Annotated in this window: 200 protein-coding genes, 5 tRNA genes and 1 other annotated feature (2 of these 206 cut by a window edge); of the genes, 88 read left to right on the forward strand and 117 right to left on the reverse strand. The window is 31.6% G+C overall.

What is annotated here, in order from left to right; genetic code table 11:
- The 3 genes from H0I23_RS13635 to H0I23_RS13645 all read right to left on the reverse strand — a co-directional run.
- Window positions 1-90: the start of a TlpA disulfide reductase family protein gene (locus H0I23_RS13635; protein ID WP_216783849.1), read on the reverse strand. The gene continues 414 nt to the left of window position 1, outside the view; 90 of the gene's 504 nt are visible here — the first part of the coding sequence; the start codon lies at window positions 88-90; the stop codon falls past the left edge of the window.
- A 109-nt stretch (window positions 91-199) separates the two neighbouring features.
- A tRNA-Ala gene (locus H0I23_RS13640) sits at window positions 200-273 on the reverse strand.
- 13 nt (window positions 274-286) lie between these two features.
- Window positions 287-1,087 carry a universal stress protein gene (locus H0I23_RS13645; protein WP_216783850.1) on the reverse strand — a complete coding sequence of 267 codons (801 nt, stop codon included), beginning with the start codon at window positions 1,085-1,087 and terminating at the stop codon, window positions 287-289.
- A gap of 48 nt (window positions 1,088-1,135) precedes the next feature.
- Here H0I23_RS13645 and H0I23_RS13650 point away from each other — a divergent pair, with 48 nt between their 5' ends.
- The 5 genes from H0I23_RS13650 to H0I23_RS13670 all read left to right on the forward strand — a co-directional run bounded on the left by H0I23_RS13650 (window position 1,136) and on the right by H0I23_RS13670 (window position 5,332).
- Window positions 1,136-1,636 (forward strand): GNAT family N-acetyltransferase, encoded by a 501-nt coding sequence (locus H0I23_RS13650; protein ID WP_371736635.1) that lies wholly within the window; start codon window positions 1,136-1,138, stop codon window positions 1,634-1,636.
- Between the two features lie 6 nt (window positions 1,637-1,642).
- Window positions 1,643-2,983: an MATE family efflux transporter gene (locus tag H0I23_RS13655; protein ID WP_216783851.1), complete on the forward strand. Its 1,341-nt coding sequence runs from the start codon at window positions 1,643-1,645 to the stop codon at window positions 2,981-2,983.
- Window positions 2,984-3,029: 46 nt separating this feature from the next.
- Window positions 3,030-3,797, forward strand: coding sequence for an enoyl-CoA hydratase/isomerase family protein (locus tag H0I23_RS13660; RefSeq protein ID WP_216783852.1), 768 nt, complete (start codon window positions 3,030-3,032; stop codon window positions 3,795-3,797).
- 265 nt (window positions 3,798-4,062) lie between these two features.
- A complete protein-coding gene (locus H0I23_RS13665) occupies window positions 4,063-4,512 on the forward strand; it encodes a 6-carboxytetrahydropterin synthase (RefSeq protein WP_216783853.1) in 450 nt (149 codons plus the stop codon).
- Between the two features lie 46 nt (window positions 4,513-4,558).
- A complete protein-coding gene (locus tag H0I23_RS13670; RefSeq protein WP_371736636.1) occupies window positions 4,559-5,332 on the forward strand; it encodes a UDP-2,3-diacylglucosamine diphosphatase in 774 nt (257 codons plus the stop codon).
- A gap of 261 nt (window positions 5,333-5,593) precedes the next feature.
- On the opposite strand, the gene H0I23_RS13675 is transcribed toward H0I23_RS13670, so the two are convergent.
- Genes H0I23_RS13675 through H0I23_RS13685 form a run of 3 tightly spaced genes read right to left on the reverse strand, consistent with a single transcriptional unit; the run spans window position 5,594 to window position 9,045 of the window.
- Window positions 5,594-6,847 carry an MFS transporter gene (locus H0I23_RS13675; protein ID WP_216783854.1) on the reverse strand — a complete coding sequence of 418 codons (1,254 nt, stop codon included), beginning with the start codon at window positions 6,845-6,847 and terminating at the stop codon, window positions 5,594-5,596.
- 60 nt (window positions 6,848-6,907) lie between these two features.
- Window positions 6,908-8,596 (reverse strand): single-stranded-DNA-specific exonuclease RecJ, encoded by a 1,689-nt coding sequence (gene recJ / locus H0I23_RS13680; RefSeq protein WP_216783855.1) that lies wholly within the window; start codon window positions 8,594-8,596, stop codon window positions 6,908-6,910.
- A 20-nt stretch (window positions 8,597-8,616) separates the two neighbouring features.
- Window positions 8,617-9,045 carry an OsmC family protein gene (locus H0I23_RS13685; RefSeq protein WP_216783856.1) on the reverse strand — a complete coding sequence of 143 codons (429 nt, stop codon included), beginning with the start codon at window positions 9,043-9,045 and terminating at the stop codon, window positions 8,617-8,619.
- 56 nt (window positions 9,046-9,101) lie between these two features.
- On the opposite strand from H0I23_RS13685, the gene H0I23_RS13690 reads away from it, so the two are divergent.
- Complete coding sequence (locus H0I23_RS13690) at window positions 9,102-9,704, forward strand: carboxymuconolactone decarboxylase family protein (RefSeq protein ID WP_216783857.1); 603 nt, start codon at window positions 9,102-9,104, stop codon at window positions 9,702-9,704.
- Between the two features lie 96 nt (window positions 9,705-9,800).
- On the opposite strand, the gene H0I23_RS13695 is transcribed toward H0I23_RS13690, so the two are convergent.
- The 5 genes from H0I23_RS13695 to H0I23_RS13715 form a co-directional block, all read right to left on the reverse strand.
- Window positions 9,801-10,337, reverse strand: coding sequence for a hypothetical protein (locus H0I23_RS13695; RefSeq protein WP_216783858.1), 537 nt, complete (start codon window positions 10,335-10,337; stop codon window positions 9,801-9,803).
- 2 nt (window positions 10,338-10,339) lie between these two features.
- The gene (locus H0I23_RS13700) at window positions 10,340-10,687 is read right to left on the reverse strand and encodes a HopJ type III effector protein (protein WP_216783859.1); all 348 of its coding nucleotides are present in this window, start codon (window positions 10,685-10,687) and stop codon (window positions 10,340-10,342) included.
- 5 nt (window positions 10,688-10,692) lie between these two features.
- Window positions 10,693-11,364 (reverse strand): 16S rRNA (cytidine(1402)-2'-O)-methyltransferase, encoded by a 672-nt coding sequence (rsmI, locus tag H0I23_RS13705; RefSeq protein WP_216783860.1) that lies wholly within the window; start codon window positions 11,362-11,364, stop codon window positions 10,693-10,695.
- Window positions 11,365-11,373: 9 nt separating this feature from the next.
- Window positions 11,374-11,730, reverse strand: coding sequence for a DoxX family protein (locus H0I23_RS13710; protein ID WP_216783861.1), 357 nt, complete (start codon window positions 11,728-11,730; stop codon window positions 11,374-11,376).
- A 65-nt stretch (window positions 11,731-11,795) separates the two neighbouring features.
- On the reverse strand, window positions 11,796-12,485 hold the full coding sequence (locus tag H0I23_RS13715) for a hypothetical protein (RefSeq protein WP_216783862.1): 690 nt from the start codon (window positions 12,483-12,485) through the stop codon (window positions 11,796-11,798).
- 166 nt (window positions 12,486-12,651) lie between these two features.
- Between H0I23_RS13715 and H0I23_RS13720 the strand changes: the two genes are divergently transcribed.
- The 3 genes from H0I23_RS13720 (at window position 12,652) to mscL (ending at window position 14,887) form a co-directional block, all read left to right on the forward strand.
- On the forward strand, window positions 12,652-13,290 hold the full coding sequence (locus H0I23_RS13720; protein ID WP_216783863.1) for a thymidine kinase: 639 nt from the start codon (window positions 12,652-12,654) through the stop codon (window positions 13,288-13,290).
- On the forward strand, window positions 13,290-14,399 hold the full coding sequence (gene alr / locus H0I23_RS13725) for an alanine racemase (RefSeq protein WP_216783864.1): 1,110 nt from the start codon (window positions 13,290-13,292) through the stop codon (window positions 14,397-14,399). Before H0I23_RS13720 ends, alr begins: the two co-directional genes overlap by 1 nt.
- A gap of 86 nt (window positions 14,400-14,485) precedes the next feature.
- Window positions 14,486-14,887 carry a large-conductance mechanosensitive channel protein MscL gene (gene mscL / locus H0I23_RS13730; RefSeq protein WP_216783865.1) on the forward strand — a complete coding sequence of 134 codons (402 nt, stop codon included), beginning with the start codon at window positions 14,486-14,488 and terminating at the stop codon, window positions 14,885-14,887.
- Between the two features lie 95 nt (window positions 14,888-14,982).
- On the opposite strand, the gene H0I23_RS13735 is transcribed toward mscL, so the two are convergent.
- Entirely contained in the window at window positions 14,983-15,366 is a 384-nt protein-coding gene (locus H0I23_RS13735) for a two-component system response regulator (protein ID WP_216783866.1), read from the reverse strand.
- A 186-nt stretch (window positions 15,367-15,552) separates the two neighbouring features.
- Here H0I23_RS13735 and H0I23_RS13740 point away from each other — a divergent pair, with 186 nt between their 5' ends.
- From H0I23_RS13740 to H0I23_RS13765, 6 genes are all read left to right on the forward strand, one after another.
- Complete coding sequence (locus H0I23_RS13740; RefSeq protein WP_216786083.1) at window positions 15,553-16,542, forward strand: aspartate-semialdehyde dehydrogenase; 990 nt, start codon at window positions 15,553-15,555, stop codon at window positions 16,540-16,542.
- A 141-nt stretch (window positions 16,543-16,683) separates the two neighbouring features.
- Window positions 16,684-18,840, forward strand: coding sequence for a prolyl oligopeptidase family protein (locus H0I23_RS13745; protein ID WP_216783867.1), 2,157 nt, complete (start codon window positions 16,684-16,686; stop codon window positions 18,838-18,840).
- An 84-nt stretch (window positions 18,841-18,924) separates the two neighbouring features.
- Window positions 18,925-19,902: an ABC transporter ATP-binding protein gene (locus H0I23_RS13750; protein ID WP_216783868.1), complete on the forward strand. Its 978-nt coding sequence runs from the start codon at window positions 18,925-18,927 to the stop codon at window positions 19,900-19,902.
- Window position 19,903: 1 nt separating this feature from the next.
- On the forward strand, window positions 19,904-20,305 hold the full coding sequence (arfB, locus tag H0I23_RS13755) for an alternative ribosome rescue aminoacyl-tRNA hydrolase ArfB (RefSeq protein WP_216783869.1): 402 nt from the start codon (window positions 19,904-19,906) through the stop codon (window positions 20,303-20,305).
- Window positions 20,306-20,382: 77 nt separating this feature from the next.
- Window positions 20,383-20,901 (forward strand): DUF3124 domain-containing protein, encoded by a 519-nt coding sequence (locus H0I23_RS13760; RefSeq protein ID WP_216783870.1) that lies wholly within the window; start codon window positions 20,383-20,385, stop codon window positions 20,899-20,901.
- Window positions 20,902-20,972: 71 nt separating this feature from the next.
- Window positions 20,973-21,440 (forward strand): FKBP-type peptidyl-prolyl cis-trans isomerase, encoded by a 468-nt coding sequence (locus H0I23_RS13765; protein WP_216783871.1) that lies wholly within the window; start codon window positions 20,973-20,975, stop codon window positions 21,438-21,440.
- Window positions 21,441-21,469: 29 nt separating this feature from the next.
- Here H0I23_RS13765 and H0I23_RS13770 read toward each other — a convergent pair whose 3' ends face one another.
- From H0I23_RS13770 to pdxA, 11 genes are all read right to left on the reverse strand, one after another.
- Window positions 21,470-21,928 (reverse strand): 3-oxoacyl-ACP synthase, encoded by a 459-nt coding sequence (locus H0I23_RS13770; RefSeq protein WP_216783872.1) that lies wholly within the window; start codon window positions 21,926-21,928, stop codon window positions 21,470-21,472.
- A 5-nt stretch (window positions 21,929-21,933) separates the two neighbouring features.
- Window positions 21,934-23,046 carry an FAD-binding oxidoreductase gene (locus H0I23_RS13775; RefSeq protein ID WP_216783873.1) on the reverse strand — a complete coding sequence of 371 codons (1,113 nt, stop codon included), beginning with the start codon at window positions 23,044-23,046 and terminating at the stop codon, window positions 21,934-21,936.
- A gap of 38 nt (window positions 23,047-23,084) precedes the next feature.
- On the reverse strand, window positions 23,085-24,482 hold the full coding sequence (locus H0I23_RS13780; protein ID WP_216783874.1) for a hypothetical protein: 1,398 nt from the start codon (window positions 24,480-24,482) through the stop codon (window positions 23,085-23,087).
- 15 nt (window positions 24,483-24,497) lie between these two features.
- Complete coding sequence (locus H0I23_RS16875; RefSeq protein ID WP_371736637.1) at window positions 24,498-26,726, reverse strand: DUF1573 domain-containing protein; 2,229 nt, start codon at window positions 26,724-26,726, stop codon at window positions 24,498-24,500.
- Between the two features lie 35 nt (window positions 26,727-26,761).
- The gene (locus H0I23_RS13790) at window positions 26,762-27,448 is read right to left on the reverse strand and encodes a hypothetical protein (protein ID WP_216783875.1); all 687 of its coding nucleotides are present in this window, start codon (window positions 27,446-27,448) and stop codon (window positions 26,762-26,764) included.
- A 191-nt stretch (window positions 27,449-27,639) separates the two neighbouring features.
- On the reverse strand, window positions 27,640-28,992 hold the full coding sequence (accC, locus tag H0I23_RS13795) for an acetyl-CoA carboxylase biotin carboxylase subunit (protein WP_216783876.1): 1,353 nt from the start codon (window positions 28,990-28,992) through the stop codon (window positions 27,640-27,642).
- Window positions 28,993-29,078: 86 nt separating this feature from the next.
- Window positions 29,079-29,573, reverse strand: a complete 495-nt coding sequence (gene accB / locus H0I23_RS13800; protein WP_216783877.1) for an acetyl-CoA carboxylase biotin carboxyl carrier protein — start codon at window positions 29,571-29,573, stop codon at window positions 29,079-29,081.
- A 29-nt stretch (window positions 29,574-29,602) separates the two neighbouring features.
- Window positions 29,603-30,601, reverse strand: coding sequence for a beta-ketoacyl-ACP synthase III (locus H0I23_RS13805; RefSeq protein ID WP_216783878.1), 999 nt, complete (start codon window positions 30,599-30,601; stop codon window positions 29,603-29,605).
- Between the two features lie 182 nt (window positions 30,602-30,783).
- The gene (gene rpmF, locus H0I23_RS13810) at window positions 30,784-30,981 is read right to left on the reverse strand and encodes a 50S ribosomal protein L32 (protein WP_216783879.1); all 198 of its coding nucleotides are present in this window, start codon (window positions 30,979-30,981) and stop codon (window positions 30,784-30,786) included.
- 8 nt (window positions 30,982-30,989) lie between these two features.
- The gene (locus H0I23_RS13815) at window positions 30,990-31,526 is read right to left on the reverse strand and encodes a DUF177 domain-containing protein (protein ID WP_216783880.1); all 537 of its coding nucleotides are present in this window, start codon (window positions 31,524-31,526) and stop codon (window positions 30,990-30,992) included.
- A 155-nt stretch (window positions 31,527-31,681) separates the two neighbouring features.
- Window positions 31,682-32,737, reverse strand: a complete 1,056-nt coding sequence (gene pdxA / locus H0I23_RS13820) for a 4-hydroxythreonine-4-phosphate dehydrogenase PdxA (protein WP_216783881.1) — start codon at window positions 32,735-32,737, stop codon at window positions 31,682-31,684.
- A 59-nt stretch (window positions 32,738-32,796) separates the two neighbouring features.
- On the opposite strand from pdxA, the gene H0I23_RS13825 reads away from it, so the two are divergent.
- Window positions 32,797-33,387 carry a riboflavin synthase gene (locus tag H0I23_RS13825; RefSeq protein ID WP_216783882.1) on the forward strand — a complete coding sequence of 197 codons (591 nt, stop codon included), beginning with the start codon at window positions 32,797-32,799 and terminating at the stop codon, window positions 33,385-33,387.
- 2 nt (window positions 33,388-33,389) lie between these two features.
- Here the strand turns inward: H0I23_RS13825 and H0I23_RS13830 are convergent, their stop codons facing one another.
- Entirely contained in the window at window positions 33,390-33,629 is a 240-nt protein-coding gene (locus H0I23_RS13830) for a putative signal transducing protein (RefSeq protein ID WP_216783883.1), read from the reverse strand.
- Window positions 33,630-33,826: 197 nt separating this feature from the next.
- Here H0I23_RS13830 and H0I23_RS13835 point away from each other — a divergent pair, with 197 nt between their 5' ends.
- Window positions 33,827-34,582 carry a sulfite exporter TauE/SafE family protein gene (locus tag H0I23_RS13835; RefSeq protein WP_216783884.1) on the forward strand — a complete coding sequence of 252 codons (756 nt, stop codon included), beginning with the start codon at window positions 33,827-33,829 and terminating at the stop codon, window positions 34,580-34,582.
- Window positions 34,583-34,683: 101 nt separating this feature from the next.
- On the opposite strand, the gene H0I23_RS13840 is transcribed toward H0I23_RS13835, so the two are convergent.
- The 10 genes from H0I23_RS13840 to H0I23_RS13885 all read right to left on the reverse strand — a co-directional run bounded on the left by H0I23_RS13840 (window position 34,684) and on the right by H0I23_RS13885 (window position 46,574).
- Window positions 34,684-34,842: a hypothetical protein gene (locus tag H0I23_RS13840; protein ID WP_216783885.1), complete on the reverse strand. Its 159-nt coding sequence runs from the start codon at window positions 34,840-34,842 to the stop codon at window positions 34,684-34,686.
- Window positions 34,843-35,247: 405 nt separating this feature from the next.
- On the reverse strand, window positions 35,248-36,786 hold the full coding sequence (locus H0I23_RS13845; RefSeq protein WP_216783886.1) for an ATP-binding protein: 1,539 nt from the start codon (window positions 36,784-36,786) through the stop codon (window positions 35,248-35,250).
- 1 nt (window position 36,787) lies between these two features.
- A complete protein-coding gene (locus H0I23_RS13850; RefSeq protein ID WP_216783887.1) occupies window positions 36,788-37,276 on the reverse strand; it encodes a Rab family GTPase in 489 nt (162 codons plus the stop codon).
- Window positions 37,263-38,108, reverse strand: a complete 846-nt coding sequence (locus tag H0I23_RS13855) for a cell envelope biogenesis protein OmpA (protein WP_216783888.1) — start codon at window positions 38,106-38,108, stop codon at window positions 37,263-37,265. The genes H0I23_RS13850 and H0I23_RS13855 overlap by 14 nt, the downstream gene beginning before the upstream one ends.
- Before the next feature lie 22 nt (window positions 38,109-38,130).
- Complete coding sequence (locus H0I23_RS13860; RefSeq protein ID WP_216783889.1) at window positions 38,131-38,490, reverse strand: fructose 1,6-bisphosphatase; 360 nt, start codon at window positions 38,488-38,490, stop codon at window positions 38,131-38,133.
- A 186-nt stretch (window positions 38,491-38,676) separates the two neighbouring features.
- Window positions 38,677-40,113 (reverse strand): rubredoxin, encoded by a 1,437-nt coding sequence (locus tag H0I23_RS13865; RefSeq protein ID WP_216783890.1) that lies wholly within the window; start codon window positions 40,111-40,113, stop codon window positions 38,677-38,679.
- A 10-nt stretch (window positions 40,114-40,123) separates the two neighbouring features.
- Window positions 40,124-43,654: a nitrate reductase gene (locus H0I23_RS13870; protein WP_216783891.1), complete on the reverse strand. Its 3,531-nt coding sequence runs from the start codon at window positions 43,652-43,654 to the stop codon at window positions 40,124-40,126.
- Window positions 43,655-43,822: 168 nt separating this feature from the next.
- Window positions 43,823-44,698 carry an AraC family transcriptional regulator gene (locus H0I23_RS13875; RefSeq protein ID WP_216783892.1) on the reverse strand — a complete coding sequence of 292 codons (876 nt, stop codon included), beginning with the start codon at window positions 44,696-44,698 and terminating at the stop codon, window positions 43,823-43,825.
- The gene (locus H0I23_RS13880; RefSeq protein WP_216783893.1) at window positions 44,695-45,741 is read right to left on the reverse strand and encodes an FAD-dependent oxidoreductase; all 1,047 of its coding nucleotides are present in this window, start codon (window positions 45,739-45,741) and stop codon (window positions 44,695-44,697) included. The genes H0I23_RS13875 and H0I23_RS13880 overlap by 4 nt, the downstream gene beginning before the upstream one ends.
- 83 nt (window positions 45,742-45,824) lie before the next feature.
- On the reverse strand, window positions 45,825-46,574 hold the full coding sequence (locus H0I23_RS13885) for an SDR family NAD(P)-dependent oxidoreductase (protein ID WP_216783894.1): 750 nt from the start codon (window positions 46,572-46,574) through the stop codon (window positions 45,825-45,827).
- 113 nt (window positions 46,575-46,687) lie between these two features.
- Between H0I23_RS13885 and H0I23_RS13890 the strand changes: the two genes are divergently transcribed.
- The gene (locus H0I23_RS13890) at window positions 46,688-47,443 is read left to right on the forward strand and encodes a DUF5995 family protein (RefSeq protein WP_216783895.1); all 756 of its coding nucleotides are present in this window, start codon (window positions 46,688-46,690) and stop codon (window positions 47,441-47,443) included.
- A 5-nt stretch (window positions 47,444-47,448) separates the two neighbouring features.
- On the opposite strand, the gene H0I23_RS13895 is transcribed toward H0I23_RS13890, so the two are convergent.
- The 9 genes from H0I23_RS13895 to cobA all read right to left on the reverse strand — a co-directional run bounded on the left by H0I23_RS13895 (window position 47,449) and on the right by cobA (window position 57,338).
- The gene (locus H0I23_RS13895) at window positions 47,449-48,117 is read right to left on the reverse strand and encodes a response regulator transcription factor (protein WP_216783896.1); all 669 of its coding nucleotides are present in this window, start codon (window positions 48,115-48,117) and stop codon (window positions 47,449-47,451) included.
- Between the two features lie 148 nt (window positions 48,118-48,265).
- Window positions 48,266-49,552, reverse strand: a complete 1,287-nt coding sequence (locus tag H0I23_RS13900; RefSeq protein ID WP_216783897.1) for an alginate export family protein — start codon at window positions 49,550-49,552, stop codon at window positions 48,266-48,268.
- 43 nt (window positions 49,553-49,595) lie between these two features.
- Window positions 49,596-50,423 carry an ABC transporter ATP-binding protein gene (locus tag H0I23_RS13905; RefSeq protein WP_216783898.1) on the reverse strand — a complete coding sequence of 276 codons (828 nt, stop codon included), beginning with the start codon at window positions 50,421-50,423 and terminating at the stop codon, window positions 49,596-49,598.
- A gap of 10 nt (window positions 50,424-50,433) precedes the next feature.
- The gene (locus H0I23_RS13910) at window positions 50,434-51,279 is read right to left on the reverse strand and encodes an ABC transporter ATP-binding protein (RefSeq protein ID WP_216783899.1); all 846 of its coding nucleotides are present in this window, start codon (window positions 51,277-51,279) and stop codon (window positions 50,434-50,436) included.
- Between the two features lie 18 nt (window positions 51,280-51,297).
- Complete coding sequence (locus tag H0I23_RS13915) at window positions 51,298-52,398, reverse strand: ABC transporter permease (RefSeq protein WP_216783900.1); 1,101 nt, start codon at window positions 52,396-52,398, stop codon at window positions 51,298-51,300.
- 31 nt (window positions 52,399-52,429) lie between these two features.
- Window positions 52,430-53,803: a CmpA/NrtA family ABC transporter substrate-binding protein gene (locus tag H0I23_RS13920; RefSeq protein ID WP_216783901.1), complete on the reverse strand. Its 1,374-nt coding sequence runs from the start codon at window positions 53,801-53,803 to the stop codon at window positions 52,430-52,432.
- A 261-nt stretch (window positions 53,804-54,064) separates the two neighbouring features.
- The gene (locus H0I23_RS13925; protein WP_254073610.1) at window positions 54,065-54,823 is read right to left on the reverse strand and encodes a Crp/Fnr family transcriptional regulator; all 759 of its coding nucleotides are present in this window, start codon (window positions 54,821-54,823) and stop codon (window positions 54,065-54,067) included.
- Between the two features lie 14 nt (window positions 54,824-54,837).
- A complete protein-coding gene (locus H0I23_RS13930) occupies window positions 54,838-56,244 on the reverse strand; it encodes an MFS transporter (RefSeq protein ID WP_216783902.1) in 1,407 nt (468 codons plus the stop codon).
- 320 nt (window positions 56,245-56,564) lie between these two features.
- Window positions 56,565-57,338: a uroporphyrinogen-III C-methyltransferase gene (gene cobA, locus H0I23_RS13935; protein ID WP_371736638.1), complete on the reverse strand. Its 774-nt coding sequence runs from the start codon at window positions 57,336-57,338 to the stop codon at window positions 56,565-56,567.
- Between the two features lie 127 nt (window positions 57,339-57,465).
- On the opposite strand from cobA, the gene nirB reads away from it, so the two are divergent.
- The 6 genes from nirB (at window position 57,466) to H0I23_RS13965 (ending at window position 64,506) form a co-directional block, all read left to right on the forward strand.
- Window positions 57,466-59,979: a nitrite reductase large subunit NirB gene (gene nirB, locus H0I23_RS13940; RefSeq protein ID WP_216783903.1), complete on the forward strand. Its 2,514-nt coding sequence runs from the start codon at window positions 57,466-57,468 to the stop codon at window positions 59,977-59,979.
- A gap of 33 nt (window positions 59,980-60,012) precedes the next feature.
- Window positions 60,013-60,393 (forward strand): nitrite reductase small subunit NirD, encoded by a 381-nt coding sequence (nirD, locus tag H0I23_RS13945; RefSeq protein WP_254073611.1) that lies wholly within the window; start codon window positions 60,013-60,015, stop codon window positions 60,391-60,393.
- Window positions 60,394-60,417: 24 nt separating this feature from the next.
- Window positions 60,418-61,008, forward strand: coding sequence for a DUF4202 domain-containing protein (locus H0I23_RS13950; RefSeq protein WP_216783904.1), 591 nt, complete (start codon window positions 60,418-60,420; stop codon window positions 61,006-61,008).
- 27 nt (window positions 61,009-61,035) lie between these two features.
- A complete protein-coding gene (locus tag H0I23_RS13955; protein ID WP_216783905.1) occupies window positions 61,036-62,862 on the forward strand; it encodes an ATP-binding protein in 1,827 nt (608 codons plus the stop codon).
- A 35-nt stretch (window positions 62,863-62,897) separates the two neighbouring features.
- Window positions 62,898-63,260 (forward strand): hypothetical protein, encoded by a 363-nt coding sequence (locus H0I23_RS13960; RefSeq protein WP_216783906.1) that lies wholly within the window; start codon window positions 62,898-62,900, stop codon window positions 63,258-63,260.
- 331 nt (window positions 63,261-63,591) lie between these two features.
- Window positions 63,592-64,506 (forward strand): alpha/beta hydrolase, encoded by a 915-nt coding sequence (locus tag H0I23_RS13965; RefSeq protein ID WP_216783907.1) that lies wholly within the window; start codon window positions 63,592-63,594, stop codon window positions 64,504-64,506.
- A gap of 2 nt (window positions 64,507-64,508) precedes the next feature.
- Here the strand turns inward: H0I23_RS13965 and H0I23_RS13970 are convergent, their stop codons facing one another.
- The 17 genes from H0I23_RS13970 to H0I23_RS14050 form a co-directional block, all read right to left on the reverse strand.
- Window positions 64,509-65,285, reverse strand: coding sequence for a zinc-dependent peptidase (locus tag H0I23_RS13970; protein ID WP_216783908.1), 777 nt, complete (start codon window positions 65,283-65,285; stop codon window positions 64,509-64,511).
- Between the two features lie 8 nt (window positions 65,286-65,293).
- The gene (locus H0I23_RS13975; RefSeq protein WP_216783909.1) at window positions 65,294-67,927 is read right to left on the reverse strand and encodes a glucosidase; all 2,634 of its coding nucleotides are present in this window, start codon (window positions 67,925-67,927) and stop codon (window positions 65,294-65,296) included.
- Window positions 67,928-68,182: 255 nt separating this feature from the next.
- Window positions 68,183-69,628 carry a DASS family sodium-coupled anion symporter gene (locus H0I23_RS13980; protein WP_216783910.1) on the reverse strand — a complete coding sequence of 482 codons (1,446 nt, stop codon included), beginning with the start codon at window positions 69,626-69,628 and terminating at the stop codon, window positions 68,183-68,185.
- Window positions 69,629-69,630: 2 nt separating this feature from the next.
- Window positions 69,631-70,437 (reverse strand): aspartate/glutamate racemase family protein, encoded by an 807-nt coding sequence (locus H0I23_RS13985; RefSeq protein ID WP_216783911.1) that lies wholly within the window; start codon window positions 70,435-70,437, stop codon window positions 69,631-69,633.
- A gap of 120 nt (window positions 70,438-70,557) precedes the next feature.
- Window positions 70,558-71,442 carry a hypothetical protein gene (locus tag H0I23_RS13990; protein WP_216783912.1) on the reverse strand — a complete coding sequence of 295 codons (885 nt, stop codon included), beginning with the start codon at window positions 71,440-71,442 and terminating at the stop codon, window positions 70,558-70,560.
- Window positions 71,443-71,487: 45 nt separating this feature from the next.
- Entirely contained in the window at window positions 71,488-72,351 is an 864-nt protein-coding gene (locus tag H0I23_RS13995) for a creatininase family protein (protein ID WP_216783913.1), read from the reverse strand.
- Between the two features lie 60 nt (window positions 72,352-72,411).
- On the reverse strand, window positions 72,412-73,323 hold the full coding sequence (locus H0I23_RS14000) for an MBL fold metallo-hydrolase (RefSeq protein WP_216783914.1): 912 nt from the start codon (window positions 73,321-73,323) through the stop codon (window positions 72,412-72,414).
- Window positions 73,324-73,400: 77 nt separating this feature from the next.
- Window positions 73,401-73,874 carry a RidA family protein gene (locus H0I23_RS14005; protein WP_216783915.1) on the reverse strand — a complete coding sequence of 158 codons (474 nt, stop codon included), beginning with the start codon at window positions 73,872-73,874 and terminating at the stop codon, window positions 73,401-73,403.
- Window positions 73,875-73,897: 23 nt separating this feature from the next.
- Window positions 73,898-75,964: an amidohydrolase family protein gene (locus H0I23_RS14010; RefSeq protein WP_216783916.1), complete on the reverse strand. Its 2,067-nt coding sequence runs from the start codon at window positions 75,962-75,964 to the stop codon at window positions 73,898-73,900.
- A 41-nt stretch (window positions 75,965-76,005) separates the two neighbouring features.
- Window positions 76,006-77,127 carry a VCBS repeat-containing protein gene (locus H0I23_RS14015; protein ID WP_254073612.1) on the reverse strand — a complete coding sequence of 374 codons (1,122 nt, stop codon included), beginning with the start codon at window positions 77,125-77,127 and terminating at the stop codon, window positions 76,006-76,008.
- A gap of 88 nt (window positions 77,128-77,215) precedes the next feature.
- The gene (locus H0I23_RS14020) at window positions 77,216-79,207 is read right to left on the reverse strand and encodes an amidohydrolase family protein (protein ID WP_216783917.1); all 1,992 of its coding nucleotides are present in this window, start codon (window positions 79,205-79,207) and stop codon (window positions 77,216-77,218) included.
- Window positions 79,208-79,263: 56 nt separating this feature from the next.
- The gene (locus H0I23_RS14025; RefSeq protein ID WP_216783918.1) at window positions 79,264-80,385 is read right to left on the reverse strand and encodes a dipeptidase; all 1,122 of its coding nucleotides are present in this window, start codon (window positions 80,383-80,385) and stop codon (window positions 79,264-79,266) included.
- 187 nt (window positions 80,386-80,572) lie between these two features.
- Window positions 80,573-81,976: a RagB/SusD family nutrient uptake outer membrane protein gene (locus H0I23_RS14030; protein WP_216783919.1), complete on the reverse strand. Its 1,404-nt coding sequence runs from the start codon at window positions 81,974-81,976 to the stop codon at window positions 80,573-80,575.
- Between the two features lie 12 nt (window positions 81,977-81,988).
- Window positions 81,989-85,330 (reverse strand): TonB-dependent receptor, encoded by a 3,342-nt coding sequence (locus H0I23_RS14035; RefSeq protein WP_216783920.1) that lies wholly within the window; start codon window positions 85,328-85,330, stop codon window positions 81,989-81,991.
- A gap of 138 nt (window positions 85,331-85,468) precedes the next feature.
- Window positions 85,469-86,536, reverse strand: a complete 1,068-nt coding sequence (locus H0I23_RS14040) for a FecR family protein (protein WP_216783921.1) — start codon at window positions 86,534-86,536, stop codon at window positions 85,469-85,471.
- A gap of 108 nt (window positions 86,537-86,644) precedes the next feature.
- A complete protein-coding gene (locus H0I23_RS14045; RefSeq protein ID WP_216783922.1) occupies window positions 86,645-87,313 on the reverse strand; it encodes an RNA polymerase sigma factor in 669 nt (222 codons plus the stop codon).
- 364 nt (window positions 87,314-87,677) lie between these two features.
- Window positions 87,678-87,754, reverse strand: a tRNA-Met gene (locus H0I23_RS14050).
- A gap of 116 nt (window positions 87,755-87,870) precedes the next feature.
- Here H0I23_RS14050 and H0I23_RS14055 point away from each other — a divergent pair.
- The 3 genes from H0I23_RS14055 (at window position 87,871) to H0I23_RS14065 (ending at window position 90,762) form a co-directional block, all read left to right on the forward strand.
- A complete protein-coding gene (locus tag H0I23_RS14055; protein ID WP_216783923.1) occupies window positions 87,871-89,091 on the forward strand; it encodes a site-specific integrase in 1,221 nt (406 codons plus the stop codon).
- Between the two features lie 91 nt (window positions 89,092-89,182).
- Window positions 89,183-89,497 (forward strand): helix-turn-helix domain-containing protein, encoded by a 315-nt coding sequence (locus H0I23_RS14060; RefSeq protein WP_179317207.1) that lies wholly within the window; start codon window positions 89,183-89,185, stop codon window positions 89,495-89,497.
- A 2-nt stretch (window positions 89,498-89,499) separates the two neighbouring features.
- On the forward strand, window positions 89,500-90,762 hold the full coding sequence (locus tag H0I23_RS14065) for a type II toxin-antitoxin system HipA family toxin (RefSeq protein WP_216783924.1): 1,263 nt from the start codon (window positions 89,500-89,502) through the stop codon (window positions 90,760-90,762).
- A gap of 64 nt (window positions 90,763-90,826) precedes the next feature.
- Here the strand turns inward: H0I23_RS14065 and H0I23_RS14070 are convergent, their stop codons facing one another.
- From H0I23_RS14070 to mce, 18 genes are all read right to left on the reverse strand, one after another.
- Window positions 90,827-91,204, reverse strand: a complete 378-nt coding sequence (locus tag H0I23_RS14070) for a type II toxin-antitoxin system RnlB family antitoxin (RefSeq protein WP_216783925.1) — start codon at window positions 91,202-91,204, stop codon at window positions 90,827-90,829.
- Window positions 91,205-91,211: 7 nt separating this feature from the next.
- Complete coding sequence (locus H0I23_RS14075; RefSeq protein ID WP_216783926.1) at window positions 91,212-92,255, reverse strand: type II toxin-antitoxin system RnlA family toxin; 1,044 nt, start codon at window positions 92,253-92,255, stop codon at window positions 91,212-91,214.
- Window positions 92,256-92,297: 42 nt separating this feature from the next.
- Window positions 92,298-93,203, reverse strand: a complete 906-nt coding sequence (locus H0I23_RS14080) for a DUF5655 domain-containing protein (RefSeq protein ID WP_216783927.1) — start codon at window positions 93,201-93,203, stop codon at window positions 92,298-92,300.
- A gap of 6 nt (window positions 93,204-93,209) precedes the next feature.
- The gene (locus H0I23_RS14085) at window positions 93,210-94,424 is read right to left on the reverse strand and encodes a pentapeptide repeat-containing protein (protein ID WP_216783928.1); all 1,215 of its coding nucleotides are present in this window, start codon (window positions 94,422-94,424) and stop codon (window positions 93,210-93,212) included.
- Window positions 94,417-95,754 carry a restriction endonuclease subunit S gene (locus tag H0I23_RS14090; RefSeq protein WP_216783929.1) on the reverse strand — a complete coding sequence of 446 codons (1,338 nt, stop codon included), beginning with the start codon at window positions 95,752-95,754 and terminating at the stop codon, window positions 94,417-94,419. The genes H0I23_RS14085 and H0I23_RS14090 overlap by 8 nt, the downstream gene beginning before the upstream one ends.
- Window positions 95,747-97,375, reverse strand: a complete 1,629-nt coding sequence (locus H0I23_RS14095) for a class I SAM-dependent DNA methyltransferase (protein ID WP_216783930.1) — start codon at window positions 97,373-97,375, stop codon at window positions 95,747-95,749. Before H0I23_RS14095 ends, H0I23_RS14090 begins: the two co-directional genes overlap by 8 nt.
- Before the next feature lie 10 nt (window positions 97,376-97,385).
- Complete coding sequence (locus tag H0I23_RS14100; protein WP_216783931.1) at window positions 97,386-100,454, reverse strand: type I restriction endonuclease subunit R; 3,069 nt, start codon at window positions 100,452-100,454, stop codon at window positions 97,386-97,388.
- A gap of 252 nt (window positions 100,455-100,706) precedes the next feature.
- Window positions 100,707-101,684: a hypothetical protein gene (locus H0I23_RS14105; protein WP_216783932.1), complete on the reverse strand. Its 978-nt coding sequence runs from the start codon at window positions 101,682-101,684 to the stop codon at window positions 100,707-100,709.
- A 12-nt stretch (window positions 101,685-101,696) separates the two neighbouring features.
- The gene (locus H0I23_RS14110) at window positions 101,697-101,921 is read right to left on the reverse strand and encodes a hypothetical protein (protein ID WP_216783933.1); all 225 of its coding nucleotides are present in this window, start codon (window positions 101,919-101,921) and stop codon (window positions 101,697-101,699) included.
- A gap of 50 nt (window positions 101,922-101,971) precedes the next feature.
- On the reverse strand, window positions 101,972-102,562 hold the full coding sequence (locus H0I23_RS14115; protein ID WP_216783934.1) for a ParA family protein: 591 nt from the start codon (window positions 102,560-102,562) through the stop codon (window positions 101,972-101,974).
- Window positions 102,516-103,436: a DUF5712 family protein gene (locus H0I23_RS14120; protein WP_216783935.1), complete on the reverse strand. Its 921-nt coding sequence runs from the start codon at window positions 103,434-103,436 to the stop codon at window positions 102,516-102,518. The genes H0I23_RS14115 and H0I23_RS14120 overlap by 47 nt, the downstream gene beginning before the upstream one ends.
- The gene (locus tag H0I23_RS14125; protein ID WP_216783936.1) at window positions 103,436-103,921 is read right to left on the reverse strand and encodes a BfmA/BtgA family mobilization protein; all 486 of its coding nucleotides are present in this window, start codon (window positions 103,919-103,921) and stop codon (window positions 103,436-103,438) included. Before H0I23_RS14125 ends, H0I23_RS14120 begins: the two co-directional genes overlap by 1 nt.
- Before the next feature lie 251 nt (window positions 103,922-104,172).
- A complete protein-coding gene (locus tag H0I23_RS14130) occupies window positions 104,173-105,024 on the reverse strand; it encodes a toprim domain-containing protein (RefSeq protein ID WP_216783937.1) in 852 nt (283 codons plus the stop codon).
- A gap of 223 nt (window positions 105,025-105,247) precedes the next feature.
- A complete protein-coding gene (locus tag H0I23_RS14135; RefSeq protein WP_216783938.1) occupies window positions 105,248-106,453 on the reverse strand; it encodes a primase-helicase family protein in 1,206 nt (401 codons plus the stop codon).
- A gap of 125 nt (window positions 106,454-106,578) precedes the next feature.
- On the reverse strand, window positions 106,579-106,872 hold the full coding sequence (locus tag H0I23_RS14140) for an AlpA family transcriptional regulator (RefSeq protein WP_179317189.1): 294 nt from the start codon (window positions 106,870-106,872) through the stop codon (window positions 106,579-106,581).
- A 119-nt stretch (window positions 106,873-106,991) separates the two neighbouring features.
- Window positions 106,992-107,657 carry a hypothetical protein gene (locus tag H0I23_RS14145; protein WP_216783939.1) on the reverse strand — a complete coding sequence of 222 codons (666 nt, stop codon included), beginning with the start codon at window positions 107,655-107,657 and terminating at the stop codon, window positions 106,992-106,994.
- A 127-nt stretch (window positions 107,658-107,784) separates the two neighbouring features.
- A tRNA-Ile gene (locus tag H0I23_RS14150) sits at window positions 107,785-107,858 on the reverse strand.
- 112 nt (window positions 107,859-107,970) lie between these two features.
- Entirely contained in the window at window positions 107,971-108,381 is a 411-nt protein-coding gene (gene mce / locus H0I23_RS14155) for a methylmalonyl-CoA epimerase (protein WP_216783940.1), read from the reverse strand.
- Window positions 108,382-108,442: 61 nt separating this feature from the next.
- Here mce and rbfA point away from each other — a divergent pair, with 61 nt between their 5' ends.
- Both rbfA and H0I23_RS14165 read left to right on the forward strand, forming a co-directional pair.
- Window positions 108,443-108,835 (forward strand): 30S ribosome-binding factor RbfA, encoded by a 393-nt coding sequence (gene rbfA, locus H0I23_RS14160; RefSeq protein WP_216783941.1) that lies wholly within the window; start codon window positions 108,443-108,445, stop codon window positions 108,833-108,835.
- 3 nt (window positions 108,836-108,838) lie between these two features.
- A complete protein-coding gene (locus H0I23_RS14165) occupies window positions 108,839-110,041 on the forward strand; it encodes an ABC transporter permease (protein WP_216783942.1) in 1,203 nt (400 codons plus the stop codon).
- 3 nt (window positions 110,042-110,044) lie between these two features.
- Here H0I23_RS14165 and dusB read toward each other — a convergent pair whose 3' ends face one another.
- Window positions 110,045-111,037, reverse strand: coding sequence for a tRNA dihydrouridine synthase DusB (dusB, locus tag H0I23_RS14170; RefSeq protein ID WP_216783943.1), 993 nt, complete (start codon window positions 111,035-111,037; stop codon window positions 110,045-110,047).
- A gap of 105 nt (window positions 111,038-111,142) precedes the next feature.
- A complete protein-coding gene (locus tag H0I23_RS14175; RefSeq protein WP_254073613.1) occupies window positions 111,143-113,584 on the reverse strand; it encodes an outer membrane beta-barrel family protein in 2,442 nt (813 codons plus the stop codon).
- Window positions 113,585-113,780: 196 nt separating this feature from the next.
- Between H0I23_RS14175 and lepA the strand changes: the two genes are divergently transcribed.
- Window positions 113,781-115,577 (forward strand): translation elongation factor 4, encoded by a 1,797-nt coding sequence (gene lepA, locus H0I23_RS14180; RefSeq protein ID WP_216783945.1) that lies wholly within the window; start codon window positions 113,781-113,783, stop codon window positions 115,575-115,577.
- A gap of 48 nt (window positions 115,578-115,625) precedes the next feature.
- Here the strand turns inward: lepA and H0I23_RS14185 are convergent, their stop codons facing one another.
- Window positions 115,626-115,880, reverse strand: coding sequence for a hypothetical protein (locus tag H0I23_RS14185; protein WP_216783946.1), 255 nt, complete (start codon window positions 115,878-115,880; stop codon window positions 115,626-115,628).
- Window positions 115,881-115,956: 76 nt separating this feature from the next.
- Window positions 115,957-117,828, reverse strand: coding sequence for a sodium:proton antiporter (locus H0I23_RS14190; protein WP_216783947.1), 1,872 nt, complete (start codon window positions 117,826-117,828; stop codon window positions 115,957-115,959).
- Window positions 117,829-118,047: 219 nt separating this feature from the next.
- Here H0I23_RS14190 and H0I23_RS14195 point away from each other — a divergent pair, with 219 nt between their 5' ends.
- The 19 genes from H0I23_RS14195 (at window position 118,048) to H0I23_RS14285 (ending at window position 140,860) form a co-directional block, all read left to right on the forward strand.
- Window positions 118,048-118,911, forward strand: coding sequence for a universal stress protein (locus H0I23_RS14195; protein ID WP_216783948.1), 864 nt, complete (start codon window positions 118,048-118,050; stop codon window positions 118,909-118,911).
- Window positions 118,908-121,115 (forward strand): SulP family inorganic anion transporter, encoded by a 2,208-nt coding sequence (locus H0I23_RS14200; RefSeq protein WP_216783949.1) that lies wholly within the window; start codon window positions 118,908-118,910, stop codon window positions 121,113-121,115. Before H0I23_RS14195 ends, H0I23_RS14200 begins: the two co-directional genes overlap by 4 nt.
- A gap of 152 nt (window positions 121,116-121,267) precedes the next feature.
- Window positions 121,268-124,690 (forward strand): PAS domain S-box protein, encoded by a 3,423-nt coding sequence (locus H0I23_RS14205; RefSeq protein WP_216783950.1) that lies wholly within the window; start codon window positions 121,268-121,270, stop codon window positions 124,688-124,690.
- Between the two features lie 88 nt (window positions 124,691-124,778).
- Entirely contained in the window at window positions 124,779-125,111 is a 333-nt protein-coding gene (locus tag H0I23_RS14210; protein WP_216783951.1) for a helix-turn-helix transcriptional regulator, read from the forward strand.
- A 20-nt stretch (window positions 125,112-125,131) separates the two neighbouring features.
- Window positions 125,132-125,599, forward strand: coding sequence for a DUF6428 family protein (locus H0I23_RS14215; RefSeq protein ID WP_216783952.1), 468 nt, complete (start codon window positions 125,132-125,134; stop codon window positions 125,597-125,599).
- Between the two features lie 14 nt (window positions 125,600-125,613).
- Window positions 125,614-126,237, forward strand: a complete 624-nt coding sequence (locus tag H0I23_RS14220; RefSeq protein ID WP_216783953.1) for a low molecular weight phosphatase family protein — start codon at window positions 125,614-125,616, stop codon at window positions 126,235-126,237.
- Between the two features lie 2 nt (window positions 126,238-126,239).
- The gene (gene arsB, locus H0I23_RS14225; protein WP_216783954.1) at window positions 126,240-127,286 is read left to right on the forward strand and encodes an ACR3 family arsenite efflux transporter; all 1,047 of its coding nucleotides are present in this window, start codon (window positions 126,240-126,242) and stop codon (window positions 127,284-127,286) included.
- Between the two features lie 106 nt (window positions 127,287-127,392).
- Window positions 127,393-128,256, forward strand: a complete 864-nt coding sequence (locus tag H0I23_RS14230; RefSeq protein ID WP_216783955.1) for an MBL fold metallo-hydrolase — start codon at window positions 127,393-127,395, stop codon at window positions 128,254-128,256.
- A gap of 94 nt (window positions 128,257-128,350) precedes the next feature.
- On the forward strand, window positions 128,351-129,988 hold the full coding sequence (locus H0I23_RS14235; RefSeq protein WP_216783956.1) for a S8 family peptidase: 1,638 nt from the start codon (window positions 128,351-128,353) through the stop codon (window positions 129,986-129,988).
- Between the two features lie 67 nt (window positions 129,989-130,055).
- On the forward strand, window positions 130,056-131,906 hold the full coding sequence (locus H0I23_RS14240; RefSeq protein WP_216783957.1) for a M1 family metallopeptidase: 1,851 nt from the start codon (window positions 130,056-130,058) through the stop codon (window positions 131,904-131,906).
- Between the two features lie 196 nt (window positions 131,907-132,102).
- Window positions 132,103-132,504 carry a ribonuclease P protein component gene (gene rnpA / locus H0I23_RS14245; RefSeq protein WP_216783958.1) on the forward strand — a complete coding sequence of 134 codons (402 nt, stop codon included), beginning with the start codon at window positions 132,103-132,105 and terminating at the stop codon, window positions 132,502-132,504.
- 33 nt (window positions 132,505-132,537) lie between these two features.
- Entirely contained in the window at window positions 132,538-134,178 is a 1,641-nt protein-coding gene (locus tag H0I23_RS14250; protein WP_216783959.1) for a S41 family peptidase, read from the forward strand.
- A 69-nt stretch (window positions 134,179-134,247) separates the two neighbouring features.
- Window positions 134,248-134,766 (forward strand): hypothetical protein, encoded by a 519-nt coding sequence (locus H0I23_RS14255; RefSeq protein WP_216783960.1) that lies wholly within the window; start codon window positions 134,248-134,250, stop codon window positions 134,764-134,766.
- A gap of 216 nt (window positions 134,767-134,982) precedes the next feature.
- Window positions 134,983-135,378, forward strand: coding sequence for a transposase (locus tag H0I23_RS14260; RefSeq protein WP_254073593.1), 396 nt, complete (start codon window positions 134,983-134,985; stop codon window positions 135,376-135,378).
- Window positions 135,378-136,235, forward strand: coding sequence for an IS3 family transposase (locus H0I23_RS14265; protein ID WP_216783348.1), 858 nt, complete (start codon window positions 135,378-135,380; stop codon window positions 136,233-136,235). Before H0I23_RS14260 ends, H0I23_RS14265 begins: the two co-directional genes overlap by 1 nt.
- 72 nt (window positions 136,236-136,307) lie before the next feature.
- The gene (locus tag H0I23_RS14270) at window positions 136,308-137,525 is read left to right on the forward strand and encodes a retropepsin-like aspartic protease (protein ID WP_216783961.1); all 1,218 of its coding nucleotides are present in this window, start codon (window positions 136,308-136,310) and stop codon (window positions 137,523-137,525) included.
- A 189-nt stretch (window positions 137,526-137,714) separates the two neighbouring features.
- The gene (locus H0I23_RS14275) at window positions 137,715-138,566 is read left to right on the forward strand and encodes a formyltransferase family protein (RefSeq protein WP_216783962.1); all 852 of its coding nucleotides are present in this window, start codon (window positions 137,715-137,717) and stop codon (window positions 138,564-138,566) included.
- A gap of 772 nt (window positions 138,567-139,338) precedes the next feature.
- A complete protein-coding gene (locus tag H0I23_RS16880; RefSeq protein ID WP_216783963.1) occupies window positions 139,339-139,623 on the forward strand; it encodes a LytTR family DNA-binding domain-containing protein in 285 nt (94 codons plus the stop codon).
- A gap of 94 nt (window positions 139,624-139,717) precedes the next feature.
- Window positions 139,718-140,860: an alpha/beta fold hydrolase gene (locus H0I23_RS14285; RefSeq protein ID WP_216783964.1), complete on the forward strand. Its 1,143-nt coding sequence runs from the start codon at window positions 139,718-139,720 to the stop codon at window positions 140,858-140,860.
- 181 nt (window positions 140,861-141,041) lie between these two features.
- Here H0I23_RS14285 and H0I23_RS14290 read toward each other — a convergent pair whose 3' ends face one another.
- Window positions 141,042-141,680, reverse strand: coding sequence for a hypothetical protein (locus H0I23_RS14290; RefSeq protein WP_216783965.1), 639 nt, complete (start codon window positions 141,678-141,680; stop codon window positions 141,042-141,044).
- Between the two features lie 913 nt (window positions 141,681-142,593).
- On the opposite strand from H0I23_RS14290, the gene H0I23_RS14295 reads away from it, so the two are divergent.
- From H0I23_RS14295 to H0I23_RS14350, 12 genes are all read left to right on the forward strand, one after another.
- Entirely contained in the window at window positions 142,594-143,025 is a 432-nt protein-coding gene (locus tag H0I23_RS14295) for a hypothetical protein (protein WP_216783966.1), read from the forward strand.
- Window positions 143,022-143,483 carry a hypothetical protein gene (locus H0I23_RS14300; protein ID WP_216783967.1) on the forward strand — a complete coding sequence of 154 codons (462 nt, stop codon included), beginning with the start codon at window positions 143,022-143,024 and terminating at the stop codon, window positions 143,481-143,483. Before H0I23_RS14295 ends, H0I23_RS14300 begins: the two co-directional genes overlap by 4 nt.
- Before the next feature lie 225 nt (window positions 143,484-143,708).
- Complete coding sequence (locus tag H0I23_RS14305) at window positions 143,709-144,809, forward strand: polysaccharide lyase family 7 protein (RefSeq protein WP_216783968.1); 1,101 nt, start codon at window positions 143,709-143,711, stop codon at window positions 144,807-144,809.
- A 502-nt stretch (window positions 144,810-145,311) separates the two neighbouring features.
- Window positions 145,312-146,244 (forward strand): hypothetical protein, encoded by a 933-nt coding sequence (locus tag H0I23_RS14310; protein WP_216783969.1) that lies wholly within the window; start codon window positions 145,312-145,314, stop codon window positions 146,242-146,244.
- Between the two features lie 64 nt (window positions 146,245-146,308).
- On the forward strand, window positions 146,309-146,533 hold the full coding sequence (locus tag H0I23_RS14315) for a hypothetical protein (RefSeq protein ID WP_216783970.1): 225 nt from the start codon (window positions 146,309-146,311) through the stop codon (window positions 146,531-146,533).
- A gap of 38 nt (window positions 146,534-146,571) precedes the next feature.
- The gene (locus H0I23_RS14320; protein WP_216783971.1) at window positions 146,572-146,907 is read left to right on the forward strand and encodes a n-acetylglutamate synthase; all 336 of its coding nucleotides are present in this window, start codon (window positions 146,572-146,574) and stop codon (window positions 146,905-146,907) included.
- Window positions 146,908-147,438: 531 nt separating this feature from the next.
- The gene (locus tag H0I23_RS14325) at window positions 147,439-148,803 is read left to right on the forward strand and encodes a DUF2254 domain-containing protein (RefSeq protein ID WP_254073614.1); all 1,365 of its coding nucleotides are present in this window, start codon (window positions 147,439-147,441) and stop codon (window positions 148,801-148,803) included.
- A gap of 18 nt (window positions 148,804-148,821) precedes the next feature.
- Window positions 148,822-149,352, forward strand: a complete 531-nt coding sequence (locus H0I23_RS14330) for a DUF421 domain-containing protein (protein ID WP_216783972.1) — start codon at window positions 148,822-148,824, stop codon at window positions 149,350-149,352.
- A 23-nt stretch (window positions 149,353-149,375) separates the two neighbouring features.
- Window positions 149,376-149,939, forward strand: coding sequence for a Crp/Fnr family transcriptional regulator (locus tag H0I23_RS14335; RefSeq protein ID WP_216783973.1), 564 nt, complete (start codon window positions 149,376-149,378; stop codon window positions 149,937-149,939).
- Between the two features lie 93 nt (window positions 149,940-150,032).
- Complete coding sequence (locus tag H0I23_RS14340; RefSeq protein WP_216783974.1) at window positions 150,033-150,422, forward strand: RidA family protein; 390 nt, start codon at window positions 150,033-150,035, stop codon at window positions 150,420-150,422.
- A gap of 289 nt (window positions 150,423-150,711) precedes the next feature.
- The gene (locus H0I23_RS14345) at window positions 150,712-151,029 is read left to right on the forward strand and encodes a hypothetical protein (protein WP_216783975.1); all 318 of its coding nucleotides are present in this window, start codon (window positions 150,712-150,714) and stop codon (window positions 151,027-151,029) included.
- 97 nt (window positions 151,030-151,126) lie between these two features.
- Complete coding sequence (locus tag H0I23_RS14350) at window positions 151,127-151,861, forward strand: hypothetical protein (RefSeq protein WP_216783976.1); 735 nt, start codon at window positions 151,127-151,129, stop codon at window positions 151,859-151,861.
- Window positions 151,862-151,867: 6 nt separating this feature from the next.
- Here H0I23_RS14350 and H0I23_RS14355 read toward each other — a convergent pair whose 3' ends face one another.
- Complete coding sequence (locus tag H0I23_RS14355) at window positions 151,868-153,064, reverse strand: NlpC/P60 family protein (RefSeq protein WP_216783977.1); 1,197 nt, start codon at window positions 153,062-153,064, stop codon at window positions 151,868-151,870.
- A gap of 185 nt (window positions 153,065-153,249) precedes the next feature.
- On the opposite strand from H0I23_RS14355, the gene H0I23_RS14360 reads away from it, so the two are divergent.
- A complete protein-coding gene (locus H0I23_RS14360) occupies window positions 153,250-153,624 on the forward strand; it encodes a hypothetical protein (protein WP_216783978.1) in 375 nt (124 codons plus the stop codon).
- A gap of 44 nt (window positions 153,625-153,668) precedes the next feature.
- On the opposite strand, the gene H0I23_RS14365 is transcribed toward H0I23_RS14360, so the two are convergent.
- Window positions 153,669-154,109, reverse strand: coding sequence for a GNAT family N-acetyltransferase (locus H0I23_RS14365; protein WP_216783979.1), 441 nt, complete (start codon window positions 154,107-154,109; stop codon window positions 153,669-153,671).
- A 12-nt stretch (window positions 154,110-154,121) separates the two neighbouring features.
- Window positions 154,122-154,553 carry an RpiB/LacA/LacB family sugar-phosphate isomerase gene (locus H0I23_RS14370; RefSeq protein ID WP_216783980.1) on the reverse strand — a complete coding sequence of 144 codons (432 nt, stop codon included), beginning with the start codon at window positions 154,551-154,553 and terminating at the stop codon, window positions 154,122-154,124.
- A 611-nt stretch (window positions 154,554-155,164) separates the two neighbouring features.
- Here H0I23_RS14370 and rnr point away from each other — a divergent pair.
- From rnr to H0I23_RS14395, 5 genes are all read left to right on the forward strand, one after another.
- On the forward strand, window positions 155,165-157,354 hold the full coding sequence (gene rnr / locus H0I23_RS14375; RefSeq protein WP_216783981.1) for a ribonuclease R: 2,190 nt from the start codon (window positions 155,165-155,167) through the stop codon (window positions 157,352-157,354).
- Window positions 157,355-157,418: 64 nt separating this feature from the next.
- The gene (locus H0I23_RS14380) at window positions 157,419-158,099 is read left to right on the forward strand and encodes a head GIN domain-containing protein (RefSeq protein WP_216783982.1); all 681 of its coding nucleotides are present in this window, start codon (window positions 157,419-157,421) and stop codon (window positions 158,097-158,099) included.
- Window positions 158,100-158,121: 22 nt separating this feature from the next.
- Window positions 158,122-158,799, forward strand: a complete 678-nt coding sequence (locus H0I23_RS14385) for a LysE family translocator (RefSeq protein ID WP_216783983.1) — start codon at window positions 158,122-158,124, stop codon at window positions 158,797-158,799.
- 65 nt (window positions 158,800-158,864) lie between these two features.
- Window positions 158,865-159,446, forward strand: coding sequence for a Crp/Fnr family transcriptional regulator (locus tag H0I23_RS14390; RefSeq protein ID WP_216783984.1), 582 nt, complete (start codon window positions 158,865-158,867; stop codon window positions 159,444-159,446).
- A gap of 63 nt (window positions 159,447-159,509) precedes the next feature.
- A complete protein-coding gene (locus H0I23_RS14395) occupies window positions 159,510-160,460 on the forward strand; it encodes a ketopantoate reductase family protein (protein WP_216783985.1) in 951 nt (316 codons plus the stop codon).
- A 104-nt stretch (window positions 160,461-160,564) separates the two neighbouring features.
- On the opposite strand, the gene H0I23_RS14400 is transcribed toward H0I23_RS14395, so the two are convergent.
- From H0I23_RS14400 to H0I23_RS14430, 7 genes are all read right to left on the reverse strand, one after another.
- Window positions 160,565-160,635 (reverse strand) — tRNA-Cys (locus H0I23_RS14400).
- A 118-nt stretch (window positions 160,636-160,753) separates the two neighbouring features.
- A tRNA-Cys gene (locus tag H0I23_RS14405) sits at window positions 160,754-160,825 on the reverse strand.
- A 59-nt stretch (window positions 160,826-160,884) separates the two neighbouring features.
- Window positions 160,885-161,241 carry a dihydroneopterin aldolase gene (gene folB, locus H0I23_RS14410; protein WP_216783986.1) on the reverse strand — a complete coding sequence of 119 codons (357 nt, stop codon included), beginning with the start codon at window positions 161,239-161,241 and terminating at the stop codon, window positions 160,885-160,887.
- Between the two features lie 66 nt (window positions 161,242-161,307).
- Entirely contained in the window at window positions 161,308-162,258 is a 951-nt protein-coding gene (locus H0I23_RS14415) for a type IX secretion system membrane protein PorP/SprF (RefSeq protein ID WP_216783987.1), read from the reverse strand.
- A gap of 20 nt (window positions 162,259-162,278) precedes the next feature.
- The gene (locus tag H0I23_RS14420) at window positions 162,279-176,753 is read right to left on the reverse strand and encodes a T9SS type B sorting domain-containing protein (protein ID WP_216783988.1); all 14,475 of its coding nucleotides are present in this window, start codon (window positions 176,751-176,753) and stop codon (window positions 162,279-162,281) included.
- Between the two features lie 481 nt (window positions 176,754-177,234).
- A complete protein-coding gene (locus tag H0I23_RS14425; protein WP_216783989.1) occupies window positions 177,235-179,394 on the reverse strand; it encodes a type IX secretion system membrane protein PorP/SprF in 2,160 nt (719 codons plus the stop codon).
- Window positions 179,395-179,435: 41 nt separating this feature from the next.
- On the reverse strand, window positions 179,436-181,694 hold the full coding sequence (locus H0I23_RS14430) for a gliding motility-associated C-terminal domain-containing protein (protein ID WP_216783990.1): 2,259 nt from the start codon (window positions 181,692-181,694) through the stop codon (window positions 179,436-179,438).
- A gap of 271 nt (window positions 181,695-181,965) precedes the next feature.
- Between H0I23_RS14430 and H0I23_RS14435 the strand changes: the two genes are divergently transcribed.
- Window positions 181,966-183,648 carry a glutamine--tRNA ligase/YqeY domain fusion protein gene (locus H0I23_RS14435; RefSeq protein ID WP_216783991.1) on the forward strand — a complete coding sequence of 561 codons (1,683 nt, stop codon included), beginning with the start codon at window positions 181,966-181,968 and terminating at the stop codon, window positions 183,646-183,648.
- A gap of 260 nt (window positions 183,649-183,908) precedes the next feature.
- Here H0I23_RS14435 and H0I23_RS14440 read toward each other — a convergent pair whose 3' ends face one another.
- Both H0I23_RS14440 and gltX read right to left on the reverse strand, forming a co-directional pair.
- On the reverse strand, window positions 183,909-184,838 hold the full coding sequence (locus H0I23_RS14440) for an SPFH domain-containing protein (RefSeq protein WP_216783992.1): 930 nt from the start codon (window positions 184,836-184,838) through the stop codon (window positions 183,909-183,911).
- A 90-nt stretch (window positions 184,839-184,928) separates the two neighbouring features.
- Window positions 184,929-186,431: a glutamate--tRNA ligase gene (gene gltX, locus H0I23_RS14445; RefSeq protein ID WP_216783993.1), complete on the reverse strand. Its 1,503-nt coding sequence runs from the start codon at window positions 186,429-186,431 to the stop codon at window positions 184,929-184,931.
- 412 nt (window positions 186,432-186,843) lie between these two features.
- Between gltX and H0I23_RS14450 the strand changes: the two genes are divergently transcribed.
- From H0I23_RS14450 to H0I23_RS14470, 5 genes are all read left to right on the forward strand, one after another.
- Complete coding sequence (locus tag H0I23_RS14450; protein ID WP_254073615.1) at window positions 186,844-190,104, forward strand: hypothetical protein; 3,261 nt, start codon at window positions 186,844-186,846, stop codon at window positions 190,102-190,104.
- A complete protein-coding gene (gene ybeY, locus H0I23_RS14455; protein WP_216783995.1) occupies window positions 190,097-190,516 on the forward strand; it encodes an rRNA maturation RNase YbeY in 420 nt (139 codons plus the stop codon). The genes H0I23_RS14450 and ybeY overlap by 8 nt, the downstream gene beginning before the upstream one ends.
- A gap of 8 nt (window positions 190,517-190,524) precedes the next feature.
- Window positions 190,525-192,393: a tRNA uridine-5-carboxymethylaminomethyl(34) synthesis enzyme MnmG gene (gene mnmG, locus H0I23_RS14460; protein ID WP_216783996.1), complete on the forward strand. Its 1,869-nt coding sequence runs from the start codon at window positions 190,525-190,527 to the stop codon at window positions 192,391-192,393.
- A gap of 235 nt (window positions 192,394-192,628) precedes the next feature.
- A complete protein-coding gene (locus H0I23_RS14465) occupies window positions 192,629-192,868 on the forward strand; it encodes a hypothetical protein (protein ID WP_216783997.1) in 240 nt (79 codons plus the stop codon).
- Window positions 192,869-193,502: 634 nt separating this feature from the next.
- Entirely contained in the window at window positions 193,503-194,330 is an 828-nt protein-coding gene (locus H0I23_RS14470; RefSeq protein WP_216783998.1) for a class I SAM-dependent methyltransferase, read from the forward strand.
- A gap of 209 nt (window positions 194,331-194,539) precedes the next feature.
- Here H0I23_RS14470 and H0I23_RS14475 read toward each other — a convergent pair whose 3' ends face one another.
- Complete coding sequence (locus H0I23_RS14475) at window positions 194,540-196,027, reverse strand: hypothetical protein (protein WP_216783999.1); 1,488 nt, start codon at window positions 196,025-196,027, stop codon at window positions 194,540-194,542.
- Between the two features lie 181 nt (window positions 196,028-196,208).
- On the opposite strand from H0I23_RS14475, the gene yiaA reads away from it, so the two are divergent.
- From yiaA to H0I23_RS14500, 5 genes are all read left to right on the forward strand, one after another.
- Window positions 196,209-196,673 carry an inner membrane protein YiaA gene (gene yiaA, locus H0I23_RS14480; RefSeq protein ID WP_216784000.1) on the forward strand — a complete coding sequence of 155 codons (465 nt, stop codon included), beginning with the start codon at window positions 196,209-196,211 and terminating at the stop codon, window positions 196,671-196,673.
- A 258-nt stretch (window positions 196,674-196,931) separates the two neighbouring features.
- Window positions 196,932-197,618 (forward strand): hypothetical protein, encoded by a 687-nt coding sequence (locus H0I23_RS14485; RefSeq protein ID WP_216784001.1) that lies wholly within the window; start codon window positions 196,932-196,934, stop codon window positions 197,616-197,618.
- A gap of 9 nt (window positions 197,619-197,627) precedes the next feature.
- A complete protein-coding gene (locus tag H0I23_RS14490; protein WP_216784002.1) occupies window positions 197,628-198,218 on the forward strand; it encodes a Crp/Fnr family transcriptional regulator in 591 nt (196 codons plus the stop codon).
- Between the two features lie 68 nt (window positions 198,219-198,286).
- The gene (locus tag H0I23_RS14495; protein ID WP_216784003.1) at window positions 198,287-199,162 is read left to right on the forward strand and encodes a pirin family protein; all 876 of its coding nucleotides are present in this window, start codon (window positions 198,287-198,289) and stop codon (window positions 199,160-199,162) included.
- 209 nt (window positions 199,163-199,371) lie between these two features.
- Window positions 199,372-199,878 carry an OmpH family outer membrane protein gene (locus H0I23_RS14500; protein WP_216784004.1) on the forward strand — a complete coding sequence of 169 codons (507 nt, stop codon included), beginning with the start codon at window positions 199,372-199,374 and terminating at the stop codon, window positions 199,876-199,878.
- Window positions 199,879-199,931: 53 nt separating this feature from the next.
- Here H0I23_RS14500 and H0I23_RS14505 read toward each other — a convergent pair whose 3' ends face one another.
- Together H0I23_RS14505 and H0I23_RS14510 are read right to left on the reverse strand one after the other, a co-directional pair.
- The gene (locus tag H0I23_RS14505) at window positions 199,932-200,330 is read right to left on the reverse strand and encodes a DoxX family protein (RefSeq protein WP_216784005.1); all 399 of its coding nucleotides are present in this window, start codon (window positions 200,328-200,330) and stop codon (window positions 199,932-199,934) included.
- A 24-nt stretch (window positions 200,331-200,354) separates the two neighbouring features.
- Window positions 200,355-201,515 carry an ATP-binding protein gene (locus tag H0I23_RS14510; RefSeq protein WP_216784006.1) on the reverse strand — a complete coding sequence of 387 codons (1,161 nt, stop codon included), beginning with the start codon at window positions 201,513-201,515 and terminating at the stop codon, window positions 200,355-200,357.
- A 214-nt stretch (window positions 201,516-201,729) separates the two neighbouring features.
- Here H0I23_RS14510 and pgk point away from each other — a divergent pair, with 214 nt between their 5' ends.
- The 3 genes from pgk to H0I23_RS14525 all read left to right on the forward strand — a co-directional run bounded on the left by pgk (window position 201,730) and on the right by H0I23_RS14525 (window position 205,658).
- Window positions 201,730-202,917 carry a phosphoglycerate kinase gene (pgk, locus tag H0I23_RS14515; protein WP_216784007.1) on the forward strand — a complete coding sequence of 396 codons (1,188 nt, stop codon included), beginning with the start codon at window positions 201,730-201,732 and terminating at the stop codon, window positions 202,915-202,917.
- A 119-nt stretch (window positions 202,918-203,036) separates the two neighbouring features.
- On the forward strand, window positions 203,037-204,662 hold the full coding sequence (locus tag H0I23_RS14520) for a lytic transglycosylase domain-containing protein (RefSeq protein WP_216784008.1): 1,626 nt from the start codon (window positions 203,037-203,039) through the stop codon (window positions 204,660-204,662).
- Window positions 204,663-204,674: 12 nt separating this feature from the next.
- On the forward strand, window positions 204,675-205,658 hold the full coding sequence (locus H0I23_RS14525; RefSeq protein ID WP_216784009.1) for a DUF4837 family protein: 984 nt from the start codon (window positions 204,675-204,677) through the stop codon (window positions 205,656-205,658).
- A gap of 82 nt (window positions 205,659-205,740) precedes the next feature.
- Here H0I23_RS14525 and H0I23_RS16885 read toward each other — a convergent pair whose 3' ends face one another.
- The 8 genes from H0I23_RS16885 to H0I23_RS14560 form a co-directional block, all read right to left on the reverse strand.
- Window positions 205,741-205,911: a DUF6747 family protein gene (locus H0I23_RS16885; protein WP_371736639.1), complete on the reverse strand. Its 171-nt coding sequence runs from the start codon at window positions 205,909-205,911 to the stop codon at window positions 205,741-205,743.
- 514 nt (window positions 205,912-206,425) lie between these two features.
- Entirely contained in the window at window positions 206,426-207,079 is a 654-nt protein-coding gene (locus H0I23_RS14530) for a 3-oxoacid CoA-transferase subunit B (protein WP_216784010.1), read from the reverse strand.
- Window positions 207,080-207,081: 2 nt separating this feature from the next.
- Window positions 207,082-207,384 (reverse strand): hypothetical protein, encoded by a 303-nt coding sequence (locus H0I23_RS14535; protein WP_254073616.1) that lies wholly within the window; start codon window positions 207,382-207,384, stop codon window positions 207,082-207,084.
- Between the two features lie 35 nt (window positions 207,385-207,419).
- Window positions 207,420-208,121, reverse strand: coding sequence for a CoA transferase subunit A (locus tag H0I23_RS14540; protein WP_216784012.1), 702 nt, complete (start codon window positions 208,119-208,121; stop codon window positions 207,420-207,422).
- Between the two features lie 109 nt (window positions 208,122-208,230).
- Window positions 208,231-210,579, reverse strand: coding sequence for a penicillin-binding protein 1A (locus H0I23_RS14545; RefSeq protein WP_216784013.1), 2,349 nt, complete (start codon window positions 210,577-210,579; stop codon window positions 208,231-208,233).
- A gap of 4 nt (window positions 210,580-210,583) precedes the next feature.
- Window positions 210,584-211,069, reverse strand: coding sequence for a gliding motility lipoprotein GldH (locus tag H0I23_RS14550; protein ID WP_216784014.1), 486 nt, complete (start codon window positions 211,067-211,069; stop codon window positions 210,584-210,586).
- Window positions 211,062-212,462: a regulatory iron-sulfur-containing complex subunit RicT gene (ricT, locus tag H0I23_RS14555; RefSeq protein ID WP_216784015.1), complete on the reverse strand. Its 1,401-nt coding sequence runs from the start codon at window positions 212,460-212,462 to the stop codon at window positions 211,062-211,064. Before ricT ends, H0I23_RS14550 begins: the two co-directional genes overlap by 8 nt.
- A gap of 125 nt (window positions 212,463-212,587) precedes the next feature.
- Window positions 212,588-213,619 carry a rhodanese-related sulfurtransferase gene (locus H0I23_RS14560; RefSeq protein WP_216784016.1) on the reverse strand — a complete coding sequence of 344 codons (1,032 nt, stop codon included), beginning with the start codon at window positions 213,617-213,619 and terminating at the stop codon, window positions 212,588-212,590.
- Between the two features lie 336 nt (window positions 213,620-213,955).
- Between H0I23_RS14560 and recA the strand changes: the two genes are divergently transcribed.
- The 4 genes from recA (at window position 213,956) to H0I23_RS14580 (ending at window position 217,574) form a co-directional block, all read left to right on the forward strand.
- On the forward strand, window positions 213,956-214,963 hold the full coding sequence (gene recA / locus H0I23_RS14565; RefSeq protein WP_216784017.1) for a recombinase RecA: 1,008 nt from the start codon (window positions 213,956-213,958) through the stop codon (window positions 214,961-214,963).
- Between the two features lie 84 nt (window positions 214,964-215,047).
- Window positions 215,048-215,470, forward strand: a complete 423-nt coding sequence (locus tag H0I23_RS14570; protein ID WP_216784018.1) for a hypothetical protein — start codon at window positions 215,048-215,050, stop codon at window positions 215,468-215,470.
- A gap of 28 nt (window positions 215,471-215,498) precedes the next feature.
- On the forward strand, window positions 215,499-216,044 hold the full coding sequence (locus tag H0I23_RS14575; protein ID WP_216784019.1) for an RNA polymerase sigma factor: 546 nt from the start codon (window positions 215,499-215,501) through the stop codon (window positions 216,042-216,044).
- Window positions 216,045-216,086: 42 nt separating this feature from the next.
- The gene (locus tag H0I23_RS14580; RefSeq protein WP_216784020.1) at window positions 216,087-217,574 is read left to right on the forward strand and encodes a hypothetical protein; all 1,488 of its coding nucleotides are present in this window, start codon (window positions 216,087-216,089) and stop codon (window positions 217,572-217,574) included.
- On the opposite strand, the gene H0I23_RS14585 is transcribed toward H0I23_RS14580, so the two are convergent.
- Window positions 217,571-218,305, reverse strand: a complete 735-nt coding sequence (locus H0I23_RS14585) for a 1-acyl-sn-glycerol-3-phosphate acyltransferase (RefSeq protein WP_216784021.1) — start codon at window positions 218,303-218,305, stop codon at window positions 217,571-217,573. The two genes, H0I23_RS14580 and H0I23_RS14585, sit on opposite strands and share 4 nt — an antisense overlap.
- 71 nt (window positions 218,306-218,376) lie before the next feature.
- Between H0I23_RS14585 and trpS the strand changes: the two genes are divergently transcribed.
- Window positions 218,377-219,345, forward strand: a complete 969-nt coding sequence (trpS, locus tag H0I23_RS14590) for a tryptophan--tRNA ligase (RefSeq protein WP_216784022.1) — start codon at window positions 218,377-218,379, stop codon at window positions 219,343-219,345.
- A 225-nt stretch (window positions 219,346-219,570) separates the two neighbouring features.
- Here trpS and dprA read toward each other — a convergent pair whose 3' ends face one another.
- Window positions 219,571-220,674, reverse strand: coding sequence for a DNA-processing protein DprA (gene dprA / locus H0I23_RS14595; RefSeq protein ID WP_216784023.1), 1,104 nt, complete (start codon window positions 220,672-220,674; stop codon window positions 219,571-219,573).
- Between the two features lie 102 nt (window positions 220,675-220,776).
- Here dprA and H0I23_RS14600 point away from each other — a divergent pair, with 102 nt between their 5' ends.
- Complete coding sequence (locus tag H0I23_RS14600) at window positions 220,777-221,730, forward strand: SPOR domain-containing protein (protein WP_371736640.1); 954 nt, start codon at window positions 220,777-220,779, stop codon at window positions 221,728-221,730.
- A 58-nt stretch (window positions 221,731-221,788) separates the two neighbouring features.
- Window positions 221,789-222,310, forward strand: coding sequence for an acyl-CoA thioesterase (locus H0I23_RS14605; protein ID WP_216784024.1), 522 nt, complete (start codon window positions 221,789-221,791; stop codon window positions 222,308-222,310).
- Between the two features lie 2 nt (window positions 222,311-222,312).
- On the opposite strand, the gene H0I23_RS14610 is transcribed toward H0I23_RS14605, so the two are convergent.
- From H0I23_RS14610 to atpA, 9 genes are all read right to left on the reverse strand, one after another.
- Window positions 222,313-223,542 (reverse strand): murein hydrolase activator EnvC, encoded by a 1,230-nt coding sequence (locus H0I23_RS14610; RefSeq protein ID WP_216784025.1) that lies wholly within the window; start codon window positions 223,540-223,542, stop codon window positions 222,313-222,315.
- 1 nt (window position 223,543) lies between these two features.
- Complete coding sequence (locus tag H0I23_RS14615) at window positions 223,544-224,314, reverse strand: DUF4292 domain-containing protein (protein ID WP_254073617.1); 771 nt, start codon at window positions 224,312-224,314, stop codon at window positions 223,544-223,546.
- Between the two features lie 5 nt (window positions 224,315-224,319).
- Window positions 224,320-225,270: a lipopolysaccharide assembly protein LapB gene (locus H0I23_RS14620; protein ID WP_216784026.1), complete on the reverse strand. Its 951-nt coding sequence runs from the start codon at window positions 225,268-225,270 to the stop codon at window positions 224,320-224,322.
- A 61-nt stretch (window positions 225,271-225,331) separates the two neighbouring features.
- Complete coding sequence (locus H0I23_RS14625; protein WP_216784027.1) at window positions 225,332-226,348, reverse strand: sugar phosphate nucleotidyltransferase; 1,017 nt, start codon at window positions 226,346-226,348, stop codon at window positions 225,332-225,334.
- Window positions 226,349-226,456: 108 nt separating this feature from the next.
- Window positions 226,457-226,891 carry a dUTP diphosphatase gene (gene dut / locus H0I23_RS14630; protein ID WP_216784028.1) on the reverse strand — a complete coding sequence of 145 codons (435 nt, stop codon included), beginning with the start codon at window positions 226,889-226,891 and terminating at the stop codon, window positions 226,457-226,459.
- Window positions 226,888-228,348 carry a lipopolysaccharide biosynthesis protein gene (locus H0I23_RS14635; protein ID WP_216784029.1) on the reverse strand — a complete coding sequence of 487 codons (1,461 nt, stop codon included), beginning with the start codon at window positions 228,346-228,348 and terminating at the stop codon, window positions 226,888-226,890. The genes dut and H0I23_RS14635 overlap by 4 nt, the downstream gene beginning before the upstream one ends.
- Window positions 228,349-228,401: 53 nt before the next feature.
- Window positions 228,402-228,917 (reverse strand): hypothetical protein, encoded by a 516-nt coding sequence (locus H0I23_RS14640; RefSeq protein ID WP_216784030.1) that lies wholly within the window; start codon window positions 228,915-228,917, stop codon window positions 228,402-228,404.
- A gap of 73 nt (window positions 228,918-228,990) precedes the next feature.
- Window positions 228,991-229,074: a sequence feature (Trp leader region), on the reverse strand.
- Window positions 229,041-229,901: an ATP synthase F1 subunit gamma gene (gene atpG / locus H0I23_RS14645; RefSeq protein ID WP_216784031.1), complete on the reverse strand. Its 861-nt coding sequence runs from the start codon at window positions 229,899-229,901 to the stop codon at window positions 229,041-229,043. (Overlaps the previous feature by 34 nt.)
- 76 nt (window positions 229,902-229,977) lie before the next feature.
- A protein-coding gene (gene atpA / locus H0I23_RS14650; protein WP_216784032.1) for a F0F1 ATP synthase subunit alpha crosses the window boundary here: on the reverse strand, window positions 229,978-230,686 show its 3' end. 872 nt of this gene lie beyond the right edge of the window; only the last 709 of its 1,581 coding nucleotides appear in the window; its start codon lies off the right edge, out of view; it ends in the stop codon at window positions 229,978-229,980.

A 230,686-nucleotide genomic window follows, 5' to 3' on the forward strand; every position in this document is an offset into this window, starting at 1 on the left:
ATTTACCGAATCAATAGGTTTTTTTTCTATTTGATTGCATGAAATTGAACAGACTAAAAGTAAAATTGCGATTCCAAGGTGTCTTCTCATATGCTATTTATGCCTCCCCTAACAAAAATAACAAATTAAACCCATGAAGCATCAGAGTAAATAAGAAGCGCTACAAAATAAAAAACCACCACTAAATGTGATGGTTTCGTGGAGAATACCGGAGTCGAACCGGTGACCTCTTGCCTGCCAGGCAAGCGCTCTAGCCAGCTGAGCTAATCCCCCTAAAAATTTATATCTAATCTTTTTTAACACTCAGTACTAAAACTGGTACTGGTGCAAAAAATTCTGATTTAGAAATTGTATTTTTTTCCCAAAGTTTTTTAAAGAAGCCTCTTTTTCTTCTAAACACACAAAGTAAATCTGGATGTTGTGCTTGAAAATTTTCTGTTACACCTAAGTAGGTCGTAGCATTTTCTGTAATTGTTAATTGAGAACTAATATCCATTAAAGCTGTATTAATCTTTAAATCGTCATCTGTATAACCTGGTGTTTTAACTAATAACAGGTTAACTTTTGAATTAAATTTCCCTTTTATCTCAACCAACGGATCTAAAATACGATTACGCTTTAAAACGCCTGATTTAAAAGCTGTTAAAATAGAACTATAGGGTTTAAAGACCATTCCTTTTGGCACCAACAAACTCGGTATATTTGTTTGCTTAATTATTCTACCAGATGTATTACCTAAATACAATTGCTCCTGCTGAATATCATTGCTTCTTGGTGATAAAATAATTAAATCTATTCCTAATTCTTTATCTATATCTTTTAATCCGCTTACAATATCACCATTATATGTTGCTATTTTTATAATTGCATTTTTAGCATCAACCTTTTCAATAATTTGCTTGATTCTTTCAATGCTAGTTTCTTCTATTTTTTCAGATATATTACCCAAATTTCCTGTTTTAGATGTTATATTAATAACATCCATTACATATATTTCAGATGAAAATTGAATTGCAAAATCTACAGCATATTGTAGCATTTCATGAGAATCTGGCGAAGTACCAATAGGGACTAATATGTTTTTCATAATTAAGATTAAAGATTATCTTTTAAATTTACGATTAAAAAATAAATAATGCGAATTGCAAAGATATCAGAAATTCCTGAAATACTGTCCATAACAAAGGCTTGCGCTTTGTACATGCAAGAAAAAGGAATATACCAATGGAACGAACATTACCCTTCTAAAAAGGCTTTTGAAAAAGACATCAAAAGAAACGAATTATATGTGTTAGAAGTTGATGCAAAAATAATTGGAACCATCGTTATTTCCACCTTAAAAGATGAAGAGTATAACCCTATTAAGTGGTTAACAACTGAAGAAAATTCTGTTTACATTCATAGGCTTTCTGTTTCGCCTGATTATCAAGGGAAAGGCTTTGCTCAAAAAATGATGGACTTTGCTGAAAATTTTGCCAAACAAAATAATTTTGATTCTATAAGGTTAGATACCTTTGGCCAAAATACTCGAAATATGAGATTTTATGAAGCAAGAGATTACCAAAAATTAGATGCTATCTATTTTCCAAAACAAAGTAAGCATCCTTTTTTTTGTTACGAATTACTATTGAAATAAACCATATTGAACAACCCAATAACATTTAAAAACATAAATAAACTAGCCATACCAGCTACCATTGCTGGCATAGCAGAGCCTTTGCTATCTATAACTGATACAGCTATTGTTGGTAATATTGATGTTGATGGTATTGAGTCGTTAGCTGCTGCTGGTATTGTAGGTTCTTTTTTATCAATGTTAATTTGGGTTTTAGGACAAACTAGAAGTGCTATTTCCACTATAATATCTCAATACGTAGGTGCAGGAAGAATTAATGATGTAAAAACATTGCCCGCACAAGCCATTTTTTTAAATATTAGTTTAAGTATTATAATACTCCTTTCTACCATTTTTATAATTGATGATATATTTCGCTTGCTAAATGCTTCAGGTAAAATTTTAGACTACTGTATTTCTTATTACTCTATTAGAGTATGGGGTTTTCCTTTAACCTTATTCACTTTTGCCATAATGGGAATTTTTAGAGGCCTACAAAACACATTTTACCCTATGTTAATAGCTATAGTTGGCGCCCTAGTAAATGTATTTTTAGACCTTGCTTTTGTATATGGTATTGAAGGTTTTATAAACCCAATGTATTTAGAAGGTGCTGGTTGGGCTAGTTTAATTGCACAAGCAATTATGGCTATTTTAGCATTCATATTATTAGTTACTAAAACAGATATTAGTTTAAAGCTAGTAATGCCTTTTCATTCTGAACTGAAGAGGTTAGTAATTATGAGCCTACATTTATTTGTTAGAGCAATAGCCTTAAACACAGCTCTAATTTTAGCTGTAAGAGAAGCCACTGCACTTGGCGAACAATATATTGGCGCCCATACTATCGCCATAAACATTTGGCTATTTTCTGCCTTTTTTATTGATGGTTATTCCGCTGCAGGCAATAGTATATCAGGCAGGCTTTTAGGTGAAAAAAATTATAATGACTTATATGTTCTCACAAAAAAAATTATGACTTATGGGCTTATTGTTAGTATAACCTTAATGATTTTAGGTTTCATATTTTATAAGCCTATTGGCTCTATTTTCTCTAATGACATACCAGTTTTACAAACTTTTTATGGTATATTTTTTATTGTAATTATTGGTTTACCTATTAATTCTTTTGCTTTTATTTTTGACGGTGTGTTTAAAGGTTTAGGTGAGATGAAATACTTAAGAAACACGTTACTTATTGCTACATTTTTAGGTTTTATTCCAACACTTTTTATAACTAAATACTTAAACCTAGGCCTCTCAGGAATATGGATTGCCTTTACAGTTTGGATGCTTATTCGTGGAGGTGCTCTTGTTGTTGAATTTAAGCGAAAGTTTATGCCTTTAAGAACTGGCCTTCAAAATTAAACTGTGTTCTTAATTTTTCTTTACTTTTGATTTAAAATAATACGATATGCCTACTTCACGAGAAAATGGAAGTCTTTATACAAACATTCAAAACAACATTGCAACTATAGAGTTTGGCCATCCAGCAAGTAACTCATTTGTAAGTGAATTGTTAGATCGGCTTGCTAAAGAATTTGATAAAATATCGGAAGATGATACCGTACATGTTATCATTTTAAAATCGGAAGGTGATCGTGCTTTTTGTGCTGGTGCTTCTTTTGATGAATTAGTTGCCGTTTCTACTTTAGAAGAAGGTAAAGTTTTTTTTAATGGTTTTGCAACTGTTATTAATGCCATGCGTACCTGCAAAAAAGTTATTATTGGTCGTATACAAGGCAAAACTGTTGGTGGTGGTGTTGGTTTAGCTGCTGCTTGTGACTATGTATTTGCTACTGAGGCCGCATCTATCAAACTATCTGAACTTACTATAGGTATCGCTCCTTTTGTAATCGCTCCTGCTGTTGCGCGTAAAATTGGTGTTGCTGCAATGTCTGAACTTTCTTTGACCCCAACAGAATGGAAAACAGCGTATTGGGCACAGGAAAAAGGACTTTTTTCTAAAGTTTTTGATGGAGTAAAAGACCTTGATAAAGAATTAGACTTTTTTACGACTAACCTATCTAAATATAACCCTCAAGCCCTTAAAGATTGGAAAAAAATACTTTGGGAAAATACTGACCATTGGGATACTTTACTACCTGAAAGAGCTGCTATTACAGGTAAATTAGCAATGTCTGAATTTACAAAAAATGCATTATCAAAATTTAATAAATAATAATTTTGTAATAGCATCGTTTTATATACTTAGTTTATTTTTATGGAAATTCTTAATTTTTTAAACGGAGATTTAATCTTCCCTATTTTAGCCCTATTTGTAGTGGTTGTTTATTTTGTTAATCGTGTACGCACCAAAAGAAGGTTTAAGAGATAATCTCTATTCTAACAAAAGGCGTTATAAAACCAATGCTTATGTTACTATAAAACAATACTTTTGTAATAGAAATGTAATGATTACTAAGTATTTTTTTTAATAGCGATTTATGAGTAATATCAGAATTACCAAACAATTCAATTTTGAAACCGGTCACGCTCTTTATGGGTATGATGGTAAATGTAGAAATGTACACGGACATAGTTACAAACTTTCTGTAACGGTTATTGGAACCCCAATTACAGATACTACTCATGTAAAATTAGGAATGGTAATCGATTTTGGTGATCTTAAAAAAATTGTAAAAGAAGAAATTGTAGATCAATTTGATCATGCCACAGTTTTTAATAAAAACACCCCACATGTTGAGCTAGCTAAAGAACTTACTGATCGCGGTCATATGGTAATTTTAGCTGACTATCAGCCTACAAGTGAAAATATGGTAATTGATTTTTCTGCTAGAATTAAAAGTAGATTACCCAAAAATATAAAACTTCATTCTTTACGACTTCAAGAAACTGATACTTCTTTTGCTGAGTGGTATGCTAGTGATAATTAAGAACACCTTTAATTGATTAAAAGGCTTTTCCTATATTTATAATAATATGCAAACCATCATAGTACCTGAAGGCAAAAAGGTTTATTTTTCGAGTGATAATCACTTGGGAGCTCCGACTATGAAACATAGTTACCCAAGAGAAAAAAAATTTGTTGCCTGGTTAGACGAGATTAAAACTGACGCTGCTGCTATTTTTTTACTCGGTGATATGTTTGACTTTTGGATGGAATATAAAACTGTAGTACCTAAAGGCTTTACGAGAACACTAGGTAAACTTGCCGAAATTGCAGATGCTGGTATTCCTATATATTATTTTGTGGGTAATCATGATCTTTGGATGAATGGTTATTTTGAAGAAGAACTTGGTATTCCTGTTTTTCATAAACCACAACAGTTTTTAATCAACAATAAATCTTTTTTTATAGGTCATGGTGATGGTCTAGGACCTGGCGATAAAGGATATAAACGAATGAAAAAGGTGTTTACAAATCCTTTTTCGAAATGGTTATTTAGATGGCTACACCCTGATTTAGGAGTACGATTAGCACAATACCTTTCTGTAAAAAATAAACTTATTTCTGGTGATGATGATGCTAAATTTCTCGGAGAAGAAAATGAATGGCTAGTTCAATATTGTAAACGAAAGTTAGAAAAGAATCATTATGATTATTTTGTTTTTGGACATCGCCATTTACCGCTTGATATAAAGCTTAACGAAAAATCGTCTTATATTAATTTAGGAGATTGGATTAACTACTACACATATGGAGATTTTAATGGACAAACATTAAACTTAAAAGAATATAAACCTCAAGTTTAGGCTTTACTTAATTTCCTTTTTTAAGTCTAAAAAACGCAGCACAACAAAGTAATACTTTTCTTACAACAATATCTGCTCACTTCACAACAATTCCTTTAAAAACCTTTAACAACACTATATCTTTACAGTGTTATTATATTAAAGTGTTTATTCCAAATCTTAATTACCTACAAAAAAAATCTTTTTCCCCGAATCTTAATTACCTACAAATGAAAAAGCCCTTAAAGGGCTTTTTTCTATTTTAGAATACTAATTACCACTTTATTCTTCATGGTCTTCCACATCTTTTTGAAGATCTAATTTTCTAAATTTCGGAAAAGCCAACCCTGTTATTCCAACAGTTACAACTGTCATTATACCTCCAAAAACTACTGCTGTTGACGTACCCATTAATTTTGCCGTTACACCACTTTCAAAAGCACCTAATTCGTTAGAAGAGCCAACAAAAATAGAATTTACAGAAGCGACTCTTCCTCTCATGTGATCTGGTGTTTTTAATTGTAAAATAGTTTGGCGAACAACCATTGATATACCATCTAAAGCTCCGCTTAAAAACAAAGCCCCTACCGATAACCAAAAATAGGTAGACAGTCCAAAGACAATCATACACAGTCCAAAACCAAATACGGCAAAAAGTAATTTTTTACCTGCATTTTTATAAATAGGAAAATGTGCTGAAGAAAGCATCATTAATGCTGCCCCAACTGCTGGTGCAGCTCTTAAAATTCCAAAACCTTCTGCCCCAACGTTCAATATATCTTGAGCAAAAACTGATAAAAGTGCAACAGCACCACCAAATAATACGGCAATCATATCTAAAGTTAATGCTCCTAAAATAGCCTTGTTACTAAAAACAAATTTTAGCCCTTCACTTAAACTATCCATTACAGGTTCTCCAATTTTAGGGTTTAAAATAGGTTTTCGTTTAATAAATAAAAGTGCTATTAATGCGATGATAGAAAACACAAATATTAAACACATAGACCAATGTACACCTATATAACTAATAGAAAAGCCTGCCAATGCAGGACCTAAAACAGATGCCATTTGCCATGTTGTACTGCTCCATGTTGCTGCATTAGGATATATTTTTTTTGGTACTATTAAAGCTATTAATGAAAAAATTGTAGGCCCGATAAACGAGCGAACTATGCCTCCTAAAAATACTAAAGCATATATGGTATATAATAAACTCTTAGTTTCCATTGTAGCAACTACCGATGGTAAACTGGTATAGAACAAACCTAAACTGATGACAGAAAAGCCTAAAATACATTTAAAGAGCAGTCCTCTTTTTTCTTTTTGATCTACAATATGGCCAGCAAATAGTGCCATAGAAACTGCAGGGATTACCTCCATTAAACCAATAATCCCCAAGGATAACGGATCTTTAGTTAAGGTATACACCTGCCATTCTATTACAATAAATTGCATGGACCATGCAAAAACCATAGCAAAACGGACTAGTAAAAATATATTGAATTCTTTAAAACGTAATGCTGCGTACGGATCCATAATTAAGAGAAAAAATAAGCTGTAAAGGTAAATAAGTACTCTAATTCATTCTAACAAAAGCTATTTAATATCCTTAAGTTTCAACTGCAAACTGACGGTACCTTGCCATTCATTTTCATCAATATTAAAAACAGCGCTAAAAGGTTTTTTATTTGATACAATACTTAATTTATCACCTAAATTAAAACCAATACCACCTATTGTAGGCGATCCATTTTGAGCAACTGTAAACTTTAAATGTTTACCATCTTCACCAACACCTTTAGCATAACCAGTATCTTTTAAATTATCTGTCATAAAAATAGGCGTCATATTTCCTGGTCCAAAAGGCGCAAATTGATTGATAATGCGCATTAATTTTGGCGTAATATCTTTCAAATCCATTTGCAAATCAATTCCTATTTCAGGAATTAACAATTCAGGATCGATAGTTTCTGAAACTACTTTTTCAAACTGAGCTTTAAAACTGCTATACTGATCTTCTGATAAAGTAAGTCCGGCAGCATATTTATGCCCTCCAAACTGCTCAATAAATTCAGCACACCCCTCTAAGGCGTTGTATACATCAAAACCTTTTACAGAACGTGCTGATGCCGCTAACTTATCGCCACTTTTTGTAAAAACTAATGTAGGTCTGTAATATGTTTCTATTAACCTTGACGCTACAATACCTATTACACCTTTATGCCAAGTATCTTTATAAACAACAGATGTAAAACCTTCTTCTTCTTTGTTTTCAACTATCTGTAACAAAGCTTCCTCGGTAATCTCCTTATCTAACCCTTTTCTATCAGAATTAAATTTTTCGATACCGGCAGCAAACTCTTCTGCCTGTGTTAAATTGGTTTCTGTTAATAGGTTTACAGCATGCTGTCCGTGTTCCATTCTACCTGCCGCATTTATTCGCGGGGCTATAATAAATACAACATCTGTAATGGTTAAAATTGTTTTATTAATCTGGCTTATAATCGCCTTAAAACCTGCACGTGGGTTAGTGTTAATTACTTTTAAGCCATAATAGGCCAACACCCTATTTTCACCCGTAATAGGCACAATATCTGCTCCAATAGCCGTAGCTACTAAATCTAAATAAGGAATTAAATCTTCAATAGTTTCTCCTTGCCTAGAACCCAAAGCTTGTATCAATTTAAAGCCTACCCCACACCCGCAGAGTTCATCATACGGATAATTACAATCGCTTCTCTTAGGATCCAAAATAGCTATAGCGTCTGGCAAGGTATCACCAGGTCTATGGTGGTCGCAAATAATAAAATCTACGCCCTTTTCTTTGGCATAAGCCACTTTATCTACTGCTTTTACCCCGCAATCTAAGGCAATTATTAAAGAGAAGTTATTATCCTCTGCAAAATCAATTCCTTTGTAAGACACGCCATAACCTTCTGCATATCTATCTGGAATATAGGTAGCCACATTGGGATAAAAAGATAATAAATACGAAGACATTAAGGCTACCGCTGTGGTACCATCTACATCATAATCGCCAAAAACTAGAATATTCTCTCCTTCATTAATTGCCGTTTCTATACGCGCTACCGCAATATCCATATCCTTCATCAAGAAAGGATCATGTAAATGCTCTAGCTCTGGTCGAAAAAACAACTTTGCCTCTTCGTAAGTGTTGACACCTCTTTGAACTAATAGCTGAGCTACTAAATCATCAACATTTAAAGCTTTTGCAAGTTCTTTAATTTTTTGCTCTTCGGGTTTGGCTTTTATAGTCCAGCGCATTCAATATTAAGTTCAGTAAACTATTTATTATGAAAAAAAGTTTTAATTTCTACATCTGCAAACTGACGAAACATTTCCATAACACCACAATATTTTTCCACAGATAAATCTACCGCTCTTTGCAGCTTATCTTCTTTTAAATTTGCTCCATGAAAATGGTATTCTACAGCAACTTTATCATAAAATTTTGGGTGCTCATCAGTTAAATTTGCAATCGTTTCAATATGAAACTCTTCTACATCTAACTTCATTTTTTTTATCAAAGCAGCAATGTCTAAACCAGAACAACCAGCTAATGAAGAAAGCATAAGTGCTTTGGGTCTGTACCCATTACCATCGCCACCGTCTTCTCTAGCTATATCTATTTTTAATGAATGACCTGAAGGGTTTGTACTTTCAAAAGTCATGTTATCTAACCACTTTGTTGAAATATGATTTGTAGTGCTCATAATTTTTCGTTTCTTGTTAGTGAAATTGACTTCAAAAATACAAAACAAAAAGCATTATGGCATTAGTACAACCTTTAGATCCGAATCATGATAATGAAACTAAAGAATTAGCAGAATTCTTTAATGAAACACTAGGTTTTTGTCCGAACTCGGTATTAACCATGCAACACAGACCGGCAATTTCTAAAGCTTTTATAAATTTAAATAAAGCTGTAATGGCTAATGAAGGTAGAGTAACATCTGCCTTAAAACGTATGATTGCTTGGGTTAGTAGTAATGTTACTGGCTGCCGTTATTGCCAAGCACATGCCATCAGAGCCGCAGAACGCTACGGAGCAGAGCAAGAGCAATTAGATAATATTTGGGAATACAGAACTCATGCTGCTTTCTCTGAGGCAGAACGTGCTGCATTAGATTTTTCATTGCAAGCATCTCAAGTACCTAATGGTGTTGATGCCGAAATAAAAGAACGTTTATACCAGTATTGGAATGAAGGTGAAATTGTAGAAATGCTAGGAGTTATTTCTCTTTTTGGCTATTTAAATAGGTGGAATGATTCTATGGGAACCACTATAGAAAATGGCGCTGTTGAAAGTGCGGATCAATATTTAGGAAAAACAGGCTGGGAGAAAGGCAAACACGATGGATCGCAGTATTAACTGAGTGAAAATTTTCAGGTAAACATTTTAAAATAGCTAAATAAACAACAAGCCCTGCCTATTTTTCGTGGGGTTTATTTTTTACAGATAAGTTTTTCAAATACTCAATTCCCCATCGTTTGGCACTTCAAATTCTGGGCATGATTTTTTAAGTTTACTATATTCTTCTGAAGTAACATCTAACCAATAATCTTCTCCTAAGAGCTTGAAAAAATATCGTTCATCAATATGTTTTTGGTACATATTATCAACTTTGGTTATGTATGAGCTTTGAATACTATCTGTCACAGTATCTTTAACTTCTATACGATGCGAATTCTCATTTAAATAATGAATGTATAAATTGTCTTTACAGATTAGTAAGTTTTTAGGTTCTCCTGTACCAAGGTCCCAAATTACATTATTTTTTTTCAGGTGTAATCTATATTTAAACGTGTGTATGGTACCGTAATTATGTTTCGTTAGTATACCTATTGAAGTAGTTTCTGTACTTGTTTTTTCGATTGCTACATGTGTTCCGTTAGAAAGTACAATGCTCTTTTTTGAAGTGTGCTCTTCTACTTTTTTATCGCAAGCGGAAAACAATATGAATATGGCAATTACACATCCTAATTTACAAATTAAACTTTTCAATTTTATTTTTTTTCGACTAAAGCTTCCCCCTCAAAAGAAAGACCACCTAAACCAGTTTTCATAAAGTTACGAATGTTTTGGTGTCCTGCTCCCGTTGGATCTTTTAAAACGTCATTAAAATAATATGTACCAAAGCAAGCTAATGTTTCCTCTTTTGTAAAATTCTGCTTTTTTGCTAAAGCAAACAATTTACAAGAACCAGAATTTTCGTCGCTTGCATTGTTCAGTTCTCCATTTTTAAAAGCTGTAGGCGTAAAATCATAATTCGCCTCAATAGTTGCCATTGTTTCAGTAAATTCAACTTGATCTGGAGTATTACGTAGCTTATTTTTAAAATCTTCTATTTTCATCTTTATTATTTTTTTCCTGCTACTACAATTACAATTTCTCCTTTTGGTGGCTTATCTGTATAATGTTTTAATACTTCTTCAGCAGTACCTCTAATCGTTTCTTCGTATAGTTTTGTCAATTCACGAGAAACGGAAACCTGCCTGTCTGCTCCAAAATATTCTACAAAATGACCTAGTGTTTTTGCTAATTTATGCGGCGATTCGTAAAAAATTATGGTTCTAGTTTCTTCTCCTAACAATTTCAACCTTGTTTGACGGCCTTTTTTTACGGGTAAAAAACCTTCAAAAACAAACTTATCATTAGGTAAACCACTATTTACAAGTGCCGGTACAAATGCTGTTGCACCAGGTAAACAATCGACCTCAATATTGTGTTCTACACATGCGCGAGTTAATAAAAACCCAGGGTCAGAAATGGCAGGTGTACCTGCATCTGATATAAGAGCTATAGTTTCGCCTGCAAGAATTCGTTTTACAATAGTATCTACCGTTTTATGCTCGTTATGCATATGGTGGCTTTGCATTTGTGTACCAATCTCTAAATGGTGTAAAAGCTTACCACTAGTTCGAGTATCTTCAGCAAGAATTAAATCTGCTTCTTTTAATACACGGATAGCTCTTAGTGTAATATCTTCTAAATTGCCTATTGGTGTTGGTACGATATAGAGTTTTCCCATTGGGTAAAATTACGGTCTTGCCTTTTTGCCCGCAAAATAAGAAATTATTAATCCGATGAACGCTAATAATGCAAATAAAAACTGCCCGTCATTTGCTGCAATGTGTGCGAAAAAGGCTAATACCACATCAAAGAAAAAACCTGCGTAAGCCCATTCTTTTAATTTTTTTGAGAAATTACCTAAAATAGCAATAAGGCCTAATATTTTAGCAAAAGCTAATGGATAAACAAGATATGTGGGATAACCTAAGCCTTTAAAAGCGCCTTGAATTGCTTCGTTATTAAGAATATACATTTGAATTGAGAACAACATTATTGCGGTTAACAAAACTGTACCAATCCAATATAATACTTTTATAAATTTCATACCAAACACTGATTTATAGTTTTTAAAGACTATAAGTCATCGTTAAACAAATTTACTTACAGAATTTATTTTGCAAATTTTCTTGCAATCAACTCCATAAATCGAGCTTCATATTCTTCCTTTCCTACCCAGTTATTATAATCTGGCTTTACCATATTTGCAATAAAAGAAACGGACCTTTCTTCTGAATCAATAGTACTTAGCTGAGACAAAACTCGGCTGTAATCTTCCATACTATTATCAAACAAGTGTTTTACAAAAGCTAATTTATCATTTAAACCAACTTTTATATCTCTTTGAAAATTATCGTTAATAGACTTTTTTATTTCTTCAGTCGTAATTTTTTCTGCTTCTACAGGCATGAAAATTTCTTTATCATTTTTCATTAATGCAGGCTCTGCCATAAAATCAGCAAACACATCTTCAGCATCAGCCGAAAATGGCATTTCAGAAACCATACCTTTAATAGTATCCATACCTGGTATCGCAATATCTTCTTCGTGAGGGTTACTTTCAGGTACTAATTTACTTTCATTCATAACGGCAGTTGCCAACTCTTCAAACTTTGTAGCAATAGCATTGTTGGTAACATCAATTTCAATATCATTTAACTCTTCATCTATAAATTTTAGAACAGCTAGCTTCTCATATAATTCTTTAGTTGCGGCATACATCTGATTTATATCTGTTAAATCATTAGATGTTATAATATTAGTCGCAATTTTAACTAATTTCTTTTTCAACTGTTTCTTCATCTGTTGCAATTTTTAATTTCTTTTAAATTTAAGAGCAAGACATAATTGAACTATGCTTATAAAATTTTATTCTATCAATTATAAAAGACGGTGATTCTTTTAGTAGCTTTGCTTGTTCGTTTTTATTAAAAACGAAAAACATATTACTTTCGTCTAAAATTACAAAATGTTTCTCGAAAATACAGTTAACCCTAAAGAACAATTTGGCTGGATCGAAGTTATCTGCGGTTCAATGTTTTCTGGTAAGACAGAGGAACTGATAAGAAGACTTAAAAGAGCTCAGTTTGCAAAACAAAAGGTAGAAATTTTTAAACCTCAAGTCGATACGCGTTATCATGACGAGATGGTTGTTTCTCATGATGCCAACGAAATTAGATCTACACCAGTACCTGCAGCTGCAAATATTCGCCTTTTGGCAGATGGTTGCGATGTTGTTGGTATTGACGAAGCTCAATTTTTTGATGATGAAATAGTATCTGTCTGTAATGACCTTGCTAATAAAGGTATTCGTGTGCTTGTTGCTGGTTTAGATATGGATTTTAAAGGAAACCCTTTTGGACCAATGCCTGCTTTAATGGCTACCGCTGAATACGTTACAAAAGTACATGCCATTTGCACTCGCACTGGTAACTTAGCCAATTATAGTTTTCGAAAATCTACCAATGATAAATTGGTGCTTTTAGGCGAAACAGAAGCTTATGAACCTTTAAGTAGAGCTGCTTTTTACAAAGCCATGTTACGTGAAAAAGTTAAAGATATTGATGTTACTGTCGATGAAATAAAAGACGCTAATAAAAAAACCTGATGTCTAAGGCACAACAAACCGTTCTAGAAATAAATTTAAAATCTTTAGAACACAACTATACATATTTACGAAGCAAGCTTAAACCAAGCACCAAATTTATGGGTGTTGTAAAAGCATATGCTTATGGCAGTGATTCTGTAAAACTTTCGCAAAAATTGGTTGCTTTAGGCGCTGAATATTTAGCAGTTGCTTATGCTGAAGAAGGTGTTGTTTTGCGTGATGCAGGTATAAAAGTACCCATACTTGTTTTACATGCACAAACAGTAAGCTTTGACACTATTATTGACAAATGTTTAGAACCTACCATATACTCTGAACGTATTTTAAAAGGCTTTGTAATTGCTGCTAAAAATAAAGGCCAGAAAAATTATCCGATACATTTAAAATTTAATACTGGATTAAACAGATTAGGTTTTGATGAAAGTGACATTACGAGTATCATAGCCCACTTGAACCAAACCGATGCTGTAAAAGTGACTTCTATCTTTTCTCATTTAGCGGCTTCTGAAGATTTAAATGAAAAAGAATTTACAGTAAATCAAATACATAAATTTCAAAAAATAATTACCAAAATTGATAATGCTTTACCTTATGCTACTTTTAAGCATTTGGCAAATACATCTGGTATTTTAAATTACCCAGAAGCACATTTTGATTTAGTCAGAAGTGGAATTGGTATAAATGGGTTTGGAAATGATCAATCAGAAGATCAAAAATTAATTCCGATAGCCACTTTAAAAACAAACATATCGCAAATACACCATCTAGCCGCTAACGAAAGTGTTGGTTATAACAGAGCATATACTTCAAATAAAAAAATTGTGAGCGCGACATTACCTATTGGGCATGCTGATGGTATTGGTAGAATTTATGGGAATGGGAATGGTTTTGTTTCTATAAACGGAAAAACGGCTCATATTATTGGCAATACCTGTATGGATATGATTATGGTTGATGTAACTGATATTGAATGTAATGAAGGAGATGAAGTTATCATTTTTGGGCCAAGCTCGAGTGCTACTAAATTAGCTGAGCAAGCTAGGACTATTTCCTACGAATTAATTACAGGCATTTCTCAGAGGGTAAAGCGCGTATTCGTTGAAAAATAAATATTCTCTTCACATTTATTTAAGAATCTTTTTTTTTAGTAAATTGCGCCAGTAAACAATTAACTAATATTAAAAAACACTAAATCATGTTAAAAGAATTTAAAGAATTTGCCATGAAAGGCAATTTGGTAGATATCGCTGTAGCTTTTGTTATGGGTGCTGCCTTTAACAAAGTTGTTGCTTCTTTCACAGGAGGTATCGTATCACCAATAATTGGATTGATTTTCAATGCAAATTTCAAAGACTTAAAGTACATTATGAAGCCAGGAACTTTAAATGATGCTGGAGAAACAGTAGGTGAAGTAGCTCTTTTATACGGAGATTTCATGACTAATATTATTGACTTTGTAATCGTTGCATTTGTAATGTTTATGGTTGTTAAAGGTGTTAACAATATGAAAAAACCAAAAGAAGAAGCTCCAGCTGCGCCAGCAGGACCAACACAAGAAGAACTTCTTGCTCAGATTAGAGATTTGTTGAAAAAATAACAAAATCATTTACTCTTTAAAAGAGTAATACCGCTGCACTGCAGTTTAACTTTAAACCGTCAATACATTTCGCTAATGTTATTGACGGTTTTTTTTTAAATAAAGGAATTGAAAATTATATCTACATTAACTTTTGATAATGGTTTATCAAAGTAACCACAAACTAAAGCGTGATTTTTTATACGCTCTCTATCTTTTGAATTACCAAAAGCGGAAATTGCATAAATTTTAAGATTGTTCACATTTTTAAATTTTTTTTCAAATTCTTCTAGAAACTCCCAACCATCCATCTCTGGCATCACAAGATCTAAAAGTATAATATCAGGCATACTATCTGGTTGATTAGATAGTATGCTTAAAAAATCTTTGGCATTATCATATGTGCTTATAGAGCAAGAAACATCTGATTGTCCTAATTTATATTGCGTTGCAAATTGCGAGACTAAATCATCATCAATTATGCAAATGTTTAAAGCCATTGTTATTTTTTTTCAAAGTAAAAGGGAAAAGTACAGAATGTTAAGTTAAATCTAAATTCTTTTAGCATTAAAATAAATAATCAATTGTTACAAATAAAACAATTTGTTATATTTTAATTAATACATTAAAACAACCTTGTTCAGTATGCCCTATTAAACTACATTTGTGTTTCTAAATTTTAAATGATGAAAGTAGCAGTTGTAGGTGCAACAGGAATGGTAGGCGAAGTTATGTTAAAAGTATTAGCAGAACGCAATTTTCCTATTACAGAATTATTATTAGTAGCTTCAGAACGCTCTGTAGGTAAAAAGATGACTTACCAAGGAAAAGAAATTACAGTAATAGGCTTAGCAGATGCCGTAGCAGCAAAGCCAAATATTGCCATATTTTCAGCAGGTGGAGATACCTCTGCAGAATGGGCTCCAAAATTTGCAGAAGTAGGTACTACAGTTATCGATAATTCTTCAGCTTGGCGTATGGACCTTACTAAGAAATTAGTGGTTCCTGAAATTAATGCATCTGAATTAACAAAAGAGGATAAAATTATTGCAAACCCAAATTGCTCTACCATACAATTAGTAATGGTACTAGCTCCTTTGCATAAAAAATATAAAATGAAAAGAGTAGTTATTTCTACCTACCAATCTGTTTCTGGTACGGGAGTAAAAGCTGTTCAACAATTAGAAAACGAAATTGCAGGTATTGAAGGCGAAATGGCTTACCCTTACCCAATTGGCAGAAATGCATTACCACATTGTGATGTTTTCTTAGAAAATGGATACACGAAAGAAGAAATGAAACTTGCTCGTGAACCACAAAAAATATTTAACGATAAAACATTTTCTGTTACTGCTACAGCCGTTCGTATACCAACTGCAGGTGGGCATTCAGAATCTGTAAATGTAGAGTTTGAAAATGATTATGATTTATCTGAAGTACGTAAATTATTAAGCGAAACTTCTGGTGTAATTGTACAAGACAACCCTGACACAAATACATACCCTATGCCAATTTATGCGCATGATAAAGATGATGTTTTTGTAGGTCGTATTCGAAGAGACGAAACACAAAGAAATACGTTAAATATGTGGATTGTTGCTGACAATTTAAGAAAAGGTGCCGCTACAAATGCCGTACAAATTGGGGAATATTTAATTAAAAACAACTTAGTATAACCACTTATACTATTACATTTTAAAACGCCTTTATAGAAAACTATGAAGGCGTTTTTATTTACGTTCTTTTTTTGAATTTTAGCATAAAATATTTTACTACATAATCTTTACGTAATTTTAGAACGACTAATTATAAAACTTATGAAAAAAATAACATTAATTGCCCTTGCAACAATTACTTTCGGAAGTTCTCAAACAAATCAAAAAAAAGAAAAAATTATAGTGAATTACCCTACGACACAAAAAGTTAACACTGTTGACACTTATTTTGGAACCGAAGTTAAAGACCCTTTTCGCTGGTTAGAAGATGATAGAAGTAAAGAAACTGAAGATTGGGTAACAGCTCAAAACAAAACCACTTTCGGGTATTTAGATCACATTCCTTATAGAGCTGATTTAAAAAAGAGACTTGAGAAACTATGGAATTATGAAAAACTAGGTTCTCCATTTAAAGAAGGTGATTACACCTATTTTTATAAAAATGATGGTCTTCAAAATCAATATGTAGTTTACAGAAAAAAAGACGATGGTGAAGCAGAGGTATTCTTAGATCCAAACTCTTTTTCTGAAGACGGAACAACTTCATTAGCTAGTTTAAACTTTTCTAAAGATGGTTCTATTGCCGCTTATTCAATTTCTGAAGGTGGTAGCGATTGGAGAAAAGTTATTGTTATGGACGCTGCAAAAAAAGAAATTATCGAAGACACGCTTGTCGATGTAAAATTTAGTGGTATATCTTGGAGAAATAATGATGGATTTTATTACTCAAGCTACGACAAACCAAAAGGTAGTGAGCTTTCAGCAAAAACAGATCAACATAAGTTATATTACCACAAATTAGGTACGTCACAAAAAAATGACGAATTAGTTTATGGAGGTGGTGCTTCAGAAAAACACCGCTACATAAGTGGTTCTGTATCTGAAGATGGTAATTATTTATTTATATACCCTAGAGTTTCTACCTCTGGAAGCAAGCTTTTAATGAGAGATTTAAGAGACCCTAATTCTCTTTTTGTTTCTATTTTAAATCATACAAATACAGACAGTTATATCGTAGAAAATGTTGGTTCAAAATTATTTATAATGACGAACATGAATGCTCCAAACCAAAAAATAGTTACTGTTGACGCATCTAATCCAGCTCCTGAAAATTGGATAGACTTTATTCCTGAAACTGAAAATGTACTATCGATAAATACAGGTGGTGAGTATTTTTTTGCAGAATATATGGTTGACGCTATATCAAAAGTATATCAATATAATTACGAAGGAAAATTAATAAGAGAAGTACAATTACCTGGTATTGGCTCTGCTAGTGGTTTTGGTGGAAAAAAAGAGGATAAAGAATTCTATTTTTCATTTACAAATTATAATACCCCAGGCTCATCATTCAAATACAATGTAGAAACTGGCAAGTATGAACAATATTGGAAACCTAATATTGATTTCAATCCAGCGGATTTTGAATCTAAACAAGTATTTTACACTTCAAAAGATGATACAAAAGTTCCTATGATTATCACTTACAAAAAAGGAATTGAACTAAATGGCAAAAACCCAACCATATTATATGGTTATGGTGGTTTTAATGTAAGCCTAACACCTTCTTTTAGTATTGCAAATGCTATTTGGATGGAGCAAGGTGGTGTTTACGCTGTACCAAACCTTCGTGGTGGTGGAGAATATGGTAAAAAATGGCATGATGCAGGTACTAAAACTCAAAAACAAAATGTTTTTGATGATTTTATAGCTGCTGCTGAATATCTAATAAAAGAAAACTACACCTCGTCTGATTATTTAGCAATAAGAGGTGGCTCTAATGGAGGTTTACTAGTTGGCGCAACAATGACCCAAAGGCCTGAGTTAATGAAAGTAGCCTTGCCTGCGGTTGGTGTTTTAGACATGCTACGTTACCATACGTTTACTGCTGGTGCTGGTTGGGCATATGATTATGGTACTTCTGAAGAAAGTAAAGAAATGTTTGATTATTTAAAAGCATACTCACCCGTACATAATGTAAAAGAAAACACCCAATACCCTGCAACCTTAATAACAACAGGTGACCATGACGATAGAGTTGTACCTGCTCATAGTTTTAAATTTGCCGCTGCATTGCAAGAAAAACAAACAGGAGACAACCCAACACTAATACGTATTGAAACAAATGCAGGCCATGGTGCTGGTACTCCTGTTAGTAAAATTATTGAGCAATATGCTGATATTTTTGGTTTTACGCTATATAATATGGGATTTGATAAACTACCAAACCAAGCTGTATTAAAAGAGTTTGAAGAGTAAAATTTTATATTAAAATTAATACTACATCCCGTATCTTATAAAAACGGATGTAGTATTTTTATTTCAAATTAATGATAAAAATCAATGCTACAAGTTTCAAATCTTTCTTTTTCATATGGTAAGAAAGCTGTTCTTCAAAATATAAAAATAACAGCGGCTAAAGGAGCACATATTTCTATAATTGGCGAAAGTGGCTGTGGTAAAAGCACCTTATTGAAATTAATATATGGTATTCTTCAACCTAATGAAGGAACAATATTTTGGGGTGAGAATCAAATTTTAGGACCTGATTTTAATTTAGTTCCTGGCGAAAAATTCATGAAATATCTTTCGCAAGATTTTGATTTGATGCCATTTATTACCGTTGAAGAAAACGTAAGTCAATTTTTATCTGTTTTTTATCCTGATGAGTTAAATGAAAGAACTCAGGAGCTTTTAGAAATGATTGAAATGACCGATTTCGCAAAAACTAAAGTTCAGTTTTTAAGTGGTGGTCAACAACAAAGAGTTGCTTTAGCAAGAGTACTCGCTCAAAAACCTGAAATTTTATTATTAGATGAGCCTTTTAGTCATATCGATAATTCTAGAAAAAATAGCCTGCGTAGAAATTTATTTAACTATTTAAAAGAAGAAGATATTACATGTATTGTAGCTTCACATGACACCAATGATATTTTAGGTTTTGCTGATGAAATAATTGTAATAAAAGATCATACAATTTTTGCTAAAAACACACCTGAAACCCTTTACAATTTTCCTAAAAATAAATATATTGCCTCTTTATTTGGTGAGGTTAACTTAATACCAATGTCTATTTTAAAGCCATATGCTCACTTAGATAAATCTATTTTAATTTATCCTAATGAGATGCATATTGCAGAAAAAAAAGGACTTAAAGTAACTGTAAAAAGCATTTACTTTAAAGGCGCTCATTATTTAAATGAAGCAGAGCATGTTGATGGCTATCCGATTTTATTTAATTCATCTAAAAAAATGAATATTGGTGCTGTTGTTTTCTTAAATATCGCCTTAGAAACTATAAACAATAGAATAAAAGACTGATTTGAACAAAGAAACCATCGTACAAGAATTACAATTTAAGGCTGTTAAAAGTAGTGGTGCTGGTGGGCAGCATGTAAATAAGGTTTCTACAAAAATTGAACTTGTATTTGATGTTCCTAACTCAAAAGCATTATCTGATGTTGAAAAAGATAAGATATACCTAAAAATTAGCAATAGACTTACTAAGGACAATATTTTGCAATTGCAATGCGACGAAAGTAGAAGTCAGCATAAAAACAAAGATTTAGCAATTAAGCGCTTTTTAGAGCTTATTATAACCGCTTTAAAAGCACCTAAAAAGAGACGAAAAACTAAACCTTCAAAATCTTCAATTGAAAAAAGGTTAAAGTCAAAAAAGAAAGCTGCAGAAAAAAAAGTAAACAGAAGTAAGCCTAGCTGGTAAGCTTTATTCTTTGTTTGTTTTTAAATGAATTATAAATCTAAAGTTTATGTATTTTTATATTTCTAATAGGATATGAAATGAAAAAAATTAGCGTATTTCTTTTACTGAGCTTAATATTTGCTTTTACATCTTGCGATGATAAAAAAGAAATAAGCTCTGTAAGCCCTATTAATTGGGAAAGTAGAACTCTTACAAATAGCTTATCAGATTCTTTAGTTAGTGGCAACACATACTTATCTATCTATTCTCAAATTTATAGCCTGTCTGAGCATCTAACACATGACCTTACCGCAACTGTAAGCATTAGAAATACAAACAGAAAAGATTCTATTTATATTACAAATGCCTCTTATTTTAATACTGAAGGGCATTTAATTAGAAACTACATTAAAAAACCAATCTACTTAAAGCCTTTAGAGACAGTTTCAATTGTTATTGATGAAAAAGATAAAGAGGGCGGAACTGGTGCTAATTTTATTTTTGATTGGAAAATTAAACCGAAAACTCATAAACCTTTTTTTGAAGGAATAATGATTTCTACTTCTGGTCAACAAGGTTTATCTTTTACAACTGAAGGTAAAAATTATGAGAATTAATACTGTGTTAATCCTCATATAACAAAAACTACTATTTGTTTATATTTGTATTTGATTTAAAAAAACGATTTATGAAGAATGCCCTATTGATGGTATTAGCTTTTGTAGTTTTCTCTTCTTGTAGTAATGACAAAAAGAGTGAAAGCATTAGTGTTGATACTCCTGAACAGAACGAAGCAGATATAGTTGCTTATATTGCTGCTAATGATTTAGATGCAATAAGAAGTGAAAGTGGATTATACTATGTAATCGACGAATTAGGAGAGGGTACACAACCTAATGCTAGTTCTGATGTTACTGTTGCTTACAAAGGCTACTTTTTAGATGGTAGTGTTTTCGATCAAAGCGATGCAAGTGGACTTACATTTCCACTTAGTGGAGTTATAGCTGGCTGGACAGAAGGTATTGCTTATTTTAAAGAAGGAGGTAGTGGTATGTTATTAATACCTGCTCAACTAGGTTATGGCACCTCTGGAAGAGGATCTATACCTGGCGGTTCAGTTCTACTTTTTGATATTAACCTTATTGAGGTAAAATAATATAATTAGAAATTCTCTAATCAAGAAGATTAGAGAATTTCTTCAATTTTTATAGCATTACCATTAAAACTTACTGTAGATCCATTTTCTTTTCCTTGTAAAAGTCTTCCAATTGGGGTTTCTTTAGAAATACAATACACCTCCAAACCATCTTTTTTAAATTGGCCAGCAGAAATTGCTACAAAGTAATTTGCCATTGAAGTTTTTACTAAATTACCTGACCCAACAGTATTCGAATGGGTTTCAATATTCACAAGCTTTATAGCTTTCAACATCTTTTCCGCATCTGCTAATTGCGTCCCTGCTTTTTCGATTTCTAATTGCGTCATCGCTCTACCTGTCTCATGCTTATCACCTGCACTACTTTTTGTTTCGCTTAGTAATGCATCATTCAGTTCTTTAATTCCTTTACTAATACGCTCTACTCGATGTATTGCAAAATTTTTACAAAAATCAAACAACTCCTTTTTTATATTTTCTGTATCCATAAAAACTAAAATAAATCTGCTACATCTTTACCAATTGTACTACCTATTGCAATACCCATCCCTCCAAGTCTAACACCACAATATATATGGTTCGAAAGTTGTTTAACAATAGGCTTTTTTTGTTTTCCCATGCCCATTATTCCACTCCATCGGAGTTCAACCTCAAAAAAAACATCTGGCAAAATTACATCTTTTAAAAGTTGTTCTAATTTATTTTGAACAACACTTGTTTCTCCAAAAAAAGTTGTCTCTTCTGTTTTAAAATCTAAATTTCTTCCACCTCCAAAAAGCACCCTATCCTCTATGTTTCTAAAATAATAATAACCTTCATCTAAATGAAAAGTGCCCTTAACTTGTAAGTTTTTAATAGGTTTTGTGATTAAAACTTGAGCACGTGCCGGTTTTATATCTTCTTTTATAAATTCAGATGCAAAACCATTTGTAGTTAATATTAACTTTCTGGTCGCAAACTCAAAATGATTTGTTTTTACAATAACACTATCAGCCTGTTCCGTATACTTTTCTACTGTGATAGAATTTAAAATTGATATTCCTTTTTGCTGCACAATATGCAACAATCTCGATATCATTTTACCAGTATCAATTTGCGATTCAAAACGGTTTGTTATATAATTTTCTTGTGTGTTTTTAAAATTGAATTTATTCGATGTTTTAAAAAATGGCTGATCCTTAAACACTGGCTTTAAAAGAGTATTTACCATATTCAATTTAGTAAGACATGTTTCATACAAAGCCCCTTGTTGATTTGTAAAAACTTCATGACCACCATGATTTTGATAATCAATATAAGAATCGCCTAAATTTTTACGCAACAACTGAATACCATTCCAACGCTGCTGAACTAACTCGACAACTTCTTGCTCAGAATGTGACTCTAAATCTGATAAAACTTCTGAAATGCTTCCAAAACAGGCAAAACCTGCATTTTTTGTGCTCGCCCCTTGAGGTAAAAAGCCTTTTTCTAAAATAAGTATTTTTGCTTTTGGATATTTTTCGCGCAATTGCAAAGCACAATTAAGCCCTACTATACCACTACCAACAATAGTATAGTCAATATTTGACAACCATGTTTTATATTCCCAATAACTTAAATTCATAACACTAATTTACATACAAATTAGTTGTTATAATGTAGCTAATTGATTGTATCAGTTGGTTGCAACCCGAAAAATAATTGTGAGATAATATTTATATCTGAATTAGCACCTATTAATTTACCTTGTAATTTTACTTTATTACCCTCTAACTGCTGTGCATTTACGCGTAGGGTCTCTAATAATTCTGCTATTTTACCTGCTTTAGGTATATTTAAATCTTTTTGCAATAGGTTAAAATTTGTATTCAAACTAAAAAAATAACTTCCTGTTTTCGGTTGTAATGGCAATGATTGTTTAAGTGTTTTAAAGCTTACGTTTTCGGTTGTTTTATTAGCATAAAAAGTATAATACGGAATTGCATTTAAAACTCCATTACCTACTGCACCTTGCTCTTGCAAATACGCATATACACCTGCTTTAGAACCCATGTTTAAATCTATAATTGGAGCTATTTTTTCTTGAGTAGATTTTATTTCTACCTTCTCAAAATTATCATCATACTCATAAGTAACAATAGTATCAATTTGCGTAGTAGTACCCTTAACTGCAACACTAAACACTCCTGTACTTTTTTCTAATAAAGTCGCAACATTTATTCCGTTTTTCTCAAAAAACGAAGCTCCATCCAAAAGGTTAATAACGGCTGTTTGATTTTCTTTATTTTTAAAATTGGCATCTACAAACATTTCAAAAGATGCGCTTGGTACTGTTTGATATATTATTTCAGAATTAAATGCATTTGGTTTATTTGTATTTATAATTCCATCTAAAACTGCCTTACCATCCTTAAAATTTAAAGTCACTTTACTTTCTCCTTCTAAATAAATGATGTGATCTTCACTAGCACCTAAACGTTGTAAATAAGCATTACTTTTATCATCAATAAGCTTATTATTTAGTAGTACATCATCAAAAATAATTTTACAGTTTTCTGTTGATAGTTTTGGACTAATAGCTATCGCTAAATGACTATTATTCCAAGCAAACATCATTTTTCCTTTTTCATCTATTGCTGACTTATATTCTCCATTATTAATTTTAATGTTTTTTTCTGTTAGATATTTTAATGCATAGGCATCAAAGTTTTTAGCATCATCAATTTTAAACGTTGTAAACATGGTGTTACTTACACTTTTCATCGTGTAAAACACAAGAGAATAAGGTTGTAAATTAATGCCTTTTTCTGGTTTGCTAATAGTATCCTTTTCTTTTTCTTCTTTTGGCGATTTTGTGTTTTCCCAATAAAAAGATGGTGATGTTAATGCATCTAAAACTAGTTCTTTTTTAATATCATGTAACCCGATTTTTATAACACTTTCAGCATCAACATGTACTACATTTTGTAGTACTGCTGTTTTTTGATAATAAGAGTAAACAAAATATCCTATCACTACTAAAAGTAGAAGTGATAGGATTATTTTTATAATTTTTAGCATTTGCATTGTTTCTTTTTAATCTACTAAAGCATCAATTACATTTAAGAAATAAGCTAAACTATTTTTGTGCCCTTTCCCTTCTGGAGTGTTTAAAATCATTTCTCCCTCCATAACATTACCCTTCATTTTACCAACTCTGAAAACAACATCTTCTACATTTTCAGATACATAATTTACTTTGTTTTGGTAAGAACTAGGTACAAGACCTTCTGGTATTGAATTTATTACTTGTTTTCCATTAACATAAATACTTGTCGCACTCTGAGAAATCAATTTTTTATGTTTACCTGAAACATTAGCTGTATTTACTCCTTTTTGTATTGCCAACAATTCTTTATACGAATTACCTATAATTATTACATCGTCTTTAAAAATCATACTCAATTCAAAAGGAACATCTGGTATTTGCGCAAAATAAACACCTTCTTCAAGGCCTACTTCTCCTTCTTTAATTCCAATATTTAATAATCTTTTGAAGATTTCTCTCTCTTCTGAAGTTATCATAAATAAGAATGTTGGTATAGTTTCATCTTTTGTTTTTGTTACTTCTTTACTTTCGTAATTTTCATCATATTCATATGTCGTATAAGTAACTTCTTTTTGTTCAATACCTGTCATCACAAAAAGCATATCACCTCTAACCATATCTGCAATTGCTTCTTCATCTAGAAGAATAGAAAACAAACGAGTGCCTATTGGCACAAGATCTTCCATATGCTCTTTTTCAATACCTGCAAACATTGATTCTACCATTTTAGGGTATGATTTTAAAATACCTTCTGTACTAGCATTTACTGAAAAATATCCTTGAATTTGATCTTCATTAAAGTACTTAAAAAAATCTTTATTCATTTTACCATTATACATCTCACGATTATATTCTGCCATATTATCATTCATGGTATAAAGCGTTTTTAAACTTGCGTTATTATCTTCAAAGTTTAACTTAGCTGTTAAGCCCATACCACCGTACATTCTATTAAAGTCAAACATACCGTATGAACTCCCCATACTACCTGACATTAATTCAGATAAAGCATCTGCATAAATAGCCCCAAAATCGTCTACCCAAAGCGTAGCTTCATCATCGCCGCCAGCTATACTTTTTACATAATTTTTATTTTTAAGAATATTATCATTCGAATGTGTACCAGCAAAAATATTTTTTGCCTTTTCTAAAATAGATTCAAGTCCTTCTTTTTTACGAGCTTGTCTTTTCTCTTCTCTCAGCTTTCTTTCTTTTTCTTGATTTTTGTAATAGTCACTATCATTATAATCATTGTAATAACTATTATCATCATAAACAGATTCTGTAGTTTCAATTACTGTTTCTTCAACCTCTGTTGCTGTTGCATATATTGATTCGGTTAATTCATCATCAGTCTCTACTACATAAGCTTTAATTTTCAACTTCTGTGTAGTCTCTTCCGTATTTGCTGTTACTGTTATTGTTTTAACTATCGCATTATAGCCTGAGCCATTAAATTTAACAACTAATTCTCCCGTTTCACCTGGTGCAATCGGTGCTTCTGGTCTTTCAGGAACTGTACAGCCACAAGAGCTTTTAGCATCGGTAATTAATAAAGGAGCATCACCTGTATTTGTAAATTTAAAAATTGTTTCTTGAGGTGTCCCTTTTTTAATTGTACCAAAATCATGCTCTAATTCTTCAAAAGTCATAATTGGATAACCTCCTACCGCATCTGCAGCTTCTATTACCTCCTCAACATCATAAATTACGTCATCATCATATGAATAATCATAATCGTAATAATCATTCTCATCCTGAGATACAGTCATAAGAATCATGTTGTCATTCCACATAACTACTACTGATGAGTATTCATCAAGCTTGTATGAATATCCATTTTCTTTTACAGTTTTATTTAATTCGCTTTCTGAAAACATACTTTCAAATCCTTCTTTATTATTTAAAGGAATCAGAAAATTATGATTAAAGATACCGTCTTTAGCATCTAAAAAGTAGTAGAAATTTTGTTTTAAGTTGATTCCGAAATCCTCTAAATTAGATATTTTTCCATCAGTTTCTCTACTAAGTTCTTTTACCAAAAGTTTCCCGAATTTAGAATTTTCAAATTCTGAAACAGAAACTAAATCTGTAATATTTTTTCCTTTAATTGAAATTACCGCACTAGCACTACTCGGAATTTTAGTAATTAAATCTTGAGCAGAAGCCGTTATGGTTGCTAAGCAAAGGCTGGCAAAAAGAAGTACTTTTTTCATTATAAGTTGTTATTTGTTAATCTGTAAAGTTTTTTTTAATTTGATAATTGTATTCTATTAGAAACACTTTTCTCTCCGAGAATAAGTGACATTGCATCTATTTTAAGTAAAACAGCTTTTTTATTTGGAGACACTCTTGCATTTACATTCGAAACAGCTTTTACCTCATTTTTAAATCGATAGATACTAGTATAACTAGCTTCTTTAAATATTTTTCGATCTTCTCCATTTAAACGATAGAATGTTTTTTTTATCTTATCATCATATGAAAAATGACGCTCAAAATTATTATCTGTACTGTTATACGAAAAGTTTGTGGTATTAAATTTCGTTTGTTCCTTTTTATTTTGTTGACGAATTAAATCTTGAAATACAGCATCTAAACTGGTTACTTTATCAAAACTACACGAGATACTAAAAATGTAATTTTCATAATCTGTAGTTTTTTTAATATTTGTAATTCCTTTAATTGTTTTAAGGTGGTTTTCAGCATCTTTAAGCGCTAATTCAATATCATCCTTAGAAGGAACTTTACGACCGTTAACACTGTCTAATAACATTATTGAGGCTAACTTAGTTTTACTCTTACTCATATTAAATGTAACCAACATAGTACCACTGCCATCTGAATTTAAATTAATCTCTTCCAGAATTTCAAAACAACCAGTACATAATGTTAAGCTTAAAAATAAAAATGTGTATTGTGAGATTTTTTTAATCATGTTAGCTAATGTTACTATTGTATGTCTATAAACTTTTAAATATGTTACAAATTGTATTATTTATTTAAAAATGTTAACAGGTCAAAGAAAAAGAAAATAAGCAATAAGCACATCCCTATAAACCGTGAAATAAAAAACGGTATATCCTAAAACCAAAAACTCTGGCATTTAGCCAGAGTTTTAAATAAATGTTATTCTGTTGGTGGAGGATCCATTACAAAATCTTCCATAAATTTAGTGGTATAATTACCAGCTAAATAATCAGGATGATCCATCAATTGCCTATGAAAAGGAATTGTTGTTTTTACTCCTTCAATTACAAACTCATCTAAAGCACGCTTCATTTTATTAATTGCCTCTTCTCTTGTCTGAGCAGTTGTTATTAACTTAGCAATCATTGAATCGTAATTAGATGGAATTGTGTAACCACTATATACGTGTGTATCTAATCTTATACCGTGTCCGCCTGGTGTATGTAACGTTGTTATTTTACCTGGTGAAGGACGAAAATCGTGATAAGGATCTTCTGCATTAATTCTACATTCAATAGAGTGTAATTTTGGTAAGTAGTTTTTTCCAGAAATTGGAACACCACCTGCAACTAAAATTTGTTCTCTAATAAGATCATAATCTATTACTTGCTCTGTAATAGGGTGCTCTACTTGAATACGAGTATTCATCTCCATAAAGTAGAAGTTACGGTGTTTATCTACCAAAAACTCGATAGTACCTGCACCTTCATATTTTATATATTCTGCAGCTTTTACGGCAGCAGCTCCCATATCTTCTCGAAGTTTATCGGTCATGAAAGGAGATGGAGTTTCTTCAGTAAGTTTTTGATGACGACGCTGAACAGAGCAGTCTCTTTCTGATAAATGACAGGCTTTACCATATTGGTCACCTACAATTTGTATTTCAATATGGCGAGGCTCTTCAATAAGCTTTTCCATATACATACCACCATTACCAAAAGCAGCAGTCGCCTCTTGTACAGCACTGTTGTAAAGGTCTTCCATTTTGTCTTCACTCCAAACAGCACGCATACCTTTACCGCCACCACCAGCAGTTGCTTTTACCATAACAGGATACCCCATTTTTTTAGCAATCTTCTTAGCGTCTTCTACATCTTTTAATAAACCTTCAGAACCAGGAACACATGGTACACCTGCTTTTTTCATAGTTTCTTTAGCTGTAGCCTTATCTCCCATTTTATCTATTTGGTCACCAGAGGCACCAATAAATTTGATATCGTGTTCTGCACAAATTCTAGAAAATTTAGAATTTTCAGACAAAAATCCATATCCAGGGTGTATAGCATCTGCATTAGTAATTTCTGCAGCAGCGATTATATTAGGAATTTTTAAGTAAGATTCACTACTCGGAGCAGGTCCAATACACACCGCTTCATCTGCAAATCTAACATGTAAACTCTCTTCATCAGCTTTGGAATAAACAGCAACTGTTTTAATTCCCATTTCCTTGCAAGTTCTAATAATTCGCAAAGCAATTTCGCCTCTATTTGCAATTAATATTTTCTTGAACATCTTTTGAAATTTTAAATTTGAACCTAAATTTTAAATGATTTTAATTGGTTGAAAACAGCCAGTCAAAACTTAGCACTTAAAATTTCTTATGATGGGTCTACTAAAAATAATGGTTGATCAAATTCTACTGGTGATGAATCGTCAACTAATACTTTTACTATTTTACCAGAAACCTCTGATTCAATATCATTAAAAAGTTTCATTGCTTCAATAACACATAAAACATCACCTTTACCAATAGTACTACCTACTTCAACAAACACAGGCTTATCTGGTGATGGTTTTCTATAAAAAGTTCCAATAATTGGAGATTTGATTGTTATATATTTAGCATCTTCATCTTGCTCAGCTTTTGCTGCTATTTCAACAGAAGAAGCTCCTTCATTAGCAGCTGGCGCAGCTACTTGTTGCATCATTGGGTTGTGCATCGGTAATTGTTGCACATATGTAGTCCCTTCTGAAGAAGAACCTATAGCTCCAGTACGAATAGTTATTTTGAGATCTTTCATCTCTAATTTAACTTCGCTTGCACCTGATTTAGCTACAAATTTAATCAAGCTTTGAATTTCTTTAATATCCATCGGATTCTAGTTTAATATAGTTGAATTTTTTATTTGCTATTGTAAGCCCATTTTAAATAAATAGATCCCCAAGTAAATCCACCCCCAAAGGCAGCAAAAACTAAGTTATCTCCTTTTTTTAATTGGTTTTCGTAATCGTTTAATAATAACGGTAAAGTTGCTGATGTGGTATTACCATACTTATGTATGTTCATCATTACCTTATCATTATCTACACCCATTCTATTGGCTGTAGCATCAATAATTCTTTTATTAGCTTGGTGCGCTACAAGCCAATCAACATCAGTATCTGTTAAATCATTTCTTTTCATGATTTCAGCTGCTGCTGATGCCATATTAGAAACCGCAAATTTAAATACAGTTCTACCTTCTTGAAAAATAAAATGTTGTCTATTTTTTACAGTTTCTTCAGTTGCTGGCATTACCGAGCCACCTCCATTCATGCTTAAAAAAGATCTTCCAGAACCATCAGAACGTAAATACTCATCTTGCAAGCCTAAACCTTCTTCATTAGGCTCAAAAAGTGCAGCCCCAGCTCCATCACCAAAAATAATACATGTAGTTCTATCTGTATAATCAATAATAGACGACATTTTATCGGCTCCTATTAATAATACTTTTTTATATCTACCAGATTCTATATAACCTGCGGCAGTCGACATTCCGAATAAAAAACTAGAACAGGCCGCTAATAAATCAAAAGCAAAAGCATTTGTTGCTCCTATTTCAGAGGCAACGTATGCAGCTGTAGATGCTACTAAAGTATCGGGTGTAGCAGTACCTACAAGAACTAAATCAATTTCTTTAGGATCAATCCCTCTTTTTTTAATTAAGTCTTCTGCTGCTTTAATAGCCATATAGGAAGTACCTTCTCCCTCCTTTTTTAATATTCTTCTTTCTTTAATGCCTGTTCGTGTAGTTATCCATTCATCATTGGTATCTACTAACTCTTCCAACATTTTGTTGGTCATTATAAATTCCGGAACATAAGCCCCTACCGCCGTAATGGCCGCTGATAGTTTACTCATTTAGAAACGATTTTTCGCTGAAAACTTTAAAAAAGCAACAAATTTGGCGAAAATTAGTGATTTTTGACGACTTTTTGTAACTTTTTATCTAAAAGCTATCTTTTTTAACTCCTGATTTGTTGAAATAAAAAAACTCCCACTTAATTAAAAGTGAGAGCTTATATAATTGTACGAAAAGTTACTTACGCAACTACTTCTTCAGTATTGTCTATTAAAACCTGACCTCTGTAGTATAATTTACCTTCATGCCAGTGTGCTCTGTGGTACAAATGCATTTCTCCAGTTGTAGGGTCTTTTGCAAGAGTAGGTGCAACAGCCTTATAATGCGTTCTTCTTTTGTCTCTTCTAGTTCTGGAAATCTTCCTTTTTGGATGTGCCATTTTACAACTTATTTATCCGTTAATAACTTTTTTAATGAATCCCATCTAGGATCCGTTTCTTTTTTTTTGTTTACTTTTTTCTCTTTCGGGTGTAACTCTTCAAGTTTTGAAATTGCTTCCGATTCTAAAGTGCCATCCAAAACTCCTGGATGTACTTTTTTCAACGGAACCGCCAAAACTATCATCTCGTATGCATATTGTGATACATCTACTTTAAACTCTCCGTGAGGAAGGATTAAAATTTCGTCATTGTCATCGTTATACTCTTCCCCAAATTTTACAACTAATTCTAAATTAGCAGTTACTGGTTGGTCGTATGCTTCACTTGTAACATCACAATTTACGTTTACGGTACCCGTTGCCGTCATTTCTAACTCCAACATCGTACTCGACCTATTTAACAGTACATGCAAATCAATTGCTGCACCACCAAACTCATTATACTCAAAAGATTCAAAGAACGTATTGTCTACTTTAAAATCAAATTCATGTTTTCCCTGCTTCAATCCAGAAAAAGGAATCATAAACTCTCTATGCTTCTTCATGTTTGACACTTAAAAATTAGTGCTCCTGCCACTCAAAGGCGGGTGCAAAGATACTATTATTTTACTAAAACCCAACTTTTTACACTAAATTGTATTTTAGTTATTTTTTTTTACACTTTTTATTCACTTTAGATATAGCTATTACCTAAACTCATTTATCTAAATTCTCTTTTCAATCTAGATTTTTTTAAAGGATTTGCTGTTAATTCCGCAAACTCTTCTCTATTTCTAAATATATCAATCGCCGTAAAAACTGCTTCTTTAAAAGAACTATGGTCTGCTTTTCCCTTACCTGCAATTTCATATGCTGTTCCATGATCAGGAGATGTTCTTACTTTATTTAAGCCTGCCGTATAATTAACCCCATTACCAAATGATAAGGTTTTAAAAGGTATTAACCCTTGGTCGTGGTAAGCTGCTAAAATTGCATCAAACTTTGAATAACCATCAGAACCAAAAAAACTATCTGCTGAATAAGGGCCATAAATTAAATGTCCTGCTTCAAAAAGTTCTTTTATTATTGGTTTTAAAACTTGATCATCTTCTTTTCCAATTACTCCATTATCTCCACTATGCGGGTTTATGCCTAAAAGTGCAATTTTTGGCTTTCTAATTCCAAAATCTACTTTCAAAGAGTTTTCAATAACGCTTACTTTATTTTTTACAAGCTCGGCTGTAATAGCCCCTGCAACATCTTTTACTGCTATATGATCTGTTAACAAGCCCACTTTTAATGAATCTGTTACCATAAACATTAAGCTATCCCCTTCTAACTCTTGTGCTAAAAAATCAGTATGTCCTGGAAAATTAAAATCTTCTGACTGAATATTGTTTTTATTAATTGGTGCTGTAACCAAAACATCTATATCTCCGTCTTTTAAAGCTTTTACTGATGCTCTTAATGATTTTAATGCAAAATCACCTGCTTCTTTAGTTGCTTCTCCAAAATTTATCTTCGGAATTTCTTTCCAAACATTAACTACATTTATTTTACCATCCAAAGCTCTTGATGCCTCTTGAATACCATTATAATTAATATCTAAACCTAATTCTGTTTTTTGATAAGAGATTGTTTTATTTGATGCGAAAAAAACTGGAGTACAAAAATCTAACATCCTAGAATCTTCAAAAGTCTTAAGGGCTACCTCGCAACCAATCCCATTTAAATCGCCAATAGAAATACCTAATTTTATTTTTTTTCTTTCTTCCATATTATATTATGGCTTTATAGTAATTTTACACTGCAAAACTACTTAATTAAAACGACAACATGTTTACAGGAATTATCGAAACTTTAGGAGAAGTAAAAGAATTAAGAAAAGAAGACTCTAATCTTCATATTACTGTAAAATCTTCAATTACTCAAGAGTTAAAAATTGACCAAAGTGTTGCTCATAATGGAGTTTGCCTAACTGTTGTAGCTTTAGATGCTGAAAATTACACAGTAACGGCAATTGACGAAACACTGCAAAAAACAAATTTAGAACATTTAACGGTTGGTGAATTTGTGAATTTGGAACGCGCAATGATTTTAGGTTCTAGATTAGATGGGCATATTGTTCAAGGCCATGTAGACCAAATAGGTACTTGTACATCTGTTGAAGAAAAAGATGGCAGCTGGGTGTTTTCATTTCAATATGATGCTGGTTTGAACAACCCAACTATAGAAAAAGGATCAATAACTATTGATGGTACAAGCTTAACCGTTGTAAACTCTGGCACAAACACTTTTAGTGTTGCTATTATACCGTATACTTACGAACATACCCGTTTTAACACTTATAAAAAAGGAACTATAGTTAACCTTGAATTTGATGTGATTGGCAAATATGTTTCTAAATTAATGAAAAACAGAGACTAATTTTAATCTCCTTTTTGGGAATTAAAATTTGAAACTATGTTTTTTGCCTTTTCAATATCAAATTCTCTTACTGATAATGAAATTGTAGAATCTGTGCCCCCTGAAAAACCAGCAATGACACCCGACCTTTGCTCATTTTTTTCGATTACTCCTATTTTTGCGTCTTCTAAAAGACCTTTTAATAAAATTACAGAAACCTGATTGCCGCTATAAATTTTTGTATATGTATTTGAATTTTCCATAATGCTCGTTTTTATTAAAGTTAGATAAAATAAATCAGCTACCTCTTTTTTAATTAAACTTTAATAAAAATTTATATTTTTAATAATATCTATTAATCAGATAAAACAAAGACTATTATATTCAGTAGCCATATGACGACTTTATAAAAGATGAATAATTTCTAATACTTTTGTAACTCACCAATCAAACTTAACTTTTGCAACTATTTATTGTTTCTGATTTTTCTACCGCATCATGGGTGTTGGCTTTTTTAGCTTCAATTGTCATTGGTATCTCTAAAGCAGGTATTAAAGGAATTGCAATCATAACGGTTACGCTAATGGCTCTTGCCTTTGGGGCAAAAGAGTCTACTGGCTTCATGGTTCCTCTATTAATTGTAGGAGATATTTTTGCGGTTATCTACTACAATCGCCATACACAGTGGAAATATATTATTCGTTTTTTACCTTGGATGATTTTGGGGGTTCTTATTGGTGTTTTTATAGGTAAAGATTTAGATGAAAATACTTTTAGATACGGAATGACCATTATTATTATAAGTAGCGTTATAATGATGTACTGGTGGGATAAGAAAAAAAGTAAATCTGTACCTACACATTGGGCTTTTGCAGGTTCCATAGGTATTATGGCCGGTATTACTACTATGATCGGGAATTTAGCTGGTGCCTTTTCTAATATCTTTTTTTTAGCGATGCGATTACCAAAAAATGAATTTATTGGTACTGCTGCATGGTTATTTTTTATTGTAAATGTGTTTAAATTACCTTTTCACATTTTTGTCTGGAAAACTATTACTATTGATACTTTATTAGTTGATGCAAAACTAAGCTCGGGTATTATTTTAGGAGCTTTTATAGGAGTGCGATTAGTGAAGATTATTAAGGATGATTTTTATAGAAAAATGATTCTTATTTTAACTGCGATAGGAGCTATTCTAATACTTTTTAGATAAAAAAAAGGGCATTTGAAATTGCTTTCAAAATACCCTTTGGGGGAACATAACAAACACTTTACTATTCAACCATTGTATTAGGTTTGTTATTCTCGGCACTTTTATAACATGGTTAGTGTTTGTGCTTCTCTATCTAATTTATCAACTACTACTTTACTCTCTTTTTCTTGAATTTCATCACTATTTAATATTGGCGCCGCAACGATCCAAACCGTTATACATAGAGTACCCATTATTAAAGACGTAATTAACTGCTTCATTTCTTATCTTGATTTTCTTTCAATTTATTAATTAAATTATTTACTTTTTTTTTCAATGAAAATAAACTTAATACCAAATACAATGAAAATAAAAAGCAAAATGTACTAAGTACAAAGAAAAAATTTACCCAAAAAGATATTGTCATAACGTTGCTTATAAAACATGTTATTTCTTGATATTATATCCTCTAATTCATTAATAACAATGTAAATGTACTTTGCTGTTTATTATTTGAAGAATGATAATATACTTTTTTTAAATCTTCGATTAAAAGCGTATTAAATGCGATGAAATACTTATTTGTAGTATTTTTCTTTCATTTTTTATAAAAATAAAATTGTTCGAAATTCGAAAAAGGGACGTATAGATTTAAAAAGAGTGTGGAAAATATTAATTAAAAGATGTTATTTTTTTAAATATTTACCAATAGTAGCCATAAGCTCATCATGCTCAAAAGGCTTTGATAGAACAGCATTCATACCCGCCTTTTTATAGGCCTTAAAATTATCTTCGTATGAATACGCAGTAAGTCCTATAATAGGAATTTTTTTGATATTTTTAAAAGGAAAATCCCTAATCAACCTTGTTACTTGATCTCCTGACACACTTGGCAAATTGACATCCATAAGTATAATATCATACTCTTCATTAACCAATTGCCCCATAACCTGAGATCCATCATTAATAAGGTCAATATAGAAATAATTAGTACTTAGTAAAAACTTGAAAAGAACAGTTTGCACATTAATATCATCTTCTACCAAAAGTAAACGATACTTTTCACCTTCTTTTAAATTTATTTTGTTCTTTACACTTCCTTTTTTGACAATTACTGGTTTATTCTTAGAAAGAATTGGCTGCTTTAAAACAATATCAAAATAAAAGGTTGACCCCTTATCTACTTCTGAAATTACCCTAATTTCACTACCCATTAAATTTAGCAAACCCTTTACTATTGAAAGTCCTAAACCTGAACCCTTACGGCTTGTTTGGTTCTGGTAAATATTTAACTGAGAGAAACTCTCAAAAATACTATCAATATTATCTTCAGATATACCTATACCTGTATCAATAACCTCAAACCTTAAACTTATCTTATTTGCCCTAATCTGATTAAACTGTACATCTAAATGTACTTTACCTTTTTCAGTATATTTAAAGGCATTATCCAATAAGTTCGTAAGTGTTTGATAAAGCCTAAGCCGATCACCCTCTACAAATTCTGGAATTTTTTTATCTACTTTTAAAGTAAAAGCTACCCCAGATTCTTTTGCCTTAGTCTTATAGGTAAATTCAATTAATTGAGTTAATTGCTTTAAACTGAACAAACCATCTCTGAGCTTTAATTGCCCTGAAGAAATCATACTAATACTTAAAATATCATCTAATAATAATTTTAAGTTGGAATTGGAATCTTGTAAAAAAGAAAGCATATTCTCTTGATGAGAAGTCATTTCTGTATCAGAAAGCAATTTGGTGATTGAAATAATACTAGTAAGCGGATTTCTTAACTCATGACTAAAGTTTCGAATAAAAATATCTTTAAATCTCTCTCTCTCTTTTAGTTCTGCGTTCTTAATTGCTATAAGTTCCCCATTTATAATTGACTCATTTCGAGATTGCGCTATCAACTGATACTCAGTGTAATGCGATGTGTAATCTGAAACTACAACTAAAAAACCTTCTTTTTTTCGAGCAAATTTAATATCAGTAATATATTCTTTATCATTAAAATTTAAATGCACACAATTGAATATAACATCATTATCCAATGCATCCTTTAATGAAGAAAAGCTTTCGAAAAAAGGGTGAATACTTACTAAATAATCTTTAGGTTGAACATGAAATATCGCTTGATCAGAATCAAGAATAACCCCATCAAAATCAGTTAAAATAAACTGAATGTTTTTTACCGTATGCTCTTCTTGATACTTTTTAAGCATATTATTTTATAAGCTTAGCTAATTCTAAAAACATATCGTTAACAGCATCACCTGTTTTTGCACTTGTTAAAAAACTAGTAGTTAAATTATTGTTTTTTAATAGTATTTCTAATTCAGATTTTACAACTAAATCAGCCTTGTTACCAACAACCATTAAAGGTAATGATGGCATTTTAGATTTCACAATTTCTAAATCTGCATGTAACGATTGAAATGTTGATGGTCGAGTTACATCAAAAACAAAAACAACACCATGAGTACCTAACAAATAAGCATCACGAATCGTCTTTAAGTCGTCTGTACCTTCTAAATCCCAAAGTATAAGTGATATTTCATCATTTACCGCTATTTCTACAACTTTTTTCGTGATATGTACCCCTATTGAAACCTTGTAATTATCAGAAAAACTATCCTCAACAAACCTTCTAATCAGAGAGGTTTTACCAACTCCAAAATGACCTAATACTACTATTTTTTTAGATACTTGCATTTCTAAATTTTAAGACCAATTCTTTTTCTAAAGAAATTCTATCTACTCCTTTTTTATTTTCTGAACCTTCTAATGCAAAAATAGCATCTAAATTTTTACCACTAAAATCATTGTAAAAATCGAAAATTAAATCTTGTACTTTATTCTTTGAGCTTAAAGAATAATTACCCGAAATAACCACAGCTACATAGTAAGAAACAAAACTTTGAAGGTGAATATTATACAACTCATACTCTATGAGTTCTAAATTTTGATTTTTTTGACCAAATGCATCCTCAACAAAACCCTTAATGGCTGTGAGCATACCCGATATCATATCTTCATCTATAGTTTTAGTTTTCGAAAAACTTGCAGCAAGTATTCCCGAACCTCTTTCTATTAATAAAACTTGCTCAATAGATGCCATTGAGAGCTCACTTAAAATTAACTCCTCTTCTTTTACACCTCCAAACCAAGATCTAAATTTTATTTTCCACCGTTGTGCTGATATTTTTTTATTTATTCGCTCCGAGAGCATTTTCATCTCTTGAGAAATATATTTCTTTATCATTTTACCCAAAATTGGATAAAGTGCATCAACTATTTCTTCTTTATTTTTTCGAATTTCTTCTTTTAAAGTCGCAGTAATGGTAGGCCCCAATGATTTAGGGATTTCAGCAACAAAGTCGTCTAACTGTTTTGAAATTATAGGGTTTACTTTTTCCGAAAGCTGTTCTCTTTCGTTAACAGTTTTCTCTATAATTTCTATTCGTTTCGCAATTTTCTCTGCAAATTCCCGGTCATCAGTGAACAAAATGTCTTTTAAAAGCTCTACTTTGTCTCTTTCAACCATGGCTAATCGGATTTAGAAAAAACTATTTTTTATTCACTTTCTCGCCTAACTCAATCAATAAGTTTCCAAGTAGTTTTTTATCTAATTTTTCAGAATCTATTTGCTCTATTCTGTCTTCTAATTTTTCTTCAAGCTCAGTAACTCTGATGTTAATATCTGTAGAAACAGAGTCTATTGCAGTATTTAAATCTGTACGAACTTCTTCAATTAGCTCTTCTAAAACTTTTTTCTTATCTAGAATATCTTTCTTAAGAGCCTCAAATTCAGAATTATATTCTTGTATATTTTCTCCAAAAATTAAATTTTTGATTAAATCTATTTTTGAGCTAGCTTCTTCGCTTTTCGCGTTTAAATCTATTACCGTCTTACCGTTTGTTGACATATGTAGAGATTTTAAATGTTATGTTCCCCCTTTTTCCTATTTATAAAACTGTGTTTGTGAATGATTTAACATAATACACACGAGCTCTAAGCAAGTTCACAAAATTAGTGAATTTAACCGAAACCACAATCAATAAAGGAATTAAGAGCTTTACAGAATTAAAAATCAGCTTTTTTAATTGCCTTTTTATGAAAGTTGCAACTCTTTTATTTTAAAATTACTTTTTTGAGATGTACATACTGGGCAGCAATAATTGTCTGGTAATTGATCAAATAAAGTGCCTGCTTTTATTTCTGCACTCTCATCACCATAAACCTCATCATACACCGTATAACAAGATACACATTGGTAAACAGATCTTAATATATCTTCTGTTTTATTTTTAGGTGCTAAATCTTTTATTTCTATATGCCCCAGTTGCTCAAAGTATTTTTTACTTAACTCCATTAACAAACCTGGTAACTCAATTTTATCTACATCATGCGCATAAGCCTCATATATATGCGTATTAGGATCAAAATTTTTAAAGTGAAGAACATTATATGTTGGGCGAATTGTAAAGTCTTTTACAATAGTCGGTGGTGTGTTTTTTTCGATTATTACTGACGAAAAATGTGATCTTTTTCCAGAGTCGTTACTTAATCCAAAAGTTAGCCCGTAAGTACTAATATCATTTTGATCAAAGCTTAAAACCAAAAATTTCTTTAATTCTAATGCTTCTGCATCATCAACAGGTAAATGCCAATTCATTTCTAATTGTGAGTGACGAATATTAATTCCTCTTTGCCCTAAAAATTTTTCTAAATCTGGTCTACTTTGAGTTTTTATTCCTTTTACAATAAATGATTTCCACGGAGTAATACAAATTTTACCAATCCCATTATCTAAACAAAAGCCACAAAATTCTTTTAAAAAACTTAAATCATACCTATTATTCCTCCAATATAAGCCCAACCAATACTGATCTAACCCCATACGGTTCATACCTTCATAATATGGAAAGGTTAAGTATGGTACTTCAAGTTCTTTTTCAATAGTTTTATTATTGGTGTCTAAGTTTTTATTCAAAACAAAAAACAGCTCTTCTACGTCTTGAATATCTTCAAATATATTTTCAATAGCTTTTGATATTGTATTAATATCCCAACTATAAATTAAAACTGGGTAATAAGCAGCCTTTTCCCAATGCGGTAATTTTACATTCAAATACCAATAATCTTCACTTTCAGATGCTATAAAGTTAAGATTACCACTAAAAATTGGCACTAAACGCTGCTTTGAATCGGTGATGTTAATTTTTAAATTTGGTAAATAGTCAAAACCTTCTAAAATATATAAATAGGTAGATCCTTTTAACCAATACGTCATATCAAAAATATCAGCGCACACATAAGATGATACTATATTTTGATAAGGCCGCTCACTAATGATATCTGTATTAAATTTAGAGATACTTTCTAACTGCTCTTCTTTTGCATTATTAAGCGGAAAAAGTAAATCTTGCCTAGATCCAAAGTAAACTTCCTTGAGTCCTGCAGCTTCAAGCATTGTAATAACATCTTTAAGCTCTCCTGGTGATGTTACTCCGCCTTTTAATAGTATTCTGTGTAAATCGTCATTCATAATACTGCTATTAATTCGTTAGCTGAAGTTGATTTTTTAATATCTCTTTAATTTCTGGTTTACAACTACCGCAACCTAAACCAGCACCTGTTTCTGAGCAAAGTTTTATAAAATCAGAGCAGCCAGCTTTTATAGCATCTTCAATATTACTATCGCCTACTTGACTGCAAGAACAAACTAGTTTACCCTTTAGAGGCACTGCACTAGATGCTCCACGAAGCAATTCGTTTCTTTTCTCAGAAAGCTCTATCTCTTCTTCTATTAATCGTTTAAATTCTGCAAATTCGTTTTTATCTCCCATTAAGATAGCACCTTTTAAAGTGTCATCTTTTACGATACATTTTTTATAAAAACGCTTACTAACATCCATTAAAATAATCTCTTCATAGCTACTATCACCAGCAGGTGAGTTTACCATACCGATACTACAAAGATCTAAGTTTTCGAACTTTAAAATATTCATTAATACCGATCCGCTATAAATACTACTAAAATCTCCTAAAATATAGTTTGCGGCAATATCAGCTTGTTGCTCTGCCGCTGAAGTAATACCGAAAAGAGCATTATTAAATTCTGCTATTTCACCCAAAGCAAAAATAGATGGGTTGCTCGTTTGTAAATATGAATTTACAACCACACCACGCCTTGTTTTTAATTTAGTTTGCTTTGCTAATTCTATATTTGGCCTTGTACCAATAGCATAAACTATAGCATTACATTTTATTGTTTTACCAGTTTTAAGGTTTACCAATATAGTATGGTTGCTTGTTTTTTCTTCAAAAACAGTACTTACTTCATTATCAAAATATAAGTTGATTCCTCGTTCTAAAACATCTTGTGCTAATAACTTACTTGCCACATTATCTAACTGCCGTTCCATTAAACGAGGTGCTCGTTGAATAATGCTAATATTTACATTTATCTTTTTTAAAGCTGCTGCTAATTCTAAACCTAGAAGACCACCACCAACAATTACCACATGTTGCTCGTCATTTTTTAAACCAGTTTCTCCTAAATACTTTTTTAACCTATCCGCATCACCACGCTCACGCATTGTGAAACGACCTGGCAATTTTATTTGCACATCACTAGGTACAAAAGCCCGACTACCTGTTGCCATAACCAACAAATCAAAAGAATGTTCAACCCCATTAGAATCAATTACTTTTTTAGTATCATCTTCTATATTAGAAATTCCTATTCCTGGATGTAGAGTTACATCTAACTTTTCTAACTCTCCTTTTTTAAGCTTCTCAAGTGCTTCCCATGATAGTTCATCACTAACATATTCCGGCAACAAAACTCTGTTATAAAAAGGGTCTTTTTCTTTAGAAAAAACATGTAATTCATCTGTATCATTCTTCTCTCTATACGATTGTATGAAACGATAGGCTGCTGCACCTGCACCAATAACAACTACCTTTTGCTTTGGCTTTACATACTTTTTTACTTGTACCGCGCAGTATTTAAAATCAGGCTCTTTAGAAACGGGGTCTACAATATCATTCGTTAAATTATTAGCGCGTCCAAAATCGTTATTCAAAACTTTACCCCAATGCATAGGCAAGAAAACAACTTGCTCTCTAATATCGTAATTGATAGTTACTTTAACCTGAACTTCACCACGCCTACTTTGTATAACGGCAATATCGCCTTCTTTCAATTTTCTCAAATAAGCATCAACCTTATTCATTTCTAAATAAGGATCAGGAATATGCGTTAATAAGCGTTTTACTTTACCTGTTTTTGTACGTGTATGCCATTGATCGCGAACCCTACCTGTATTTAAAATTAAAGGGTAGTCAATATTTGTTTCTTCTGATTTATTATACAATTCAGTTGGCGCATTAAAATGTGCTTTTGTATCTGGAGTATCAAAAACTAAATCGTTAAACAACCGTGGTGTACCTAAATGTGTGTTATGCGGAACTGGCCATTGAAAACTACCTTCATTTTTTAGCCTATCATAAGATAAACCTGAAATATCAATTTTAGTACCTTTTGTTAGCAAGCAATGTTCATCATAAACTTCGCTAGCATTTTTATAATCAAAACCATTAAAGCCCATTGTTTGGGCAAAACGCCATAATATTTCTGCATCAGGTAATGCTTCACCCGGCGCATCTATAACCTTTGGTAGGTAACTAATTCTACGTTCAGAATTTGTCATTGTACCTTCTTTTTCTAACCAACCTGCGGCAGGAAGCAAAAGATCAGCAAATTTTGAAGTTTCTGATTTATGCGATATCTCTTGCACAACAACAAAACTAGCTTTCTTCAAAGCTCTTTCTACCTTGTTTGCATTTGGCATACTCACAACTGGGTTTGTACAAATCACCCAAATTGCTTTTAGCTTACCTTCATCAAGAGCATCAAACATTTCAGTTGCTGTGTAGCCTGGCTTTTCTTGAATAGGTTTTCCTCCCCAAAAATCAGAAACTTCTTTTCTATGTACTGGGTTGTTTAAATCTTTATGAGCTGCCAATAAATTTGCCATTCCACCAACTTCTCTACCACCCATTGCATTTGGTTGCCCTGTTAAAGAAAAAGGGCCAGAGCCTGGCTTACCTATCTGTCCTGTTAATAATGATAAATTAAGTAATGAAACATTTTTAGAAACCCCAATGACACTTTGGTTAAGTCCCATCGTCCACATACTAATAAAACCTTTTGCATTACCTATATACTGGGCTGCTTTTTTAATCTCATCAGCAGGAATACCACATTTTTCGGCCGCTTGGCGTATAGTTAATTGAAAAGCACTCTCTTTACATTCTTCAAAATTTACAGTATGCTTTTTAATGAAATTTTTATCAATTTTTTTCTTCTCAATCAATAAACGGGCAATTGCATTAAAAAGAATAACATCGGTACCTGGTAAAATTTGCAAATGCAAATCTGCAGAAGCACAAGTCTGTGTTTTTCGAGGATCTACAACGATAATTTTTACATTCGGATTTTCTTCTTTATGCTTTTCTAATCGTCTAAATAATATAGGGTGGCACCATGCTGGATTTGCACCTGCAATTAAAAAACAATCAGCTAATTCTATATCAGCATACGCTATCGGAACTGAATCTTCTCCTACTGTTTTTTTATAACCAACAACGGCAGAACTCATACATAAACGTGAGTTGGTATCTATATTATTACTCCCTATAAAACCTTTTATAATTTTATTCGCTAAATAATACTCTTCGGTTAAACATTGACCAGACACATAAAAACCTACACTATCTGGGCCATGTTTATCTATTATACTTTTAAAAACGGCTGCTGCCCTTTCAAAAGCAGTATCCCAACTAACACGTTGCATCGGATGGTTTCTACTCCATCTCATTTCTGGATATAAAATACGATTAGTAGTATCTTGAGCTACGTAGTTTAAATTTTTACCTTTAGAACATAACATTCCTGTATTTACAGGGTAATTTTCATCACCTTCTACACTCAATACACCTTTAGCATCTTTTTCTACTATTATCCCACAGCCTACGCCGCAATAGGAACAAATAGTTTTATGTGTTGTGTTTTTTTGCATGATTTTAAATCTAGATGCAAATGCACCATAATTATTCATCGAAAGGTACAAAAAATACGTATAAATACGTAGTGTTGATTTGACAATAATACAGCAAAGGTTTTAGCGTATTAATAATTAACCAATCTAAAAATAGCTATATCAATGCCATATAAAGCAGATATAATTTCATGAAATAGTATTCCTATACTTCCGTGGAGACATTCCCATATTACGTTTAAAATACTTTACAAAGTAAGAATCATCTTCAAAACCCAACCGAAACGCAACTTCATTTATGTGAAGGCTCGTGAATTTCAATAATCGCTTAGCTTCTAGCATTACTCGCTCTTTAATAAGTTCTGAAGGAACTTTGCTTACTAATTGCTTTGTTATAGCTGTTAGTGTTTTAGAAGACGTATTTAATAATTTTGCATAATCGTTTACAGACAACCCATTTGTGAAATTCACCTCAATAAGATCTTTAAAACTAAATAGTTGTCTTGTATAATCATTGTTAATTTCTAATTTTCTACTCGTATCAGAATAATGTGTTCGTTCTATATTTATTAAAAGAGATTTCAATAAAAAGCGAATCATATCTTCATGCCCAAAACTGAACCTATTAGGTAACTCATTTTTTATTAATTTAATATGGTCCTCTACTGTTTTAACTGTAGTAGCATCTATCACATAGCAAGGGTTGTCTTCTATATTAAATATGCTGTATTTTAAAAAAATATCAACATCATAATGCATAAAAAAACTTTCATTGAAATGAATTAAATAGCCCTCCACTTCTAGGTTTTCATCAAAAGAATGAACTTGGTCTTTATTAATAAAGAGTATTAAGTTTTTTTCAATAGTATACGAGTTGAAATCTACTGTATGGTTACCTCCTTTATTAAAAAACCATATTATTTGATAATAACTATGCGAGTGTGCAATAGCTGCTTTATTTGGATTCTTTATTCGATATGCTTTTAAATCATATACCTGAAACTGCAATTTATCAGGGTGTGATTTGTGTAGGTGATATTGTTCTATTTTTTGAGAATCTTTCAAATGCTCTTTAGTTTTTTGGCTGCTAATTTTCCACTATAAATTGCCCCATCCATATAACCTCCATGAACAGGAGAAGTTTCGGCACCTGAAAATAAGACTTTACCATTTAGGTAATAGTCGCTAAACATAGGATTTCCATACGACGGACTCATATATATTGACTTTATATTATCAGATGAAGTATTTTTATCTTGCGACCAATCTTTTTCGTCATAAGAGGTGTACTCCATAATTTCTTCTCCTAAATACTTAGTCAAGTATTCAAGAATTTTCGTTTTTCTATCTTCACTACTCAAATCACGCAATGCTTCATTTACAAAGCCCATTAAACCAAACTCGCTGTTTTTGATATTAGAATGATCATACAACTCCGTCACAGCACCTACTTGCCCTATAATAGTGCCTGATAAATTTTTATCTTTCCAAAATGGATTTCTAAATTTTAAACCCACTTTAATTGCATTACTCATCCACGTATGCGTATTTTTCATTATCTCCGTTAAATTATTAGGTAATTCTGGAGTAAAATTTATAAGTGTTGCTATACGCGGTGGTATAGTTATAATTACTTTGTCTGCTTTATAAATACCATTACTAGTTGTTATTTTCACACCATCATTAATATCTTCAATGGCTAACACAGTAGTATTAGTTTTAATTTGATTATTAAAAGGAGCAGCTAGTTCATTAATTAAAGTAACAGAACCGCCTGCAACCCTATAGGCTGAAGGAGCATTAGGGTCATTTTGAAAATAATGCTCAGGAGCCATTGTGCTATATACTAAAACACTACGACCTTTAGAATATTGAGGGAATTTTTCAACCTTTAACTCCCTCAACATTGCAGCCACATTTGTGTGATGATTTTGAAACCATGTAGCTCCAAAATCTATCTGATTATTTGTTAAAATTCTACCTCCAATTTTAGCTCTAGCATCTAAAACCATAAAATCTCTTTCTCCTGATTTATTCAATTGAAAAGCAGTTGTAAGACCTGATAGACCTGCGCCTATAATAATATATTTAGTAGTTAAAGAGATCATTTATTGTTTATTTAATTTTTAAAGCTACGTAATTGAAACGTATTTGAAAAGGTATAATTATTCAAAAAACAGACTTGTCTGTTTTAATTCCTACCAGACATTACACCACCATCTGTATCCCAAATTGCACCTGTTACCCATGATGCATTATCAGATAATAAAAAATGAATTGTTTCGGCGATATCCTCAGGCTGGCCTATTCTTCCTATAGGATGAAAAGCATTAAATCCTTTCAATCCTTCTTTTGCCTTTTCATTATCACCAAAGACAGCATCATAAACTGGCGTTTCTACCACTGCAGGAGAAACGGCATTTACTCTAATTTTATGATCAGCCAATTCCATCGCCAAATTCTGTGTTAGAGAATGCAAACCCGCCTTTTGCATAGAATATACTGAAGATGGTGTTGCTTTGATTGCTTGCTTTGCCCACATAGAGCCCACATTTACTATTGAACCACCACCTGTAGCTCCCATTTTTTTTGCAACAGTTTGCGTTATAAAAAAGAAACCTCGGTTTAAATCTTGATAAGAATCATAATCTTCAACTGTGTGATCTAAAAAAGGTTTCGGACCAAAAATCCCTGATGCATTGACTAGGTAATCTAAATTGTCCCAACTATCAATTTCAGTATTTAATTTTTGCACCTCTTCTGTATTTGTAATATCAATTTTATGACAATACAAATTTTCAGAAACCTCATTTTTAAATGCATTAAGCTTGTTTTGGTTTGTACCTACAATATGCACCTCAGCACCTTCACTCAAAAGTTTTTTTGCTGTCGCTTTTCCAATACCACTACTACCACCTATAATTAATGCTTTCTTCTTCATCTTTTTAATTTTATTGTTTAATAATTTAGAAACAAAATTATACATCACTTACAACCTTATATGGTAGGTAATAGAGATAAAATGGTACTTTTAGGAAGTAAAACTTTTTTTAAATGGATAAACCAACAACTATTAAAGAAGTATTAGTTGAACTCGATATTATTATTGTAGAATGCATAGATAAAAATAGTAGATTGGGTCTTTTTGCTTATTTGTATAGAAGAACCACTGCCGAAATTTTAAAAGAAGTAGAACGTGGTAGTTTTGAAAATAATAAGCAATTACAAAAAATGGATGTTGCTTTTGCTAATCTTTATATTGATGCTTATAAAGACTATAAAATGGGTAAAAAAGTTAGTGAATCTTGGTTATTTTCATTCGAAAATTCAGGCACAGAGCTAACTGTTATACAACATATTATGCTAGGTGTTAATGCTCATATAAATCTAGATTTAGGAATTGCTACTGCTGCAACCATGAAAGGAAAAGAACTTACACTTATTGAGAATGATTTTAATAAAGTTAATGACATTCTTTTTAATATTACTAATGAAATGCAAGATAGGTTAAGCCGTGTTTCTCCAATGCTTTTTCTTTTAGATTTGCTAGGTGAAAATAATGATGAAAAAGTAATAGATTTTAGTATGCGTAAAGCCAGGGAACAATCTTGGAACAGTACCAACCTTTTATGGGCGTTAGACGAAAGTCAAAAACCACAAGCAATAGAAAAAATTGATTTTCTTGTTTTAGAATTGGCTAAATTTATAAAAGACCCTAAATCAAAATTTATAACTTACCTATTAAAAGGAATTAGGGCTTTTGAAGAGAAAAATGTAGCTAAAATAATTGCTAAGCTACAGGCAGATTAAATTTTTTAAACCAAGTTATATTCCTGAGCTTTTTTTGATAAATCTATTAGGTTTTTTACATCCATTTTACGCATTAAATTGAAACGATGTGTTTCAACAGTACGTTTACTATTCTCTAATTTTTCAGAAATTTGTTTATTTGTTAAACCTGACAAAATAAGCTCTAATATCTGAAGTTCTTTACTTGTTAAATCAAATGGGTTGTCATTAGATTTAGATTGTTTTGGAGCTTCTGAAACTGGCTTACTTCCATTTAATAAATTGTTTACTAATACATTTGAAATATCGCCACTAAAATATTTTCCACCTTGTTGTACCGTACGTATTGCCTTTATAAATTCTATTTTACCCGTATCTTTAAGCAAATAACCATTAGCACCTGCATTAACCGATTTCAGAATATACTCTTCAGAATCATGCATTGATAAAATAATAGTTTTTGTAGTTGTGCCTTGCTTGTTTAAGATTTCAACAGCTTCAATACCATTCATTTCTGGCATTCGAATATCAATAATTAAAAGATCTGGCTTTTTCTCATTTACAATAGCAATAGCTTCTTTTCCATTTGAAACTTCAGCAACTACTACCAGGTCCTTTTCTTCTTCTAGTAAAGCACGAATACCATCTCTAACTAGTGAGTGATCATCCGCTAAAACTATATTTATATTCTGCATCGTTCTACGTAATAAAGTGTACAAATATAACGTAAAAAATACGTAGCTAATACTTAGCTATATCAAGGTCTTTATTTTTCACATTAAAGAAACTATCACAAAAGCATAAAGCAATTGTGATAGTGTGTAGAAAAACTTCAATTAACTATTATTTTGCTGCTGTATTTAAAAATTTCGGTTTTATTGTTAACATAGCCCAAGCCCAATTTTGACCACCTGCAGCTGTATCTTCTGTAATTCCTTTCAACTCATACATACCATCACTGGCAAACATTTGAGAATATCCAATAGCGAGTCCGTAACCTTTAAATTTCTTGGCAAAAACAAGATCTATTTCTGTTCCTAATGATTTATCTCCACTAGCCAATTCTTGTTCTCCACTAAAATTTAAAGCCTTAACCATTAGACTAGATGTTTCGTTTAGCTGAAACTTAGCACTTATGTGTACGTCAAATAAGCCGACTGAATTTACATGGTTACCTACATAAAAATAATCCATAAAGCCATTAAATTTATGATTTGTTCCGTAAAGCGGAAAGAATGCTCCTGTTTCTCCAGCATCACCATCATTACCACTAATAATTTCAGCACCAAAACCTAAAGCTACTTTATCCGACGCTTTATAACTTAAATCTAAACTTGCTAAATATGCTCCTTTTACTTTTAAATCACCCTGTCTCTCTCCTGTTTGTATAAAAAAGTTACCTGCAAGACCTAAGCTACCTTTTTTATAATCTAAATGTGTACCTATAGTTTGTAAGCTATTCACTCCATCGGGAGTTAAACCATCATCTTCATAAGCTTGAAAACCATTATTTAAAACTAATAAACTACCCGAAAAAGCATCCCAACTTTGATTTAAATATAAATATTGCATCGCTTTATAAGAAAAGAAACCAGTTGTACTATACTCAGTTCCTACAGATGAAAAACCTGACAAGTCTGCTTTATCCTGATTGAAAGCCAAGCCAACATCTAATAAAAAGTTGCCTTTTTTATATTTTAAAAGAGCCGCATCATGATTACGACCTTGTTGTGCCCAATCTAAACCACCCATAATTCGCTGATCATCATAAGAGATCGATTGTCTACCTATTTTTGCTGAAAAACCTTCTCCTAAATTTATATCTGCCCATGCTTCAAACAGAGCAAATGAATTGTTTGCATCTGCTGGCAGTAATTGTCTATTTTCTCCCCAAGTTACTACATCTTGTAAACTCACATATACTTTATAAGACTCCTCTTCATATCCGAAATTTAAGCGAGCTCTTGTCGATATTCCGAAGCCAGCATCAGCACCATCAGCAATAAGATTATTGTACCCATGGCGGTATTCTGTTCTTGGTCTAAATTGCCCATCTATAGTAAATTGTGCACTTATAAATTGTGTTGCCAATAAAAAGAGTCCTAATAATATGTATTGTTCCTTTTTCATAATTTGAAATTTGATTGTGTTATTTAAAATTTTCAACTTGTTTTTAATGTTCTAAAAAATCTATTAAATGTTTTCTGTATTTGTAGTAATCTTCATGCTCTAAGACAGATTTTCTTGTTCTTGGTCTTTCAAAATCTATATTAAGCACATCGCCAATCTTAGCTTTGGGTCCACTGGTCATCATCACTACACGATCTGCAAGAAAAATTGCTTCATCTACATCATGGGTGATCATTACTGCGGTAATTTTTTCTTTATTCCATATTTCTATCAGAATATCTTGAAGCTCACCTCTTGTTAAAGAATCTAACATTCCGAAAGGCTCATCTAACAACAACACTTTGGGTTTAATAGCAAAGGCTCTTGCAATACCTACCCGCTGCTGCATTCCTTGAGATAATTCTGTTGCTTTTTTATTGAAAGCCCCATCTAATCCTACTTTGTGTAAATAATATTTAGCAATATCTGTACGTTGTTTTTTTGTGGCGTGCGGAAACACTTGATTAACTCCTAAAAGCACATTTTGTAACGCTGTCATCCAAGGCATTAAGCTTGGTGATTGAAAAATAACACCACGATCTGGACCAGGACCTTTTACAGGATTTCCTAATACAGAAATATTTCCACCAGATATAGGGTTGAGACCGGCAATCATAGAAAGCATGGTTGTTTTACCACAACCAGAGTGCCCAATAATGGTCACAAATTCCTCTTTCATGATTTGTAAATTCAAATCTTCAAGAACTACATAATCTCCCTTGGGCGTAGGATAGACCTTTTTTAGGTCTTTAAGATCTAACATTACTTTTGAAGGGTAGTAAATCCCATTTTCTAAATAAGAGTCTTTAGTATCTATAGTTGCTGAATTCATGGTTCTACTATTAAAATTGGTCTACAAAATTTTTTGGAGCTACATCTGGGAGTAGGTATTCTATTTCTGAAACCGACTTACGGTCTTCTCCTATAGCCATTAAATAGGCAATAATTTCATTTCTAGTTTTCATGAAATTAGGATTATCATTAAGCTCTGTTTTATCTCTTGGGCGGTCTATTTCTATTTTAAACTCTGGACCTAAGGTTGCCTTAGGTCCTGGCTTCAAAGGAATGATACGGTCTGCCATATAAATACCTTCATCAACATCGTTCGTGATTAAGAGTGCCGTGCGCTTATCTTGGTTCCAAATATTCAAGATTTCATCTTGTAAATTTCCTCTTGTCAAAGCATCAAGTGCCCCTAAAGGTTCGTCCATAATAATCATCTCCGGCTTCATTGCCAAAGCTCTTGCCACTGCTACCCGTTGGCGCATACCTCCAGATAACTCTTTTGGCCTTTTGTTAATAGCATGCGATAAACCAACCATTTCTACATAGTTAGTTACTCTATCTTTTATTTCTTTTTTACTTTCTTTTGGAAAAGCTTCTTTCACCGCCATGGATACATTCTGAGCTACCGTTAACCAAGGAAGTAATGAGTAATTTTGAAAAATAACACCGCGTTCATGGCTCGTATCTACAACTCGTTCTCCTTTAAATAACACTTCACCACTAGTAGGTTTTATGAGTCCGTTTATAAGATTCACCAAGGTTGTTTTTCCACTCCCAGTAAAGCCCACAATGGCTACAAATTCTCCTTCTTCAATCTTTAAGTTAATATTAGAAAGTACCTCGGTACTATCTTTCCCTTGACCATATGTTTTGCAAACATTTTTTAATTCTAAATATGCCATAAGACTCGTATTAGACAATTATATTCCTTCGTTTTTATTGAATGACACCATTTGCTGTACCATAAGCATTAGCCTATCTAAAAGGAATCCTATAATTCCGATAACAAACATGGCTACGATAATTTTAGCGTTAGAATCATTAGCGCCATTCTGAAATTCCTCCCAAACAAATAATCCTAAACCTGGACTTTGTGCTAATAATTCAATAGCAATTAAAACCATCCATGCTACAGAAAGTGTAATGCGTAATCCTGTAAAAATTAAAGGAAGAGATGATGGAAGAATTACTTTAAATACTTTTTGAAAAGTCCCTAGTTTTAACACTTTTGCTACATTGATATAATCTTTATCTACTGAGGAAACTCCCATTGCTGTATTCACCAATGTAGCCCACATAGAACACAAACCAACACTAATAAACGAGATAACAAAGGCATTATCGGAGTTTGCACCGATGTACAAGGTTTTTACAATCATAAAAACAAGTAAGTACCATACTACTGGTGATACTGGCTTAAATATTTGTATAAACCAATTAAATGCGCTTCGTAACGACGGACTCAAACCAATCACAACCCCAATAGGTACTGCAATGATTAGTGCTAATAAAAATCCTGCGAAAACAGTTCTAATACTTGTTAAAACAGTATCTACAAAGGATGCACGCCCCGTGTAAATGATAGCATCTTTACCTTGTGCTACCAATTTTTCATTGGTAGCTGCCATTTTAGTAGCAAAAGCTTCTTTTTTCGCTTTTATAAGTTGATGGTCTGCTATTAAAGATTGAAAAGAAGCCCATACTTGTGTTGGAGAAGGCAAGGTATTAGGCTGGCAACTACTATCGCCAGATGCTATACACGCCTTTTCTGCATCTGCTGCTTCCTGACCTTGTTCTGATAAAGCTTTTTCAATTTTATAGGTAGCTTCCTTGTTGTATAATGCCTTTGATCCAAGGTGCCATAAGCCCAAAAACAAAAGAATAGATACCAGTGTAATTCCTGTTTTTTTCAAAGACTTTAATACAGCATCTTTTTCAAATTTCGCTTTGAACAGTGAAGCTATTGGCTTTAAAAATGTAATGCCTTGGCTTTCTTTTTCCAGTGTGATTTCTTGTTTCATCTTTTGTTCTTTTCCTTGGTTATTGTACTACTTAATCTTTGTTACCGATTGCAAAACTGTTGATGTATCCTATAGGATCTTTTGCATCATAGGTAGTCCCATCAATAAAATCTGCAGTTGCCGGTTTATACCCATCTGTTGTAGGTACATCTGTTGCTGGAATTTTACCTTCAGCTACTAATAAGTCAGCCGCTTTTTTCCATACATCTGGTCGGTATATATCTTTAATGGTTTCTTCATACCAAGCTGCTGGTTTTGCATCAGGAATTTGCCCCCATCTGCGCATTTGAGTTAAAAACCAAATTCCGTCAGAATAAAAAGGATACGTTGCGTTGTACTTATAAAACACATTAAAGTCTGGCATAGAACGCTTATCTCCTTTTTCAAACTCAAAAGTACCTGTCATAGAATTTGCTAAGACTTCTTCTGGCGCACCTACGTATTGTGACATAGATAATATTTTTACAGCTTCTGGTCTATTTGAAGGATCATCCAACCATTTTCCTGCTCTAATAAGTGCTTTTGTAACGGCTACTGCTGTGTTTGGGTTATCCTCAATAAACTTTTCTGTCATTACGAACACCTTTTCTGGATTGTTTTTCCAGATGTCATAATTGGTTACCACTGGCACTCCAATTCCTTTGAAAACGGCTTGCTGGTTCCATGGTTCTCCCACACAGTACCCATAAATAGTACCAGATTCTAATGTTGCTGGCATTTGTGGCGGAGGCGTAACAGAAAGTAAAACTTCGGCATCTATTTGTCCTTGTACATTTTCTGCGGTATACATTCCCGGGTGAATACCCGCTGCTGCTAACCAATAGCGTATTTCATAATTATGTGTAGATACAGGAAAAACCATTCCCATTTTAAAAGGTTTACCGCTGTTTTTGTATTCCGTAACTACTGGTTTTAATGCATCGGCTTTTATTGGATGCATAGGATTTCCGTCTTCACCAACAGGTACATTTGGTTTCATTTTAGACCAAACATCATTTGAAACGGTAATTGCATTTCCATTTAAATCCATAGAAAAAGCGGTGACCAATTTTGCTTGCCTACCAAAACCAGCTCCTGCAGCTATAGGTTGCCCTGCGAGCATATGTGAGCCATCTAATTGTCCGTCAATAACACGGTCTAAAACATTTTTCCAGTTAGATTGTGCTTCTACAGAAACATAAAGTCCTTCTTCTTCAAAAAACCCTTTCTCTTTAGCAATTGCTAAAGGTGCCATATCTGTTAATTTGATAAAGCCAAAGGTTAGTTGGGGTTTTTCTATTTCTAAAGAATTCGCTTTTACTTCTTCTGAAGACTTTTCTTTTGCTTTCTTTTCTTTTCCTCCGCAAGCCGAAAGAAGTATAGCTGCCATAAAAGAAAAAGCCACTTTTTTGATTACATGTTTCATAGTTGATTATTTATAGTTTTCTACGTACTAATACTTAATAATGACAAATATATAAGTACTTAAATTCAAATTTTATGAAATATCGCAGCACCAAACCTCTTTTTATCCCATAACAAAACCTGCGATAATACATGTTTTCATTGTAACAGACTAGCATATAAGGTATTAAAGCAAAACACCAATTACGTAGCTGTACGTAATTGGTGTTTTGCGCCCTTACCACTATGAACTGATTAAAAATAAATCAGAAAGAATTTTCGATTATAAATCCAGATAAAAGTTATGCTCCGAGATTTCTTTTTTAAGTAGGTCTAAATTCGTAATACCTACTTTTTTACCTTTTGTAAGTATGAGATTTTCTTTTTTTAAACTTGAAAATATCCGAATGACTTGTTCTTCTGTTGTGCCTGCATAATCTGCATACTCTCTTCTACTTAAGGCGAGGTTTAAAAATCCGTTATGATCTTTAAATTTTCTGTGGATATATAATAAGGTATCTACCACGCGTTCTCTAACCGTCATTTGCGATATAGATTTGACTTTTGCTTCACTTCTATTTAATTCATCAGCATAAAAAAGCATTAAATCATAAGAAAAACTAGCATTACTCTTTAGAGCTTTTTGCAATATTTCTTTAGAGAAATAGCAAAATTCAGTATGTTCTAATGCTATCGCTCCTATGGAATAATATTCTTCTGTACCAAAACCGCGATGCCCAATAATCTCTCCTTCTTTAGCAAAACGAACAATTTGTTCTTTACCATGTATTCCTGTTCTATATACCTTAACCTTCCCTTTTAATATAAAGAAGAGACCATTAACGGGTGCTCCTTCAATAATGAACTGCTGCCCTTTTTTACAAGTGATCTCTATTTTTTCGTTAGAAAATAGCGCAACTTGCTGTGAAAAAGTATTTCTATTAATTAGACAATTAGAGTTCAAACAACTTTCGCAAGCGGTATTTAAAGCGTTGTATCTTTTTGAATTTGTATTCCGCGTATGTGCTATTATAGTATTCAATATTTTTTATCCTATTATTTATCTGCTAATTGAACATTTAATTTTTCTGAAGGAATAGCCTCTTCTGAAGTAGCAAATTTTATCGCTAATGATAATAATGAAGCAATTAAAATACAGCCTCCTATAACAAAATATCCTGAAGAGACGGCTGATGCAGACGCTACAGTTTGAGCTGCTTTAATTGTCTTTTCACCCAAACCTGCATTAGAAGCAATAGCAACACTTTCTGCACTTGCAGATTTAGATTTTAATAGAATTGCAGCCAAAAAAGCACCAACATTACCACCCGCACCTACGATACCTGAAATAGAGCCTATTGCTTTTTTATTAATAAATGGTACTACTGAGAATGTAGCGCCTTCCGCCATCTGAACAGTTAAACTAAAGGCTATTAAAAATATCATACCTACGACTAAACTTGTCGACATTGAGAAAAACGATAGCATGAATCCTTCTGCTGCTAATATAACTGCTAAGAAAATTACACGACCACGCAAGCCTTTACTGTTCCCAAATTTATCACCAAAATAACCACCCAAAGTACGGGCAAAAATATTCATCAAAGCAAACGATAATACTAGGTTACCCGCAAATGTTCTATCTAAACCAAATCTATTTTGCAGATAATCATCCATAGTACCATACACCGTTAGCTCAATTCCGAAACAAGCTGCATAAACAAAAAACAAAATCCAAACTCTATAATCTTTTAATGCACTTGAAAAAGAAGCCTCATCCTTTTTAAAAACAGGCATCTCTCCTTTTTCTTTTAATTCTGCAAAATTTCCTTCTGGCGTATCTTTCGTGAAAAAATAATATACCAAGCCCATTGATAAACACAATACACCTGCAATAACCATAGAGTAACGCCAAGCAATTTCATCAGCAATACCAAAACTTACTACCGCAGCAGCAATTAATGGCATACCTAAACGGTTAGCACCACCACCTAGGTTACCCCAACCTGCAGAAGTTGCATTTGCCGTACCTACTATATTAGGAGCAAACATAATAGAAGTATGAAATTGAGTAATTACAAATGATGCACCAATAAAACCTATAAATAACCTACATATTAAAAATTGTAATGGTGTTTGCACAAAACCTAAAAGTATTACTGGAATTGCACCAAAGACTAACAAATAAGTATAACATAATCGAGGTCCGTATTTATCGCATAGTTTACCTATTATCAATCGCGCAAATACAGTACCCGACACTGCAAGAATAATTGAATTCCATTTTTGAGAAGGTGTTAAACCAAGATCTTTAACCACATCAGGCATAAAAGGAACAATACCAAACCATGCAAAAAAGCACAAGAAGAATGCTAATGATGTTATCCAAAATGTTCGCATTGGAACACTTTTAAAATCTCTGAGGTTTAATTTAGTTGCTTTACTTGAAGTTAAATTTTTCATAGTTATTGATTTAAAAAAGATTACTTTACTTACTTTGATAAATCAAAATTACGTATAAATACGTATTTATACTTATTTTAATGTTTGAAAAATTTAAAAAGATACGTATTTTTATATATTTGACATATATATCAATTACATTCTATCAATATCTAAAAAAACAGATATTAGTTTTATGTAATTCGTGATTCTAAAAGAAATTTTTGTAAAATTAAATGATTGATTATCAGTAAATCACCGATATACTGGTCAATATGTGGATCAAGGCAGAACCAGAATATTGACCATATCGGCTTTAATAAAGTAAAGTTTATTTATACTTAAAGGTTGGAATTTAAAACACGTTGCAGCTCTTCTTCAAAAAAAGAAGGATGCTCTGCGACTACGTCACCAATAACAATAATACCTGGTAATGAAGTGTTTATTAAATGTAACTTCTTTGTAGTATTACTTAAAACTCCTGTTATACAGGTTTCCTTTTCTAAGGTTCCGTTTTGAATTATTGCAAACGGAGTAGTTGTTTTTCTATACTTAGATACTTCTGCTGCTATATCATTAAATTTACGTACACCCATTAATATAACAAGTGTTGCTGAAGATTGAGCAGCCAATTTAAGATCTTGCGAAAACGATCCGTCTTTTTTAGTTGCAGTCATAACCCAAAAGCTACTGCTAATACCTCTTCGAGTTACAGGAATTCCTTGACTTGCTGGCACAGCTATAGCACTACTAATACCTGGAACAACAGTTACTGGTATCCCAAAAGACTCTACATACTCAATCTCCTCGCTCGCTCTGCCAAATACAAAAGGGTCTCCCCCTTTTAAACGTACCACGTGCCCATATAAATAAGCATTTTCTACAATTAATTTATTGATATCATCTTGCGTAAAAGAATGTTCTCCACAACGTTTACCTACGTATATTTTTGGAATGCTTTTATCTATTTCATTTAATAATTCTTCACTAATTAAAGCATCATACAAAATTACAGATGCCTCTTGCATTACCTTAAAACCTCTTCGTGTTATTAAGTCACTACTACCAGGGCCTGCACCTACTAAACTAACTTTTGGTTTTTTGCTTGACATCATAATTTCTAATTATTAGGGTTTAGAATTATTAATATGACAACAAAACTACGTATTTATTTTTATAAAAACATATAAAATATACGTAATAATACGTATTTTTGCTATGTAACATCATAAAGACGTACGTATGAAAACCGTGATCGTAGTAGGAAATGGAATGGTAGGATATAAATTTTGTGAAAAATTTATAGCTAAAGAAACAAGTAAAGACTATAAACTTATTGTTTTTGGTGATGAGCCAAGACCTGCCTATGACCGTGTTCATTTAAGTGAGTTTTTTGAAAACCAAGATGCAAAGGCTTTAGAAATGGCTCCCGCAGAGTGGTATGCAGAGAATGGTATAGAGCTTATGGTTAACGAACGCGTCTCAGACATTAACCGTGAAGAGAAAACAATTACTACAGCAAAAAATCGTGATTTTTCTTATGATTACCTTGTTTTAGCAACGGGTTCATCTGCTTTTGTACCACCTATTAAAGGAGTGGAGAAAAAGGGTGTGTTTGTATACCGTACAATTGAAGATTTAGAAGGCATGCTGTCTTATGCTGCTGAGATAAAAGCAAAAAACCCTAATGCTAAAGCCGCTGTATTAGGAGGAGGCCTTTTAGGGTTAGAGGCAGGAAAAGCGGTAATGGATATGGGCTTAGAACCTCATATTGTAGAATTTGCTCCTAAATTAATGCCAAGACAATTGGATTCTAGAAGTAGTCAAGTGTTACAATTAAAATTAGAATCTATTGGGTTACACATTCATTTAAGCAAAGCAACCAACCAAATTTTAGGTGACGATACTATTACTGGTATGGAATTTGGCGAAGATGATGTTTTAGATGTAGAAATGCTTGTGATATCAGCAGGTATTCGTCCAAGAGATGAACTAGGAAAATCTAGTGGTTTAAAAATGGGTGTACGTGGTGGTATAACTGTAGATAATAAAATGCAAACCTCTGATGAGAATATATATGCCATTGGAGAAATAGCCTTATACAATCAAATGATTTATGGATTAGTAGCTCCTGGTTATGAAATGGCCACAGTAGCTGTTGATCAAATCACAGGAAATACAGAAAATGTAATGGCTGCTGAGATTGATATGTCTACCAAACTTAAATTAATAGGGGTTGATGTTGCAAGCTTTGGAGAGCCATTCATGCCTGCAGCTAAAGGGCATTCTGTGATTTTTGAAAATAAAACACAACACTTATATAAAAGGATAAATGTAAGCCTTGATGGTAAAAAACTATTAGGTGGTATTTTAGTTGGTGACGCTTCTGACTATAGCATGTTACATCAAATTTATTTGAATAGCATGCCTATACCTTCAGATCCTTCACAATTAATACTTCCTGCTGGTGATGGTGGTGCATCTTTTGGTAGCGCTATGGATTTACCTGATACTGCTGTTGTTTGTTCTTGTGAAGCTGTTACTAAAGGGCAAGTTTGTTGTTCTGTAAAAGATGATGGCAATGAAACCGTTAAAGATGTTGCTAAAGCTACCAAAGCAACTACTGGTTGTGGCGGTTGTAAACCTATGGTTACAGATTTAGTCAATGAAACATTAAAATCTTTAGGTAAGGTTGTAAAAGAACGAATTTGCGAACATTTTGATTATTCTCGTCAAGAATTGTATGACATCGTAAAAATGAAAAGCATTCAAGACTATGATGAATTATTAGATACGCATGGAAAAGGAAACGGTTGCGAAACCTGTAAACCTTTAGCAGCTTCATTATTCGCTAGTATTTTTAACGAGACAGCAAATAAACAAGATACCATACAAGATACCAACGATAGGTATTTAGCAAACATTCAACGAAATGGTACGTACTCTGTAGTACCACGTGTTGCTGGTGGTGAAATTTCACCGAAGCAAATGATTGCAATGGGTAGAATTGCCCAAAAATATGACTTGTATACCAAAATTACGGGTGGTCAAAGAATAGATATGTTCGGTGCCAAACTGCATGAATTACCATTGATTTGGGAAGAGTTAATTGCAGAAGGTTTTGAAACTGGACAAGCCTATGGAAAATCATTACGTACCGTAAAAAGCTGTGTAGGTTCTACATGGTGTAGATATGGTATGGACGAAAGTGTGAGTTTCGCCATTGAAATAGAAAATAGATATAAAGGTATTCGTTCTCCTCACAAATTTAAAGGTGGTGTTTCTGGTTGTATCCGTGAATGTGCTGAAGCCCGTGGTAAAGATTTTGGTTTTATAGCTGTAGAAGGTGGCTGGAATATATACATCGGCGGAAACGGAGGTGCAACTCCCAAACATGCATTACTATTAGCTGAAAAAGTAGATAAAGAAACTGCTATAAAATATGTTGATCGTTTTTTAATGTACTATATACAAACTGCACAACCTTTAATGCGTACTGCTGCTTGGTTAGATAAATTAGAAGGTGGTATTGATTATGTAAAAGATGTTGTGATTAATGATTGTTTGGGTATTGTCGATCAATTAGATAAAGAAATGCAACATTTAGTAGATACTTATAAATGCGAATGGAAAGAAGCAATTGAAAATCCTGAAATAAGAGCTAAATATACACACTTTGTAAACTCAACTGAAGAAGATGAGAACATTGAGTTTGTTTCTTTAAGAGAACAAAAAATGCCTACTCCTTGGGTTTAGTAATATCAATGTTGAATTAAAAAGATAGAAAAAATGATAGATTCAATTTTAAAAGAATACTCTACAACAGCACTTGAAGAAGTTACTATTTGGTATAAAGCTGCAGCAGTGACTAAGTTTCCTAAAAATGGCGGTGCATGTGTAAAATACAATAATCGCCAAATTGCAGTTTTCAATTTTACTCGAGAAAATAAATGGTATGCTTGTCAAAATTTATGTCCACATAAAATGGAAATGGTGCTTTCTCGCGGAATGATTGGTGAAGATATGGGCACTCCAAAAGTAGCTTGTCCTTTACATAAAAACACTTTTTCATTAGAAACAGGAGAAAATTTAAATGGTTCTTTAGAAGCAATTTCAACATATCCCGTAAAAATAGAAGATGGTTTTGTGTATATTGGTTTTTCTGAATAGCTTTGGAGCAAACCTAATTACATTATGGCAACATCGGATAAATTAAAAAAAGCTTTTGATCTTTTTGACAAAGCTAATGAGCAAGATCCTAATAAAGAAGTATATAACGGGTCTGAATATGCTAAAGAAGTTCTTTATGCCATCCGAATGACTGATAAGTTAAACTCATTTGCTCCTGATGCTTCCGAAGCAGTTCAACTTACCGCACGTTGTCAACATATTTGTAGATGGGAAATTTCGAGAGATTCTTATGAAATGAATAGAACTGGCTACCTTAAATGGAGACAAGATCTTAAAAAATTTCATGCTGATAAAGCTGGAGAAATTTTGAAAACTGTTGGCTATGATAAAGACACAATAGATAATGTTGCTTTTTTATTAGAAAAAAAACAATTAAAGAAAAACGAAGAGACACAAACAATGGAAGATGTTATTTGTTTGGTATTTTTAGAATTCTATTTTGAACCATTTGCTAAAAAATATTCTGAAGAAAAACTCATCGACATCCTTCAGAAAACATGGCGTAAAATGTCTAAAAAAGGGCAAGAAGCTGCCTTAAAACTGCCTTTATCAGAAAGTTCTCTTGCCTTGGTAGGCAAAGCACTGCAAGGGTAGGCTTAGTAAGTTACAATTACGAACTACATGATGGATATAAAATTTGAGCAACCACTAGACTCTTCTACCTTTTTGAGAATTCGAAAATGGTATTTGCTTGCTCTAGCCGCAATTGCACTTACTATTATTGTAGCTCAAATTTTAATACAAGTGCATTTAAACGCTCAACTTGATGATTCTAGGGTAATTAACGTAGCGGGAAGACAGCGTGCTTATAGTCAGAAATTAGTCAAAGAAGCACTGCTATTAAAACAGTCTGGCTCTGATAAGAAGCAAATACTTACGGAATTAAAAAAGACCATCACTACTTGGAAAATATCTCATGCGGCCTTACAATTCGGGAATGATTCTATGGGGATTCAAAAAGAAACCCACGAAGATATACTCGCCTTATTTAAAAAAATAACGCCACACCATACAGCAATGATCACGGCTGCACAACAGGTGATTGCAGAAGAAGAAAAATTAACACTAAGTCCCTCATCAGTTACACAAAAAAACATTCAAACGCTTCTTGATAACGAACGTACTTTTTTAAGATTGATGGATGTTATTGTTAATGAATACGATAATCGGAGTAAAACACAACTAGAAAATTTAAAATTTAAAGAATACCTTCTACTTATCTTTTCATTACTCATATTATTTCTAGAAATCCTCTTTATATTTAAACCATTATCACTTCAAATTAAAAATACTATTTCTAGGTTGATGAACAATCAATTAGAATCTGAAGCTAATACAGATAAGATTCAACATTTATATCAAGAAAAAGAAAAATCATTACAAGAATTACAGGAGTTGAATTTTGTCATTGATAATGCCGCCTTATTTGCAAGTGCTAAAAATGATGGCGGAATAGTTTTTATAAGTAAGAAATTTCAAGAATTACTAGGCTGTACATCATCAGACCTATCTATGCCATTGTCTGAGTTATTAACTATAAATGAAGGTCAGCAAGAATATTTAAAAGAGGTTTTAAAAAGTAACCGAAAAAGCATACGATCTGAAGAAATAAAAATTAGAACTAAAAAAGAACAAGATATTTGGTTAGATATGTCTATCATTCCACTACATCAATCTACCAAAAAACAAAGTATTTTAATACTTTGTTCTGATATTACAGAGCGTAAAGAAAATCAAGAAAAAGTAGAGCAATTAACTAAGCAGAATTTTGAAGATAAAATGCTTCAGAAAAAAATGCAGGCCAGTCAAGTTGTAGAGGGCCAAGAAGAAGAGCGAAAGCGTATTGCTAAAGATATACACGATGGTATTGGGCAAATGCTAACTGCTTTAAAATTTAATATAGAATCTATTAATTTAGAGAATACTGCTAAAACTGCAGAAAAAATAGCCTATTTAAAAACATTGTGCTCTGATTTAATAAAAGGTGTGCGTACTGCTACATTTAACCTTACACCACCTGAACTTAAAGATCATGGTATTTTCCCTGCATTGCATAAAATGACTACAGAGTTATCTAAATTAACTGGTAAAAACATTCTTTTCGATAATAAAACAGATAAACATATTCGTTTTGATTCTTTAGCGGAAACTAATATTTATAGAGTAGCTCAAGAAGCTGTAAATAATGCTATCAAATATGCTGATGCAACTTACATATTGTTAACTATAAACTACAGTGATGGTATTTTAAGCGTTGTTGTAGATGATAACGGAAAAGGATTTGATAACTCGATTTTAAAAGACACACCAAAAAATAATAGCGAAGGCGGAATGGGTCTTTTTTATATGAAAGAACGAATTAGTTATATTAACGGGCGTTTATTCATAAATTCAGAACCCGGTAAAGGCACAAGAATCACTATAAATTATAAAACAGATGAAGCCTAAAATACTTTAAATTTATCTACAGTAAAAAAACACTCATGAAAATTAGAATTAAAGGTAACACCATCAGATACAGACTTACTAAAAGCGAAGTTGAAACATTTTGTGAAACAGGTATCTTCTCTGAGCAAACTGAATTTGGATCTACTTTTTTTACATATGAATTGAAAGCTAAAAAGGATCTTAAAAACCTTGAGGCTGATTATGTAAATAACACCGTTACTATTTATTTTCCTGAAGAAAACACTAAAAACTGGGCAACCAATTCTGTAGTAGGTTTTAACAATTTACATACTACAAAAACAGGCAGTGAACTTTCTATTTTAATAGAAAAAGATTTTGTTTGTATGGATGAAACTGTAGAAGATCAATCTGATAATTATCCAAATCCAAAGGCTTAATCTGGTTTTAAATTTTTCTTTAATTACATCTACTACTTTATTGAAGAAGGATATCTAATAATTGATATTTTTTTATTTCAAGTGCATCAAAAATATATGCCTATTCAATTTTAATAATGTGGCTACATTGTTTAAATGTCGGTTCTATATTAGTGCTTGACGAATAATTAAAGTTCTTGTTGCTTACATATTTAACTTGATTAAATCGTTTACAGAAAATTCTTTTTGAGAAATGGTGCTTACAAACGTTTTCATCTTATTACATTTATATTTCTTAAAATTAGGAATAATTTAATGTCGTCAATTAAATTATTGAACATATGATTTTAAAATGATAAAAACACAGTTTACATTACTTGCTTTTCTTTTAATAACCTGCTCTATTTGGAGTCAAAACAGATACAAAGACACTATTTTTTCATCTATACAAAAAAGAACTTTTAATTATGCAGACACACTCCTGCTAGATTTTTATGATTCTAAATCTGATATTAAAAAAATGAGACCTCTTGTGATTTTGGTTCATGGCGGTGGTTTTGTTGCAGGCCAAAGAAATGGAGGAGACGAAAAAGGTTTAAGTACTATATTAGCTAAAAGAGGTTATGCTGTTGCCTCTATAAATTACCGGTTGACACTAAAAGGAAAATCTTTTGGCTGTGATTGCCAAACGGATATTAAAATGAATACCTATGTTCAAGCTGTTGAAGATGTTATAAAGTCTATATATTATTTAACAACTTATGATACAACTTTTAAAGTTGACCCAAATAAAATTATATTAATAGGTAGTAGTGCGGGCGCAGAAACAATTTTAAATACAATTATTATGAAAAATAATTACTTGTTTCAGCATATTAAATACCCTAACACTAAAGTAATTGGCGCTGTAAGCTTTGCTGGCGCAACAATAAATAGCGATTATTTGACTCAAGAAAATTTAGTTCCGATGCTCTTTTTTCATGGTCAATTAGATAATAAAATTCCGTTTGGGATTGCATCACACCACTATTGCCCATCAAACTCTAATGGTTATTTAATTTTAGATGGACCTAAAAAAATTACAAATAGAATTAAAGAATTAGACGGATCTTATATTGTAAATATAGATCCTGATGGAGGACATGAATGGGCTTCACTTGGATACAAATTCACTGATAAAATAATTGATTTTCTTTATTTAAATGTTTTAAATAAAGAGCCTATTCAAGACACACAAGTAGTTAATTACCCTTTTTTAAAACTATAAACTCATGCTCTATCTTGAGCATAAATTTTAGACAACAAGCTATATAATTCAGGGTGTTTTTCTTTGAGTTTTTCTGGTTGATTAAAGAAGTATTCACTTACTACACTCAAAAATTCTATCTGACTTGTAGCTCCGTATGGATTAATATCTGAATCTTTTTCGTTAATTTTTTCAATTTCTTGATGCATAATGTTCAACCAAGGTAGTATGAATTGCTTTTTCATAATACTTTCAGGAATACCATCTACAGCACCATCAGCCTTATCTATTAAATGTACAAATTCATGTATACCGACGTTACTTTCACTTTCTTTTAAAGCAAAGCCAGCTCGTAATGCAGGTAGTGACAAAATCATTAACCGATTCATATCTCCAGAACCAACTTTACCTAAAATAGTACGTCCACTACCTTCTGTCTGATGATCTTCATTGAAGGAGTCTTTATATAAAAGTACTTCATTAATATTTCGGTAACGTAATTCTGGAAAACCAAAAAGAGGTATCACAGCACTCGAAGCAACAAGCAGGCAATCTGTGTCATCAATTTGTACATCTACACCCGTTATGGTTACTTCATTTAAAAAGTAAAGAACCTCAGCTTCAAATTTTGATTTATTTTCTGCATCTAATTCTGCATAGAAATCTACATTATCTTGTAATATTTTTTTCCATGCTTCAATGAATTGTTTGATTTTAGGTTCTTTTTTCCTCATTAAAAAAAACCAAACTAAATACCCCAACAAAAGTGCAGGTAATATGCTTGCTAACCAATAAGGCATACTACTTATTATTTTTGGTTTATTTCTTGTATTAAATTAGCGACTAAAGAGGTCCAACCCGTTTGATGAGAAGCTCCTACTCCTCTACCATTATCACCATCAAAATACTCATAAAATAGTATCAAATCTTTAAACTCATCCTGTGCATAAATATCTTTATGGAGAGCGTGCACTATTCTATCTCCTTTTTCATCTTTTTCAAAAATAGAAATCAACCTTTTACTTATTTCTATACTTATCTCTTTTAAAGATTTTAGATTTTTACTACCCGCCGGGTATTCAAATTTTAAATCGTCGCCACAATATTTATAGTATTCTTTTAACGATTGAATAAATAAATAATTCATCGGAAACCAAACAGGACCTCTCCAATTAGAGTTTCCTCCGAATAAAGATGTTGATGATTCGTTTGGCTCGTAATTGATACTATAATTTACCCCGTTAATATCAATATGATAAGGCGTTTCGTGTATTTTAGATAATGAACGAATACCATAAGGACTTAAAAATTCTTTTTCATCTAAAAGAACATCTACTAAAATCTTCATACGATCATTAGGCACAAGCGATAATAATAAGTCGTCTCCATCAGCAAATTCTTGTACTACTGGATATTTTAGCGTTTTCATTCTGTGGTTTTTAAACCACTGAACACTTTCTTTAAATTTAGGAAGCTTGTCTAATGTTTCTTTTTTTATACAAAGCACTGCCGCTAAAGACAACATCCCTGCAATAGAACGAACTTTTATAGAAGTAGATTTTCCGTTCGGAAAAACTAAGTTATCATAGAAAAACCCTTCTTCTTCATCCCAAATTCCTTTATTTTCAATACTAATTTTATTTAAAGCTTCTGCTATAAAAACGAAATGACCGAAATATTTAATTGCCATATCATCATAGGAGTCATCTTCTAAGGCAAGTTCTAAACTAATTTCTAGCATGTTTAAACAATATAGGGCCATCCATGCCGTACCATCTACTTGCTCTAAAGTACCATCACCAGGTACTCCATGGCTTCTATCAAATACTCCAATATTATCAAGACCTAAAAAGCCACCTTCAAAAACGTTATTCTGACTAGCATCTAATCGGTTTACCCACCATGTAAAGTTCAATGCCAGTTTATTAAACATCTGTTTTAAAAACTTAAGATCTCCTTTTCCTGTATTTTTTTTATCTGTTTTATAAATATCTAACGTTGCCCACGCTTGTACAGGTGGGTTTACATCACTAAAATTCCACTCATAAGCAGGTATTTGGCCGTTTGGTGCCATGTACCATTCTTTGGTAAATAACAATAGCTGATTTTTAGCAAAATCGGCATCTACTAAAGCTAAAGTTGCGCAATGAAAAGCAGAGTCCCATGCGGCATACCAAGGATACTCCCAAGCATCTGGCATTGACATAATATCATGGTTACGTAATGTTTTCCATGTATTATTTCTTCCATATAACCTTTCTATTGCTGGTATTGATGTTTTTGAATCTCCTAAAAGCCACTGCTCAACATCATAATTATAATATTGTTTAGACCATAACAAGCTTGCAAAAGCTTGCTTTTGAATTTCATGTTGGTCTTTATTTTCAATTTTTGTTTTATAAAAATCGTCGCACTCTTTTACTCTTTCACTAAAAATCTCATCGAACTGAACATTAAAAGGGTCCTGAATGCGTTCTTTCGAAAGTCTTAACCTTACTGATTTGGTTTCACCTGCAGCCAAATTTAATTTATAAAGTGGGGCAAACTTTGTTCCGTTATCTAATTTACTTGCTAATTTATAGTCGTTTGAAGTTACTGCTTTGTGAAATAAATCTTTTTTATATGGATGGTCGTTCTCTGATAAGTAAACGGACTCCATATTGGTTTCATTCTCCGTAAAAAGCATTTCATCAGCATCATCAAAATAAAAATTATAATCACCAACATAGCAATGCTCAATGGTTACATAAGGTTTCCCATTCTGTGTGCTTTTCTTAATTATAGGTTTTTTAGGTATTTCTTTAAAGCTCCAATAATTTCGAATCCATAATGTTGGTAATACATGAATTGGAGCAGCTTTTTTACCTCTATTAGCTACTGTTATTTTCACTAAAATATCTTCATTATCCGCTTTAGCATATTCAGTATATACATCAAAATAAGCATTGTCTTTAAAAACACCTGTATCTAGTAATTCGTACTCTAATTCGTTTCTATTTCTTTTACCGTTCTCCTCAACCAATTTACTATATGGAAATTTGTTGTGAGGGTATTTATACAAATGTTTCATGTATGAATGTGAAGGTGTACACTCTAAATAATAATAAAGCTCTTTTACATCTTCACCATGGTTACCTTGCGGCCCCGTAAGACCAAATAAGCGCTCTTTTAAAATACTATCATTTCCATTCCATACACTTACACCAAAACAAATGTTACAGTATCTGTCTGATATTCCTGCAAGGCCATCTTCTCCCCATCTATAAGCTCTACTCCTTGCATGCTCATGCGGAAAATAGTTCCAAGCATCACCATTAACACTATAATCTTCGCGAACAGTTCCCCATTGTCTTTCACTTAAATAAGGACCCCATTTTAACCAATCTTTTTGTTCAGAATAGTTTTCTTGCAGCCTTTTATATTCTTGTGTTTCTTTATTCATGTATGGTGTGTATCAAATTAAATACTAGTATATGACGTAGAACGCTCAAATTGCGTTTTATCATATACTAATGTTACATAAATATACTAATGTTTTGAGATAGTTATTCTAAACTAAAAAGAGAAGCCATTATTATTATCGATTCAATACTTTATATAGATTTTTTTTGAAATAATTGTGTTTTTTTAACTACCAAAATTTTCTTTTAAATAAAATCTTGGTAGTTAAGTCATTAAAGCCAGGTTAAAAAAGAGCTTAAGAATTCAAATTCCAAATTAATGGAAGGGCAAAGTACACGAAGAGGGTTAAAATAACAATGGAAATTAAATTCATCCATATTCCTTTTTTAACCATATCTTCAATCTTTAAATACCCAGATCCAAATACTACAGCATTTGGGGGTGTTGCCACAGGAAGCATAAAAGCACATGATGCCGCTACAGTTGCACTTATCATCAAATAATAAGGGTGCACCCCTAGTGTTGGCGCTAAAGAGATAAGCACAGGTAGTAGCATTGCTGTTGTAGCAATATTGGAAGTTATTTCTGTTAAAAAATTCACAGCAAATATCAAGATTAATATTAGTAAGATAAATGGAACTGATTCTAATGCAATTAATTTATTCCCAATCCACAAGGCTAAACCACTAGTTTCGAAACCTAATGCTAAGGCCATACCACCACCAAATAATAGGACTACACCCCAAGGTAACTTAACAGCATCTTCCCACGAAATTAATCCTTCATTCTTTCTGCTTGATGGGATTATAAACAACACAATCGCAAATAAAACGCTAATGATTGTATCGTCAATTTCGGGAATAATTTTTTTCAGTAAAAACGATCTTGAAATCCATGCAAAGGCGGTACAACAAAATACAATCAATACCTTTTTTTCATCATAAGACATTTTACCTAATGCCTTTAATTGTTTGTTTATTTCTTCTCTTCCTCCAGGAAACTCTTTCTGTTCAAATTTAAATGCAAATTTTGTTAAGTATTTCCAACATAAGAACAACAAAATTAGAGCAATAGGAAAACCAAAAATAAACCACTGGTAAAATGTAATCTCTACTCCAAAATTTGTTTGCACAACACCTGCCAGCACTAAGTTTGTAGGAGTACCAATTAAGGTCGCTATACCTCCTATTGATGCACTGTAAGCTATTGCTAGCATTAAAGCTTTACCGAATAGTATGTTTTCGTTTTTAATTGTATTTGGGTTATCTCTTAATTGTGATACGATAGCCATACCCATTGGCAAAATCATTACCGTAGCTGCTGTATTTGATATCCACATAGATAAAAGAGCTGTGGCTATCATAAAACCTAAAATTATATTGATAATATTAGTACCTACTAATTTTATGATTGAAAGGGCTATTCTCTTATGTAGGTTGCATTTTTCAATAGCAATAGCTAGAATAAAACCACCTACATATAAAAAAATATATTTATGCCCATAAGAAGCTGTAGTCTGACTCAGATCTAAGCCGCCTGATAGCGGAAAAAGAACAATGGGTAACAATGCTGTTACGGCTATTGAAATAGCTTCAGTAATCCACCAAATTGCAATCCAAGCAACAGAGGCTAAAATTGCTTTTGCTGCAGGGTCTAAACCTTCTGCATTGAAAAAGAAAAGAATGTAGCTAAAAGCAAGTGGTCCTAAAACTAATCCAATATGTTGTTTTGAAATTTGCATACTTAATTTTTTAAAATGTAATCTACTCCCGCCATTGAATGAATCTCTGTGGTATTAAAAGCAGGCACTTCTAAATCTTCTTCAAAAATCATTAATGGAAATTCTGTACAACCCAAAACAACTCCTTCTGCCCCTTCTACTATTGATTTTTTTATAACCTGTAATACATATTCTTTTGATTTTTTATTAATAACACCATAGGTTAGTTCTTCTTGAATAATTCTATGTAATTCTTCAATTTCCTTTTTCTGTTTTGGCACTAATACTTCAATACCATTGTCTTCGATTCTTTTAGTGATAAAATTTTCCTCCATACTGTATTTAGTACCTAGAAACAGAACTTTCTTTAATCCTTTTTTATGGATTGCCTTAGCTGTAGCATCAGCAATATGAATTACAGGAAAATCTAACTTTTGCTGAACATCATCATAAACTTTATGTGGTGTATTAGCGCAAAAAAGAACCGCATCAGCACCTGCTTTATTCAAATTTAATGCAGCTTCCACCAACATAGTAGCAATAGAATCCCATTTGTTTTCTATTTGAAACCGGTGAACTTCTGCCTGATTAAGGGTGTAGACAATTAATGGCGGGTTTGTGTTATTTCCAAAATGATCATTTATAGACTGATTTATGGTTTTATAATAATCGATGGTTGAATGCCAAGAAGTACCCCCAATTAAACCTAAAGTATTCATCTCTGAATGTTCTATTTCTGTAATCATATGCTGCTCCTGTAATTCTTTTTTTGAAGGTGTATTATATGATGTAAGTGTTAAAAACAAAACACCAAAAATGTATTTTTTCATAGATCTATTATATCGTTAAAAGTTACTACACCATTATTTGCAAAAAAATATTCTTAATATGAGTTATAATACTACTCAAATTAAATTTGATTAAAAATAACCCAAAAACTACCACTACTGCTAATTTCCTTTCCCTAGTAGTTTTATCCACTCGTTTTTATACCCAATATTTCTAATTCCGTTAGAGTGTGCCTTTTTTCCATTAGGAACCTCTAAATCAAAAGCGTAAATATTATCTTCAGGAATATTCATTGCCTTATATGTTTTAATAATAGTGGAAGCAACGGGTTCTTTTACGTGATATGTTCCATACCACCGATCAAGAGGTGTTTTACTATCTTTAAAATACCAGTTTGCGATCTTATTTTTTGATGAATAATCCCATCCTCCAGAAAAATCAATAACTCTGGCTACACGATGTGTCTTCGCAATAAAAGCAGACATTCCACCACCTTGAGACTGTCCTGCTAAAGCAATTTCTTTCCATTTTGGCTTACCATTATCTAGATAACGCCCCCAATTACCTTCTACATTGGTATCTGATAGGTATATTAAAAGCTTGGTAAGACGGCTTACTATAGCATCATACGGTGCATCACTAATCAAAGAAAAAGGAGTATCACCATATACTCTTCTATTTCTAAAATCTTCTGCACAATTAGAGTTTTCGACTAATACATCATCTTTACAAATTTTAGCTATAGCGGGTGTGTTTATGTATGATAGATTAATAACCTGATATCCTTGTTTAAGCGCTGTTTCAAAAAAATTCTTTGGCCCTTTTGAAGCAATACCATTTGTACCGGGTATAAAAAGCAGCAATTTCCCTTGTTTGATAGCAGGGTCATATGTTACAAAATGAGGAGTATCTGCCGTGCTAATTCTGCTGTCTGTTTCTGAAGGCTTAATACTTAAAATAATGTTTGACGTTGTTTCTGCTTCCTGAGCCATAGCATGACCAAAAAATAAGAAAATAAAAATTAGCGTAAGTAAAGGTTTTTTCATTTTTCTATGGTAAAGGTTTCTTTAGAATATTAATAACAATGTTGCCTATTCTTTAATAAGGTCATTCCATTTATCAATAAATTTTACTGCTGCCTGCACAGTATTATTAATATTTTTTGCACCTCTTTCTAAAGTTGCCTCTTTAGGGTTTAACTCTCCCCAAACTCCTGTTTTAGTCATTTCTATAGTTGATGTTTTCTTTCCTGTTTCTTCTCCTTTTAGCGCTTCTGAAAGAAATAACAGTTTAGCTGTTGGTTCATCACTAATCACCCCAGGAAGCATTTGCTCTAAATGCTTTGGATGTGTTAATTTTGTTGCAGTAGCTTTATCTAATTGAACCAAATCTGGCATTAAATACAAAGAATCTGAGGTTTCTCCTGTACCTGCATGACGATCTAATACTTGAGGTTTTCCACTATTATCTGTTATTAAATATGGTGCTATAGCTACTCCAAAATCTACAGCCACACCAGCTGTTTTTTGGTTAATTTGATCTACTAAAAAAGTAGTAATAGCCCTATTTCCTCCATGAGAATTCATAAATACAAAACGCTTAAATCCATGCTTAATTAGTGATACTACCGTTTCCATATGTACTTGAATTATGGTATCTGCAGATAAGGTAATCGATCCTGAAAATGCCATATGATAAGGCGATTGTCCCGCCATTAAAACAGGAGCTACTAAAATATCACGTTCTTGTGCGATAAGCTTACATTGTTCAACACCATTTATAAAATCAGTACCAATAGGTAAGTGACTAGAATGCTGCTCTAAAGCTCCAATAGGGATAATGACTAAGTCAGATTTTGCCAAAAAATCATCAACCTCAGGAACCGTCATGTGCGGTAAATAATTCTTAATTTTTTTCTCGTTCCAAAGTGGATTTATTAAAGAATCAGTATTCATAAAAAACATTTTAGAATAAATAATAGTAGGTCAGTTCTGCTTTACAAATTAAGCAATACTTTATTTTATAGTAATTGTTTCTAAATGAATAGGAACAATTATTTTAGCTTCGGGGGAAACAGCTTTAACTTCTTTAATAAATGGCTTAATTTTTTCATCAATAGCTTTTTCTTGAGAATAACCGTAAGGCACTCTAAAATTATCCCAATGCGTAGGTATAATGGTTTTAGGTAAGCCTGTAGCTTTCAACAATCGCTCTGTATACTTATAAATTTCTAATCTTGAAAAGTTTACGCCTGGCAAAAGAATATCTGGAGTTAAGCCTTCAACCTCTTTCTCTAAAAAGTTCATGGATCCTGCTGTCAATATTTTGTGATTATTGAATCTTACATAAAACATTAATGAACCTCCTTCTACAAAATCTTCCAGCTTTAATGGTGCTTTTAGTTCTTTTTCATGTGTTCTAGCATCAAAATAATGCTTATCATTTAAAGCAGAGTGTATCGAAGGAACAACCCTTACTGAAAATTCTTCAAACTGATAATCCTCGCCACCTTTAACAGTAAGTAGTTGCTCTTCTGGAACTCCGTAAGCTCTTAGTATATTACAACTCGTTTCTGTAGCAATCACCTTAGCACCTGTTTTCTTTGCGATATATGGCACATCTCCTAAATGATCTAAATGAGAGTGATGCACCAAAATATAATCTGCTTTTGTAATGTGCTTATTGATCACAACGGTATCTGACTGAAAGTAATCACTTTCATAATAGTTTTTACGCAAATCTTCTTTACTGTTCGCAGGGCTATCTCCTAGTTTTACTCTAGATAAATAAGGGTCTACTAAAATGGTTGTTTTCCCTTCTGTCATTTCCCAACCAGCACCACCAAAATATTTTAATTTAAGTTCTTGACTGTTTGCATATTGAAGACATAAAAACAGGAGTCCTAAAAATATTATTTTAGAACCCATGATTTTTATAGGTTTTTTTTTGATTGGTGTATATAACATGAAGTGTTTAAATTTAAGTTTGTATTAAAAAAGTTATTCTAATCGTAGACCTCAACAATTACTTCTATTTCTACGGCTTGTGCTCTAGGTAATGTGGCAACACCGATGGCTGCGCGGGCATGAATACCTCTTTCTCCAAAAACAGCCACCATTAAATCTGAAAAGCCGTTAATTACTTTTGGCTGTTCTATAAAATTAGATTCTGAATTTACAAATGCTAAGGCTTTCACTATACGTTTAACTTTTTTTAAATCGCCTAACATATACTTTAATACTGCTATTTGATTTATAGCCGTTAATCTAGAGCCTTCATAGCCTTGATCAATAGAGACATTCGACCCTAATTTCCCTGTCATTTCAGTTCCATCTGCATACCTAGGGCCTTTGCCTGCTAAAAAAATAAGATTACCCGTTTGTACTCCATTAACATAATTTGCTACCGGATTGGGGGGACTAGGTAACTCTATATTTAATTCTTTCAATCTTTGTTCTGGATCGTATTCTTTCTCCATATTATTTAAGATAACTTATGTTTTTAGTTATCGTTTTTAGCTTTAAAATCTGCAGCGTGCCATAAAGGCTCGCTTTCATAATAATTACCATTAGTAATCACTGCCTCAACAGTCCTTATATTTTTAATATCCTTTAATGGATTTTCTTCTAAAATAGCAATATCAGCTTCTTTACCCACTTCTAAACTTCCAGTTTCTGCATATAATCCCATAGCTTTAGCTGGAACACTAGTTGCTGATTGTATTGCTTGTAAAGGCGTTAATTCTCCATATTTTTGATAGGTTTCAATTTCTAAATACAGACCAAAAACAGGTACGATATTATCTGTTCCAGCAACAATAGGCACTCCTGCCTTATAAAATTGACCAAGAATCCCCATAGCTTTGATATAATCTGCTTTAGCTTTTTCTGATCGTTCTAGAGGTAAACCACTTCTGAACCTTTTACCTTCAAACAACTCATAAGCTATTCTATCTGCAAATGGCTCAACAGCTTCAATTACAGAACCTCTTGGCATTGCTCTAACAACATCTAAAGCTATTGTTGGATCTAAGACTGTTTTGTGCTCTAATAGATACGCAATAGATTCATCAATTTGCTCTTGACTAATATCATTTCCTTCAATATAATAGCTTCCTAACTCTTTCACTTTTTTATCAGGAAATAGCACTGTTAAAATACGGGAGCGATGACTTAACATATCCATTCCTGCATCAATAGCTCCACGAGCATTTCCGATAGCATTTGGTACATGACCTGTAATTGACATACCACGTTTATGCCCTTCTTCAGCTAAAACCTTTGTTAATTCTGCATTTACAGACGAGTAAATTTTGATTTGCTTGTACCCATTCGAAAAATATAAATCTGCTACTTCTTGAGCTTCCTGAACTGTTCTAGCTCTTACGACTCCGTTACCTTGTATACCAGCACCATCAGTCATTCCTGCTAATAAAATATCTGGACCTAAAGCTCCTTTTTTTGCAATAGCATCTCTAAATGATGTAGCAAACTCAAGTTCATTTCCATTATCGCGAATGGTTGTTACTCCGCCTGCTAAATAAGCGGGTGCCCATTGTACTTGATTTGAATGAGCATGCATATCCCACATACCGGGCATTAAAGTTTTACCTTTAAGATTAATAACCTTAGCACCTTCTGGTATACTAACTTCCGTACGTTTGCCTATTGTTTTTATACGACCATTTTCTATAATTAAAGTCATATCTTCTTGGGTAGTATCACTTACCCCATCAACAAGGTCTGCACCCACAAGTGCCTTAATGCCCGCCTGCGCACCTTTTAAATCATTTGTATATTTATTTAAAGCAGCCATTTGTTGCTCTACATTTCCTTTTACAAAAAATGGCTTAGCTTCTTCGTACCCTTTTCTTATATATTCTCTTATTTGCGTATTTGCTTTAACAAGTGCTATTAAATTTTGAGACTCATCAACCCAAATCGTTCTTCCTCCCCAATTTATTCCTTCAACAACATAGCGATCTAACGGTACTTTTTTTTCTTTAATTACTACCGTATCTTTTTGAATAAAATTCATAGTAACCTCACCTCTTGGTAGTGTCGGAATACCAATCTCTCCTCCATTTTTAAAATAATAATGATATAACATCATTTCTATTCCGGCTGGAATATTACTGTGAACCGGGAAAAATTCTGTGTTTTTAAATTGAACAAAGTTTCTATTTTTCTCCCAAACAGAAACACTATCTTTTGTTCTTCTTACTTCTAAATTAACTATAGTATCCTTACTTGTTATCCTTCTGTTCAAATAATAAGAAGGCTCTAAATTCATATCTAAATGCAACTCAGCAGCTACCCCCGTTATTCTTCCTCTTTCATTTTCTCCTTGAAGAGATGTAACCAAAATAGAATCTTTTGTTGCTTTTATAGAATAAGTTTCTTCTCCAATTAAAGACTGTCTTCTATACACTAAAAAAGTACCCTCCTCATTAATATTTTGCCATTTTGATGGTCCTGTTGAACATCCTGTAACTAAAAGCAATACTACTATTTGTAGCATATAGCTTGCTTTATTCATCATAAGTTTTGATTTATTGTTAACTATCATTTTGGTTTTTTTAAGGTTGTACTTATAACTTGCATTTAAAATCAAGGGAATTTCGGTGTAAATCTATTGAAGTAAAAGAGGTTTAATTCATCTGAATTACTTTCAATAATATCAAGTTTATTATCTCCATTTAAATCATAGGTTAATATATCATAAGTGCTAAAATTCTGATCATTTAATTTTATTTTCTCCCAAGAATTTGCATCTCCTGCATTGATAAAAACCATGTTTGGCGCACCTACATTACCTACAACAATATCTGTAATACCATCACCATTTAAATCGCCAATTGATAGTGAATATGATTTATCTGTACTATCATCAAATACAACATTACGGTCATATGTTCCTTTTTTACTTCCAAAATAAATCACATTTGGCTCTCCTATATTTGCCGTAATAATATCTTTATAACCATCATTATCTATATCTATAACCGCTACAGATCTTGTTACATCATTGCCTGTTCCGTAAGGTGTTTTTTTTGAGAATTTTAGATTGCCATTATTCAAATACACATAGTTGGGTTGGTCATCTCTATTAGCTAATATCAAATCTAAATTCCCATCTCCATTCATATCTGCAACCTCAACATCAATGGTAGAATCTTTTTTATCACCAAAGCCTATGACCTCTGTAAAAACACCTTTTCCGTTATTTAAACAAATTTCATTTTCGCTTCCTCTGTTCGTAATTAAAATATCAGTATCGCCATCATTATCTATATCTGCAACCACAATATTTCTCGTATGACCATATTTTTCACCAAAGCTTGCGCCTTTAGTAAAGTTTCCTGCTCCATCATTAATAAAAATGTAATTAGGTGCCATATCATTTCCAACAGCAATATCTAAATCGCCATCACCGTCAAAATCTGCGAGTTCTGTAGAATAACTCGTTTCTTGCTCTGTACCTAAATTTTTAGAAACGGTAAAAATTCCGCGACCATTGTTAACAAAAATTCGGTTTTGGCCTGGCCAATGTCTACCATTTGCCGCAACAATATCTAAATCACCATCATTATCAATATCACCAATACCCATAGAAGCGGTTCTCTCTTTATTGATCCCTAGTATTGTTCTACTATTGTTAAAGAATTTTGCTTTTTGAGAATGAACAGAAATCATGCAACAAGAAAAAAGTGCAAATAGAATATATTTCATAAGTTAACTATTTAGTTGGTTTGAGTTGCTAGTATTAATAAGTAATAGTCTGTCTTTTTATAGACACATATTCATACCTGATTTTTTTTTATTTAAAATGTTTGATACCCATGGCCTGATAAACCTCTTTGGCATAAAAAAGATTACCATCTTTCATAGTCCATTTTACATTACGTATTGTACTAATATCTTCTAATGGATTTCCGTCTATAAGAATAAGATCTGCCATTTTACCCACTTCTATTGCTCCGTACAATTCTGAAACTCCTGTCATCTCAGCTGATTTTATAGTTGCCAATTGTAAAACTTCAGAAGCAGGAATTCCAGCTTGCGCATAAAGCTCAAGCTCCCTATGGTATAAAAACCCAGGAAGACCATCCGTACCAGGAACAATTTCGACCCCTTTTTTATGTAAATCATAAACAATAGCTAACATCTTATTGAAACTCCCTTTATACCTCGCTACTTTTTCACCAGATTTTGGAAGTCCCCCACTATAATAATCTCGTTGATTAAGCAAGGGCAACCTGTCTAAAATCTTAATATAAGTAGGGCTTGGTTCACCTTTAACGGACACAAACATGTTTTCAAAAATAGAAACAGTAGGATCTATACGTATGTTTTTTGTTTTCAACAGCTGAACAAAATCGAGGTATTCTTTGGATTTAAGATTAAGATCTACACCATGATATGCAGACATCGTATGCCTTAATGGGGTACGAGTATCTATTGTATCAGATAAAAAATTGAGCAATACCATATTCATATGCTGTATTTCATCATATCCTTGATTAATGGCTTGCGTAGCGGTCATAAAAGCAGGAATATGCCCACTAACACGCATATCTAATTCATGCGCTCTTTTTGTTAATGGCGCTACCCACTCTGGCCTTATAGAGCTATATAATTTAATTTGCTGATAATCTAAGTCTTTATATTCTTGTATTTCAGCTAAGCCTTCTTCTACAGAACTCACTACATTACGCTGATTAGCAAAAGGTCCATCACCATCTATAATACCTCCAAATGTGACAATACGTGGACCAATAATTTCATTTGTATTAAATTGATTGCTTAACTTTTTTAATTGTTTGTTGTTTGCTAAATCTCGCACAGAGGTTACTCCGCCGGCGACATGTAACATGCCTCTAAATTTGGTATTATGCGTATGCATATCAAACATTCCAGGTAGTAATGTTTTTCCTTGCCCATTAATAACTTGAATATCTTTACTTATTTCAAGATAACCACTACTGTTGATTGCTGCAATACGATTTGCATGGACTAATACATCTTGATTTTTAAGTATATTGCCTTCAGGTGTGAAGATATTTACGTTTTTTATAACAACCTTATCTAATTTATGGGATAATTTTTTAGTCAGATCAGTCAAATACTCATCTTCAATTGTATCTTGTATTCCCTTCATTTCTAGACGCAATTCTTTTAAATCTGTTCTAATTACATGCAGATTTCCTGATATTTTGGCAACCATTTCATTGCCAATCATCCATAAATACGTGGGGTTCATGTCAAGACCTTTTACCATTAAAAGCTTTACAACTGTGTTATTTGAAAGCCTTATTGGCACATTTTCTACCAGTTCAACTTCTCCTATTGGATATAATTTTACTTTTTGATTTTCAGAAGATAGTAAAAGCCTGGCAAGAACTTCATAAATGGCAGGTGAGCCATCATATCTAAAATAAAGCGCATCTCCATTAAACTCCCCTTTCTTTTCTCCTTTAGGGTTTAACCAAGTTGCGCTATGATTTTCACTCTTAAAAAACTCTTGTATAGAATCTTTTAAATAGTTGACTCCAGTTACCGTTTGCGAGGTAACGAATCCCTTTTTATTAAAACTTAGTTCTTCTGAAAATTCTGGACCACGGCCCCTATCTGTATAGGTATAATAATAGTTTACACTGGTTTTATCAGTCTTCCATTTTTCGTATTTCCCAGCTAAACCTTCTCTAAAAACTACATCATAAATCACTTTATCAGAAGCTTTATGATCTGTAATGGGTAGATTGTTAAAACAACTTGTAACAATAAAGAAAAGTGCGCAAATATATTTCATAAGTTACAAGATTGTTTTAAGGAGGTATATTTCTGTTTATTTTTAATGTTTAAGTCTTAAGACTTTAGGGTATCTTTAAAATATCGCAACCAATTAAGACCCAATATCTTTTCTATATCCCCTGTGCTGTACCCTCTTTTGTCTAATACTTTTGCAACTTGCAAATAACGATCTGCTTTATCTAATTCAGGAATCCAAGGTGGCCACTGTACTTTATAAGAAGGTTTAAACCTAGTTAATCTTGGCACATACCAATTTTCTCTTGTAGCTCCTGTTGCCTCTAAACCTTGAATAGCAAAATCTGCAGCAACACCCACATGTTCTATTCCTGCTATTTTAACGGCATGATCTATATGGTCTACATAAGTTTCTAAAGTAGTTTTGGTTCCTAATTCTGGACCAATCATATAGCCTAAACATATAATTCCTATAACTCCGCCTTTTGCCGCCATAGCTTTTATTTGATCATCTGTTTTAGCTCTGGGATGATTTTTATAGAGCGCTTCACACATAGAATGATTAAAACAAGCTCCAGAAGTACTAAATTCAATTCCTTCATTTGTTGTTTGTCGCCCGCAATGTGACAGATCTATCATGATCCCTAGCTCATTCATACGCGCTAAAGCCTCAATACCAAAATCTGACAATCCAGAATTGGTACGCTCCGTACTCCCATCACCCAATAAATTTCTTTGATTATAGGTTAATTGAATCCAACGTGTTCCAGCATCGTACAGTGTATTTATATTATCTATAGATTTCTCTATCATTGTAGCATTTTGAAACCCATATAATACAGCTGTTTTATTCTCTTTTTTAGCTCGGATAAAATCTGCTGCACTAGTCGCTTTAAGTAAAACATCCGAATTGTTTTGAATTCGAGTATCCCATTCTCCAATATTTTTTAAGGCACCTTTTAAACTCCCTGATAATAAGGAAGTACCAAAGCCGGTATAACCAGATTGTTCTAAAGCTTTAAAAGAATCTTCATTCCATCCTTTCGGAATTACGAGACCATCTATAACCATAGCTTTTTTGTATAGTTCTTCAATCTTACTATCTGTAAGATTTGTTAATACACTATTTGTTAAGTTTTGGTTTGGATTGATATTAACAGATTCTAATATGGAATTAAAAGCAAGGGCGGTCTGCCCTGGAAATAATGCTCCTAGAGACATAAGTTTGACTAAATTTCTGCGATTTTGTTTCAAAATATTCTAGTATTACTATTTAAAAAATGGCATAAAGAGATAGATAAAAAACAAGGCTATTTTTAGCATTGTTCGTCATCATGAAATAAATCTTGTACACACATTAATTAGGTATCAATGTGCGTACAAGTAAATAGCTTAAATAAGGTTTTAATTAATACCCTGGGTTTTGCTCTATGTTAGGATTAACATCTGTCTCATCTTGAGGTATTGGCATTATAACAGTATCTGCTCCATAAGGAATTAAACAAATCTGTGCCGTACAGTTAGTTCTAACAATATCCATTTGATTACGCATCAAATCCCAAAGTCGTTGTCCTTCAAAGGCCAACTCTAGTCTTCGTTCCAAAAATATAGCATCGCTAAGTGCATCGCCAGAATCTGAATTATCCGGCTCGTCTGCAATTGCACGTTGGCGCACCATGTCTAAATCATCTTGCGCACCCGCTATATTTGTACCAATTTCTGCTCTAGCCTCGGCACGTATCAAATACATTTCTGCCAGTCTAACAACCTTTACATTATCAAAACCATTGATGTCTGGATATTTGATCATTCTATTTGGTGCAAATTCACCAGTTAATAAAGTATCTACTTCAAAAGTGCTTAAACGAGCATCATTCTCAGGGTAAAGATCAGCCACATCATTGGAAGGAAGATAATCTCCAAAACCTGCTTGTAGATAAAGACCTGCAATACCATTACCACCAACATTATCAGTTTCAGTCATTGAAATTTCAAAAATAGACTCTGAACTATTATCAGTAGTCCATAAGTCATAATAATTATCATTGGAAATTAAACTATAATCACCTGACTCTATAACACTTGAAGACATTGCTTCTGCATTCGTCCAATCTTCTTGAAAAAGATAAACTTTTGCTAATAATGCCCTAATAGATGTAGGTGACAAAGTATTTGAATTACCGCTTCTAGAATTACCATTCATCAAAGAAATACCCGTTGTCATATCAGAAATAATTTGTTCGTATACTTCTGCTACAGTATTTCTAGATGGTTCATTATCCAAATCGAAATTTAAAACTACAGGAACTCCTGGATGACTAGCATCTGTAGTAAAGTTATATTGCTGAGCAAACATACGTACTAAATCAAAATACATTAAGCCTCTTAGCGCATAAGCCTCACCAATGATATGATTTTGCTCAGCTATAACTGCATCAGATAAAATAGTTTCAGAATTGATGATAGCATTAGCTGCATTAATTCCTTCATAAGCACTACCCCAAAGAGCTTGAGCCTGTCCATCAGATACTCTTTGAATATGTTCAGCATAATCTACAACTCTATTAGCTTGCCCATTTTGTTTTACGTCATCTGCCAACACATCAGGTATCATAATCATGTAACGTCCATAATATTCTGATCCCGACAATTTATTATATATGCCAGTAACAGAAGATTCGTAACCATCAAGATCCAATAAGGCATCGGTATCCGAAACAGATTGTTGCGGAGTAAGTTCTAAAAAAGATTCTGAACAAGAGAATACGAGTCCAGCCAATATCGTTAATATAAATATTTTATATGTTTTCATGTTTTTCATCATTTAAAGTTGAATATCTAAACCAATGGATACAGTTTTTACTGCTGGTGTCTGCCCTGTGTAGCTACCATTAATACCTTGTTCTGGATCGATGTACAGGATATCCTCTTTTACAAAAGTTAGGATATTAGTTCCTCTAGCATATAATCGCATTGAATTCAAGCCTAACAACGAAGTAACTTTTTCGGTAAAATTATAAGCAACCGTTAAATCTCTTAATCGAATATAACTACCATCATATAACCATCTACTTTGGTTTCCTTCATTACTACCGTTACGACCACCCCAAACAAACTGAGGTACTAAAGCGTCTGTTGAACCAGGTTGCCATCTATTATCATAAATAAAATCAGCTGTACTTCTTGGCGTAAGTCTTCCATCACCTAATGTACCCCTTGCTCTATCATCGAAAATATAGTTACCATAAGAATAAATAAAGTTGGCACTAAGACTTATATCTTTATAAGTGAACATGGTATTGAAACCTCCAAAAAATTCTGGTGTAGCAGACTTGTCGTCTAAAAAGCGCTCTGCATCACTGATATCATTCGTTATCGTTGTTTTTGAAGCATCTGTATACCATTGTGGATCACCATTTTCTTGATTCACACCAGCCCAACTATATAAATAGAATGATTGAAAATCTTCGCCTTCTTGTCTTCTATAAGCACCATCTGTAAAATCGTCAGTAAGTTCTGTGATTTCATTTTTTAGAAAAGTAGTATTAAACCCAACATTCCATGTAAAGTCCTCCTTACTGATAATATCTGCATTCATTGAAATTTCCAAACCTGAGTTTTTCATTTCACCAAAGTTTTGGGTCAACGAAGAGAAGCCTGAAGTCAAAGTAATTGGAACATTCAAAATAAGATCTGAAGAAGTACGTTCAAAATACTCAACAGTACCACTTATTTTCGAAAACAAACCAAAATCTACACCTACGTTAAAATTCTGTTGACTCTCCCAAGTAAGATCAGGATTGGCAATTTGACTTGGACTACCACCTGGGTTACCATCATAATCTTGACCAAAAACGTAAAGTCCTTGTGAAGGAAAATTACCAATGGCAGCATTACCTGTAACACCCCAAGAACTTCTAACTTTTAGTAAATCTAAAAAGGAAACATCTTCTAAAAAAGATTCTCTACTAGCAACCCAACTTCCTCCAAAAGAATAAAAAGTACCCCATCTGTTATCAGCACCAAATCTAGAAGACCCGTCTCGTCTTAAACTACCTGAAAGAAAATATTTTCCATCATAGTTATAATTTAACCTAGAAAAGGCAGAAACAAAGGTATATTCAGATTTCGAACCACTAATAGCAAACTCTGCTGATGCACTATTTAACGTACTTAAACTTTGGTTAGGAAATTGCGTTCCAGAAGCGCTAAAAGATTCATTATTAGTCTCTTGAGCTTCAAAACCTCCTAAAACATTAAAATTATGGTTATCACCTAAAATAAAATTATAATCTGCTGTTTGCGTACCTACAAAGGTTCTAAGCGACGTATTTGCTTCATAACCAATACCCCCAGAATTTCTTCCTCCACCATACCTTGGATTTTGATATTGCGATTCGGTTAACGTAAGTAGGTCAAAATTCAATTGTGAACGTAAAGTCAAATTCTTTATTGGTTTTATGGAAACCGCAAAATTATCGATAACTCTAAACTGCTTATTTTCCCAAAGATCATCACCACTTAAAGCACCAACTGGGTTAGCACCTCCTAAAGGAAAATAGTCGGCATGTTCCCCATTAAATCTTCCTTCTTCATCATAAATAGGAATTAACGGTGATAGCTCTAATGAATTTTTAAATGGATTGTTGAAAGAACCACCATCAAAAAAGGTATTAGTTATACTGTTTGAAACCGATATATTATTGGAAATGGTTAAATAATCCGTTGCTTTAAATTCTATATTACTTCTAGCACTCAATCTTTTGAAACCTGATCCTATGATATAGTTTTCTTGATCATAATAAGCCCCAGAGAAAAAGTATTTTAAATTATCGGTACCACCACTAGCACTTAAATCATAACTTTGAGTTATTCCCGTTCTGGTAATTGCATCTAACCAATTAGTATCCGTAGGTTCTCCTGTTGAAGGATCAATCAGTTGTTGAAAAGTAGCATCAAATCTAGCTTGCGCTTCCGCTGGTGTATCTCCACCATTAACATAACCTTCTAGATAAAGTTCTGTATACTCTGCTGCATTCAATGGTTTCAAGATCTTATTGTATGCTTGTGAGTTAAAGCCTGTTAATGTTTTTAAGGTAATTTTAGCCTTACCAGACTTTCCTGATTTTGTTGTAATTAAAATAACACCATTTGCTCCTCTAGATCCATAAATTGCAGTTGAAGATGCATCTTTTAATACTGAAATTGATTCAATATCATTAGGGTTAATTGACGCCATAACATTGGTACTACTACCTCCATTATCTATGGTACCAATACTACCGTTTTGTACAGGAATACCATCAATAACATACAATGGCTCACTAGAAGCCGATATAGAACCAATACCCCTTATTCTAACTTCTGTATTTCCACCTGGAGCACCATCTACCGCACTTGCCTGTAAACCAGCAGTACTACCTCTTAGTGCTTGCTCGAAACTAGAAACCGGTGCTTGTTCAAAAGTTTCACTTTTTACAACACCTACAGACCCTGTTAAAGATTCTTTTGTTTGCGTACCATATGCCACAACTACAACTTCGCCTAAAGCTGCTGCATTTTCTTTTAAGGTAATATCAATAACACTTTTGCTGCCAACAGTAATAGATTGAGGCATCATACCTATATAAGAGAAAACCAATACATCTGTATCTTCTGCTATTATAGAATACTTACCATCAAAATCTGTTTGAGTACCTTTCGTAGTACCTTTTACAAGAATATTTACGCCTACTAATGGTATCCCATCAATATCATAAATAGTACCTGTTACTGCCTTTTCTTGAATAGAAGCATCGTCATTTGAAATAATTTTGTTCGTTGTTCTCGATTTAATTCTTTTAACGACAATTTGCTTCCCTTCTATCTTATATGTAAGATTTGTATTTAAAAAAGCTTTATCTAATACGGTGGAAATTTTTACGTTTTTAAGCTTTAAAGAGATTTTCTTATTCGTACTAATAACATCATCTTTATAAAAAAAGATATAATTACTAGTGCTCTGAATTTCACTAAAAAATTGCTCTACTGATAAATTGTTAAGTTCTACATCTATCTTATTTTGCCCCATAGCCAAATTGGCATAAGCACTTGAAAGACCGATAGTAATAAACAATAAAAATACTCTCATAAGCGTAAGGATTCCTAAACTTAAAGTTTTTTTCATATTTTTGGTATTGGTTAATTAATGTCACTTATTTTTAAGTGATGTTGATTTTAAATTCCCAGAAGATGTTCGACGCATCTTCTGGTCTTTTTTACTAATTCAAATAAACAAATAGGTTTAATTCATTCACACTGTGTTTTAATTAATGATGATACTATTTTCTTTAAAGCTGTAATTCATATTTGTACTCGCCTTAATATTTTTTAATACACTCTCTATATCTTCGTTTAAATCTAAATACCCTGAAAAACTTTCTGAGCTCAAAGCCTCATCTTCAATTATTATACTTTTATTGTAATATCGAGAGATCTTTTTCATGATATGTTTTAAATCGTTTTTCTTAAAAACAAGCATCCCATTTCTCCAAGAAAAATAATTGTCTACATTAACTTTTTCAGAAAAAATACTTTTGTTATTCTTATCATAACTAGCCTTAGTTCCTGGTGTAATTTTCATCTTATCTATATGCCCAGATGAAGCAGCATTTTTGTAGCTAATTTGCACACTACCGCTTTTTAATACTGTATTTATAGTGCTTTCATCATTATAGCTTGTTACACCAAAAACGGTTCCTAACACTTCTATCTCTTGGTCTTGAGACATTACTATAAAAGGTTTGCTTTTATTATGTGCTACATCAAAAATTGCCTCTCCCTCTAGATAAATCTCTCTTCTATCTCCATTAAAAACAGCTGGGTATATCATTTTAGAACCTGAATTCAGCCACACCATACTACCATCAGATAGATTTATTTTAGTTCGCTCTCCATAAGGGACCAATAATGTGTTGTAAACCGTTTTATTATTTTTAGAAGTTTCTTGACTAACTTCTTTCGAGTTTCCTAAGGTTATTTTTTGACCTGTATTTGAGTAATTGATTGTTTTGTTATCTTGGTCAATTTTTAAATTTTCACCAGTACCTAATATCAAAACAACCTTATCTGAATCATTAACATTTAATGATTTTGAAGATGATACGAAATCTGTAATAGTACTTTCGGGCACTCTATTATTATACAAAAAAAGGCCTGAAATAAGTAGCACTGCAGAAAAAGCAATAGCTAAGCTTGCTCCAAAATTCTTTTTCTTTTTTGAAACTTCATCAATAGAAGCGAAAATGTTTTTCTTTAACAGCTCCTTCTCTACGTCAGATAATTGATTATTATATTTAGATTTAATTTCTTTCATGCCTTTACTTAGATTCAATAATCTTAAATTTTATACTTTTATTAAATTGACTATTTGAATTGAATTCTATTACTAATAAGTAGTTAGTTTGTTTTTTATAGACATCATTAATTCAATTTATTTGAATTAATAAAATTTAAGCTTTCGCAATGTTTTAATGGCACGGTAGATTGATGTTCTCGCCGTCTGTACAGAGATATCCATAATCACTGAAATTTCATCGTAGCTTTTATCTTGATCAAATCTTAAAAAAAGTATTTTTTGCTGTTTTTTTGTCAACGTACTTAAAGCTTCTGCCAACTTAGCATTTCTTTCTTTAATATTCTCTTGACGGATTATAGATTTCTCGCAAGAATTGATATGGTTTGTTTTTGTAAAATCTGGTTTAAACTGAAATTCATCTAAAGAAACAGATGTATTTTTAGCCCTATATTTTTTATTAATTTTACGCTTTAAAGATCTGAACAAGTAATACTTTACATTATCCGTCATTGATAAGTTAGTCCTATATTTATATAAGTCTACAAATAAATCATGAATACAATCTGAAACATAGCTTTTATCTTTAGAATGATACATACCATATGTAAACAGAATATCGATATACATATCATACAATTGACCTAAAGCCATCTTATCCCCATCAATCAACTTTTCCCAAATTACAATCTCTTCATTTTTTTTAACAAAAAAATCTGTACTGCTAAATTCAGGTTCTTGATTAAACACTTGTTCATCTGTATCCAAATTTTTTGCTGTAGCTAAAGCCAATGCTAACTCACCATATTCTTGCATGATACTTGAATTTAATATTATGTTCTGCTTATGCCTTCATACTAAATAAGTAATATATAGTCGCCTTATAGACACTATTATCAAATTTTTATTAAAAAAAATAAAATTATAAATTATCAATAGCTATTTTAAAGATATGATATATAATGTTTACATATTTTAGCAATTTGATACATATAATATAAAACTATTTTAATTAAAAATATCAATAACCCCTCTAAAATCAAAAATAATGTTTCTACATATCACTACAGTTTATTGATAATTAAATACTAAAAAAGTATTAGTTTAATAATATTAGTATTGAATAAAAGGAATAAAAAAAGCCTCTCGATTTCTCGAAAGGCTTAACAAACTGTAAAAGTGGTCCCACCTGGGCTCGAACCAGGGACCACCTGATTATGAGTCAGGCAATTTTTTATTTCATATGTTTTCATTTACTTTCTTTTACATTGATAATCAGTATTTTATATAAATATATTTTTCATCTGTTTATATTTGTTTTACTTTTGAAGCTCTAATTGTTGTACTAATGTTGTACTGAAACTTCATTTAATATGGTTACTATAAAAATAGTTCTTCGTAAAACAAAATTAACGAATAACAAATATCCTATTTACTTAAGGGTAACATATATGAGAAAATCTAAATTTTTCAGAACACCTTTTAATTCCTCTTTAAAAGAATGGAATGAAAAAACAGGAGAGTTTAATTCAAAAAATGATAATACAACACAAAATAATAGAGTTCTTAATAAATATAAAAGCCGGGTTCTAAAGATTATTAACGACTTTGATATTAACGATAAAGATTTCAGTTTTACTGCCCTTGAAAAAGAACTAACGGTAACTACTAATCCATTAACTAATAACGTTTTTAGCTTCTGGAGTACAGTTACGAGAGAAATGATTGATAGTGGGCGCATAGGTACTGCAAAGATTAATAAGGAAACTTATGATTCTTTAAAAATGTTTAACAATAATTCAGTCGCTTTAGCTTTTGAAGAATTAAACTCAGATTTTTTATATAAATATGAAGTTTTTTTAAGAAAAAGAGGTGGAACTGATGGCGGTATTGGTGTTAAAATGAGAGCAATTAGAGCTAACTATAACTTGGCGATTAATAGGGGTTTAACTAAAGAAAGTAATTATCCCTTCAAAACCTATAAACTATCAAAACTAAAAGGTAAAGCTTTAAAAAGAGCTTTGGATATTGAAGACATTAACAAAATAATAAATTATGATTTATATGAAAACCCGCGACTAAAGAATGCACAAAATTATTTTTCATTTAGCTTTTATACCAGAGGTATGAATTTTGTAGATATGATGTTACTTGAGAATAAACATATTTCAAAAGATAAAATATCTTATATAAGATCTAAAACAGGCTTTCATTTTAACATTAAAATCTTACCTCCTGTAAGGGAAATTTTAGACTATTATAAAAAGGATAAAACTACAGAAACAAAATATGTGTTTCCGATACTATTGAAAAACAACTTAAAACCAAATCAAATAGAAAATCGTAAACATAAGGTTTTAAAAGGCTACAATAAAGATTTGAGAGAATTAGCAAATTTATGTGGCGTAACAAGCAATTTAACCAGTTATGTTGCTAGACATAGTTTTGCTAACTATATGATGCAAAACGGAGCTTCTACAGAAATCATAAGAGATAGCTTAGGGCATCAAGAATTAAGTACAACTAAATCTTATTTAAAAGAACTAGGATCTTCTGTTGTTGATGATGCTTGTGATTTGTTATTACAATTTTAAACAGATATTCAGAAACTTCTCTTCCCATTATTACCTATAACGAGTAGTATATTACCCAAATTACGTATATTTGTGTAATATATTACAAGTTATGTCTAAGAATAATTCAATACTACTACCAAAACTAGAGCGATTGTTAGAAGAAATGGGAGAGCAAATTAGGTTAGCACGTCTGAGAAGAAAATTAAGTGCCGATCAAGTTGCCGAACGCGCAGGTACTAGTAGAAGAACATTATATTCCATAGAAAAAGGAAAAAGTTCTGTGAGTATTGGTATTTATATTAAAGTTTTAAATGTACTTGGTTTGGAAAAAGACATTTTAAATATAGCAAAGGATGACATTCTCGGTCGAAAATTGCAAGACATTGGGTTAACAACTAAAGAGCGTGCTCCAAAAAGAAACTAAAAATGAAAAGGACTATATATGTTTATGCCGATTGGTTAGAATTAAATTCTCCTGTATTAATTGGCGAATTATATTCAGAGACTTTAAGAGGAAAAGAGGTGTTTTCTTTTGCTTATCAAAAAGAATGGCTACAATCTGATTATGCATATCAATTAGATCCAGATTTAGGTTTATTTGAAGGCATACAATATTTGAATGACGAAAAGTCGAATTTTGGATTGTTCTTAGATTCTTCTCCTGATCGTTGGGGTAGAGTGCTAATGAAAAGAAGAGAAGCTGCACTTGCTAGGAAAGAAGAAAGAAAAACGGTTAAATTATTTGAAACTGATTTCTTATTAGGTGTTTTTGATGGTCATAGAATGGGTGCTTTACGTTTTAAATTGGATAAGGAAGGTTCTTTTTTAAATGACAATAAAGAATTAGCAAGTCCACCATGGACATCAATTAGGGAATTAGAGCAAATAAGCTTGCGTTTGGAAGATGATAATAGTTTGGATGATCCTGATTATTTAAAATGGTTACAAATGTTAGTTTCTCCTGGTTCTTCTTTAGGAGGAGCAAGACCAAAGGCAGGTGTTCTTGATAACGAAGGTAATTTATGGATTGCTAAATTTCCTAGTAAAAATGATGGTGACGATGTTGGTGGTTGGGAAATGGTAACTTATCAATTAGCTATTCAGTCCGGTATTAAAATGGCAGAATCTAAAGCTGAAAAATTCAACAGTAATCAACATACCTTTTTAACGAAGCGTTTTGACAGAACTATTGATGGTAAAAGGATTCATTTTGCTTCCGCAATGACATTGTTAGGCTATACGGATGGCGTAGATGCATCTAATGGCGTTAGTTATCTAGAATTAGTAGATTTTATTTCTAAGCACGGAGCACATCCAGAAGATGATTTAAAGCAACTTTGGAGAAGAATTATTTTTAGTATTTGTGTATCCAATACAGATGACCATTTAAGAAACCATGGTTTTTTATTGACAGAAAAGGGTTGGGTTTTATCTCCTGCTTATGATATAAACCCCGTTGAAACAGGCATGGGGTTAAAATTAAATATTTCTGAGGATGATAATGCTTTAGATCTTGATTTAGCTTTAACTGTGGCTCCATATTTTAGAATAGAAAAAGAGACGGGTCAAATTATAATCGATGAAATTAGCCATATTGTAAGCACTTGGAAAGTGATAGCTAACAAATATGGATTATCTAGGAGAGAACAAGAATTAAAAGCTTCAGCATTTAAAAGGGCTGTAAACTAATCTGTAATAAAAATTTATACAGTTTATGAGATACTGCCGTCTTTTCATATAGAATTAATAATAACTACGCACTTAATGTTGCCAATTGCTTCTTTATTAAGAACTTCTTTGTTTTTGGCAAACTACTTTGTTCAATTAAATCAATATTCTTTGAAAAGAAAGTATTTGATGTTTTAAAAACGGTTTCATCATTAGATTTTATTGATTTAAACGATGAAAGATTAAACTTAACACCATCGAAATCCGCAGAATAATATCTATCATTCATACCATTCATTATTAGTAAATCAAATACAATAGAACCTTTTATCTTTTTTATAGCTAAAGATGATTCTATTTGATCTAAATAATTATCAATACGAATTGAATTAAGAGTTAATACAATGTATTGAAAATTACTTTTAGATAATTTACGTAGTCTATATGTTGCTTGTTTTTTCATTTTATGATTAACTATTCATAATGGTGTAACCATCTTCAATAACGTTAATTCCTGTATTTATTATATGTTCTGCTTCCGCTCTATCTAATATCTTACTTGTGGCAACTGTACTATCCATATGAAAAATAGTATGCCTTTGATTAGAATAGTAACTATACATATTACATAATGCTTTTTCGTGCTTTGAACACTTAACTATAGCTTTTGTTGAATTATTAAATGTAACACTTATTCCTTTATTATCAAAATGTGCGCCAAAACCCTCTTTAGTTATATTAATACCTTTGTCGGCAAAAACTTGTTTCATTACACCTTCTAAGCCTCTTAACATAGGAAAAGCAAAAGCAGAATAATCTGTCAATTCTATATCTGTTTTCTTTAATGCTAAAGAAGGACTTATAACACTTTTAATCTTATCATTAAGACGAACACCTGATACAGGAAGTCTATTTTCTAATTCACCTATAATATCTTTAGAGGTTAAATTAGTTTCATAATATTCCAATTGTTTATCAATTATATCTTTAAACGGTAACAAATCTGATAAAATTATTATTGTATCGTGAAATAACATTCTAGGTTTACCTTGTGCTTGAAATGCATTGTTTTTAAAGTGAATTAGAATTAAATTATCACCTTGAACACCCTCTAATTTTACTTGACGACCATTAGGTACTTGCTCATCCGATAGAACAACAGCACTACATTCTTCCTCTAAAAATTCTAAAACAACGTCAAAATCTTCTGGTCTAATAGCCTTTAAATAGAAACTATTAGCATTAAACTCCTTAATACCACAGTTTTCTAATATATTTTGAGCTATTTCTAAAGACCATTCCTGATTCTTACCCGTTTTATACATTAAAGTTGTTGCACCGCCTTTAACATAATAAACATTTAATGTAGCCTCTGCTTTACCAGTTTGCAAAAATTTATACACAAAAAGATTCCCTGGTTTTTCTACAATAGTAATATTAGTAGAAGTACCAACAAAAGCCTCAACAGTTTCCTGTATTAGTGCTCTATTAATATTTAATTTTCTAAATGACATATAAAAAAATGGGTTGCAAATGTATAAATTATTTAATTACAATTATATAGCTTGTTTAATTAAGTATAAAATATACTCTAAATTGTCATTGTTAGTTATTACTAATTCATAATCTCCATTACCCCAATGTCCTGTATTTGATACATCACGCATTAGATTTTTAGGGTCTTCTAGTTTACCTTTTTGTAGATTTATAAATAGTTTTATTCCTTTCTTTAGTGTTACAATATCTGCTATATTTTTATCCTTTTTAAAAGCTATGTATAGTTTTTTAGGCTCTAACTCAATATCATCTGCTAAAGCTAAAATAGCATCTTTATAGGTTTCGTAAAGTTCTTTTACTTTATCTGGATAACTATCTAAATGAAATTCTTCTGTATATACTTTTATCTCTTTTGTAACTGCTTCTAATTGTGTATTGCTTGATGTAATTGGCTTGATACTTTCTGCCGATTTACTTTTCTTTATTTGGTTTACACTAATTAAATTGTTTTCATAGCGTTTAACTTCCCATAACTCAATAGCAATATCTTTAAAGTTTGTTGCTGTTCTTTGATTTTCTGTAAAACTTGTAGATACAAATACTACTCTTGTTTGACTCCAATCAACATCAGTACGTTTTAAATTTTGCTTCAATGTTTCGTTATACTCAACTATAAAATCTGCTTTATTTTCTAGCATTAAACTTAAATATGTAAAACCTTGATCTACTACACTTATATTTCTACTACGTTTATATTCAATAATTATAAAAGCATTTGACTGTGTATCGTAAGCCAAAGTATCTATGCGTTTATTTTTAATAGAGAACTCAGATTTTACTAATTGTAAATCCATTAACTCATTTAAATTATTTTCAAAAAGTGATTGTATTTCTCTTTCTAATTTAAATGGTTTCTCTTTTAAAATACTAATAGATTCTTTTGAATTTAAGTTGTATAAATGCATTAAATATTATTTAAATTTTCTGAATGCTTGAATTGTTTGATAAATACCATATCCAACAGCAATTCGACCAAAGAAGTCAAATAAATATGCTATACCATAAAACCTCAAATCAAAGCTATCAAGATAAGTTATTCTACGTGTTGGGTTTAGAAAGTTGAAGAGGAATTTAACTCCTTTTATAAAATAGTCTTTATTAAATTCACAACCCCAACAAAAATGACGATGAAATTCTTCTGTGAATACAAGCGTAAGGAAACCAAATAAAATGACCATTACTGAAGTAAACCAAATACCATTTCTAAAATCTGATTGATAGTGATTTGATAATCGGTTGAATCTTAGAATCAATTTATCACCTTTATTTACCGTTGAGTCTTTATCTTTTAATTTTGCTTTTACTAATTCTTTTAATGCTCTTTTTTCTTCTCTCTGCATTAAAATTGAGTCTGAATAATTACCTATATCTTCAAATGCTTTTTTTAAAACTTGAAATGTATGAACTTTATTTACTAATGGTATTATTGCATCTCTATCTACATAATTTTGAAAAGTCTCATCATCTTTACCAACATACTCAGCCTTAAATTCTTTGAAATTAAATTGTAAGTCGAAAGGTTGTAATGTGCCTGATATTATGGATTGCGATAGGTCAACACCTTTATTAAATTTTGTTCTTGCAAAAATAACTTTAGTAGAAAACAACGAATAAGTAAATAAAACATTACTTATAAATGTCGCCATACTAAAGACTGTCGTTTTATTAAAATCTGTCTTATAAAAAATTATATCCTGATTAAAAGTAGTTAACCAAAAGTCTGCTAAACCGTTAAATGTAGTATTACGAAATGAAGCATTGTTTACACTACAATTATGCATTCTAAACTTATTATTGAATATAATGTCATCAAATTGTATTTGCTCTTGAAACTCACATTCTTCAAATGTTACGCTTTCACTAAATACATTAGTTTCATCTTCATTAAACAAATCTGGTTCTTGATTATTATCCTCAACTACTTGAACTAATTGAACACCCTTACAGAAAAGTATAGGTTGTGAGAAGTCACAATCTGTGAAGATTAATTCTCTGTGTTGTGGTTCAATCTCTATATAGAAATTAAATATTCTTGAAGTGAATCTTATGGGTGTAGAATTACCTAAGCCCTCAGCTAAATTAAAGCGAGCATTGAAATCTTGTTCTGTGATTACTGTTTTAGGCATTCTTTTGATATACTTCCTGCGGTTCTGCTGCTTGATTAATATGTTCTTGTGCTTCTTTAACCGTTACTTGACCATTCATTAGCATTGGCAATAACCAATCTCTTAAATCTGCTAATTTTTGATTTTCTCTTAGATTCTTTTGCTTTTTTGCGTGTATCGGTTTTATTTTTTGGTAAAACTTTTCTACGATGTCTTTTTTAGGAAAGACCGTTTTATAATTGGTTACAAAGCTCTCGAACAATAAGTTTTTAATACCACTTGTTTTACCTTCCCAACCAAATAATACTCCTGCATCATATAACCTTTGCCATTGGTACACGAAATTATACAAATAGGTTTCATCTTTTAAAGTAACTGCTTTACAAAAGTTAGAACAGATTAATGGATTCTCAAAACGCTCTAAAGTTTCTTGTGTTATAAAAGCCATTCTACCTGTAGATTGTGTTGGACTACCTCCAGATATTTCTATTATTAAATCTCCTTCTTCTAATAGTTTATGAGTATTTTTTTCTAAAATAAAACGCTCTGGTGCTTTTACTACACCATTGCCATTTAAACCATTAATATCTGCACCACGAATACAAGATACTTGCTCTGTATAATTACCCTGTTTAAACTCTTTACCCCAATCTCCACTTTTATCTTTTTCTATCCAATCTGCAATAGTTTTATATTGCCAACCTTCAGGTATATCTTTTTTCAGGGTTACATTATACACGATTTTACCACCTGACGCTTTATAAGGTTTACCGTTGGCATCTGGAAAATCAAATTGCACAAACCAATAGTTATAAATGGTTTTTGCTATTGCTTCTAATTCATTGTTGATTTTACTATTGATCTCTATTTTATAATCTAAATCCCCTAAAACCTTAGCGATTTGTTTTTGAACAGGTATTTCAGGATAGTTTATTATTAAATTTCTAATATTATCATTATAAAGTCTTTTTATAGTACTACCATTAGTGGCTATCCAAGGTTGAGTTTGATAATAATAATAAAGAAAACTATTTAATACTTTTTCCTCATTATTTTTTATCCATACAATATTTGAATCTTGGAAATATGCTGGCTTACCATCATAAATAACAGTTTTTCCTATAGTACCAGCAGCAGAAATTAGTATATCTCCTTTTTTGGGGTGATTATATTTCATACGATATTCATCGTATAAAGTTTTCGAAATGAAATTTACAGGTTCGCTTCCAAATGTTGAAATTTTATAAAATGGAATCTCTCCAAAATCTGAAGTTTGACTTTTCAAAACACGTTTACACATAACAACTTTACCAATATCACCGAGCTTTGATATTTTATTACCTTTATTCATATATCAATCCTTCTAAATTATTATGAATTACAGCTTCTAAAGCTTTGTTTTCTTCAAAAAGATTACTTAAATTACTTTTATAACTAATTATTTTATTGTCAAACTCTTCAGCTGTTATATCAATGTATTCAATTTTTACTTCAAAATATTGACCTGCACTTAATGAATAGTTTTTAACTTTTAAATCATCATATGAAACCACTACTGATAAATCTTCAACTACTTCTTTGTTGTTAAACATATCAATTATTCTCTCCTCTTCCTTTACAGACAATACTGTTTTTTGAGTTTTACCATCCTTAACTTTTGTTCCTAAATTAGACGCATCAATCAATACAACATCTTCGGTATTATTTTTATCTAAAAAGATAATAGACACGTTAGTCCCAGTTGTAGCAAAAATATTAGAAGGCATCGTTATTACACCTGCAAGCATTTTGCTTTTCACCATATTTTCTCTTATCTTTAAATCTATACCCGATTGTTTCGTAATAAAACCTGTAGGCACAACAATCGCTGCTTTACCTGTTTTCGTTAAGCTATGCATAATGTGTTGCAAAAACAGACTATAAATAGACATACTGCTTTTTTTACTTTTCGGAACATTTGGGATTCCTGCAAAAAAACGTTCGTTATTTTCTTTACTATCTAAATCGTCTCGATACTCGCTAAAATCTAAATTAAAAGGTGGGTTTGATACTATATAGTCAAACTTCTGTAATTGGTTATTAACATCTTTATGATAAGGTGATAGAATCGTATTACCACGCACTACATTTTGTAATGAGTGCACTAAATTGTTTAGTATTAGGTTTAAACGCAATAGTTTAGACGATTTTTTAGACACATCTTGTGAGTAAATAGTACATTTATCTTCACCAATGGCGTGTGCTAAATTCATTAACAACGTTCCCGAACCTGCACTTGGATCATAACACGTAACATCTTGAATATTATCTTCTGTTACCATAATAGAAGCCATAATTTTAGCTACTGCGTGCGGTGTGTAATACTCCGCATACGTGCCACCACTGTCGTTATTATAGTCTTTTATTAAGTACTCAAAAATAGTAGCATAGAAATCGTATTTTTCATTGAAAATATGCTCAAAACTAAAATCTACTAATTGATTTACAATTGCTTTACAAAAAGCATTTCGTTCTGCCGTTTCTACAATTTCACTAATACGTTCAAATAATGGTTCTTTAGAACCTCCAGTCGTTTTTACTGAGAAGATGTCATTATTTTGAATGGCAATATCCATTAAGGTATCATCAAACGTTTTAGCAAAATCTGGTGTGTTTTGTATATCGAACAAATGCGAAATAAAATGTTGCGGTTGTAATACTGCTGTGTCTGCATTTAACTGTAAGGTTAGCATTTCATAATCTTCATCAGGTAATGCTTCAATTGCTTTCTGCCATTTTTCTGCTTTAGCTAATTCAGGATTTAATTGTTTTACCTCGTAAGCAAATTTGTCGTTTAAAAACTTATATAGAAATACCTGCGTAATAATTTTATATTCGTCTCCATCATTACCCAAACCATAATTAGAACAAATACCTTTAAGGCTGTCTATTAGGTTTTTTACTTCTGTTTGAAATTGTACTGTTGCTGTCATTTATTTTTATCTAAGCTGTACGCCCGTGAAATTCGTTAGTATATTCTTGAACTACTAAATTATTTATGAATTTAGACGTCTCTGGATTTAGTTTAATATTGTTTTGTTTTACAAATTGATTAATTACCAATTTAATCATCATCTTATCTAAATAGCCTTCATTTTGTAATAGCCTACTATTTTGTATTACTTGTAGGTCTGCTTCACTTTTAACCGATTGTAAAGCTTCAAACAATTGGCTTTCTCTTTTTGTTAAACCACCTTTTTCTACCAATCGTTTATGAATACGACAGTATTTAGGATCGTTATCATATTTAGCCTGTAATAGTTTATTTTGTCTGTTTAACTCTAATATTTTTGCGTGAATTTCTTTTAACGCTCCAATATTAGCTTTCATATCCTCTTGCGTTACTTCGTTTAGTTTTTTCTTTTTAAAGAGACGCTCTAATTCATCGTACAAACTTACAAATTCAGGGTCTTTTTTATCAAAATTACTTGCTAATTCTTCCCTTGTTTTACGAAGCGTATCTTTTAGTTGGTCTGCTAAGATTAGTTCTTCTTCTCCAACTTTGTTAAACATAAAAATAACATCCTCTAAAGCAACATTTAAGAGGTTAGTTGTATCTATATTATTTTCTAATGCTTCCTTTTGATTTAGTAATTGTAAATGATTATTGGCTTCTCTATATAATACGGATAGCTTTTTAAAATCTACTTTTTCCAATAATTCATAATGCCCAAATAAACGAATTAGATTGTACAGACTTTTAGCATTACCTAAAGCCTTTACTATACCTAACATTTTTTTACGATCTGATATTTGAGAAATTTGCTGTGAGAAGTTTTCAGCATTTAAAGTATCATAATGAAATAATATCTCTTTTATATCTGCTATTTCCTCTTGAATTTCTTCTTTAGATTTAAAGATGTTAGAGTAATGCTCCATTTCATCACCTAAAACCTCTTGTAACTCTTCAAAATAGTCTTTATTAGTTTTATCAAACTCTGCTTTAATGTCTGCAAAATCGACTACAAAACCATATTTATAATCTTTATATGTTCTATTTACTCTAGTTAAGGTTTGTAATAGATTATGCTTTTTAATTAAACGACCTATGTATAGTTTCTTTAGTCTTTTAGCATCGAAACCAGTTAATAGCATATTGTAAACAAAAAGAAAATCTATTTTACCATCTTTAAAATCTTCTACTTCTTGTTTACGTTCTTCTTTAGTACCTATGTCGTGAAGAATTAAAGCTGCTTTTTTAACCTTATAGCTTTCTCTTTTTTTATCTCCATAAGATTCTCTTTCCTCTGCTACTTTATCTAAAACAACAGCATCACTATCTCTATATTTATTATTGAATATTTCAAATAACATTTTAGCTTGATCTGAACTGTCACAAACTACCATTGCACCAACTGATGCATCGTTATTCATTAATCTAAAACTTTCAAAATCTTCAACAATGTAATCTAACATTGGTTCTGCAAAACGTGCATCTGCATAGATTTTCTTTTTAGGAACATCTCCTTGTAATACTTTAATTTCTTTTAAGGCTTGCTCTAAAACCATTTTATAATTAGATGCTATTTCTTCTCTAATTAGTTTTAGTGTATAACCATCTGCAATAGATGCATTGTAGTAGTACTTATGAATATAATCACCAAATAATGTTTTAGAATTATATTCTGTACCTAATAAAGGCGTACCGGTTAATCCAATTTTAATAGCATTTTTATCTGACTGTTCTAAATTTGCTAAAAAACTACCTTCTGGATTATAACTACGGTGTACCTCGTCTAAGAAATAAACACGTTGAATATTAATATCATAATCTTGTTCTGTTACTATTTTAGCATCTTCTGAAAACTTTTGAATATTTACTACTGTAATTTCTGCGTTTCCTCTTTCGTTATGTAATGCTGCTTTAGATTTTATATCTGCAACAAACTCATTTCTTGAATTAACAATATGCACCGTTAACCCTCTGCCTGTAAACTCTCTTTTAGCTTGAATTAATAAGTCTAATCTATCTACTATAAAATAGAATTTTGGTATTACATTTTGTTTTTGATAATAGTCTGTTAGAAACTTAACATTGTAATACGTTAATGCTGTTTTACCACTTCCTTGTGTATGCCATATAATACCTTTTCTTATACCCTCATTTAGTTTATTCTCTATTGCTTTTGTTGCAAATAATTGCGGATAACGCATTATATGTTTTTGTAAGCCTGAACTTTCATTTATATAAGCTATTGCATACTGTAGCACAAAAGACAATCTATCTTTAGAGAATAAAGAAGTAGATACTCTATTTGTTGGTGTATTGGAATCTTTATTGGTTAAAAACTCTGGTGAGTGCTTTATAATAACTAAATTATTATCTTTTAGAACTTCATTTTCTGTAGTATCATTTTCAGGTAATAAAAGACTATTTAAATCAAACGGTTCTTCTTCTCTGAAATAATTAAATATTGGTTTGTGATATGATGGTGATGCATAAAATACACCTTGTATAGTATCCATATCATCACTATCGTATTCCATATTATTAGAGAATACCATTAACTGTGTAATGTTTACAAAACGTCTAAACTTTTTGTTTTGAAAACGTTTATTAATTCTAGTACGCTCTGCAATAATACCTTCTCTATTATTAGGTTTTTTAACCTCTATAAAGACTAAAGGCAACCCATTAACTAAAAGAATTATATCAGGTCTAAATTCTTCATCACCATTTTTATAAGTTAGTTCTGTAACAACTTTAAATGTATTGTTTTCAAAGTTTTCGAAATCAATAATCTTATGTCCCGTTTTTTGACTTATTCTTTCATAGAATGCTTTTCCTAAATCTTCATTATCCAAAAGTAATGATACATCACTTAATAATCTTTTAGCTTCATCTATCTCTAAATCATTGTTTATCTTTTGGATGCTTTCAATAAATATATTTGTAAATATGTTTGTTTCTTCATTCCAAACTGCACCCTTTAATGATAAATATTTATATCCTAAACGAGTAAGATGTAATATTGATGGTATTTTAACTCTTGAATCTTCGTTGAATTTCATAGTCTTCTAAATTAAGAAAAGCTACCAATATATAATTACGGATTTCAATAAATATATAAAACTAGAATTATATAAATCCTGAATGAGAGTAAATTAGTTTAAAATTTACTCTCGTTCAAGATTTGGGAGTAAAGCTTACCCTTGTAGTTTTTCCGTTTTAAAAATCAGTGAATTTTTTCCTATATGCGCTAAAAATCAACTGATTTTTAAAATGCGCCTCAGCGGCAGGCGTCACATCTAGATTGGCATTAATTAAAAGTCTAAGTTTTCACCCAGGTTATTCAGGAAATCTGAAATTCCTTTTTGTAGTGAAATCGGCAGATTTGAAATTCTTTTTTGTTCTGGTAATTTTTCAAGATCAGTTATAGGCGTTAATGTCAAATACATATTATTATTAGCACGTTGCCAGTGACCAAAAATATAATCTACATGAGGTTCAATTACTATCTTATCCTTAAATTTAACAAGACCTGAAAACATAGGACTATCTGGGTGGTTTTGTTTGTCGTTGATAGTTAATTTTAATTTAATTGTATTTTTTACGTTGTTTGAAATACTGCTTTTTTCTACGAAATCAATTTCATCTTTAAAATCTAAGAGCTTTTCTAAATACTCATAGTTTATTATATAATTATTCCTGGAATCTTTTTCAAGAATCAAAAGACCTTGATTTTCGATATTTTTTAATGCATGAATTAATTTAATAAATTGAGACTGCCCTAATATTTTACCATAATGCGTTTTTACCTGATTAAAATTCATTTTTAAACAGGAACTTAATACCCCTTTTTCAAAGTTGGAAAGGTTTTGCCAGTTTTTGCTTGCAATAGCATCGTTTGAATTTAAAGTTAACTCTTCAATACGTTTTTGTTTCTCTATTTCTGACGCCGTTTCTTCTTCTAATTTACAGTAATCACATTTTTGATATGAGTAAGATCTACTTTTATATAGTATTAAATCTTTAAAAACCGTTTGACTCTTTACTACATGTTTTTCATAAGTGTTGCAATTTTCACAAAAAAAATAAAACGAAAGTGAGCTGTAACTAATGATAATATGTGATAGTTGGGATTGAGATATGCTGAACTTTTTATTTAATTCTCCTGGCTTATTTACAAGTTTAAGGTCGTTAAATTGCCAATACAATTCAATAATTTGCTCATGCTCCTTTGGGCAATTTTGAAAAATTTTAAGTTGTATATTTTTTATCTTTTCGTAATTATGTTCCATTTTTAAACTGTATTATTTTAAGGCATTGTTGATCGCATTATTTACAAGCTGCTTCATACTTGTATCTTCTTGTATTGCTTTTAGCTTCAGCTTTTTAAGTAGTTCTTTCTCTATATAAAATGAAAATTGTACTTCGCCAACCCTCTTTGAAATTACTGGAACAATTTTTTGAATTGTTTTCTTTTTGCCACTAGATTTAGCTTTACTAATAAGCTCATTAATATTTTGTTTTTCCATGATGATAGAATTGTAGTTTTATATAATACTAGAGATGTAGAAATCTATATTTATATAAGTTCGGTTAGTATTTCCTTGGTAAGATTGTCTATTTGTTTTTGTGCGTTTTTATCATTTTTCACTCCTTTTACTAAAACAGATCTAGTAAAAGATACTAAATCGCTAATATGCGTATTTGCAACTTTCACATGATATTCTGCCAATCCAATTAAGATTTCGAGAGTTAGTGTGGTACTTGCTTTAATCATGTTGAAAACAACTAAGGTTTGTAATGTTTTTTGTTGTTCTTCAATAAGTTCCAAGGTGCTCTTTATAGCTAAAAGATCTAGAACGCCTGCTTTAGTTGGTACAATAATTAAATCTGCCAGTTCAATTAAACATGGTAAATGACTAGATAAGTAAGGAGGAGTATCTATAAAAATAAAGTCATAGTCTAGTTGCTCAATTTCATTTATTTCTCCTTTGAAAGAAATTATTTCAAAATCTGTTACCATGTCAGATAGCTGACTAAGACTACCCTGAAAATCAAAATCTAGAACGGCTACTTTAGCATTTTTAGAAACGTTTTGGGCTAGATTAAAGGTAAGTGTGCTTTTACCTACTCCTCCCTTTTGATGTGTTATGAGTATGATTTTGGTCATATTTTATAGTGTTTTTAATAAGTTTTTCTTTTGTTTCTATTTCATTTAATAGTGATGCTTTCTCTATAGGAGAGCCTTTTTTTAAAATGTATTGATTGATAAATTTTTCTCGCTCAGGTCGTTTATATTGGAAAAAATTATCAAAACTTTCTTCATTCATATTGATCCAGTTCATTCTATCAAAACCAACATGATAGGTATTACCTCCAATGCTTCTTGTTGTTGAACGTTCTTTAGTTGTAGGTGTTAATTTTAAACGTTGCGTCTTATCTTTTCTACTAACTATTAAATGGACATGCGAATTTATTCCAGGCTTAAAATCTCCAGCTTTATAAGTTTTATTTAAAACCTCTTCATCTGTTCCTTTAAATTTTCTAAAATGTTCAATCTTCCCAAAATAAACTAGATCATTACCTGTTTTAAGCCCTTTGTCTGCTCTATTAAAGTTCTTTGCATAGTTGCTCATAATTTCCTTCGTATATTCCTTGATTTTATCGTTAAAACTGATGTATTCATTATCATTTAACGCCCATACATTTTCAATATCTACTTTATTTGTAATTGTTGATAGTATATGTTTTAGTTCTTGAGGACTAAAATTTATGGTGGGAGCAAAGTATTTCGCATCTTTTTTACCTAATCGTTTAATATTATTATCGATAGTTGAAATGACTTCGTTCGTACTAATATTATTTTCAGAATGGGTAAAAAAGAATTGTTTTCTTTTTTCAAGGGCTATTTTTTCTAGACTACTTATTACTTTCTGTTGCAAAAGATCTAATTCATTATTCTCTTTTTCTAGATACAATGCTAAATCAACACAACTAGATGTATTTGTAGCGCCCAACGTACTATGTGGTTTACTGATAGGCATTATTCAAAAATAGATTTAAGAGTTTCTTTAATTCCAGATTTGTTTTTAATGTCTATTAATTTAGCTAGTTCGATAAAAGCTTTCTGTTGCCGTTCTAACTTTTTTTCAAGTTTATCTAATTCAGACGTAATCAATTTTGTTCTATGATTATCATAATCATTTAGCTTAACTACAACATCCTTTATCCATGTTGACAGCTCTGAAATTTGTTTTTTTTGTTCATTAGAGTATTGAAAAGATTCGCTACGTAAAGGTTTTAAAATATCTCGTTCTTGTACTTTTAAAAAAGATACAATTCGCTTATCTAAGGCCTTTACCATTGTTGCAGGATTTTCATTAATTGCTTCTACTGGATTAATGCCTGTTCGTTTAAAATACAAAATCATAGATTGAACTAAATCTCCATATGGAACACCAAATACATTTGATATTTTAACTAGTTCTTTATGGTGAAATTCTTTAATCAAAATGCTTTTTTTCTTCATTTTATACTTTTTATTACTGAAAATCAGTTAGTTAGTTATATTTTTATAATTATGTTATAACTTGTTATATTATTATTGTTCAATATAAACGACTTAAAATCAACGTTTTAAACCCCGTAGGGCAAGTTGAAAATAGGGGTGTAGAGTAACGAAACCCCTGTTCAACTTGCTTAATTTCTTAACACATACTAGCGTTCAAAGTTTAATTATGGAAAACTTGTTTTATTACAGGGTTTAAATACTCTAAAATGTTACTTGGGTTTCATTAAATAATCATTCAAATCATCGTAACTTTTATAATGAATTCTATTGTCTATAACTTTGTTTTGATAGTTTTCTATTAAAAGATTAGTTGCAATATCTCCAGCTTCATCATTGTCAAAAAAAGTTTTTATTATGGAATAATCATGCAACAAACTAATCGCTTTTTTGGCTAAAGAAGTAGAGTTGAGAATGATAAAACTTTCTTGAGGTATTTGTTTTTTCAAGGTCAAATAGGATAGGTAATCAGACCAGGATTCAAATAATGAAACAACATTAGAGTTATTATTTATCGTCGTTATTTCTTTTTTTCCTAAACATATTTTTCGGTAATGCCTGGTATAAATATTTACAATTTCTATTCCTCCAACATCATTCATAAATCCTATTCCATACAGTTCTTTTCCATTTGAAAAGGAATAGTAAACTTGAAAACAGAATCGTTTTGCAAATTGTAAGTCGATTTTTCTATTAATTAGATAATCGAGTAATCTCTGATTTGTTAATTCTGTAATTTTTTTAATTGAATAAGTTGGCTTTTTGCTTACTGGTCTATATTTAGGTTGCTGGTGAAAAGAAAAAGAATCTTTCGATAAAATAGATAGGGCTTCTGCTATCGAACAATTATTATAGATCATTACAAAATCTATGATTGTTCCACCTTTATGATCAATAAAATCAATCCAAACGTTTTTCAAATAATCTACCTTAAAAGAAGGTGTTTTTTCTCCTCTAAATGGAGAGTAAAACCAAACCTCATTTGAAGTAGTTTTACCAGTCTTAAAACCTTGCTTTTTTAAGTATGAAACAAGATCTATTTGTTTTGCTTTATTACAATTCATAAGTTAGTATTTAGTGCAGTTTAAAAATGTCTGAAAGTTGATGATCTGATGACAAATCACATATTAGCCCTTTATTCATAGTACTTAAGCTCGTCATCAACTTGTCATCAGATCATCAACATTTTTTATTTTCTGTCATCAACTTTTTTTTTGATGACGCTTTGATGACCCTTTTGATGACGGCATAAACCCTTACTATTACTGAGTTTAGAGTATATAAAGACTACTCCGTCATCAGATCATCAAAGTTTTTACTCAAAAAACTTTTTTTTATGGTAAAATACCGTCCTTTAGTTTCCAGAAGTATGATTTCTCCATCACTAAGGATCACAAACTTTTGATAATTAAAAGAGTTGTTTTTTTGTTCAATTTTCCAGTCTTTTTTTAATAATAAACGAAGCTGTGTTAAATCCGTTTTTATTCTAGTTTTGCTAAGTGCATTTAGTAAATCCATCAAACAAAAATTCACTTCATCTAACTCAAATTTTTCCATAACACTTAAAAGAAGATGTGCTATTTCTTTTTCAACCCTATTTCTATTATTGTTTACTAATTTTTTAAGGGCAGGAGTGTAAATTTGTTGAGAAGTAAACCACATTCTAGTTTTTCTTTCACTAGCAAATTTTCTATTTTTTACATAGTGGAGAAAAGCCGGGATTTCATCAATCAGCTTATTTAGAAAATTCACATCTTCATAGGTAAGTTTTGGAACTTTTATAACCCAAAACCTAATTTCATCAGAATCTATTTTTATAAAAGAATCTTCTTTATTGCTACACATAATAAACTTACCAAAGAAGTCCACTTCAAAACGTTCTTTACCCTTGGCTTCAATTTTATTTTTATTGGAAGTTGATAAGTATTTTATTTTTTCAGTTATTTCTTCTTTTTGAAGAAAAGCTTCATCTAAACCTAGTAACAATTTGTTCCCCCAATCCAAGTTGAAATTGCTATTTAAAGAATGACTATCTAAATAGCTCATATTATGTCCAAATACTTCTTTTAAATATTTCAAAAAAGAACTTTTACCTGTCGAACGTTCTTTGCTCACTAAACATAATACAGGTAATATTTGCGAAGGTTGCTCATATAGTAGTTTAAAATAATCCAATCCCAGTTCAAATTGCGAACCAAAAATATGTTTAAAAAACACTATTGTATTTTCAACTTGTCCTTTTTTTGGAGCATGATTTAAAGGGGAGTACGTATTGTAAAACCCATGAATCTCTTTAGAAAAGTCAAAATGATTTGGAAAGCATATTTTTCCATGATACTTGGTAATTTGATCTAAGTACTTCCTTCCATAATCTTGTATAATAGTAGAAACATCCCATTTAATTAATGACTCTGTAAATTGATTATTGATGGTTGGTACTTGAACAATTTTATAATAGGATGTACCTATCCTTAAATATGGCATGTCAGGCATATTCAATGAAATTATCCGTATATTTGTCTTAGATAATACGGTAGTTAATACTGTTTTGAAGAAATTTAAAGCGTAACTAGTTTAAGAGCAGTTGCGCTTTTTTTATTTATGAAGTAAAGAGAAGATTAGTTCTTTTTATTTTTCAATAATTGAGCATTTATTTGTTGCTCAAGAAATTCGTCTGAAACGTTTGGTTTTCCCAACAACCATTCATCAATCGCTTCTTTATTAAAAAACTTTTGCCTAATGTGTTCATTAGACCCAGTAGGTATTAAATTGAGCATTGATAGCTTGTAAAGCTTACTTTTTGATAAGCCAGTGTAACTAGCTAAATCATCAATATTTAAAACCTTTTTATTGTAAGATAAAAGAGTTTTGATATCTAATAGAATCTCAATCATATTGTTTTCCTTATCCATAATTAATGTTTTTGAATTAAAAATAAGTGAATGGCCGTTCACATTGAACAGCAAACATATGACAGCAAATGACACTAAATCAATATGTTAATATTGATTAATCTTAAATTAATATATTATTAATGGGTAGAGAATATTTTTTTTATTAATTGTCTTCTTTCTTCTAGTTTCTTTTCATCCTTTTCATTAATCCATATAGAATAAAGTGTTTTGAAACTACCTTTTTTCATATTTTCATTAGCCATTAAAAAATGATTATCTAATTTATTATACAATTCTTCTCTATCCATTTTCGTTATACCTGAATATGCAACATGATTAATGATGGTAAATAAAACTGAGTTATTAGCTCCTTTTTTACTTTTGTTGGGAGCTATAAAATTAATTTTTTCCGAAATTTCATATCCTTTAATTAAATTTTTAAAATTATTAGAGTCTTTTTCATGCATTCCTAATACTTCGAAATTCATTTTTTTATTGTTAAATGACCTTAATTTACTGCCCAAAAAATTAGAACTACGAATTTTTAAATAATCATATTTAACTTGTAATAATTTTATACAACCATAAGCTATGAGAGTATATAATGATGAATATAAAAGAATGTAGAAAGGTTCATGCTTACCGTATGAAATACCAAGTAGGATTCCATAAATAAATATAGATTTTGTTAAAAAAAATATCACCGTTTCTTCAGTAGCAAAAACTCTATCATTCATGTAACGATCTAATTTAGATTGCTCGTTACTTAGGAAGTGTGCAAATTCGTAAGTTCTTTTAGACATTTTATTTTTTTTATTTGAATTATTTAATAAATCTAAAATAAAAAAAGAACATGTGTTGTGCATATGTTGTACTCCGCAAAAAACAAAAAAGCCTCTCGATTTCTCGAAAGGCTTGTCTTTGTTGCTGTGGTCCCACCTGGGCTCGAACCAGGGACCACCTGATTATGAGTCAGGTGCTCTAACCAACTGAGCTATAGGACCGGCAATTTGCGGATGCAATATTACTATTTATTTTTGTACGTTGCAAGCATTCTTTTTCAGAAAAAATATTGCACATCTAAAATCACCCTTTAAAACGCTGTAATACAATTTTTTACATCTCTTTTGAAACATCCTGACATAATTCAATCAATACTCCATTTGAGCTTTTAGGGTGCACAAAAGCTACTAATTTATTATCTGCTCCTTTTTTTGGCGTTTCATTCAAAATCGTAAAGCCTTCTTTTTTTAAACGTATTATTTCTGCAACAATATCATCTACCTCAAAAGCGATATGATGCACGCCTTCTCCTTTTTTTTCTAAAAATTGTGCTATTGGTCCCTCGTTATCAATTGCCTCTAAAAGTTCTATTTTATTAGGTCCTCTTTTAAAAAAAGATGTTTTAACATGCTCTGAAAGCACCTCTTCTTCTTTATAATGCGAAACTCCTAATAGCTTACTAAATAGCTTGTTTGATACATTTAAGTCTTTAACAGCGATGCCAATGTGTTCAATTTTCTTCATTTATAGCAGTATCTAATAGAATTGCACTAAAATACAGAATAAATCTGTGTATTTTTGTGCCATGGAAACACAAAGACAAAAAAAAATAGGCGGCGTTATACAGAAAGATATTGCCGATGTCTTACAAAGAGCAGCTATCGATGGAGGACTTAAGGGTACTTTAATCTCTATATCAAAAGTAATTGTAACAACAGATCTTTCTATTGCGAAGGTATATGTAAGTATATTTCCGAATAAAGGAGCTAATGAACTGTTGGAGGGTATAAAATCAAACCAACCTTTAATTAAGCATGAATTAGCACAGCGTACTAAAAATCAATTAAGACGTATGCCTGAACTTTTATTCTTTTTAGATGACTCTTTAGAATATATTGATGGAATCGAAAAATCTTTAAAAGGTGTAGATAACCCTATTTCTAATCCTGATTTATTAGAGAAAAGAAAAAAATCATAACTATTGAATTTTCCGCTGTACATCGCCAAACGTTATGTTAGGTCTAAAAGCAAGCAAAGTGCTGTTAATATTATTAACCTTGTTACTTTCTGCGTAATTGTTATAGGCTCTGCAGCGCTTTTTATTGTACTATCGGGTTTTGCTGGGTTAAAAACTTTTAGCCTTTCTTATACTAACTCTTTCGACCCTGACTTAAAAGCTTTACCTGAAATTGGTAAATTCTTTTCTATTTCTGAAACACAAGAAAAGAAATTAGCAAACTTAGATGGAATTACAGCATACTCCAAAGAATTACAAGACAGGGTGTACCTTACTTTTAAGCAAAAAGACCATATTGCATATATAAAAGGTGTTGACGAAAATTACAATAAAGTTACTGGTATTGATAGCACACTTTACGTAGGCACTTGGTTTAATGAGCAACAAGTAGTTACTGGTATTGGTATTGCCAACCTATTAGGATTAAATATTAATAATTACCGAAGTCCGCTTGAAATGTTAGTTCCTAAACCAGGAACACAATCGCTAACACAACAAGGACCGAATGCTAATTTTTTTAATACAGCCCCAGTTGTTGTTAGCGGTGTATATGCTGTTGAAGCGGAATTGGATAACAAATATGTTTTTGCAGATTTAGCTTTTGCTCAAGCCTTGTTTGAAAAAGATAGTACGCAAGTTTCTGGTATTAACTTCAGATTTTCTGAGAATGACAACGCAGCTACTGTTAGAAAAAATATTCTTAATATTCTTGATGAAAATATAATTTTAAAAGATCGAAAAGAATTAAACGGTACGTTATACAAAATGCTAAATACTGAAAATTTAGCAACTTATTTAATTTTTACGCTTGTACTAATTATAGCATTATTCAACGTTGTTGGGGCTTTTATAATGATGATATTAGACCAACAAGGAAATTCAAAAACTTTATATAGTTTAGGCACAACCATAAAACAATTAAGGCGTATATATTTTGTACAAGGTGTAATTGTAACTTTTATGGGTGGGCTTATAGGCGTTGTTTTAGGAACGCTACTAATATGGTCTCAAATAACATTTGAATGGCTTAAAATAAGTGCTGAACTAGCCTATCCTGTAGAATTTCAATTACAAAACATATTAATTGTATTAGCTACAATTACAATTTTAGGTGTTATTGCTTCTAAAATATCAAGCAGTAGAATTAATAAACAATTACTTTCTTAAGTTTTAAGAAAACTCGTAATCTCCAAATTTATCCGCAACCTCATTAAATGTTTTAAAAACATCTACGGAATGGTCACTAGTAACCATTTTCATACGGTATTCTTTAAAGTTAGGAATTCCTTTAAAGTAATTTGTATAATGCCTTCTGGTTTCAAAAACACCCAGTGTTTCCCCTTTCCAATCAATAGCCATTTGTAAATGCCTACGGGCAGCATCTATACGTTCTTCCATTGTTGGTGGTGCTAAGTGAGTACCTGTTTCAAAAAAGTGTTTTACCTCTTTAAAAAACCATGGATAGCCAATACTTGCTCTACCAATCATCGCCCCATCTAAACCAAATTCGTCACGCATTTTCACTGCAGCTTCCGGAGTATTCACATCTCCATTTCCAAAAACAGGAATATGCATTCTCTGGTTATTTTTCACCTCAGCAATCGGTGCCCAATCAGCATCGCCCTTATACATCTGAACACGTGTTCTACCATGAATTGAAATGGCAGCGCAACCAACATCTTGTAGGCGCTCTGCAACCTCAACAATTTTTATAGAACTTTCATCCCAACCTAAACGTGTTTTTACTGTAATGGGTAGCTTTGTATGCTTTACCATTGCTTCGGTAAGTGACACCATCAAATCTATATCTTTCAAAATACCTGCTCCAGCACCTTTACTAACTACTTTTTTTACAGGGCATCCAAAATTAATATCGATAATATCAGGATTCGACTTTTCAACAATCTCAATAGATTGTAACATGGAATCTAAATTTGCGCCAAAAATCTGTATACCAACTGGTCTTTCTTTCTCATAAATATCTAATTTCATGACACTTTTTGCTGCATCACGAATTAATCCCTCTGAAGAAATAAACTCAGTATACACCACATCAGCCCCTTGTTCTTTACATAAAGCTCTAAATGGAGGATCACTTACATCTTCCATAGGTGCAAGTAATAATGGAAAGTCAGGTAATTGTATGTCTCCTATTTTTGGCAAAGCTATTGTATTTAAGAAAGCGCAAAATTACATATTTTTAGGAAGATATAACTCTGAATTTATTTGTTGTTTTACAAGAGATCATTCTATTTTTAATTTAAACACTTATTCTATTCTATCTCTTTCGTTTTTATCAACATCCTTTTTATTGTCTCGTAACTTATAATTTCCAAAATTATAAGTGAACCCAAAACTTACAAATTGTGTTTCAGGCCTACTATTTCTGTAATTATCTTGATTTAAATATGATGAAGTAAATATAGGATTTACATTACCAAAAAGATCATCTGCAGTAATAGATATAACAGCTTTTTTATTCCATAATGATTTACGCAGACCTACCGATAAATTTGTTGTTTCAGAGAATTCATAAGAGCCAATTAAAAAACCAGAAAAATATAACAAACTAAGTTCTCCTGTAAGTGTACCATCTTTAGACAATGTCAAATAGTTTGCTAATTGAGCGTACAAGCCTTCTACTTTTTTTGTAAAAATTAGATTATTACTTTCTTCAGCTAAAAAACTTATCTTTTCAGAAAAGGCAGAGATATACGATGAAACAAACCATTTATCAGTAATAGAATTATTATATGTAAAATCTAAACCATAAGATTTGCTAGAAAAAACATTTTGTTCACTCTCTCTTATTGTTTGATTTTGATTGTTTTGAAAAACTAACGTTTCTATACCCTTACCGTTATCGCGGTAATAAAAATCAAAAAAATAGGTATCTTTTAAAGAGTAATTAAGGTTGAAATTATTACTAAATACAGCTGTTAGTTTTTGATTACCAGAAGTAAAAGAATTTTCATTTGAAAAATATCGAAATGGGTTTAACTCTTGATATTTAGGTCTTGTTAATTTTCTACTATAATCAAATGAAAAACTATTATTTTCTGATGGGGAGTGAAGTAAAAATAATGAAGGAAATAATTCAAAATAATTTTGTTTCGTACTTGTATTTAATACAACAGATTTTCCTAAAACGTTTGTTAGCTCTCCTCTAACACCAGCTTTCAACGACCACTTCTCCCAATCTTTTTCAACATTAAAATAACCTGCGTAAATAATTTCATCATATTGAAAATTATCAGATAATGTTGTGTTAAGTACAGCTACCGATTCATTTATATTAAAATAATCTATCCCGCTTGTTGATTTTATTGAAGAAAATTTCAATCCACTACTTATAGGCATTTTTCCTATCGTAGAAATAAAATCTACTTGCCCTATTGCAATTTGAATATCTTGTTTTGAATTTGTAGAAAAATCAAAAGACCTATTTAAGTCCCCATTTGGCAAATAATACTTAGAAAAAACAGCTTGATCTTGGTCTGATTTAAATTTAGTTATATGCCCATTAAACGCAATTGATTCTCCTTCTTTATCAAAATTATGTTCGAATGTAGCATCTAAGGCAAAATTAGTAGTTGTATTTTCTAAATTACTAGTTGTTATTAAAATAGAGTCTAGCTGTTGTTGCCCGTTTTTAATTTTGCTCTCTAAACTATTACTAAATTCCTTATTGGGTGAAAACGAAAGTGTAGAATTAATGTTTAAAGAGTTTTTATCATTAAAATCATAATCTAATATCAATGCTGCATTTTGTGCTTGTGACTTTGTTTTTCTTTTGAAGTTTGTATCCCAACTAGAATAGATAGTATTTGAATTATTAAAATAATTCACTCCGCTATCTTCTTTTTTAAATTCTCTTCTAGGGTTGATATTGTAATTTAAAAACACATTTAATTTATCTGTTTTAAAATAATGACTCGTACCAATTGCATATTTAGGTAAAATAGCTTGAGTATAAGTTGCATTAATACTACCCTTATACCCTGGTATAATATTTTTACTCGTAATTATATTTAAAACTGGACCACCATCGGCATCAAACTCAGCAGGTGGGTTATGTATAACCTCTATAGATTTAATATTTACACCTGAAAAACCATCAAGTAAATTTTTAACCTCATCAGCAGATAGTTGTATTTTTCTATTATTTAAGTAAACGGTAGCATCTTTGTTTCTAATCTGTAATTTATCTTGAGTTGAAATTACTCCTGGTGTCTTTTTTAAAATATCCCAACTACTCCCTTGAGAAATTACTGTATTTTCAACATTAAATATAATTCTATCTGCTTTACGCTCTAATATTGGTTGTTTATGTATTAAAACAACCTCATCAAGTTCTTCACTATTATCTGTTATACTAATTGTCCCAATATTTAAATCTTCAGAAATATTAATACGTGTAAGCTCAGATTTTTTTCCGACATAACTTGCTTGTAAAAAATAAGTTTCTGCCACAACAGCACTTATAATAAAAAAGCCATTTTCATCTGCAGAAGAGCCTTTTACAACTGTCGAATCTATTGAACTTAAAATAAAAACATTTGCATATGGTATATGATCACCACTAATATCTACTACATTTCCTTTTATCTCAAATACTTGTGCTGATAGGTATTGAAATGAAAACGAAAATAGTATTACTATAAATCTGATGCTTTTGTACAAAGGAATTGGAGGTTTAAGGGTTTTCAAATTTAACTTTTTTTTAAGTATTTGATTACACATCTTGTAAAGATTTATCTTCTTACATACTTTTTTAACATTTGAATATATTTATAGTGCTCTTTAATTTAATAGCATACAAAAGAATTATATTTGCAATTACTTGACTTACCATTATATGGTAGGCCAAAAAATAAAATTGATTACTGAAACTTATTCAGCATACATGAAAAACATTAGAAACTTCTGCATAATTGCACACATTGACCACGGTAAAAGTACATTGGCTGATAGGTTGTTAGAATTTACTGGTTCTGTTACGGATCGAGAAAAAAAAGAACAACTATTAGATAGTATGGACTTAGAGCGTGAGCGTGGAATCACGATTAAAAGTCATGCAATACAAATGGATTATACTTACAAAGGAGAACAGTACATCCTTAATTTGATTGATACTCCTGGTCACGTAGATTTTTCTTATGAAGTTTCAAGATCAATTGCCGCTTGTGAAGGTGCTCTTTTAATTGTAGATGCAGCACAAAGTATACAAGCACAAACAATAAGTAATTTGTACCTAGCTCTTGAGAATGATTTAGAAATTATTCCGGTACTAAATAAGGTAGATTTACCAAGTGCAAACCCTGAAGAGGTTACTGATGATATTGTAGATTTATTAGGTTGCGACCCAAGTGAAGTAATTCCTGCAAGTGCAAAAACAGGTATTGGTATTGAAGAAATATTATCTGCTATTATTGAGCGTATACCAGCTCCAAAAGGTAATCCTGATGAATCTTTACAAGCTTTAGTTTTTGATTCTGTTTATAACCCTTTTAGAGGTGTAGAAACTTATTTTAGAGTTATTAATGGTCAAATTAAAAAAGGACAAAAAATAAAATTTGTTGCTACCGATAGTGATTATTTTGCTGATGAAGTAGGAACATTAAAACTAGTACAACACCCTAAGCAAGTAATTAAAGCTGGTGATGTTGGATATTTAATTACAGGAATAAAAGATGCCCGTGAGGTAAAAGTAGGTGATACGATTACTGATGCAATCAACCCAACAAAAAATGCTATTGCAGGGTTTGAAGATGTAAAACCTATGGTATTTGCTGGTATTTACCCTGTAGATACTGACGAATTTGAAGAACTTAGAGCCTCAATGGAGAAGTTGCAATTAAACGATGCTTCTTTAGTTTTTGCTCCAGAAAGTAGTGCCGCACTTGGTTTTGGTTTTCGTTGTGGGTTTTTAGGAATGCTACATATGGAAATTATTCAAGAACGTTTAGAGCGTGAGTTTAATATGACGGTTATTACTACGGTACCAAACGTTAGCTACCATGCCTATACTCGTAAAAACCCTAATGAAGCATTAATTGTAAATAACCCAACTGATTTACCTGACCCATCCAGTATTGATCGTGTTGAAGAACCATATATTAAAGCTACAATTATAACAAAAGCTGATTTTGTAGGTAATGTAATGTCTCTTTGTATTGAAAAAAGGGGCCAGATTACAAATCAAACCTATTTAACTACAGAGCGTGTTGAACTTAATTTTGATATGCCTTTGGCTGAAATTGTATTCGATTTTTACGATCGATTAAAAACAGTTTCTAAAGGGTATGCTTCTTTTGACTATACACCTATTGGTATGCGAGCTTCTAAATTAGTTCGTGTAGATATATTATTAAATGCACAACCTGTTGATGCCCTTTCTGCATTAATACACGCAGATAATGCAGTGAATATCGGAAAGAAAATGTGCGAAAAATTAAAAGAACTTATTCCTCGCCAACAATTTGATATTCCTATTCAAGCAGCTATTGGAGCAAAAGTTATCTCAAGAGAAACAACTAAGGCTTTACGTAAAGATGTTACTGCAAAATGTTATGGTGGTGATATTTCTCGTAAACGTAAATTACTTGAAAAGCAGAAGAAAGGTAAAAAACGTATGCGTCAAGTTGGTAATGTAGAAGTGCCACAGGAAGCATTCATGGCAGTTTTAAAACTGAATGACTAAAAAACAAAAAAGCTATATAAATTATATAGCCTTTTTTTTGTTCATTTTTTACGAGCCTAAATCAAAATCATCAGAACATAAAAACTGAATAAAAAGTTCAGGACTTACACCATCAAGATCTTCTTCTGATAGTACTTCCGACTCGTTACCATCACTTATAGTTACTGTACCGTCGCCATTGTCACATGCCGTTATTGCTGTATCTGATATATCACAAGTTTCACAACTACCATCATCATCTTTATTACAAGAAGAAATAAAAATACTTAAAATTAGTGTTGAGAATAAAATTGTTTTTTTCATAAAAAATGTTTTCGCTAAGGTTATTTGCTATAAAAATAGGCTTTTTTCTATATCTAAACATGCAAAAAACTAAAAACTACTCTTTACCCTTAACTTCTTCTAAGTCAGTTTCTTGAACGGACTTTTCGATATCAAACATCTTCCCCAAATAAACCAATTTAAAACCTTCTTTAATATCTTCAAATTCTTCACTAAAAGAAGGAATGATTTTTAAATCACCATCATCAGTCTTTAAAAATATTGGAATTATATTATTATCTGCTTTTGTAATTTCTATTAAGCTATTATAATGCTCAGTTGACGTCAACTCTATTTCATGAATAGATGGGTATTGCCTAACTGTTTCTGTTAACTTAATAAAGTCATCTGTATGAGAAAATAAACCAACTTTCGGGTTATCCTGTGGATCATTCATTTCATCATCTGTAACAAGCCTAAATGACCCGTTTTCCCCAAAATGCTTTGTAAATTTATTAATCGCAAATTTATTTATATCAGAATTACCTGTTAAAGCCATTAAATAACCAACATCATTTAACTCTATATTATCCGTTAACGTATCAGAATATATATTTGCTGCCATAGCTTCTAAACCAATTTTCTTGGCTTTGTCTACATTAGTTTGGTTGTTATCGATTAAAACAACATGTCGATCATTTTCTTGAAGATAATTACCTATTAATCTTGATACTTTTGAGGCTCCTATAATAAGTATCCCTTCTGATTTAGTTAAAAACACACCTACTAATTTTGCAAACAATCGTGCTGTTGTAGCATTCAATAAAACTGTCCCTAATACAATCATAAAAACCAAAGGCGTAATATAATCAGCTCCTTTTTCTCCACTTGCCAAAAGTTTTGACCCGAACAACGATGCTATACCTGCAGCAACAATACCACGTGGGCCAACCCAACTAATAAATAACTTTTCGTTAAATTTTAAATTAGAGTTCATTGTACTAATAAAAACACCTAATGGTCTAATTATCAGTATAATAATAGCAAATAAAGAAACTGTTTGCCAGTTATAAATAAGCTCTAAATCACTAATATTAATATTTGCCGAGAGTAATATAAATAGTATCGAAATTAACAAGACGCTAAGAGACTCTTTAAAGTATAAGAGTTCTTTTAAATTAGGTAAATTTATATTACCCAAAACCATACCCATAACAACTACAGCTAATAGCCCTGATTCATGAGCAAAAACATCTGACATTACAAAAACTAATAATACCAATGAAAGTGATACAACATTTAATAAATAGTGCGGAATAAAATTCTTTTTTATCGAAAATGTTAATGCATGTGCAAACGTAAAACCAAACGTTGTACCAAAAAGTAGAATTTTACCAAACTCAATTAAAGCTGTTTGAGTATAAGCTTGCCCTTCGCCAACACTAATAAACTCATAAACCAATACTGCTGCTAACGCTCCTATTGGATCTATTAAAATTCCCTCCCACTTTAAAACAGTAGAAATATCTTTTTTTAAGGGAATATTTCTTAGTATTGGGGTAATTACAGTAGGACCTGTTACAATTATTAAAGCTGAAAATAAAAATGAAATTTGCCACGTTAAGTCAAAAATATAATGAGATGCTATAGCTGCACCAAAAAATGTAACTAGGCTACCTAATGTAATTAATTTTGTAATTACTGGTCCAACATTTTTAATTTCATCTCGTTTTAATGTTAACCCTCCTTCAAAAAGAATAATACTAATTGCTAGAGAGACAAAGTAATATAGGCTATCCCCTGGAAAAAGTCCTTTTTCTCCATTCCAAATCGGTTCTATCAATTTTAAACCATCTTCTGTAAAGAAAGTAGATATAGGCCCTACCAGTAATCCAATTAAAATTAAAGGTAAAATTGCAGGTAATTTTAGCCTCCAAGCAACCCATTGCGCTATTATTCCAAGTATAACAATTCCAGCAAGTTCAAGCATAAAATATTTTTTTTGAAAAATACTGTTTTTATTTCAAAAACCCAGTAATTATAATAGCTTACTCCTATATTTTTTTTAAGTTAAATCCTATATACCCCATTTAATCAATTTCATTGTTATAAATTTAAAAAATCAAGATATAGATATCTCTATCTGATTTTAATAATGTTGCTTTAACATAAGCACTTTACCTTGTTAAAATCATACCATAAAAATTAAATGAAAGAAAAAATCCACCCCTTTAAAACTATACTTTTTGGATTTGCCTTTTCACCAAAACTTCATATTAATATTGAAGAAACTTCTAGAATTACGACTTTTTTTAATGCAAAATTAATTTTGCTTCACGTAGGTGAAAAAACAGAAGAAAAAATTAATAAAATTAATGCTATTATAAAAAACATTCAGGTCGATAATTTATCTGTAGAAATACAATGGAAATCTGGCGACCCCATTGAGGTTATTACTAAAATATGTAAAACATCAAATATAGATTTACTAATACTCGGTGCATTACAACATGAGAATGTTTATCAATTTTATGTAGGCTCTATAGCCCGTAAACTAACCCGTAAAGTATGTTGTTCTGTGATGCTTTTAATAAAGCCTTCTCTGAAAAGAATTGCTTGTAAAAACATTGTTGTAAATGGTTTAGATGAACCTGATACACCTTTGGCTATTGCTGATGCATTTTATGTTGCAAATGCTTTAGGAGCCCAACAATTAACTATTGTCGAAGAAATTCTTCAAAAAGAAATACAAGTTATTGTTGAAGATGACAAATCTCTTAAAAAAGCTAATATTATTAAAGAAAGACTTAAGAATAGAGAAGAGTCCCGTGTCCGAAAAATTATAAATAACCAATGCGACGAGTATAGTAAAAATTTGCGCATAAAAAGTCAAAATATTTTTGGAGAACGCGGTTATTCTATAGGCCATTATGCTGAGGTAATTCGTGCTGATTTATTAATTATGAATGCCCCGAAAAAAACAAGGTTGATAGACCGAATATTCCCTCATGATATTGAGTATATTTTATCAGATTTACCTACCGACTTATTAATTATTAGAAGACCAAATTGAAGTCTAAACAAAAAAAAAGTACTTTATTTATTAAAGATTTACCCAAAAATATTTTTGCTGGGTTCGTCGTATCCTTAATTGCGCTACCATTAGGTTTAGGGTTAGCAATTGCGAGTGAGGCACCTCCTATATCTGGTATTATTGCTGCTGTTGTTGGTGGTATTATTGTTTCTATTTTTGGAGGCTCTAATGTTACTATTACTGGGCCAGGTAACGGTTTAGTAGTTGTTGTTTTAGGAGCGATAACAACTTTAGGAAATGGTGATTTATACCAAGGTTACCTATATACCATCGCCGCGGTAGTTTTTTCTGGAATTTTTATTTCAATATTGGGCTTTTTAAAAATGGGACGACTAGCCGATTTTTTTCCTGCTTCGGCAATTGAAGGCATGCTTGCCGCCATTGGGTTAGGCATCTTATCAAAACAATTTCATATTATGATAGGTCATAATAATGAACATGGAAGCATTATATCTTTATTATTACAGATACCTAGCGGCCTTTTAGAGCTATTTACAGATAGTAATTCTAGCCAGTTAATTGTTGCTTTAATTGGTATTATAAGTTTACTTATAATGGTTTTTTATTCTAAAATTAGAAATAAATACTTTCAATTGATTCCCGCTCCTATGTGGATTTTAATTTTAACGGTTGGGTTAAGCTATGTTTACAAAGCTATAAATGTACCATACCCTGTTGAGGCTTCATTTTTAGTAACTATACCTGACGATATTTTTGGCTCAATGGCTTTTCCTGATTTCTCTATTGTATATACTCAAAAGTTTTTAATGGCTGTGTTTGCACTAACTTTTATTGCAAGTATAGAATCTTTACTGAGTATTAAAGCTGTAGATAAATTGGACCCTAAAAACAGAAGGTCAAACGTAAATAATGATTTGAAAGCACTTGGCTTAGCAACTACAATAAGCGGACTTTTAGGTGGGTTAAATGTTGTTACTGTTATAGCAAGAAGCTCTGTAAACGTAAATAATAATGCTACGAATAGGTCGGCTAACTTTTTTCATGCCTTTTTCTTAGTGCTATTTGTTGTTCTTTTTCAAGATCAATTAAGAAGTATTCCCTTGGCTGCATTAGCGGCAATATTAGTTTATACAGGCTACAAGTTAGCAACACCAAAAACATTTAAAAAAATTGCTAAAATTGGTAAAGAACAAGTTGTAATATTCTTAACGACACTACTTACCACATTGTTTACCAATTTAATGACGGGTATTAGCGCAGGTATATTAATTACATTTATTATTCATATCATCATAAATAAAAGTTTCACACTTTTCTTTAGCCATATTTTTAAGCCTAATATTTTAATGTTTAAAGAGCCAAATGAAGGCAACTATTATATTAGTATTAAATATTATTGCAGTTTTATAAACTTTTATAAGTTAAAAAATAAGCTTGATGTTATACCTGAAAATGAAAATGTAATTTTAGATTTTTCTATGTGTAGTTTTGTAGATTATACGTGTTTTGAAGGTATTGAGAACTATACGCAAACTTTCGCAAAAAAAGGTGGTAGTATTGAATTTATTGGCTTAGACAAACATGAAACAGACTCAAGACACCCATTTGCTATTCGTAAACTAATACCTAGTGTAGCTCTTAAACCAATTGAAAACTACTTTACTAAAAGACAAAAAAATATTGAAAAAACAGCTATAGATTACAACTGGGATTATATTCCGAATAAAAGCAGAAATACAGAATTCTTATCTGATTTTGTGTTTTTCAAAACAAGAGAAATTAGTTATTTCTATAATAATTTGTTAGACAAAATTGATAAAAAAAGTGTGTTTGATGTTGAGTTTACAGAAGGCGCTTTTATTGCAAAAGAAGTTGTAAAAATTACCGTTTTACATATTAATTTAAAAAAGGAGATACCCATTTTTACTTTAGACAAAGAGGGCTTAATTGAAATATTATATAACCTTGCTGGGTTTAAAGATATAGATATTAAAGACCATCAAGATTTTAATAAACGCTTTTATTTAAGCGGAGAAAATGAGTTTGAAATAAAAAAGTTATTTACAGATGATCTAATTCTATTTTTTGAAAGTAACCCATATTATCATATAGAATCTAACGGTTGTTCTATCATCGTTATAAAAAAAGAACGTCTATTGAGCGTTAAAGAAATAAAAGCAATGATCTATTTCGGTCAGCAATTATTTAAGCTTCTTCAATAAAATTTAAAGATTGTAATTCCATTTGGAAAAATAGTAATTTAAAAAAAACACTTAAACTACATTAGTTGTAAGAAAAAGTGTTAACTTTTATCAGTATTTTAGAATAAATTTGTTTTATCAATCAAATCGAATTCAACAATTAATTAAATTAAATGTCTAAATTTTACAAAAACCCCATTCTATTTGGTTTAATTGCTTTTCTTTTGACCTTTTTTGTAACTCAATATTTTTCTTATAATAGATATACGGTTCTTAAAGCAAATCAAAAACAAGAAGTAATTGCACAATCTAAATGGCTTCAAAAAGAATTTCAGATTGTTTCTAACCAAGGGTGTAATACAACACAAACATTAGGCTTTTTATTTGAACAAAATAGCCGCCTAGATAATTTCGATTCTATTGCTGAGTTACTTTTAAAAACAAATAAATACATCAATGCACTTTCTATAACAGATAGCACTTATCATGTTGAGCAACTATACCCTTTAGAAAATAAAAAAATTATTGGTTATAATATTTTAAGTGATTCAATCGAGAAAAAAAGTGCCTTGCACTCTGTTGAAGCAAAATGTAATTACATGATAGGTCCAATACACCTAAAACAAGGTGGTATTGGGTTCGTAATTAAAAGACCTATATATAAAAAAGGTGTTTTTATCGGTTTTACAGGAGCCTCAATAACCCTAAAAAAACTATTAGGTGTAATCGATGAAAACTCTTTAACTAATAATCTTTATTCCTATAAACTTTTAAAAATTAACTCCGATAAATCTGAACAATCATTTTTCTCTTCAAATAATTTTAAATTTGATAAAAACACATATAGTGTTCCTTTAAAATTACCTAAAGGGCAGTGGAAGCTTGAAATAAATTCAACAAATAACATTACATTTTACAATGTATTTTTCCTTTCAATTTTAGGGTTTTTATTTTCAATCTTAATTGGTCTTTTCGTTAGTTATCTTATAAAGCAACCTTTATTACTAGAAAAGCAGGTTAAGGAAAAAACACGTTTATTATCTGAAAGTGAAGAAAAGCATAGAGCGTTTTTGGAACATGCCTCTGACGGTATTTTTATTACAGATACAGAAACCAATATTTTAGAGGTAAATATAGCTGCTTGTAAATTAACTGGATACTCTAAAGATGAATTACTTAAAATAAACTTTAGAGACACCTTGTTCTCTAAAGATAGTTTTGATGAAATTAATGAAACAGTATCTAGAATAAAAAATGGAGAAGAGGTATTATTTGAAAAACAATTAATCAAAAAAAGCGGTAAAATAATCTTTATTGAAAAAAATGCAAAAATGCTTCCTAGTGGAAACATTTTATCTATTGGTAGGGATATTACAGATAGAAAGCAATTAGAAATTATTGCCCAAAAAAGTATTGAGAAAATTAAAGAGAACGAAGAAAAATACAGAATATTAGTTGAAGAAGCTTCTGATGGTATTTTCTTATGTGATATAAAAGCAAAAATATTATCTGTAAATACACACTTCTGTAAAATGTTTGGAAGTGAGAAAAATGAATTTTTAGGAGAAAAAATTTCAAAATTTGTAGATCCTGAAAATTGGAAAACGGTACCCTTTAATTATGAGGAATTAGCTAACGGAGTTACCGTTAGAGGCCTAAGAAAATTAATCCGTAATGATGGGTCTTGTTTTTATGCAGATACTAGTATTAAGCGTATGCCTAATGATCTTTACCAAGGTATAATTCATGATGTTACCGAAAGAGAAAAAGCTACCGAAATAGTTAAGAAAAGTGAGCTTAAATACAAAGAATTGACTGAGCGCATCTCTGAAGGTTTTGTTGCTTTAGACAAAAATTGGAATTTTATATATATAAATAATAAAGCTGGTGAAATTATAAACAGAAAACCAGATGAACTATTAGGTAAAAACCTTTGGGAAGAATTCCCTAAGTACAAAGGATCTGATTTTTATGATGAGCTTTTTGATATAATGGCAGTTCAAAAATACAAATCTATAGAAAATTTAAGCCCTTATTTAAATAGGTGGTTTGAGCATAATTTTCATCCTTCAAAAGAAGGACTCTCGATATATTTTAGAGATATTACTGAAATTAAAAAATCAGAGAAAGAAATACAAGATGCTAAATTAAAAATGGAAGCGGCCATTAGAATTGGTAAAATCGGTTATTGGAATTGGGATTTTGAAAACCAACTTCTAGAATGGTCAGACCGCATGTATACCATATACGATATTGATAAAAGCACTAAACTAGAATTAGAAACGGTTAACAAAAGGTTACACCCTAATGATAGATTTGACACTGACAATTTTATGAATGAATTAATAACTAATGAGATGTTAAGCACAACGTATACTCATAGAATTATTCGTCGCGATAAGTCAGAATCTACTGTTTTAGTAGAAATGGAAGTTGAAAAAAATGAATTAGGGAAAGTAACTAAATTACACGGAACATTATTAGATATAACTGAAACCATAGCAGCAAAAGATGCCGCTAAAGAAAGTGAAGAAAAATTTTATAAATCTTTTCATTCTAATCTAATCGGAAAGTTAATTTTTAATAAACAACGACAAGTTATTGAAGCAAATGATGCTTTTGCCGATTTATTAAATACACAAAGAGAATATTTAATTGGTAAAACCATGGATGAAACAGACCTGTTGAGTTCTACTGAAAAAGAAATTAGAGACCAATATTGGGAAGAGCTAACAACAAAAGGGTCGTTGCTTGATAAAGAAATATCCTTCACCTTAAAATCTGGGAAAAAACGATCTACTATATTTTCTATCACATCTTTGAAATTAAAAAGTTCGACGAACTATTTGATGAGTATAATTGACAATACGAAAAGAAAAGAAGCGGAACAAAAATTAGAAACACAAAACATAGAACTGAAAAAAACTAATGCAGAGTTAGATCGTTTTGTATACAGTGCCTCTCATGAGCTAAGAGCACCATTAGCTTCTATTATGGGGTTAATTAAAATTATATTAAGTGAAGAAAAAGGAGATGGCTTGGTTTTTAAAGTTCAAATGATTGAACAATCTGTAGATAGGTTAGATAGCTTTATTAGAGACATAGTACAATATTCTCAAAATAAACATTTAAATATCGCATCTGAAAAAATTGAATTCAGAACTTTAATAAACGAATCATTAGAAAGCTTATGGTACTTAGAAAATAGAGCCAAAATAAATATAGCTGTAACTATTAATGAAGACGTTAATTTCTTTTCTGACACTAAAAGAATTTCTATTATTCTTAATAATCTAATATCTAATGCAATTAAATATCATGATATTGAAAAAACAAACCCTGTTATAACTATTGTAGTTTATACATCAGTAAAAGAAGCTGTAATTGAGGTTTCTGATAATGGTGTTGGCATACCAGAAGAGCACCTCAACAAAATTTTTGATATGTTCTACAGAGTATCGTCTAGGGTTATGGGTACCGGGGTTGGCCTTTTTGTAATCAAAGAAATTGTTGCTAAAATAAATGGTAATATAAATGTTGAATCTAAAGACAAAGAAGGTACTAAATTCAAAATCACACTACCTAATCAGCAATAATTAACTATATGATTAATAAAAAAAATGAAAAAAATATTCATTGTATCTATATTAATCGTAATATTGCAATAAACAAATTAATTAACAAATGGGATTAGCTAAATCTGAAATATTCACCGATAGTCAAAACCAAATAGCATTATTTGCGAAAGCATTTGGCCACCCAGCTCGCGTGGCTATTTTACAACACCTATTTAAAATAAATGCATGCATTTGTGGCGATTTAGTAAATGAAATAGGCTTGGCACAACCCACTATATCTCAACACTTAAAAGAATTAAAACATTTGGGCTTAATAAAAGGCACTATTGAAGGCACTAGTGTATGCTATTGCATTCATAAAGAAAACTGGACAGCCATGAAAACTATAATGACTGCTTTTTTAGACCAAGACCTTACTACTAATACCGATTGTTGTTAACATATTAAAATATAATATTTATGAAACTATCAGAAGTTAAAAGCCAATTACAAAAATTAGATACAATTGCTTTTCAATTACCAAATGGAGAGTTAGTTGCTAATCATTTTCATGTTACTGAAGTAGGTAAAATTACAAAGAGTTTTATTGATTGTGGTGGTACGGTACGTAATGAAGAGGTTGCTAATTTTCAATTATGGAGTGCCGACGATTACGACCACAGGTTACACCCTGAAAAGCTGCTAAGTATTATCGAGTTATCTGAAAAAATATTAAATCTGGGTGATTTAGAAATTGAAGTAGAATACCAAGCCGATACTATTGGTAAGTTTGGTTTAGACTTTAATGGAACAAATTTTTTGCTGACTACAAAACAAACAGACTGTTTAGCTAAGGATAACTGCGGTATTCCTGAAGATAAACCTAAACTAAAAATGGCTGATATAGCAAACGGAAACAGCTGTAACCCTAATTCTGGCTGTTGTTAAATACTATAAAAAAAATGAAAACAAAACTCTCTAATAGCATCAATACTATAGTTGCTAATTTACAACCACAAGAAATTTCAAAAGAACGTAGAATCACATTACAACCACTTATTGATTATATTCAAGATAAGGTTACAAATGATCAATCGATAAGAATCAATTTTATTTGTACTCACAACTCTCGACGAAGTCATTTATCACAAGTTTGGGCACAAACATTGGCACATCACTTTAATATAAAAAACGTGTTTTGTTATTCTGGTGGTACAGAAGCTACAGCTTTATTTCCCATGGCAGCAGATACATTAAAAAATCAAGGTTTTACAATTAAAACACTCTCTGAAGGTAAAAACCCAGTTTATAGTATAAAATATGCTGAGAATGAAGCTCCGTTGATAGGCTTTTCTAAAACCTATGATGATAGTTTTAACCCACAATCAGAGTTTGCTGCAATACTAACATGTTCATCAGCAGATCAAGGATGTCCATTTATTGCAGGAGCAGAAAAACGTATTCCTATTACTTTTGAAGATCCTAAGGCATTTGATAATACACCTCAGCAAGCAGAAAAATATGCCGAAAGAAGTATTCAAATTGCAACAGAATTATTTTATGTGTTTTCAAAAATTAAATCTTAAAAATGGCATCTCATAAAAAATTAAGCTTTTTAGATAACTATTTAACCTTATGGATTTTTATTGCTATGCTTCTAGGAGTGGGTTTCGGGTACTTTATTCCTGCTTTTCCCAAGCTAATTAACAGCGCCAATAGTGGCTCCACCAATATTCCGATTGCAATTGGTTTAATTCTAATGATGTACCCACCATTAGCAAAAGTTAATTATGCACTACTCCCAAAAGTTTTTAAAAATGTAAAAATCCTTTCTATTTCATTAATTTTAAATTGGATTATCGGGCCAATTTTAATGTTTGTATTAGCCATCACTTTTTTACAAGGCTACCCTGAATATATGGTAGGGCTTATTTTAATAGGCTTAGCACGTTGTGTTGCAATGGTTTTAGTCTGGAACGACCTAGCGGATGGTAGCACCGAATACGGAGCTGGATTGGTTGCTTTAAATAGTATTTTTCAAGTGTTTGCTTATAGTTTTTATGCGTGGTTATTTATCACCGTTTTACCACCATATTTTGGTTTTGAAGGTGCAATAATTGATATTTCTATAGCCACAATTGCAGAAAGTGTCGCAATTTATTTAGGAGTACCATTTCTTTTAGGAATTTTTAGTAGGTTAATTCTTGTAAAATTAAAAGGTGAAGAATGGTACTTGCAAAAATTTATCCCAACCATATCTCCCCTTACATTAATCGCTTTATTATTCACAATACTCGTAATGTTTGCTTTAAAAGGCGAATTAATTGTAACTATTCCGCAAGATATTGTACTAATTGCAATTCCATTACTAATCTATTTTACCCTAATGTTTATTATTGGGTTTTTCTTTACTAAAGCCATGGGGGCAACGTATGATAAAACTGCAGCAGTTGCTTTTACTGCTGCAGGAAACAATTTTGAGTTAGCGATTGCTGTAGCAATTTCTGTTTTCGGATTGAATTCTGGTCAAGCATTTGCAGGTGTAATAGGCCCTTTAGTAGAAGTACCCGCTCTTATTCTATTAGTCAGAGTTTCATTTTGGTTACGCAAAAAATATTTTCTGAAAGAGGCTTAACTATAAGGCACACTTGTAAAATTATTTATTTTAACAACCGTTAAAAACTCTTAATTAATGTTTAATGTTTTCTGATTTTCTTAAATTTCAAGATTGAAATTTTTGTATGAAATTATACCCAATAGAAACTGGTAATTTTAAGCTTGATGGTGGTGCTATGTTCGGAGTCGTTCCAAAAGCACTTTGGAACAGAACAAACCCAGCCGATGCTAATAACAGAATAGACCTTGCTGCACGTAGTTTATTAATTGAAGATGGCGACCGCCTAATTTTGATTGATACAGGTATGGGAAATAAACAATCAGACAAGTTTTTTAGCCATTATGATATGTGGGGAGACCATACACTCGAAAAATCTCTACAAAAAAATGGGTTTCATAAAGATGATATTACCGATGTGTTTATGACACATCTTCATTTTGACCATTGTGGAGGTAGTATTCAGTGGAATAAAGACCGAACAGGTTATGAGCCTGTATTTAAAAATGCAAAATTCTGGACGAATAAAGAGCATTGGGAATGGGCTACCAAACCTAATAATCGCGAAAAAGCATCTTTTTTAAAAGAAAACTTACTTCCTATGGAAGAAAGTGGGCAACTGAATTTTATTGATAAAACTACAACTACAGATTTTCAAAAAGGCTCTGAACTAGGTTTTGATATTCTGTTTGTAGATGGCCATACCGATAAACAAATGATTCCGCATATCTCATATCAAAATAAAACAGTAGTATTCATGGCCGATTTGCTCCCTACAGTTGGGCATATACCACTACCCTATGTTATGGGGTATGATACTCGCCCACTATTAACCTTAGCCGAAAAAGAGAAATTTTTACAGAATGCTGCTAAAAATGAGCTTTATCTTTTTTTAGAACACGATGCACATAACGAGGTTTGCACCTTACAAGAAACTGAAAAAGGAACTCGTTTAAATAATATTCATAATTTCGAAGAATTATTTAGTTAAATTTAGCTCCTTTTTTCAAAGTCTTTTTTAAAATAATTTATCTAACGAAAAACATATAACAATTAACTATAATCGCTTTTTTTAAAAACATTTTATGAAATTTAATCTTTCAAAATCAATTTTAGGGCTAACTATTGGCTCTTTATTATTATCAAGTTGTGGTGGTGCTCCTGTATTAGTAAGCACTCCTTTAGAAAACATAGATACAGTACCTTTAAAAGTTACAGACCTAACTGATGCTCAGAAAAAAACTTGGGGTCATGCCGATTTACTTATAGATACCATACCTGGTATGGCTGTAGAAAGAGCTTATGCTGATATTATAAAAAACAACAAAGGAGAAAAGGTTATTGTTGCTGTTTTAGATTCTGGTATGGATTTAAAGCATGAAGATTTAGTAAATGTACTTTGGACCAATACTAAAGAAATACCTGGCAATAATATTGATGATGATAAAAACGGATATATTGATGATATACATGGGTATAACTTTTTAGGAGAATCATACAATGAGCAATTAGAGCTTACACGTATTGTAAAACTTAAGTTAGGTGATGAAGCTATGCAGGCATCTGCTAAAGCTGCTTTAGATAAAAAGCTTGCCGAAGCTCTAAAAAATAAAGAGTATTATGAGCAAATTTTACAAACCGTAAAAACGGCTGATGCTGGTATTCAAAAAGAGTTAGGTAAAACTACATACACTAAAGAAGACGTTGCTGCTATTAAGCCTGCAGATGAGACTATGCAACAATATGCTGGAATGATTCTTCAAGTATATACTTTTGCTGAAGATGTTCCTAGTTTTATTAAAGACATTTCTGGTGGTGTTACACAAATTACAGATCAATTAAACTACAATTTAAAAGTAGATTTTGATGGTAGAACTGCTGTTGGAGATAACCCATACGATATAAAAGATATACAATACGGAAACGGAAACCCACAACAACGTTTTGATGACGAAAGCCATGGTACTCACGTAGCTGGTATTATTGGTGCCCAACGCGGTAATGGTAAAGGTGTTGATGGTGTTGCTAATAATGTAGCCTTAATGAGTATTAGAGCTGTACCAAATGGCGATGAATACGATAAGGACATTGCATTAGGTATACGTTATGCTGTTGATAATGGTGCTAAAATTATTAATGGTAGTTTCGGTAAATCATTTTCTCCTAATGCCGAATGGGTTTACGATGCTATTAAATATGCAGCGTCCAAAGATGTATTATTTATTCATGCAGCTGGTAATGATGGCGAAAATTTAGACGATCCTACAAATCCTAATTTCCCTAATGACCAAGTGAATAATGGTGCTGAAATAGCAGATAATGTTATTACTGTAGGTTCTATCGCAAGAAAATATGGTTCTGAGTTAGTTTCTTCTTTCTCAAATTACGGAACAATTAATGTAGATGTTTTTGCACCTGGTAGCGATATTTATGCTACAATGCCTGGTAACAAATACGATTTTAATAGTGGTACATCAATGGCTGCACCTGGTGTTGCTGGTGTTGCTGCATTAATACGGTCTCAATACCCTAAATTAAAAGCTGAAGAGGTTAAAAAAATAATCATGCAGTCTGGTTTAACAACTAAAGTAAAAGTTATAGTTTCAGGCGATCCTGCAAAATCTAGCGAATTTGCTACCTTATCTAAATCTGGTAAAATGATAAATGCATATAATGCACTTATACTTGCTAGCCAAGTAACCGCGGGTAGCGTTAAGTTATAAATAGTATTATAAAGGGAGTAGGTAAAACTACTCCCTTTATATTTAAAAGTAAACTCAAATTATTCCAATGAAAAAATTAATCTTACCTCTACTAATCTTATTATTTACAACAAGTTCTGTTATTAGTCAAAACACAAATTATTGGCAACAACATGTAGATTATAGTATGGATGTTGCTATGGATGTGGAAACATATCAATATACAGGAACACAAAAACTAGTTTATACTAATAATTCTACTGATGATTTAAACCGAGTATATTATCATTTGTATTTCAATGCTTTTCAACCAGGTAGCGAAATGGATAGTAGGCTTCAAGATATTGAAGATCCTGATGGTAGAATGATGGAAGACAAAAAAAGCAGAATTGCTAGTTTGGCACCTAATGAAATTGGTTTTTTAAAAGTAAAATCTTTAAAACAAGATGGCAAAGCGCTAACGTTTAAAGAAGAAGGTACTGTTTTAGTTGTTGAGTTAAATACTCCTATACCTGCTGGTGGTAAAGTTACTTTTGATATGGAGTTTGATGGTCAAGTACCATTACAAGTACGTAGATCGGGTCGTAATAGTAGCGAAGGTGTTGCTTTATCAATGAGCCAATGGTACCCGAAAATGGCAGAGTATGATTTTGAAGGTTGGCATGCAGACCCTTATATTGCTCGTGAATTTCATGGTGTTTGGGGTGATTTTGATGTAAAATTAACTATCGATAAAAATTATACCGTTGGTGGTACGGGTTATTTGCAAAACCCACAAGAAATTGGTCATGGATATGAAGCTCCAGGAACCAAAGTAAAAAAGCAAAAAGGAAAAACACTTACTTGGCATTTTAAAGCTCCTATGGTTCACGATTTTATGTGGGCTGCTGACCCGGAGTATGTTCATGATACATTACAGGTAGAAAATGGGCCAATGCTACATTTTTTATATAAAAAAGATCCTAAGCTTGCTGAAAACTGGAAAAACCTACAGCCCAAAACTGCTGAAATGATGAAGTTTTTCAGTACAAATGTTGGTAAATACCCATACGATCAATATTCTGTAATACAAGGTGGCGATGGTGGTATGGAGTATGCTATGGCGACACTTATTACTGGCGATCGTAAATTCGGAAGCCTTGTCGGTGTTACTGCTCATGAGCTTGCACACTCTTGGTTTCAACATATATTAGCCACCAACGAGGTTAAACATGAGTGGATGGATGAAGGTTTTACAACTTTTATTTCTACACTGTGTATGAATGAAATTATGAACCAAGGGAAAAATAATCCTTTTGAAAATTCATATAACGGATATTACCATTTGGTAAAATCTGGTAAAGAACAACCGCAAACAACACATGCCGATCGTTATGCTGAGAATATGCCATATAGTGTTGCTGCTTACAGTAAAGGTTCAATCTTTTTATCGCAATTAGGCTATGTAATTGGTCAAGATAAATTAATGGAAACTCTTAAAAAATATTATCAAGATTTTAAATTTAAGCATCCTGTACCCAACGATATAAAAAGAACTGCCGAAAAGGTTTCTGGCATAGAGTTAGATTGGTATTTGATGGATTGGACTCAAACAACAAATACAATCGATTATAGTATTAGTGAGGTTACTGAAGATGCTAATACAACAAAAATATCTTTAGAACGTATTGGTTTAATGCCAATGCCTGTTGATGTATTAGTTGCTTATGAAGATGGTACACAAGAAATTTTTTATGCGCCTTTACGAATGATGCGTGGTGAAAAAGAAAATCCATATCCGAATTTAAAAAGAACAGTTATTGACGATTGGGCTTGGGCAAACCCTACATACACATTCACGGTAAACAAGCCACTTTCAGCTATTAAAGCTGTGGTTATAGACCCGTCACAATTAATGGCAGATATTAATGCTGAAAATAACGTTTGGCAAAAGCAATAATTTAAAATTAAACGAATTAAAAAAAGACCCAAAGTATACATTATACCTTGGGTCTTTTTTATTTATAGATTTATTTAAAAGAATCACTTTTAAAATGGGTTAATGGCTATTTTAAATAAATATAAACCTAAACAGTATCTTTGTAACATACATTTTACTGTTGTTTATTTATAGACTACAATACCAATATAATTACGTGGAAAACACAACTGATTTTAAATACTCTAGAGCCGAAAAATTAAAGAGCAAAAAACTCTTTGAATTACTATTTACAGAAGGCAAAAGCATTTCAAGTTTTCCATTACGCTTAATTTATGTGCAAACAGATTTAAAAGATGGTGTACAGGTAAAAGCAGGCGTATCAGTATCTAAACGAAAATTTAAAAACGCTACCCAACGTAACCGAATTAAAAGAGTTTTACGAGAAGCTTATAGGCTCAATAAATCTATAGTGCTTAACAATAGTACAAGTAAGTATGCGTTGTTAATTTTATACCTTGGTAAAGAAATGCCTGTAAGCGCAGATGTTAATGCGGCAACAGTTTTGCTTCTTGAAAAATTTATAAAAAAAATAGGCAATTCTGATACTGCCTTGTAAAAATATTTTTCTGATTATTAAATGATTTGAAACATGAAAAATTTGATTAAAAAACGAGTTCTAATTCCTGTTTTTGCACTTGTATTTATAATTGTTGGTAGTAGTTTTAAAAGCGATTTTTTCGAAATCGCGAAGCAAATAGAAATTTTCACGACACTATTTAAAGAGCTCAACATGAATTATGTTGATGAGACGAACCCTGCTGAATTAATGGATACTGCTATTAAAAGCATGTTAGAAGATTTAGACCCTTATACTCGATTTTTAAACGAACAAGATGTAGAGGCTTATAAAATTAACAATGCAGGCGAGTACTCCGGTATTGGTTCAATTGTACGAGCTTATAAAGATAAATTAGTAATCGTTGAACCATATAAAAACAACCCTGCCGACAAAGCTGGTTTAAAAGCTGGTTTAAAAGCTGGAGACGAGATTATACAAATTGGAGACATACTCGTTAAAGATTTTGACGATAACGCTACAGAGCTCTTAAAAGGTTCAAATAACACAAGTGTAACTGTTATTTACAAAAGGCAAGGCGAAACAAAAACAACAACTATAACTCGTGAAGCTATTGAGGTAGATGCTGTGCCATACTATAAAATGGTAAATGAAAATACAGGGTATATAGTATTATCAAAATTCAACCAAAAAGCATCAGAGCAAACCAAAGCTGCTTTAATTACTTTAAAAAATAAAGGAGCTGAAAAAATTATTTTAGATTTAAGAGGTAACCCTGGTGGTTTACTTTCTGAAGCGATTAATGTAACCAACCTTTTTGTACCTAAAGGAGAGTTAATTGTTACTACCAAATCAAAGGTCAAAAAATTTAATTCAGAATATAAAACCAAAAACCAACCTGTAGATACGGATATACCTTTGGTTGTTTTGGTAAATGGTAGTAGTGCTTCGGCAAGTGAAATTGTTTCTGGTAGTTTGCAAGATTTAGATCGAGCGGTAATTATAGGTGCACGTAGCTTTGGAAAAGGCTTAGTACAACGGCCTTTAAAATTAACGTATGGCACACAACTTAAAGTAACCATTTCGCGCTATTATACACCTTCGGGTAGGTGCATACAATCTTTAGATTATTGGAATAGAGATGATAATAATAAAGCGGTAAAAACTACTGATATACATGATTTTAAAACGCGTAATGGCCGCAAGGTACAAGATGGTGGCGGTGTTTTGCCCGATATAGAAATAACAGCTCTTAAAACCAACACACTTACTAAAGCATTATTAATAGAAAACGTGATTTTCGATTATGCTACCGAGTATTATTATAAAAATAAAATTGATGCTGTTGAGGATTTTAAATTTTCAGATGCTGATTTTGAAGTTTTTAAAAACCACGTAAAATCGACTGGGTTTACTTTTGAAACTGAAACAGAAAAAGCACTTAATAAAGCAATGACGCTTAACGGCAGCGACCTGTTAGATAGTAGCGTACAAGAAAAATACCGTAGTTTACTAGCTGAAATAAATGCGAAGAAAATTACAGGCCTCGATACTTCTAAAAAAGAAATTTCTAAGCAATTAGAAGACGAAATTGTAAAACGCTATTTTTATAATGATGGTCTTTACGATTTTTACTTGACACATGACCAAGCTATTTTAACCGCTAATGAATTGTTGCTTGATGCTGCCAAATACAAAGCTATCCTAAAATAATTTTTTATTTACTTATATTTAAAAGATGGATAACCGTAATAGTACGGTTATCCATACGTTACCTACAATATGAAAAAACTGACTCCTAGAGAAGAAAGAAATGAAAGATTAATAAGCTTTGGAATTTCAAATCAATTTTTATCCAACATTGGAAAAATTGATGAATTAGAATTTTTGATTGAAGACCCTAAAGGAGCTTATTTTTATTTCCCTACAATGGATTATAAAATATTTTCTGGATTTGAGGTAACACCAATTTTCGATTCTGGCGAGACTTTTTATGCGTTATTTGAAGATAACAATTTGAGTAAAATAGTCAAATTTGAACTTGAAAATGATAAAATTTATTTTGATTATGGACAAAATTGGAAATTACTACTTCTAAGTATTATGATTAATCTATTTGACCAATATCTAGAAAATGAAATAAGTAAAAATAGATTTATTGAAATTGGGAACAAAATAGGTTTTGAAAAATCCTCTGAATTGTTTGACCTTAGGGATTTACCTGTTGAAGAATTAAATAAAAAATTTGAAGACAATGAAAAATGGGAACTTGAAATAGCAGAAAAATTAAAAATACTGTAGGTAACAAAAGCTATAATTAATGCGAAGTTTAGTGTTCAATTCAAAGTTTTGTGTATTTTTTCTAAGTCCGTCAAATCATTTTGATTTGACTTTCGAACAAAAAAGATAAAGGCAAACAAAATGCTTTGCCTCGTGCTAAACTGAAAGTCTCTGACTTTTTATTCTCGCACTAACCATAGCTAAAACATTGGCGGTAATTTTGACCCGTCCTGAAATATGTATACAAAACACTTCAAGTATATGTATAAAAATGATGGATATGTAAAACGCTATAGTGAAAGCTTTAAGCTCAAAGTCTTGGCAGAACTTACCAAAGGAAACCATTCCAAAAGACAAATTGCATTAACTTACGGTATTCAATCCAGTACTATAAACGTATGGATCAAAAAGTATGATCGTAAAGATTTAATGAATACCCGTGTAACCGTGCAAACAGACGATGAACTTTCCCGTATCAAAGCCCTTCAAAAAGAGCTCAATCAACTTAAGGACCTTCTCATTAAAAAGGACCTGGACAAACTGGTGACCGATAGCTATCTCGAGGTAGCGGCCGAGAACCTAGGCTATAGAGATGTTGAAGAATTAAAAAAAAACTTAAACATAAAGCCCTAATGAAAGTAGCACCGATAAACCGTAATGAAAGGCTCTATTCAATTTGTACTATCTGTAATGCCTTTGATCTGAAAAGAGATGCCTATTACAAATTCCAAAAACGTTTTGTTATCAAAAAACAGATAGAACAAGATGTAATCCAACTTGTTCGGGAAAGTAGAAGAACACTACCTCGAGAAGGTACCAGAAAACTCATGAGATCATTAAAAAATGAGTTTCAAAAGTACGACCTTAAAGTCGGTAGAGACCAGCTGTTCCGTATCCTAAGAGAAAATCGATTACTCGTTAGAAGAAAAAAATATTCTTCTAGAACCACAAATTCATATCACCGGTTTTACAAGTATGGCAATATTATAAAAGACTTGAAAATCAATAGACCTAATCAAGTCTGGGCTTCCGATATAACCTACATCAGAACCATTAAAGGATTCTGTTACCTAGCATTGATCACGGACATGTACTCACGTAAAATCGTTGGATATGACCTAAGTGATAGCCTAGAACTAAAAGGGTGTGTCAGAGCTTTAAATAAGGCTATTTACAATGCTAAAAACATTGACCAACTTATTCATCACTCGGACAGAGGTATTCAATATTGCAGTAACGTCTATACCCAAATACTAAAAAGAAAGAAAATTAAAATCAGTATGACTGAAGAAAACCATTGCTATGAAAACGCCCTAGCAGAAAGGGTAAACGGTATTCTAAAAGATGAATTCTATCTTGACCAAACCTTTACCAGCGTGATACATGCTAAAAAAGCAGCAAAAAATGCAATCAAATTATACAACTCTAAAAGATTGCATTTATCTTTAGATTATAAAACACCTAATTACGTGCATCAATATGCCGCTTAAAACTAATATTAATCTGTAGCCGTATTTTAGGACGTGACATTTAACAAGACCATTGCATAAATCAAGAACTTAATGAAAAAGAACATTTTAATTTTTCTAATCTTACTTGCGAGCAATTCATATGCTCAAAAGGTAGATTTGAACATTGGAGAAACAAAAACCAAAAACTACTTTGAAAAAATAACCTTCGAGTTTGTAAAAGAAAAAATTTTAATCCCTGTAAAAATTGAAGGAAAAACATATCGCTTTATACTGGACACGGGGTCGCCGAACGTAATTTCAAAAGAGATTTATGATTTAATAAAACCAAAATTAATAAAGTCCATACCGATAAGTGATGCCAATGGTAATGAAAAAAATATGGACGTAGTGTTATTGAATAAACTGGAAATTGGAAATGTAACTTTTGAACAAACTGCAACTTTGGTTTATGATTTAAACTCAAATCCAATTTTTGAATGTTCAGGTGCTGACGGTTTTATTGGAAGTAATATGTTACGAAATTCAATAATCCAAATCGACAACAAGAAAAAAACAGTTCTCTTAACCGATAACCTCAAGAATCTTTCCGTAAATAAAAAAGAATCTAATAAAATTCAACTTACAGAAACACAAAGTTCGCCGTTCGTATGGATTAAGTTCAAAGGAAAAAACAAAGGTAAAGAACAAGTCTTAATCGATACTGGTGCAGATGGAATATATGATATTGCCAAAGACAATTATGGTGTTTTTAGAGAAGAAAACATATTTGAAATATTAGGAGAAAGTGAAGGAGCTTCGAGTATTGGTATTTTTGGAGGAGCTTCAAAAAACACTCATTTTAAGCTTCTACTACCAATATTAGAAATTAATGGTACGGAACTGAATAATATAATTACAGAAACCACAAATGATGATAATTCCAGAATTGGGGCTGAATTACTCGAATATGGAATTATTACAATTGACTACATTAATAAAAGATTCTATTTCAGTCCAAACACTTCGGACAAAAATACTGCCAAACCTGATTATGGTTTTACCAGAACTTTAAAGGACAATAAACTCGTCGTAGGTTTTGTATGGGACAAGAGTTTACTAACTAAAATTAAATATGGAGACGCAATTATCGCCGTAAATCAAATGGAATTGAACGAATCCAACTTCTGTGAAGTAATAAATCAAATTACGGAATCTAAAGAAAACAAACCGATTACCTTTAAAATAAAATCAGACGAAGGAAAAATAACTGACATAGAAATCGAAAAAAAACTACCGCCAACAATGTATAAAAAAAATAGGGTGGAATAGTGCTTAAAAAAAGGCTTAGGCGTATTTGCGAAGGCGCCAAATCTTTTGATTTGGCTTTTAGAAAAATAAGATAAAAACAAAATGCAAAAGTTTTGGCTTGTAGATAAACGGAAAGGCAATCGCTTTCCGACTGCCCTACTTTTCTTATACTAACCATTAGGTGTCATTAAAAAACAACCTCATAAATAAATGAAAATAGTATTATTCCTAAACAAAGACCTTGAAGCTAATATTGCTTATAATCTACTTAAATCAGAACTTTTAAGCCATAGTGTTCGAATCTATTATTCTGATACGGTTGGAAACCCCAAAAAAAAACCTTCTGATTTAGTAAAACTGGAATATTTTGAAAAAGGATTCGTGTTTAACGAATTATCTGAATTCATAAATGAAAATAAAATTGAAAACTCTTTTGAATTTTTTGACGACAATTTTAAATCTTTTCCAATTAAAAAGTGCTCAAATGTCAATTCTGTAGAATTCATAAATGAAATGAAAGATTTAAATCCTGACTTGTTTATTTCAATTCGTTTCGGAAAAATTTTTAAAGATGAAATTATTCAAGTCCCGAAAAATGGTTTAATAAATCTACATTCTGCAATTTTACCAGATTACAGAGGAATTATGGGAACTTTACACGCTATCAAGGAGGAAAATACCAAAATTGGATGCACACTTCACACAATACCCAATAGTGGAATTGATACAGGAGAAATAATCGAAATTGCTGAACGTAATGTTAATCGTGAAAAATCGCTTTTTTGGAATATTGTTCAACTGTATCCTTTAGGAACTGAACTTATAATTAAAAATTTAAAAATAATTGACAGTAATAATTCGCTTAATACTCAAAAACAAAATCTTGAAGAAGGAAATTATTTCTCAGTTCCAGCAAAAAGTGATTTTGAAAAAATAGAGAGTTTAGGAATGGATATTATTTCAGTAAAAGATTACCAAGAGATTTTGAGTAGTTTTATTATGAAGAACTTATCGGAAATAGAAAAACGACACCTAACAACGTGTATAAAACATAGCTGGTAAGTGCTAAATCAAAGGATAGTGCTTATTTACAAAGTTCCGCCAAATTTTTAATTTGGCTTTAAAACTGAAAAAGTTAAAACAAAATATAAAAAATTGACTCAGTGCTAAATCGAAATTTAGTGTATTTTTATACGCTACGTTTCATACACTGAACGTTGTACAAAATTTTGAGTCGTCATGATATTTATAAGAGGTGATCTATTTTAATATGTTGAATGGGTAATTACACACAAAACTATAAACGAAGCTTTTATTTAAGTGGCGACCGGAAGAAATATTGGTATTCAGCATTCTTTTTAGGCTTCTTCGTCACCCTAATTTTAATAGGCCTTAAACCGTTTGAAAAAAGTATAATAGACCACCCATATATAACACTTGTTAGAATTGGTGTGGGCGTCATTTGTACAATAGTCTATATTGTCGGTTATGAAATTATACTAAAGTGGTTTAAAAACGTAAAATTCAATTATTTAAAACTTATTCTTTTTGATGTTTTTTTAGCCCTAGTAAGTGTTGTATTTATCTTTATTTATGACCGCTTTATCGTTGTAAAAGACGGGTATATTACTTTTGGTTTTCTATTAGAATACATTCTTGTATTGGGCCTACCTTTTTACCCTGTAATTCTTTTTATCTTTCATTTTTTAAAAACGGCAGTGTTTCCAATTCAAATATACACCTCCCCATTGCTAAAGCGGATTTAAAAGAAGACATTTTATACATTGAACAGGATAATGCATCAATTAGGTTTAGTACAAATTTAAATCAGCTTTTGTATATACAATCTCAAGATAATTATATTGAGATACATTATTTAAAAGATGGTGATTATACCAAACATTTAATGCGGGGTACGTTGAAGAAACTTCTAAAGGACTTCCCTTTTCTTCTTAAAGTACATAGGTCCTTTATAGTGAATCCCTATAAAGTTGAGTGTTTAGTAGGTAACTATACTAAAGCCACTATTTCTTTTAAAAATGTAGCTGTTTCAATTCCGGTCTCTAAATCGTATTTTTCTTCAGTCAAAAACTATTTATCTACTAGTACCAAAATCTAGTCATTTCGCCACAAAAAGGACTACTTTCTTTTTTGTAAATTAAGTTCATTATACTTTAGTCGCAATTAAACATTAATTATAAGCCACAAAACAAATGAGACCTTTCTACTTTAAATTCTTAGTACTTTTCTTTTTACCACTATCAATACAATCGCAAACCCAAGATACGCTTGTAGATGTTGGGGGCTATAAAATGCATTTCAAAATAATGAAAGGAGAAGGAACTCCAATTCTTTTTGAAGCAGGTGGAGGTAATGATGGTTCTGTTTGGGACAATATATTAGAGAAAATTCATAAAGTTACTGGTACAACATTAATTACCTATGACCGCTCTGGATTTGGGCAAAGTGAATTAAATCCAAAATTGAAAAACGATTCAGATTACGGAATAGAAAATGGAATTAAAGAACTGGAGATAAGTCTTTCAAAGTTGGGGTACGATGGTGATATTATTTTAGTTTCGCATTCATATGGTGGACTCTATAGTTTGTTATTCGCACGTAAACACCCTAAAAAGGTCAAATCAATTGTTTTAATAGATGCAGTACTTAGTGATTTTTGGAATGAGGAACTTTTGACAATGAGAGACAATTTTGTTGATATAAATACTATTCCAAAAGGTACTGGTGATTATTTTATTAATTATAATTTCAATCAAACTATGCGAAAATTAAGGAATATGAAGTTCCCATCAAACACTCCTATTACAAATATTTTCCCTGATAAATCCGCCCCTGTTTATCCAGAAGCATATTCTAAAAGATGGAAAAAAGTTCATGTTGATATTGGCACCCAAAACAATAATATAACTAACATTATAGCCGAAAGCAGCAGTCATGCTGTATTTAATGACAATCCTGCGTTGATTATCAACTCAATAATAAAAGTCTATTCAGAAGCGCTAGATAAAGACCAACAAAATGAAGTTTTACTAAAGGCTCTAGATAATGCTATTGAGTTATCAATTGAAACAAAGGTAACTAATCGTTCAGAGCATGATTTGAATGAATTAGGCTATTCATTTTTAGGAAATGAAGAATTAGATAAAGCTTTAGAAGTTTTCAAACTAACTACAATTTTATTTCCAGATAGTTTCAACGCATATGATAGTTATGGTGAAGCTTTATTGAAGTCAAATCGTAAGGAAGAAGCTATTCAAATGTATGAAAAATCGATAGAACTAAATCCAGAAAATGAAAATGGAAAAAAATTGTTGCTTAAAATAAAACAAGAATAAGAATTAAGTAACCAAACCCAATATTAGTGCGTTTTTAACCCCTTACTATTTTTATACTAAACGGTAAAAAACAAGTTTTTTATTAAAATTTCGGAAAAACTCCAGAAAATACCATTTAAGAATTAAATGCAGGTTATCTACTAGATAATTTAAGATATAAGGGTTTTTTGTTTTTGGCTAATTACAACTTTGTTATTCCTATATTCGAGAAGTTAGCAGAAAGAGTTGAATCCTCAGCATTTATAACATATTGTATACTAATAATGTCATTTGCATTTAATTGGTACATAAGAACTCCTGTCGTACCCCAATAATCTTGATTTGGTAAACTTGCAAAACCTCTAGATAAATAACCTCGCCTAGCACCATTTATAAAAACTGCTAGTATAAATTTTGTGCTACCACTTGGCATATTTGTAGTTGACAGCTCGCCTGATATTAAATAATTTCCATCTTGTAAAATCGTAATTTCTCCTGTACCGCTTACATTAAAATATGATGTGTTTATATTTTGTACATGTCTAGCATCAACCGGTAAATCAAAAAAAGTATTTGTTGCTGTTGGAAGATTACCACCATCTCTATTTAAAATTACGGTTTTACTTTCTGCTTCCGAGTTTACTCTAACCCAAGCACCCGCACCATATACATATATTGAGGTATCAGTAGTATTATAAACCAATGACCCTGAATTTGGCTCCAAAGCATTCATTTCCGCTTCGGTAACAGAATGAATATTTACTAATAAACCTTCAGTAACTTGAGATGATACACTATTGCTATAAAATAAAACTATTAGGGAATAAAAAATATTCTTCATTTGAAAATTACTTAAATATGCTAATTCTACGCTAGTACAGCTAAATGACATAGCGCTAGTTTATAAATAAAACCGGATATATTAATAACTTTAGGCAAAATTAATCAGAATCAGTATAAAAAACTATTTCTGAATTAGATAAATAACACTAACTTTTATTTGGAGTAACCGAACTAAAATGCAGATGGATTTCATTGTAACAAAACATTTTGAGTGCGAAATTAAAAGCAATTAAAGTTCAACATTCACTTTCTTAAATAAAAAGCCACACTAACGAGAAAAATTAAAGGGGCTTGAGTAATTTAATTATATATCCCTACTATTAGTTATACTCTTTTACCAATAAAAAGGGGGTATTTTTAGCAAAAAAATTATTGATATTTGTCGTCAAAAAATAGCTGAAGAAAATAACAAAACTCTAAAATTTTTATACTACAGATAAAATTGGAGATTACAAATACTATTTTTAACTATCTAAATAGAACTAAAATAAATACAATCCTTCTAAATATTCTTTATTTTACTTTACCGTTAGTTCTAGCGATACTATTAGTGAAATATATTTTTAAATTAAATAGTACTATTTTATTGCCATCAGTAGTTATGTTATTGTTTTTTATACTCATAACAATTTGTTCCCTATTTATTTCAAACAAATTTGAAACGAAATTATTCGAAATATTTTGCGTGCTACAGTTATTAACTCTTACAGGAGGTATTGTATTAATGTTAAAGCAAAAAATATTATATAAGCACTTTTTTCTTTCTTTACCTTTTCAACTTTTTTATTGGTTGCAACTTTTTTATTATGGAGGCTTACAGTTTACACATAAATTTGGAGGTTTTGCTTTGTGAGAAAATAGAAGCTGAAATTTTTATTACTTTACGCGCTACTTAAAACCTATACGTTATAATGAGTATGAAAGAGGTTATTTTAAGTATTGGAGTATTTTTTATTTTGTTAGTTCTATTTATAAGTAATCGAAATCATACCCAAATAAAGAAAATTCAAGATAAAAATAAAAACAGACCAAAAATTAGTAAACAAAAATATATTCAGCGACTTGTTGAAAAGGGCTTTGAAGAAGATCATATTGAAGTTTTTTATAACGAAATTAAAAGAATTATCGGAATTGATAATTTTCCTATATACCCAGAAGATGATATCTATGAGAATTATGGCCTTTGGGACTTAGATGATATTGATTTAATTGACAATATATGTGTTAAATTAAAGGTTCGAAAAGCAGAGCAAAAAGATTTTAATGAGTTGGGTAAAACGTTTAATAAAATGAATGCCGAAAGTATTTTAACACTAATCAAAACCCTTAAAAAAAATACTTGATAACAAATAGAATGGAGTGGATTGAAAACGAAGTAATTTTTAATAAGCTAGAAGAAAAATCTACAAACTTTTTTAACAAACCTGGTAACAAGGTATGTGTTTCTAAGAACTACGTTTATTGTTTGTTTTTACAAGTTAACAAAGCCTGGTATATAGAAAATGAAGGTTGGAGAGACTCAAACTCTAAACCTGAAAAAAGTAACAGCAAACGCTTAGTTTTAAACTTCTTTAAAGTGGATGAGGAAGGTGAATATTGGTTTAAAATTTTTGTTCCTCTAAAATTATCGAACTGTAGATTGTTAACTATAGATAATAATACTTTTCAATTATTATCTGATACCGAGTCTATCATTGGTCAATTTGATGCTTTTGACTCTTTAATGTGGGATTTTATGACTGGAGAAGCTGAATCAGAAACTGAAATTGAGGATAAATTTAAAATGATAGAATTAAAGTAAGCTATTTACTACTGTAAGTGTTTTCTATAAAGTCTAAATTAAAAGACCAGTGAATATTAAGAAAACTTAATTTTTTTGATTTGATTACAATCTATGGTTATAGCTATAAACCACTTATAAAAAGCATTCACATTTTCTATTCAGTTTTTATTTACTAAATTAGGTGATTAACCATACACAAAAAGAGAAACTCATAAAAGAGTTTTTTCAATAAAAGCCACCTTAATGAAAACACAAATTAGTACATCGTTATCAACTTTTTTAGCTCTTGGAGTTTTTTTACTTTTAAGTAGCTGTTTTGATACTGATAAAAAGGAAAGTAAAAAAGAGACACAAATAGAAGAGCAAAAAACCGTTTACGCTAGTGACGTTATTCCATTTTTTGACCAATGGAAATTAATTTTAGGTGATGGCTCTAATGCTGGTATTGCTACTGATTTTGAGAACAAAGATTTCTTTTATACTACAAACGATAGTGCTGGTAATTGGGTTGTTTTTAAAGCTCCAAATGGCGGCGATACACACGGAACGTCAAACAATACTAGAACAGAATTAGCTCAAACTAAAAAATGGTTTCCTAAAACCGCTAACGATAAACTAACAGCAACACTTAAAGTAATGAATGTTTCTGCTACAGGTGATGCTCGTGTTGCAGCGTCTCATGCAGTTGTAGTAGGTCAAATTCATAGTGCAGATAAGCATGAAAACGAACCATTAAAAATATTTTACAAAAAATATCCTGGTCAGACTAAAGGCTCTGTATTCTGGCATTACGAAATAAATACCGCTGGTGATGATAATTCTGGACGATGGGATTATTCTTCAGCAGTTTGGGGTAATGATTTTTCTGTAGTTGGTACAGACGAAAATACGTATCCAGAAGAGCCTAAAGACGGTATTGCTCTAGGTGAAGAGTTTAGTTATGAAATTGAGGTTAAAGACGGTATCATGAGCTTAACTTTTATTAGTGAGGGTCATGAAACAAAAACATTTACCAAAAACTTAATAGAATCTGAATACACCACTAAAGCAGACATTCCTGAGCAAACACAAAAATTATTTGTGCCAATTGGGCAAGATGGTGTAGAGCGTAAAGCTGCTTATACAGGTGAAGGCTGTTTCTTTAAGCTCGGTGCTTACAATCAGACAAACGGTAAATCTCCTGAAACAAATAAAAACTGGTGTTCTGGAGCAGAAACGCATGGTGGTGATATTAAAAAACAATATGCAGATGGTAACTACGCAGAAGTATGGTTTAAAACCGGAAGCATTTCTGTGAGCGATGCTGCTGTATCTAATGATGGTTATTTTGCTAAGAATGATTAATTAATCATTCTGTAAAGCACTAAAGTGGAACTATTTAAAAATTTTATAAAAAGGTTTTTTATTGTTGCCATCCCTCTAGTATGTTTCTGTTTTTTTAGCCTTTATGCTATGGCTGAAAATAGTAAAAAACTTCATAGAGTTGATGCTTGGTTTAGGTATCGCGATAGTGCTTTTTTTAATTCTTACTATTTTATGCATTGGTTTTGTTATTGATCTTATTTATAGGATTAAAAAGAAGCAATACAAACCTGCATTATCAAATGTTCCCTTTCTTCTGCTGTTCTTGATTCCTATTTTATATATCAATTGCGAGATGGGAGGTTGTTGTGATTCTTTTTGTGAATGGATTATTAATACCTTTAGTTTCTTATAAAACTAAGAACATGCTATACATCATACTCACGCATTTTTTGAATGGGTTTATATATTAATAAACTCTTCTAAACCCTTTATTTAGCTTTTAAGGTCGAATGAATAATTGCAAAACAACACGTCTAAAAAAATGAAATATTATCTCGCAGTCATTTTTCTGATCTGTTCAATACATATACATGCCCAAACGTATGAAGGTAAAATTGGTGAACACCCAATATTTCTAGAATTAGATATTGATTATGATGATGGTCTTGCAACAGCATTTTACTTTTATAAATCTCAATTGCAAAATATACCCTTAGAAGGCAGCCATGATACTTCTGAATTGATACTTTTTGAAAAATTTTCCGATAAAGAAGAACAAAAAGAGCTATTTACTTTAACAAAAAATACAAACAAAATATCGGGTACTTGGCAAAATAATGGTCGTTTATTAAATGTTGATTTAACAAAAACAACGAAAACTATTGATGAGTACAAATTATCGCAATTAGGTTTTATTAGAGATAGCGTAACAACTACCAATGCAAAAGAATTGGTTTGGCTTACCGAAAAACATTCAAAAAAAACACTTTTTAGGTTAGGTAATGGATTTACTAAATTAGAACGTGAATTTATGAACCCTAAATTAGATAGTATTCATATTTATAATGCCGTAATAGGCTTAGACTGTAGTTGGGCTGATATAAATATAGAAATAGAACTCGTATCTGATCAATACATTAGTTTTACTGAGTATTCATCTATTTATTGTGGTGGTGCACATCCAAATTATAATACAATTGGGTTTAATTTTGACTTAAAAAATAAAGTTCAACTATATAAATTAACTGATATATATCCGAATTTAAATCATTATCAAGTATTAAAACAGAAATATGAAAATGATACAGATTTAGATAATGAATGTGAATATTTTTTAAATGACGGAGAGCGTTTCGAATATTGTACTTGGGTGCTTACTAAAAAAGGTGTAACAATCACACCCTCATTTCCTCATGCTATGACGCCTTGTGAAACAGGGTTTCCATTAACGTATGATGAATTACGTAACAAGTAAATAAAACGCAAATAAAAGCCAGACATACCTCAACTCTAGTATATTGCACATATAAATTAATATTATGAAATTAAATTTACTGTCTTGCGATGCGCAAAGACCCGATAAAAGAGCTATAGCTAGTTGTATTACTGAGTTAGCCTCTAACATGAATCAATCATTAGCAAATGAACTGACAGAAATACTTTTAGAAGGTGATGCTGTAGATATTGATGTAGATGATAAAAACTCTGGTTCTGCCTTAAGAGCCTTACGTAAACTAAGTATTGATTATGAAATTATAGAATAAAATTACTCTTTTGATAACGTATTGAACCTTAAAAAAGAATGAATTATAACAACAAAAAGTTTAGACCTATCCTAAATTCTGAAAACGGAGAAACTACCGAAGAAACCATATTCGAGTACCAACAGGTGGGTAATATTCTGACATCGAAATACCAAGGAGGAAAAATTTTAAAAGGACATTTAATCGGTTTGGTTAACGAAGATGGCACTATAGATATGCGTTATCATCAAGTGAATGAAAAAGGAGAATTAATGACTGGTATTTGCCATTCAACCCCCGAAATACTTGAAAATGGTAAAATAAGACTTCACGAAAGTTGGAAATGGACTTCTGGAGATATGTCTAGCGGAAAATCTACCTTAGAAGAGATTTAATAAGGCTAAAAAAACACCTATATTTAGTAAAAAACTAAACCTACTTCTCGGAATCCTTTTTTGTACCACGCTATTTACTTGTACTGAATATCTAGAAATTATTGCTGAATTTAAAGAAATGGTCTTCACGTTATCAGCAAAAAAAGAAACGAAAATGTAAATACTCGTGCTTATGCAGCTAGGGTTGTTCGCTAAATTGATAGCTTTTTAAATACCGGTGTTGCGCCTCAAAAATAACCGTAGTCGGTACATCAAAAAGGGGGTTATGTTGCGCAACACGTTTCTACAATTGCGAATAATACTGACTTAAACTTTGTTTTTATAGCCAGTTTTAGGGATAGCGATATAAATGATATCACTGGAGTTAATCACTGTGGTACTATTTTAACAATCTTTGAAGAATCGATTCTTTTTGGCGTTTCTGCTGTTGAGCACATAAAAACCTCAACATGCACCATTAAGCATTTTAAAGAACTTGAATTGCACGCCAATTTAGGTATTAAGTTTTTAATTAAACCTTTAAAATCGTGGATGGAACCGGCCATATATAATGGACAAAAGGGAAGTATTAAACCAGCTACCGTTATTATGAAAAAAATACTGTTTTTCTTCGAAAAATTAAAGGCAACCTTTTGGTTTGTACCAGCATTGATTATTATAATTACAATTCTTATTTCAATTATTGTAGTTACTATCGATCAAGGTATCAAAATACCAAAAGAAGGTTTAAATCAACTGTTTTTTGTAAATAGTGCCGATTCTGCTCGTAGTATATTAACCACTATTTCTGCGGCTATGATTGGTGTTGCAGGTACTGTTTTTTCAATAACACTGGTAGCATTAACCTTAGCCTCTTCGCAATTTGGCCCACGGTTAATTCGTAATTTTATGTATGTACGGCTTAACCAAATTGTATTAGGTTCGTATGTATCAACCTATCTATATTGCTTGTTTGTTTTAAATGCAATAAAAGATAATGATGGGTACACGTTTATACCTAAACTATCTATTCTGCTTGCTATAATTGCAGCGTTTACAAATATTATACTCCTTATTGTTTTTATACATCAAATTGCCACAAGTATTCAGGCTGACAAGGTAATTTCTGATATTTCTCAGATTATTTCTACCCAAGTAAAAACTTTATTTCCTGAAAATATGGGCGATGAATTTGAAGATGAAAAACGAGTAAATGCCGATGCTATAAAATCAAGATATACTCATACGAAACTTATAAAATCTCATAAAAATGGTTATTTTCAATATATTGATAATGAATCGTTATTAGAAGAAATACAAAATATTGATGGGTTGTTAGAGTTGTATTTTAAACCCGGAGATCATTTAGTAGAAGGTATTAATATTGGAAAGCTCTATACAAATAAAGATATTGATGATGAGCAGTATGATGACATTTCAGACAATTTTGTAATAGGTAATACTAAAAGTTCTCAACAAGATCTTCAATTTTCAATTTATCAGATGGTAGAAATAGCATCACGTGCATTATCGCCAGGCGTTAACGATCCTTTTACAGCAATTACGTGTATTGATAACTTAACGGCTACTATGTGCCGACTAGCACAAGCCAATTACCCATCTAACTACCGAGTAGATAAAAATGATGTATTAAGAATTATTACAGAAAATTTAGAGTTTGAAGATTTTTTAGACGCTTCATTCAATCAAATTCGACAATATTCGGCAGGTAATACTGCTGTGGTCATAAAATTGATGGATGGTTTAACTACTATTTCTGTTTTTGCTAAAAAGGATGCGTATAAAAAGGCCCTTGTAAAACACGCAAAAATGGTTTTAAATGTTGGTAAACAATCTTTAAATGAAGTAAATGACTTTAAAAACTTAGAAGAAAGATCTAAAAAAATTATGTCGTAACTAAAACTATATAAAAACATGAATTGGTTGTACTCATTAACAGACCCACTTTTAGAAACTATAGCTGGTAGTATTTTAATATGTATCGCTATAATTTTATTAACAAGGCTGGTTGGTTTGCGTACTTTCGCAAAATTTACGGCCTACGACTTTGCATTTACAATTGCTATTGGTAGTATTATTTCATCTATACTAACTTCTAGTACATCAATAGTACATGGTGTAGTGGCCATTGCAAGTTTGTTGTTACTTGCATATGTACTTTCTGGTTTACAAAAAAAATTTCCAAAATTAAGTTCTTTACTTTCTAATCAACCTTTGTTGTTAATGAAAGGGAGTACCATATTAGATAAAAATTTAAAACACGCTCAGATTGAAAAATCGCAAGTAATTGCAAAATTAAGAGAAGCCAATGTATTAAATTTCAACCAAGTATTTGCTGTGGTATTAGAAGCTACAGGCGATATTTCGGTACTCCACAAAACTTCTGATGCTGATAATCAAAAATTAAACGAACAACTACTAGAAGGCGTACGAGAAACACCGTAAATTAACTTTACTGCTATTTACCTATGCATAACAAGCTTAAAAAACATATCGAAACTGTTATTCCCATAACAAAAGATGAGTTCTCTTTTATTGTGGCTCATTTTACAATAGAAAACTTTAAAAAAGGTGATTTTTTAATCGAAAAAGGAAACCGAAATGTTGATGCTTACTTCATTATATCAGGACTTTTAAAACTTTCGTATGATGATGAACAGGGTAAAGAGCACATTGTTTCTTTTGCTATGGAAGATTGGTGGGAAAGTGATTTTTCTGCATTTTATTCACAAGCTCCAGCAACCAAGCATTTACAATGTTTAGAAAATACTATGGTATATTCATTAACATATACTAACTACCAAAAACTGTGTGCCGAGCAGCCAAAAATGGAACATTTTTTTCTTAAAAAATCTAGCAATGGCCATATTGCTTCACAGCAACGCATTCTCTCTTTTTTAAGCAATACTGCAAAAGAACGGTACAACGAGTTACTTAAAAAACAACCCACATTATTGCAACGTGTACCTAAAACATTACTCGCTTCTTATTTAGGTGTAAGCCGCGAAACGTTAAGCAGGCTTAACACTTAAATACTACCCAACGTTTGTGATGTATGTCACGCTCTTTTATTTTTCATACATCCAATTTTGCAGGTACTTATAAACCCGTAAAAATTTAAACCAATGGAAAAAAGAATTATTAATCCGTGGCAATGGCAAAACAGCCGTAGTTATGTACAAGCAATTGAAGTTAAAAATGCCAATGCAACCCTTTACATTTCTGGGCAAACTGCAATTGATGCTAATGGCGTTTCGAGTACAGCTGATATGAAAACACAAGTAATACAAACTTTAGCGAATTTAGAGCACGTAATTACCGAAGCTGGTTACCAGTGCAAACACATTGTGCGCTTAAACATATATACGACCAATACAAACGAGTTCTTTTCTTGTTTTGATGTGCTACAACATTGGATTGCCAAACACAGTATACAACAAACCTCAACAGTTTTAGAAGTAAAAAGCCTTTTTGAAACTTTAAAAGTAGAATTAGAAGCAACGGTAGCCAATTAAGGCTGCCGTTTTTTATTTAAAGTCTTTTTGTAGGTATAACACTTCATCGATAAGCCTTTTTGTAATAACACTTACAACGATTAAATTTTAAAGCATATCAAATAAGTGTATTAAATATATGAAAATTAGTCCCATATGTTGGAAACCACAAAATCACGTAAACTTTTTCCTTTAATTTAGTTTTCCAATTACGTAGTCTCCCCCCAACTATTTGATGATTTGTTATAAAAAAACTTATATATATAATTGAGACTATGAAAAGTATTCTAAACTTTAATTTGATAACGAAGTGAAAGAAATCATTGAGATTCAAAAACAATATAGAAAGCAACAAAATATTAAAACTTATTCTTATTTAAGCGATGATCAAATTACTCTTGCGGCACAAAAATATGTGGAACAATATTTAAAATCACCATCTACAGCAAAGTTCCCTTCTTTATTTAAATCAGAAATTAAAAAAATAAGACCAGGTTCTTATATTGTGACATCTTATGTTGATTCTCAAAATGGATTCGGTGCAATTATTAGAAATAATTATATAGTCGAACTAAATCAAACAATAGACGGGAAAATTATATTAAAAGATATAACTTTTTTAAAATAAATACCCCACTCCCTAACCCAAACCAACACTTCCCTCGTTGCTACTTTTAAAAAGCATGGTTTCTGTTTACTTTTGGTAACAACTAAAAAATGAAACCATGAAAAAAAGTGCTTTTATACTGTTGTTTGCTATTGTGTTAGCATCATGTACAAGTAAACCAGAACAAAAACCAACTGTAGTATATACTGAAGATGGTACACCAGAGGTAATTAAAAAAGATACTTCGGTAATTGTAATGGCAGATATGCCTGTACATATTGATAGTACGGAGTTTTTAGTACACCCAGTTGGTGAGTTACAATTATACCAAAGCAAGGGTAAATTTTGGAGCAGTGCATCAAGCTATGATGGCAGATCTAGTTATGAAAATACAAACTTTACTATATCGAGCTATACCAATTATAATTTTACAGGCAACTTAAGAAACTTACAGTTTGAGCAATTAGGTACTGATAAGCTTGTGCCTTTAACCGATAAAAATATTAGAATTTCAAGTGCTCAATTTTTAAGTGATTTGTATAAAAGAGAGGGCAAACAATTATTTTTTTATACCATAACCGATGCTGATACTAACAAAGATGGCGCTTTAGATTATAAAGATATTGAAACGCTATACATGAGTAAAATTGATGGTAGCAACTTTGTTAAACTAACGCCTAACAACCAAGAGCTAATAGATTGGAAAATTATAGACAGCATAAACCGCATCTATTTTAAAACCCTTGAAGATGTGAATAAAGATGGTAATTTTGACCGTAAAGATAAGGTGCATTACCATTATATAAACTTACTTGATAAGGTTTTAAAACCGATAGAATACTACCCTATTTAAAATAAATTAATCATTAAAAATAGGTGTTTTTGTCAAGTTGATTAAAGCACCTTTTTTACTATTTACTAATCGTTTAGAGCGTAAATATCTACCTAAATTATAAGCATCAAAATTATAAGCATCTTTAGCAACGCTACTTATTTTTACTTGTCCGGAAGAATGAATGAATTCGTTATTTCCTATCCACATACCTACATGTACTACTTTTTCACCTATAGAGTCTGTTGCTTTTCTTCCGAAGAATAACAGATCGCCAGGTGCTAATTGATCAAAGTTTTTAACAGCATCCATTTCTTCACCTGTATGTACTTGTTGCGATGCATCACGCGGAATAATCATTCCGTTTAAAAAGTATATCGTTTTAGTAAAACCACTACAGTCTACCCCTTTTGGTGATGTGCCACCCCATAAGTATGGTAAGCCCATTAGTTTTTTAGAGGTAGCTACTAAAGCTTCTTCCGTTGGGTTTGTATGCGCAAGCCAATCGCTATATAAAACAGCTTCTTGCTTGTTTACAAAAGCTACCCTACCATCTGGATATTTTACGTTATAAAAATCACCACTATCATCTATCATTTCTAAAATGCCACCTGCAACAATATCTGATACTACTTGTGCGCTAATATTAGGTTCAGAATAGGTATTACCTGTTATCTGTGTGTATATAATTTTGGTTGCAGCTTTCCAACGGTTCATGGTACTCATAGGCATCGGTACAATACCACCATCATCTACCCATGATAAATACATATCTGGTGTTTGAATTAAGGCCCAAGAACCTTCTTTTTTATAAATTTTTACGGGTGTACCTAACAATGCTTGTGTTGCAAGCTCAGCAGAGTGTTTTGGATTACTACGCAGGTTTGCTACTGATATGCTTACTAAACCAACAGTACTATCATTTAAAGTAGCAGTTGGTAACATTGTAATACTATCTATAACAGTTTTATTTTCTGCATTCAATTTATCTTTTAATGCTTGTACAGCATCTGGCAGGTTACTTTCACCTTTTAATGTATAGGTCCCATTTTCTTTTTCTGCCGTTACAGAAAATAAAGCTACCCTTTTATCTGGTGCAAAAATGTTTTTTACCTCATTTATTTCATCAACTAAATGCCCTTCTTTTTTTTCAATTTTAGAACATGAAAAGGATATTAACAATACAGTTAAACTAAAAAATAAGTAAACAGATTTTTTGAACATACTAAGCGACTTTAATTGTTCTTGAAAAGTATAAATTTAAATGTACTTAGCTCTTACATAAACCAATAAATTTTAAACAGACAGGTTTGTCTTTTGAGGTGTTTTGAACAAAAATAAAACTTAAAATACTGTTAATCAATGTGTTTGATTTTGAATTACAAATATATTATTGTACATTAACTTTTATGATAGCAATAGAGAGAGAAGAGAATATAGCATTTATTGAAAAGTCGGTAACTCATTTAGAGGCTACAGGATTTGAACAAATTAAGGTAGATTTAGAAGGTTATGAAAAACCTAAGTCGTACACTCGCAAAGGGTCTGACTCTAAAATAACGCCTGATATTGTCGCTCTAAAAAATGGAAAGAAATATTTTTTTGACATCAGCTTAAAGTCTCAACGACCAAGATTATTAAAAACAAAATGGTTGTTTTTAGATACTATTAGTAGAATGAAGTCAGATAGGTTCAGAATTATTACTACTAAAGGGCATTATAAATTTACCGAGAACATGTTGGAAGATATTAACTTAGTTAATAAAGAACCCATCAAACTATAATACTTTTTGGAATACAATGAAAAAGCGCCTAATTGGCGCTTTTTTTATTTGATCATATTTATATGTGGTATGCCATCTTCTAAATATTCATTGCCTACTGCAGTAAAACCTAATGAGGTATAAAACTTTAAAAGGTATTTTTGAGCTGATATTCTAATAGTTGTTTCATTATAACAATCTTTAACAGCTTGTATAGAGGCTTTCATAATTTCAACCCCATACCCATCTTTTCTTGTTTTTTGGCTTACTACTACCCTACCAATACTGGCTTCTTTAAAATAATCGCCAGCTTTAAAAATTCGGGTATATGCAACAACATCATCACCTTTAAAACCTAATACATGTATTGCTTTTTGGTCTTTACCATCAACATCTTGATATACACAGTCTTGTTCAACTACAAAAACTTCGCTCCTTAATTGTAATATAGCATACAACTCTTGAGTGTTTAGTTCACTAAATGTTTTTACAACTATAGTTAACATATATATGTAATATTAATTACAAGGTATTTTTTCTACTCTTCTTTCGTGTCTTCCACCTTCAAATTTTGTTTCTAAAAAGGCTTTTACCATATCTAAAGCTTGTGGTAAAGAAATATAACGAGCAGGTAAGCTTAAAATATTGGCATCATTATGTTGCCTAGCTAAAACTGTTATTTCTTTTGTCCAACATAAAGCAGATCTAACTTTTTGATGTTTGTTAGCTGTAATAGATGCACCATTACCGCTACCACATATAATAATACCGAAATCTACATTTTTATCAGAAACATCTTTAGCAACCGGATGAACAAAATCTGGATAGTCTACACTATCTGTTCCATCTGTTCCATAGTTTTCAACTTCAATGTTCATTGACTTTAAAAGACCTATAACAGCAAGCTTATACTGTGTACCTGCATGATCGTTACCTATAGCTATTTTCATATTCTAATGATGTTAATTATACAGTAAAGGTACAAATACCTAGGGTTTCACCACACTTTTAGGGTTATTAACAACATTTTTTATAAAAAATTTAATATATACTGTTACTTAGCACTTTATATAAATATGCGTTTTGTTGATAACATGATCAAAAAAACTCACTATTAAATTTTGATATTAAATTGTAATTCTGCTTTACAAAAGTTATTGGTATTTGAACTATAAACTTCTAAAAAAATACCTGAAAGATATCACAACTTCAAATCGAGTAGTTAACAATAAATTTACATCTACTTATCAATAATTTTATGTTCACAGAAGTTATTAAGATTAGTTAATAACCTATTTAAAGAGCTGATTTTAAATTTATAATCAATTGTATAAATTGTCGATAAAGTTATTTATAAACGCAAAACAAGTAAACCTTATTAAAATTATATCGGTTATTAACACACTATAATAGTCACCATTTTATTTAAATTTTAAAAAAAAGAAAAAGTATATATATTATATATGTTTATAACTAAGAAAATTTAAAAAAGTGAGTTTACAAATGCTTAATGCTAGCTATGGATTATAATTTGTAATTTTCCGATAAATTAAACAATTGAATGACAAAGAAAAAGAAAAGGTCATCAAGTCAGAAAAAAAATGAAATTACCAGAGGTATTTTCACTGTACTTGAAAAAGAACCTACAAAGAGTTTTAACTATAAAGAGATTGCTGCTAAATTAAAAATAGAGAATGCTAACGATCGTAATGATCTGATTAAAAGATTAGTGCAGCTAAAAGAGAAAAGAAGAATTATTGAAGATACACCAGGCAAATACAAGTCTATAGTATCTACAAGAACATACCATACTGGTACTGTTGATATTACTAGTAGAGGTAATGCTTATATTATTATTGATGGTATGGACGATGACGTTTTTATTCCATTTAATAAAGTAAACAAAGCTTTTCATAAAGATACTGTTGAGGTTTATGTATACCCACGCAGAAAAGGAAAGAAACTTGAAGGAGAAATAACAAAAATAGTTGAACGTAAGAAAACTAGTTTTGTTGGTATTTTAGATATGCAAAAAAGTTTTGCTTTTGTGCGTATTGGAGATTTTAGAATGTATACCGATTTTTTTATTCCTAAAGATAAAATTAACGATGCACAAAATGGTGATAAAGTTATTGTAGAATTTAACGAATGGCCAGATAAAACAGATTCTCCTTTTGGAACAATTACGCAAGTTTTAGGAAAACCAGGAGAACATAACACTGAAATACATTCAATTTTAGCAGAATATGGTTTGCCCTATGAGTTTCCTGTTGAAGTAGAACAATTTGCTAATCAGTTAGATACAAGTATAAAACCTGAAGAAATTGCCAAACGTAGAGATATGCGTGATACGCTAACTTTTACGATTGACCCTAAAGATGCAAAAGATTTTGATGATGCACTTTCATTTACTGTTTTAGAAAATGGTAATTATGAAATTGGTATTCATATTGCAGATGTATCGCATTATTTAACACCAGATACTATAATGGATGATGAAGCTTATGAAAGAGCAACATCAGTTTATTTAGTGGATAGAGTGGTACCAATGTTACCAGAAGTTTTATCGAACAATGCATGTTCACTTCGACCACATGAAGAAAAGTATACCTTTTCTGCAATATTCGAAATAGATAAAAAAGCACATGTAATTGACCAATGGTTTGGCCGTACAGTTATAAACTCTAATGAGCGTTTTGCTTATGAAGAAGCACAACATATTATTGAAAATGGAGTAGGTACAATACCTGAAGACATATCAATCAGAGGTACTGCTTACGAAGTTTCAGAAGATGTAGTAAATGCAACTTTAAAATTAGATGAGTTGGCAAAAATAATGCGTTCACGTAGAATGAGTGCAGGAGCTATTTCGTTTGATAAAGTAGAGGTACGTTTTAATTTAACACCTGCAGGGGAACCTGAAAGTGTTTATTTTAAAGAAGCTAAAGATGCTAATAAATTAATTGAAGAATTTATGCTACTTGCGAACAGAAAAGTAGCCGAATTTATTGGTAAGCAAAACCCGAAAAAAACATTTATTTATAGAATACATGATGAGCCTAATGAAGAGAAGTTAATGGCTTTAAATGGAATCATATCTAGGTTTGGTCATAAGCTTGACTTTAAAGATAAAAAGACCATTAGCGCTTCTTTAAATCAACTTTTAGAAGATGTTAAAGGTAAAGGTGAACAGAATATGGTCGATACGTTAGCAATACGTACAATGAGTAAAGCCATTTATACGACTGACAATATTGGTCATTATGGGTTGGCTTTCGATTACTATAGTCATTTTACATCGCCAATTAGAAGATACCCTGATGTTATGGTACACCGTTTGTTACAGCATTATTTAGATGGTGGAGCATCTGCTAAAGAAGAAGTTTATGAAGAAAAATGTAAACATTCATCTGACATGGAATCATTGGCAGCAAATGCAGAACGTGATTCTATTAAATACATGCAGATCAAATTTATGGAAGATCATCAAGACAGTGAGTTTGTTGGTGTTATTTCAGGAGTTACTGAATGGGGTATTTATGTTGAAATTATTGAAAACAAATGCGAAGGAATGGTTCGTATTAGCGATATAAAAGGGGATTACTATAATTACGACGAAAAGCAATATGCTATTATTGGTGATAAAACTGGTATAGTTTATCAATTAGGAGACGAAGTTGTTGTAATGGTTAAAAATACTGATCTTGTAAAAAGACATCTAGATTTTACATTAATAGGTAAGCCCGAATAGATAAAATTAGTACTTTGGAATAGAATTTGTTTAGTACTGGTTATAATTACCTAAAAACAATAAAATGAAACAATTTTTCACGTTTATTTTTCTGTTAACTACTCTTGTACAAGTACAAGGGCAAGATGAAGAAGTAACGCAAAAGTTAGAAAAATTTACTACGATAAAAGTATACGACGGATTATCTGTTAATTTAATAAAATCTGATAATAATAAGGCAATAATTACTGGTGCAAACACCAGTAAAGTTGCCCTTGTTACTAATGAAGGAGTTTTAAAAATACGCATGGAGATTGGTAAAATCTTTAGCGGATATAGAACTTTTATCGATTTGTATTATACAGATGATTTGGTAACTATTGATGTTAATGAAGATGCTAAAATCAGTAATAAAGAATCTATAAAACAAGATTTTTTAGAGCTTAAAGCTCAAGAAGGTGGTGAGTTAATAATTAATGCTCAAGTAGAGCAATTGATTATTAAAACAGTTACTGGAGGTATAATTACAACGACAGGTTTTTCAGACAATCAAGATGTTTTGATTAACACAGGTGGTATTTACCAAGGTAAAGCATTTAAAACAAATTTTTCTACAGTTAATGTCAATGCAGGCTCAAAAGCTGAAATTTATGCAATAAATTATGTGAAAGCTAGTGTAAAAGCTGGCGGAGAAGTATTAGTTTACGGAAATCCAAAAAAAATGGATGAGAAAACTGTGTTCGGTGGAACAATTACAAGAATGTAATTTACAATAAAGCATACTACAAATGATTGAAGATATTCAGGCAGCAATACCATTAGGCTTTTTTTTAAGTTTTATGATTGGCCCTGTGTTCTTTGTTCTTTTAGAAACTAGCGCTACAAAGGGTTTTAGAGCCGCTTTAAGCTTCGATTTTGGTGTAATAATAGCTGATATCGTATTTTTAGTAATCGCATATTTTAGTAGCTTTCAATTATTAGAAAACTTAAGCAATCAACCTGGTTTATATGTTTTTGGAGGTGTAATATTGTTAGTGTACGGTATTGTTACTTTTAAAAAGAAGCAAGTAAAAATGCGCGATGAAAATGTAAAAGTTACTAGCGGTACTTATGTAAGCTTATTTATAAAAGGATTTCTGCTTAACTTTATTAACATCGGAGTTTTAGTTTTTTGGCTTGGTATTATTATAATTGTAGGGCCTAGTTTAGATAATGATGGTGAAAGAATTATGGTATTTTTTGGAACAATGTTAGCCTCTTATTTTGTTACTGATTTAATTAAAATATTATTAGCTAAGCAATTAAGAAAAAAACTTACACCTCGACGTATTTTTTTAGTAAAAAAAGGATTAGGTGTCGTTTTAATAATTTGCGGTTTAGTTTTAATAACTAAAGGTTTTCTTCCTAAAGACAAATTGAATATTCAAGAAGGTATTGAAATGATTAGAGAAGTAGAAGAAAATTAATGATCTACTCTGTATTTGTATATTAGTAAAGTTAATTTATGTATACATAACTAACATTAAAACTCATGGATAAATCCGAACTTAAAACTTATTTTCATTCTTTATTTGCTATTTCAGAGCCAGTTGTAAAAGAAATTACAGAAACATTTAGCTATTTTACTTTAGATAAAAATACTGTTTTACTTGATAAAGATACCATCAGTACAAAGACGTATTTTTTAGAAAAAGGATATATACGGTCGTATATTTTAAATGAAGATAATGAGGAGGTAACTACAAATATTTATACGGCACCTTGTTTTGTGAATGACTTCTTATCTTTTTTCAAAAAGCAACCTACTAAAGAAGTATATCAAACCTTAACAGATTGCTCATTTTGGGAAACTAATTTTGATAATGTTCAGGCTAATTTTCATAACATAACAGAATTTAGAGAGTTTAGCAGGCTGTTGTTTGTTATAAATTACTATAAATTAAATGATAGATTGATTGAAATGGCTAGTCAAAAAGCAGAGACTAGATATTTAAATCTTTTAAAATTACAACCCCATATTTTTTACCATGTACCTCTTAAAATTATAGCTTCTTATTTAGGTATTACAGATAGTAGCTTGAGTAGAATTAGAAAAGAAATTAGTAAAATGTAATTTCTTGCCATTTATCAAGTGTTTATATATTTGTGAGTATTCATCTTTGTAAAAATTAAAAAAATGAATAGAAAACATATTGTTATTATCGGTTTAGGTGGTGTAGGTGGTTATTTTGGATTTAAAATTAATCAGACTAATGAAATAAATAAAGAGCATGAAATATCTTTTATAGCTAGAGATAAAACCTATAATCAGGTAAAAGAAAATGGTTTAACATTACTTTCTTCTGAACATAAAAATACTGTTACGCACCCTGATGCTATTTATGAACACATTTCAGAAATTGAAAATCCTGATTTAATACTAATATGTGTTAAAGAGTATGATTTAGAACGTGTTTGCAAACAACTTTTTAATATTATTACTGATAAGACGGTATTGTTACCAATGATGAATGGTGCTGATATTTACGACCGTATTCGTGCTATTTTACCACAAACAGTTGTTTTACCATCTTGCGTTTATGTTGCTTCACATATAGAAGAAAAAGGAATTGTTAACCATAAAGGAAAACCGGGAAAATTAATTTTTGGTAAAGATTCTGAACACAAATCTGAAAATTTAGATTGGATTTTAAAATTATTAGAAACTAGTAAAATAGATTTTGAATTTAAAGAGAATGCGCTAACCGCTATCTGGTCTAAATTTATTTTTATAGCTAGTTTTGGTTTGGTATCTGCTAATCATAATTCTTCTATTGGCGCTGTATGTACTGATGTTTCTCAGAAAGAAGAAGCCACTAAAATAATGCTTGAAATTAAGGCAATTGCAGATAAAAAAAGTATTTTTTTAGCAGATGATATCATTCAGAAAACTTTTGAAAAGGCTGGTACTTTTCCACCAAAAACACCTACCTCATTACAATTAGATGTACATTCTGGTAAAAATAAAACGGAGTTAGAACTTTTTGCAGCTGCTATTATTAATTATGGGATTGCTCTTGATATTTCTACACTTTTTACAGAGAGTATTTATAGTAGAATAAAGGCTAATCATAAAAATTTATTATAGATTAAAGTAGGCTTTAAATACTTCATTTTTTAGGTTATAGGTATAATATTATTATAGTTTATAAAACAAAAAACCTCTTCTAATTAAAGAAGAGGTTTTTGAAGAGGCATCGAGCGGATTCGAACCGCTGTACAAGCTTTTGCAGAGCTCTGCCTAGCCACTCGGCCACAATGCCAATTTAGGATTGCAAATTTACAAAAATTTATAAGACTAATTTTAAATTTTTGTAGTTTATTTTAATAATAAAAATTAAAAAAAGCCCATCTTTTAAAGAAAAGAGAGGCTTTTTTTTGAGGCATCGAGTGGATTCGAACCACTATGTAAGTTCTTGCGGAACCATGTCTATCCAATTCGACCACAATGCCATTTTGTTATAACAAAGATCATAATTTTATACCGTATTGTAAAATGAGAAGAGTGTATTTCAACGAGTTAATTGTAGGTTTATCGAAACCATTTCAACATCGCCGTTAATAGGAGGGTTTATTTTAGAAACTGTTACCTCAGCTAACGAAACCGTCTCACATTCTTTTAAAATACGATCTAATATGCGTTTAGCAACATGCTCTAATAATTTAGATTTAATAGCCATTTCTTGCTTTACAATATGGTTGATTAAAACATAATCTACCGTATCATTCAAATCATCTGAAATAGATGCTTTTTTTAAATCTGCTAAAACCTCTACATCTACTCTATAATCGCTACCATTTATACTTTCTTCTCTTAAGCAACCATGGTATGCATAAACTCTAATGTTACTGACTTTTATTTTACCCACTTTTTTATTTTTTTACAAAGCTATACGAATATGCTTAATTAAAAGCTTAAAAATATAAGTTAATGTTTAATATGTACATCTACAATTACTTAAACCCTGAAATAAATCAACGCCCAATGTAACAACATGTGTACCAGAACTAAAGCCTAAAATTTCGTTCATTATTATTTGATATGAATATCCGAAATATAGATTATTCTTTTTTAAACCTGCAATTGGTGCTATATATAAAGGCTTACCAATTTGATCATTTAAGAATCTGTAGTTAACACCTACATAGTAATAATCTTCAAAATTGTAGAACCTAAATTTTAAGTTTAAATCTGTTTCAGATCTACCATCACTTTCAAATAATTTATATAGTATAGATGGCTCAATTTCTAAATCACTATTTTTACTTTTTTTATACCTATAACCAGTATATAAATAGTAGTTTCTTAACGTATTAGGTTCAAAAGTTTCATTAAAATTAGATAAATCTTTACCTAATAAATTCGAAGCATTTAAACTTAAATAGTACTTATCTTTTCTATATAAAAACCCGACATCAAAGTTATGGTTAGTTGTAGATCTATCATCAGTAATACCTAAATCACCACCTGAATCTATGAATTCTTGAATATCAATTCTAAATTGATTAAAATTATAAGAGATACCAAAAGTTAAAAATTCATCTTCATACCTATCTAATGTAAGGTGATGTGCAAAAGATAATCTTGCTCCTTGTTGTTTTGTATATCCATTTTTATCGTTATATAAAAATACACCAACACCAGATCTATTACCAACCCTCATATCGGCAGCTAACGATTGTGTATCAGGAGCATCTTCAATACCAACCCATTGTGTTAATCCGTTTACACGAATTTTAACATGATCACCAATACCTGCGTAAGTTGGTGATAACACGAAAGGGTTATCTGCTAAATATTGAGAAAGTTGAGGAGAGTTTAATTCCTGGCCTTTTGTTATTAAAGTACATATGAGCAGTAAGCTGGTTAATACTAATTTTTTCATTGTATTGTAGGTTAATTTATTTATCTGTACAAAGTAAAATGTCCAACAAATTCTCTATCGTCATTTTCACCTTGTAACTTAATTACATACCAATAATCGCCTGTTGGGAGTTCAGTGTTTTGGTAGAAGCCTTCCCATCCTTTGTCGTTTGCACCCATACGGTAAACCTCTCTACCATAACGGTCAAATATGATGGTTAGTATGTTAGGGAACCCTTCTAAATTCTTAGGAATCCACACATCATTTTCTCCATTACCATCTGGTGTAAAGAAATTAGGAATTTCGATATCTATGAATTCCATTTCAATAGTTTGAATAGTTTCACAACCATTACCATCTACCACTCTAACAGTATAAGTACCACTACGGTTTATGAATATGGTATTATCATCACCATTATTTTTATCATCAAAGTAGAACGTATAATTACCATCTCCACCAGTTGCAATAGCCGTAATTTCATTGATATTTATATTCTGTAGACTAAGTGTAAGCGGATCAAAGTTTTCAATTGTAAAAGGTATCATCTCGATACAACCATTTAATGAAACTATTAATGTATGATTGCCAGCTGGTATGTTAGTAAAGCTTGGTTCTAATCTTACATCAGTTGAGTTTTCATCATCTAATTGATACAACGCTTGACCTTCAACAGAAGTATCTTCATGTGTAACTAATAAATAGTTATCAGGCACGACACCAGAACATTCATAAATAGGCTCTACACTAGCTTTTAAATTAACACCTTCATTAATAACAACTTGAATGCTAGTTTCACAACCTAAATCATCTCTTACATATACATCATATGTTCCTGGAGCTAAATCATTATAAGTAAATAAATCAGCAACAAAACCTGTGTTTTGTAACCTTGTGCTATATGGTGCTACACCACCTGTTGGTATAATATTTATACTACCATCATTGCTACCTAAACAAGTTTCTCCGCTTGGTATTGCATCAATAACAATAGCTTGTGATTCTGCTATTACATATTCTCTTTCAATAAAACAACCATTTATATCTTGTGCAATTACAGTATATGTACCTGGTTCTAAATCTGTAAAGTTATTTATAACATCAAACTTAGCTGTGTCTGGAGAGATTGCATATTTGTAATCTCCTGATCCACCTGATAAAGAAACATTGATATATCCATTACTATCACCAGCACATATTACAGCAGAATAATCATCTGTATATACTAATGGTGTTGGCTCATCAATTGTAATTACTGTTGTAACTTCTTCACAATCTTGACTAGTTACTTTTATGTAATAATCACCAGCGCTTAAGTTTCTAAATATTCCATTTGTAATAGGTCCTTGTAAAGGAGTTGTACTTGTTGGACTATCTAATAACTCATAGAAATAATTTCCAAGTCCGCCACTTGCTCTAGCAGATAATACAGCAGAATCATCACCATTACAGTAAATAATTGCATTAGTTTCATCAACAGCTATTAAGATTGGACTAACAGCATCTGCTTTTATTTCATTAGATAAAATAGATAAACAATTGAATGAATCTCTTACATAATACCTATACGTACCAGCAGCAGCATTACCAGAAGGTAAGGTGTTTATAATATGCTGGTTTCCGTTATTAAATGCTGTAAAAGTTGTACCATCTAAACTATAGCTATATGGAGCAGAACCACCATTAGCAGTTAATAATAACTCTAAATCGTTAACACATGTTATTGATTGAGTCATTGTTAATGAACCAAACACTTCAATAGGGTCTGAAATTCTAGCAATAGGAGTTTCATCAAAACAACTAACCTCATCAGCTACTGAAATACTGTATAAACCAGATAGTAAACCACTAAAAGTATTTGAGTTTTGAGCTACAGATGTTGATATGATTACAGTACCTGTAGAATCATACGTGTTTAATCTGTATTGTAAGGTTCCTAAACCACCAGCTGTAACAGTTGCAGTTACAAAACCAGTATCATCACCATAACAATCTAAAACTATATCATTTGATATTGTAGCATCAATAGGTGTTGGCTCTATCAATACTTGAGAATCTGTAAATACACATCCTAAAGCATCAGTAACAGTTACGTTAAACGTACCAGCAGATAAATCTTTAAAGATAAATGCTTGAACATTCGACTCTGTAAAAGTTTGTGTTGCTGAAGCAATTGTAATTGTATAAGGTCCTTTTCCTCCTGAAGGATCAACTAATATGCCTCCTTTATTATTACTACAAGTAACATTAGATTGTTCATTGATAAGCGCAGTAATTGCAAATTCAGGAGCAATAATTGTTACTGCATTTGAATTATCTGAACAGAATGTACTATTTGCATCAGTTTCAGTAATTTCAACATAATAACTACCACCTGGTAAATCATCAACTACTAAAGGCGTACTTGTATTACCAGATTGAATTGGAGAATAAATAGTTCCATCAGATCTAAATACTTGGTAATCATACCCTCCAGAATAGCCATTGATAGTTACATTGAAACTACCTCCGTTTACACCATCATTTAAACATTCCTCATCTGTTGCTTTAACAGCAGTTACCTCTATTTCTTTAGGGTCTGTAATCTCATGTATAGTTCTTACGAAACAACCTGTATCTGTATTTGTAATTGTTATTACATAATTACCAAGACCTAATGCAGTAAACGATTCACTTGCACTTGTTGAGGTTCTTGTTTGGTTATATCCGTTAGTACTTGTAATAGTGTATTCCAAATTAGGAGTAGCACTTACAGGTGTTATAGTTACACCTACAGTAATATCTTCATCATTACCATTACAAGTTATATCATTATCAACATTAACTGTAGGGGTAGTTATTCCAACAAATGGAATAATACTCGTTGTTACAATTTCAGAACAGTTATTACTATCGTAAACAGTAACAGAATAGTTACCACCCGCTAAATTTGTTTCAGTGTACGAATTGTTACTACCATCTTGTACAGTAGTACTAGTATCAGTATTCACAAATACATACCTTACATAGTCGCCAGAACCACCATTTACGTTATCTACTGTAATAGTAGCAAAATTAGTAGTATTTGCTGCAGTACACTCAAATTCAGTTATTACAGGCGCTCCAACAGTTAATACAGCTGGTTGAGCAATAGTTTGAGTAATTGTACTTGTACAATCATTATCACCAGTTACTGTAATAATATATCCAGTACCAGATGTTGGTACAAGATTTGTAAATACAGCAGAGGTATTAGTTGCACTTGTTGGGTTAATAGTTACAATACTACCATCCATATTCGTAATTTGGAATACATATGGTTCTAAACCATTATTTACTATACTTACGGTAATTGTTCCGTCATTACTACCATTACAAGTTACATCTGTAAAACCGTCTATTGTAGGTGTTGCAGGATCGATTCTTGCTGGTAAGTTTTTAGTTATAGTTTTTATACAAGTACCATCACTAATTGTAAAGGTATATATACCACTTTGAGTTAAAGTTGTAAATATTCCATCAGTATTAGCCGTAAGAGGGCTACCATCAGGGAATGTACCTGAATAACCATAAGTACCTGAACCACCAGTTTGTGTTATTGTAATTTGTCCACCGTTATCAGCAGTACAATCAATAGGTTTTATAATAGTTGCTAAAGGTACTATTTCATCAAATAAAGCTATTTCAGTAGCGATGCCAGAACATCCCCATTGGTCAGAAACGATTACTTGGTATCTACCTTCACCTAAGTTGTTAAATGTATCTTCAGTTTGAATAGCTCTGAAGTTAACAAAACTAGTTCCATCAAAACGTTGTAATAAGTAGCTATAGTTGCTTCCTTGTCCACCAGTTTCATTAATTACTTGAATTGTACCTTCAAAATTAGAACAGTTTTCATTGTTAATTTGAAGATCAGCAGTTATAGGCGTTGGAATATCTAAATTAATATTAGTTAATTGTATAGGACATCCTCTGCTATCAATTACATATATGAAATATGAACCAGCATCTAGGTTTTCGAATCTAGGTGTTGCTACGTAATTAGAAGCTACATTAGGATCAGCAATATCCGTTTTACTTACATAATATGCATAGTTACCCCATCCACCGTTTACACCAACGATTTCAATAATACCGTTATCAGTTGGGCTACAAGTTATAGGAGTTACTTCTGGAGCTGCTGCTGTTAAATAGTCAGTAGGTTCAGCAATGCTGAAAGGTTGTTGATTATCACAAGTTGGAATACCATCTTGAGTAAATGTTACATAATAATCACCATCTTCTAAACCAGTCGCAGTTAAGTCAGAAGAGTTTCCTGTAATACCTGTAGTAGTAGTATCAGCATTAAATACTTCCCACGAATACGTACCAGTATATGTTGGATCTGTAACCGTAAATGTTGCAGTACCTGTTGCAGAATCTTTACACACTACATCTGTAGTACTTGCAATAGCTACATTAAACGTATTTGGGTTACTAACGCTATGCGAAATCGTAACAATACAGTTTGTATTTACATTACGTACTTCAAAAGTATGGTTACCTTCAGCTAAATCAGTAAATTGATTAACAGTTCCAAATGCACCAGGTAATAATCTAAATTCATAGTTAGCAAGGCCAGCAGGTGTACTAGAATCTGTAATAGAACCGAAAGCATTTATGGTAATATCTTCACCTAAATTGGTACAAGAGATAGCTTCATCAATAGTAATAGTTGCTGGTAAAAGCTCATCAAAAGCGTTAATAGTTGTTGTTGTTGAACCAACACAACCTTTATCATCATATACATTAATCGTATAAGAACCACCAGCTAAATTAGTTTCTGTGTAAACATTGCTAGAACCATCTTGAACAATTGTAGCTGTTGATGTGTTTTCAAACACATATCTTACAAAAGTATTAGATCCACCACTAACAGTATTTACTGTAATAGTTGCATTGTTTTCTGAATTTGTATTTGGAGTACATAAAAATTGTACTACATCGGCAATAGGATCTATAGTTACATTTACTGCAGTAGGCTCTACAATTAATACTGAAGAACTATCCGTTGAACAATTATTAGTTGTTGCGTTACCGGTAACAGTCACTATATATCCACTAGCTGTAGTTGTAGGTGCTAAAGCTGTAAATTCAGCAGAATTATTTGTATTAGTTGTTGGTGCAATAGATACAGGAGTACCATCTAATGATGTTATTTCAAAAGTATAAGGCCCTGTTCCATTATCTAAGGCAGTAATATTTATTGTTCCATCATTATCACCTATACAAGTGATATCTGTTGCTTGAATTGAGCTTATTACAGGTTCAACCCTAACTGGAACATTTACCGTAAATACTCTATTACAACTAACGCTGTTAGGAGTAGCAGTATCATAAACAGTGATGATATAATCTCCAGCTACAGATGCGTCATAAACAAACGGACTGGTCAAAGTTGTTTGTGCAACAGTTGCAGCTCCTGAAATTGAATATTCATAGTTTCCAGAACCAGTTAATGCTTCTATCGTGATAGTTGCATCAGGTGTACTGGTACAATCTAATAATTTGGTCAATTCTGCTTTCGCTGATAACACAGGGTTTACAATATAGGCTGGCTCTACTGCGGTACAACCATTATCATCAATCACATAAACATCATAGGCTCCAGGAGTAACGTTGGTAAATAAACCATTATTATCTAAATAGTTTGTTGGCATAGGATCACCCGCAGCAACAATAGCATAACGTAAATTTCCAGCAGCTGAAGTCCCTGTAGCTGTAAGGCTTATTGGAGCAGCACAATTATCTTGTGTTACAGCAATTGTTGGGTTAGGAGATAATCCTAAGGTAACAGGAGCTAGTGTTACTGGACATCCATACTGATCATTTAAAGTCACTATATAATCTCCAGCAGGAGAATTTACAGGTATTTGTATAGGATTACTTGTTAAGCCAGTTACTGCTGTAAATCCAGCAGGACCAGTAAGATCATACGTATACGGTGCACCGCCGCCACCAGTAATTGCATCTACTGTAATTAAACCAGGTAAATTACATGAGATATCTCTTGTTGGTGTAGCTGTTGCAGTTAATTCTCTAAGTTGATCTACCAACACATTTTCACTACCTCCTCGACACGTATCAGTTGTACCATCTGTTTGCCAAACTTCTATATAATATTCTCCTTCGGCTAAACCAGGAACGTTAATAGTATTGTTATAAGGGACATTACTAGCTGGGGCAGGAACAATAGCACCACTAACCGCAATAGGACTTGAATTTCCTAATTGGTACACTTCCCATCGCATTTGTGTGCTTGATGCTATTGGATTAAGAGTAAATGTTATTTCACCATTTCCAACACCTGGAGTAGAATTAAAACAACTTGGTATTACTTCAGTAGTAATTTTAATTGGAATATCTAAAACGACATCATTAACATTAACATTACTTTGTCTAATACAACCTGCAGTATCTTCAACGTAGAACACATAGGTTCTACCTGGTACTAATAAAGGTAATCCAGGAAGTTGAGGTGTTGTAGGATCAATATTAGCAAATGTATGAGATGTTCCTGCAGGAATCCTTGCAGTCCATACAGGTGTGGATGTTCCAAAATTAGCAGGATCATCTGTATATGTATATCTATATCCGTTTGTATCATCTCCATTACTACCTCTAACAGTAACCTGTAAATCATTACAATCTAGTATTTGTGGAAATAAGGTAATATCTAAGCTATCTAAAGGATAAGGAATAATATATCTATCAAAATCTTTTTGACAAATTGTACCACTTGCTAGGGTAACACGAATAGATGGATTAACTGCAGTTCCAGAAGGGTAACCTCTTAATTCATTGGAGTTCTGCCAAGTTGCACCACCATCAGCGCTATATTCTATTGTACCAGTTGGAGTAACTACATTTGTAAATTCAAATCCATATAATAAAGGATCTGGATCATCACAATCAACAGGTAATATAGGAACAATATCAGCCGTAATTTCTACTGCATTGTTAATTGTAATTGTAGTTGAGGTAACAGCACACCCATTAGCATCGGTTATCGTAATTTCATAATCACCAACTCCAATTCCACTAAAAGCATTTGTTGTTGAGTTAATGTTCGAATAACTTACACTGTAATCAATACCATCTGCTGGAGATAAATCTGTTAAGGCATAGGTATATGGCATGTTTCCACCAGAAGCAAGAGCATCAATAGACCCTAAACCATCATAACATTCAGGATCGGTTGGCGTTCCAGTAATAGTTAATGTGGCTGCCGTATTGACGATGATATCTTCTTCGGTATACGAGCATAAAGAACTCACACCATTATTATCAAGCACATACACATCATAACCAGCAGGATTAGCCGTTGCCATAGCATTGGTTACCGTTAAGTTATTTGTTGTAGTATATAATCCAGTAGGATCAGTATTGGCAGGAACGATAGCATATACTAATGTTCCATTACCACCCGTAGCATTTACGGTAATACTACCATCATTACATGAACTAACATCTACAACAGTTGTGGTTACTACTAATTGTGGACTCAATACCACTGTTTCTTGTAGGGCATCACAACCAAAACCGTCTTTTACATCAATGGTATAAGATCCATTTGCTAAACCTGTAAAGGTATAGGTTGTTCCACTCACTGGAGAAGGAGTAATCCATGACCCACCATTGATACTAAATTGGAAATTTTCATTACCTGGTATTGAGGTAATATCTACTTGAATTGTACCATCATTGGCACCAGAGTAACACGCTGTAGGAGTTGCGGTAAATGTAGGTACTTCTGGAGCATCTACGGTTACTGCAGGAGTAACGGTATTTGTACAGTTTCTACTGTCCAAAATACGTACTATATAATTTTCACCACTTGCATTTGAAGGTACATTATTAAATGTAGCTGTAGGTTGGTATGCTCTAATTATAGTTCCTGTATTTGTTTCTAATTGATAAGTATATGTTGGTGTTCCACCGTTAGCAATAGCTGTAATAGTAGCACCAGTATTATCACAAGTAAAAGCTGAAGTTATACTTGCTGTTGCAGTAACTTCTGTAGGTTGTGTTAACTCTTGCGATAAAGAAATAGAACAAGAATTTGTATCAAAATCTCTAATCTCTACAGTATATGTTTGCGCACTTAATGTAGTTACATTTTGCGATGTTGTAAATGGTCCAACAAAATTTGTTCCTCCATCAATAGAATATTCAAAACCACTTATTCCAAAGTTAGAAGCATTTATAGTAAACCCACCATCAGTTCCACCAAAACAAGATACGTTTATAGGCGATGTTATAGAGGCAGTTAATTCATTACCAGTTGCAACATTTACAACAATATCAGTATCACAATTTCTACCATAATCAACAGTAATTGTTTGGTTACCTGTTACAATGTTTGTAAACACATTATTACCTGGTTGATCAAGGCCGTTTAAGGTATAAGTATATGTTGCATCAAAAGGAGTAATAGTTATATTTCCTGTACCATCACAGTTATAAGTTACTGTACCTTCTAATGTAGGCGCTACAGGTAAAGGATTAATAGTAATAACAGGTGTTAAATTAATACTACACGTAGTAGCATTAGCATCTCTTATTTGTACAGTATAGGTTCCATCTTTTAAACCATTATAAACAGTACCAGTTGTAGTAGAAGCAGTCCAAGATCCACCATTTAGGCTATATTGATAGTTACCTGATCCACCAATAGGGTTTGTAACAGTTATTACACCATCAGCATTACATGTATAATCTGTTGTTAAAGCAACAGTAGCTGATATTACAGCTGGTTGACCAACAGTTACCGATAAAGGCTGAGTACATAGGTCTGCATCTTCAACAAGTACACTGTATGTACCCTGAGTAAGATTAGCAAAGTTACCATCAATAGTTCTGTATGTAGTTCCATTATCAATACTGTACCTGTAAGGTGCATTACCACCAGTTACAGCTAAAGATATAGCACCATTATCGCCACCAAAACAAGTAACGTCAGTTACAGTTTCAACAATGGCTATTGGATCATTTTGAGTTATAGTGATATCAAAAGCATCAAAACAGAAATCAACAACGCCACCATTATCACGTACATATACGTCATAATTACCAGGCGCTCTTGCAATTACATTAGTAGAACTAAAGTCAGCATCAACAGGAGTTACACCGTTATCTACAATAGCATATACATAGTTAGCATCACCACCAATAGCAGTTATTGTAACATCAGTAGTTGTAGCACATGTAGTAACAGGGTTTGCAGTTGCTGTTACACTTAATTTAGGATTAATAGTTATTGTTTGTGACGCAGTTGTACAGCCTAAAAGGTCTTGTACGTTTATGATATGATCACCAGAACCTAAGTTTGTAAATTCAAAAGTATTACTACTAGAAGGTGTAGGAGCTTCAAAAGGCCCATTATCAATACTAAATAAATAACCAGAATAACCACCGGCAGCAGTTACTGTTATTTTACCATCACTTAACCCACTATAACAAGGCTCAGGAACAGCAATAAATGATACTGCATCTTGATTATCAATAATTACTGGATTTGGAGCAACAATGTCACAATTTCTAATATCTTTTACACGAATATTATAAGTGCCATCGGCAACATTTGTAAAAGTATCTGTAGTTTGGTATGCGTGCGTAATACTATTATCAGAAGCATTTTCTAACTGGTATTCATAACCAGGTGTACCACCAGTCGCAGTAACTTTTATAGAGGCATCTGTAGCACAATCATAGGCAACTTGAGCATTTGTAACTACAATACTTGTAGGTTGCGTAATATCTCTTGTAACTTGTACAATACACGTTTGTTCGTTTACTCTTCTTATATCTATAGTTCTTGTTCCGGCTGCTAAAACTGCAGGAGTAGTAACAGGTGATGTTAATGATGTAGTATAAGTAACGCCACCATCAGTAGAATATTCGAAACCAGTAGCAGGATCAAAGCTATTTACTTCAAATGTTATGGTACCATCTGTACCTCCAAAACATGTCACATTTGTAGATGAAATATAGTTAGCAGAAAAAGCTTTATCATCTTCAATTTCTACAGTTGATAAAACAGATAATTCACAAACCTCTGGTATTTGAAAAATTTCTATATCATCAATAGCTACATCATTACCGTTATTACCGACTTTATCTGTTCTAATAACAAATTCTAAAGTAGTATTGCTTCCAGGGTTTAAATCTACTGAAAATTCAGTCCAATCAGTCTCGCCTGTATTTTTAGCAATATCTCCAGTTCGAATGGTTTGAACAGGAATTCCAGTACTTGTTTCTTGTACTTCAATTATTAAATTAGGATCCAATCCAGAACTAGTACTTTTTAAGAGGTTTAATATCCATAAGGAAACTCTTAAAGGTTGGTTTGGAATAACATCATTTATTGTTTTTGTGTAAATAACTTGTCCTGTAGCTGGTGTACCAACATTAATAACTAAATAACGACCATTACCTGTTCTGGTACCTGTAGTGTGGTCTATTGGATTAATCCATGAACTGTATGGAGAAACAAGCCTACTTGTTACTGTATATTCGTAGTCATCAATATTACTATTGTTATCTCCTGGTGCATTTCCAGTTTGATCTTCATACGTATACCCTACTGTATTTGTACTAGAGGTTGTTGAACCAGAGCCAAAATTTTCTACCAATAATAAGCTTGGTGTTGGTGGTGTTTGTGATACGTAATTTGTTTTTATTTCGTAAACGCCTGCAGCTAAATTGCTAATAACATTACTTGTTTCATCAGGTGAATTTAATGTTCCATCAATTTCATATGTATAATCATATGTACTTATATCACTATTAAGGGTTATGTTTCCTGAACCATCACAATTGTAATCTACAACAGGTGTTATTACTGGCTCTATAGGAAAATCTTCAACATAAACAGTCATAGGAAATTCGCAACCAAGAGCATCTTTTACTACAACAGTATTGTAATTGCCAGGAGGTAGTATTGCAACACTTGAGGTTCCAAAAGTACTACCACCATCAAAACTATAAGTATATGGCGCTTGACCACCAACAACATTGGTAATACGTACTTGTGCTCCAGCAGGGTCACAGGTAACATCACGCGATACACCAGCTGATGCTGATAAGGTTGCTGTTTCTGATATTACATGTGTTTCTGTAACAGTACAACCAGAAGTATCTGATACTTCTATATTATAAGTACCTGCACTTAAACCTACAAAGGTTGCTGTGTCTTCAAAAGTTGCACCACCATCAATACTATATTCGAAAGGGCCAACACCGTTTACTGTATTTATTGTAATACTAGCATCGTTATTTCCACTACAAGTAACAGGAGTATCATCTGTAATAGAGATCGTCATGTCTCCTCTATCTTCAATTACTACTGCATTTGATATGGTATAACAACCATTACCATCAATTACAACAAACTGATAGGTACCATTTTCATTTGGCACTTTTGTGTTAATAAATGGCGCACTTGGGTCTGCCTCTGTTGGGCCACCAGATGTTTCGTAACCAAATTCAAATATATTTTCTACTTGGTAGTCACTTGCAGGTATGTCTAAAGTTCCATCAGGGTTTATTGTGTGTAAATCAGTTCCATCTTTACTCCAAATAGCAAAACTATATTCAGGATCTGGGAAACCACCACCAGCAGTTAATTCAATTAATCCTGGAGAGCAACCAATATTTGTAAGAGTTACAGCAGAAAGTCTAATATCTTCAACTTTACCAACAGTAATATTTTTTGTATCGGTACAACCATCTTGTGTTGTTACAATTACAGTATAATCGTCAGGGTTTAAATTTTCAAAAGTATAATTATTAGTTGTTTCTGCATTAGCTTCTCTAACACGAGTACCAACACCGTATGAGTGGGTTATACCATCGTTAAATCTTAAATCATAATTGTAATTTCCTCTAGAGTCTAAAACTTGAACATTAATACTTCCTAAAGCATTACAGTTTTCATCAGTAGATTTTAAGTTTACTTCAAAATTTGTATTTCTAATACCTACTGCTCTAGATTCGAACTCACAAGAATTAGGAATTATATTACCAGAACTATCTACTTGTCTGATATCAATTCTATATTCACCATTAGTAGCAATATCAAAAGAAGAACCATTATTGGCACTAAAAGGGACAACAACTGCACTATTAGCTACATCAAATAATTGGTACGCATAACCTGGACGTGATGGCACTGAAATAAAACCATCAGTATCACAATATATATGATCAAAATCAGGTTCAGTATCTAGCTCATTTTTAAATGCTGTAAAGTAAAAATCGCTAGAACAACCATTATCGTATTCTAAAACTAGTCTATACTTTCCGGTTTCACTCAGTTCAAAAGAATTACCAGAAGCAATATCAGAATAACAACTGTTGTTTTTATTAGGACATGAAGGATCATCATTAGTACAAGTGTCACTAAATTTTTGCCATCTTATACCGTCTATATCTGCTATATTTAATTGAATTGTTTCTGTAGCAGAAGAACCACATAAAAATATATTTGTTAAAAACTGTCCATCGATACTACATCTCAGAATTTCTCCTTGGATATCATTAAATGGGTCAGCGTCACTATTTACTTCATTAAAATAGTCTGTTATAGGGTTAGTTTGTGTAGTTCCATAAAGTTCTACAGTAAAAACTTCTTGAAAACCTTTACATGGGTCTGCAACAATTTTATCTACAATATAACTACCTGGTAATGTTGCAGAAAATGTACTTGGATCGTTATCAGAATCACTATCAGTTATTACAGTATCAATACTAGTATTAATTACTCCATCTTCATCAACATCTTTATACCAAATGTAAGAATCGAAGTTATCACCAGCATCTAACAATACATCTGAACCACATAAAGTTGCTGTTTTTAAAATTTTACAATCACTTAAATCATCTAATAAAAAGTTAGTTGCGCCAGGGGTTACAAAACCACAATCATCAAAATCGGTAACACTAGGATCGTCAGTTATTTGATAATCATTGTCAATACCTCTATATTTTGAATATGCGATATTTTCGATTAAATCAGAACATGCATTTACAAAATCAAAACATGTTTCGGCTACTCGTACACCCATTCGAATACTTTCAAGTGGACCTTCACTTTCAACTAAGTTATCAGGTATCGTAAAGATTATAGTTTTTGTTGCATCGTCGTAAACATAAGTAACGCCTGCGGGCACTTCTACACTTGTTTCGTTTAAAGTTACATTGGCAGGTAATACATCGCGTATGGTGTACTCTGTAGCATCATCATTACCAATATTTTTAAATGATAAAACATAATCTAAGTTTTGCCCTAAATTAACACCTTGTCCAGTAATATCGTTACCAGCAACATCTTCTACTCTTTTTTCTAAAATTATTTTAGGTTCAATAATATCAACAGCAAATGTTACCAAAAAAGCACCAAAAGCATCACCTCGGGTGTTTAACCTAAGGGTTGCACTTGTTTCTGAATTGGCAATAAGGTTATTGTTATTATTGTTTAATGTAAATATATCAGCATCATAACCTAATGTATTTGTGCTTGCTATATTTCTATCAGTTACATTAGCACCATCAATAGTAATATTTGAATTGAAAAAATTACTTTCTAGGTTACCGGTGTTTGATAGTCTTGTAAAACCAGGGTTTAATGGTGTTTGAATTTCAAACGAATCACCAGAAATACTTCTATCACCTTCAACAACTCCAGCTCCTAATTTTGCTTTTACGTTTCCATTAGGTATAGTATTAAAACCAGAAATATTAATATCAACATTTGTTGTACCTCTAACCCCTGCATAACCATCAAAAGTAGAAATATATCTACCTGGCGCATTAGTATCTTCATAAATTATAACAAGAGTCCAACCACCAGCACCACCAGTAGTGTTACCTCTTGTTGCTCTAATGTTTGCAACAGTATATTCTCCTGTTGGGTCAGCTAATGCCTGTATTTGGTTGGTTACGTTTTTGTAACATACGTAAGGTGAATCTGTAAAATTAACATTGTCATAAATAATATCATCTTCTTCGCCAACGGCATCTGGGTTGTTATCAGCCACTATATCTACATAACTTCCTCCTGGTACTTTTAACTTTACGGTTGTAAAATCTAATCGGTTATTATCATTAGGCAATGTTGATCTATACCATGAATTGCGAACTTCTCTTTCGTAGTTTGCAGACCAATAAAGGCCAGCGTAATACACTTTAGAACAGTCGGGCAGTGTTAAACCAGCACTACTTGAACTGAATGTTGTATTATCGTTATCAATATCAATATATTCTCTATGAAAACTATTGTTATTACCGCTCCCGTTATAAGGGACATTAGCAGAATTGTTATTATCACGCCTATTGGTAATTGCATTAGAAACAAAAGTATAATCACCTTTTATTTTTATATACGAATTTCCTCCATCCTGTAAACGAGGTACAAAAGGTACCTCAAGTTGAGAATGTCCGACGAAGAGTCCTGTAAAGAATATAAATAGGACTAAAAAGAGGTTATTTTTTTTCAAAAACAAAGTTTTCATTTGCTATATTTTGGTTTGATACTGTAATTTTATTTTCTAGGACTCAATTTTAAAATGCCAGTAATTGAATTGCTTTAAATCGTTTTATTTCAAAAAAGCTCGTTATACTACATTTACAAACAAATATGATTCATATACACTAGCTTCAAAATTTATTGTTGTAGTATGGTATTTTTATGTTGTGAAAGCCATTTTTAGTAGGGTCTTCATTTTTTTTACTGACATTCTTACAATCTTGAAATTGAATAGTAGTAAACCTTACTTTTTGCGTAAATGGTGTCGTATATATGAAATTTCACAACATTTTTAATTTTTTATAAGAAGATGTTTGAACTTAAAATTTTATTATTTTTTGAAGTAGAACAGAGATTTATCTAGAATGATTTTGAGTATTCTTTAAATAAAAAAGAGGGCATTAAAATTTAATTTTAATGCCCTCTTTTTTATTTTTTTAAACAGCTGTTTTCTAGGTAACCAAGCTAGGTGTAATTCTCATAATCCACATTTTTTGATCGTATGAGTTATTTATTTTTGAGTAGTATGATATTAATGCATTATTCCAAGAACCGTGCTTTTTTAAATATACATAACGATAATTGTTTTCAGGGTTGATAAAGTAACTTGCATTTAACCCTTGAGCGTTTAAAACTTTTACAAAGTTGTTTGCATTTTTTGCACTAGCAAATACATTTGCAATAATATAGTAACCACCACCTACACCATTAAATTTGTAGTTTTTTACTGTTGGGTTGGTTGTCGCTAAATTATCTTGTACAGCAGAACTTTTCTTTAAATTTTCAACATTATATTTAGATGCTTTCTCTCTAATTTTTTGAGAATTATTAGCGTAAGCAGAGTCAGAATAGTTAGAGTTATCTACATTCATAATCCACATTTCGCCAGAATAATTAGAATCTGCTTTTGATTTGTATGAAGATAAAGCATCGTTCCAAGAATTATGTTGCTTTAAATACACATATTTTAAACCATTATTTTTATTTTCAAAATAATCAGCTTCAATACCTTTGTCTCTTAAATCATCTATAAATTTATTCATATAATGTGTATTCTTATACACATTTGCAACAATGTAAAAGCCATCATTAACACCTTCTAAATTGGTAAATTTTCGACTCTTGACATTATTCTTTTTTGCGATTTGAGTAAATGCATCAACCTTTTTTTCCGTAGGTGTATTAACTTTTTTGGTAACTGAAGTCGGCCTTGTATTCGTAATTACAAGAGCATCATCAGTATTTTTTATACTGATTGGTTTTTTGTTATCTAAATTTAAGGGCTCTTTATTATTAGTTATATTCTGAGTTTCTGAAGTTTTTGGGGTGTTTGATGCAACTTCAGTAGCATCTTTATCAATTACATTATTTAGTAAATACATTTTTTTAGCTCGTTCTTCAACAGTTGGTTTTTTACCGTTAGTTTCACGTCTAACCATTTGCATTACCATTTCAAACCTTCTTTCTAAATCACCATTTCTACTAGCTTCTATGGAGTCTTGTCTAAACATAAGCTCAGCAATAACCTCGTTATTTTCAGTAAGGGCTTTTCTTAAGCTTTCAATTTCTTCATCTTTAGATGTTAGTGTTAGCTCTTCAGTATCTTCAAGTAAATCATTATTCTTAACAAGTTCATCAGAATCTTCTAAAAGAACTCTATCTTCAGTTAAGTTAGGTGTAATTGAATAAGCAAAAGATATTTCATGCGTAACTCCAAAGTTATCAAAATTGTTTGATAAACCTTTTTCCATCGTATACCCTAATGATAGTCTTTTACTAAGGTTAAAGCCTACACCTGCTGCAGCACCATAGTAAGTATCATAACCACCTTGTACCCAACCTAATTTTGGTAAATCTAAAACAAGACTACCACCTAATATAAGATCTTTGTCAGCAACTCTATATTTTTGACCTGCTTTTTTAACCCGTAATAATGGCATTAACCTAGCACCTTCCATTACACCAATACCATTTTCAAACTGATGGGTATATTGTAAGTGTGTAGAAAATGTTTTATCACCAAATTCGGTAATAGATTCATTAGTTCTTAAGTTATAATCAAATAAGTTTTCAGCAAAAACACCAAAGTCAAATTTACCATATGAAAGGTTAAATCCAGGTTGAAAAGATAATAAATTACTATCCTGTAAACCATTTAAAAAAGGATCTTCACCTTCAACAGTACTTGTTCTAGTTCTGTCAAGACCGGTTCTATAATACGATACGTTTGCACCGAATGTAAAATTACTTTTATCGCTTAATTTAACTCCATAAGCGTAGTTTGCTAGAACCCCATAATTAGTTAATACGCCAGACTGTTGAGAGTATAAACTTAAACCAAGCCCCGTTCTATCATTCATACGACCACTATAACTTAAAAAATAAGTTTGGTTATTATCTTGGAAGGTAGAAGATTGATTTCTGTGCAATAAATTAAAATACGATTTATCTTCCCTAACAGTTGAAAACGTAGGGTTTATTAAGAACCTATTAAACTTTAGTAGATTTTGCGACGGAACGTCGTAAGTTAAATACGGATCTTCTTCTTGTGCACTTAGTCTTGTAAGTGCAAGAAGACATATAAATATGTATATTAAATTTCTTTTAAGCATGGTCTTGATTATGGTGGTACTCTGTGGTTATTTAATAACGCTTATTTAATAACGGTTATTGTACCTTGTTTTAATATATCACCCCCATTTTTGATTTTATAATAGAAAATCATGTTCTGTGATGGAAATGCTGTTGTTGATTCCGGCCAGTTGTTTTGGTAGTCATTTACGTTTAATACCTCAATACCTTGTTCGTTATAAATAGTAACGTTTATTTCAGGCTTGTTAGAGTATGTATTTGGAATTAACCAAAGATCATTTATACCATCACCATTAACAGTTATAACGTTCGGTATTTTAAAAGTATCTTTATAAGTTACAGTAACTTGCTTAATAATTAAACAAGTATCTATATACGCTTTTAAAGTATACGTACCTTCTTCTGTTAAACTAATTGATGATGTTGTACTTAGTATAATATTATTAGCATCAACCCATTCGTAAGCAGTACCTCCACTTGCAGTTACCGTTCTTGATACTCCTTCAGGGAAAACTAAATCTTCTGATGTGTCTAATGTAATTAAAGAATCATCTAATGGAGTTAAAGTAATTTCGTTTGATGTTATTGGGCATCCTATTTTAGAAATAACCAATTGGTATACACCAACTTCATTAGTTTCTATAGCTACATCTGTAGTGTTTATTGTAACGCCATCTTTTATCCATTCAAAAGTTTCACCAATTAAATTATAATTAGTACTAATTGTAATCAAATCAGTTGAGTTACATGCGACTAGGTTTGTTGAAGATATAGAAACAGTTTCACTACTTTTTAATGTAACAGGTATTGTACTTGAAGTAGCGCTAAAACTGTCAAGCATAGCTTCTAATGAATAATTTCCATTTTCTGTTGGATCAGTTAAACTTATGCTTGATGATGTAGCACCGCTTATATTTGTTCCATCTTTTTTCCACTGGTAATTAAGATTACTTTTTAAATCTGCAGTAACATCCGTTTTTGTCCCGTCCGTTGCTACAGCATTAATTTCAGTTACATCAAGTATTATAGTAGAATTATCACACTCCGCATAAGCAGATGAGTAGGTAGCAACTATTTCTATAGATGCTGGTGATACAATTTTTGTTTTTTCTGAATTTTCAATACTAGAACATGCTCCACCTTGGGTAACTTGTACATAATATTCACCATCTTCAGATACCGTTAGGTTTACTGAATTTTCTCCTGCAATTAAAGTATCATTTCTAAACCATTGGTATGTTGGTGTAACAGCAGTTGTTGTAATACCTATCGTTTTAGTTTCACTAGGTAATAAAACTAAATCTAAATCATTTGTTTCTGTAATGCTGAATTCTCCTGTTTTTGATATTGTTAATGCAGGTGAAGTTTCGTTACAAATATCATCACCTTCAATTTTTACTGTATAATTACCATTAAAGTTAATGTCATTTGTATCTATAGTATAGTTAAATGCACCTGCTGTTTTAGCCTGTACAATAGTACCATCTTTAAACCATGTATATTCTAAATCAGCATCGTTAATAGTAGCTTCTAAAGCAGCAGCAGTTTCACCTATACAATATGATGTTTTTGATGGCGTATTAATTGTTACTCCTAAAGCAGCTCCTGTTTGTACAGTAATCATATTAGATAGTGTACCTGCAGATCCTGAACATACTGGTCCATAATCTATTTCAACGGTATACATACCAGCTTCAGAAACTGTTAAACTAGAACTAGTTTCTGATAAAACAGTAGAACTCTTTCTCCATATATACTGATAAGTATCTTTATCAGGTACATTATCAACAGCTAATACAGCAGTATTGCCATCGCATATAGATACAGTTCCGTCACCAATAGTACCGCTTCCGTTTTCTGTAATCCTTACTGAGTTCTTATATTCAATATAAAACATATTGTAACCAATTGTTTCAGGACTTACTAATGCAGGGCTTGTACTACGAACTCTTAATTTATAATTAGTACCTCTAGTATCTGTAGGTAAAACAAATTCTATATTAAAATCTGTAGTATTATTTTTATCTGTTATAGTAGCAAGTGTAACTGGTGATGTAAAACCACCGTTATTATCAGATAATTCTAATATAAATTGATTATCACTATCTACACCTGGTGTTGCAGACCATGTAAAGTTCACAAAATATTCATTGAAACTAGCAGAAGGACAAGCGGATGTCCAAGCGCTACCAGGCCCTGAAAAGTTTTGATTTTTAATTGGAGTAGGTTTGTTTAAAGTTTGCGCCAATAGTCCGCCAAAGCTTAATAACAGGGCAAAAAATAAAATTGTTTTGTTCGAGAGTGTAGTAGGTTTTTTCATTTGTTCGTAGGTTTAGGTACCTTTTGGGATTACACTGTATTTGTTATAGTTTTAGCCCGATTTTCATTTTATCATTGTAATCTACATCGGGGCTATATCTCTCACGTATACAGTCTTTAACATCAAATATCTAATATAATTGCCCCTTTATACATTAATTGTTGTAGTGTATATCAAAATTGTTGTGAAACGCATATTATATAAGGTGAGATGCTTTTTCTGTAGGGCTATCGATGCAATTTTGCTACATTTGTGGTTCAAATAGTATGTGATGAGTGATGTTTCAAAGTCTCTAAATTTTATAGAGCATATTATCGAAGATGATTTAGCAGCTGGTTTATCAAAAGATAAATTAAGATTTCGTTTTCCTCCAGAACCCAATGGGTATTTACATATTGGTCATGCAAGCTCTATCTGCCTTAACTTTGGTTTAGGTTTGAGTTATGATGCGCCTGTAAACCTTAGGTTTGATGACACGAACCCTGCTAAAGAAGAGCAAGAGTATGTTGATGCTATTAAAAAAGATGTTGCTTGGTTAGGCTTCAAGTGGGATCAAGAAGTATATGCATCTGATTATTTTCAACAATTATACGATTGGGCAGTCCAATTGATAAAAGAGGGTAAAGCTTATGTCGATAGCCAATCAGCAGATCTTATTGCTGAGCAAAAGGGAACACCTACTGAAGTTGGTTCTAACAGCCCGTTTAGAGATAGGAGTGTAGATGAAAATTTAGCGCTTTTTTCGGACATGAAAGCTGGTAAATTTACTGAAGGTGAGCATGTTTTAAGAGCAAAAATTGACATGACTTCTAGTAATATGTTAATGCGTGACCCTATTATTTATCGCATATTGCATAAAGCACATCACAGAACAAATACCGATTGGTGTATTTACCCAATGTACGATTGGACACATGGAGAAAGTGATTATTTAGAACAAGTATCTCACTCTTTTTGTACACTTGAATTTGCAATGCATAGAGAGCTTTATGACTGGTTTTTAGACCAAGTTGTTGATGAAAATAAGGTTAGACCAAAACAGCGCGAATTTGCTCGTAGAAATTTTAGCCACACAGTAGTTAGTAAAAGAAAATTATTAAAACTAGTTGAAGAAGGTATTGTTACAGGTTGGGATGACCCTAGAATGCCTACAATTTCAGGTTTAAGAAGAAAAGGATACACGCCAGCATCACTTAGGAATTTTGCTAATACTATTGGTATAGCAAAACGTGAAAATGTAGTAGATGTATCTTTATTAGAATTTTCAATTAGAGAAGATTTAAATAAAATTGCACCTCGTGTAATGGCCGTTTTGAACCCTGTTAAATTAGTAATTACGAACTACGAAGAAGGAAAAGAAGAGTGGTTAGAGGCTGAGAATAACCCAGGTGATGAAGCTGCAGGAAACCGATTGGTTCCTTTTTCAAGAGAGTTATACATAGAGCAAGAAGATTTTAAAGAAGAAGCTAATAAAAAATTCTTTAGATTAAAATTAGGCGGAGAGGTTCGACTTAAAAACGGTTATATTATTAAGGCTGAGAGCTGTACAAAAGATACCGATGGGAATATTACAGAAATTCAATGTACTTATGATCCAAAAAGCAAGAGTGGAAGTGGTACTGAGGAAAGTTTACGTAAAGTAAAAGGTACTTTGCATTGGGTTTCAATACAACACGCAGTAGCTTCTGAAGTTCGCTTATACGATCGTTTGTTTACAGATGAAACTCCAGATCAACATAAGGATAAAGATTTTATGGAATTTGTAAATCCAGATTCTTTAACTATAATTACTGGTTATGTTGAGCCAAGTTTAAAATCAGCTAAATCTGAAGACATTTTTCAGTTCCAGAGGTTAGGCTATTTTAATATTGATAAAGACTCGACAGAAGAAAAACTGATTTTTAATAAAACTGTTGGATTGAGAGATACTTGGGCAAAAATTCAAGAAAAATAAATGAATAAATAATACTTATTGTAATTAAAATAACGATTGGTATTAGCTATTAAAAACAACTCTATAGGAGTTATTTTAATGAATAAAAAAAAACCACCAATACGATTTTTCGTCTTGGTGGTTTTTGTGTTTTAAACCGCTTTAAAATTAATATTTATTCTAATCGGTCTTTTTTATAAAACCAGTATAAGGTTTTAGTATTTGTAATTTAAAAACTATCGATTTAATTTATAATCCTTAATTGGTTTTTAAATCGATATTTATTTTTTATCAATATTTTTTGGCTTTTGCTTTTTCATACTTTCGCCAATCATATTACTTGCCGTAAATGATGCAACCATGTTATTTAACATGTCGCTACCTGTTTGCGGAGAGTTCGGTAATAAAATCAAATTACTATTAGTTTCTTCTCCTATAGATTGTAACGTATCATAATGTTGAGTTACTACAATTAGGGCAGAAGCTTCTTGAGAATTAATACCAACTTTATTCAAAACTTCAACAGATTCTTCTAAACCTCTTGCAATTTCTCTACGTTGGTCAGCAATACCCATACCTTGTAAACGTTTACTTTCTGCTTCAGCTTTTGCTTTTTCAACAATTAATATTCTAGCGGCATCACCTTCAAATTGTGCTGCAATTTTTTCACGTTCAGATGCATTAATTCTGTTCATTGCTTCTTTTACTTGCGCATCAGGGTCAATATCAGTAACTAAGGTTTTAATAATATCATATCCATAATCAAGCATTGCTTGTTGTAATTCTGATTTTACTGCAATTGCAATATCATCTTTCTTAACAAATACATCATCCAATTTCATTTTTGGAACTTCAGCTCTTACAACATCAAATACATAAGATGTAATCTGATCATGTGGATATTCTAACTGATAAAAAGCCTCATAAACTTTAGTTTTTATTACCACATATTGTACTGATACTTTTAGTTTAACGAAAACATCATCTAATGTTTTTGTTTCTATAATTACATCTAATTGCTGAATTTTTAACCCAACTCTTGATACAATTCTATCAACAATCGGAAGCTTCATTTGTAAACCAGATGTTCTTACGCTATGGAATTTTCCAAAACGTTCAATAATTGCTGCAGTTTGTTGCTTAACCGTAAAAAATGATGAAAAAAGAATGACAAGACCAATAAAAATTATTGGTATGAATAAATAGCCCATATGTTTTATGTTTAGTTATTTAATGAAAGTACAAAGTGTTTTACAAATTGGTCTTACTTTTCTCACTTTTGTTACAAAAAAAACACATATTTATTTTAAAACAGAAATTGCTTTTGTAATTCTTTTAATAGATTCCTCTTTTCCTATTGCTTCTAAAATATCAAAAATATGTGGCCCTTTCATATCACCAACAACAACTAAACGTAAGGGGGGCATAACTTTACCGAAAGATAATTCTTGAGCCCCAATCCATTCTTTCACAATGCTTTCAGTTGCTTCAGAAGAAAAATCAGTTATTGTTTCAAGTACTGATACCAATTGGTTCATTATACCAGCTGTATCATCTTTCCATTGCTTTTTAGAGGCTTTTTCATTGTACGTTTCTGGTGTCTTGAAGAAATAATCACTTAAATCCCAAAAATCAGTTACAAACACGGCTCTTTCTTTAATCAAACCTATAATCTTTTCAAGATGCTCATCATTTTCATTTGTAACACCATTTTGCTCTAAAACATTTTTAAATGGGTTTACTAAATCTGAATTAGCGGTTTCTTGTAAGTAATGTTGATTGTACCATTTGGTTTTATCAGGATCAAAACGAGCTCCAGATTTGTTAACACGCTCTAAACTAAAAGTTTGCTTTAAATCTTCTAAGCTAAATATTTCTTGTTCTGTACCAGGGTTCCAACCTAACAAGGCTAAGAAATTAACAACAGCTTCACTGAAATACCCAGTTTCTTTATACCCGATAGATTCGTTCCAAGTTAATGGGAATACAGGGAAACCAAGTTTTTCACCATCACGTTTACTTAATTTACCTTTACCAACAGGTTTCATAATTAATGGTAAATGGGCAAACTCAGGAGATTCCCATTCAAACGCTTGGTATAATAAATGGTGTAATGCTAATGATGGTAACCATTCTTCACCACGAATTACGTGTGTAATCTCCATTAAATGATCATCAACAATATTTGCTAAGTGATACGTTGGCATACCATCGCTCTTATATAAAACCTTATCATCTAATACGTTAGAGTCAATTGTCATTGTTCCTCTAATAATATCATTCAATTCTATTTTTTCATCTGGTGCAGTTAAAAAACGAATTACATAGTCATCTCCATTATCTAATCTTTTTTTAACATCTTCAGGCATCATAGACAAAGAGTTGTCTAGTTTTAACCTATTGTGCCAGTTATAAATGAAGGTTTTACCTTGTTCTTCATGTTCTTTTCTATGCGTATCTAATTTTTCAGAGGTATCAAATGCATAATATGCTTTTCCTTTTTCTAATAAAAGATCAGCATATTCTTTATATAAATTTTTTCTTTCACTTTGTCTATAAGGTCCAAATTTTCCTTCTTTACCTGGGCCTTCATCAAACGGAATATTACACCAGTTTAAAGCATCTATAATATATTGCTCAGCACCTTCAACATATCTATTCTGATCAGTATCTTCTATACGAAGTATAAAGTCACCGCCATGTTTTTTAGCAAATAGATAATTGAATAATGCGGTTCTAACACCACCAATATGTAATGGCCCTGTAGGACTTGGTGCGAACCTAACACGTACTTTTTTGCTCATAATATTATATTTTGCTGCAAAGATAATAAAAGCTTAGTGCTATTTTCTAGTGTTAGTTTACATGTTCTTTTGTAATTTTAATTTACATACTATTGGTAATTGTAAAGTTTTCGCCCTTTTTTAGTCTAACAGTATAGTAAATTATATTTTTGTAACTTCTTAAAGGTCTTTTTTACAGTACCTTAGACTTAAAAATGTTTAAATTTTGAACAGCTACAATCTTATTCAACAGAAACTTAACCACTTTATTCGTAAATATTACTCTTCAGTTTTATTTAAGGGTATTGTTTTATTTATAAGTTTTGGTGCGTTTTTGTTTCTTTTTCTTTTAGGTGTTGAGTATTTTTTGTGGTTAGGATCAACAGGGAGGTTACTATTGTTTTTTCTTTTGATTTCTATTGAAGTTTTTCTTTTGATAAAATTTATAGTATTCCCTTTAATTTATCTTTTTAAATTAAAAGACGGTTTAAATATAAAACAAGCTTCTAAAATAATTGGAAACCATTTTCCTGAAGTAGAGGATAAGCTTGTTAATTTATTAGACCTCAAAGAAAATCAGGAACAGTCTGATTTATTACTAGCTAGTATTGAACAAAAATCTAAAAACTTAAGTTCTTTTGATTTTTCTAAAGCTATAGACTATAAAGAAGGAATTAGAAAACTTACATATTTAGCTATTCCGATTATTATTATTTGCTTATTGTGGTTTTCAGGTAATTTTTCTTCATTTTTTGGTAGTTATGATCGTGTTGTAAATTATGATTTAGCTTTTGAAAAACCAGCACCATTTTCTTTTCAATTATTAGTTAATGATTTAACAGTTCAGAAAGGCCAAAATTTAGAATTGAAAGCGGTAGTAGAAGGGGAGTTTAGACCTGAACTTGTTTATATAACTATTGATGGTGAAAATTTTTTAATGAATGAGGAAGATGGTGTTTTTTACTATACAATTTCAGCTATAAACCAACCGTTATATTTTAAATTTATTTCAAACGATGTTCAGTCTAAACAGTATAGTGTAAAAGTTATTGAAACACCTTCTATATTAGATTTTAATTTAGTTTTAAAGTATCCAAATCATTTAAAGAAACGAACAGAAACCATAAAAGTAAATGGTTCAACAACAATACCAGAAGGTACTCAGGTTAGTTGGTTACTAAATACTGAATTTACAAATGATATTTCGTTAACAGCAAACGATACTGTTATACGTTTTGCTAAAGATAAATCAGAATTTAAGTTATCTAAAACCATTTATAATAATTTTGACTATACGATATCTACATCAAATACTGATATTAATAATTTTGAAAACTTAGCGTATAGCTTTAAGGTTATTAAAGATGCATATCCTTCAATTAGGGTTTCTCAAACCATAGACTCTTTAAACCCTAATATAGTATACTACTCTGGTGCTATTGCTGATGATTATGGATTAAAAAAAGTACAATTGGTTTATTATGAGTCTGATAACCCGAATAAAACATCAAAAATTGAGCTTTTACAACCTAACACAACCGTTGCTAATTTTTATTATACATTTCCATCAGGTTTACAATTAGTACCTAATATAAATTATAATTATTACTTTCAAGTTACTGATAATGATGTTGTTAATAGATTCAAAACATCTAAAAGTCAAGTGTTTAGTTCTAATTTATTAGATGTTGACGCGCTTATAAATAAAGATCTCGAAAATCAACAATCCATACTATCAAATTTAGATAAATCATTAAATAAGTTAGAAGAACAGGCAAAGTCTTTAAATGAAATAAACAATCAACAGAAAGAAAAGTCAGAACTTAATTTTAACGATAAAAAGAAAGTAAATAATTTTTTAGAGAAACAAGAATTGCAAGAAAAGCAAATGGAAAAATTTTCTAAACAATTAAAAGAAAACTTAGATAAAAATAATAAAGATGATGAGTTAAATAAACTGTTACAAGAACGTTTAGAAAGACAAGAATTAGAGGCTAAAAAGAACCAAAAATTACTTGAAGATTTAAAAAAAGTAGCTGATAAAATCAATAAAGATGAGTTGAGCAAAAAGCTAGAAGAAATTGCTAAAAATCAGAAAAATAGTAAACGCAATCTTGAACAAATTTTAGAACTTACAAAGCGTTATTATGTTACTGAAAAGGCTTCTCAATTAGCTAAAGATTTAGAAAAGTTAGCTGAAAAGCAAGATGAACTCTCTAAATCTAAAGAAAATATTAAAGACATTAAAAAAGAGCAGGAGGGTATTAAAGAAGAATTTAATAAGATATCTGATGAGTTAAATGAATTAAAAAATGATAATTCAGCTTTAAAAAAACCTTTAAAACTTGATATTAATGAATCAGATTCAGAGAATGTAAAACAAGATCATGAAGATATTAACTCTGATTTAAACTCTGAAAGTAATGACAAACAGACAAAAGCTAGTAAAAAACAAAAGGCCGCTTCAGATAAAATGAAAGAAATGGCTCAAAAGCTACAACAATCATCTTCTTCAAGTTCTGGTTCATCAGTTACTGAAGATGCTGAAGTGCTTCGCCAAATACTAGATAATTTAATACTATTTACATTTAAGCAAGAAGCATTAATAGAAACATTAAATGAAGATGAAAATTCTTTTTCTAATCAGTCTAAAGTTATTTTAGAACAACAAGAGTTAAAAGAGTTGTTCAATCATATTGATGATAGTTTGTTTGCATTATCACTTCGTGTACCTGAAATTTCTGAAAAAATTAATAAACAAGTAACTGAGGTTTTTTATAATACTGAAAAATCTATTGCCTCTATATCAGATGCTAATTTGTATCAAGGTGTTTCGTATCAAAAGTACACGCTTACATCTGGTAATATATTATCTGATTTATTAGCAGATATTCTTGATAATATGCAAGAAAGCATGCAACAAGGAAAAGGAGAGGGTCAGGGTCAGGATTTTCAATTACCAGATATTATCAAATCTCAAGGTGAGATAGGTAAAAAAATGGGTGAGAAAGGTTCTGAAGGTAAAGCAGGTGATAAAGGTAAAAAGGGTGAATCAGGTAAATCTGGTAAAGAAGGATCTAATGGTCAGGATGGTCAACCATCAAATAATGGCACTAAACCGGGTAATAAATCAGGGGGTAAAGATGGTGAGGGTTCTTCTGGTACTGATGGAAAAGGAGAAGGAAACGCTAAAGGAGATGTCCAGGGTAAAGGTAAAACTGGTAATAGCAAGTCAGGTAATGGTTCAGGAAATGGAAATACAGGGATTTCTGAAGATGAATTAAAAGAAATTTATGAGATATATAAACAACAAGAAATCATAAAAAAAGGACTAGAAGAGCAATTGAATAATATGATTAATAATGATGATCGCCAATTAGCAAAAAAGCTTATTCATCAAATGTCAGATTTTCAGAACACAATTTTAGAAAGCGGTATTACGAGAAATACAATTGATAAAGCTACTATTATTCAGTATGAATTATTGAAGTTAGAGGGTGCTGCTTTAAAAAAAGGAGAAAAGAAAGAAAGGGAAAGTAAATCGAATAATAATTCTTTTACAAATCCAATTTTAAGTAAACCTCCAAGTTTAGAGAATTACAATAACGAAAATGAAATTTTAAATAGACAAGCACTACCTTTGCAGCAAAATTTTCAAAATAAAATTAAAGATTATTTTAAGCAAAATGATTGATTTTAATTACGAGTTAGATTTTAGTTTAAATAAAGAAACCTACTATTCAGATTGGTTAAGTAGGGTAATAGTTTCAGAAGATAAAATATTAGGTAACTTATCTTATGTTTTTTGTTCGGATGATTATCTATTAAATATAAACCAAGAGTATTTAAACCATGATACTTTTACAGATATAATCACTTTCGATTACTGTGAAGGAAATGAAATTTCAGGTGATATATTTATTTCTATTGATAGAGTTAAAGAAAATGCAGCTGAATATAATGTAGATTTTAATGAAGAATTACACCGTGTAATGTCTCATGGAGTTTTACATTTAATTGGGTATAAAGATAAATCTGATGAAGATGCGTCTTTAATGAGAAGTAAAGAAGAGGAGAAAATTAAATTGTTCCACGTGGAACATTAGATAAAAGTATGTTTGATAAAGAGTACGATGTTATTGTTGTTGGAGCAGGTCATGCTGGTTGTGAGGCTGCAGCTTCAGCTGCAAATATGGGTTCAAAGGTTTTGTTGGTAACAATGAACCTTCAGAACATTGCACAGATGTCTTGTAATCCTGCAATGGGTGGAATTGCTAAAGGGCAAATTGTTCGTGAGATTGACGCCCTTGGTGGGTATAGTGGAATTATTTCTGATAAATCTGCTATTCAATTTAAGATGTTGAATAAGTCTAAAGGACCTGCAATGTGGAGTCCGAGAACTCAGAATGATAGAATGGTTTTTGCTGAAGAGTGGAGATTAGCTTTAGAAGCAACACCAAATGTTGATTTTTATCAAGAGATGGTATCAGGACTTTTAGTTGAAAATAACAAAGCAGTTGGTGTTACAACTTCATTAGGAATTAAGATTAAATCAAAATCTGTAGTACTTACTAATGGTACTTTCTTAAATGGTTTAATACATATTGGTGATAAAAACTTTGGTGGAGGTAGAGCTGGTGAAAGAGCCGCAACCGGAATAACTGAACAATTACTAGCCTTAGGTTTTGATTCTGGCAGAATGAAAACAGGTACACCACCAAGAGTTGATGGTAGGTCATTAGATTATTCTAAGATGATTTTACAACCCGGAGACGCTATTCCTGAGAAGTTCAGTTACTCGCCAACAAAAGTTTTAGAGCATCAGAGAGATTGTCATATGACACATACGAGCGAATTAGTTCATGATTTGTTGCGTGAAGGTTTTGATCGTTCTCCTATGTTCAATGGAAGAATTAAAAGTTTAGGACCTAGATATTGTCCTTCTATTGAAGATAAAATCAATCGATTTGCAGATAAAAATAGTCATCAATTGTTTGTAGAGCCTGAAGGATGGAGAACTTGTGAGGTATATGTAAATGGATTTTCAACCTCTTTGCCAGAAGATGTTCAGTTCAAAGCATTGCGTTCTGTAGTTGGTTTCGAAAACGTAAAATTCTTCAGACCGGGCTATGCTATCGAATATGATTACTTTCCGCCAACACAATTAAAGCATACTTTGGAGACTAAATTAGTGTCTAATTTATATTTTGCTGGCCAAATAAACGGAACTACAGGTTATGAAGAAGCAGCTTCCCAAGGTTTGATGGCGGGTATAAATGCGCATCAAAAAATCAATGAAAAAGAAGATTTCATCTTGAAAAGAGATGAAGCTTATATTGGTGTTTTGATTGATGATTTAATTACAAAAGGTACAGAAGAGCCGTACCGTATGTTTACATCTAGAGCTGAATATAGAACTTTATTAAGACAAGATAACGCCGATTTGAGATTAACACCTAGAGGTTATGAAATTGGATTAGCACGTCAAGATCGATTAATCCGAATGGAAGATAAATTAGAAAAGTCTGAAAAATTTGTTCAATTTTTCAAAGATACAAGTGTACTTCCTGATCAAATTAATCCAATTTTTGAGAGTGTAAATTCATCAGTTGTTGATCAATCTTTTAAAATGTTTAAAGCATTTTCTAGACCAAATGTTACCATGGATCACATGTTAACTTTAGATTCTGTTTCTAGCTTTGTTAAAGAAAATGATCTTAATAGAGAGGTGTTAGAACAAGCCGAAGTACAGGTTAAATATTCTGGTTATATAGCTAAAGAAAAAAACAATGCAGATAAATTACATCGATTAGAAAATGTAAAAATCCCTCCGGGTTTTGATTATACTAAATTGAAATCTTTATCTACTGAAGCGCGTCAGAAATTGACAAAAATACAGCCAGTTACTATTTCACAAGCTTCAAGAATTAGCGGAGTTTCTCCGAGTGATGTAAGTGTGCTTTTAGTTTTTTTAGGTAGATAATATGACTTTAAGTTTTAAGCAAACAAAGCCCCTAACTGTAAAAATTTTAGGGGCTTTTCTGTTTCTAATATTCATATTTTTCCTTTTAAAGTATAATGCTCCGTTTAGTCAATTAATAGTTCTTTTTATTCTCTCTTTTGTTTTGCTAGGATATTCAGTCTCTTTTGAAGTGAGTGAAAATTTTAAGAATTATAGATGTATCCGATTGTTTGGAGTGTTGTTTTTTAAACAATCTATGACTATATTTTTTCCTGATTACATTACTGTTTTCTCTGCATCCTTTTCTCAAAATGCCGATTGGAGCTCTGTCGCTGCTTTAGGGAAAGAAAGAAGTAATGTGTTTTTTGTTATTAAACTCTTTAAAGATAATAAGCATTTTTCCATCTTTAAAAGCACTTCTTATGTTGACGTTGATGCGAAGGCGAGAGAGCTTTCTGAGTTTCTAAATGTGCCTTATAAAGCTAAAGCCTTATAAATGTTCCACGTGGAACAATTGCAAAATTATGTTGTGAAAGTATTGTTTTTTGTGGTCATAGATTTTATTGATTTTTAAATATGTGAATTAATTATTTGACTAGTTTGTAAAAAACAAACCTACGAATCAAAGAATATTATTTTTCTATACTGGTATCAGTAAGTCGATTTTTAATTTCCATTTTATTCCAATATTTTGATAATCCTGAAATTGATAAATAAAAAAAGTTTGAATAAAAACGAAGTTTTAATTATTTGAAGAATTAAACAATTGATGGATTTTTATCTTAAAAAGAAAATGTAGATAATCACTTTTGTATTTTCAATATTTAAATTTTGAAAACGGAGTAAATCTTTTTTTTTGAAGTAAAATTTTAGATTACATAAGTTAGGATTTAAGAACTTATTTTTCATTTGTTTTTGAGAAGTAGAATTTTCAAAAACAAATGAAAAATAATTTTTTTAAAATATTTAATATAGAAACATAAAATATCGAAAGCGAAATACCTTTTTTATCTTGATGATGAATAGTTATTTTAGAAAACATTTGCTTGCCGAAAATTCACTTTCTCATAAACAGGTTTTAGAGTATCTTCGTCATCTTAAAAGAGAATATTTAGCTACACACAATTACAATGAAGTTTTATTTAAAAACTAAAGATCACTCCGTTAGTCAAGAAATTTTTGAGCTGCATTTAGATGAAAATTTAGATATGTTGGTTACGCAACCGCAACCTGAAAATTTAAATCCGTATTACGATAGTTCAGCTTATATTTCTCATACTGATTCTAATACTTCATTTGTAGATAAAATTTATCAAAGTGTAAAAAAAATCAATCTTAAGAATAAACTTAAAATTGTTCAAAACCATACTTCCGGAAAAAAGCTTTTAGACGTTGGAGCAGGTACTGGAGATTTTTTATTAGTAGCAAAAGAAAATGGATGGATTGTAAATGGAGTAGAGCCAAATTTAAAAGCAAATGGTAAAGCTTCTGAAAAAGGTTTGCATTTAAAAACTGTATTAGAAGATTTTTCTAATGAAAAATTTGATGTTATTACTTTATGGCATGTTCTAGAACATGTACCTAATTTAACAGAACAAATAAAAAAGTTGTCAAATTTATTGGAAGAAGACGGAACGTTAATTATTGCTGTTCCGAATTTTAAATCTTTTGATGCGCTGCACTATAAAAATTTTTGGGCAGCTTTTGATGTTCCAAGACATCTTTGGCATTTTTCTAAAACATCTATTTCAAAATTATTTCAGAAAGAAGATATACAATTGCTAAAAACCTATCCAATGGTTTTTGATGCGTTTTACGTTTCGTTATTATCTGAAAAATATAAAACAGGAAGGCAAAATTTTATTGCCGCTTTTTTTATTGGTTTACGCTCCAACATTAAAGCTTGGCGTACAAATGAGTATTCTTCTCTAATTTATGTTCTAGAAAAGGCTAAATAATCGTTTTAAGGCGTTTTAAGGGGTTTTTGTTGATGTGGTCGTGTAAGTTGTTGACTTGTTTTAGAACCATGAATTTAATGTGGTTTTAAAGCTTTATTCTTAATAGGTGTTATCAATGTTTTTCGTGTTTAATATAGATATTTGTTATAGTTCTTTTATATCTATTTTTTGCAGCTAAAGTTTTTAAAAAAATATTCTGGCGACTTCATCTATTTTTTTAAAATAACCTCTAAAGTAGTTGTATATAAATCTGCTTTCATAATTTTTGCTTTTAACCAAGCATAGAAACTAAGCACAAATAAATCCTCTTTTTCACGATTTAAGCTAGACAAGGTTTTTTTAACTTTTGCCATAAATACAACATCATCTATAATTTCTTTATTATAAAAATAATGGCTAGCCAAACTCACAAATTCCAAAACTCTAATTTCATTATTTGCCTTTAAGTATTTTGTATGTTTTTTTCGAAAACTCCTAATTCTAGATTCTACCAAATCCAAATCCTCCATTTCCATATACAGCATTATTTCAGTCAAGTTCTTTTTTACTACCCAAATTTCACCACCTTTATCGGCATACCAAGTATCGCTATGTCGCGATTCTCTAAAAACCTGTAATGCTTCTTTGCATTTATTTTGCTGAAATAAGAGAACTACTGCGGTTAGTTTCAAATCCATTATATACGTTATTTGCTGTTTGTACTTTTCAAATTCAAAGTTTTCTATAATCTCTAGTCCTTTTCTAGCGTTACCAGAGTAGTTTAAATTTAAAACTCGTAATAAAGTATACTGCGGTATAAAACGTTGGTAATAACTATTGTTTTGTTTTTGCATTTCTGCTTCCATACGTAACAAATAGTTTTTAGTCTGATCAAAATCTTTATTTCTAAAATAAGAGTTAGCTATAAAGTATAAAATTTGAATGTGGTAGAATAAATGCTTTTCAGAGATTTTTTGCTTGAGTTCAATTTCTTTATTCACCTTTTCTATAAAAGGGAGTAGCGAATAAAAATTGTGGGTAATATTTGCCGCTTTATTATTAATCTCCACAATTTTAAATAGCGACCGGTAACTCAATCCGTTTTCTATCGAAATATTAAACTTAGATAAGGTTGCTGCTATCGTCTGGGTTGCGTTTTTGTTTTGCTTGAGCAATTCATTTTGAATACTAGCATAAAAGAGATTCAAATTTTCTTCTTGCTGAAACAAGTTTTTATTAGCTTTAAACTGGCCAATTAAGTCCTCTAAGCCTACTTTTTTATCTAAATGAGCGTATTGTATGCGTGTGTAGTAAATTTCATTTAAAATGCCATACAACTCGTATTGAACTGCTTTTACTTCTGCCTTTTTAATTACCTTAAGCGCAACTTTGTATGCTTTTTGTTCAAAAAGTATTCTACTGGCGAGCAATAATTTTAAAATTTCCATTTCTTCAGATTGCTCACCTTCAAAGCTTTTTGTGGCCACAAAATCAATTAAGCCATCAAATAATCGCTTGCTTACAGCATGATAAGCACCTTTTGCTTTTTTTCCATAAAGCAATACATCAATATTTTCAGCATTTGGGTTTGCGGCCAATATTTTAAAGAGCATCACATTTTTAGTGTCGTGTCTTTTATTCTTTTGGTTCAATTGAACTACAAAAGTTTTTCTGTCTTCTGCAGTTAATGTAGCAATCAATGCCGAAATTACATTCATTATATCGTAAGTTAATATGTTGCTAAATATAGTAAATTCGGTAGTTAAATAAATTTAATACTAGTTTATATCGTAAGTTTTATAAAAAAGTAGAATTTTAAAAATTTATAGAGCACCTCATCTTTGCCTTGTTGAAACAATATAATTCAACCCAATAATTAATCATCAAAAATCAATTATTATGAATTACAATTTTAGTAGTGACACAGAAAAAAAGGTGAAAACAAAAATGAATAAAGAGTATGATCAAAAGCCAACACCTGCTTTTATAGGAGCATCGTGGGTGGCACTTATTGCGGGTATGCTTGCTTTTACTACAGGTTTGGTAAATGCAGAAATGCTATTGAATGAAAAAGGGTACTATTTTACTATTCTATTGTTCGGGTTATTCTCTGCAGTATCGGTACAAAAAAATGTGCGTGATCGATTAGAGGGTACACCAGTAACTGATATGTATTACGGTATTAGCTGGTTTGCAGCATTAGCATCAATAGCGTTATTAATAATAGGTTTGTGGAATGCCGATTTAGGGCTGAGTGAAAAAGGGTTTTATGGTATGTCGTTCACCTTAAGTTTGTTTGCGGCTATTGCAGTACAAAAAAACACGCGTGATAAAAAGTACATTGAAAGTAAAGACGAGGAATAATTTCAAAAGAAGGAAGTGTCAATTTAGGCGCTTCCTTTTTTTGATGATTAGAAAAGGCAACTGCAAGTATGTAGTTGTCTTTTTTTGTTTTTAAGAGTTGATTACTTTAAAGTTGAATTTGACTATTTTTAAGGAATGGAGTTAATAAAATAGTAGTATTATGGGCACGATTGTGGTGTTTACGCTGGTAATAGCAGGTAAAAGTAAAATGAGAACAAAAATTGTACAAATTAAAAGTAAAATCTAAAAACTAGTATTATGACTTCTGTAGAAAAACGCAACATATTGTTTGAAGGTTTAACTGCTGTTTTAAAACAGAAAGGATATAAATTATTCAAAACAGGTGGAGATCCTTGCTTTATTTATTTTGAGGATAAAATTGCTATTAAAATCGGTTTTAGTTTTTTTAAAATAGGTAATATAACTTTTTCCAGTTTTGGTATAACTCATTATGAAGTTGAAGATTATATTTTAGACTTAAATTATTTTCAGGATATTTTTAAAGAGAAAAAACGTCATCATTTACCAACCGTATATGATTGGACTAGTAAAGGACCATTTGGCTTTAATGCCAACACTCCTGAAGAAATAGAAAAAGGCATTGAACAAATAAAGAGCTATATAAATGGAGATGGCCAAGCCTTTTTAGATAAATATATGTATATCCCCAATATTCTAAAAAGAATGGATGAACTTGAAGCTAAAAATATCGACTGGCAAGACAGAAATAACGGAGGTATTTTAGCTGGAACATTAGATGCTGAATTTAGGGGTTTAATTATCTCTAAATTATGTAATGACCCCAATTATGATTTTAAACTCGCCATGATAAATGAAGTTTTTGAAAAGTCAAATTATGCAGACTGGAAACCTTATTATGAAAAACTAAAACTTGTTTTGCCAACAATAGAACCTAAATATAATTTAGGTGTAATCAATTCTTAAAAAACAACCATGCCCGAAAATACCTTAATTCGTTTTTTAGAATCTAACATTCCGATAGAAAAGAGTGCTGTTCGGGAGTATTTGAGTACTTTAAAAACTAGAAAAGTAAAAAAGGGCGAGCAGCTTTTAAAACAAGGCGATATTTGTAAGCACACTTTTTTTGTAGAAAAAGGCTTGTTGCGTTATTTTTCCATCGATAAAAAAGGAAAAGAAAATGTGTTACAATTTGCACCCGAAAATTGGTTTATTACCGATCGTGAAAGTGTGTATTTCAATCAGCCTTCAAAATATTATATTGATGCTCTTGAAGATGCTGAAGTTTTAGTTCTAGAGAAAGATTTTGTAGAAAAAATTGCAGCTCAAAACAATTCGTTTGCAGCATTTAACAACAAGTTATTACATAACCATATTCGAAACTTGCAAAACAGAATACAACTATTGCTTAGCGCTACTGCCGAAGAGCGATATTTAGATTTTATAAAAATATATCCCGATATTCTTTTACGAGTTCCGCAAACATTAATTGCTTCTTATTTAGGCATAACACCAGAAAGTTTAAGTCGGGTTCGAAAAGAGTTGGCTACAAAACACAAAAAATAACTTCTTACCATACATCAATGCATAGCTTTTAAACGATACCTAAATTTGTTTCTTTAAAATTCAGAGTTATGATGACAAAAAAAGTAGAACTAGTTGTAGCGCCAAAAGAACCACATTTTGTGGGCGACGGATTTAGAGTTCATAATTTTATACCAACCGGTTTTAGATTGGATATGAAACGAATGGACCCATTTATAATGCTCGATTACAATTCAAAATATAATTTTCCGCCAAGCGAAGAGCCAAAAGGAGTAGGTGTGCATCCGCATAGAGGGTTTGAAACTGTTACTATAGCCTATAAAGGCAAAGTTGCGCATCACGATAGTAGTGGTGGTGGCGGAATTATCGGTGAAGGTGATATTCAATGGATGACTGCCGCATCTGGTGTATTACATAAAGAATACCACGAAGAAAATTTCAGCAAAACAGGCGGAATTTTTCAGATGGTACAATTGTGGGTAAACTTACCAGCTAAAGATAAAATGTCGGCACCAAAATATCAGGCAATTCAAAACAAAACAATACAAAGGTATTTTTTAGAAGATAATTTGGGTGAGATTGAGGTAATTGCTGGCGATTATAAAACTATAAAAGGAGTAGCAAACACGTTTTCTCCAATACACATGCTTAATGCTAAATTAAAAGGTGGTGCGAAAACTGATTTTAGCTTTCCTGCGGCATTTAATACAACACTTTTGGTAATAGAGGGTAGTGTAATAGTAAACGGTTCAGATAATGTACCTACAGATCATTTAGCGTTATTTGAGAATGCTGGTGAGCATTTTGAAATTGAAGCTACAGAAGATGCTATTGTTTTAGTTTTAAGTGGCGAGCCTTTAAATGAGCCTATTGCTGCACATGGCCCTTTTGTAATGAACACGAAACAAGAGTTGATGGATGCTTTTAACGATTTTAATAGCGGAAAGTTTGGATATTTAGAATAAAAAAATGATTGGTATTTTTTAAAATATTAAATGTTCTTACTTGTTTTTCAAATGATGTAAGTTAATAAGATGAGTTTTTAAGTAACATACTTTTATAAGCAAAGCGTTAAAATTTTGCGATTTTATATGCTTAAAAGGTCTTTCGTGGTAAGTTTTTGCAATTAATCCAAAACCTTTTCTATTTTTGCCCAACATTTTAAAAACAAAAGATGAAAAAAATAGTAATGGCTTTAGCACTAATTAGTGTTTTTGCGTGTCAAGAGAGTAAAATAGGATTTGTTGATAATCAAAAGCTGATGGAAGAGTATCAAGAAAAAGTTGATCTTGAAGATGCAGTTAAACTTAAGGTAGATAAGTTGACAAAAAAGAGAGATAGTATTTCTCAATCTTTTCAAATGAAAGCTCAAGCTTTTCAGGCAAAAGCTCAAAAAATGGCTCAAAGCAAAGCTCAAGAAGAGTATGCTCAATTACAACAACAAGGACAGATTATTGGTCAGCAATTACAGCAAGAAGAGCAACAATTGCAAATGGAGAACCAAACAGAAATGGATAGTTTGATCAGCAAAGTTAAAAAAGAGATTAAGGCTTACGGTAAAGCTAATGGTTACACTTACATTTTAGGTGGTGGCGATGGTGGTAGCGTACTTTATGGTGATGAAGCACAAGATATTACAACACCTGTTTTAAAAGCACTTAACGATAGTTATAAAAAATAATACAATTGGTATAATATTAAAAATGCCTCAACATATGTTGAGGCATTTTTGTTTTATCCTTGTAGCAAAAAAACTAGGAATATTGCTGGCACAAAATATATAGCAATAGTTTTTGCTCCTTCGTAATCTTTAGCTACTCGTTGTCCAAATAACAACATAAGTAAAGCAATACAAGATATAAGAGCTCCGTAAAAGGCAAATTCTATAGTGCCATAAGCTATTATTTGATAAACGCCTCCGATACAAAATAATGCGGCGGCCATTTCAGTAATCAAAATAATACCAACCAATAAGGGCACATTATTTTTAAATGCTGTTTTTGAAAAATGTTCTTTTAGCCAGCTAATATTGCCTGTCCAATCTATTATCTTATCTATACCACTTTGTAAAAAAGTAATAATTAAAAAAACTAATAATAAAATCTCCGTTGCGTAGTTTAATAATTGACTCATATGTGGATATTTTAAAGTTAAATTCTAAGTAGTGCTAACTGCTTTTTTGTGTAAAAGTCTCGTTAGTTTAATAGACAGGTCTGTTAATATTATTTTAGAGTTTCCATTACGCTCTATATGGTAAATAGCGCGCTCTAGCTCATCAGTAATTTCTATAATATTGTTTTCATGAATAAAAGGAGCAAATTTATTTATGTCAAAACCATCTACGTGAATGCGCATAAAGGCTAACTCTTTTACATTAAAATTAATTAACATAGATTGTCTCATGATAGCGATACAGTACTGTAAGAATTTTTTTTGTGTTTCTCTACCTGTTTTAGCAACTTCTGTTCCCCAAGATATTAAATCATGTATGGCAGCTTTATTCCCTTTTGCTTTAAAGGCACTCCGAACCCACTGTACAAACCATTTCTCAAAAATCAAATCTTCAGAGTCGTTATTCATTAAGTCTAATGCCTTGTTGTAATTTCCATTGGCTTCGTTAGCGAGCCTCAAAGCTTGTTCTTTTGGTAAGCCTTCAGTAATTAGCCCATTTGCAATAGCATCTTCTGCTAATGGCGGAAAATGTAATACTTGACATCTAGATCGTATGGTTTGTATTAATTGTTCTTCATCTTCAGCAATTAATATAAATACCGTTTTTGCTGGAGGCTCTTCTATTAGTTTTAATAATTTATTCGCTGCAGAGTTATTCATTTTATCTGCCATCCAAACAATACAAATTTTGTATCCGCCTTCGTATGATTTTAATGATAATTTTTTTACAATCTCTTGAGCTTCATCAACGCCTATTTGACCCTGCTTTTTCTCTATATGTATAGCTCTAAACCAATCAAACAGATTACCGTAAGGTTGTTCTTTTACAAAAATTCTAAAATCTTCAATATAATTATCACTAACCGCATGAGATTTTATCTTATCAGAATTAGAAACCGGAAATGCAAAATGCATATCAGGGTGGGTAAGTGAGTTACATTTTAGATTACAAGCCTGTAAACCTTGCTCTGTTTTGTTTTCGCCGGTATTGCAAAGTATGTATTGTGCATACGCAATGGCCATAGGTAAAGTTCCACAACCTTCTGGACCAATAAATAATTGAGCATGTGGAATTCTGCCTGCATCGGCGCTTAATGCCAAGTGGTTTTTTATATGAGATAAACCTAAAATAGAATCAAATAACATACCCCAAATATAATGAATTTGAGATTATTCTATTCTAATTGCATATACCATGTACATATAAAAACTAGTACCTTGTTTAAAGATTTATTGTAGAATTCATAAAAGAATTCTTTTTTAATAGTGATTTTGTTAAATCACACATAATTAATAAGCATCAATTGTACTTGGTTGTAAGAAATCTTTACATTTGTTACTATTCAAATAGCAAAATAAAATGAAAACTGTAGATAATTTTAATTTTAAAGACAAGAAAGCTTTAATCAGAGTAGATTTTAACGTGCCACTTGATGGTGATTTAAACGTTGCTGATGCTAGTAGAATTGAGGCTGCAAAACCAACAATTATAAAAATTTTAGAAGATGGTGGTAGTGCAATTTTAATGAGCCATTTAGGTAGACCTAAAGGAGCTGTAAATGCTGATATGTCTTTAAAGCATATTTGTGATAAAGTTTCTGAAATAATTGGAGTAAATGTAAGGTTTGTAGAAGATTGTGTTGGTGAAGTAGCTGAAAATGCAGCTGCCAATTTAAAAAGTGGTGAGGTTCTATTGTTAGAAAATTTACGTTTTCATGCAGAAGAAGAAAAAGGAGATAAAGCATTTGCTGAGCAACTTGCTAAATTAGGTGATATATATGTTAACGATGCTTTTGGTACCGCACACAGAGCACATGCTTCAACAACAGTAGTTGCTGAGTTTATGCCAGATGCTAAATGTTTCGGATTTTTATTAGCGAAAGAAATTGAAGCTATTGATAAAGTAATGCAAACTGGAGAAAAACCAGTAACTGCAATTTTAGGGGGATCTAAAGTATCTTCAAAAATTACAATTATCGAAAATATACTTGATAAAGTAGATCACTTAATAATTGGCGGTGGTATGACATATACTTTTATCAAAGCACAAGGTGGTAAAATTGGAGATTCTATTTGTGAAGATGACAAACAAGAATTAGCATTAGAAATTTTAAAACAAGCAAAAGCAAAAGGTGTAGAAGTACATATACCTGTTGATGTTTTAGCTGCTGATGATTTTAGTAATGATGCGACTACAAAAGTAGTTCCAGTAACGGAAATACCAGACGGATGGCAAGGTTTGGATGCTGGCCCTAAAACATTAGAAAACTTTAAAGAAGTTATCTTAAAATCTAAAACCATTCTTTGGAACGGACCAATCGGTGTTTTTGAAATGCCAAGTTTTGCTCAAGGAACAATTGCTATCGGTAATTTTATTGATGAAGCAACCTCAAAAGGTGCATTTTCACTTGTTGGTGGTGGTGATTCTGTTGCTGCAGTAAAACAATTTGGATTTGAAGAAAAGGTAAGTTATGTGTCTACAGGTGGTGGTGCAATGTTAGAAAGTTTAGAAGGTAAAACTTTACCTGGTATTGCTGCAATACTATAAAAATAGATACGTTATCGGTTAACAGGCCTTTAGTGAAAGGTCATTTAAAAGCTCGAAAATTTTATTTTTAGTGAAAAATATACGATTTTCGTCGACTGCTTTTTATTAAAGGTCTTGTTATGATAAAAAAATCTATTACATATTTAAGCATTTTTTGTGCTTTTATTTCTCATAATTCTATTACTGCGCAGGCAGATTCTACTGCTATAGCTGCAGGCCAGAATATAGATACTATTCAAAAAACAACTTCTCAAATTACTCTAAAAAAGGATACTATAATTACTGTGCTTCCCGCAGGTACTTTTGATAAACCTGATTTTATCGTAAAAACAGAAGAGAAATTTAACCTTCTTGATCATCCTTTAGCTGCAAAATATGATAGCTTGTGGTTAAAAGAAATGCATGACAGCGCATCTCTTTTTGATGAAATGTATGATGAGGTTTCAAATTTAGAAATTGATGATAGTTTTTTAGCTACTGTAGATACAGAAACGCTAAAGATTCGATTAGAAAAACTGAATCAAAAATCACCATTTAATATAGAGTACAATCCATCTTTAGAAAGCGTAATTCAATCTTTTTTAAAGAGAAAAAGGGGCTTGATGGAACGTATGCTAACTTTAAGTCAGTTTTACTTTCCTTTATTCGAGCAAGAGTTATCAAACTACGATATTCCACTAGAATTAAAGTATTTAGCAATTGTTGAATCGGCATTAAACCCGAGAGCAAAATCTAGAGTAGGGGCTACTGGTCTTTGGCAATTTATGTACCCAACAGGTAAAATGTACGATTTAGATGTGAGTAGTTATGTAGATGAACGTAGCGACCCAATAGCATCGACAAAAGCAGCATGCCAGTATCTTTCTAAATTATATCAAATTTTTGGAGATTGGGATTTGGCATTAGCAGCTTATAATTCTGGTCCAGGAAATGTAAATAAAGCAATAAGACGTTCGGGTGGTTATAGAAACTATTGGAACATTAGAACACATTTGCCAAGAGAAACGGCAGGGTATGTTCCTGCTTTTTTAGCAACAATGTATTTATTCGAATATGCTGATGAGCATGGATTAAAACCTAAAAATGCTGAAAGACCATATTTTGAAACGGATACTATTGAAGTGAAGCAAATGATAACCTTTAAGCAGGTATCAGAACTGGTAGATGTAACTGTTGAAGAGTTAGAAGTTTTAAACCCTTCTTTTAAGTTAAATATTATTCCTTTTGTTGAAGAAAAAAAATACGCATTACGTTTACCACTAAAAGCAGTAGGTAAGTTCGTAACTAATGAAGATGCTATTTATGCTTACGTAGAAAAAGAAATTAAAGTAGAAGAAAAAGTACTACCAAAATTTGTAAAAGCACAAGACCAAATTAGATACAGAGTAAAGAGTGGCGATTTTTTAGGAAAAATTGCAGAACAACATAGAGTTCGGGTTAGTGATTTAAAAAGATGGAATGGACTAAGAAGTAATAACTTAAAAATTGGGCAACGATTAACAATTTATTCTAAAAACCCAGTAAATACGAGCAGCAGCAAAACAAATTCAGTTACTAAAAGTAATGCAAATAAAGCAATTGCGAGCTCATCAAAAGTGCATACGGTTAAGGAAGGAGACTCTCTTTGGACTATTTCAAAAAAATATCCTGGAATTTCTATTGAAAATTTACGAAAATGGAACGGTATTAGTGGTAAGAACTTAAAACTAGGCGCAAAGTTAGTTTTGTGCGATTGTCAACCATAATTAATATCACTCATGAAAACCATTAAAACCTTATCAATTTGTTTATTAGTTCTATTTTCCGCTTGTAAAGATGGGAAAGAGACAAAGTATTCGCCAGACTCTATCGGCGCTATTAATTCTTTGGCTGTTGTTATGGATAACGAGCTGTGGCAAGGCGAAGTTGGAGATAAGGTAAGAGAGTATTTTGCTGCTCCTGTAGTTGGTTTAACTATGGAAGAGCCATTGTATACGATTAATTATATGCCTCCTTCCGTTTTTTCAGGTAGGATAAGACATACTAGATCTGTACTTTACGTTACAAAAGACGACACTAATACAGTGATGATTAAAGATGATGTATATGCAAGACCTCAGAAAGTAGCTGTAATAAAGGGAACGAATGTTCAAGAAATTAAAAAGAACATCGATGAAAAGGCTGGAGAGATTATAAAGGCTTTTAAAGGCTTAGAGATTACCGAGGCACAAAAGAGGTTTAAAAGGTCTTTAAATAAGCAACAGGTGCTAAAGGAAAAGTTCGGAATAACGTTAGATATTCCATCTGCATATAGAGTAAGTAAGCAAGTAGATAATTTTGTTTGGATTGATCGTCAGGTTCCTAAAGGAGAAATGAGTATTGTTGTTTATGCAATGCCTGAAGATTATTTTAAAAGCGACTCTACATTTGTAAGAGATATTATTACAATGAGAGACTCTATTGGTGCAGAATACATTCCTGGTTCAGATGTAGCTGGTAAAAAGAACCATATGGTATCTGAGCCTAACTTATCTCCTCACGTTTTTCCTACTGAAATTGATGGTAAAAAAGCAGCAGAAGTTAGAGGTCTTTGGGAAATGAGTGATTACCCAATGGGAGGCTCTTATATTACTTACATCATAAATGATAAAGAAAATAAGAGAAAGCTAGTTGTTGAAGGTTTTATTTTTGCACCAGCAACTCAGAAAAGAGATAATATGTTTGAACTTGAAGCGATAATTAAAACAGCAAAGTTTCAATAGTATTTTAATTCACACGTTATAAAAATAAAACCCCTATAGCTTTAACTATAGGGGTTTCTTTTTGTCGAAATTTATTTTGAAACTATTGAAATGCAAATCCTGTTGACATTCGGAATACTAAAGCATATATTGAAATAGCTATTAGTATAAAACAACACCAAGAAAATATTTTCAAATAGTTTTTTATTAAGAAGCTCCCCAAATTCCTAAATGCTTCAAAATAAATCTCTTTAACGAGTAAAATATTCCTCATAAGTCCCCAAATTTTAAATTAACAATGGCGCAATTTCTATTAATTGTTTATGAATCAGAATTTTACTTGATAAAAGGGGAATTTCTTGGGTGTATAAAAAATAGAAGTATCTTTTTTCTTTAAACTACTTTTTTATTCGATTAAATACACAATCATTTAATGAGTATTTAATTTTTAAATGGTGGTTGAGTGTCAAAATGTGAGCTAATATTTAATTTTAAATAAAAAGAGGGACTATATAAATATAGTCCCTCTTTTTATTTTTTTTGATGGTGTTAAATTATAGCATAAATAACTTTTTTGCTAAAATAAGAACTCCACTTAAAAAATTGTTTCTGTAAACTTGAATTTCTTCGCTTGAAGAGTTGTGGTTCATTTGAGCTTCCATAGTTGAATAGATTAATTAGGTTTTGTTGGGGTATTTTAATTTTTAATAAATTTAATAAAAAAGAAAAGACAAATTAAATTATTGTTGTGAAATTGGTGGTTTATGTTGAGAATTGCAGAATATTTGTTATTCCTTCATTTCAGGAACCTCTCCATTTATTATTAATTTACCTTCTGTAGCTTTTTTAATTTCATCAATGCTAACACCTGGTGCGCGCTCTAATAAAAGAAAACCATCATTAGTAACTTCTAAAACGGCGAGGTTCGTAACTATTTTCTTTACACAATTAACACCAGTTAAAGGCAAGCTACATTTTTTTAATAATTTAGATTCTCCCGCTCTGTTAGTATGCATCATGGCTACAATTATATTTTCGGCTGAAGCAACAAGGTCCATTGCACCTCCCATACCTTTTACCATCTTACCTGGTATTTTCCAATTTGCAATATCTCCGCTATCAGATACCTCCATGGCACCTAGGATGGTTAAATCGACATGTTGACCTCTAATCATTCCGAAACTAGTTGCAGAGTCGAAGAAGGAAGCGCCTGGTAAGGTTGTTATCGTCTGTTTTCCTGCATTTATAACGTCAGCGTCTTCATCTCCTTCAAAAGGGAAGGGCCCCATGCCTAAAACGCCGTTTTCGCTTTGGAACTCTACATTAATATCTTCTTGAACATAATTTGCAACAAGTGTTGGTATGCCAATACCTAGGTTTACATAATAACCGTCTTTTACTTCTCTTGCAATTCTTTTCGCGATTCCTATTTTATCTAACATAATTATTTTCGTCTTATCGTATATTTATTAAAGCCATTAACCGCATTACTTTCTTGTAACCACATGAGTATTGGTATAGCAAATGAAACCATTCCAATCGCGCCATATAGGCCTAGTAATATTAAAGTTGAAAATATGCCTAAGGCAATACCTAAAATAATTAGCCTCATATCAATAACGGCTTCAATATTGTTAATATGTTTTTTTTCGACTCTACTACATTTTGTACAGTTTACTCTAACTTCATCACCTTCTTTCATTTGTAGATCACCTCTTGTAGTTTCACTAGACTTGTAATAATTCAATTTTTTACAAGAAGAACAAGTGTATCGCAGTCTCATTACTTTTTGGGTCTAACTGTTTTCTGTTCTATTCTTTTCTCATAATCAGATCCTTGAAAAATTCGTTGTACAAATATCCCTGGAACATGAATTTCGTTTGGATTTAATTCTCCAGCAGGTACTAATTCCTCTACTTCTGCAATGGTTATTTTTGCTGCACCACACATTACCGGATTGAAATTACGAGCAGTACCTTTAAATATTAAATTACCAGCTTCATCACCTTTCCAAGCTTTTACAAATGCAAAATCAGCTTTATAAGCTTCCTCTAGCACATACATTTTGCCATTAAACTCTCTTGTCTCTTTTCCTTCTGCAACTTCGGTACCATAACCAGCTGGGGTATAAAATGCAGGAAAGCCAGATTGTGCGGCTCTACATTTTTCAGCAAGTGTACCTTGAGGTGTTAATTCTACATCTAATTCACCACTTAACATTTGTCTTTCAAATTCATCATTTTCTCCAACATAAGAAGAAATCATTTTTTTAATTTGATGCTTGTGTAACAACAATCCTAAGCCAAAATCATCTACTCCAGCATTGTTTGATATGCAGGTAAGGTCTTTTACACCTAATTGCACTAAATGTGTAATTGCATTTTCAGGAATTCCGCACAATCCAAAACCACCCAACATGAGAGTCATTTTGTCTTCTACACCTTTTAACGCTTCTTGAACGTTTGAAACGGTTTTACGAATCATTATTGATGTTTTTATAGTTAAATTAAGTTGCTCTAATTTACTTTTTTAAAATGAAAAAGCCCTCTCTTTTGATAAAGAAAGGGCTTTTAAAATATGTTTTAATGCTATTTTAGAAATCTAAATCTTCTAAATCATCTTCAGCAGGAGCATCATTTTCTTGTTGCTCTTCTAAGTATTTAGCACAATCTAAATCAATAGACATGTTGCTAGGTTTTTTAAAATCACTATCAGAAACGTCTAATTCTTTATTTGCATAATTTTTTGTCATATAAAGGCCCCAAATAGGTAATGCCATTGAAGCACCTTGACCGTAAGTAATACTTTTAAAGTGGGTTGCTCTTTCTTCACCACCTACCCAAACACCTGTAACTAGGTTAGGTACCATACCCATAAACCAACCATCACTGTTGTTTTGTGTAGTTCCTGTTTTACCCGCAATTGGGTTTGTTAAATTATACGGATACCCTGTGATTATTTCCTTATAGACTTTAGCATTTTTATTATAATTATGTCTCAATCTTCCACCTGAACCAGATTGTACTACACCTTTCATTAAATCAACCATAGCGTATGCAACATCTTTACTCATTACATCTCTAGTTTCAGGAACATATTCGTAAAGTACAGTACCATTCTTATCTTCTATACGAGTAACTAAAACTGGATTTACAAAAACACCTTCGTTAGCAAATGTTCCAAAGGCACCAACCATTTCGTAAACATTTACGTCTGGTGTACCTAGTGCAATAGAAGGTACTTCAGGTATTTCTCTAGTAATACCCATATTTTTAGCCATATTAACAATTGCTTTTGGTCCAACTTTATCCATAAGTTGAGCAGTAACAGAGTTCATAGAATTTGCTAAGGCCTTTTTTAAAGATACCATTTCTAATGAAAATTTTCCATCAGAGTTTTTTGGACACCATGCATCTGGGTTACCATGTTTACCAGCCTCGATACAATATTCATCATCAGGGAAAGTATGACATGGAGATAAACGTAATTGGTCAATAGCGGCAGCATAAACAAAAGGTTTAAAAGTAGAACCTGCTTGTCTTGCACCTTGTATTACATTGTCATATTGAAAATGTTTATAATTTAAACCACCAACCCATGCTTTTACGTGACCTGTTTGTGGCTCCATAGACATCATTGCAGTTCGTAAAAATGATTTATAATAACGAATAGAGTCTAAAGGAGTCATTATCGTGTCTCTTTCTTGGCCTTCACTATTCCAATCAAAAACAACCATTGAAGTTGGTTTTTTAAATGAAGCTCTTATTTCTTTTTCAGTTTTACCTTGCTTTTTTAATAACCTCCATCGGTCAGAAGATTTCATTCCACGCTCCATGATACGATCAGTTTCTTTTGTCGTCAAATCTAAAAAAGGAGCTGTTTTGTTTCTTTCAGGTGTGTTTTGTACAAAAAATTCAGCTTGTAAACGCGTCATATGCTCTTTAACAGCATCTTCAGCATTTTTTTGCATACGTGAATCTATTGTCGTGTATACTTTTAAACCATCTAAATAAATATTCCATTTATCTCTTTCGCCTTCTAATGCTGGTTTAGGGTTCTTTTTAATCCAATCATTTAAAAAAGATTGTAAATGCATTCTAAAATACGTGGCTAAACCATCTCTATGCGATTCAGGTGAATAGCGTAAAGCTAACGGCTTTTTTTGTAAAGAGTCTTTCGTGCTTATGTTAATGTATTCGTATTTAGCCATTTGTGCTAAAACTACATCACGCCTATTTTTTGTGCCAACTGGGTTTCTTTTTGGTAAAGGATTGTAAAGAGATGAGTTTTTAAACATACCAACAAGCATAGCTGACTCTGAAACGTTCAAATCCTTAGGTTCTTTACTAAAATATATTTTTGCAGCAGAACGGATACCATCAGCATTGTTTCCAAAATCGTAGATATTGAAATACATGGCTATAATTTCTTCTTTAGTATATTGTCTTTCTAAACGCGTTGCAATAACCCATTCTTTTATTTTTTGAGTATATCTCTGCCAACCACGAGCAGCAGTACCTGTAAAAAGTTGTTTTGCTAATTGTTGAGAAATAGTACTTGCACCACCTTTTGTTCCTAAATACACAAAAGCTCTTAAAGTACCCCAAGCATCTACACCTGAGTGACTGCGGTAACGTGCATCTTCAGTTGCAACTAATGCATCTACTAAGTTTTTTGGTAACTCTTCAAAAGCAACAGGAGTTCTGTTATCATCTAAATAATATTTACCTAAAGTTTCCCCATCTGAAGATATAATTTCAGTTGCTAAATTTGTTTGAGGGTTCTCTAAACGTTCAAAGGTTGGTAGCTCACCTAGCCAGCCCCATGAAGCTATTAAAAATACGAATACAACAGATAGGATACCTGTTATAAATAAAATCCAAAACCATTTTATAAATTTAAAATAGTTGTTTGTTACTTTCTTTTTCTTAGCCGTTGCCATAGCTTTATTTATTACTTTTTTCTATTTGATATCCGACATCTGTAATGCCTTCTAAATTTACAATTCCATCTACACTACCATTTTTTCTCATGGCATGCGATACTTTTAATTTGTAAATACCTTTTGTTGGTAAAATGATTTTTTCTTTATACCAAAGCTTATTCTCTTTAAGGCTACCATAACCTTTACCTAACCATTGCCCATCAGGTAATGTCATTTCATATTCTAAAGTATCTTTTACTGATGATCCGTCAGGATAACCTAACTCTGCAATGATGAAAATATTGCTGTAAGCAAAAGTTTCATCATTTCTCAAATTGATAAATAAATCGTACGATTGAATAGTATCTATATCTGAGAATTGAAACTCAATTTGAGCATCTTTTTCCCATTCACCATCTACAGTAGCTTTATACTCAGATTTTACAATATTTGAATCACAAGAGATAAATAATGTGATTAACAAGAGAGCAAGAATGTGCTTAACCATTATCATTATTAGTAGGTCTTTTTCTATCGTTTCTACGCTTATTCGGATTTGCTTTTTTAACAGGCGGATTTTTTGTAGTATCGGCAGGTTTGTTTGGATTTGGTCCTTTAGCGTTCGGATTAGTGTTTTTAGCTTTTTGAGCCTTATTTCTAGGTTTGCTATTTGGATTAGGTTTTCTGGCCGGCGGATTTTTTGTGTTATCAGCAGGTTTATTTGGGTTTGGTCCTTTAGCGTTCGGATTCGTATTTTTAGGCTTTTGCGCCTTATTCCTAGGTTTGTTATTGCGTTTTTGTTTTGGCTTATCAAACCTTGTAAGGCTATCTTGCCCAACAACATTTTCAAAAACCTTTTCTATTTCTTTATCATCAGAAACTTCTAACGCATACTCTTCTATACTACTTACTTTTTCTTTATTTTTTACTTTCTCAAGCATTTCATTTACTTGATCTTTATGTAAAGGATGCCAGTTAGCCCAATCATCTTTATAACAAAACCAAAGTGTAGACTTAAATATGTCTACTTTTTGACACATAGCTAAACCTTTCTCAGTCATTATTTTGGTTTCTTGAGAAGGAAAATCTTTTAAGGCATCTAAATACACATCAAGCTCGTAATTTAAACAACACTTTAATTTACCACATTGTCCAGCTAATTTTTGTGGATTTAAAGATAATTGCTGATAACGTGCTGCTGATGTACTTACAGATCTAAAATCTGTTAACCAAGTAGAACAACATAACTCTCTACCGCATGAGCCAATGCCACCAAGCCTTTGTGCTTCTTGACGATAGCCTATTTGACGCATTTCAATTCGAATACCGAATGATTTTGCCATATCTTTTATTAACTGACGAAAATCTACGCGTTCTTCAGCTGTATAATAAAAAGTAGCTTTAGAACCATCACCTTGAAACTCTACATCTGAAAGTTTCATTTGTAGGTTTAAAGCAATAGCAAGTTCACGAGAGCGTTTTTGTATTTCAGCTTCGCGATCTCTACATTTTTGCCAAATATCTATATCTTTTTGAGAGGCTTTTCGGTATAGTTTAGGAACATCATCGTTTTTATAATCTTGATTTTTCTTTTTCATTTGAACTTTCACAAGTTCTCCTGTAAGCGTTACCATTCCTATATCATGGCCAGATTGTGCTTGAGTAGCAACAATATCACCGATAGATAATGAAAGATTTTCTGTATTTCTAAAAAATTCTTTTCTACTATTCTTAAATCTAACTTCTACGCAATCAAACGGTTTATCGCCATTAGGCAAAGACATGTTTGAAAGCCAATCAAAAACGGTTAATTTATTACAACCATCTGTGCCGCAAGTACCATTGTTCTTACAGCCCTTTGGTTGTCCGTCTTTACCAGTTGAACAACTGCTACAACCCATATTATTTATATTGATTTCTTAAAAACTAGATGTTTTTTAAGAAAAAAGGTTCATACTAAAATTTAATAAATGTAAAGATAGTGAAATTTAAATGCGACTGAAATTATAAAAAAAGCAACGATTTACTACTTTTTATATTTTAGGACCTCAGATCGCCCTTTTTTGAATATTTTATTACTTACTGTTTTGCCTTTTCGGAGTGCTTTTTGTTCTTCAAATGGCAGTTCATGAACATCTTTACACGCTGTTGAACAGCAATTGTTCATGGTTTTAGCACACTCTTCGCATTGAATGAATAGCAAGTGACAGGCTTCATTTGCACAATTTTCATGATTATCACAAGGTTTCCCACACTGGTGGCAATTAGAAATCACATCATCAGTAATTCGTTCACCTCTTCTATGGTCAAAAACAAAATTCTTGCCCATAAACTTATTTTCAAGATTATCACTTTTTACCTGTCTTGTGTACTCTATAATTCCACCCTCTAATTGGTAAACTTGCTTAAAGCCTTTGTGTTTGTAATATGCGCTAGCTTTTTCACAACGGATACCGCCAGTACAATACATTACTAACTTTTTATCTTCTTTATGATCTTTTAAATCATTCTCGATAATATCTAAAGAATCGCGGAACGTATCTACATCAGGTGTAATGGCATTTTTAAAATGACCAATTTCACTCTCGTAGTGGTTACGCATATCAACCAAAACAGTGTTTGGGTCTTCGATTAATTTATTAAACTCTTCTGCATCTACATGAATACCTTTTTTAGTTACATCAAAGGTATTATCATCTAAACCATCAGCAACAATTTTATTGCGGACTTTTACTTTTAGTTTTAAAAAGGATTTGTTGTCTTGCTCAATAGCAATATTTAAGCGTACATTTTCTAAAAAGCTAATACTATCAAGGTGATTTTTAAATAGCTCGAAATTTTCTGCAGGAACAGATAACTGGGCATTAATACCTTCTTTAGCGATGTAAATTCGACCTAAAACATCTATTTCGTTCCAGGTGATAAACAAATGATTTCTAAATAATTCAGGGTTGGCAATATGCGCATATTGATAGAAAGATATCGTAAGGCGCTCTTTTCCGGCCTCTTCGATAAGAGCTGCTCTTTCTTTTGCGCTCAAAGTATTGTACAGTTGCATGCTATACTAATTTTTTGAGTTAGTAATTAGATTAAGCTACAAATTTACTGGTTATATAGTAGTTAGGCAAGTAAATACCAATCTACTTAAGATGAGTGGGTTTGTTTAAATTAAAAAGACCTTGAGTGTGTCAAGGTCTTTAAAAGGTCATTTTAAAAATTTCTTTTTCATAGAAATAAATAATTTAAAAAAGACCAAACAACCCATTGTCAAAATAGATAATGAGTTGTTGAGTTTGTTATAGTCACAATATAGATGCGAGTTTTATAAAAAGGTTGCGTGCTAATTGCGATATGGAAAAAGAAATGGTAATTTAGCCTTTCTAATACTATAAAGATGAGCGCAGAGAAAGAAGCAAAATTAAAAGCACTAAAACTTACACTTGATAAACTTGACAAAACTTACGGTAAAGGAGCTGTAATGAAATTGGGAGATAGCGTTGTTGCAGACGTTGAGGTTATCCCGTCAGGTTCTTTAGGTTTAGATATTGCTTTAGGTGTTGGAGGATATCCAAGAGGAAGAGTAATTGAAATATATGGTCCAGAATCTTCAGGTAAAACAACATTAACGTTACATGCAATTGCTGAGGCTCAAAAAAATGGAGGAATAGCGGCTTTTGTTGATGCAGAACATGCTTTTGACCGTTTTTATGCTCAAAAATTAGGTGTAGATATTGATAATTTAATTATATCACAACCAGATAATGGTGAACAAGCTTTAGAAATTGCTGACAACTTAATTAGATCAGGAGCAATTGATATTGTAGTTATTGATTCTGTTGCGGCATTGACGCCAAAAAGTGAAATTGAAGGTGAAATGGGAGATTCTAAAATGGGTCTTCATGCTCGTTTAATGTCTCAAGCATTACGTAAACTTACAGGGTCTATCAGTAAAACAAATTGTACTGTGATATTTATTAACCAGTTACGTGAAAAAATTGGGGTTATGTTCGGTAATCCAGAAACAACAACAGGTGGTAATGCTCTTAAGTTTTATGCTTCAGTTCGTTTAGATATTAGAAGATCTACTCAAATAAAAGATACTGATGGTAATGTACAAGGAAACAAGACCAGAGTAAAAGTTGTAAAAAATAAAGTTGCTCCACCATTCCGTCAAACAGAGTTTGATATTATGTACGGAGAAGGAATATCTAAAGTAGGTGAGATTATCGATTTAGGTGTTGAATACGAAATAATTAAAAAGAGTGGATCTTGGTTTAGCTACGGAGACACTAAATTAGGACAGGGTAGAGATGCTGTTAAAAACCTTCTACTAGATAACCCAGAACTTTTTGAAGAGTTAGACGTTAAAATACGAGAAGCCATAACAACTGTTAAATCTTAATTAAAATCCCGATGAAAATCGGGATTTTTCTTTTTTAAACGCAACCATTTTTATTATACATCATCTTAAAAGAAAAAGTATAGTATGAAGATTAAATTTGTATTTTCCTTGATGGCTGTTTTACTTCTTTGTTTAACAAGTTGTAGTATAGAGGACAATGAAAATTTTGAATTTGTAGCATTACCAATTGCGAGTGTAGAAATACCAGAACATTTTACTTTAAATGAAACGTATGAAATTAAGGTAGTTTACAGTTTAGATTCTGATTGCACTTTTTTTGAAGGTTTTGATTTTATTAATGAAGAAATTACGACCAGAAACGTTACTGCGATTGCGTCTACAATTGTAGATTCTGATGATTGTAAAGAAATTTCTGAAGAAATAGAAACTTCTTTTAACTTTATTGTTTTGTATGAAGGTACTTATTTATTTAAGTTTTACGCAGGGCAAGATGATGAAGGAGAGCCTATATATATAGAAAAAGAAGTGCCTGTAATGGCAGAGTAAATTAGCAATCATATAACCACCAAACAATTTGAGTCTAGAAGAACTCATTAATAATTGCAAAAAAGGCAATAGGAAAGCTCAAGAGCAGCTGTACCGAGATTATTCTCGAGTACTGTTTGGTGTGTGTCTCAAATATTCAAAAAACAAAACAGAGGCAGAAGATAATTTGCATGATAGTTTTTTGATTATTTATAAAAAAATAGATCAATTTAAATATAGCGGATCTTTTGAAGGATGGTTAAAAAGAATAACCGTTAATACTGTATTACAGAAATACAGAAAAGATTCTAGTCTAAGTTTAGTTTCAGAAGAAATAGAAGAAGAAGTAGAGGTGGAAACAAGCTATTTAGATATTAGCTTACCTAAATTATTAAATTACATTCAAAATTTACCGAATAAATACCGAATAACATTTAACATGTATGTGTTAGATGGCTATTCGCATAATGAAATTAGCGAGATGTTAGGTACATCAGTTGGAACATCAAAATCTAATTTGGCAAGAGCTCGAAAGATTTTAAAAGAGAAAATAGAAGCAGACATTAAAATTAATACGTCACAAGTATTAAAATAATTAGTGATCTGTATCAGTATATAATAATGCAATTTTTGCAATATGAGTAAGAAAAAATTAGACGAATTGTTCAGAGAACAATTTAGAGATTACGATGCTACCCCAGATGAAAAAGTTTGGGATAATATTGAAGCGTCTCTTGATAAAAAAGATAAACGAAAAATTATCCCTATTTGGTGGAAGCTAGGTGGTGTTGCAGCTATTCTTGTGGTTTTTTTCTCTTTGTATAACCCTTTTGAAATTATAATTAATGATGGAATTGAAGAAGTTGATATTACTTATGATTCTGACAATGAAATAGATGGTGTAAATATTGAAGAGACACAAATTTCGGATACGGAAAGTAGTGATGCTAAAGAAGAAATTAATACTGAAAAAATAGAAGAGAATCATTTAGACAAGAATTCATCTTATGTTTCTAATTCAACTAAAAAGAGTTCGAATATAAAAAAACAAAATACAGTTAATTTTAATAGTAAACGTAAATCAAGTGTTGGTGCTAACAACGTAGCCAGTAGCTATAAGAGTACATCTGAAGATCAAAACAATTTAATAAATTCAAGTGAAGTTAATAAAGGTTCTAATGTAGATAATGCATCAGAAAATAATATTATAGTTGTTAATAGAGAAATAGATTCAAAACAAAAAAATGATTATAAAGCTTTGGCTAAAATTGATAACAACGAAGCAATTGCTAATAAGTTAACGAGGGAAGAAGAAGCTGCTCAAAAAAACAAAGAAAAGAAGAAATCTATTTTTGATGAGATAGAAGAGAAAGAAGAAGAAGTTGCTGAAAATAATGTGAAAAAATGGTCTGTTGGGCCGATTGTTGCTCCTGTTTATTTTAATGGAATAGGAGAGGAGTCGCCCATAAGTTCTAGTTTTAATCCAAATTCAAAAACTGGAGATGTTAATTTTAGTTACGGAGTATCAGTAGCTTATGAAGTAAGTAAGAAGCTTAAAATTAGATCAGGAATACATAAAGTTGATTATGGTTATACAACTAATCAGATAGAGTTTTCTTCATCTTTTAACGGTGCATCTGTAGCTCAATTAGAAAACATAAATTATGCGGTTAATTCTGAAAATGTTACAGTTAATAGCGCTTTTGTAAATACAGCAGACGCTCCGTCTTTTTCAAATGATATTACTGGTAAAAATGCAAGTTTAAATGGTAACTTACAACAGCAATTTGGTTATCTAGAAGTGCCATTAGAGGTTAATTATGCATTGCTTGATAAGCGTTTTGGTATAAATATAATAGGCGGTTTAAGTTCTTTGTTTTTAGTAGATAATACTGTTTTATTAAACTCAGGTGACCAAAGCACCTTATTAGGCGAGGCAAATAATATAAATTCAATTAATTTTAGTACTAACGTGGGTTTTGGCTTAAACTATAATATTACGCCTAAATTTCAATTCAATGTAGAGCCAGTATTTAAATACCAATTAAATACATTTTCAAACACCTCTGGTGGTTTTCAACCATTTTCAGTTGGAGTATATAGTGGTGTAAATTATAAGTTTTAAATACTTAACTCTTTAAGAATAACAGATCTAATTTCGTCTCTTAAAGATGCTTTGTGAGCCTCATCTAAATCTGAGGTCTTAAAAAAATGATGAATTTTAGCCCTTGTTCTTCCTGGTTTACCTTTGGTAATCGTAAACGGTAAACGTTTTTTATTGTCATAAAACGTCATGGGTACAATAGGGATTTCATGAGCAATGGCCATTTTAAAAGCACCATCTTTAAATTGATCTAAAACAATGTTTTCTTCAGGTACACCACCTTCAGGAAATATACATATACTAAGTCCGTTATTTAACCTTTTTTGAGCGCTACGGTAAACTGCGGTTCTACTTTTAGCATCACTACGATCAACCATGATGGCAACTCTTTTAAAGAAAAACCCAAACACAGGTATTTTCGATAATTCTTTTTTACCCACAAAAACAAAAGGGTTTTTGCTAAGTTTCAACATCAACATAATATCTAACATGCTTGTGTGGTTAGCGATCAGCATATAACTTTTTCCTTTTACAATTTTTTCTTCTCTTTCTATTTTAGGAATGCAACCCATTCCGAATAAGATAAAATTTGCCCATAAGTTTCTGGTAACCCAAAAAAACTGTGGGTACCATTTTTCTGAGAGAGAAAGAATTATAAGTACAGGTAGTAAAATAAAGATTGGAATTGCTACCAAAATGTAGAACCAAATCTGATAAAGTATGCTTCCTATTTTTTGAAGAAATTTAATCATAAATTCAAAAGTAACAATTTTATGAGGTTATACTATTTGTTTTACCTTTGTAGGATAATTTTTTATAAGAAATGGCACGAATTTTAACGGGAATACAAAGTACAGGAACACCACATTTAGGAAATATTTTAGGGGCAGTTATGCCAGCAATTGAAATGGCAAATGATCCTAAAAACGAATCTTTTCTATTTATAGCAGACATGCATTCACTTACTCAAATTAAAAATGGTGAAGAATTAAGGTATAATACGTATGCCGTTGCAGCAACCTGGCTTGCTTTTGGTTTAGATATTTCTAAAACTGTATTTTACAAACAAAGTGCTATTCCGCAAACAGCAGAACTTTCGTGGTATTTGAGTTGTTTTTTTCCATACCAACGTTTAACGCTGGCACATTCTTTTAAAGATAAAGCAGATCGTTTAGATGATGTAAATGCAGGTTTGTTTTCATACCCTATGCTAATGGCAGCAGATATTTTATTATACGATGCAAATATAGTACCTGTTGGTAAAGATCAATTGCAGCATATTGAAATGACACGTGATGTTGCTTCTCGTTTTCATGCACAAATGGGAGAAACTTTTGTTTTGCCAGAAGGTAAAATTCAAGAACAAACTATGTATGTTCCAGGAACAGATGGTGCTAAAATGAGTAAGAGTAAAGGGAACTTAATTAACCTTTTTCAGACAGATAAAAAGTTGCGTAAGCAAATTATGGGCATCCAAACGGATAGTACACCGATGGAAGAACCAAAAAACCCTGATACAGATAATGTATTTGCGTTATATAAAATACTTGCTAACGATGAGCAGGTAGAAGAAATGCGAGCAAATTATATAAACGGAAATTACGGATATGGCCATGCAAAACAAGCCTTATATGAAGTAATTATAGCTAGATTTGGTGAAGCTCGTGAAAAGTTTGATTACTACATGAATCATACCGATGAAATTGATAAGGCGTTAGAAATTGGTGCAGTAAAAGCACGTAAAATTGCTAATGAGGTTTTATCAAGAGTTAGGGAAAAAGTAGGGTATTAGATATATATTTAAATTTGAAGATAAAACAAGAACCGACCATAGCGTCGGTTTTTTGTTTTTAAACATAGTTTTAAAAATGGTATTTAAAGTTTTAATTCAACGATTTATCGACAAACGGCATAATATTTTATATTCTTAATAATACTCAAAAGCTAACAAACTAAATGGTTTGTAATTTTGTTTTTAGTTTGAAGCTAAAACGTGTTTTATTAATCTCACTTTTGATTAAAGTGCCTCAAATAGCTTTCCAGGCAGAGGTCGAATTACGCCTTTCATTTCCATATTCAATAATGTAGAGGATGTTTTGAAAATGGGAAGTTTACAATCTAGTGCAATAGTATCTAAAACTTGTTTACCTTCTTTTTGTAAGTAAGAATAGATCATTTCTTCAGTAGTTTCTAATTGTACAAAAAGTTGTTGCTGTACTGGTTTTGAATTTTTATTATTTATTTCCCAGCCTAAAATATAAATTAAATCAGCTGCTGAGGTTATCATGTGAGCTTTCTGTTGTTTTATAAGGTTATTGCAGCCAATACTATATTTATCTTCAGAGCGCCCAGGTACCGCAAACACATCTCTATTATAACTGTGTGCTATATCAGCAGTAACTAAGCTTCCTCCTTTTTCGGCAGACTCTATAACAATTGTTGCTTCACTCATACCTGCAATAACTCTATTCCTTTTCAAAAAATTTTCTCTTTCAGGGTTGCTGCTAGACCAAAACTCTGTAAGAAATCCACCATTTTCTTCTATTGATGACATGTATTTAAAATGTGCTTTTGGATAAATTTGATTTAAACCATGAGCCAAACAACCTATTGTTTGTAGACCATGTTTAACTGCTGCTTTTTGCACACAAATATCAACACCATAAGCAAAACCACTAACGATTATTGGATTGAGTGGAGCTAAGTCTTCAATTAGTTTTTCACAAAAAGATGTACCGTAACTCGTTATGTTTCGTGTTCCGACAACTCCAATGATTTTCCTATTTTCTAAATTAATATTTCCTCTTTTAAATAATAAAATAGGACTATCAATACATTGTTTTAAATAAGCAGGGTAATCTGCATCCATAAAATAAAACACTTTTATGTTTTCTTTTTGAATATAATCGTACTCTTTTTCGGCTGCTTTTAGATATTCTTCATTAAAAAGGTTTTTTAATGTAAAAGAACCAATACCATCAATCTTTAACAAATTGTGCATTTTGTCGGTGAAAATTGCAGTTGGACTGCCGCAATGTGAAATTAACTTTTTTGCAGTTACATCTCCAACATTTGGTATGCGTTGTAATCGTAGTGCTGCAATAAGTTCAACTTCAGTCATTTAATAAGTGTTATGTATGAGGTTGCAATGTAAAGGAAATAAAATGTTAATAAAAAGTAATTTTAGATGTTTTACTGCATCCGATTTTTTACAATCTTTGTAATGATGAGATTAGAACACTACATTGAAGAGTTATTATACAGATACAACTGTGTAATTGTACCAGAATTTGGAGCATTTTTAACACAAAATAAATCTGCATACATAAAAGACGATACCCATACATTTTACCCGCCATCTAAAGTTTTGTCATTTAATAAACTGTTGGTTTCTAATGATGGCTTGTTAGTTTCTTATATTGCAGACGCTGAAAAAACAACGTATGACGATGTTTTACAACGATTAGCTGTTTTGACAAAAAAATGGGAAAAGCAACTTCAAAATAGTGAACGTTTAGTTTTAGATAATATCGGAGAATTTTGGATTGGGAAAGAAGGTAAATTACTTTTTGAACCATCTAAACGTGTAAATTATTTAACGACATCGTTTGGCTTATCATCATGTGTTTCTTCTGAAATTACACGTGAAATTTTAAAGGATCAAATAGTAGAGTTGGAAGAAGAAATTCCATTTATTATAACACCTGAACAAAGAGAAAAAAAGTCTTTCAGACCATTTTTAAAATATGCAGCTGTAGCTTTTTTAACATTATCATTAGGTCTTACAGGTTTTCGTTATTACACTGAAAATAACTCAAACCAAGTATTAGCACACCAAGATGCTCAAAAAGAGGTTTCAAGACATATTGAAGAGGCAACTTTTTTTGATGCTGCACCTTTAGAGTTGCCAGCATTAAATATAAAAGCAACCATTATAAATAACAGTTCAGAAACTACATATCATGTTGTAGCAGGTGCTTTTAAAGTAAAAGATAATGCTGATAAAAAAATCAATCAATTAAAATCAGAAGGGTTTAATGCTAATTACATTGGTATTAATAAATTCGGTTTTCACGTGGTTAGTTTTGATAGCTTTACAGAAGTAAATGAAGCCTTAAATTATTTAAGAACTATTAAGCGCACAAAATCTAGTGATGCTTGGATGTTTCAAGAATAATCCGCACTTATTTTTTAAAGAGTTTTAAGCGTGTATCTTTACGCAAAAAATTAGAAGTATGAACTCTAAGACTCCTAGTGAATCTAGAACAATTATGACCGATATGGTCTTGCCAAGTGAAACAAATCCATTAAATAATTTATTTGGAGGAGAATTATTGGCGCGTATGGATAGAGCAGCAAGTATTGCGGCACGAAGACATAGTAGACGTATAACGGTTACCGCATCTGTTAATCATGTAGCTTTCAACCAATCTGTTCCTGTGGGTAGTGTTGTAACTGTTGAAGCATCTGTTTCAAGAGCATTTAGAACCTCTATGGAGGTTTATATAGATGTTTGGATGGAAGATAGGTTTACAGGCGCTAGAAGTAAAGCAAACGATGCTATATATACATTTGTTGCCGTTGATGATACCGGTAAACCAACTGAAGTGCCGCCAATTGAACCAGAGACTACAATGGAAAAAGAACGTTTTGAAGGTGCATTACGAAGAAAGCAATTGAGTTTGGTTTTAGCAGGTAAAATGAAACCACATGAGGCAACAGAGCTAAGAGCTTTGTTTATGAATGATCCTAAATAAACTTATAACTGATAAATCCACTCTTCAGGATTTAAACGAGAGGTGTCTTGGTATAAATAGAATTTTAATAAGGTTTGGTTATTTATTGCATTTGTATAAATAACACCTAATTCTTCTTTTGTTTTTACTTGGTCACCTTTTTTTACATACACATCCGACAAATTGTAGTACGTACTAATAAAATTACCATGTTTTATTTGCACACCTTTATTACCACCAGGTACACTAATTACTGCAATAACCTCCCCTTCAAAAATAGCACGAGCTTTAGTTCCACTATCTGTTGCTAATATTACGCCATTATTTTGGTGCTTAATACCAGGGTAAACAGCATCATTATAAATACCAAAACCTTTACTTTTAAAACCTTTTTCTACTGGCCAAATTAACTTGCCTTTATTAGATGCGAAATTTTTCGCAACTATTTTAGCTTCTGGTGTTAAAAAGAATTTACTACTATTTGAAGTTTTACCAGCTTTTTTGTTTGAACTAACAATGGCGCTACGTATTAATTTTTCTATTTGTTGATCTATTTTGCGAGCTTCTCTTTCTTTTTTCTTGATAGTAGCTGCATATTTACTTTCGTTTTTACGAATCGTATTTAGCAGTTCGCTTTGAGAGCTTTTTTCTTCAATAAGTTTCTTTTTAGCGCTTGTGTTTTCGGCTATTAATAGATCTTTAGTTTTACGCTGCTCCGTTAATTCAATATTTAATGATTGTAGTTCAGTAGTTTTAGAAGAAATTTCTTCTCCTTGCTCTTTTCTAAATTTAGTATACTGCTTCATATATTGAAGCCTTTTAAAGCCTTGATAGAAGCTTTCCGAAGAAAGTAAGAACATTAGTCTACTTTGTTTTGATTTGTTCTGATATGACTTCTGAATCATTACAGCATAATCATCCTTGAGCGTTTTTAATTCATCTCTAAGCTTACTAATGTTTCTAATATTAGCATTTAGTTGACGATTTAGTAAATTCGATTGTTCATTAGTTACCCTAATTAACTGCTGGCGTACTTTTATCTTTTGGTCTAAAGCATCCATTTGATCTAAGACATTTCCTTTTTCTTTTTTCTCAGCATATAATAATTTATTTATTTGCTGAATTTCTTGCTGAAGCTTAGCACGCTTAGCTTCTAAATTTTTTTGCTCAGTAGTTTGTGCATAGCTAAATGTAGAAATGAGCAAAAAAGAAATAAATAGAATGTATATACGAAATAATGAAGATGCTTGCATATTACTTTAAGATAATTTCTTTAAAACCATTTGGTATACTGTATGGAAATTTTAAATTTTTATCAAACTCAATATTTTTATATTCAATTGTAATCAAGCTTTGGTTGCCATCCATAGTAGCAACTATGCCAATTTCATTTGGTAAAACCTTTTTCTCAATCTCTTGATAGTTTTTATAATCGATTTGTAATAATCTACCTTTTTCAGGTTGCGCTATTTGTTGCATTCCTATTCTAAAATTTTTAGGCTCAATTTGAAAAAGAATTTTAAATAAATTGAGAGTCTTCTTTGGTTTTAGTTCATAGGTGTCATTTGTGATGGCCGCGTCGTATTTATCTTTTTTTAAATCTAATATAGCTTGGCCAAGTAAAACACTTTGTACTTTCTCAAAATTGAGCTCTGTTCCTAATATATTGCTTAAATACGTGAAATCACCATCAAAATAAGTATTATCTAATTTATTATAAAATGTTACTCTTTCAGGTGTGATATAAGCTTTGACTAACCCAAGTGTGGCACTTATCCATATAGCCTTATCCTTCTCCATTCTAAGGCTTACACTAAAGCCTTGAGACGCATTCTCATCTTGATAATCAATTTTCATTTTACCAGAAATAGTATTAAAGTCTAATGCATTTGCATAATGGGCCTTAATAATGGCTTTTGAAGTCAAATCGTTATTGATTGTGCCACCCGTAACTACTTTGGTAGATTTGCAAGATACTATTGAGAGCATCAATACACCGTAAATTATATTTTTAATCACTTTCATATTTTTTAAAATCCAGGTCTAACTTTACGTAAATACTGGTTTGCCTTAGCGGTATTTTTAATAGCATTATACGCATCAGCTAACTCTCGATAAATATTATTAGCTAGTTTTATATCATCTAGCATGTAATCTAACGATTCTTCTAAAGTGCTTATCGCTTCTTTAAAACGTTTCTTTTTATTTAGCGATAATCCTTTTGCATAGTAAAAGTAAGGTTGGGCAGGGTAACTATCTAATGCTTCTTGAGAAACAGTATCTAATATTAAATAATTATTGGTTCTTATTAAGCCAGATATTCTTACTTTATAATATTCTATTGAGGCAGCTTCGCTGTTTGAATTATCTACTTTGGTGTATGTATTCTTAAAAGTAAATGTTTCTTTTTTTACCTCTTTTTGAGCTAATCCTATATTTATTTTAGAATTTAATTCTTCTGTGAAAGATGATTTTTTTAAAGTGTTGATTATTTGATTTGCAGAATCGTAGTATTCCATTTGATAATATATCAACGCTAAGTTTTGTTTAAACTCTAAGTTAGAATTAGGTAGTTGATTAGTAATATCATTAACTCCACTATGTTTTAAATTTAAAACCTCTAACAATGTGCGTGTGTACCAAAAATTACTAGGGTCTGAGTTTACTGCACTAATTGCATATTGTTGTGCCAATTCAAATTGTTTTGTTAGCTGATATACTTTTGCTAATTCAAAATCAACAACTGCATTATCAGCATCTATTTGTTTGCAGTTTAAAAATAGATTTGCGGCTTTATCATAGTTTTCAATCCCTTTTTGTTTTAAGGCATCAAAAAAATTTTCTTGAAAACTATCGGTATATTCTTCTAAAAAAACTTCAGCACTTTCTTCAATATTTATTTTTTCTTCTTGGGTAAAAGCAGAGCTAGAGATTATAATAAACCCCCAAAAAAATATGTTATGAAGTGTGTTTGTTTTCATAATATTTATAAAAGCTAGCCTTATATTTAATAAAAAGGCTAGCTGTTTTAAGTAGCTAAAATTATTCTAATATAGAATAATCGCCAATACTAATGCTTTCAAAATTACCATTATATTTCACATGGTTACCAACCATTGCGTTGTCTAAATTAGCATTAGTTATTTTAGTATTCGTCTGTATTAAACTATTCTTAACAGTTGAGTTTTCAATAACCGTATTTTCACCTACTGAAACGAATGGTCCTACTGTTGTGTTTTTTAGTATAACATTATCTCCAATAAAGCATGGTTCAATAATATTTGCATTTTCTAAAGTAACAGATTTAGAAATTAACTCTACTCCATCAGCATGTAAAAAACCTAACATACGTTGGTTAGTTTCAATAGTTACAGCTTTATTGCCACAATCCATCCACTCACTAACAGTACCAGTTTTAAAAACTTTACCATCAGCCATCATTCTTTTAATACCATCATTTATTTGGTATTCTCCACCATTGATGATATTGTTATCTAAAACATATTGCAATTCGTTTTTAAGAACAGCAACATCTTTAAAATAATAAATACCTATAACAGCTTGGTCACTAACAAAAGTTTCAGGCTTTTCTACTAGTTCAACAATTTCGTTTTTATCATTTAAATTCACAACGCCATATGCAGAAGGGTTATCAACTCTTTTTGTCCAAATAACACTATCCGCATCTTTATCTAAATCAAAATCTGCTCTAATTAATGTATCTGCATAAGCAATAACTGCAGGACCAGATAAAGAGGGTTCAGCACACATAATTGCATGACCAGTACCTTTAGGATCTAATTGTCTATAAATACTTGGTTTTGCGCCAAGTTCTGTAGCTAGCTCTTTTAAACTTTCGACAACATCGTCGCCAAAAAAAGCAGGATCGCCTAAGATAAAAGCAATTTCATCTATTTTCTCGTTTAACACTCCTGCTATATCAGCAACTAACCTGTGTACAATAGGTTTGCCAGCAACAGGAATTAATGGTTTTGGAACCGTTAAACTATGTGGCCTTAGTCGTGACCCACGACCTGCCATTGGAACAATAATTTTCATAATATTATGATATCAATTTATTAATGATTGTGTTTATTTTGATGAGCAATTTTCATGCTCAAAACAGCAACGTTTTAATTACATATTTGTTTTGCGAAATATTGTAAATTATTTAACACCGGTACTCCCAAAGCCACCTTCGCCTCTTTTAGTTTCTGATAATTCGCTAACAACAACCCATTCAGCACGTTCGTGTTTTGCAATAACCAATTGTGCTATTCGTTCTCCATTTTCAATCACAAAAGGCTCATTCGATAAATTAACTAAAATAACACCAATTTCGCCTCTGTAGTCTGCATCTATTGTTCCGGGAGCATTCAATACTGTAACTCCTTTTTTTGCAGCTAAGCCACTACGTGGTCTTACTTGCGCTTCAAAACCTACGGGTAGTTCAATAAATAAACCAGTTTTGATAATAGAACGCTCTAAAGGCTGTAATGTAATTGCTTCAGAAATATTTGCACGAAGATCCATTCCTGCTGATGCACCAGTTTCGTAATGCGGTAAATCATGTGATGATTTGTTGATAATGTTAATCGTCATTTTTTTAAAAGTATTTGTCTTATTTTTTCATTTTCTAATTTATATACTAATGCTAAAAACAAAAGTAAAAGAATAGAACCGATTACTAAGCTTCTATCAAAAATGTAAAACGATAAGATAGAAAAAAGTATAGAAACGGATAGGTAGAAACCTATTTTTCGCATGTTATAGGGTACTGGATAGTGTTTTTTTCCATAGTAATATGATAAAAACATCATTGTTCCGTACGCTACAACTGTTGCAATTGCAGAAGCCATATAGCTTATGTATGGTATTAAGGTTATATTAATTACAATAGTTAAAAAGGCACCTATAAAAGATATAAAAGCTCCATACCTTGTTTTATCTGTTACTTTATACCATACCGATAAGTTATGATATATACCCAAGAAAAAGTTTGCAAGAATAATTAAGGGTACAATTTTCATTGCCTCCCAATAAGCTGTATTGTTTACGAAAATAATTTTTAAAACATCAGCAAAAACTACGACAGATAATAATATTACACTACCTAGTATTACAAAGTAATTTGTAATTTGAGCATATGTTTTTTGTGGATTTTCAGATTTAGAATGACTAAAAAAGAAAGGTTCAATACCCATTCTAAAAGCAGTAGAAAATAAGGTCATAAATAATGCTAGTTTATAACAAGCTGCATATTTTCCGATTTCAGCCTCTGCAATATTCTCTGGTAATAATTTTTCCAATAAAATTTTATCAAATACTTCGTTTATCGTAAATGCTATTCCTGCTAGTAATACGGGCATAGCATATTTCATCATTTTTCTCCACAACTCTTTATCGAAAACATATGTGTTTTTTATATAAAGTCCAAGCATAAATAAAAGTGTTATTCCGCTGGCTATTAAGTTTGAGATCAAAATATATGATACCTGAAAATCTTCTTTATAAATTGAAGAAAAGAAAGAATCGCTGTTTGTAGCTATTATTTTGGGTAGTGCAATTAAGAAGAATAAATTAAGCCCTAAATTAATTGAAATATTTGCAATTTTTAATATTGCATATTTTAAAGGCTTTTCATTTGCTCTTAACCAGGCAAATGGAATTATAACTAAAGCATCTAGCGCTAATATATATATGGCGTATTTTATATATTTTGGATGAATACCAGTAATAGATACTAGTGGACTTTGTAGTATTAACGATAGTATAAAAAACAATATAGTTGAGGCTGCTATAGATAATAATGCAGTTGAAACTACTTTGTTTTTATCTTCTGTATTATGGTAAAATCTAAAAAAAGCAGTTTCCATACCATAGGCGAGTATGACATTAAAAATGGCAAACCATGAAAATATAATAGATACCTCGCCATATAAGCTTGGTGCCATCGCATCTGTATATATTCTCACCAATATAAATGACAGCATCCTCGGAAGAACCGTAGCTAATCCGTAGATAAAGGTTTGCTTAAAAAGATTTTTTATTAGGCTCAAAAAATTATTCTAATTAGGCCTCAAAAGTAGGTATTAAATGCCTGTGTACAAAGTTAGTTCATCTGTTTACTTGAATATATTAAAGGTTGTTTTTGTTTAATTCCAGTAATTTTAATGTATTTAACTTTTTTACCGTCTTTTTCAATATAAGAGAGTATGGCTTCGTTATTTTCTATAACAAAAGGAAATTGTTCATTTTCGTTTTTTTCTAGCTTAGGTGGTCGATTACCTACTTCATTTTTAATGTTACCATGCATGATGATATCATTTTGGTGAAATTCTTTGTCTAAAAATTTAGCAAGTATATATCTCTTACCATTATTTATTTCATAAGTAACATCAGTAATTTTTCCTCTAAAATATAACTGCTGCATCGCTATATTTTCATCTTTTATTTGACTAATCGGAATTTTAACTTCAGTTCCTGAACCGCTCTTCTCTTTACCACCAACCCATTTTTGACTTGTAGGTGTTGATACTTTGAATGGAGCATTTTCTTGTAGTTTTTTCTGAGATGAACAACTGCTAATAGTAATTAGCATTGTTGTTAAGTATATTAAGTTTTTCATAATCTGGTATTTAGTACTTTATAAAGATATAAAACCCAATTTTAGTGCCAAACATTTTAGTTAAGAGTTTAAAACAAAAAACCCCGCTTTTAGCGGGGTTTGTATTTATAGAATATAAAAGTATTAATTACTTAATGCTTCAGCGCCACCAACAATTTCTAAAATTTCGTTCGTAATAGCAGCTTGTCTTGCTTTGTTATATGTTAATTTCAATTGATCTCTCATTTCTGTAGCGTTATCTGTGGCTTTATGCATTGCTGTCATACGTGCCCCGTGCTCACTAGCGAAAGAATCTCTAACACTCTTGTATAATTGTGTTTTAAGTGATTTTGGTATTAATTGTTCTACAATTTCGGTCTTAGAAGGCTCGTAAACATATTCAGCACTAACAGTTTCTGTGCTAGATACAGGAACAATTGGTAAAAATTGCTCAGTCATTATAATTTGAGTAGCTGCATTCTTGAACTTGTTATAAACAATTTCAATTTTATCATAAGAACCACTGGTAAATTTATCCATTAATTCTTCTGCAATTTCAGCAACATTATCAAACGTTAGGTTATCATAAACAGAACTATAATTATTAAGTACAGTATGTTTTTTTGATAAAGCATCATTCGATTTTTTACCGATAGCGATAAAATCTACTTGTTTTCCTGCATACGTTTGGTTTGCAAGAAGTAAACTTTGCTTGATAACGTTTGTGTTAAATGCACCACATAAACCTCTGTTTGAAGTTATAGATACTATTAATACTTTGTTTACCTCGCGGTTATCAGCATACTGGTTGCCTGTGTTTTCGTCTAAACTAGCACTCAAGCTTTGTAAAAGCTCAGTAAGTTTGTCAGAATAAGGACGCATAGCAGTAATTGCATCTTGAGCTTTCTTCAATTTAGCAGCAGATACCATTTTCATGGCACTGGTAATCTGCATAGTAGAAGATACTGATGCTATTCTGTTACGTATTTCTTTTAAGTTTGCCATATTTTATAGTATTTAGTACTTAGTATAAAGTTATTAGTTACAAACAACCCTATACTAAGTACTTTGTACTTAATACCTATTTTTTATATTTAGCTGATAAATCTTTACAAACTGAAGTTAATACATCAATAACCTCGTCTGTTAATTTACCTGCTTTTAAAGAATCTAAAGAATCTCTATGCTTAGCATTTAAAAACTCAATAAAGTCACGTTCAAATTCTTTTACCTTAGTAACAGGAACATCTCTCAATAAGTTTTTAGAACCAGCATAAATGATTGCTACTTGATCTTCTACCGTAAAAGGATCGTTTTGAGCTTGCTTTAAAATTTCAACATTACGACGTCCTTTTTCAATTACACTTAATGTAGCTGCATCTAAATCTGAACCAAATTTAGCAAAAGCCTCTAACTCACGGAAAGCAGCTTGATCTAACTTAAGTGTACCAGATACTTTTTTCATTGATTTAATCTGAGCATTACCACCAACACGAGATACAGAAATACCTACGTTAATTGCAGGACGTACACCTTGGTTGAATAAATCTTGCTCTAAGAATATCTGACCATCTGTAATCGAAATTACGTTTGTTGGGATATAAGCAGAAACATCACCAGCTTGAGTTTCAATAATTGGTAACGCTGTTAATGATCCACCACCTTTAACTATAGGCTTTAAAGAATCAGGTAAATCATTCATATCTTTTGCAATAGAATCATCTGCGATTACTTTAGCAGCACGCTCTAATAATCTAGAATGCAAGAAGAATACATCTCCTGGGTATGCC

It is taken from the genome of Cellulophaga sp. HaHaR_3_176 (assembly GCF_019021925.1).
In the GTDB taxonomy this organism is placed as follows: domain Bacteria; phylum Bacteroidota; class Bacteroidia; order Flavobacteriales; family Flavobacteriaceae; genus Cellulophaga.

Coding starts and splice junctions, on each gene's coding strand:
- H0I23_RS14065 (WP_216783924.1), top strand. CDS start 89,500: ATGAAAAGGACTATATATGTTTATGCCGATTGGTTAGAATTAAATTCT.
- H0I23_RS13995 (WP_216783913.1), bottom strand. CDS start 72,351: ATGAATACTGATTCTTTAATAAATCCACTTTGGAACGAGAAAAAAATT.
- H0I23_RS13920 (WP_216783901.1), bottom strand. CDS start 53,803: ATGAAACATGTAATCAAAAAAGTGGCTTTTTCTTTTATGGCAGCTATA.
- H0I23_RS14485 (WP_216784001.1), top strand. CDS start 196,932: ATGACTTCTGTAGAAAAACGCAACATATTGTTTGAAGGTTTAACTGCT.
- H0I23_RS14385 (WP_216783983.1), top strand. CDS start 158,122: ATGATTGAAGATATTCAGGCAGCAATACCATTAGGCTTTTTTTTAAGT.
- H0I23_RS14145 (WP_216783939.1), bottom strand. CDS start 107,657: ATGTCTAAAAGAACTTACGAATTTGCACACTTCCTAAGTAACGAGCAA.
- trpS (WP_216784022.1), top strand. CDS start 218,377: ATGGCACGAATTTTAACGGGAATACAAAGTACAGGAACACCACATTTA.
- H0I23_RS13840 (WP_216783885.1), bottom strand. CDS start 34,842: ATGAAGCAGTTAATTACGTCTTTAATAATGGGTACTCTATGTATAACG.
- H0I23_RS14520 (WP_216784008.1), top strand. CDS start 203,037: ATGATAAAAAAATCTATTACATATTTAAGCATTTTTTGTGCTTTTATT.
- H0I23_RS13815 (WP_216783880.1), bottom strand. CDS start 31,526: ATGAAGAAGCATAGAGAGTTTATGATTCCTTTTTCTGGATTGAAGCAG.
- H0I23_RS13890 (WP_216783895.1), top strand. CDS start 46,688: ATGGATAAACCAACAACTATTAAAGAAGTATTAGTTGAACTCGATATT.
- H0I23_RS14580 (WP_216784020.1), top strand. CDS start 216,087: ATGAGTAAGAAAAAATTAGACGAATTGTTCAGAGAACAATTTAGAGAT.
- H0I23_RS14025 (WP_216783918.1), bottom strand. CDS start 80,385: ATGTCTCTAGGAGCATTATTTCCAGGGCAGACCGCCCTTGCTTTTAAT.
- H0I23_RS14550 (WP_216784014.1), bottom strand. CDS start 211,069: ATGGTTAAGCACATTCTTGCTCTCTTGTTAATCACATTATTTATCTCT.
- H0I23_RS13645 (WP_216783850.1), bottom strand. CDS start 1,087: ATGAAAAACATATTAGTCCCTATTGGTACTTCGCCAGATTCTCATGAA.
- H0I23_RS14110 (WP_216783933.1), bottom strand. CDS start 101,921: ATGGAAAAACAAAATATTAATGAGCTTATTAGTAAAGCTAAATCTAGT.
- H0I23_RS14605 (WP_216784024.1), top strand. CDS start 221,789: ATGAACTCTAAGACTCCTAGTGAATCTAGAACAATTATGACCGATATG.
- H0I23_RS13715 (WP_216783862.1), bottom strand. CDS start 12,485: ATGAAGAAACAGTTGAAAAAGAAATTAGTTAAAATTGCGACTAATATT.
- H0I23_RS14270 (WP_216783961.1), top strand. CDS start 136,308: ATGAAAAAGAACATTTTAATTTTTCTAATCTTACTTGCGAGCAATTCA.
- H0I23_RS14080 (WP_216783927.1), bottom strand. CDS start 93,203: ATGCATTTATACAACTTAAATTCAAAAGAATCTATTAGTATTTTAAAA.
- nirD (WP_254073611.1), top strand. CDS start 60,013: ATGATAGATTCAATTTTAAAAGAATACTCTACAACAGCACTTGAAGAA.
- H0I23_RS13760 (WP_216783870.1), top strand. CDS start 20,383: ATGAAAAAAATTAGCGTATTTCTTTTACTGAGCTTAATATTTGCTTTT.
- H0I23_RS16885 (WP_371736639.1), bottom strand. CDS start 205,911: ATGAGGAATATTTTACTCGTTAAAGAGATTTATTTTGAAGCATTTAGG.
- H0I23_RS14195 (WP_216783948.1), top strand. CDS start 118,048: ATGAAAGAAAAAATCCACCCCTTTAAAACTATACTTTTTGGATTTGCC.
- H0I23_RS13650 (WP_371736635.1), top strand. CDS start 1,136: ATGCGAATTGCAAAGATATCAGAAATTCCTGAAATACTGTCCATAACA.
- H0I23_RS14615 (WP_254073617.1), bottom strand. CDS start 224,314: ATGAAAGTGATTAAAAATATAATTTACGGTGTATTGATGCTCTCAATA.
- H0I23_RS14275 (WP_216783962.1), top strand. CDS start 137,715: ATGAAAATAGTATTATTCCTAAACAAAGACCTTGAAGCTAATATTGCT.
- H0I23_RS14610 (WP_216784025.1), bottom strand. CDS start 223,542: ATGCAAGCATCTTCATTATTTCGTATATACATTCTATTTATTTCTTTT.
- H0I23_RS14290 (WP_216783965.1), bottom strand. CDS start 141,680: ATGAAGAATATTTTTTATTCCCTAATAGTTTTATTTTATAGCAATAGT.
- H0I23_RS14560 (WP_216784016.1), bottom strand. CDS start 213,619: ATGCAACTGTACAATACTTTGAGCGCAAAAGAAAGAGCAGCTCTTATC.
- H0I23_RS14510 (WP_216784006.1), bottom strand. CDS start 201,515: ATGTTATTTGATTCTATTTTAGGTTTATCTCATATAAAAAACCACTTG.
- H0I23_RS13710 (WP_216783861.1), bottom strand. CDS start 11,730: ATGAAATTTATAAAAGTATTATATTGGATTGGTACAGTTTTGTTAACC.
- H0I23_RS14075 (WP_216783926.1), bottom strand. CDS start 92,255: ATGTCATTTAGAAAATTAAATATTAATAGAGCACTAATACAGGAAACT.
- H0I23_RS14335 (WP_216783973.1), top strand. CDS start 149,376: ATGCATAACAAGCTTAAAAAACATATCGAAACTGTTATTCCCATAACA.
- arsB (WP_216783954.1), top strand. CDS start 126,240: ATGGCATCTCATAAAAAATTAAGCTTTTTAGATAACTATTTAACCTTA.
- yiaA (WP_216784000.1), top strand. CDS start 196,209: ATGAATTACAATTTTAGTAGTGACACAGAAAAAAAGGTGAAAACAAAA.
- H0I23_RS14470 (WP_216783998.1), top strand. CDS start 193,503: ATGAAGTTTTATTTAAAAACTAAAGATCACTCCGTTAGTCAAGAAATT.
- H0I23_RS13870 (WP_216783891.1), bottom strand. CDS start 43,654: ATGCAAAAAAACACAACACATAAAACTATTTGTTCCTATTGCGGCGTA.
- dut (WP_216784028.1), bottom strand. CDS start 226,891: ATGACGATTAACATTATCAACAAATCATCACATGATTTACCGCATTAC.
- pgk (WP_216784007.1), top strand. CDS start 201,730: ATGAAAACTGTAGATAATTTTAATTTTAAAGACAAGAAAGCTTTAATC.
- H0I23_RS14185 (WP_216783946.1), bottom strand. CDS start 115,880: ATGAAAAAAACAATTTTATTCTCAACACTAATTTTAAGTATTTTTATT.
- H0I23_RS14620 (WP_216784026.1), bottom strand. CDS start 225,270: ATGAAAACAAACACACTTCATAACATATTTTTTTGGGGGTTTATTATA.
- H0I23_RS14100 (WP_216783931.1), bottom strand. CDS start 100,454: ATGAAATTCAACGAAGATTCAAGAGTTAAAATACCATCAATATTACAT.
- H0I23_RS14135 (WP_216783938.1), bottom strand. CDS start 106,453: ATGCCTGACATGCCATATTTAAGGATAGGTACATCCTATTATAAAATT.
- H0I23_RS13970 (WP_216783908.1), bottom strand. CDS start 65,285: ATGCCTTATTGGTTAGCAAGCATATTACCTGCACTTTTGTTGGGGTAT.
- H0I23_RS14315 (WP_216783970.1), top strand. CDS start 146,309: ATGAAATTAAATTTACTGTCTTGCGATGCGCAAAGACCCGATAAAAGA.
- H0I23_RS14115 (WP_216783934.1), bottom strand. CDS start 102,562: ATGACCAAAATCATACTCATAACACATCAAAAGGGAGGAGTAGGTAAA.
- dprA (WP_216784023.1), bottom strand. CDS start 220,674: ATGACTGAAGTTGAACTTATTGCAGCACTACGATTACAACGCATACCA.
- alr (WP_216783864.1), top strand. CDS start 13,290: ATGTCTAAGGCACAACAAACCGTTCTAGAAATAAATTTAAAATCTTTA.
- H0I23_RS14105 (WP_216783932.1), bottom strand. CDS start 101,684: ATGGAACATAATTACGAAAAGATAAAAAATATACAACTTAAAATTTTT.
- rbfA (WP_216783941.1), top strand. CDS start 108,443: ATGGAAACACAAAGACAAAAAAAAATAGGCGGCGTTATACAGAAAGAT.
- H0I23_RS14210 (WP_216783951.1), top strand. CDS start 124,779: ATGGGATTAGCTAAATCTGAAATATTCACCGATAGTCAAAACCAAATA.
- H0I23_RS13690 (WP_216783857.1), top strand. CDS start 9,102: ATGGCATTAGTACAACCTTTAGATCCGAATCATGATAATGAAACTAAA.
- H0I23_RS14030 (WP_216783919.1), bottom strand. CDS start 81,976: ATGAAAACATATAAAATATTTATATTAACGATATTGGCTGGACTCGTA.
- H0I23_RS13790 (WP_216783875.1), bottom strand. CDS start 27,448: ATGATTAAAAAAATCTCACAATACACATTTTTATTTTTAAGCTTAACA.
- H0I23_RS13855 (WP_216783888.1), bottom strand. CDS start 38,108: ATGGTTGAAAGAGACAAAGTAGAGCTTTTAAAAGACATTTTGTTCACT.
- H0I23_RS13860 (WP_216783889.1), bottom strand. CDS start 38,490: ATGTCAACAAACGGTAAGACGGTAATAGATTTAAACGCGAAAAGCGAA.
- H0I23_RS14215 (WP_216783952.1), top strand. CDS start 125,132: ATGAAACTATCAGAAGTTAAAAGCCAATTACAAAAATTAGATACAATT.
- H0I23_RS14085 (WP_216783928.1), bottom strand. CDS start 94,424: ATGCCTAAAACAGTAATCACAGAACAAGATTTCAATGCTCGCTTTAAT.
- mscL (WP_216783865.1), top strand. CDS start 14,486: ATGTTAAAAGAATTTAAAGAATTTGCCATGAAAGGCAATTTGGTAGAT.
- H0I23_RS14530 (WP_216784010.1), bottom strand. CDS start 207,079: ATGTTAGATAAAATAGGAATCGCGAAAAGAATTGCAAGAGAAGTAAAA.
- H0I23_RS14495 (WP_216784003.1), top strand. CDS start 198,287: ATGATGACAAAAAAAGTAGAACTAGTTGTAGCGCCAAAAGAACCACAT.
- pdxA (WP_216783881.1), bottom strand. CDS start 32,737: ATGGAAGAAAGAAAAAAAATAAAATTAGGTATTTCTATTGGCGATTTA.
- H0I23_RS14600 (WP_371736640.1), top strand. CDS start 220,777: ATGATGAGATTAGAACACTACATTGAAGAGTTATTATACAGATACAAC.
- mce (WP_216783940.1), bottom strand. CDS start 108,381: ATGAAGAAAATTGAACACATTGGCATCGCTGTTAAAGACTTAAATGTA.
- H0I23_RS14500 (WP_216784004.1), top strand. CDS start 199,372: ATGAAAAAAATAGTAATGGCTTTAGCACTAATTAGTGTTTTTGCGTGT.
- H0I23_RS14255 (WP_216783960.1), top strand. CDS start 134,248: ATGAAAAAACTGACTCCTAGAGAAGAAAGAAATGAAAGATTAATAAGC.
- rnr (WP_216783981.1), top strand. CDS start 155,165: ATGACAAAGAAAAAGAAAAGGTCATCAAGTCAGAAAAAAAATGAAATT.
- H0I23_RS14525 (WP_216784009.1), top strand. CDS start 204,675: ATGAAAACCATTAAAACCTTATCAATTTGTTTATTAGTTCTATTTTCC.
- H0I23_RS13975 (WP_216783909.1), bottom strand. CDS start 67,927: ATGAATAAAGAAACACAAGAATATAAAAGGCTGCAAGAAAACTATTCT.
- H0I23_RS13950 (WP_216783904.1), top strand. CDS start 60,418: ATGGCAACATCGGATAAATTAAAAAAAGCTTTTGATCTTTTTGACAAA.
- H0I23_RS13700 (WP_216783859.1), bottom strand. CDS start 10,687: ATGAAAATAGAAGATTTTAAAAATAAGCTACGTAATACTCCAGATCAA.
- H0I23_RS13660 (WP_216783852.1), top strand. CDS start 3,030: ATGCCTACTTCACGAGAAAATGGAAGTCTTTATACAAACATTCAAAAC.
- H0I23_RS14235 (WP_216783956.1), top strand. CDS start 128,351: ATGAAATTTAATCTTTCAAAATCAATTTTAGGGCTAACTATTGGCTCT.
- accB (WP_216783877.1), bottom strand. CDS start 29,573: ATGGATATTAAAGAAATTCAAAGCTTGATTAAATTTGTAGCTAAATCA.
- H0I23_RS13740 (WP_216786083.1), top strand. CDS start 15,553: ATGAAAGTAGCAGTTGTAGGTGCAACAGGAATGGTAGGCGAAGTTATG.
- H0I23_RS14325 (WP_254073614.1), top strand. CDS start 147,439: ATGGAACCGGCCATATATAATGGACAAAAGGGAAGTATTAAACCAGCT.
- H0I23_RS13910 (WP_216783899.1), bottom strand. CDS start 51,279: ATGGCATATTTAGAATTAAAAAATGTTTGCAAAACATATGGTCAAGGG.
- H0I23_RS13985 (WP_216783911.1), bottom strand. CDS start 70,437: ATGAAAAAATACATTTTTGGTGTTTTGTTTTTAACACTTACATCATAT.
- H0I23_RS14035 (WP_216783920.1), bottom strand. CDS start 85,330: ATGAAAAAAACTTTAAGTTTAGGAATCCTTACGCTTATGAGAGTATTT.
- H0I23_RS14070 (WP_216783925.1), bottom strand. CDS start 91,204: ATGAAAAAACAAGCAACATATAGACTACGTAAATTATCTAAAAGTAAT.
- H0I23_RS13685 (WP_216783856.1), bottom strand. CDS start 9,045: ATGAGCACTACAAATCATATTTCAACAAAGTGGTTAGATAACATGACT.
- H0I23_RS14330 (WP_216783972.1), top strand. CDS start 148,822: ATGAATTGGTTGTACTCATTAACAGACCCACTTTTAGAAACTATAGCT.
- H0I23_RS14190 (WP_216783947.1), bottom strand. CDS start 117,828: ATGCTTGAACTTGCTGGAATTGTTATACTTGGAATAATAGCGCAATGG.
- H0I23_RS14240 (WP_216783957.1), top strand. CDS start 130,056: ATGAAAAAATTAATCTTACCTCTACTAATCTTATTATTTACAACAAGT.
- H0I23_RS14475 (WP_216783999.1), bottom strand. CDS start 196,027: ATGAATGTAATTTCGGCATTGATTGCTACATTAACTGCAGAAGACAGA.
- H0I23_RS14310 (WP_216783969.1), top strand. CDS start 145,312: ATGAAATATTATCTCGCAGTCATTTTTCTGATCTGTTCAATACATATA.
- H0I23_RS14425 (WP_216783989.1), bottom strand. CDS start 179,394: ATGCTTAAAAGAAATTTAATATACATATTTATATGTCTTCTTGCACTT.
- H0I23_RS14005 (WP_216783915.1), bottom strand. CDS start 73,874: ATGGAGAAAGAATACGATCCAGAACAAAGATTGAAAGAATTAAATATA.
- H0I23_RS13665 (WP_216783853.1), top strand. CDS start 4,063: ATGAGTAATATCAGAATTACCAAACAATTCAATTTTGAAACCGGTCAC.
- H0I23_RS14370 (WP_216783980.1), bottom strand. CDS start 154,553: ATGAAAATAGCTATAGGTAACGATCATGCAGGTACACAGTATAAGCTT.
- H0I23_RS14395 (WP_216783985.1), top strand. CDS start 159,510: ATGAATAGAAAACATATTGTTATTATCGGTTTAGGTGGTGTAGGTGGT.
- H0I23_RS14060 (WP_179317207.1), top strand. CDS start 89,183: ATGTCTAAGAATAATTCAATACTACTACCAAAACTAGAGCGATTGTTA.
- H0I23_RS13930 (WP_216783902.1), bottom strand. CDS start 56,244: ATGAAAAATTTAACTTCAAGTAAAGCAACTAAATTAAACCTCAGAGAT.
- H0I23_RS14305 (WP_216783968.1), top strand. CDS start 143,709: ATGAAAACACAAATTAGTACATCGTTATCAACTTTTTTAGCTCTTGGA.
- H0I23_RS13885 (WP_216783894.1), bottom strand. CDS start 46,574: ATGAAGAAGAAAGCATTAATTATAGGTGGTAGTAGTGGTATTGGAAAA.
- H0I23_RS14380 (WP_216783982.1), top strand. CDS start 157,419: ATGAAACAATTTTTCACGTTTATTTTTCTGTTAACTACTCTTGTACAA.
- H0I23_RS14390 (WP_216783984.1), top strand. CDS start 158,865: ATGGATAAATCCGAACTTAAAACTTATTTTCATTCTTTATTTGCTATT.
- H0I23_RS14320 (WP_216783971.1), top strand. CDS start 146,572: ATGAATTATAACAACAAAAAGTTTAGACCTATCCTAAATTCTGAAAAC.
- H0I23_RS14095 (WP_216783930.1), bottom strand. CDS start 97,375: ATGACAGCAACAGTACAATTTCAAACAGAAGTAAAAAACCTAATAGAC.
- H0I23_RS14465 (WP_216783997.1), top strand. CDS start 192,629: ATGACTATATTTTTTCCTGATTACATTACTGTTTTCTCTGCATCCTTT.
- H0I23_RS13955 (WP_216783905.1), top strand. CDS start 61,036: ATGATGGATATAAAATTTGAGCAACCACTAGACTCTTCTACCTTTTTG.
- lepA (WP_216783945.1), top strand. CDS start 113,781: ATGAAAAACATTAGAAACTTCTGCATAATTGCACACATTGACCACGGT.
- H0I23_RS13675 (WP_216783854.1), bottom strand. CDS start 6,847: ATGGATCCGTACGCAGCATTACGTTTTAAAGAATTCAATATATTTTTA.
- H0I23_RS14350 (WP_216783976.1), top strand. CDS start 151,127: ATGAAAAAAAGTGCTTTTATACTGTTGTTTGCTATTGTGTTAGCATCA.
- H0I23_RS14250 (WP_216783959.1), top strand. CDS start 132,538: ATGAAAAATTTGATTAAAAAACGAGTTCTAATTCCTGTTTTTGCACTT.
- H0I23_RS14230 (WP_216783955.1), top strand. CDS start 127,393: ATGAAATTATACCCAATAGAAACTGGTAATTTTAAGCTTGATGGTGGT.
- H0I23_RS14640 (WP_216784030.1), bottom strand. CDS start 228,917: ATGAAAAACTTAATATACTTAACAACAATGCTAATTACTATTAGCAGT.
- H0I23_RS13880 (WP_216783893.1), bottom strand. CDS start 45,741: ATGATCTCTTTAACTACTAAATATATTATTATAGGCGCAGGTCTATCA.
- H0I23_RS14295 (WP_216783966.1), top strand. CDS start 142,594: ATGAGTATGAAAGAGGTTATTTTAAGTATTGGAGTATTTTTTATTTTG.
- H0I23_RS13865 (WP_216783890.1), bottom strand. CDS start 40,113: ATGAATGACGATTTACACAGAATACTATTAAAAGGCGGAGTAACATCA.
- H0I23_RS13895 (WP_216783896.1), bottom strand. CDS start 48,117: ATGCAGAATATAAATATAGTTTTAGCGGATGATCACTCACTAGTTAGA.
- H0I23_RS13720 (WP_216783863.1), top strand. CDS start 12,652: ATGTTTCTCGAAAATACAGTTAACCCTAAAGAACAATTTGGCTGGATC.
- H0I23_RS13735 (WP_216783866.1), bottom strand. CDS start 15,366: ATGGCTTTAAACATTTGCATAATTGATGATGATTTAGTCTCGCAATTT.
- recJ (WP_216783855.1), bottom strand. CDS start 8,596: ATGCGCTGGACTATAAAAGCCAAACCCGAAGAGCAAAAAATTAAAGAA.
- H0I23_RS13825 (WP_216783882.1), top strand. CDS start 32,797: ATGTTTACAGGAATTATCGAAACTTTAGGAGAAGTAAAAGAATTAAGA.
- H0I23_RS14585 (WP_216784021.1), bottom strand. CDS start 218,305: ATGATTAAATTTCTTCAAAAAATAGGAAGCATACTTTATCAGATTTGG.
- H0I23_RS13960 (WP_216783906.1), top strand. CDS start 62,898: ATGAAAATTAGAATTAAAGGTAACACCATCAGATACAGACTTACTAAA.
- H0I23_RS14205 (WP_216783950.1), top strand. CDS start 121,268: ATGTCTAAATTTTACAAAAACCCCATTCTATTTGGTTTAATTGCTTTT.
- rpmF (WP_216783879.1), bottom strand. CDS start 30,981: ATGGCACATCCAAAAAGGAAGATTTCCAGAACTAGAAGAGACAAAAGA.
- cobA (WP_371736638.1), bottom strand. CDS start 57,338: ATGATGTCAAGCAAAAAACCAAAAGTTAGTTTAGTAGGTGCAGGCCCT.
- H0I23_RS13780 (WP_216783874.1), bottom strand. CDS start 24,482: ATGCTAAAAATTATAAAAATAATCCTATCACTTCTACTTTTAGTAGTG.
- rsmI (WP_216783860.1), bottom strand. CDS start 11,364: ATGGGAAAACTCTATATCGTACCAACACCAATAGGCAATTTAGAAGAT.
- H0I23_RS14435 (WP_216783991.1), top strand. CDS start 181,966: ATGAGTGATGTTTCAAAGTCTCTAAATTTTATAGAGCATATTATCGAA.
- H0I23_RS14260 (WP_254073593.1), top strand. CDS start 134,983: ATGTATACAAAACACTTCAAGTATATGTATAAAAATGATGGATATGTA.
- nirB (WP_216783903.1), top strand. CDS start 57,466: ATGAAAACCGTGATCGTAGTAGGAAATGGAATGGTAGGATATAAATTT.
- H0I23_RS14010 (WP_216783916.1), bottom strand. CDS start 75,964: ATGATAGTTAACAATAAATCAAAACTTATGATGAATAAAGCAAGCTAT.
- H0I23_RS14545 (WP_216784013.1), bottom strand. CDS start 210,579: ATGGCAACGGCTAAGAAAAAGAAAGTAACAAACAACTATTTTAAATTT.
- H0I23_RS14140 (WP_179317189.1), bottom strand. CDS start 106,872: ATGGATAAGGAAAACAATATGATTGAGATTCTATTAGATATCAAAACT.
- H0I23_RS13670 (WP_371736636.1), top strand. CDS start 4,559: ATGCAAACCATCATAGTACCTGAAGGCAAAAAGGTTTATTTTTCGAGT.
- H0I23_RS13965 (WP_216783907.1), top strand. CDS start 63,592: ATGATAAAAACACAGTTTACATTACTTGCTTTTCTTTTAATAACCTGC.
- H0I23_RS14120 (WP_216783935.1), bottom strand. CDS start 103,436: ATGCCTATCAGTAAACCACATAGTACGTTGGGCGCTACAAATACATCT.
- H0I23_RS13805 (WP_216783878.1), bottom strand. CDS start 30,601: ATGAGTAAACTATCAGCGGCCATTACGGCGGTAGGGGCTTATGTTCCG.
- H0I23_RS13990 (WP_216783912.1), bottom strand. CDS start 71,442: ATGAAAAAACCTTTACTTACGCTAATTTTTATTTTCTTATTTTTTGGT.
- H0I23_RS14360 (WP_216783978.1), top strand. CDS start 153,250: ATGATAGCAATAGAGAGAGAAGAGAATATAGCATTTATTGAAAAGTCG.
- H0I23_RS14125 (WP_216783936.1), bottom strand. CDS start 103,921: ATGAAGAAAAAAAGCATTTTGATTAAAGAATTTCACCATAAAGAACTA.
- H0I23_RS13900 (WP_216783897.1), bottom strand. CDS start 49,552: ATGAAAAAGGAACAATACATATTATTAGGACTCTTTTTATTGGCAACA.
- H0I23_RS13980 (WP_216783910.1), bottom strand. CDS start 69,628: ATGCAAATTTCAAAACAACATATTGGATTAGTTTTAGGACCACTTGCT.
- H0I23_RS14625 (WP_216784027.1), bottom strand. CDS start 226,348: ATGAAAATTATTGTTCCAATGGCAGGTCGTGGGTCACGACTAAGGCCA.
- H0I23_RS14130 (WP_216783937.1), bottom strand. CDS start 105,024: ATGAATTGTAATAAAGCAAAACAAATAGATCTTGTTTCATACTTAAAA.
- H0I23_RS13745 (WP_216783867.1), top strand. CDS start 16,684: ATGAAAAAAATAACATTAATTGCCCTTGCAACAATTACTTTCGGAAGT.
- H0I23_RS14220 (WP_216783953.1), top strand. CDS start 125,614: ATGAAAACAAAACTCTCTAATAGCATCAATACTATAGTTGCTAATTTA.
- mnmG (WP_216783996.1), top strand. CDS start 190,525: ATGTTTGATAAAGAGTACGATGTTATTGTTGTTGGAGCAGGTCATGCT.
- H0I23_RS14415 (WP_216783987.1), bottom strand. CDS start 162,258: ATGAAAAAATTAGTATTAACCAGCTTACTGCTCATATGTACTTTAATA.
- H0I23_RS14015 (WP_254073612.1), bottom strand. CDS start 77,127: ATGAAATATATTCTATTTGCACTTTTTTCTTGTTGCATGATTTCTGTT.
- ybeY (WP_216783995.1), top strand. CDS start 190,097: ATGATTGATTTTAATTACGAGTTAGATTTTAGTTTAAATAAAGAAACC.
- H0I23_RS14570 (WP_216784018.1), top strand. CDS start 215,048: ATGAAGATTAAATTTGTATTTTCCTTGATGGCTGTTTTACTTCTTTGT.
- H0I23_RS14045 (WP_216783922.1), bottom strand. CDS start 87,313: ATGCAAGAATATGGTGAGTTAGCATTGGCTTTAGCTACAGCAAAAAAT.
- H0I23_RS13845 (WP_216783886.1), bottom strand. CDS start 36,786: ATGCTTAAAAAGTATCAAGAAGAGCATACGGTAAAAAACATTCAGTTT.
- H0I23_RS13915 (WP_216783900.1), bottom strand. CDS start 52,398: ATGAAACAAGAAATCACACTGGAAAAAGAAAGCCAAGGCATTACATTT.
- H0I23_RS16875 (WP_371736637.1), bottom strand. CDS start 26,726: ATGAAAAAAGTACTTCTTTTTGCCAGCCTTTGCTTAGCAACCATAACG.
- H0I23_RS14020 (WP_216783917.1), bottom strand. CDS start 79,207: ATGAAATATATTTGCGCACTTTTCTTTATTGTTACAAGTTGTTTTAAC.
- H0I23_RS14505 (WP_216784005.1), bottom strand. CDS start 200,330: ATGAGTCAATTATTAAACTACGCAACGGAGATTTTATTATTAGTTTTT.
- H0I23_RS14055 (WP_216783923.1), top strand. CDS start 87,871: ATGGTTACTATAAAAATAGTTCTTCGTAAAACAAAATTAACGAATAAC.
- atpG (WP_216784031.1), bottom strand. CDS start 229,901: ATGGCAAACTTAAAAGAAATACGTAACAGAATAGCATCAGTATCTTCT.
- H0I23_RS14440 (WP_216783992.1), bottom strand. CDS start 184,838: ATGGGCTATTTATTCATACCAATAATTTTTATTGGTCTTGTCATTCTT.
- H0I23_RS14540 (WP_216784012.1), bottom strand. CDS start 208,121: ATGATTCGTAAAACCGTTTCAAACGTTCAAGAAGCGTTAAAAGGTGTA.
- H0I23_RS13830 (WP_216783883.1), bottom strand. CDS start 33,629: ATGGAAAATTCAAATACATATACAAAAATTTATAGCGGCAATCAGGTT.
- H0I23_RS14340 (WP_216783974.1), top strand. CDS start 150,033: ATGGAAAAAAGAATTATTAATCCGTGGCAATGGCAAAACAGCCGTAGT.
- H0I23_RS14000 (WP_216783914.1), bottom strand. CDS start 73,323: ATGGGTTCTAAAATAATATTTTTAGGACTCCTGTTTTTATGTCTTCAA.
- H0I23_RS13850 (WP_216783887.1), bottom strand. CDS start 37,276: ATGCAAGTATCTAAAAAAATAGTAGTATTAGGTCATTTTGGAGTTGGT.
- H0I23_RS14090 (WP_216783929.1), bottom strand. CDS start 95,754: ATGAATAAAGGTAATAAAATATCAAAGCTCGGTGATATTGGTAAAGTT.
- H0I23_RS14490 (WP_216784002.1), top strand. CDS start 197,628: ATGCCCGAAAATACCTTAATTCGTTTTTTAGAATCTAACATTCCGATA.
- ricT (WP_216784015.1), bottom strand. CDS start 212,462: ATGGGTTGTAGCAGTTGTTCAACTGGTAAAGACGGACAACCAAAGGGC.
- H0I23_RS14365 (WP_216783979.1), bottom strand. CDS start 154,109: ATGTTAACTATAGTTGTAAAAACATTTAGTGAACTAAACACTCAAGAG.
- H0I23_RS14265 (WP_216783348.1), top strand. CDS start 135,378: ATGAAAGTAGCACCGATAAACCGTAATGAAAGGCTCTATTCAATTTGT.
- H0I23_RS14355 (WP_216783977.1), bottom strand. CDS start 153,064: ATGTTCAAAAAATCTGTTTACTTATTTTTTAGTTTAACTGTATTGTTA.
- gltX (WP_216783993.1), bottom strand. CDS start 186,431: ATGAGCAAAAAAGTACGTGTTAGGTTCGCACCAAGTCCTACAGGGCCA.
- H0I23_RS13750 (WP_216783868.1), top strand. CDS start 18,925: ATGCTACAAGTTTCAAATCTTTCTTTTTCATATGGTAAGAAAGCTGTT.
- H0I23_RS14285 (WP_216783964.1), top strand. CDS start 139,718: ATGAGACCTTTCTACTTTAAATTCTTAGTACTTTTCTTTTTACCACTA.
- H0I23_RS13775 (WP_216783873.1), bottom strand. CDS start 23,046: ATGAATTTAAGTTATTGGGAATATAAAACATGGTTGTCAAATATTGAC.
- H0I23_RS13765 (WP_216783871.1), top strand. CDS start 20,973: ATGAAGAATGCCCTATTGATGGTATTAGCTTTTGTAGTTTTCTCTTCT.
- H0I23_RS13905 (WP_216783898.1), bottom strand. CDS start 50,423: ATGAATTCAGCAACTATAGATACTAAAGACTCTTATTTAGAAAATGGG.
- H0I23_RS13770 (WP_216783872.1), bottom strand. CDS start 21,928: ATGGATACAGAAAATATAAAAAAGGAGTTGTTTGATTTTTGTAAAAAT.
- recA (WP_216784017.1), top strand. CDS start 213,956: ATGAGCGCAGAGAAAGAAGCAAAATTAAAAGCACTAAAACTTACACTT.
- H0I23_RS14430 (WP_216783990.1), bottom strand. CDS start 181,694: ATGAAAAAACCTACTACACTCTCGAACAAAACAATTTTATTTTTTGCC.
- accC (WP_216783876.1), bottom strand. CDS start 28,992: ATGTTCAAGAAAATATTAATTGCAAATAGAGGCGAAATTGCTTTGCGA.